Source organism: Pseudovibrio axinellae, assembly GCF_900110875.1.
Lineage (GTDB): Bacteria > Pseudomonadota > Alphaproteobacteria > Rhizobiales > Stappiaceae > Pseudovibrio > Pseudovibrio axinellae.
On record NZ_FOFM01000002.1, the window covers coordinates 517617 to 748302 of the forward strand.

At 50.7% G+C, this 230686-nt stretch carries 217 protein-coding genes, 4 tRNA genes, 1 other RNA gene and 1 riboswitch (2 of these 223 only partly in view); of the genes, 111 read left to right on the forward strand and 111 right to left on the reverse strand.

Annotated features, from left to right (window positions below):
* The 5 genes from BMZ51_RS07320 to ffs all read right to left on the reverse strand — a co-directional run.
* Positions 1-303, reverse strand: partial view of a GNAT family N-acetyltransferase gene (locus BMZ51_RS07320; RefSeq protein ID WP_068005257.1) — the 5' portion only. It extends 219 nt beyond the left edge of the window; the window shows 303 of its 522 coding nt (coding positions 1-303); the start codon lies at positions 301-303; the stop codon falls past the left edge of the window.
* Positions 304-375: 72 nt separating this feature from the next.
* Complete coding sequence (gene recR, locus BMZ51_RS07325) at positions 376-987, reverse strand: recombination mediator RecR (RefSeq protein ID WP_068005259.1); 612 nt, start codon at positions 985-987, stop codon at positions 376-378.
* Positions 988-1172: 185 nt separating this feature from the next.
* Entirely contained in the window at positions 1173-1493 is a 321-nt protein-coding gene (locus tag BMZ51_RS07330; RefSeq protein WP_068004408.1) for a YbaB/EbfC family nucleoid-associated protein, read from the reverse strand.
* Positions 1494-1572: 79 nt separating this feature from the next.
* Complete coding sequence (locus BMZ51_RS07335; protein WP_068004406.1) at positions 1573-3444, reverse strand: DNA polymerase III subunit gamma/tau; 1872 nt, start codon at positions 3442-3444, stop codon at positions 1573-1575.
* Between the two features lie 102 nt (positions 3445-3546).
* Positions 3547-3645: signal recognition particle sRNA small type (ffs, locus tag BMZ51_RS07340), an RNA gene on the reverse strand.
* A 193-nt stretch (positions 3646-3838) separates the two neighbouring features.
* On the opposite strand from ffs, the gene nudC reads away from it, so the two are divergent.
* From nudC to BMZ51_RS07380, 8 genes are all read left to right on the forward strand, one after another.
* Positions 3839-4801 carry an NAD(+) diphosphatase gene (nudC, locus tag BMZ51_RS07345; protein ID WP_068004403.1) on the forward strand — a complete coding sequence of 321 codons (963 nt, stop codon included), beginning with the start codon at positions 3839-3841 and terminating at the stop codon, positions 4799-4801.
* A gap of 65 nt (positions 4802-4866) precedes the next feature.
* Positions 4867-5481 carry a histidine phosphatase family protein gene (locus tag BMZ51_RS07350; protein WP_068004400.1) on the forward strand — a complete coding sequence of 205 codons (615 nt, stop codon included), beginning with the start codon at positions 4867-4869 and terminating at the stop codon, positions 5479-5481.
* A 94-nt stretch (positions 5482-5575) separates the two neighbouring features.
* Entirely contained in the window at positions 5576-6250 is a 675-nt protein-coding gene (locus BMZ51_RS07355; RefSeq protein WP_068004398.1) for a sulfate transporter family protein, read from the forward strand.
* 37 nt (positions 6251-6287) lie between these two features.
* Positions 6288-6554 (forward strand): hypothetical protein, encoded by a 267-nt coding sequence (locus BMZ51_RS24280; protein WP_208979341.1) that lies wholly within the window; start codon positions 6288-6290, stop codon positions 6552-6554.
* 1180 nt (positions 6555-7734) lie between these two features.
* Positions 7735-8133, forward strand: coding sequence for a succinate dehydrogenase, cytochrome b556 subunit (gene sdhC / locus BMZ51_RS07365; RefSeq protein ID WP_068004395.1), 399 nt, complete (start codon positions 7735-7737; stop codon positions 8131-8133).
* A 10-nt stretch (positions 8134-8143) separates the two neighbouring features.
* Entirely contained in the window at positions 8144-8527 is a 384-nt protein-coding gene (gene sdhD / locus BMZ51_RS07370) for a succinate dehydrogenase, hydrophobic membrane anchor protein (protein ID WP_068004392.1), read from the forward strand.
* Positions 8528-8532: 5 nt separating this feature from the next.
* Positions 8533-10398, forward strand: a complete 1866-nt coding sequence (gene sdhA, locus BMZ51_RS07375) for a succinate dehydrogenase flavoprotein subunit (RefSeq protein WP_068004390.1) — start codon at positions 8533-8535, stop codon at positions 10396-10398.
* A gap of 25 nt (positions 10399-10423) precedes the next feature.
* Positions 10424-11206: a succinate dehydrogenase iron-sulfur subunit gene (locus BMZ51_RS07380; protein ID WP_068004387.1), complete on the forward strand. Its 783-nt coding sequence runs from the start codon at positions 10424-10426 to the stop codon at positions 11204-11206.
* Positions 11207-11284: 78 nt separating this feature from the next.
* Here the strand turns inward: BMZ51_RS07380 and BMZ51_RS07385 are convergent, their stop codons facing one another.
* Together BMZ51_RS07385 and BMZ51_RS07390 are read right to left on the reverse strand one after the other, a co-directional pair.
* Positions 11285-11971 carry an outer membrane protein gene (locus BMZ51_RS07385; protein WP_068004384.1) on the reverse strand — a complete coding sequence of 229 codons (687 nt, stop codon included), beginning with the start codon at positions 11969-11971 and terminating at the stop codon, positions 11285-11287.
* Positions 11972-12219: 248 nt separating this feature from the next.
* The gene (locus BMZ51_RS07390; RefSeq protein WP_068004382.1) at positions 12220-12819 is read right to left on the reverse strand and encodes a TetR/AcrR family transcriptional regulator; all 600 of its coding nucleotides are present in this window, start codon (positions 12817-12819) and stop codon (positions 12220-12222) included.
* Between the two features lie 209 nt (positions 12820-13028).
* Between BMZ51_RS07390 and BMZ51_RS07395 the strand changes: the two genes are divergently transcribed.
* Together BMZ51_RS07395 and BMZ51_RS07400 are read left to right on the forward strand one after the other, a co-directional pair.
* Entirely contained in the window at positions 13029-13382 is a 354-nt protein-coding gene (locus tag BMZ51_RS07395; protein ID WP_068004379.1) for a carboxymuconolactone decarboxylase family protein, read from the forward strand.
* Positions 13383-13520: 138 nt separating this feature from the next.
* Entirely contained in the window at positions 13521-14345 is an 825-nt protein-coding gene (locus BMZ51_RS07400) for a DNA polymerase beta superfamily protein (RefSeq protein ID WP_208979342.1), read from the forward strand.
* A gap of 144 nt (positions 14346-14489) precedes the next feature.
* Here BMZ51_RS07400 and BMZ51_RS07405 read toward each other — a convergent pair whose 3' ends face one another.
* The gene (locus BMZ51_RS07405; RefSeq protein ID WP_068004373.1) at positions 14490-14867 is read right to left on the reverse strand and encodes an MAPEG family protein; all 378 of its coding nucleotides are present in this window, start codon (positions 14865-14867) and stop codon (positions 14490-14492) included.
* A 263-nt stretch (positions 14868-15130) separates the two neighbouring features.
* Here BMZ51_RS07405 and BMZ51_RS07410 point away from each other — a divergent pair, with 263 nt between their 5' ends.
* The 9 genes from BMZ51_RS07410 (at position 15131) to lpdA (ending at position 27306) form a co-directional block, all read left to right on the forward strand.
* A complete protein-coding gene (locus BMZ51_RS07410) occupies positions 15131-15589 on the forward strand; it encodes an arsenate-mycothiol transferase ArsC (protein ID WP_068004369.1) in 459 nt (152 codons plus the stop codon).
* 188 nt (positions 15590-15777) lie between these two features.
* Entirely contained in the window at positions 15778-16317 is a 540-nt protein-coding gene (locus BMZ51_RS07415; protein ID WP_068004367.1) for an AprI/Inh family metalloprotease inhibitor, read from the forward strand.
* A gap of 234 nt (positions 16318-16551) precedes the next feature.
* Entirely contained in the window at positions 16552-17703 is a 1152-nt protein-coding gene (gene zapE / locus BMZ51_RS07420) for a cell division protein ZapE (RefSeq protein ID WP_068004364.1), read from the forward strand.
* Between the two features lie 194 nt (positions 17704-17897).
* Positions 17898-18860: a malate dehydrogenase gene (gene mdh, locus BMZ51_RS07425; RefSeq protein WP_068004361.1), complete on the forward strand. Its 963-nt coding sequence runs from the start codon at positions 17898-17900 to the stop codon at positions 18858-18860.
* Between the two features lie 90 nt (positions 18861-18950).
* Positions 18951-20150 carry an ADP-forming succinate--CoA ligase subunit beta gene (gene sucC / locus BMZ51_RS07430; protein WP_068004358.1) on the forward strand — a complete coding sequence of 400 codons (1200 nt, stop codon included), beginning with the start codon at positions 18951-18953 and terminating at the stop codon, positions 20148-20150.
* On the forward strand, positions 20150-21073 hold the full coding sequence (sucD, locus tag BMZ51_RS07435) for a succinate--CoA ligase subunit alpha (RefSeq protein ID WP_068004356.1): 924 nt from the start codon (positions 20150-20152) through the stop codon (positions 21071-21073). Before sucC ends, sucD begins: the two co-directional genes overlap by 1 nt.
* Positions 21074-21254: 181 nt before the next feature.
* The gene (locus BMZ51_RS07440) at positions 21255-24224 is read left to right on the forward strand and encodes a 2-oxoglutarate dehydrogenase E1 component (protein WP_068004353.1); all 2970 of its coding nucleotides are present in this window, start codon (positions 21255-21257) and stop codon (positions 24222-24224) included.
* A 67-nt stretch (positions 24225-24291) separates the two neighbouring features.
* Entirely contained in the window at positions 24292-25800 is a 1509-nt protein-coding gene (odhB, locus tag BMZ51_RS07445) for a 2-oxoglutarate dehydrogenase complex dihydrolipoyllysine-residue succinyltransferase (RefSeq protein ID WP_068004350.1), read from the forward strand.
* A 102-nt stretch (positions 25801-25902) separates the two neighbouring features.
* Positions 25903-27306: a dihydrolipoyl dehydrogenase gene (lpdA, locus tag BMZ51_RS07450; RefSeq protein WP_068004348.1), complete on the forward strand. Its 1404-nt coding sequence runs from the start codon at positions 25903-25905 to the stop codon at positions 27304-27306.
* Between the two features lie 73 nt (positions 27307-27379).
* Here lpdA and BMZ51_RS07455 read toward each other — a convergent pair whose 3' ends face one another.
* The 8 genes from BMZ51_RS07455 to fsa form a co-directional block, all read right to left on the reverse strand.
* The gene (locus BMZ51_RS07455; RefSeq protein ID WP_068004345.1) at positions 27380-27811 is read right to left on the reverse strand and encodes a hypothetical protein; all 432 of its coding nucleotides are present in this window, start codon (positions 27809-27811) and stop codon (positions 27380-27382) included.
* Positions 27812-27890: 79 nt separating this feature from the next.
* The gene (gene thiE / locus BMZ51_RS07460; protein WP_068004342.1) at positions 27891-28532 is read right to left on the reverse strand and encodes a thiamine phosphate synthase; all 642 of its coding nucleotides are present in this window, start codon (positions 28530-28532) and stop codon (positions 27891-27893) included.
* Complete coding sequence (gene thiM / locus BMZ51_RS07465; RefSeq protein ID WP_068004339.1) at positions 28516-29328, reverse strand: hydroxyethylthiazole kinase; 813 nt, start codon at positions 29326-29328, stop codon at positions 28516-28518. The genes thiE and thiM overlap by 17 nt, the downstream gene beginning before the upstream one ends.
* A gap of 75 nt (positions 29329-29403) precedes the next feature.
* A riboswitch (TPP riboswitch) is annotated at positions 29404-29508 on the reverse strand.
* Positions 29509-29566: 58 nt separating this feature from the next.
* On the reverse strand, positions 29567-30514 hold the full coding sequence (locus BMZ51_RS07470; protein WP_175485006.1) for a tyrosine recombinase XerC: 948 nt from the start codon (positions 30512-30514) through the stop codon (positions 29567-29569).
* A 93-nt stretch (positions 30515-30607) separates the two neighbouring features.
* Complete coding sequence (locus BMZ51_RS07475; RefSeq protein ID WP_068004333.1) at positions 30608-31693, reverse strand: phospholipase D-like domain-containing protein; 1086 nt, start codon at positions 31691-31693, stop codon at positions 30608-30610.
* A gap of 83 nt (positions 31694-31776) precedes the next feature.
* Entirely contained in the window at positions 31777-32511 is a 735-nt protein-coding gene (locus BMZ51_RS07480; protein ID WP_068004330.1) for an endonuclease, read from the reverse strand.
* A 284-nt stretch (positions 32512-32795) separates the two neighbouring features.
* The gene (locus BMZ51_RS07485) at positions 32796-33278 is read right to left on the reverse strand and encodes a 2-thiouracil desulfurase family protein (protein WP_082825582.1); all 483 of its coding nucleotides are present in this window, start codon (positions 33276-33278) and stop codon (positions 32796-32798) included.
* 93 nt (positions 33279-33371) lie between these two features.
* Positions 33372-34025 carry a fructose-6-phosphate aldolase gene (fsa, locus tag BMZ51_RS07490; protein WP_068004325.1) on the reverse strand — a complete coding sequence of 218 codons (654 nt, stop codon included), beginning with the start codon at positions 34023-34025 and terminating at the stop codon, positions 33372-33374.
* Between the two features lie 142 nt (positions 34026-34167).
* On the opposite strand from fsa, the gene BMZ51_RS07495 reads away from it, so the two are divergent.
* The 6 genes from BMZ51_RS07495 (at position 34168) to BMZ51_RS07520 (ending at position 41544) form a co-directional block, all read left to right on the forward strand.
* Positions 34168-36381 carry a primosomal protein N' gene (locus tag BMZ51_RS07495; RefSeq protein WP_068004322.1) on the forward strand — a complete coding sequence of 738 codons (2214 nt, stop codon included), beginning with the start codon at positions 34168-34170 and terminating at the stop codon, positions 36379-36381.
* Positions 36382-36596: 215 nt separating this feature from the next.
* Complete coding sequence (locus BMZ51_RS07500) at positions 36597-37157, forward strand: F0F1 ATP synthase subunit delta (RefSeq protein ID WP_082825583.1); 561 nt, start codon at positions 36597-36599, stop codon at positions 37155-37157.
* A complete protein-coding gene (gene atpA / locus BMZ51_RS07505) occupies positions 37157-38686 on the forward strand; it encodes a F0F1 ATP synthase subunit alpha (protein WP_068004320.1) in 1530 nt (509 codons plus the stop codon). Before BMZ51_RS07500 ends, atpA begins: the two co-directional genes overlap by 1 nt.
* A gap of 33 nt (positions 38687-38719) precedes the next feature.
* A complete protein-coding gene (locus tag BMZ51_RS07510) occupies positions 38720-39607 on the forward strand; it encodes a F0F1 ATP synthase subunit gamma (protein WP_068004318.1) in 888 nt (295 codons plus the stop codon).
* Between the two features lie 25 nt (positions 39608-39632).
* A complete protein-coding gene (gene atpD / locus BMZ51_RS07515) occupies positions 39633-41057 on the forward strand; it encodes a F0F1 ATP synthase subunit beta (RefSeq protein ID WP_068004316.1) in 1425 nt (474 codons plus the stop codon).
* A gap of 79 nt (positions 41058-41136) precedes the next feature.
* Positions 41137-41544: a F0F1 ATP synthase subunit epsilon gene (locus BMZ51_RS07520; protein WP_068004313.1), complete on the forward strand. Its 408-nt coding sequence runs from the start codon at positions 41137-41139 to the stop codon at positions 41542-41544.
* A gap of 127 nt (positions 41545-41671) precedes the next feature.
* On the opposite strand, the gene BMZ51_RS07525 is transcribed toward BMZ51_RS07520, so the two are convergent.
* The 4 genes from BMZ51_RS07525 to BMZ51_RS07540 form a co-directional block, all read right to left on the reverse strand.
* On the reverse strand, positions 41672-41887 hold the full coding sequence (locus BMZ51_RS07525) for a hypothetical protein (protein ID WP_068004310.1): 216 nt from the start codon (positions 41885-41887) through the stop codon (positions 41672-41674).
* 380 nt (positions 41888-42267) lie between these two features.
* A complete protein-coding gene (locus BMZ51_RS07530) occupies positions 42268-43896 on the reverse strand; it encodes an NTP transferase domain-containing protein (RefSeq protein ID WP_068004308.1) in 1629 nt (542 codons plus the stop codon).
* Between the two features lies 1 nt (position 43897).
* Positions 43898-44956 carry an XdhC family protein gene (locus BMZ51_RS07535; RefSeq protein ID WP_068004305.1) on the reverse strand — a complete coding sequence of 353 codons (1059 nt, stop codon included), beginning with the start codon at positions 44954-44956 and terminating at the stop codon, positions 43898-43900.
* Between the two features lie 152 nt (positions 44957-45108).
* A complete protein-coding gene (locus BMZ51_RS07540; protein WP_068004303.1) occupies positions 45109-46719 on the reverse strand; it encodes a phosphoenolpyruvate carboxykinase in 1611 nt (536 codons plus the stop codon).
* A gap of 423 nt (positions 46720-47142) precedes the next feature.
* Between BMZ51_RS07540 and BMZ51_RS07545 the strand changes: the two genes are divergently transcribed.
* The 16 genes from BMZ51_RS07545 (at position 47143) to BMZ51_RS07625 (ending at position 68368) form a co-directional block, all read left to right on the forward strand.
* Positions 47143-47841 carry a response regulator transcription factor gene (locus BMZ51_RS07545; protein WP_068004418.1) on the forward strand — a complete coding sequence of 233 codons (699 nt, stop codon included), beginning with the start codon at positions 47143-47145 and terminating at the stop codon, positions 47839-47841.
* Between the two features lie 80 nt (positions 47842-47921).
* A complete protein-coding gene (locus BMZ51_RS07550) occupies positions 47922-49751 on the forward strand; it encodes a sensor histidine kinase (protein ID WP_068004300.1) in 1830 nt (609 codons plus the stop codon).
* The gene (locus BMZ51_RS07555; RefSeq protein WP_068004297.1) at positions 49748-50242 is read left to right on the forward strand and encodes an HPr kinase/phosphorylase; all 495 of its coding nucleotides are present in this window, start codon (positions 49748-49750) and stop codon (positions 50240-50242) included. The genes BMZ51_RS07550 and BMZ51_RS07555 overlap by 4 nt, the downstream gene beginning before the upstream one ends.
* A gap of 107 nt (positions 50243-50349) precedes the next feature.
* Positions 50350-50754 carry a PTS sugar transporter subunit IIA gene (locus tag BMZ51_RS07560; RefSeq protein WP_068004295.1) on the forward strand — a complete coding sequence of 135 codons (405 nt, stop codon included), beginning with the start codon at positions 50350-50352 and terminating at the stop codon, positions 50752-50754.
* Positions 50755-50760: 6 nt separating this feature from the next.
* Positions 50761-51045: an HPr family phosphocarrier protein gene (locus BMZ51_RS07565; RefSeq protein ID WP_068004293.1), complete on the forward strand. Its 285-nt coding sequence runs from the start codon at positions 50761-50763 to the stop codon at positions 51043-51045.
* A gap of 26 nt (positions 51046-51071) precedes the next feature.
* The gene (locus tag BMZ51_RS07570; protein WP_068004290.1) at positions 51072-51524 is read left to right on the forward strand and encodes an NUDIX hydrolase; all 453 of its coding nucleotides are present in this window, start codon (positions 51072-51074) and stop codon (positions 51522-51524) included.
* Positions 51525-51684: 160 nt separating this feature from the next.
* A complete protein-coding gene (ahcY, locus tag BMZ51_RS07575; RefSeq protein WP_068004415.1) occupies positions 51685-53085 on the forward strand; it encodes an adenosylhomocysteinase in 1401 nt (466 codons plus the stop codon).
* Between the two features lie 318 nt (positions 53086-53403).
* Positions 53404-55920 (forward strand): PAS domain-containing sensor histidine kinase, encoded by a 2517-nt coding sequence (locus tag BMZ51_RS07585; protein ID WP_208979343.1) that lies wholly within the window; start codon positions 53404-53406, stop codon positions 55918-55920.
* Positions 55921-56046: 126 nt separating this feature from the next.
* The gene (tsaE, locus tag BMZ51_RS07590) at positions 56047-57558 is read left to right on the forward strand and encodes a tRNA (adenosine(37)-N6)-threonylcarbamoyltransferase complex ATPase subunit type 1 TsaE (protein WP_068004285.1); all 1512 of its coding nucleotides are present in this window, start codon (positions 56047-56049) and stop codon (positions 57556-57558) included.
* Between the two features lie 31 nt (positions 57559-57589).
* Entirely contained in the window at positions 57590-58324 is a 735-nt protein-coding gene (locus tag BMZ51_RS07595) for a nucleotidyltransferase family protein (RefSeq protein ID WP_068004411.1), read from the forward strand.
* Between the two features lie 758 nt (positions 58325-59082).
* Positions 59083-59304: a hexameric tyrosine-coordinated heme protein gene (locus tag BMZ51_RS07600; RefSeq protein ID WP_068005650.1), complete on the forward strand. Its 222-nt coding sequence runs from the start codon at positions 59083-59085 to the stop codon at positions 59302-59304.
* A gap of 239 nt (positions 59305-59543) precedes the next feature.
* Entirely contained in the window at positions 59544-62666 is a 3123-nt protein-coding gene (addB, locus tag BMZ51_RS07605) for a double-strand break repair protein AddB (RefSeq protein ID WP_068005648.1), read from the forward strand.
* Positions 62666-66136: a double-strand break repair helicase AddA gene (addA, locus tag BMZ51_RS07610; protein ID WP_068005647.1), complete on the forward strand. Its 3471-nt coding sequence runs from the start codon at positions 62666-62668 to the stop codon at positions 66134-66136. Before addB ends, addA begins: the two co-directional genes overlap by 1 nt.
* A 110-nt stretch (positions 66137-66246) precedes the next feature.
* Positions 66247-66567 carry a thioredoxin gene (gene trxA / locus BMZ51_RS07615; protein WP_068005688.1) on the forward strand — a complete coding sequence of 107 codons (321 nt, stop codon included), beginning with the start codon at positions 66247-66249 and terminating at the stop codon, positions 66565-66567.
* 202 nt (positions 66568-66769) lie between these two features.
* Positions 66770-67420 carry a nucleotide exchange factor GrpE gene (gene grpE / locus BMZ51_RS07620; protein WP_208979344.1) on the forward strand — a complete coding sequence of 217 codons (651 nt, stop codon included), beginning with the start codon at positions 66770-66772 and terminating at the stop codon, positions 67418-67420.
* Between the two features lie 318 nt (positions 67421-67738).
* Positions 67739-68368: a trimeric intracellular cation channel family protein gene (locus BMZ51_RS07625; RefSeq protein ID WP_068005644.1), complete on the forward strand. Its 630-nt coding sequence runs from the start codon at positions 67739-67741 to the stop codon at positions 68366-68368.
* 1 nt (position 68369) lies between these two features.
* On the opposite strand, the gene BMZ51_RS07630 is transcribed toward BMZ51_RS07625, so the two are convergent.
* From BMZ51_RS07630 to aroA, 10 genes are all read right to left on the reverse strand, one after another.
* Positions 68370-69080, reverse strand: coding sequence for an HAD-IA family hydrolase (locus BMZ51_RS07630; RefSeq protein ID WP_068005639.1), 711 nt, complete (start codon positions 69078-69080; stop codon positions 68370-68372).
* A gap of 98 nt (positions 69081-69178) precedes the next feature.
* Positions 69179-70141 (reverse strand): bifunctional Delta(1)-pyrroline-2-carboxylate/Delta(1)-piperideine-2-carboxylate reductase, encoded by a 963-nt coding sequence (gene lhpI, locus BMZ51_RS07635; protein ID WP_068005637.1) that lies wholly within the window; start codon positions 70139-70141, stop codon positions 69179-69181.
* Positions 70142-70189: 48 nt separating this feature from the next.
* Positions 70190-70540: a lipopolysaccharide assembly protein LapA domain-containing protein gene (locus BMZ51_RS07640; protein WP_208979345.1), complete on the reverse strand. Its 351-nt coding sequence runs from the start codon at positions 70538-70540 to the stop codon at positions 70190-70192.
* A gap of 15 nt (positions 70541-70555) precedes the next feature.
* The gene (locus tag BMZ51_RS07645) at positions 70556-70855 is read right to left on the reverse strand and encodes an integration host factor subunit beta (protein ID WP_068005635.1); all 300 of its coding nucleotides are present in this window, start codon (positions 70853-70855) and stop codon (positions 70556-70558) included.
* Positions 70848-71855 carry a signal peptide peptidase SppA gene (gene sppA / locus BMZ51_RS07650; RefSeq protein WP_068005634.1) on the reverse strand — a complete coding sequence of 336 codons (1008 nt, stop codon included), beginning with the start codon at positions 71853-71855 and terminating at the stop codon, positions 70848-70850. Before sppA ends, BMZ51_RS07645 begins: the two co-directional genes overlap by 8 nt.
* 223 nt (positions 71856-72078) lie before the next feature.
* Entirely contained in the window at positions 72079-72390 is a 312-nt protein-coding gene (locus tag BMZ51_RS07655) for a chorismate mutase (protein WP_068005632.1), read from the reverse strand.
* Between the two features lie 865 nt (positions 72391-73255).
* Positions 73256-73960 (reverse strand): SDR family oxidoreductase, encoded by a 705-nt coding sequence (locus BMZ51_RS07660; RefSeq protein ID WP_068005627.1) that lies wholly within the window; start codon positions 73958-73960, stop codon positions 73256-73258.
* Between the two features lie 305 nt (positions 73961-74265).
* Complete coding sequence (gene rpsA, locus BMZ51_RS07665; protein ID WP_068005685.1) at positions 74266-75960, reverse strand: 30S ribosomal protein S1; 1695 nt, start codon at positions 75958-75960, stop codon at positions 74266-74268.
* Between the two features lie 195 nt (positions 75961-76155).
* The gene (gene cmk, locus BMZ51_RS07670) at positions 76156-76791 is read right to left on the reverse strand and encodes a (d)CMP kinase (RefSeq protein WP_068005625.1); all 636 of its coding nucleotides are present in this window, start codon (positions 76789-76791) and stop codon (positions 76156-76158) included.
* On the reverse strand, positions 76788-78143 hold the full coding sequence (aroA, locus tag BMZ51_RS07675) for a 3-phosphoshikimate 1-carboxyvinyltransferase (protein WP_068005683.1): 1356 nt from the start codon (positions 78141-78143) through the stop codon (positions 76788-76790). Before aroA ends, cmk begins: the two co-directional genes overlap by 4 nt.
* Before the next feature lie 205 nt (positions 78144-78348).
* Here aroA and BMZ51_RS07680 point away from each other — a divergent pair, with 205 nt between their 5' ends.
* The 4 genes from BMZ51_RS07680 to BMZ51_RS07695 all read left to right on the forward strand — a co-directional run bounded on the left by BMZ51_RS07680 (position 78349) and on the right by BMZ51_RS07695 (position 80764).
* Positions 78349-78726 carry a TIGR02300 family protein gene (locus tag BMZ51_RS07680; RefSeq protein ID WP_068005623.1) on the forward strand — a complete coding sequence of 126 codons (378 nt, stop codon included), beginning with the start codon at positions 78349-78351 and terminating at the stop codon, positions 78724-78726.
* Positions 78727-78858: 132 nt separating this feature from the next.
* Positions 78859-78934 (forward strand) — tRNA-Ala (locus tag BMZ51_RS07685).
* A gap of 82 nt (positions 78935-79016) precedes the next feature.
* Positions 79017-79092 (forward strand) — tRNA-Ala (locus tag BMZ51_RS07690).
* A gap of 250 nt (positions 79093-79342) precedes the next feature.
* A complete protein-coding gene (locus BMZ51_RS07695; RefSeq protein ID WP_068005621.1) occupies positions 79343-80764 on the forward strand; it encodes a cryptochrome/photolyase family protein in 1422 nt (473 codons plus the stop codon).
* A 78-nt stretch (positions 80765-80842) separates the two neighbouring features.
* On the opposite strand, the gene BMZ51_RS07700 is transcribed toward BMZ51_RS07695, so the two are convergent.
* The 3 genes from BMZ51_RS07700 to BMZ51_RS07710 form a co-directional block, all read right to left on the reverse strand.
* Positions 80843-81226 carry a nuclear transport factor 2 family protein gene (locus BMZ51_RS07700; RefSeq protein ID WP_068005620.1) on the reverse strand — a complete coding sequence of 128 codons (384 nt, stop codon included), beginning with the start codon at positions 81224-81226 and terminating at the stop codon, positions 80843-80845.
* A 90-nt stretch (positions 81227-81316) separates the two neighbouring features.
* A complete protein-coding gene (locus BMZ51_RS07705; protein ID WP_068005618.1) occupies positions 81317-82225 on the reverse strand; it encodes a DMT family transporter in 909 nt (302 codons plus the stop codon).
* Positions 82225-83181, reverse strand: coding sequence for a glutathione S-transferase family protein (locus BMZ51_RS07710; RefSeq protein WP_074881949.1), 957 nt, complete (start codon positions 83179-83181; stop codon positions 82225-82227). The genes BMZ51_RS07705 and BMZ51_RS07710 overlap by 1 nt, the downstream gene beginning before the upstream one ends.
* Before the next feature lie 111 nt (positions 83182-83292).
* Between BMZ51_RS07710 and BMZ51_RS07715 the strand changes: the two genes are divergently transcribed.
* The 3 genes from BMZ51_RS07715 (at position 83293) to BMZ51_RS07725 (ending at position 85339) form a co-directional block, all read left to right on the forward strand.
* A complete protein-coding gene (locus BMZ51_RS07715) occupies positions 83293-84216 on the forward strand; it encodes a LysR family transcriptional regulator (RefSeq protein ID WP_068005614.1) in 924 nt (307 codons plus the stop codon).
* A gap of 371 nt (positions 84217-84587) precedes the next feature.
* Positions 84588-85016, forward strand: a complete 429-nt coding sequence (locus tag BMZ51_RS07720; protein WP_068005612.1) for an Hsp20 family protein — start codon at positions 84588-84590, stop codon at positions 85014-85016.
* Positions 85017-85078: 62 nt separating this feature from the next.
* Positions 85079-85339 carry a BQ00720 family protein gene (locus tag BMZ51_RS07725; RefSeq protein WP_068005610.1) on the forward strand — a complete coding sequence of 87 codons (261 nt, stop codon included), beginning with the start codon at positions 85079-85081 and terminating at the stop codon, positions 85337-85339.
* Positions 85340-85462: 123 nt separating this feature from the next.
* Here the strand turns inward: BMZ51_RS07725 and ptsN are convergent, their stop codons facing one another.
* The 8 genes from ptsN to BMZ51_RS07765 form a co-directional block, all read right to left on the reverse strand.
* Positions 85463-85930, reverse strand: coding sequence for a PTS IIA-like nitrogen regulatory protein PtsN (gene ptsN / locus BMZ51_RS07730; protein ID WP_068005608.1), 468 nt, complete (start codon positions 85928-85930; stop codon positions 85463-85465).
* A gap of 75 nt (positions 85931-86005) precedes the next feature.
* Positions 86006-86596, reverse strand: coding sequence for a ribosome hibernation-promoting factor, HPF/YfiA family (gene hpf, locus BMZ51_RS07735; RefSeq protein WP_074881902.1), 591 nt, complete (start codon positions 86594-86596; stop codon positions 86006-86008).
* A 217-nt stretch (positions 86597-86813) separates the two neighbouring features.
* Positions 86814-88352 (reverse strand): RNA polymerase factor sigma-54, encoded by a 1539-nt coding sequence (gene rpoN / locus BMZ51_RS07740; protein ID WP_068005603.1) that lies wholly within the window; start codon positions 88350-88352, stop codon positions 86814-86816.
* Between the two features lie 74 nt (positions 88353-88426).
* Positions 88427-89170, reverse strand: coding sequence for an LPS export ABC transporter ATP-binding protein (lptB, locus tag BMZ51_RS07745; RefSeq protein WP_244271376.1), 744 nt, complete (start codon positions 89168-89170; stop codon positions 88427-88429).
* A gap of 71 nt (positions 89171-89241) precedes the next feature.
* Positions 89242-89811 carry an LptA/OstA family protein gene (locus BMZ51_RS07750; RefSeq protein WP_068005600.1) on the reverse strand — a complete coding sequence of 190 codons (570 nt, stop codon included), beginning with the start codon at positions 89809-89811 and terminating at the stop codon, positions 89242-89244.
* Complete coding sequence (gene lptC, locus BMZ51_RS07755) at positions 89808-90470, reverse strand: LPS export ABC transporter periplasmic protein LptC (RefSeq protein WP_208979346.1); 663 nt, start codon at positions 90468-90470, stop codon at positions 89808-89810. The genes BMZ51_RS07750 and lptC overlap by 4 nt, the downstream gene beginning before the upstream one ends.
* A 252-nt stretch (positions 90471-90722) precedes the next feature.
* A complete protein-coding gene (locus tag BMZ51_RS07760; protein WP_068005598.1) occupies positions 90723-91343 on the reverse strand; it encodes a ribonuclease D in 621 nt (206 codons plus the stop codon).
* 110 nt (positions 91344-91453) lie between these two features.
* Positions 91454-91540 (reverse strand) — tRNA-Leu (locus BMZ51_RS07765).
* A 235-nt stretch (positions 91541-91775) separates the two neighbouring features.
* Here BMZ51_RS07765 and BMZ51_RS07770 point away from each other — a divergent pair.
* Entirely contained in the window at positions 91776-92756 is a 981-nt protein-coding gene (locus BMZ51_RS07770; RefSeq protein ID WP_068005597.1) for a complex I NDUFA9 subunit family protein, read from the forward strand.
* Positions 92757-92850: 94 nt separating this feature from the next.
* Here BMZ51_RS07770 and BMZ51_RS07775 read toward each other — a convergent pair whose 3' ends face one another.
* The gene (locus BMZ51_RS07775) at positions 92851-93660 is read right to left on the reverse strand and encodes an undecaprenyl-diphosphate phosphatase (protein WP_068005595.1); all 810 of its coding nucleotides are present in this window, start codon (positions 93658-93660) and stop codon (positions 92851-92853) included.
* Between the two features lie 150 nt (positions 93661-93810).
* On the opposite strand from BMZ51_RS07775, the gene BMZ51_RS07780 reads away from it, so the two are divergent.
* Together BMZ51_RS07780 and queG are read left to right on the forward strand one after the other, a co-directional pair.
* Complete coding sequence (locus BMZ51_RS07780; protein ID WP_068005594.1) at positions 93811-94503, forward strand: glutathione S-transferase family protein; 693 nt, start codon at positions 93811-93813, stop codon at positions 94501-94503.
* A gap of 20 nt (positions 94504-94523) precedes the next feature.
* Complete coding sequence (queG, locus tag BMZ51_RS07785) at positions 94524-95663, forward strand: tRNA epoxyqueuosine(34) reductase QueG (RefSeq protein ID WP_068005592.1); 1140 nt, start codon at positions 94524-94526, stop codon at positions 95661-95663.
* Positions 95664-95671: 8 nt separating this feature from the next.
* Here the strand turns inward: queG and BMZ51_RS07790 are convergent, their stop codons facing one another.
* Positions 95672-96574 carry an AEC family transporter gene (locus BMZ51_RS07790; protein WP_068005590.1) on the reverse strand — a complete coding sequence of 301 codons (903 nt, stop codon included), beginning with the start codon at positions 96572-96574 and terminating at the stop codon, positions 95672-95674.
* Positions 96575-96675: 101 nt separating this feature from the next.
* Between BMZ51_RS07790 and BMZ51_RS07795 the strand changes: the two genes are divergently transcribed.
* Entirely contained in the window at positions 96676-97599 is a 924-nt protein-coding gene (locus tag BMZ51_RS07795) for a LysR family transcriptional regulator (protein WP_068005589.1), read from the forward strand.
* A 25-nt stretch (positions 97600-97624) separates the two neighbouring features.
* Here BMZ51_RS07795 and BMZ51_RS07800 read toward each other — a convergent pair whose 3' ends face one another.
* Entirely contained in the window at positions 97625-98026 is a 402-nt protein-coding gene (locus tag BMZ51_RS07800; protein WP_208979347.1) for a MarR family winged helix-turn-helix transcriptional regulator, read from the reverse strand.
* A 159-nt stretch (positions 98027-98185) separates the two neighbouring features.
* Here BMZ51_RS07800 and BMZ51_RS07805 point away from each other — a divergent pair, with 159 nt between their 5' ends.
* Entirely contained in the window at positions 98186-98503 is a 318-nt protein-coding gene (locus BMZ51_RS07805; protein WP_068005585.1) for a DnaJ family domain-containing protein, read from the forward strand.
* An 82-nt stretch (positions 98504-98585) separates the two neighbouring features.
* Here the strand turns inward: BMZ51_RS07805 and BMZ51_RS07810 are convergent, their stop codons facing one another.
* The 12 genes from BMZ51_RS07810 to BMZ51_RS07865 form a co-directional block, all read right to left on the reverse strand.
* Positions 98586-99086: an RNA pyrophosphohydrolase gene (locus BMZ51_RS07810; protein ID WP_068005583.1), complete on the reverse strand. Its 501-nt coding sequence runs from the start codon at positions 99084-99086 to the stop codon at positions 98586-98588.
* Between the two features lie 26 nt (positions 99087-99112).
* Positions 99113-100324, reverse strand: coding sequence for a divergent polysaccharide deacetylase family protein (locus BMZ51_RS07815; protein WP_208979348.1), 1212 nt, complete (start codon positions 100322-100324; stop codon positions 99113-99115).
* Positions 100325-100399: 75 nt separating this feature from the next.
* Positions 100400-101734 carry a S41 family peptidase gene (locus tag BMZ51_RS07820; protein WP_068005582.1) on the reverse strand — a complete coding sequence of 445 codons (1335 nt, stop codon included), beginning with the start codon at positions 101732-101734 and terminating at the stop codon, positions 100400-100402.
* Positions 101731-103101 carry a murein hydrolase activator EnvC family protein gene (locus BMZ51_RS07825; RefSeq protein ID WP_208979349.1) on the reverse strand — a complete coding sequence of 457 codons (1371 nt, stop codon included), beginning with the start codon at positions 103099-103101 and terminating at the stop codon, positions 101731-101733. Before BMZ51_RS07825 ends, BMZ51_RS07820 begins: the two co-directional genes overlap by 4 nt.
* A gap of 556 nt (positions 103102-103657) precedes the next feature.
* Complete coding sequence (locus BMZ51_RS07830; protein ID WP_139201351.1) at positions 103658-104674, reverse strand: hypothetical protein; 1017 nt, start codon at positions 104672-104674, stop codon at positions 103658-103660.
* A 359-nt stretch (positions 104675-105033) separates the two neighbouring features.
* Positions 105034-105516 (reverse strand): 23S rRNA (pseudouridine(1915)-N(3))-methyltransferase RlmH, encoded by a 483-nt coding sequence (rlmH, locus tag BMZ51_RS07835; RefSeq protein WP_068005675.1) that lies wholly within the window; start codon positions 105514-105516, stop codon positions 105034-105036.
* 157 nt (positions 105517-105673) lie between these two features.
* Positions 105674-106081 carry a ribosome silencing factor gene (rsfS, locus tag BMZ51_RS07840; protein WP_068005673.1) on the reverse strand — a complete coding sequence of 136 codons (408 nt, stop codon included), beginning with the start codon at positions 106079-106081 and terminating at the stop codon, positions 105674-105676.
* A 160-nt stretch (positions 106082-106241) separates the two neighbouring features.
* On the reverse strand, positions 106242-106835 hold the full coding sequence (locus BMZ51_RS07845) for a nicotinate-nucleotide adenylyltransferase (RefSeq protein WP_068005671.1): 594 nt from the start codon (positions 106833-106835) through the stop codon (positions 106242-106244).
* Between the two features lie 62 nt (positions 106836-106897).
* On the reverse strand, positions 106898-108199 hold the full coding sequence (locus BMZ51_RS07850; RefSeq protein ID WP_275078207.1) for a glutamate-5-semialdehyde dehydrogenase: 1302 nt from the start codon (positions 108197-108199) through the stop codon (positions 106898-106900).
* A 45-nt stretch (positions 108200-108244) separates the two neighbouring features.
* Entirely contained in the window at positions 108245-109375 is a 1131-nt protein-coding gene (gene proB, locus BMZ51_RS07855) for a glutamate 5-kinase (protein WP_068005576.1), read from the reverse strand.
* Positions 109375-110421 (reverse strand): GTPase ObgE, encoded by a 1047-nt coding sequence (gene obgE, locus BMZ51_RS07860; protein ID WP_068005574.1) that lies wholly within the window; start codon positions 110419-110421, stop codon positions 109375-109377. The genes proB and obgE overlap by 1 nt, the downstream gene beginning before the upstream one ends.
* Before the next feature lie 219 nt (positions 110422-110640).
* Positions 110641-111186, reverse strand: coding sequence for a GNAT family N-acetyltransferase (locus BMZ51_RS07865; RefSeq protein WP_068005572.1), 546 nt, complete (start codon positions 111184-111186; stop codon positions 110641-110643).
* Positions 111187-112088: 902 nt separating this feature from the next.
* Between BMZ51_RS07865 and BMZ51_RS07870 the strand changes: the two genes are divergently transcribed.
* From BMZ51_RS07870 to BMZ51_RS07885, 4 genes are all read left to right on the forward strand, one after another.
* Complete coding sequence (locus tag BMZ51_RS07870) at positions 112089-112295, forward strand: cold-shock protein (protein WP_068005570.1); 207 nt, start codon at positions 112089-112091, stop codon at positions 112293-112295.
* Between the two features lie 354 nt (positions 112296-112649).
* The gene (locus BMZ51_RS07875) at positions 112650-113285 is read left to right on the forward strand and encodes a TetR/AcrR family transcriptional regulator (protein WP_068005567.1); all 636 of its coding nucleotides are present in this window, start codon (positions 112650-112652) and stop codon (positions 113283-113285) included.
* A gap of 113 nt (positions 113286-113398) precedes the next feature.
* Positions 113399-113986, forward strand: coding sequence for an OsmC family protein (locus BMZ51_RS07880; RefSeq protein ID WP_068005565.1), 588 nt, complete (start codon positions 113399-113401; stop codon positions 113984-113986).
* 110 nt (positions 113987-114096) lie between these two features.
* On the forward strand, positions 114097-114822 hold the full coding sequence (locus tag BMZ51_RS07885; protein WP_068005563.1) for a hypothetical protein: 726 nt from the start codon (positions 114097-114099) through the stop codon (positions 114820-114822).
* 96 nt (positions 114823-114918) lie between these two features.
* Here BMZ51_RS07885 and BMZ51_RS07890 read toward each other — a convergent pair whose 3' ends face one another.
* The 12 genes from BMZ51_RS07890 to BMZ51_RS07945 form a co-directional block, all read right to left on the reverse strand.
* The gene (locus tag BMZ51_RS07890; RefSeq protein ID WP_068005561.1) at positions 114919-115479 is read right to left on the reverse strand and encodes a GNAT family N-acetyltransferase; all 561 of its coding nucleotides are present in this window, start codon (positions 115477-115479) and stop codon (positions 114919-114921) included.
* A 37-nt stretch (positions 115480-115516) separates the two neighbouring features.
* Positions 115517-116065, reverse strand: a complete 549-nt coding sequence (locus BMZ51_RS07895; protein WP_068005559.1) for a GNAT family N-acetyltransferase — start codon at positions 116063-116065, stop codon at positions 115517-115519.
* A 28-nt stretch (positions 116066-116093) separates the two neighbouring features.
* A complete protein-coding gene (locus tag BMZ51_RS07900; RefSeq protein WP_068005557.1) occupies positions 116094-116660 on the reverse strand; it encodes a GNAT family N-acetyltransferase in 567 nt (188 codons plus the stop codon).
* A complete protein-coding gene (locus tag BMZ51_RS07905; protein WP_068005555.1) occupies positions 116657-117214 on the reverse strand; it encodes a GNAT family N-acetyltransferase in 558 nt (185 codons plus the stop codon). Before BMZ51_RS07905 ends, BMZ51_RS07900 begins: the two co-directional genes overlap by 4 nt.
* 1 nt (position 117215) lies before the next feature.
* Positions 117216-117776, reverse strand: a complete 561-nt coding sequence (locus tag BMZ51_RS07910) for a GNAT family N-acetyltransferase (protein ID WP_068005554.1) — start codon at positions 117774-117776, stop codon at positions 117216-117218.
* A complete protein-coding gene (locus BMZ51_RS07915) occupies positions 117773-118339 on the reverse strand; it encodes a GNAT family N-acetyltransferase (RefSeq protein ID WP_068005552.1) in 567 nt (188 codons plus the stop codon). Before BMZ51_RS07915 ends, BMZ51_RS07910 begins: the two co-directional genes overlap by 4 nt.
* Positions 118340-118424: 85 nt before the next feature.
* Positions 118425-118991 (reverse strand): GNAT family N-acetyltransferase, encoded by a 567-nt coding sequence (locus BMZ51_RS07920; RefSeq protein WP_068005551.1) that lies wholly within the window; start codon positions 118989-118991, stop codon positions 118425-118427.
* On the reverse strand, positions 118988-119578 hold the full coding sequence (locus tag BMZ51_RS07925; RefSeq protein ID WP_074881905.1) for a GNAT family N-acetyltransferase: 591 nt from the start codon (positions 119576-119578) through the stop codon (positions 118988-118990). The genes BMZ51_RS07920 and BMZ51_RS07925 overlap by 4 nt, the downstream gene beginning before the upstream one ends.
* Positions 119579-119694: 116 nt before the next feature.
* Positions 119695-120366, reverse strand: a complete 672-nt coding sequence (locus tag BMZ51_RS07930) for a GNAT family N-acetyltransferase (protein WP_208979350.1) — start codon at positions 120364-120366, stop codon at positions 119695-119697.
* A 93-nt stretch (positions 120367-120459) separates the two neighbouring features.
* The gene (rpmA, locus tag BMZ51_RS07935; protein ID WP_068005549.1) at positions 120460-120729 is read right to left on the reverse strand and encodes a 50S ribosomal protein L27; all 270 of its coding nucleotides are present in this window, start codon (positions 120727-120729) and stop codon (positions 120460-120462) included.
* A gap of 46 nt (positions 120730-120775) precedes the next feature.
* Positions 120776-121351 carry a 50S ribosomal protein L21 gene (gene rplU, locus BMZ51_RS07940; RefSeq protein ID WP_068005547.1) on the reverse strand — a complete coding sequence of 192 codons (576 nt, stop codon included), beginning with the start codon at positions 121349-121351 and terminating at the stop codon, positions 120776-120778.
* Between the two features lie 603 nt (positions 121352-121954).
* Positions 121955-122302, reverse strand: a complete 348-nt coding sequence (locus BMZ51_RS07945; RefSeq protein ID WP_074881909.1) for an SH3 domain-containing protein — start codon at positions 122300-122302, stop codon at positions 121955-121957.
* A 637-nt stretch (positions 122303-122939) separates the two neighbouring features.
* Between BMZ51_RS07945 and BMZ51_RS07950 the strand changes: the two genes are divergently transcribed.
* The gene (locus BMZ51_RS07950; RefSeq protein ID WP_208979351.1) at positions 122940-124934 is read left to right on the forward strand and encodes a methyl-accepting chemotaxis protein; all 1995 of its coding nucleotides are present in this window, start codon (positions 122940-122942) and stop codon (positions 124932-124934) included.
* 128 nt (positions 124935-125062) lie between these two features.
* Positions 125063-125152, forward strand: a tRNA-Ser gene (locus tag BMZ51_RS07955).
* 167 nt (positions 125153-125319) lie between these two features.
* Here BMZ51_RS07955 and BMZ51_RS07960 read toward each other — a convergent pair.
* The 4 genes from BMZ51_RS07960 to BMZ51_RS07975 all read right to left on the reverse strand — a co-directional run bounded on the left by BMZ51_RS07960 (position 125320) and on the right by BMZ51_RS07975 (position 129403).
* Entirely contained in the window at positions 125320-126759 is a 1440-nt protein-coding gene (locus BMZ51_RS07960) for a uracil-xanthine permease family protein (RefSeq protein ID WP_068005544.1), read from the reverse strand.
* 30 nt (positions 126760-126789) lie between these two features.
* Positions 126790-127293 carry an ureidoglycolate lyase gene (locus BMZ51_RS07965; protein ID WP_068005542.1) on the reverse strand — a complete coding sequence of 168 codons (504 nt, stop codon included), beginning with the start codon at positions 127291-127293 and terminating at the stop codon, positions 126790-126792.
* Between the two features lie 6 nt (positions 127294-127299).
* On the reverse strand, positions 127300-128148 hold the full coding sequence (locus BMZ51_RS07970; RefSeq protein WP_068005540.1) for a bifunctional allantoicase/(S)-ureidoglycine aminohydrolase: 849 nt from the start codon (positions 128146-128148) through the stop codon (positions 127300-127302).
* Positions 128149-128458: 310 nt separating this feature from the next.
* Positions 128459-129403 (reverse strand): LysR family transcriptional regulator, encoded by a 945-nt coding sequence (locus BMZ51_RS07975; protein ID WP_068005539.1) that lies wholly within the window; start codon positions 129401-129403, stop codon positions 128459-128461.
* Between the two features lie 224 nt (positions 129404-129627).
* Here BMZ51_RS07975 and BMZ51_RS07980 point away from each other — a divergent pair, with 224 nt between their 5' ends.
* The 14 genes from BMZ51_RS07980 to BMZ51_RS08045 all read left to right on the forward strand — a co-directional run bounded on the left by BMZ51_RS07980 (position 129628) and on the right by BMZ51_RS08045 (position 148758).
* On the forward strand, positions 129628-130974 hold the full coding sequence (locus BMZ51_RS07980; RefSeq protein WP_068005537.1) for an MFS transporter: 1347 nt from the start codon (positions 129628-129630) through the stop codon (positions 130972-130974).
* Between the two features lie 65 nt (positions 130975-131039).
* Positions 131040-132425: a NarK family nitrate/nitrite MFS transporter gene (locus BMZ51_RS07985; RefSeq protein ID WP_068005536.1), complete on the forward strand. Its 1386-nt coding sequence runs from the start codon at positions 131040-131042 to the stop codon at positions 132423-132425.
* A gap of 25 nt (positions 132426-132450) precedes the next feature.
* Positions 132451-136200 (forward strand): nitrate reductase subunit alpha, encoded by a 3750-nt coding sequence (locus tag BMZ51_RS07990; protein ID WP_068005534.1) that lies wholly within the window; start codon positions 132451-132453, stop codon positions 136198-136200.
* Positions 136197-137738, forward strand: a complete 1542-nt coding sequence (narH, locus tag BMZ51_RS07995; RefSeq protein ID WP_068005532.1) for a nitrate reductase subunit beta — start codon at positions 136197-136199, stop codon at positions 137736-137738. Before BMZ51_RS07990 ends, narH begins: the two co-directional genes overlap by 4 nt.
* The gene (narJ, locus tag BMZ51_RS08000) at positions 137735-138457 is read left to right on the forward strand and encodes a nitrate reductase molybdenum cofactor assembly chaperone (RefSeq protein ID WP_068005531.1); all 723 of its coding nucleotides are present in this window, start codon (positions 137735-137737) and stop codon (positions 138455-138457) included. Before narH ends, narJ begins: the two co-directional genes overlap by 4 nt.
* Positions 138458-138459: 2 nt before the next feature.
* Complete coding sequence (gene narI / locus BMZ51_RS08005; RefSeq protein WP_068005529.1) at positions 138460-139173, forward strand: respiratory nitrate reductase subunit gamma; 714 nt, start codon at positions 138460-138462, stop codon at positions 139171-139173.
* A 7-nt stretch (positions 139174-139180) separates the two neighbouring features.
* Positions 139181-140071, forward strand: a complete 891-nt coding sequence (locus BMZ51_RS08010; RefSeq protein ID WP_068005527.1) for a peptidylprolyl isomerase — start codon at positions 139181-139183, stop codon at positions 140069-140071.
* Between the two features lie 163 nt (positions 140072-140234).
* Positions 140235-141227 (forward strand): Gfo/Idh/MocA family protein, encoded by a 993-nt coding sequence (locus tag BMZ51_RS08015; RefSeq protein ID WP_203416155.1) that lies wholly within the window; start codon positions 140235-140237, stop codon positions 141225-141227.
* A 610-nt stretch (positions 141228-141837) separates the two neighbouring features.
* Positions 141838-142848: a BMP family protein gene (locus BMZ51_RS08020; protein ID WP_068005523.1), complete on the forward strand. Its 1011-nt coding sequence runs from the start codon at positions 141838-141840 to the stop codon at positions 142846-142848.
* Positions 142849-142927: 79 nt separating this feature from the next.
* Positions 142928-144475 carry an ABC transporter ATP-binding protein gene (locus BMZ51_RS08025; protein WP_068005521.1) on the forward strand — a complete coding sequence of 516 codons (1548 nt, stop codon included), beginning with the start codon at positions 142928-142930 and terminating at the stop codon, positions 144473-144475.
* Positions 144472-145563: an ABC transporter permease gene (locus BMZ51_RS08030; protein WP_068005519.1), complete on the forward strand. Its 1092-nt coding sequence runs from the start codon at positions 144472-144474 to the stop codon at positions 145561-145563. Before BMZ51_RS08025 ends, BMZ51_RS08030 begins: the two co-directional genes overlap by 4 nt.
* Positions 145564-145566: 3 nt before the next feature.
* Positions 145567-146508: an ABC transporter permease gene (locus BMZ51_RS08035; RefSeq protein WP_068005517.1), complete on the forward strand. Its 942-nt coding sequence runs from the start codon at positions 145567-145569 to the stop codon at positions 146506-146508.
* Positions 146509-146541: 33 nt separating this feature from the next.
* Positions 146542-147837, forward strand: a complete 1296-nt coding sequence (locus BMZ51_RS08040) for an amidohydrolase family protein (protein WP_068005515.1) — start codon at positions 146542-146544, stop codon at positions 147835-147837.
* 192 nt (positions 147838-148029) lie between these two features.
* Positions 148030-148758 (forward strand): MBL fold metallo-hydrolase, encoded by a 729-nt coding sequence (locus BMZ51_RS08045; protein WP_068005665.1) that lies wholly within the window; start codon positions 148030-148032, stop codon positions 148756-148758.
* Positions 148759-148763: 5 nt separating this feature from the next.
* Here BMZ51_RS08045 and BMZ51_RS08050 read toward each other — a convergent pair whose 3' ends face one another.
* The 4 genes from BMZ51_RS08050 to rocF all read right to left on the reverse strand — a co-directional run bounded on the left by BMZ51_RS08050 (position 148764) and on the right by rocF (position 153282).
* Positions 148764-149963: a nitroreductase family protein gene (locus BMZ51_RS08050; protein WP_068005514.1), complete on the reverse strand. Its 1200-nt coding sequence runs from the start codon at positions 149961-149963 to the stop codon at positions 148764-148766.
* 75 nt (positions 149964-150038) lie between these two features.
* A complete protein-coding gene (locus BMZ51_RS08055) occupies positions 150039-151025 on the reverse strand; it encodes a nucleoside recognition protein (protein ID WP_074881915.1) in 987 nt (328 codons plus the stop codon).
* Positions 151026-151289: 264 nt separating this feature from the next.
* The gene (locus BMZ51_RS08060; protein WP_068005512.1) at positions 151290-152318 is read right to left on the reverse strand and encodes an ornithine cyclodeaminase; all 1029 of its coding nucleotides are present in this window, start codon (positions 152316-152318) and stop codon (positions 151290-151292) included.
* 37 nt (positions 152319-152355) lie between these two features.
* A complete protein-coding gene (gene rocF / locus BMZ51_RS08065) occupies positions 152356-153282 on the reverse strand; it encodes an arginase (protein ID WP_068005510.1) in 927 nt (308 codons plus the stop codon).
* Positions 153283-153401: 119 nt separating this feature from the next.
* Here rocF and BMZ51_RS08070 point away from each other — a divergent pair, with 119 nt between their 5' ends.
* Entirely contained in the window at positions 153402-153854 is a 453-nt protein-coding gene (locus tag BMZ51_RS08070; protein ID WP_068005509.1) for an Lrp/AsnC family transcriptional regulator, read from the forward strand.
* Positions 153855-154096: 242 nt separating this feature from the next.
* Here BMZ51_RS08070 and BMZ51_RS08075 read toward each other — a convergent pair whose 3' ends face one another.
* Positions 154097-154342: a YgjV family protein gene (locus BMZ51_RS08075; RefSeq protein WP_068005507.1), complete on the reverse strand. Its 246-nt coding sequence runs from the start codon at positions 154340-154342 to the stop codon at positions 154097-154099.
* Positions 154342-155070 (reverse strand): purine-nucleoside phosphorylase, encoded by a 729-nt coding sequence (deoD, locus tag BMZ51_RS08080; RefSeq protein WP_068005505.1) that lies wholly within the window; start codon positions 155068-155070, stop codon positions 154342-154344. Before deoD ends, BMZ51_RS08075 begins: the two co-directional genes overlap by 1 nt.
* Positions 155071-155166: 96 nt before the next feature.
* Between deoD and BMZ51_RS08085 the strand changes: the two genes are divergently transcribed.
* Complete coding sequence (locus BMZ51_RS08085; protein ID WP_068005504.1) at positions 155167-155826, forward strand: Crp/Fnr family transcriptional regulator; 660 nt, start codon at positions 155167-155169, stop codon at positions 155824-155826.
* Between the two features lie 13 nt (positions 155827-155839).
* On the opposite strand, the gene BMZ51_RS08090 is transcribed toward BMZ51_RS08085, so the two are convergent.
* On the reverse strand, positions 155840-156628 hold the full coding sequence (locus BMZ51_RS08090) for a class I SAM-dependent methyltransferase (protein WP_068005502.1): 789 nt from the start codon (positions 156626-156628) through the stop codon (positions 155840-155842).
* Positions 156629-156796: 168 nt separating this feature from the next.
* Between BMZ51_RS08090 and BMZ51_RS08095 the strand changes: the two genes are divergently transcribed.
* A complete protein-coding gene (locus tag BMZ51_RS08095; protein ID WP_208979352.1) occupies positions 156797-157393 on the forward strand; it encodes a helix-turn-helix domain-containing protein in 597 nt (198 codons plus the stop codon).
* 9 nt (positions 157394-157402) lie between these two features.
* Here BMZ51_RS08095 and BMZ51_RS08100 read toward each other — a convergent pair whose 3' ends face one another.
* On the reverse strand, positions 157403-157792 hold the full coding sequence (locus BMZ51_RS08100) for a VOC family protein (RefSeq protein ID WP_068005499.1): 390 nt from the start codon (positions 157790-157792) through the stop codon (positions 157403-157405).
* Positions 157793-157956: 164 nt separating this feature from the next.
* On the opposite strand from BMZ51_RS08100, the gene BMZ51_RS08105 reads away from it, so the two are divergent.
* The gene (locus BMZ51_RS08105; RefSeq protein WP_074881918.1) at positions 157957-158145 is read left to right on the forward strand and encodes a hypothetical protein; all 189 of its coding nucleotides are present in this window, start codon (positions 157957-157959) and stop codon (positions 158143-158145) included.
* 13 nt (positions 158146-158158) lie between these two features.
* The gene (locus BMZ51_RS08110; protein WP_208979353.1) at positions 158159-158629 is read left to right on the forward strand and encodes a hypothetical protein; all 471 of its coding nucleotides are present in this window, start codon (positions 158159-158161) and stop codon (positions 158627-158629) included.
* Positions 158630-158647: 18 nt separating this feature from the next.
* Here the strand turns inward: BMZ51_RS08110 and BMZ51_RS08115 are convergent, their stop codons facing one another.
* Positions 158648-159157, reverse strand: coding sequence for a hypothetical protein (locus BMZ51_RS08115; RefSeq protein WP_068005497.1), 510 nt, complete (start codon positions 159155-159157; stop codon positions 158648-158650).
* A 389-nt stretch (positions 159158-159546) separates the two neighbouring features.
* Here BMZ51_RS08115 and asd point away from each other — a divergent pair, with 389 nt between their 5' ends.
* The 4 genes from asd to BMZ51_RS08135 all read left to right on the forward strand — a co-directional run bounded on the left by asd (position 159547) and on the right by BMZ51_RS08135 (position 163189).
* Entirely contained in the window at positions 159547-160458 is a 912-nt protein-coding gene (gene asd, locus BMZ51_RS08120; RefSeq protein WP_068005495.1) for an archaetidylserine decarboxylase, read from the forward strand.
* Positions 160459-160550: 92 nt separating this feature from the next.
* Positions 160551-161348 (forward strand): phytanoyl-CoA dioxygenase family protein, encoded by a 798-nt coding sequence (locus BMZ51_RS08125; protein ID WP_068005493.1) that lies wholly within the window; start codon positions 160551-160553, stop codon positions 161346-161348.
* A 74-nt stretch (positions 161349-161422) separates the two neighbouring features.
* Complete coding sequence (locus tag BMZ51_RS08130) at positions 161423-162736, forward strand: MATE family efflux transporter (protein WP_068005491.1); 1314 nt, start codon at positions 161423-161425, stop codon at positions 162734-162736.
* Between the two features lie 96 nt (positions 162737-162832).
* The gene (locus tag BMZ51_RS08135) at positions 162833-163189 is read left to right on the forward strand and encodes a hypothetical protein (protein WP_068005489.1); all 357 of its coding nucleotides are present in this window, start codon (positions 162833-162835) and stop codon (positions 163187-163189) included.
* 25 nt (positions 163190-163214) lie between these two features.
* Here the strand turns inward: BMZ51_RS08135 and BMZ51_RS08140 are convergent, their stop codons facing one another.
* Together BMZ51_RS08140 and BMZ51_RS08145 are read right to left on the reverse strand one after the other, a co-directional pair.
* Positions 163215-164495, reverse strand: a complete 1281-nt coding sequence (locus tag BMZ51_RS08140) for a glycerate kinase type-2 family protein (RefSeq protein WP_068005487.1) — start codon at positions 164493-164495, stop codon at positions 163215-163217.
* A 54-nt stretch (positions 164496-164549) separates the two neighbouring features.
* Positions 164550-165560 carry a proline racemase family protein gene (locus BMZ51_RS08145; RefSeq protein WP_068005475.1) on the reverse strand — a complete coding sequence of 337 codons (1011 nt, stop codon included), beginning with the start codon at positions 165558-165560 and terminating at the stop codon, positions 164550-164552.
* 151 nt (positions 165561-165711) lie between these two features.
* Between BMZ51_RS08145 and BMZ51_RS08150 the strand changes: the two genes are divergently transcribed.
* Both BMZ51_RS08150 and BMZ51_RS08155 read left to right on the forward strand, forming a co-directional pair.
* On the forward strand, positions 165712-166155 hold the full coding sequence (locus BMZ51_RS08150; RefSeq protein ID WP_068005473.1) for a YqaA family protein: 444 nt from the start codon (positions 165712-165714) through the stop codon (positions 166153-166155).
* A gap of 186 nt (positions 166156-166341) precedes the next feature.
* A complete protein-coding gene (locus BMZ51_RS08155) occupies positions 166342-167016 on the forward strand; it encodes a GntR family transcriptional regulator (protein ID WP_068005471.1) in 675 nt (224 codons plus the stop codon).
* Between the two features lie 42 nt (positions 167017-167058).
* Here the strand turns inward: BMZ51_RS08155 and ubiV are convergent, their stop codons facing one another.
* The 3 genes from ubiV to ubiT all read right to left on the reverse strand — a co-directional run bounded on the left by ubiV (position 167059) and on the right by ubiT (position 169593).
* Positions 167059-167955, reverse strand: a complete 897-nt coding sequence (gene ubiV / locus BMZ51_RS08160) for a ubiquinone anaerobic biosynthesis protein UbiV (protein WP_068005469.1) — start codon at positions 167953-167955, stop codon at positions 167059-167061.
* A gap of 9 nt (positions 167956-167964) precedes the next feature.
* Positions 167965-168984, reverse strand: a complete 1020-nt coding sequence (ubiU, locus tag BMZ51_RS08165) for a ubiquinone anaerobic biosynthesis protein UbiU (protein ID WP_068005468.1) — start codon at positions 168982-168984, stop codon at positions 167965-167967.
* A gap of 72 nt (positions 168985-169056) precedes the next feature.
* Positions 169057-169593 (reverse strand): ubiquinone anaerobic biosynthesis accessory factor UbiT, encoded by a 537-nt coding sequence (ubiT, locus tag BMZ51_RS08170; protein WP_068005466.1) that lies wholly within the window; start codon positions 169591-169593, stop codon positions 169057-169059.
* A 150-nt stretch (positions 169594-169743) separates the two neighbouring features.
* Between ubiT and BMZ51_RS08175 the strand changes: the two genes are divergently transcribed.
* From BMZ51_RS08175 to BMZ51_RS08200, 6 genes are all read left to right on the forward strand, one after another.
* The gene (locus BMZ51_RS08175) at positions 169744-171312 is read left to right on the forward strand and encodes a UbiD family decarboxylase (protein WP_068005463.1); all 1569 of its coding nucleotides are present in this window, start codon (positions 169744-169746) and stop codon (positions 171310-171312) included.
* Positions 171313-171317: 5 nt separating this feature from the next.
* Entirely contained in the window at positions 171318-171881 is a 564-nt protein-coding gene (locus BMZ51_RS08180; protein ID WP_068005455.1) for a UbiX family flavin prenyltransferase, read from the forward strand.
* 148 nt (positions 171882-172029) lie between these two features.
* A complete protein-coding gene (locus BMZ51_RS08185) occupies positions 172030-172368 on the forward strand; it encodes a hypothetical protein (protein ID WP_068005453.1) in 339 nt (112 codons plus the stop codon).
* 100 nt (positions 172369-172468) lie between these two features.
* Positions 172469-173170, forward strand: coding sequence for an aspartate/glutamate racemase family protein (locus tag BMZ51_RS08190; RefSeq protein ID WP_068005451.1), 702 nt, complete (start codon positions 172469-172471; stop codon positions 173168-173170).
* A 53-nt stretch (positions 173171-173223) separates the two neighbouring features.
* A complete protein-coding gene (gene ggt, locus BMZ51_RS08195; protein WP_068005450.1) occupies positions 173224-174972 on the forward strand; it encodes a gamma-glutamyltransferase in 1749 nt (582 codons plus the stop codon).
* Between the two features lie 175 nt (positions 174973-175147).
* Positions 175148-176563 carry an MFS transporter gene (locus BMZ51_RS08200; RefSeq protein WP_208979354.1) on the forward strand — a complete coding sequence of 472 codons (1416 nt, stop codon included), beginning with the start codon at positions 175148-175150 and terminating at the stop codon, positions 176561-176563.
* Between the two features lie 34 nt (positions 176564-176597).
* Here BMZ51_RS08200 and guaD read toward each other — a convergent pair whose 3' ends face one another.
* Together guaD and BMZ51_RS08210 are read right to left on the reverse strand one after the other, a co-directional pair.
* Positions 176598-177920 (reverse strand): guanine deaminase, encoded by a 1323-nt coding sequence (guaD, locus tag BMZ51_RS08205; RefSeq protein ID WP_068005445.1) that lies wholly within the window; start codon positions 177918-177920, stop codon positions 176598-176600.
* 119 nt (positions 177921-178039) lie between these two features.
* On the reverse strand, positions 178040-178573 hold the full coding sequence (locus tag BMZ51_RS08210) for a glycine cleavage system transcriptional repressor (protein ID WP_068005443.1): 534 nt from the start codon (positions 178571-178573) through the stop codon (positions 178040-178042).
* A 427-nt stretch (positions 178574-179000) separates the two neighbouring features.
* Here BMZ51_RS08210 and BMZ51_RS08215 point away from each other — a divergent pair, with 427 nt between their 5' ends.
* The 7 genes from BMZ51_RS08215 to cobM are packed head-to-tail and all read left to right on the forward strand — an operon-like array spanning position 179001 to position 185603.
* The gene (locus BMZ51_RS08215) at positions 179001-179264 is read left to right on the forward strand and encodes a DUF6732 family protein (protein ID WP_068005441.1); all 264 of its coding nucleotides are present in this window, start codon (positions 179001-179003) and stop codon (positions 179262-179264) included.
* Positions 179264-180370 carry a sirohydrochlorin chelatase gene (locus BMZ51_RS08220; protein WP_068005660.1) on the forward strand — a complete coding sequence of 369 codons (1107 nt, stop codon included), beginning with the start codon at positions 179264-179266 and terminating at the stop codon, positions 180368-180370. The genes BMZ51_RS08215 and BMZ51_RS08220 overlap by 1 nt, the downstream gene beginning before the upstream one ends.
* An 8-nt stretch (positions 180371-180378) precedes the next feature.
* A complete protein-coding gene (locus BMZ51_RS08225) occupies positions 180379-181059 on the forward strand; it encodes a precorrin-8X methylmutase (protein ID WP_420848483.1) in 681 nt (226 codons plus the stop codon).
* The gene (locus BMZ51_RS08230) at positions 181056-182282 is read left to right on the forward strand and encodes a bifunctional cobalt-precorrin-7 (C(5))-methyltransferase/cobalt-precorrin-6B (C(15))-methyltransferase (RefSeq protein ID WP_068005437.1); all 1227 of its coding nucleotides are present in this window, start codon (positions 181056-181058) and stop codon (positions 182280-182282) included. The genes BMZ51_RS08225 and BMZ51_RS08230 overlap by 4 nt, the downstream gene beginning before the upstream one ends.
* A complete protein-coding gene (gene cobI, locus BMZ51_RS08235; protein WP_175485002.1) occupies positions 182279-182998 on the forward strand; it encodes a precorrin-2 C(20)-methyltransferase in 720 nt (239 codons plus the stop codon). Before BMZ51_RS08230 ends, cobI begins: the two co-directional genes overlap by 4 nt.
* Positions 182974-184827, forward strand: coding sequence for a precorrin-3B C(17)-methyltransferase (gene cobJ, locus BMZ51_RS08240; protein WP_068005433.1), 1854 nt, complete (start codon positions 182974-182976; stop codon positions 184825-184827). Before cobI ends, cobJ begins: the two co-directional genes overlap by 25 nt.
* Entirely contained in the window at positions 184824-185603 is a 780-nt protein-coding gene (cobM, locus tag BMZ51_RS08245) for a precorrin-4 C(11)-methyltransferase (RefSeq protein ID WP_068005431.1), read from the forward strand. The genes cobJ and cobM overlap by 4 nt, the downstream gene beginning before the upstream one ends.
* Before the next feature lie 9 nt (positions 185604-185612).
* Here the strand turns inward: cobM and BMZ51_RS08250 are convergent, their stop codons facing one another.
* Entirely contained in the window at positions 185613-186971 is a 1359-nt protein-coding gene (locus tag BMZ51_RS08250) for a cobyrinic acid a,c-diamide synthase CobB (RefSeq protein WP_068005430.1), read from the reverse strand.
* Positions 186968-187807 (reverse strand): uroporphyrinogen-III C-methyltransferase, encoded by an 840-nt coding sequence (cobA, locus tag BMZ51_RS08255; RefSeq protein WP_068005428.1) that lies wholly within the window; start codon positions 187805-187807, stop codon positions 186968-186970. Before cobA ends, BMZ51_RS08250 begins: the two co-directional genes overlap by 4 nt.
* Before the next feature lie 107 nt (positions 187808-187914).
* Between cobA and BMZ51_RS08260 the strand changes: the two genes are divergently transcribed.
* Both BMZ51_RS08260 and BMZ51_RS08265 read left to right on the forward strand, forming a co-directional pair.
* Positions 187915-189027 carry a cobalt-precorrin-5B (C(1))-methyltransferase gene (locus BMZ51_RS08260; RefSeq protein ID WP_068005427.1) on the forward strand — a complete coding sequence of 371 codons (1113 nt, stop codon included), beginning with the start codon at positions 187915-187917 and terminating at the stop codon, positions 189025-189027.
* A gap of 5 nt (positions 189028-189032) precedes the next feature.
* Positions 189033-189788, forward strand: coding sequence for a precorrin-6A/cobalt-precorrin-6A reductase (locus tag BMZ51_RS08265; RefSeq protein WP_068005425.1), 756 nt, complete (start codon positions 189033-189035; stop codon positions 189786-189788).
* Between the two features lie 10 nt (positions 189789-189798).
* On the opposite strand, the gene BMZ51_RS08270 is transcribed toward BMZ51_RS08265, so the two are convergent.
* Positions 189799-190356, reverse strand: a complete 558-nt coding sequence (locus BMZ51_RS08270; protein WP_068005423.1) for a cytochrome b — start codon at positions 190354-190356, stop codon at positions 189799-189801.
* Positions 190357-190466: 110 nt separating this feature from the next.
* On the opposite strand from BMZ51_RS08270, the gene BMZ51_RS08275 reads away from it, so the two are divergent.
* A complete protein-coding gene (locus BMZ51_RS08275) occupies positions 190467-191306 on the forward strand; it encodes a RibD family protein (RefSeq protein ID WP_208979355.1) in 840 nt (279 codons plus the stop codon).
* An 87-nt stretch (positions 191307-191393) separates the two neighbouring features.
* A complete protein-coding gene (locus BMZ51_RS08280) occupies positions 191394-191972 on the forward strand; it encodes an NUDIX domain-containing protein (RefSeq protein WP_068005419.1) in 579 nt (192 codons plus the stop codon).
* A gap of 100 nt (positions 191973-192072) precedes the next feature.
* Here BMZ51_RS08280 and BMZ51_RS08285 read toward each other — a convergent pair whose 3' ends face one another.
* From BMZ51_RS08285 to BMZ51_RS08300, 4 genes are read right to left on the reverse strand one after another with little or no spacing between them, the layout of a single operon-like run.
* Positions 192073-192894 carry a class I SAM-dependent methyltransferase gene (locus BMZ51_RS08285; RefSeq protein ID WP_068005417.1) on the reverse strand — a complete coding sequence of 274 codons (822 nt, stop codon included), beginning with the start codon at positions 192892-192894 and terminating at the stop codon, positions 192073-192075.
* Positions 192891-194000 carry a glycosyltransferase family 4 protein gene (locus BMZ51_RS08290; protein WP_068005415.1) on the reverse strand — a complete coding sequence of 370 codons (1110 nt, stop codon included), beginning with the start codon at positions 193998-194000 and terminating at the stop codon, positions 192891-192893. The genes BMZ51_RS08285 and BMZ51_RS08290 overlap by 4 nt, the downstream gene beginning before the upstream one ends.
* Positions 193993-194412: a 6-pyruvoyl trahydropterin synthase family protein gene (locus BMZ51_RS08295; protein ID WP_068005414.1), complete on the reverse strand. Its 420-nt coding sequence runs from the start codon at positions 194410-194412 to the stop codon at positions 193993-193995. The genes BMZ51_RS08290 and BMZ51_RS08295 overlap by 8 nt, the downstream gene beginning before the upstream one ends.
* Before the next feature lie 18 nt (positions 194413-194430).
* Complete coding sequence (locus tag BMZ51_RS08300; protein ID WP_208979356.1) at positions 194431-195228, reverse strand: zinc-dependent alcohol dehydrogenase; 798 nt, start codon at positions 195226-195228, stop codon at positions 194431-194433.
* Positions 195229-195522: 294 nt separating this feature from the next.
* Between BMZ51_RS08300 and mdoH the strand changes: the two genes are divergently transcribed.
* Entirely contained in the window at positions 195523-197397 is a 1875-nt protein-coding gene (gene mdoH / locus BMZ51_RS08305; RefSeq protein ID WP_068005411.1) for a glucans biosynthesis glucosyltransferase MdoH, read from the forward strand.
* Positions 197398-197484: 87 nt separating this feature from the next.
* On the opposite strand, the gene BMZ51_RS08310 is transcribed toward mdoH, so the two are convergent.
* A complete protein-coding gene (locus tag BMZ51_RS08310; RefSeq protein ID WP_068005409.1) occupies positions 197485-198636 on the reverse strand; it encodes an OpgC family protein in 1152 nt (383 codons plus the stop codon).
* Positions 198637-198735: 99 nt separating this feature from the next.
* Positions 198736-200121, reverse strand: a complete 1386-nt coding sequence (locus tag BMZ51_RS08315; protein ID WP_068005407.1) for a tetratricopeptide repeat protein — start codon at positions 200119-200121, stop codon at positions 198736-198738.
* 452 nt (positions 200122-200573) lie between these two features.
* Here BMZ51_RS08315 and BMZ51_RS08320 point away from each other — a divergent pair, with 452 nt between their 5' ends.
* Complete coding sequence (locus BMZ51_RS08320) at positions 200574-201758, forward strand: YeeE/YedE family protein (RefSeq protein WP_082825614.1); 1185 nt, start codon at positions 200574-200576, stop codon at positions 201756-201758.
* Positions 201759-201906: 148 nt separating this feature from the next.
* The gene (locus tag BMZ51_RS08325) at positions 201907-202431 is read left to right on the forward strand and encodes a DUF302 domain-containing protein (RefSeq protein ID WP_068005405.1); all 525 of its coding nucleotides are present in this window, start codon (positions 201907-201909) and stop codon (positions 202429-202431) included.
* A gap of 66 nt (positions 202432-202497) precedes the next feature.
* Here the strand turns inward: BMZ51_RS08325 and BMZ51_RS08330 are convergent, their stop codons facing one another.
* The 4 genes from BMZ51_RS08330 to BMZ51_RS08345 form a co-directional block, all read right to left on the reverse strand.
* Positions 202498-204135 carry a thiamine pyrophosphate-binding protein gene (locus BMZ51_RS08330; RefSeq protein WP_068005403.1) on the reverse strand — a complete coding sequence of 546 codons (1638 nt, stop codon included), beginning with the start codon at positions 204133-204135 and terminating at the stop codon, positions 202498-202500.
* A 2-nt stretch (positions 204136-204137) separates the two neighbouring features.
* Positions 204138-205421: a CaiB/BaiF CoA transferase family protein gene (locus BMZ51_RS08335; RefSeq protein ID WP_068005401.1), complete on the reverse strand. Its 1284-nt coding sequence runs from the start codon at positions 205419-205421 to the stop codon at positions 204138-204140.
* A 195-nt stretch (positions 205422-205616) separates the two neighbouring features.
* A complete protein-coding gene (locus tag BMZ51_RS08340) occupies positions 205617-206447 on the reverse strand; it encodes a CE1 family esterase (RefSeq protein WP_208979357.1) in 831 nt (276 codons plus the stop codon).
* 160 nt (positions 206448-206607) lie between these two features.
* Positions 206608-207393 (reverse strand): ion channel, encoded by a 786-nt coding sequence (locus BMZ51_RS08345; RefSeq protein ID WP_068005398.1) that lies wholly within the window; start codon positions 207391-207393, stop codon positions 206608-206610.
* Positions 207394-207590: 197 nt separating this feature from the next.
* Between BMZ51_RS08345 and BMZ51_RS08350 the strand changes: the two genes are divergently transcribed.
* From BMZ51_RS08350 to BMZ51_RS08360, 3 genes are all read left to right on the forward strand, one after another.
* A complete protein-coding gene (locus tag BMZ51_RS08350) occupies positions 207591-208484 on the forward strand; it encodes an SDR family NAD(P)-dependent oxidoreductase (protein WP_208979358.1) in 894 nt (297 codons plus the stop codon).
* A gap of 263 nt (positions 208485-208747) precedes the next feature.
* On the forward strand, positions 208748-209785 hold the full coding sequence (locus tag BMZ51_RS08355) for an efflux RND transporter periplasmic adaptor subunit (RefSeq protein WP_208979359.1): 1038 nt from the start codon (positions 208748-208750) through the stop codon (positions 209783-209785).
* Between the two features lie 2 nt (positions 209786-209787).
* The gene (locus tag BMZ51_RS08360) at positions 209788-212952 is read left to right on the forward strand and encodes an efflux RND transporter permease subunit (protein ID WP_068005394.1); all 3165 of its coding nucleotides are present in this window, start codon (positions 209788-209790) and stop codon (positions 212950-212952) included.
* A gap of 77 nt (positions 212953-213029) precedes the next feature.
* On the opposite strand, the gene BMZ51_RS08365 is transcribed toward BMZ51_RS08360, so the two are convergent.
* Entirely contained in the window at positions 213030-214295 is a 1266-nt protein-coding gene (locus BMZ51_RS08365; RefSeq protein ID WP_068005393.1) for a cyclic nucleotide-binding domain-containing protein, read from the reverse strand.
* A gap of 357 nt (positions 214296-214652) precedes the next feature.
* Between BMZ51_RS08365 and BMZ51_RS08370 the strand changes: the two genes are divergently transcribed.
* Complete coding sequence (locus BMZ51_RS08370; protein WP_208979360.1) at positions 214653-215648, forward strand: hypothetical protein; 996 nt, start codon at positions 214653-214655, stop codon at positions 215646-215648.
* 292 nt (positions 215649-215940) lie between these two features.
* On the opposite strand, the gene BMZ51_RS08375 is transcribed toward BMZ51_RS08370, so the two are convergent.
* The 6 genes from BMZ51_RS08375 to BMZ51_RS08400 all read right to left on the reverse strand — a co-directional run bounded on the left by BMZ51_RS08375 (position 215941) and on the right by BMZ51_RS08400 (position 222899).
* A complete protein-coding gene (locus BMZ51_RS08375) occupies positions 215941-216720 on the reverse strand; it encodes an ABC transporter ATP-binding protein (RefSeq protein WP_068005389.1) in 780 nt (259 codons plus the stop codon).
* Complete coding sequence (locus tag BMZ51_RS08380) at positions 216717-217472, reverse strand: ABC transporter ATP-binding protein (protein ID WP_068005387.1); 756 nt, start codon at positions 217470-217472, stop codon at positions 216717-216719. Before BMZ51_RS08380 ends, BMZ51_RS08375 begins: the two co-directional genes overlap by 4 nt.
* A 12-nt stretch (positions 217473-217484) precedes the next feature.
* Complete coding sequence (locus tag BMZ51_RS08385; protein ID WP_244271375.1) at positions 217485-218594, reverse strand: branched-chain amino acid ABC transporter permease; 1110 nt, start codon at positions 218592-218594, stop codon at positions 217485-217487.
* Between the two features lie 39 nt (positions 218595-218633).
* Positions 218634-219662, reverse strand: a complete 1029-nt coding sequence (locus BMZ51_RS08390; RefSeq protein ID WP_068005383.1) for a branched-chain amino acid ABC transporter permease — start codon at positions 219660-219662, stop codon at positions 218634-218636.
* Positions 219663-219781: 119 nt separating this feature from the next.
* Positions 219782-221128, reverse strand: a complete 1347-nt coding sequence (locus BMZ51_RS08395; protein ID WP_068005381.1) for a substrate-binding protein — start codon at positions 221126-221128, stop codon at positions 219782-219784.
* A gap of 436 nt (positions 221129-221564) precedes the next feature.
* A complete protein-coding gene (locus tag BMZ51_RS08400) occupies positions 221565-222899 on the reverse strand; it encodes a globin-coupled sensor protein (protein ID WP_074881920.1) in 1335 nt (444 codons plus the stop codon).
* Between the two features lie 333 nt (positions 222900-223232).
* On the opposite strand from BMZ51_RS08400, the gene BMZ51_RS08405 reads away from it, so the two are divergent.
* Both BMZ51_RS08405 and BMZ51_RS08410 read left to right on the forward strand, forming a co-directional pair.
* Entirely contained in the window at positions 223233-223697 is a 465-nt protein-coding gene (locus tag BMZ51_RS08405) for an RrF2 family transcriptional regulator (protein WP_208979361.1), read from the forward strand.
* Positions 223698-223893: 196 nt separating this feature from the next.
* Entirely contained in the window at positions 223894-226806 is a 2913-nt protein-coding gene (locus BMZ51_RS08410) for a putative bifunctional diguanylate cyclase/phosphodiesterase (RefSeq protein WP_068005379.1), read from the forward strand.
* 54 nt (positions 226807-226860) lie between these two features.
* On the opposite strand, the gene BMZ51_RS08415 is transcribed toward BMZ51_RS08410, so the two are convergent.
* The gene (locus BMZ51_RS08415) at positions 226861-227826 is read right to left on the reverse strand and encodes a 2Fe-2S iron-sulfur cluster binding domain-containing protein (RefSeq protein ID WP_068005377.1); all 966 of its coding nucleotides are present in this window, start codon (positions 227824-227826) and stop codon (positions 226861-226863) included.
* A 172-nt stretch (positions 227827-227998) separates the two neighbouring features.
* On the reverse strand, positions 227999-228817 hold the full coding sequence (locus BMZ51_RS08420) for a class I SAM-dependent methyltransferase (RefSeq protein WP_068005376.1): 819 nt from the start codon (positions 228815-228817) through the stop codon (positions 227999-228001).
* Positions 228818-229019: 202 nt separating this feature from the next.
* Here BMZ51_RS08420 and gltS point away from each other — a divergent pair, with 202 nt between their 5' ends.
* The gene (gene gltS, locus BMZ51_RS08425; RefSeq protein WP_068005374.1) at positions 229020-230237 is read left to right on the forward strand and encodes a sodium/glutamate symporter; all 1218 of its coding nucleotides are present in this window, start codon (positions 229020-229022) and stop codon (positions 230235-230237) included.
* On the opposite strand, the gene BMZ51_RS08430 is transcribed toward gltS, so the two are convergent.
* Positions 230238-230686 carry the 3' portion of a hypothetical protein gene (locus tag BMZ51_RS08430; protein WP_139201352.1) on the reverse strand. Its footprint extends 28 nt past the window's final position, so 449 of the gene's 477 nt are visible here — the last part of the coding sequence; its start codon lies beyond the right edge, outside the window — the gene reads right to left on this strand; it ends in the stop codon at positions 230238-230240.

The following is a 230686-nucleotide window of genomic DNA, read 5'->3' on the forward strand; positions in this document are numbered from 1 at the left end:
AATGCCCGGTTTCACGAAGGTGCCGATATCAACCCAGTCTGCGGGGATATCTCCAAAATGGCTCACGGTCTGAAAACCAAGTGGTTCGCCGGTTTCCCGGTCAATGGCACAAACACTGCTCTCTAGAATCTCCGCCTCTAGGAACCATGAAATGAACTCAGCCTTGTTCAGCGGCTTTTCAAGAGCGCTTATTCCGCCGCTCTCAATAATCTGGTTAAGAAGGGCGAGTAGTTCACCCACATCATTTCTTTGTGTCTTGCGGGTGAAAAAATCGGTTCTAGTGGAAGGGGCGGTGTTGTCCATTTCAAACTCTCAGCTCAACGCAAAAAAACTGCATTCCTTTCAAACCAACGCACATAGTAACGCAAAACCCGGCTAAAACTTTGTTCTTGCACGCAAAGCTTGGGCAAGTGTGCCTTCATCCAGGTAATCCAGCTCCCCACCAACAGGAACACCATGTGCAAGGCGGGTTACTTTCACATCCTCAAACTGAGCAAGCTGGTCTGTAATGAAGTGCGCGGTGGTTTGGCCTTCAACGGTGGCATTCACCGCGAGGATAACTTCAACGACGTTGCCGCTCGCAACCCGCTCAACCAACTTCGAAATATGCAGATCATCTGGCCCAACACCGTCCAAAGGGGATAGCGTTCCTCCGAGGACATGATAGTGCGCGCTGACAGCGGATGCACGCTCTAACGCCCACAGGTCAGAGACGTCTTCGACCACCACAATCGTCGTGCCATCTCTGCGTGGGTCTGAACAGATCGTGCAGGGATCACTAGTATCTACCGTGCCACACTGCGAGCAAATGCCCACATGTTCAACTGCAACGCCCATCGCTTCTGCAAGAGGGATCAGCAATTGTTCTTTCTTTTGAACAAGATGCAAGGCAGCGCGTCTGGCAGAGCGCGGGCCAAGGCCGGGCAACTTGGAAAGTAGCTGAATGAGGCGTTCAATTTCGGGACCAGCGACTTTGCGTGTACTCATCGGAAAAATATGCTCACTGCAAGAAAGAGAGGGGCTTAGTGCAAATCAGGTTTGCAGGCAGTGCCAGATAAACTATGCCCGCCGGAATCGGCGGGCAAGCGGGAATAAGTATTCCTTAGAAGATTGACCAAAACACCACCTGTTTGCGGTTTAAAAGCAACAGTGGTGACATCTATCACCTTCAATCAGAATGGGAGTTTCATACCTGCTGGCAGACCCATACCGGACATTAGCTCTTGAGTGCGCTCCTGCACCAGCGCTTCGCCTTTACCCTTCGCATCATTATGCGCAGCGAGGATAAGGTCCTCCAAAATCTCAGGTTCATCAGACTTGATCAAAGATGGATCAATCTTCAAACCAGTCATTTCACCTTTACCATTCAAGGTAACAGTAACCAGGCCTGCACCTGAAGTACCTTCAACTGAAAGGTCATTAACCGCACTTTGAAGGTCGCCCATTTTTTCCTGCATCTGCTTGGCTTGCTTCATCATTTTGAGAAAGTCCATCGACTGGCTCCTTATTCTTTGTTGAGCATGTTTAAGCGCTCGATCAATTCTGCTCTTAAGGTTTCATACCATGGAAACCTTAGAAATCCTCGGTGAAATCAATAGAATCTGTCGGATCGATGTCTGTAACTTCAGAAGCTGTCTCGAAGGGAATATCTTCCTCCTGCTTCAAAATGCGAACATCGACCACCTTCGCTCCTGGAAATGCAGCTATCAGCTTAACGATCTCAGGATCAGAATGCGCATCGGAAACCAACTGTCGCTGATTAGCTTCCTTTTCCTCATGAATAGTAGGACGCCCCTGATCACGGCTGACCGCAACAATCCAGCGTCGGCCAGTCCATTCAGTTAGCTTACGGCCCAATTCACCCGCCGCATCAGCAGTGGCAATTTCGGTTGGCTGCACTTCGATACGACCTGGCTGAAAGTTGACAAGTCGGAGCGCGCGCTCAACGGAAACCTTAACCGGAATGTCTTTCATTCTGGCTGCAAGCTGAGCAACTTCCTGCCAGGACCGGATAGCAATCTTCTCGTGCAGTTCTTCGGCGCGGCGCATCTGTGGGGCAGTTTGAGGAGCTACGCCAACAGCTTGTGCCATGGCTTGCCCACCTGCAACAGTCCGCAACTGAGGAGCTGAACCACGGCCGGAAGAAACTGCACTTGCTGTTGAGCCACCACCGCCTTGCGGCGCATTGCCTGTTGGAGCTCCACCCGATGCCGGGGAGAACTTACCAGACTTCAAGAGCTTTAAGGCCTCTTCAGGGTCTGGAAGGTCAGAGGCATAACATAAACGCACCAGCACCATATCGGCAGCAGCGAGGGGCTTAGGTGCAGTCTGCACCTCATTAATTCCCTTCAGCAAAATCTGCCAGGTGCGAGAAAGGATACGCATTGTGAGCTTCTCAGCAAACTCACGCCCCCTCACTCTTTCACTTTCTGTGACGGAAGCTTCATCGCCAGATTTCGGCACAGCTTTCAACCGCGTTACAAGATGCGTAAAATCTGCAAGGTCAGAAAGGACAACAGCCGGATCCGCACCTACCTCATACTGCGCTTTAAGTTCGTCAAGAGAACTGGCGATATCGCCGCGCATAACATGCTCGAACAAATCTATCACACGGCTGCGGTCAGCAAGGCCAAGCATCTGACGCACTTCGTCCGCTGCAATCCTGCCCGCTCCATGCGCAATAGCTTGATCTAACAAGCTTAAACTGTCTCGCGCAGAGCCTTCACCTGCGCGGGCAATGAGGGCCAGAGCCTCATCGGAAATTTCTATCCCCTCCTTGCCGGAGATTTCCTGCAGCAATGAAACAAGCGTGGAGCTCTCAATACGGCGCAAGTCAAAGCGCTGACAACGGGAGAGAACAGTAACAGGAACCTTGCGGATCTCGGTGGTTGCGAAGATAAATTTGACATGTTCAGGCGGCTCTTCCAGCGTCTTCAACAAACCGTTGAAAGCCGACTTGGAGAGCATATGCACCTCATCGATAATGTACACTTTATAACGTGCACTCGCAGGCCGATAACGCGCTGCCTCGGTTATCTCGCGAATATCATCAATACCGGTGTGAGATGCTGCATCCATCTCGATCACATCAACATGCCGGCCTTCCATGATCGCCTGACAATGTGTGCCCGGTTTATCTAAGTGTATGGTCGGTTTATCGATTTCGCCAGGGACTTCGTAGTTCAAACCACGGGCAAGAATACGGGCTGTGGTTGTTTTACCAACACCGCGAACACCCGTCAGCATCCATGCCTGAGCGATACGGCCTGTCTCAAATGCGTTTTGTAGGGTTTGGACCATAGGCTCTTGGCCATATAGGTCTTCAAACGAGCTTGGTCGGTATTTACGGGCGAGAACGCGATAAGCACCATCACTGCTGCCGGAAGTTGTCACTTTGGCGCTGTTTGCTGCTTGATGTTCGTCTTGAAGATCTATTCCGTCCATATAGCCCAAATCCTCTGCCACTCAACGGCAAGGTAAAACTCATTCCCGGCCATTCAAGACGAAGACCGGCCGCTTGTCGAGTATGGGCGCGGAGAAAATTAGGTGGGAGGCTGGCACGATGACCCGTGCCATGGACTCGTTAGGGCTGCTTCCTTCCGGATCTGACCCGGTTGGCGAGTGGCTCGTCCACCACCAACCTCCCGATCGTGTATATGGGCGTTTTGCCTAAATTATGCAAGTGCATCTTTGATGTTTACGGCTTGTCACTGTGGACGAGAGTGTGAAACAGTGTTCATCCCACATGTGTTGCGCCAAAGAAAGTGCCAGTCGGTCATTGCATTTAGATGATATCTCGGTTTCACTTTCCCAAATTTTTAAGTTTAAGGAATTCAAAATGCTGGCCGAAACCACTGAGGCGTTTGATGCTTCCGCCGCCCTTTGCTACTCCGTAAGTTCACTCAATCGATACGGGGAAAAGCGTAAGGATACAGAATGGGTTAAATCTCTTAGGGATCTGCCAGAAACTCGTTTTTTAATACAGGCAAACGATGGCTTTATTTTCAATAAGGAAGCCACTTTTGAGCCTTCGCTCCACTCTGCCAAGGTGTTGGAGCAGCTGGACATTGCCAATGGGACCACAATCTTCCTTGGTCTTGATGAAAATGACGGTGATCGCCCATACTTCGCTGTTCGGTATGAAGCTGACGCTGATAGTTTGGAAGCAGAACTGGAAAAACAAGGGCCTTACGCTGCATATGGATTGCGCGGCGTTGCGATGAAAAATGCTGCGAGCCGTGAAGTGCTTGGCATGATGGCACAAGCGGCGGCTGTTGGGCGTTGGCATGTCTCCCATCAGATGTGCTCTAAATGTGGTGAGCCAACAAACGTGGCTGACGCTGGTTATCGTCGCGATTGTCCTTCTTGTTCAGCTCAGCACTTCCCGAGAACTGACCCTGCGGTGATAATGTTGATTACGCATGGGGATAAATGTTTGATGGGGCGCCCGTATCAGCTTGCCGAGGGGGTCTATACGACGCTGGCCGGGTTTGTTGAGCCAGGTGAAACCTTTGAAGATGCTGTGCGCCGCGAAGTCTTTGAAGAAGCGGGCGTAAAAGTTGGAAAGGTCACTTATATTGCGAGCCAACCATGGCCATTTCCTTCAAATATCATGGTTGGTTTTCATGGGGAAGCGCTCACAACTGAATTGGATATAGACTACGATGAAATGGAGGATTGTCAGTGGTTTTCCAAAGAGGAGACACTAAAGATGATCCGAGGCGAGGCCGAATCTGGGTTGATTTGTCCCCCTGACATCTCAATCGCGCATCAATTGATCAAGATCTTTACTGAGGAATAATCACCCATGGTTGCGTAGAGCCGATGGTTATCTAACAGGTGCTCAAAGGCGCCGGGGGAGGAGACATGACCTATTGCATATATTTGAGCCATCCGAATGTTGATATTGATCCGGCAACACCAGTTCCGCACTGGGATCTCTCGGATAAAGGCCGGGCTCGGCTGGAACAAGGTCTGCGTCAACCCTGGTTGCTGGAGATTGAGCACGTGATCTCCAGCAAGGAGAAGAAAGCCATCGAAACGGGTCAAATCATTGCAAGCCATCTAGGCATTGAGCTGACCACGGCTCTGGACCTGCATGAAAACGACCGTAGCGCGACAGGTTTTCTGCCGCCAGAAGAGTTCGAACGGGTAGCAGACGAGTTTTTCTCGCGCCCAGCTATAAGTGTTCGCGGCTGGGAGCGAGCATTAGATGCTCAAAGCCGCGTCATTGCGGCAATTCAGTCCGCGCTTCAGTCTGTGCCACAAGAAGAGCCGGTCCTCTTCTCAGGCCATGGTGCAGTCGGCACTTTGCTCAAATGCCACTTGGCGAACAGGGCGGTTGCCCGTGAGTTTGATCAGCCCGCTAAGGTTGGAGGCGGATGCTGGTTCAGGTTTGATCGGGTGGACCTGGAGGCGTGTTCAGCTGATATCAACAAACTCGGTTGGCAGCTGATTGATCAAGTTGCACTCGTGAGCTGATCTAAGAGCTTGTATTCAGCCAAGGCAGCTCTTGTTCAGGCAGGTGCAAATGCTTATCTAAGTGCCATCTGTTTTCATCAATTCGGCACAAAATATGTTATCGGCAGCAATAAAATCATTTTCACAAGTTTTTGAGCCCAGTTTCCGAAGCCTGCTATTTAAGGCTTTGGGGCTTACCCTTCTTCTCCTGCTCGTTGTCTGGATCGCGATCCAGGGTGTTGTTGGCTATTTCATAGACCTGCCACTAGATTGGCAGGATACGACGGTCAGCATCGTAACGGGTATTGGAGCCTTGATCGGGCTGGGCTTTATGCTCGCTCCGGTCTCTGCAATGGTCGTGGCATTCTATCAGGATCAGATTTCAGATCTGGTAGAAGAGCAGAGTTACCCTAATGACAGACGCGGTAAGGCTCTTCCCCTCGGTGAATCCATTGTAACAGCGCTGCGCTTTGTGGGGGTTGTGATCGTCGCCAATATTTTCGCTCTTATGCTCTTCTTCATCCCGGGCATTGGACAGATCGCCTTCCTGTTAATCAACGGCTACTTGCTCGGACGTGAGTATTTTGAGTTCGTCGCGATGCGTTTCATGCCGACTGAAGAAGCCAAGGTCTTTCGTAAGTCACAAGGCGGAACAGTGTTTGCAGCTGGTTTGATTATCGCCTTTGTTCTGGCTGTCCCAATTTTGAACTTAATCACTCCATTGTTCGCAACCATTTTTATGGTGCACATGTTCAAAAAGCTTCGTACTCGACGCAATTTGCCCGTCTAAATGGCAATAATCCAATAAATAGGAATAATATTCAGAAATGAGTTGGGGTGCGGCAAGAGGTATTGTTGCTGATGATCTGCATTGGGCGCATTCCTTAAATGAGGAACATGCGCTCGAATTGTCGCCACTTTCGCCAGATGGTTTCTCAGAGTTGATCGAGAAGGCAATTTATGTGCGGGTTGCAGGGCATGAAGCAGGTCTCTTGGTGGCATATGACCAAAGTGGAGAGTATTTTTCTATCAACTTCAAATGGTTCTGTTCTAAGTACGACAACTTCCTCTATGTGGACCGTATCGTTATTTAAAAGGCTGAACGCCAACAGGGTATTGCGCGTACTCTATATGAGGAGTTGTTTCAGTTCGCAAAAGCAAACAGCTACAAACGCGTTGTATGAGAAGTAAACTCAGATCCCCCCAGGCCAGCTTCCGACGCGTTTCACGCTTTTTTGGACTTTGCTGCTGTAAGGGAAGCTGCCCTGCAAGGTAAAGGGAAAACTGTCAGGTACATGGAAAGAACGCTCTATAGCGCCTTTACCTACAGTTAGAACTAAGCAATGCATCTTCGAGATATAAATATGAGTCTTCGGCATCGGCTGGTCGCCTTACCCGAGCGTTATTGTATGAAACAAGGTCATCCCCGAAAGGCATTGTGAGCAGAGCACGACGTAAGATCGTGACCAGCCAGTGCCGACACCCATCAGGTTGACCAGCTTCCGCTTGGCCTCTGCACTGTTGGCTTTCATGGGGTGTTTCAACGAACCCACCGAAAGATGCGTTATTTCTTTCAGTAGCCCCGACCAGCTCACACCTAACTGACGGCCGTTCTGCCAGTTGCCCGTTTATGTGAGCACTCATTAAGAGTAGAGCGGCGTAAAGGAGGGAGAATAAGTTTTTTGCCTTCTTGGGGCTGTCACAGTGTCAATTGCGGTGCAGTGAAAAGCCGGTTTTCCAGGCTGGCCGAATTCTTCGTGTTCTTGAAAGCAGAGATATGCGGCATGCTAGAGACAGCCTTTTCAGTAAGAATATTCACCAACATCTCACAGAACCTATTTAAGAAGCATTACACAACGGCTGAGAGCTAGGATAACCCGCAGCCGCTCTCTACTGGAAAAAGCAGAACACTGCTCTAGATTGATAGTGATAGTAGGAAGCGTTCATTCAAGTGAATGTACCTTACTTTAACGTCATAATATTTGTTAGATTTTCTGAAAAATTCTATATATTTTCAGAAAAGTAAATATGACTATAAAATTCAAGATAATAAGCTATCAGTTTTTGGAGCTTGGTGCGTTAGAAAAAACACAGTTGACCCTACAAAATCTAATCATTTTGGCCAATTTTAAGGGCAAACCTAGTACAAAAAGCATTTAGTTGCATAGGATGCTTTGACGCACCCTTAAACTGAAGGTATTAGAACCTGACACAATGCCTTGTTTTGTTACGCGTACGTAAACGTAACCATAACCAGGGACGGGAGAGAGATTTATGGCGAACGCTGACCTTAAGGCCAACCGGCCATTATCGCCCCATCTTCAGATCTATAAGCCGATCGTGACGATGGTGATGTCCATTCTACATCGCATCACCGGGGCGGCGCTTTATTTTGGAACGATTTTGATGGCATTCTGGCTTGTCTGCGCAGCAGCAGGTCCTGAATCCTATCAATTTGCAATGGACGTGTTCGGCTCATTCTTGGGTCGTTTGGTCCTCTTCGGCTTTACTTGGGCACTTGTGCACCACATGCTTGGCGGTCTGCGCCACTTCATTTGGGACATGGGCCATGGCTTCGACTTGTCAGCAGCGAACTGGATGGCTCGCGCGACGATCGTAGGTTCTGTTGCCCTTACCGTGATCCTTTGGATCATCGGCTTCATCGTCGCTTAAGGAGAGAGCAATGACTGATATGCGCACTCCGCTCAAAAAGGTAACCGGACTTGGTTCAGCTAAAGACGGTACAACGCATTTCTTGCGCCAGCGTTTAACCGCGGTCGCAAATGTGTTTCTTATTTCCTTCTTTGTTATCCTCGTTATCGCGCTTCAGGGCGCTGATTATGCGAGTTTCACTGAAGCACTTTCAAACCCGATCATCTCCACCTTGCTGCTTTTGGTGATCTTGGTCGGCTGCCTGCACATGAAGCTGGGCATGCAAGTCATCATCGAAGATTACGTTCACTCAGAAGGCCTCAAATTCCTTCTTCTTATGGGAAATGTATTCTTCGCTTCTATTATCGCACTCGCTTCTGTTGTTGCAGTGCTTAAAATCAGCTTCGGAGCCTGATCTAGATGGTTGAACAGACCGGTGTATCGACAGCGCCAAGCCAGAGCGGCAAGGCCTATGAGTTTGTAGACCACAAGTTTGACGTTGTGGTCGTTGGTGCTGGTGGCGCTGGCCTTCGGGCAACGCTCGGTATGGCAGAGCAAGGTCTCAAAACAGCTTGTATCTCCAAGGTGTTTCCGACCCGCTCGCACACAGTTGCAGCGCAGGGTGGTATCGCAGCCAGCTTGAAAAACATGACGCCAGATTGCTGGCAGTGGCATATGTATGACACTGTAAAAGGCTCTGACTGGCTGGGCGATACGGACGCGATGGAATACCTCGTCCGTGAAGCTCCAAAGGCAGTATATGAGCTGGAGCACTACGGTGTGCCATTCTCTCGCACGGAAGAAGGTAAAATTTACCAGCGTCCGTTCGGCGGGCATATGCAGAACTATGGTGAAGGTCCTCCAGTACAGCGCACTTGCGCGGCGGCAGACCGTACAGGCCATGCGATCTTGCATACCCTTTACGGTCAAGCTTTGCGTCACAACGCTGATTTCTTCATCGAGTACTTCGCGCTTGATCTCATTATGTCTGAAGATGGCAAGTGTGAAGGCGTTATCGCATGGAACCTTGATGACGGTACAATCCATCGCTTCTCTGCGAAGATGGTTGTGCTGGCAACTGGCGGCTATGGTCGTGCGTTCTTCTCTGCAACATCTGCCCACACTTGTACAGGTGATGGTGGCGGAATGGTCGCTCGCGCAGGCCTGCCATTGCAGGATATGGAGTTCGTACAGTTCCACCCAACTGGCATCTACGGTTCGGGCTGTCTGATTACTGAGGGTGCTCGTGGTGAAGGTGGTTACTTGGTAAACTCCGAAGGCGAGCGCTTTATGGAGCGTTACGCACCTTCGGCCAAAGACCTTGCTTCTCGTGATGTTGTCTCCCGTTGTATGACGATGGAAATCCGCGAAGGTCGTGGTGTTGGCAAAAACAAAGACCACCTCTTCCTGCATCTGGATCACCTTGATCCTGATTTGTTGGCTGAGCGCCTTCCTGGTATTTCCGAAAGCGCACGCATCTTTGCGGGTGTTGACGTTACCAAGGATCCAATCCCGGTTCTGCCGACTGTTCACTACAATATGGGTGGTATTCCAACCAACTATTGGGGTGAGGTGCTAAACCCAACTAAAAAAGAGCCAAACGCTATCGCGCCGGGTCTGATGGCCGTTGGTGAAGCTGGATGTGCATCTGTTCACGGTGCAAACCGTCTTGGATCTAACTCTCTGATCGATCTGGTTGTATTTGGTCGTGCCGCTGCGATCCGCGCTGGTGAAGTTGTTGACCGTGAAGCTCCAATTCCAGAGCCAAACGAAGCTTCCTCTCAGAAGATCATGGCGCGCTTTGATAAGTTGCGCTTTGCTAAGGGTTCTATCCCAACGGCCGAGCTGCGTTCGAAGATGCAAAAGACCATGCAGGAAGACGCTGCTGTGTTCCGTACACAGGAGAGCTTGGAGCAGGGTTGTAAGCGCATCTCCGCGATATGGGGCGAAATGCAAGACATTCACGTGTCAGATAGCTCTATGATCTGGAACTCTGATCTTGTTGAGACGCTTGAGCTTGAAAACCTCATGGCAAATGCAATCACAACTGTTTACGGAGCTGAAGCGCGTAAAGAGAGCCGTGGTGCGCATGCTCGTGAAGATTACAAGGACGGTCCTTTCGATGGTCGTAATGATGAAGAGTGGCGTAAGCACACCATCTCCCACCTCTCTGAGGATGGTAAGGTGACTTTGAGCTACCGTCCGGTTGTTCTTGAGCCGTTGACCACCTTTGAACAAGGCGGCATCGACATGAAGAAGATCGCACCGAAAGCCCGCGTCTACTAAGGCGCCGAAACCTGGAGTAACTGTTATGGCTGAATTCAAACTGCCAAAAAACTCCCGGATGGGAGAGGGTAAAGTCTGGCCAAAGCCGGAAGGTGCCACTAATACCCGTGAGTACCGCATCTATCGTTGGTCGCCGGACGATGGTCGCAATCCACGTATCGACACTTATCATGTTGATGCTGACGATTGTGGCCCAATGGTTCTGGATGCGCTCATCTACATCAAGGACAAGGTCGATCCAACTCTGACCTTCCGTCGTTCTTGTCGTGAAGGAATCTGTGGTTCTTGTGCGATGAATATCGATGGAACCAACACGCTGGCATGTACAAAGGGTGCTGACGAATGCTCAAACGAGATCGTCAAAATCTACCCTCTGCCGCACATGCCTGTTGTGAAGGATCTTGTGCCGGATCTGACGCGTTTCTACGCGCAACATCGCTCTATTGAGCCATGGTTGAAAACCACAACACCTGCGCCTGAAAAAGAATGGCTGCAGTCCCATGAAGATCGCCAGAAATTGGACGGTCTTTACGAGTGCATCTTGTGTGCATGCTGCTCCACCTCTTGCCCAAGTTACTGGTGGAACGGCGATCGTTACCTCGGTCCTGCAGTCCTTTTGCAGGCGTACCGCTGGTTGATCGATAGCCGTGATGAAGCAACTGGTGAACGTTTGGATAATCTTGAAGATCCATTCCGTCTCTATCGTTGTCACACCATCATGAACTGCTCGCAAGCATGTCCAAAGGGTCTGAACCCTGCAAAGGCAATCGCCGAGATCAAAAAGATGATGGTAGAGCGCCGCGTATAAATCGCGAACTGCTGACTGAACTGCGAAAAAGCCGCCCCCATGAAATGGGGCGGCTTTTTTCATTCCAGTACAAAACCATTAGAACTTGTAGGAAACACCGATCCTGATCGCGTCGCTGTCGATGTCTTCCTTGAAACGTGTGCCGCCAACGACGAAGCTGCGACCGGGAAACACAATCCGCTCGTAGTCCAGTCGCACAATAATGTTGTGAGTGACAAACATTTCAACCCCTGCACCGCCAACATAACCCGCCATCGTTCTGCTGTCAGAGCCTGGCCCGAAGTTTGGATTGGTGACGCGGAAGGTCGAAAACGCTGCCCCACCTGTGACATAGGCCATAAACCAGTCGTAGGTGAGTCCGGCGCGGACTTTTAGAGCGGCAAAATAGTCTGAGCGTAAAGCCATTTGATCACGGGAGTCTTCGCCAAAGCCCCAGTAAGCGCCTTCACCCTCAATTCCGATAAGAATGTTTTGATAGATGTGGTTGTAACCACCGTAAAGACCAACTGTGCCACCGTTATACTGCGTGCCACTGTTGTTAAAGCGGTTGGTGCCATGAAGGCGGGCCCAGCCGCCCTGTACGCCAAGGTAAAACCCCTCCCAGTCATACTCGGGTGGGTCGATAAGCCCGTCTACAAGCTCTTCCTCGTAAACGTCATAGGACTCGTCCACCTCGACGCCGGGCGGGTAATCAGCGGCGTAGGAATGGCTGCTGAAGCCGAGTAACCCCAATACCGCAAACGCAAATACTCTAAAGCGACTCATTGGTTCCCCCAAAATACGCAAGAGGATGACACGGCTAAAAATTCAGACGTGATAGATAACTTGATGTAAATGAGTTTAGAACCGTGTTCTTTATAAATACTTGATTTTAAAAAGGAAAATTTTCCTTAAAGCTAATCAGAAGTGACAGGCAATAAGGCGCTATTTCCGAATAGTTACTACGGAAAAACTGTAATTCCTACGAAACCACTAAGAAGCCAACTGCGCGTTTACGAAAATTCAGCGATTCTTTAGCGCTTTTCGACGCCCCGTAAAATCAGTTTGATCACGCCGACGCATTCTTTGCGTTGAATCTCATGGGGTTCCGCGCTGTGTAGCTGAGGAAAGCGGAACTTGGTCGTAGCTGCATGGATATGCCGAGCCACTTGGCGCACCTCTCTGAGATCGAACTCTTCTGCAAGATTTCCTGAGTGTAAGATCGTGTGTATCGGCTGGCGGACGAAGCGAAACAGCTCTTCGTAGTCTTGTGGGCGTTTACGTTCCACCACTTGCAGGCAATCGGCAAGACCTCGATTAAGCTCAAGCAGTCGGTAGGTTTCTTCAAACTCCATCAGGAGGAACTTACTCAGGCGTGCAGACGCGCTTGCATTGGGGTCTGTTATTGTCTCAAGGCGGGCGACCAGCTTCACAACCTCAGCAGCAACGACAGCGCAAGCAAGATCGATCTTGCTCGGGTAAAAATTATAGATATGCGCCATCGAGATTTCTGAGGCCTCTGCAATTTCCGCAACAGAGGTTTTTTTATAGCCTTGAGAAAGGAACGCGGCCCGGGCTGCGCTGAGTAGGTCTGCAGCGCGGCCCTTTGCAGTCAAAATTTCTGCGATGGACATTTTTAACTTCCAAAAGTGAAAAAACGAGAGTTTCTTCAGAAACCATAACTCAGTAGAAAATGCAATGATGCAGGCCTCTAATTTGACGGTGTATTAGGCAAAACACGAATGATTTTAGGCTATTAAGCACTTGCTATTTGATTTTTGTCATTGCTGGTTCTCGGCGATTTAGCAATATTAGAAATATCTAATACAAAAGGAGCCAAAGCATGGCTGTCGAAAACTGGCAAGACTTTCTGAAACAAACTGACGGACGAATTGCCGAGCTAAGACCAGGAATTCCCGGCGTCATGAAGGGGTTTAGCGAAATTGCAAAGGGGGCGATTGGAACTGGTGCTCTTGAGTCCAAAACAAAAGAGCTGATCGCTCTCGCAATTGGCGTGGCTGCGCGTTGTGATGCTTGTTTGGGGTACCATGCAAAGGCCTGTATCAAGTATGGCGCAACGCGTGAGGAAGTCATGGAGGCGCTCGGTGTGGCCGTTTACATGGGCGGAGGCCCAAGCCTCATGTATGCAGCTGAAGCACTCAGCGCATTTGATGCCCTTTTAGAAGACGAAAAATAGCACGCCGCACCGCCCTGACTGTGTCATTGAAAAAGCAAAAGCTTGCGAGCAAACTACGTCGTTGCACTTGCCCTGAATTGCGTTCAAGGGTAAGTGCAACGAGGGGAAGCCTCTTTGATTTCAGGTTAGGCAATATTGGTGGGTGCACCTTCACAGATCGGGTCAGATAGCTCTACAGTTTTTTTTGAGCTGGAAAAGAGCTTTCGTGTGTTGGAAAACGACAGTAATCTGCGTGTTTTACACGCGGGCGATCTTTCACACCTGTATCTGAACAAAAAGCCCGAAGCATCCTATGCTGATTGCCGCTTCATCTATATTCGCTCGATTGAGCATTATCTATCGCTATTTCCTGCTGAAGAGACGGTTGAAGTTGATGTAAATGTCGCTGCAAATGTATCTGGCTGGGATCTGAAAAAGACACTCATTGCTTTGCTAAAAGGCAACCCTGAACCACTTGATTGGGTTCAGTTGAAACACCCGTTCGCCGGGCATGATGAATTCCCTAACTCCCTTATTTCATTCGCTCTTGAGCATTGTGATCCCGTGCGTTTTGCGCTTTATCACTACTCTCGGCTGGAGCGTCAGAAGCATAGGTTTGATGGAGTTGCGCTGAGCGAGATCGTCCCAGAGCGCTTATATGACCTGATCCGTTCATCCATGGTTTTACGCTGGTACAATCAAAATCGCTATCAAGGCGTCCCACCATCTCGTCTGAGTGACCTTTCAGAAGCCACGTTCATTCGCCCGGTATTGCGCGGCGAAATCGAAGAGCTGGTTGAGCGGAGTGAAGCAGGCTTGATTAAGGACGTTGTTCGCCCAGCAGGCGCGATCAACGATTTGATCCTGTCTGAACTGGAAGCGGGCCCCGCACTGCTGTCACGCCGGCGCAAGCCGTTTACACAGGAAACGGCTGCACTAGCGGATAGATTCTTCCTGAAATGGGCTGTCGCCCCCAAAAACTGAAGGGCTCACATGGGCCTCAGTTTATTTTCCCTAATTGAACTTTGACAGAAATAGCCTAATTGCGCCGTTTTCGGCACAATTCTATTTACCACTCTCCCAACAATACCTTGAAATCGCGGGGATATTGAGGTTCCCAAGTTGCTGCTATGACCACGCCGGCGACGTTAAAAGCGCGACTGAACAAACCAGTCCAATAAACCAAACAATGGAACGCAGGGAGGCCCGGTCAAGCCAGTAGCAGACGATGTACAACACGCGAATTGCGATGAACAGACCGCACAGCTTTTCGATCCAGATAGGGTCGCCGCCATAGGCGGTAGCGACCAGAACAGACACTGCATACAGAGGGAAGGCTTCAAGAGCGTTCAGTTCTGCCGAACGAGCACGCAAGCGAAACCCTTCTTTCCAATAGGCAGGATCTCTTGGATTGGAATTGTTGAAGTCGCGAGAAAATTTAGCAGGAAGAACGGAAATCCATGGCAGCAAACCCGCAATCAGAATTGTCCATAAAGGAAAAGGCATTGTGTAATCTCCAAATAAAATCAGAAAAACCGAGGCTCTTATACAACCGACCGGAATTAAGTTGAACTGATTTCAACTATAATGGAAGTCGTGCATGCGTATAACTCCGCATCCGGGCTTCTCCTTTTCGCAATCAGATCGTGGCTAATTTGAATGCGCCGTTCGAGTGTCATCTATCCGAAGAAAAAGGGCACTATTAAGTGCTGGAACTGAGCGACACCGAATGACTGGACAGTGTCCGGCGCTCCACTGGAGGTGTGCCCATGACTATGGCAAATATACTATTCGTATGCGTAGATAACTCGTTTCTCAGCCTGATTGCTGAGGCCTACCTGAACAAGACCTCTATGGGTGAATTGAGGGCCTTTTCTGGTGGGCCGCTGCCAAGGGAGGATATGCCTGCGCTGACTAAAAAGGTCCTCTTCAAAAACGGAATGGAAGAGGCAGGGCTTCACCCTAAAGCCTGGACAATCTTTTCGCTGCCGCAAGCGCCGCAACCTGATTTCGTAATAAGCCTGCAGCCAAGTTCACTGCTTGACAAGCAACCGATATGGCCGGGGCGAGCAGCCAAGTTGAACTGGCACATTTGTATAGATGATAATATGCCTCGGAACATAAAAGAGGCGACCGATGCATTTCGCAAGATCAAAGAATCTATAGACTTAGCGCTCTCATCAAAGGTTTTCTCTGGTGATTCTCTGAGTTGGCGGGCAGCTTGCTAGGTTTAAGCGAGCTGAAGATCTATCAGACAAGACTGTTTTTTGCTGATTTCCCCTAGGAAATAGGGGTTTCAGTGGGAAACTCAAATTATTTTTAGGGGTAAACCTTCCACCTGCCTTGTTTTAGGGGCAGTTTCTTAAGGTCTTTATGGTTAATACGCCTTAGTTCACAAGGCCGGGATGACACCACTATGAATCGTAGTTTAACGATTGCGCTTGTTTCTGTAATTGCACTCTCCACGATGGCGTGCCAACGGACGACTTATACCCGTAGCTATGTCTCTCCGTTGCCCGCTTCCCCGATCTCGCCGATTGATGGCCAGACCCTGTCGCCGATCATTCCTGGTCAGCCTGGTTCCGAAGGTCAGATTCTGGTTGATGGTCAAGATGCGAACGCCAATTCACAGGTTGTTTCTGCACCACCTGCTCCTAACGTAAATGCGACAGGCGGCTCTGTTGGTCGTACTGATTTGCTTGGCGGTTGGAGCGTCTCTTCTGGTGGTGACAACTGTAAGCTCTTTATGACGCTGACCAAGTGGAGTGGTGGATACCGCGCGAATACGCGTGGATGTAGCGATTCGACCCTCTCTCAGATCTCCGCATGGAATTTGAATGGCAGTAACGTGGTTCTGAAGGACGCTGGCGGCAGCAATGTTGCAACCCTTTCAGGCGCCGGAACCAATTTCGCTGGTCAGACCTCAAACGGCTCTTCTATTTCGTTCGCGCGTTAAGAGAAGCTGAGCCTACAAAATAACGACAAGCGTTGCGCTGCATTAAGGCGCAGCGCTTTTTGCGTTTGCACCAACATCAATTGTATGTGTCGCCTTTAGGCGATGTTGTGGTTTTACTTATATCCCTCATAGTACTTGCTTCTGGGTGGGGCTCTCCTTTATGCCATGGACACTAAGGCATATCGGAATGTGAGATCTCCTTTACGGAAATCCAGTTTGAGGAATATAACCCCCGTGCTTGATCACTCATCAAACCCAACCTCGGTGCTGGCCCAATATAATGCAATGGTCACACGCGGCGATCTGGATGTTGACCCGGTGCAGGTCGAGGTGGCCAAGCGCCTTGATGCTCTAACGGCCAAATTGGTTGAACGTAAACCCGACGAGAAAAAAGGGTTGTTAGGCCGTTTATTCGGCAAGGGCAAGGACGATCAGGATTTCGTAAAGGGGTTGTACGTGTGGGGCTCTGTCGGGCGTGGCAAAACCATGCTGATGGACCTGTTTTATGATCTGAGCCCTGAACCCAAAAAGCGACGTTTGCACTTTCACGAGTTTATGGAGGAAATCCATGACCGGGTATTTATGGTGCGTAAGCAGGTAAGCGCTGGAACGATCAAAGACCGCGACCCAATTATTCCGATTGCCGAAGAAATCGCGAAAGACACACGTCTTCTTTGCTTTGATGAGTTCACTGTAACCGATATTGCCGATGCGATGCTACTGGGCCGTCTGTTCAGTAAGCTGTTTGAAGCTGGCGTCGTCTTGGTCTGCACATCCAATGTGGTGCCAGATGAACTGTATAAGGACGGACTGAACCGCGACCACATCCTGCCGTTTCTTCGCTCACTGAATGAACGAGTGGATGTCCTGCACCTTGATGCACCAACAGATTACCGGCTGGAGAAGCTGTCGGGCTCAGACACATACCTGACGCCAATCGCGCCTGATAGCCTGCATCGGATGGAGAAACTGTGGGACAGTATGACCTACGGTCTCCAATGTCACCTTGTTGAATTGGAGAATAAGGGGCGAAAAATCCCTGTTAGCCGGACCTGTAGCGCGATTGCGTGGTTCACATTTCAAGAATTGTGCTGCACCCCGCTCGGACCATCCGATTATCTGCGTATTACACATGCTTTCAACACAGTTTTCCTCGAAGATGTTCCGGTGATGGATAAGGCACGCCGAAACGAAGCAAAACGATTTATCAATCTCATTGATACGCTCTATGACAACCATGTCCACTTGGTGATTCAGGCAGAAGCACAGCCGCAAAACCTGTATGTAGCGTCCTCTGGAACAGAGGCGTTTGAGTTTGATCGTACAGCCTCGCGCCTGATTGAAATGCGCTCCCGAGAGTATGTTTTAGGTGAGTCGAATACCTAAAATTGAAAAAATTACAATTTTTTCAGAAATGACGTATTGAGAGCTCATCTAAACTGCTAAAAAAACGTCTTTTTAGGGAAAATAACGCCGATGTGTGCTTCATTTGGGTTGCGCGCATGCGTCAAAACCGTTACCCACTGCGACAAATAGGCACCATATATCATGGTTCTATGTTACGTAAAGGGGAGCTCCTCATGGCGCGCAACAAGATTGCTTTGATTGGATCTGGTCAAATTGGTGGCACACTTGCACACCTTGCTGGTCTGAAAGAACTGGGTGATATCGTTCTGTTCGACATCGCTGAAGGTATGCCTCAGGGCAAAGCTTTGGATTTGGCAGAATCTTCTCCAGTTGACGGCTTTGACTCTGGTCTGTCTGGCACAAACACTTATGAAGGCATCGCTGGTTCGGATGTCGTCATCGTGACTGCAGGTGTTCCTCGTAAACCTGGCATGAGCCGTGATGATCTGCTTGAAATTAACCTGAAGGTTATGGAGCAGGTTGGCGCTGGCATTAAGAAGTACGCACCAGACGCATTCGTAATCTGCATCACCAACCCGCTCGACGCGATGGTTTGGGCTTTGCAGAAGTTCTCTGGTCTTCCAGCAAACAAAGTTGTTGGCATGGCCGGTGTTCTGGATAGCTCCCGCTTCCGTTACTTCCTTGCTGAAGAATTCAAAGTGTCTGTAGAAGACGTAACCGCATTCGTTCTTGGCGGTCACGGCGATACAATGGTTCCGCTGACACGCTACTCCACTGTTGCTGGTGTTCCACTCACCGATCTGGTGAAAATGGGCTGGCTTACTGCAGAGCGTCTCGAAGAAATCGTTCAGCGCACCCGTGATGGTGGCGCAGAGATCGTTGGTCTTCTGAAAACTGGTTCCGCATTCTACGCACCAGCTGCCTCAGCTATTGCAATGGCAGAGAGCTACCTCAAAGACAAAAAGCGCGTACTTCCATGTGCTGCATACCTTGATGGCCAGTACGGCCAGAAAGACATGTACCTGGGCGTGCCAACTGTGATTGGCGAAAACGGCATCGAACGTATCATTGAAATTGACCTCAATAGCGATGAAAAAGCGATGTTCGACAAATCCGTTGCTTCCGTAAACGGCCTTGTTGACGCTTGTAAAAAAATCCAGCCTGCTCTGGCATAAGCCAGGCAAGCTTTGATCTGAAAGGCTGGCAGCAAGCTGCTGCCAGTCGAGCACCCTGGTTGCAGGGCCCCTTGGAAATGGGAAGGGCAGATGAACATACATGAATACCAGGCCAAACAGGTCCTGAAGGAATACGGCGCACCTGTTGCTGAAGGTGTTGCAATTTTCTCCGCTGATGAAGCTGAAGCTGCTGCGAAAAGCCTTCCAGGCCCACTGTGGGTTGTGAAGTCTCAGATCCACGCAGGTGGTCGCGGTAAGGGTAAGTTCAAAGAACTCGGCCCAGAAGCAAAAGGCGGCGTTCGCCTTGCATTTACTCTGGATGAAGTTAAGTCCCACTCTGCTGACATGCTCGGCAACACGTTGGTGACAGCTCAAACGGGTGATGCTGGTAAAGTCGTAAACCGTCTTTACATCGAAGATGGCGCAGACATTGACCGCGAACTCTACCTCTCCCTGCTCGTTGACCGCACATGTGGTCAGGTTGCTTTCGTAGCATCCACCGAAGGCGGCATGGATATTGAGGAAGTCGCGCACAACACGCCTGAGCTGATCCTCACTCTGCCAATCGATCCGCTTCAGGGCGTGACCGAGAACAAAGCATCTGCTCTCTGCGATACGCTGAAGCTGGAAGGCGAAGCACGCGCTGATGGCATGAAGCTGTTCCCGATCCTCTACAAAGCATTTGTAGAAAAGGATATGGCGCTTCTGGAAATCAACCCGCTGATCGTTATGGAAAACGGTCGTTTGCGCGTTCTGGATGCAAAAGTATCCTTCGACGGCAACGCTCTGTTCCGCCACGAAGACATTGTTGCCCTGCGCGATAAGACCGAAGAAGACGAAAAAGAGATCGAAGCTTCCAAGCACGACCTCGCATACGTCGCTCTTGAAGGTAACATCGGCTGCATGGTGAACGGTGCAGGTCTTGCGATGGCCACTATGGACATCATCAAACTCTACGGTGCTGAGCCTGCAAACTTCCTCGACGTTGGTGGCGGTGCTACCAAAGAGAAAGTAACCTCTGCGTTCAAGATCATCACTTCCGATCCAAACGTACAGGGCATTCTGGTTAACATCTTCGGCGGCATCATGCGCTGTGATGTGATCGCAGAAGGCGTTCTGGCTGCTGTTAAAGAAGTTGGCCTTCAGGTTCCTCTCGTTGTGCGCCTCGAAGGCACCAACGTTGAACTTGGCAAAAAGATCATTAGCGAAAGCGGCATGAATGTTATTCCTGCTGACGATCTCGACGATGCAGCTCAGAAAATCGTGGCTGCAGTGAAGGAGGTCGCATAATGTCCATCCTCGTAAATAAAGACACAAAAGTCATCGTTCAGGGTCTGACCGGTAAAACCGGTACTTTCCACACTGAACAGGCACTCGCATACTACGGCACCATGATGGTTGCTGGTGTGCACCCTAAAAAGGGTGGCGAAACCTGGTCTTCCGGCATCGAAGGTGCCGCTGAACTGCCAATCTACGCTTCTGTGAAAGAAGCAAAAGATGCAACCGGCGCAAACGCTTCTGTTGTTTACGTTCCACCAGCAGGTGCGGGCGCAGCAATCATCGAAGCAATTGATGCTGGCATTCCTTTCATTGTTTGTATCACCGAGGGTATCCCGGTTGCAGACATGGTGAAGGTAAAAGCGCGCCTTGATGCATCCGACAGCCGTCTTCTTGGTCCAAACTGCCCAGGCGTTCTCACTCCTGAACAGTGCAAGATCGGCATCATGCCAGGCTCCATCTTCAAGAAGGGCTCCGTAGGTATTGTTTCCCGTTCAGGTACACTTACTTATGAAGCAGTCTTCCAGACCTCGCAGGAAGGCCTCGGCCAGTCCACTGCAGTAGGTATCGGTGGTGACCCTGTAAAAGGCACTGAGTTCATCGATATGCTGGATATGTTCCTGGACGATCCAGAAACAGAATCCATCATCATGATTGGTGAAATCGGCGGTTCTGCAGAAGAAGAAGCAGCTGAATGGCTCCAGGAGCAGGCTAAAAAAGGCCGTTCCAAGCCAATGGTTGGTTTCATCGCAGGTCGTACAGCGCCTCCAGGCCGTACCATGGGTCACGCAGGTGCTGTGATCTCTGGTGGTAAAGGCGGAGCTGATGACAAGATTGCAGCTATGGAAGCAGCGGGTATCCGCGTCTCTCCATCTCCTGCTAAGCTTGGCAAAACCCTTGTAGCTCTTCTTCAAGAGCTGAAGCAGGGCGCCTAAGCTAACGCCCCTTATACTTTTCAGGGGCATACTCATCGGGCTGTCGGTGAACGAAATTCACCGACAGTTTATAAGAGGCAACAAGTCCCCAGGCTTGTTGTCAGTCGCGGGACCCAAGGGTATGTGGTGTTTTTCACCCGCCCAAAGAAAGTAGGGCGGACCAAAAGTCCGCTTAAAAACGATGGCTCGGCAGGACGCGAACAAGGTATTCGCGCTGACGTCGTTCCTATACGGCGCCAACGCTCCTTATATTGAAGAGCTGTATGCTCAATATCAGGAAAACCCCGGCTCACTCGACCCAGAGTGGAAGGAATTCTTCTCTTCGCTTGAAGACAATCCAGAGGATGTGATCAAGGAAGCTCGCGGTGCGAGCTGGAAACGTCCAGACTGGCCGGTTCCCGCCAACGGTGAACTTGTGTCTGCGCTCGATGGCGATTGGCCATCTGAGAAAATTGTCAGCAAAAAAATTCAGGCAAATGCCCAGAAGACTGGCGTTGAGCTAACTGAAGATCAAGTGTTGCAGGCGACCCGTGATAGTGTGCGCGCTATCATGATGATCCGTGCTTACCGCATGCGCGGCCACTTGCATGCTGAACTTGACCCGCTCCGCCTCGCTGTTCCAGGTGATCACGAAGAGTTGCATCCCGCGACCTATGGCTTCTCTGAAGAGGACTGGGATCGGAGAATCTTCCTGGACAATGTTCTGGGTATGGAATTCGCCACCATCCGTGAGATGCTGGAAATCTTGAAACGGACCTACTGCTCGACACTTGGTGTTGAGTTCATGCATATCTCTGACCCTGCCGCAAAAGCATGGATTCAGGAGCGTATTGAAGGTCCAGATAAGCACGTTGCCTTCACTCCAGAAGGTAAAAAAGCCATCCTCAACAAACTTGTTGAGGCAGAAGGCTTTGAAAAGTTCCTCGACGTTAAATACACTGGTACTAAGCGTTTCGGCCTTGACGGTGGTGAAGCTCTTATTCCAGCGCTCGAGCAGATCATCAAACGTGGTGGTGCCCTTGGCGTTAAAGACATCGTCTTGGGAATGGCTCACCGTGGTCGCCTGAACGTTCTGTCCCAGGTTATGGGTAAGCCACATCGCGCGATCTTCCACGAATTCAAGGGCGGTTCTTACGCTCCTGACGACGTAGAGGGCTCCGGTGATGTTAAGTACCACCTCGGTGCTTCTTCTGACCGCTCATTCGATAACAACAATGTTCACCTGTCTTTGACAGCGAACCCATCTCACCTTGAGATCGTGAACCCCGTTGTTCTTGGTAAGGTGCGCGCAAAGCAGGACCAGCTCGCAGACTGGAAAGAAACGACAGAAATTGACCGCAGCAGCGTTCTTCCGTTGTTGCTGCACGGTGATGCAGCGTTTGCTGGTCAGGGTGTTGTTGCTGAGTGTTTCGGCCTGTCTGCACTGCGTGGACACCGTACTGGTGGTTCGATCCATGTGATCATCAATAACCAGATCGGCTTTACAACTAACCCACGGTTCTCGCGCTCTTCCCCGTATCCATCTGATGCTGCTAAAGTTATTGAAGCACCGATCTTCCATGCAAATGGTGATGATCCGGAAGCTGTTACTTTTGCTGCAAAGATTGCAACGGAATACCGTCAGAAGTTCGGGCGTCCGGTTGTAATCGACATCATCTGTTACCGTCGTTTCGGTCACAACGAAGGTGATGAACCTGCGTTCACGCAGCCGATCATGTACCGCAAAATCCGCAAGCACGAAACAACTCTTCAGATCTACGCTGATAAGCTGGTCAAAGAAGGCTTAATGAGTGCTGAGGACGTGGACAAGGCGAAAGCTGATTGGCGTGCACATCTTGACCGTGAGTTCGACACGGGCCAGACCTACAAGCCAAACAAAGCTGACTGGCTTGATGGCCGGTGGGCTAAGATGAAGATTGCTAAGGAAACCGATGAGCCACGTCGTGGTTCAACCGGTCTTTCTATGGATGAGCTGAAGGAGCTGGGCCAGAAACTAACCAGCGTGCCTGATGATTTTAACGCTCACCGTACGATCCGCCGCTTCATGAACAACCGTGCCAAAATGATCGAGACCGGAGAAGGTATCGATTGGGCAATGGGCGAAGCGATGGCCTTTGGTGCGTTGCTGCAGGAAGGTAATTCCGTTCGCTTGTCCGGTCAGGACTGTGAGCGTGGTACCTTCTCTCAGCGTCATTCCGTTCTTTATGATCAGGAAAATGAAGATCGCTACATTCCATTGAATCATGTTTCAGAAGATCAGGGTCGCTACGAAGTGATCAACTCGATGCTTTCTGAAGAAGCGGTTCTTGGTTTCGAATACGGCTACACCCTTGCAGAACCAAACGCACTGACCATGTGGGAAGCGCAGTTCGGTGACTTTGCAAACGGTGCGCAGGTTCTGTTCGATCAGTTCATTTCATCTGGTGAGCGCAAATGGTTGCGTATGTCCGGTCTGGTATGTCTGTTGCCGCATGGCTACGAAGGTCAGGGCCCAGAGCATTCATCTGCTCGCCTTGAACGCTTCTTGCAGATGAGTGCAGAAGACAACATGCAAGTGGCCAACTGTACAACACCCGCGAACTACTTCCACATTCTGCGTCGCCAGTTGAAGCGTGACATTCGTAAGCCGCTTGTGCTGATGACACCAAAGTCTCTGCTGCGTCATAAGCGGGCAGTTTCTACGCTGGAAGACTTCAATCTGGACAGCAGCTTCCACCGTTTGCTTTGGGATGACGCAGAACGTCATCCTGGATCAACTGTTAAGCTGAAGTCGGATGAAGATATTCGCCGCGTCATTCTATGTACAGGTAAAGTCTACTACGACCTGCTTGAAGAGCGTGAAAAGCGCAACATCACCGATGTTTACATCCTGCGTGTTGAGCAGCTCTACCCATTCCCGACCAAAGCACTTTGTGTTGAGATGGGCCGCTTCAAGAATGCAGATGTGGTCTGGTGTCAGGAAGAGCCAAAGAACATGGGCTCCTGGTTCTTCATTCAACAGTACATTGAATGGGTGCTGGAGCATGTGAATGCAAAAGTGCATCGCCCACGTTACGCTGGCCGCCCAGCTGCCGCAGCAACCGCAACTGGCTTGATGTCAAAACATTTGGCTCAGCTACAAGCTTTCCTCGACGATGCATTCGCCGAGTAAGTACCTCGTAATCAGGTAAAGTCCGAGAGGCCTTCAAGTGGCCCTGAAACGAAAAGAGATAGAGACAATGGCGACGGAAATTCGAGTGCCCACACTGGGTGAATCCGTAACCGAGGCAACAATTGCTCAATGGTTTAAAAAACCGGGCGATGCGGTGAATGCAGATGAGCCACTGGTTGAACTGGAAACAGACAAGGTAACGGTTGAAGTGCCTGCTCCTGTTTCTGGCAAGCTGGACAGCATTGATGTGAAGGAAGGCGAAACTGTTGAAGTTGGCACTCTTCTAGGTTCCATCGCGGCAGGTGCAGCTGCTGTGCCTGCCGCCGCAGCCGCTCCAGCAGCAAAAGCAGTTCCTGCTGCCGCCGCTGAAACGGTTGAGGTACTGGTACCAACTGCTGGCGAAAGCGTGACTGAAGCTGAAGTTGGCGAATGGTCAGTTAAAGTTGGTGATGTTGTAAAGGCTGACGATATTCTCGTCGAGCTGGAAACAGACAAAGCAGCTCAGGAAGTACCAAGCCCAGTGGCAGGTACTGTTGTTGAGATTGCACAGGCAACGGGCGCGACTGTAGAGCCAGGCAACTTGCTCTGCAAAATTGCTAAGGGCGAAGGAGCTGTCGTTTCAGCTGCTGCTCCTGCTGTTGCAGCACCTGCCGCTTCTGCTCCATCCTTATCTGGTATAAGCATGCCAGCAGCACCTTCCGCAGCTAAAATGATGGCTGAAAAAGGATTGTCTGCTGATCAGGTTGCTGGTTCCGGCAAACGCGGTCAGGTTCTGAAAGGTGATGTTCTTGCAGCCGTGGCTGCTGGCGTTTCAGCAGCACCAGCTGCCTCACCAGCTCCTGTTGCTATTCGCGCAGCATCGGCTCCAACCGACGAAGTTCGTGAAGAGCGCGTTCGCATGACCAAGCTGCGCCAGACCATTGCGCGCCGCTTGAAGGATGCACAGAACTCTGCGGCTATGCTGACCACTTATAACGAAGTGGACATGAAGCCGATCATGGACCTGCGCAAGCAGTACAAGGATATCTTTGAGAAGAAACACGGCGTTAAGCTTGGCTTCATGGGTTTCTTCACCAAAGCAATCACCCATGCTCTGAAAGAAATTCCTGCTGTTAATGCTGAGATTGATGGCACTGACATCATCTACAAAAACTACGCACACATCGGCGTTGCTGTTGGCACTCCGAAGGGTCTCGTGGTTCCTGTTGTTCGTGATGCAGACCAGATGTCTATTGCTGAGATCGAAAAAGAAATCGGCAATCTCGGTCGCAAAGGCCGTGATGGCAAGCTTTCCATGGCAGATATGCAAGGTGGCACCTTCACCGTTTCCAACGGCGGTGTCTATGGTTCCTTGATGTCCTCTCCAATCCTGAACTCACCGCAGTCCGGTATCCTGGGCATGCACAAAATTCAGGAGCGCCCAGTTGCAATCAACGGTCAGGTGGAAATCCGTCCGATGATGTACCTGGCTCTGTCTTACGATCACCGTATCGTGGACGGCAAGGAAGCAGTGACCTTCCTGGTTCGCGTCAAAGAGAGCCTGGAAGATCCACAGCGTCTGATTCTGGACCTTTAATATAAACGTGCCCGGCACTGGTCGGGCACATTTGCTTTATGGGGAGATTGGCGCACAAACCGTTCGTCGCAGCCTTCTCCCATCTACTAACAGGGGTAGCAAATGTCCTACGATCTCGTTGTTATCGGAACAGGCCCGGGCGGTTATGTTTGTGCGATCAAGGCAGCTCAGCTTGGTATGAAAGTTGCCGTTGTCGAAAAACGCAAAACCCATGGCGGCACTTGCCTGAATGTTGGTTGCATTCCATCCAAGGCATTGCTTCATGCCTCTGAGATGTTTGAGGAAGCCAACCACAACTTTGAAACCCTCGGCATTAAAACCTCCAAGCCCAAAGTGGACTGGAAGGCGATGCAGGGACACAAAGCCAAGGTGGTTGACGGAAACGTTTCCGGTATCGATTATCTCTTCAAAAAGAATAAGATCGACGTGCACACCGGTGTTGGCCGCGTACTCGGCGCAGGCCGTGTAGAAGTAAAAGCCGAAGACGGTTCTACGTCCATTGTCGAAACCACAAACATCGTTATCGCAACTGGTTCTGACGTGATGCCGCTTCCAGGTATCGAAATCGACGAAAAGACCATCGTATCGTCAACTGGCGCTCTTGAGCTTGAAAAAGTTCCAAACCGCATGGTTGTTGTGGGCGCAGGCGTTATTGGTCTTGAGCTTGGTTCCGTATACGCGCGTTTGGGTGCTCAGGTGACTGTGGTTGAGTTCATGGACAAGATCCTTGGCCCAATGGATGCAGACGTTTCCAAACAGTTCCAGCGTATGTTGAAGAAGCAGGGTATGACCTTCAAGCTCTCTTCAAAGGTAACTGGCGTTCAGAAAAAAGGCCGTGCGCTTGAAGTGACTGTGGAGCCAGCAGCTGGTGAAGCAGCAGCTGAAACTATGGACGCTGATGTCGTTCTGGTTGCCATTGGCCGCCGTCCATACACCGAGGGCTTGGGTCTGGCAGAAACTGGCGTTGAGCTGGATGAGCGTGGCCGTGTTAAGACAGACGCTCATTACAAGACCAATGTTGATGGCATTTATGCAATTGGCGACGTAATCGTCGGTCCAATGCTTGCGCATAAAGCTGAAGATGAAGGCGTTGCATTGGCAGAGATCATCTCCGGCCAGGCTGGTCACGTCAACTACGATGTAATTCCGGGTGTTGTTTATACATCTCCTGAAGTTGCTAGCGTTGGCAAGACAGAAGAAGAGCTTAAAGCTGCTGGCGTGAAGTACAAGTCTGGCAAGTTCCCGTTCTCAGCCAATGGCCGTGCAAAAGCGATGCTCCACACGGATGGCTTCGTGAAAGTTCTGGCCGATGCAGAAACGGATCGCGTTCTTGGTGTTCACATTCTCGGCCATGGTGCTGGCGAACTGATCCATGAAGCATGTGTTTTGATGGAATTTGGTGGATCCTCAGAGGATCTGGGCCGGACCTGTCATGCGCATCCGACAATGTCGGAAGCCGTCAAAGAAGCTGCTATGGCGACAGCTGGCAAGCCGATACATATGTAATCTGGTTTGAGTGTGACCCACTCTGCTTTGATTTAAACGAAAGCCGCTTCAGGAAACTGAGGCGGCTTTTATGTTATTGGCGTATGAGAATGTAGCTGCGGGTCTTTTCCGGGATGGTTGGATCATGGTTTTCTGTTCGCATATAAGCCTGCATCCGCTCACCCATCGGGCGTAGTTCAATATGTTGGGCTTTGAAAAATCCGCCAAACCGAAATGTAAGAGCACCGTTTAAGTTTAATGCCCCAGCAGCCCAGCCCCATTTGCAGTCGCGTGGAGAGCAACTGGTGAAAGTACGTGCCCGGACGATGAGCTGGTTCTCTATACAAGTACCTTCAACCTCAAGAGAAGAGAGCTCATTAAGCTTGGCGCTCGGGTTTTCCCAGTTGCCAATCTCCACCAATTCGGATTTTCGCAGCTCGCAGGCCTCTTGTGCGTAAGCTGCCGAAGCTAGAGACACAAAGACGCTTAGGAATGCGCAGGCTTGTATTATCTGTTTTAGTGTCATGACCAAAAGCTCCCCGCCTAGTCCTCTCATATATCAATGTAGGCGGACCCTGCGAGGAGTAAATGCGTGTTTCTTCTAATCACCCAAGGTCTTTTCTGGCTGCAACAATCGAACTGAGTTCTTTCGTTGCTGCAGACACATCAGGCGCCCCGCAAATTGCCGATATAACTGCAACACCATCTGCACCAGCACTGATAACCTGCGCAGCATTTGCAAGGGAGATGCCCCCGATTCCGACAACAGGCAGAGTGGCTTGTTCGGTTAGGTGGCGGAAATTCTGCATTCCAACCTGAGCAGCATCATCTTTGCTGATAGTTGGGAAGCAAGCACCAATCCCAAGGTAATCACAGGCCTCAAGATCAGCAGCGTCTAACTCACTTTGTGTGCTAACAGATAAACCAAGCAGCTTGTCTGGGCCGATTAATTCGCGCACCTTCGAGGCATCCATATCCTCCTGGCCAACATGAACACCATCGGCATTCACTGCGAGGGCGACGTCAATCCGGTCATTTACAATCAACGGCACATTCAACGGCTCCAAAGCCGTCATAAGCCGCTGAGCCAATTGAACTTGTTCGCGTGTCGTACCCCTCTTGTCGCGCAGCTGAATGACACTTGCTCCGCTTGTTGCAGCAGCAGTGGCGATGTCGACAGGGTCTTGTCCGGGGCAATCTTGTGGTCCCAGAACCAGATAAACGGAAAGATCAAGCAACGGCTTCATGCATTTTTACTCGTGCTGTTGTGGTAATGGTATCGCTGTTTAACCGGTACAGTCCGTTGATGATATCCAGCTGTAGGCTTGCCGGGCCAGCAGTTTCTTTGGCTGCAATCTCACCAATCACACCCAGATAAACCATCGCATGAACAGCGGCGTAAAATGGATCATCGCAAACAGCAAGTGTCGCGCCGGTCAATGCCGTTGCTGTGCAACCAAGGCCAGTTACGTAAGGCATCATAGCATCGCCATTTTCAACCTGTGCTGTCCGTTCACCATCAGTAATAAAGTCAATCGGGCCGGAAACGACAACAACAGCGCCTGTTCGCCTTGCAAGGTTTTTGGCGCCATCAAGGGCCGTTTCAGGACTGTCGGTGCTATCTACGCCTTTGCCGCCAGCCCCTTTGCCAGCCAAAGCCATGATCTCAGAAGCGTTACCGCGAATTACACTTGGCTTGTTCTTTAAAAGCTCTGCAGCAAACTGAGTACGAAAGGTCAGCGCACCAACAGCGACCGGATCAAGTACCCATGGACGACTAGCTTTGTGCGCCGCAGCTGTTGCCAACTTCATTGCGTCAGCCTGAGCTGGTGTAACGGTGCCAACATTCACCACCAAAGCTCCAGCAACGCTGGCAAGCTCAGGTGCTTCTTCCGGTCCATCCACCATCGCAGGGGAAGCTCCCAGAGCAAGCAAAGCGTTTGCCGTTGTATTGGCCACCACAATATTCGTCATATTGTGAACGAGCGGACTTTTTTCACGAATTGCAGAAAGAGTTACGCAAGCGCTTTCGACAGGACCCATAGTTTTCCTCAGTCTCGTTGTGCGAAAGAGAGCCGTTGCTTTAGGGCTTTATGCAGATTTAAGAAGTGCTATCCCTGAACAACGCTGTGAGCGCTCCCTTCGCTGGCATTATCCAGATCAGGTTCATCGAGTATAATCTCAGCCTTAGCAATTTCGCTACAGGCACCCCGTTTCGCACATAGGAACCTAGTCGTTGAACCTAACAAGATCAAGCAGGCGCTCCCAGCTCATCGTAGTATCAACGGCGTGGATGGGCCTTGTCGTAGGCATCAAGCAGCTGCGCACTGTTTATCTCTGTATAGATCTGTGTGGTAGAGAGACTTGCATGTCCCAGAAGCTCTTGAATGCTACGCAAATCACCGCCTTCAGAAAGGAGGTGCGTTGCAAATGAGTGGCGCAATGCATGTGGTGTCGCGGTATCAGGTAAGCCGAGGGCACTACGGATTTTTTGCATGGCAAGTTGTATCATGCGCGCATTCAAGGGACCGCCTCGAACGCCGCGAAAAAGGGAGGAGTTTGCAGAAAGGTCAAACGGGCATTGCTCTTTGTACGCCTCTATCGCCTCAACCACGACAGGCAGAACCGGCACAATCCGTTCCTTGTTGCCTTTCCCGCGGATGCGGATGGATTTATCACCAGCTTTAGGAGCACTTGCAACTGTCAAGGATAGCGCTTCTGAAATACGTAGCCCGCAACCGTACAGCAGTGTAAAAACTGCCGCATTTCGGGTCTCAACCCAAGGCGTGTCCTCAAAGGAGAGGTCGCTGCTGACAATAGCCTTTGCTTCTTCAATCGGAATAGGTTTGGGCAGACTGCGGGGAAGTTTTGGAGTGCGTACCGCTGATGCTCCTGCTGCATTAACATCTCCGCGTTCTTCGAGAAACGAGAGAAAAGACCGAATGCCAGCAAGCCCTCTGGCCAATGTACGCGTTTGCGCCCCATCTCGTCGGCGTGTCGCCAGAAACCCTCGAAAATCCTTGGGTTTCAAAGATTCAAGATGAAACAACGCAACGGGTTCACCCTCATAGCTCGTCAAAAAGCGAAGGAACTGACGCACGTCACGCTCATATGCTTCCAGCGTGCGCTCAGCAAGTCGCCGCTCTGATCCAAGGTGATCAATCCAGTCTTCAATCGCTGCGTTCACATCTGGTTTGCAGATGATGAGCAGGTCTTCGCCGCTATCCAAGGAAATTGCCATTTTGCAAGTCTAGGGGGCAAACCTAGCTGAATGGTTACCAAATGCTAAACATTCACGTATTTGCAAGCCCGATGAGAAAAATTAGTCAACCACAATAGGTTGCCCATGATCTTCGATGATCCGGTCAATCTCTTGCCGCGCCGCGCGTGCAAACCGCTTCTGGTTCTCAGTAGGTGCTGTGGAATCTCCTAGAACAACAATGTTCTCATCATTAAACCGGTTGGCCGGGCCAGTGTAATTAAAGCTGCCAACAATCATGATACTGTCATCGATGACCATGAGCTTGTGGTGGAGCTTGCCTAATCGACTCGAGCCGCGAACCAAATGCAGGTCCGCCCCTGCCTCGGCAAGTGGGAGGGTTGCTGCCCAGTCTTGTCCGCCTTGGCGGGCATCAAGTGCTCCGCGGACCGTCCGGCCTGCATCCATCAACAACAACATCGCGTCGTCAATGCCAGAGCTTTTGGAGAAAGTGAAGATCGCAAAGTCCACGCGGTCCTTTGCTTTCGTCATCTGTTTGGTCACTTCCATCTCTGGTGCATGGTCAGGTGCAAAGCAAACTTTAACGCGGATGTCGTCGACAATCACCTCTTTGGGCGTGTTTTCGCTTTCGTTCTCGTCAACGCTATATCGCCCAAAGCGACCGCGTTTGATTTCGCGAAATTCCCGTTCGAAGATCTTTGCCACTTCCTCGTTCTTGATTGTGAGAAGGTGGTTCAGATTTCGATGCGTGCCGGTTTCAGTAAAGTTTGTTGAACCAGTCAAAACAGCATTACCATCGCGTATGATAAATTTCTGATGGAAAATGCGAGGATTAAAGTCGGTTCGAACCCAAACTTTAGCACGCAGCAATGCTGCATGAAGCTGCCGGTTGACCTCGTTTTCGACAGTAAGATCGCTGGCATGTGGGTCATCTGCGGGTTCGTCTACGCTCAGGTAATCCGCTTCAGAAACCACACGAACCCGAAGCCCGCGCTTTCTTGCGTTGATGATTGCGTTGGCGATGCGCGGGTTGTCAATTTCTTGAATTGCTATTTCAAGCGTATCCTCGGCAGCGTCCAAAAAAGCAATAATCTCACCTTCCAGATCATCAAGCGGATTATCTGGCAAATGGTCAAGAACGGCTTTTGGGCCGACGAGGAATTTTAGATTCTCGGTTTCAACTGCCATCATACCCTCCCACTGTCACGCTACCTTACCTCAGGGTAGTATGTGTGTCCGCACACAATTATGACAGTGGAAGAGTTGACTGCTTAGAAGCCGACAGAAATGAGCACGTTGGAGTTGCCCTGGATCTCAAGAATGCGAGCATCGCGCAGTTGCTCGTCTTCTGAAACCGGATCCTTACTCATCCAACCGGTAAACATCTCCATTTCAGCATCGCTCAGCGGCATGTTGTAGGTTGATTGCATGTAAAAATAGATCCGAGCGATATCCCCGCGCGTCGCGGCCATTGGTTCAGCCAGTTTGTTTTTGCTGTCGATCTCAAAATCACAAGCACCGTAGGTTCGCTCTTCGCCAGAAATGACGGCCATACGGTAATTGGAGCGGTCGCCATTCAGCTCACCAACGGCTGGAACCAGATTATGCAGGTCTGCTTCCATGCGTTTAAATTCCGGGTCTACTTTGGAGCAGCAGCGGCGCCCTTTATAAGCTTTGCCCTTCTTGGTGACACAGGCAGAGTTGCCATCAGTCCAACAGGCTCTGGTTTTGCCAAAGCGCGAGGCTGGCACAACATGTTCCCACTCGATCCGCTTGCCGCGTTTTGCATTCTTACGCGGTGTGTAGCCACAACTGGCCGCATCAACCTGTTTTTCGCCGCTGTAGGAGCAGCCACAATAAAACGTCTCGCGGTATTCCTGTGTTGGGTAAATGTGCTTTTCCAATAGGCGCTTGGCCTGCGAAAAACTTGTAGGCGTTTGAGCTGAAGCTGCTGAACAAAAGATAGCAATGAACAGGGCAAGTGGAAGCAAAATAAGATTGCGCATGAAGTTACTTTCTTAGCGTATCCCCGGAAAGTAGCCACCGATTTTCGGCTAAGGATACGCATTAAGACAAAACCTAAGGCGTGTCGTGTTGATGCGAGTGATCGCAACACGCTCAAGGTCACCATCAGAGACTGGCGAGCGAGAATTAATATTCTCCTGCCAACACTGTTTGACGCGGTGGATACAGATTTGTGCGCAAACACACTGCCTGAATGAGTGGGTGTGAACCTTGCGGACTTGGAATTGTGGGAGTGGAAAGCTCTAAGGCATCACCTGAAAATCAATCATCTAAGCCGGCTTGCTAGCTCTTGGATCCGGTGCTGTGAATACACCTCGATGCCGTGCTCAAGTAGGGCCGCTGTTACAACACCCAGACCATCACGCGTTTTGCCATCGTGATGACCACTGTAGACAAAGGTCGTTCCGCATGACGGACTTCCATCCGCCAAAAGAGCAAAGCGACATCCTGTCTCATGTGCGGTCTTCACCGCCAAAGAAGCGCCAAGAACAAACTGTTCTGACACATCACGCCCATTATTTTCAAATATGGACGCTTCTCCTGAAAGTACGTCAGGTCCCAACTTGCCGTGTTCGATCTCTGCCGGAGGTCGTGGTGTCGGAAACCCCGCTGCAATCTCAGGGCAAAGCGGAACGAGCATTCCAGAATTGCGCCAATCGGATACAAGGCTGCTTTCAACAGACAAACTGCTGCCGTTATATCGAACGGGTCTTCCCAAAAGACAGGCGCTGATCAGAATTTTCGTCATGATTTCGGACAATGGCCCCCATATTCACAAAAAGAAAGCGCAGTCCGGATGGCCTGCGCTCGCTATAGTCACAAACTGCGAAAACCAAAGAGCTTAAACGATGCTCTGGCCGGTTGCTGCCCAGTCTTTCATGAATGTTTCCAGACCTTTTTCGGTCAATGGGTGCTTCACGAGACCCTTTAGGGTTGCTGGCGGAATAGTTGCAACGTCCGCACCTACAAGAGCACAGTCTTTAACGTGGTTTGGTGTGCGGATAGATGCAGCCAGGATTTCGGTGTTGAAGCCGTAGTTGTCATAGATCTGACGGATTTCAGCGATGAGATCCATACCTTCAACATTGATGTCGTCCAGACGACCAATGAAAGGAGAGATGAAGGTTGCGCCAGCTTTAGCAGCCAGAAGTGCCTGGTTTGCAGAGAAGCAAAGGGTCACGTTGGTCTGTATGCCTTTGTCAGAAAGAGCGCGACATGCTTTCAAACCTTCAAGGGTCAAAGGCAGTTTGATGCAGATGTTGTCTGCAATAGCGCCCAGCTCTTCAGCTTCTTTCAGCATACCAGCAGTGTCAGTTGCCACAACTTCAGCAGAAACTGGTCCATCCACAAGCGCGCAGATCTCTGCGATCACTTCTTTCATTGGACGACCGGATTTCATGATAAGAGATGGGTTAGTGGTAACACCGTCGAGAAGACCGGTCGCAGCCAGCTCTTTAATTTCGTTGGTGTCAGCTGTATCAACGAAGAATTTCATGCCAGAAAGGCTCCTGATTTCCTAGCAGCCTCTCTTAGGGTACTGGGAGGCTTTGGGGGTGATTTCTGGTATGTGTTTAGCCCAGAGTGCATAGAAACAACAAGAGTAAAACCCGCTATCTCGCAATAAGGATTGGAGTTTCGTGAGTCAGCAACAGGAGTTTTTTGGAAACGTCCAGTTAAGCGAACCAGAGGTCGTCGTGCCTGTGTTGGTTCCGGTAGCTGTAGCGGGGGCATATTCCTACAAGGTACCGGCAGGAATGAACGTCAGGCCCGGTTCGATTGTTCGCGTGCCATTGGGCTCGCGGGAGGTGATCGGTGCTGTGTGGGACGGGGAACCTGATACGGCAGTGAACCCGAAAAAACTCAAAAGTATCCTGCACGTTTATGACTCCGCTCCGATTGCTGAAGACCTGCGAAAATATATTGACTGGGTTGCTGCGTGGACGCTTGGCGCACCCGGAATGGTCCTGCGCATGGTTCTTCGTTCTGAAGAAGCGCTGGAACCAGAAGCCCTGCTTTCCGGTGTGCGCTATAAGGAAGGCCAAGAGCCTGACCGCATGACTACCGCTCGTGAACGTGTGTTAGAACATGTACGCAATGGTTTGGCCTGGACACGCCCCGGCCTTGCGGGGGCAGCAGGCGTCTCTTCCTCTGTGATTGACGGTCTTAAAAAGCAAGGTGTGCTAGAAGAAGCCATGCTGCCAGCCACGCCACCGCTGCCTCATCCCGACCCAAACTTGCCCGGAAGAAAGCTAACGGACCTTCAGCAGGGTGCTGCGAATCAGTTGTGCGAGGCCGTCGGAAAGGGCTTCAAAGCCTTCTTGATTGATGGCGTGACCGGGTCCGGTAAGACCGAAGTTTATTTTGAGGCGGTTGCCGAAGCCCTAAAAAATAATGAGCAAGCCCTCGTCCTAATTCCAGAGATCGCTCTCACCTCTCAGTTTTTGGAGCGTTTTGAGCAGCGATTTGGCGTTAGACCAGCCGAATGGCACTCCCAAGTACCTCCAAAACGGCGTGCGCGAACATGGCGAGGCGTCGCAAATGGCGAGGTGAAGGTTGTTGTCGGTGCGCGCTCCGCACTTTTCCTCCCTTTTCACAGGCTCGGTTTGTTGGTCGTGGATGAAGAGCACGACACAGCCTACAAACAAGACGACCGTGTTCCTTATAATGCAAGGGATATGGCCGTTGTTCGGGGGCATATATCTGGCTTCCCAGTTGTGCTGGCAAGTGCAACACCATCTGTGGAAAGTCAGGTGAACGCCAAACTGGGAAGATACACGAGAATCGTCCTCCCAGAGCGTGCATCTGGTGCCGAAATGCCGACAATTCGTGGCATTGATATGCGCTGTGATGGGCCTGAGAGAGGAAAATGGCTCGCCCCGGCAATGGTCAGTGAGATCCAGCAAACCCTCTCAAATGGCAATCAGGTTCTGCTCTTCTTGAATCGTAGGGGATATGCCCCACTGACCCTGTGCAGAACGTGCGGCCATCGGTTTCATTGTGAAAACTGCTCAGCTTGGCTCGTCGAGCACCGCTTTAGGGGCAAATTATGTTGCCATCATTGCGGCTATTCACAACCTATTCCAGATAAATGCCCGGAATGTAGTAAGCCAGATTCTCTCGTCGCTTGTGGGCCTGGTGTGGAGCGTATTGCTGAGGATGCTTCAGCCTTGTTTCCAGATGCACGAGTCCTCGTGCTTTCCTCTGATTTGCCGGGTGGCACAGAGCGCATAAACCGCGAAATGAAGCTTGTGGAGTCCGGTGAGGTGGATATCGTCATCGGAACACAGTTGGTCGCAAAAGGGCATAACTTCCCATTAATGACCCTTGTAGGGGTGGTTGATGCTGATTTAGGCTTGGTAAATGGTGATCCAAGGGCAGCAGAGCGCACTTTTCAGCTTTTGGCCCAGGTGACGGGCCGTGCGGGTCGTATCCATGGAAAGGGCCGTGGGCTGCTGCAAACCTACAATCCAGAACAACCCGTGATTCGGGCATTGCTGTCTGGCAATCCAGAGGAATTTTACGCTGCGGAAATCGAGTCGCGTGAGAGCGCCGGGTTGCCTCCCTTTGGGCGACTTGCTGCGCTTATCATATCTGGACCGGATAGAGTGGTAACCGAAAAATTTGCAAAAGCCGTTGCAATAAATAGTCCTAGTTCAGAAGGTGTGCAGATACTCGGCCCTGCCGAGGCTGCTATGGCGCAGGTGAGGGGCAGGTACAGGTTCCGATTGCTTGCGATTGCGCCTAGGACTGTTGATTTACAAGGCTTTCTAAGAAAGTGGTTGTCCACAGCTCCCAAGCCTACCGGTGGTATTCGGGTGCAGGTGGATGTTGACCCCCAAAGTTTCATGTAGTCCAGCGGAATAAGTTTGGGGTCTTATTGTGTGCGTTGGAATACCTACGCCATGTTGCAAGCCTGTCACGCGTGTGCTATGCGAAGCGCGGCTTTATCGGCACAGTTGTCACAGATTGTGCTATTCAAATTGAATTAGACGCGACTTATCAAGGATTTGGATTCCCGGCTTGCCAGCCGCCAAGAATCTTGATTGCGCGGGAGAGCACGGATCCAGTGACTGACAACGTATCTCTCATTTCAGGTGTAGCCTCACGTTACGCTTCTGCGTTGCTTGACCTTGCTGAAGAGCAAGGTGCGACTGCAGAAGTGGAGAGAGGTCTCGACCAGTTTGAAACACTCTTAACCGAGAGTGCTGATCTTGATCGTCTTATCAAGAGCCCAGTTTTTAGTGCGGACGCTCAATTAAAGGCGATCTCTGCTATTTTGGAAAAGGCCGGAATTTCCGGCCTTACCGCAAATTTTGTGAAGTTGGTTGCCAAAAATCGGCGCCTCTTCACCGTTCCAGGCATGATCCAGGCTTTCCGTGCGCAGCTCGCTGCAAAACGTGGAGAAGTGACCGCTGAGGTAACTTCTGCAACGGAATTGGCTGCGGAGCATGTCGCTGCTCTACAAGAAGCTCTTAATGCTTCTACGGGCAAGAACGTTAAGATTGTAGTGAAGGTGGACTCATCCATTCTTGGTGGTCTGATCGTGAAGATCGGCAGCCGGATGATTGATACGTCACTACGTACCAAGCTTAACTCTCTTAAGTTCGCGATGAAAGAGGTCGGCTGATGGATATTCGGGCCGCGGAAATTTCCGCTATCCTCAAGGACCAGATCAAAAACTTCGGCCAAGAAGCTGAAGTCTCTGAAGTTGGTCAGGTTTTGTCTGTAGGCGACGGCATTGCCCGCGTTTACGGTTTGGATAATGTCCAGGCAGGTGAAATGGTTGAATTCCCAGGTGGAATTCAGGGCATGGCACTGAACCTGGAAACAGACAATGTCGGTGTTGTTATCTTTGGTAGCGACCGTGACATTAAAGAAGGCGACACGGTTAAACGTACCGGCGCCATCGTGGAAGTTCCAGTAGGCAAGGGTTTGCTGGGTCGCGTTGTCGACCCACTCGGTAACCCAATCGACGGCAAAGGTCCGATCGAAGCTACTGAACGTCGACGCGTTGATGTGAAGGCACCAGGCATCTTGCCTCGTAAGTCCGTTCACGAACCAATGTCTACAGGTCTTAAAGCTATTGATGCTTTGATTCCAATCGGACGTGGTCAGCGCGAATTGGTGATTGGTGACCGTCAAACCGGTAAAACTGCAATCATCCTCGACACCTTCCTGAACCAGAAGCCTTTGCACGCTTCTGACAACGAGCACGACAAGCTGTACTGCATCTATGTTGCAGTTGGCCAGAAACGCTCAACTGTTGCTCAGTTCGTGAAAGCTCTGGAAGATGCCGGTGCTTTGGAATACTCCATCGTTGTTGCTGCGACTGCGTCTGATCCTGCTCCTTTGCAGTATCTGGCTCCGTTCGCTGGTACCACAATGGGCGAGTACTTCCGTGATAACTCCATGCATGCTGTGATTGGTTATGATGACCTTTCCAAGCAGGCTGTTGCGTATCGCCAGATGTCCTTGCTGCTCCGTCGTCCACCAGGACGTGAAGCATACCCAGGTGACGTTTTCTACCTGCACTCCCGTCTGCTCGAGCGTTCAGCTAAGCTGAACGAAGATCATGGCCTCGGTTCTTTGACCGCGCTGCCAGTGATCGAAACTCAGGGTGGTGACGTTTCAGCGTTTATTCCGACCAACGTGATTTCCATCACCGACGGTCAGATCTTCCTTGAAACTGATCTGTTCTTCCAGGGCATTCGTCCAGCGGTTAACGTTGGTCTCTCGGTTTCTCGCGTGGGCTCTTCTGCTCAGGTGAAAGCGATGAAGCAGGTTGCTGGCCCGGTTAAGGGTGAGCTGGCTCAGTACCGTGAAATGGCTGCGTTCGCGCAGTTTGGTTCTGACCTTGATGCAACCACTCAGAAGCTTCTGAACCGTGGTGCGCGCCTGACTGAGCTGCTGAAGCAGCCACAGTTCTCTCCGCTCAAAACGGAAGAACAGGTTGCAGTCATCTTCGCTGGTGTGAACGGCTACCTGGATGATCGTCCAGTTGGCGAAGTTCGCGAATTCGAAGCTGGCCTGCTGCGCTTCCTGCGTGCAGATCATGCTGAGCTTCTCTCCGCTATCTGGGAGAAGAAAGCACTCGACGCCGATTTGACTGACAAGCTGAAAGCTGCACTGGACGCTTACGTCAAGACCCTCGGTTAATTCGAAGCAACGGGATAAGGAACGAGAGCGCCCATGGCGAGCCTCAAGGACCTAAAAAACCGCATCGCTTCGGTCAAAGCGACGCAGAAAATCACCAAGGCCATGAAAATGGTGGCCGCGGCGAAACTGCGTCGTGCCCAGGATGCTGCAGAAGCCGGACGTCCCTATGCTGAACGCATGGGGATTGTTCTCGGTAATCTAGCGGCTGGGTTCGAAGGTCGAGATGATGCGCCGAAGCTGATGACGGGTACCGGACAGGATCAGATTCATCTGCTCCTCGTCTGCACCGCAGAGCGTGGCCTCTGTGGTGGTTTCAACTCGTCAATCGCACGTTTGGCACGTGAATACGCAGATAAACTTCTTAGCGAAGGTAAGACGGTCAAGATCGTCACCGTTGGTAAGAAGGGGCATGACGCCCTGAAACGTGGTTACGGCCAATACATTGTAGAGAATATCGAACTACGCGGCCTGAAATCTATTGAGTTCAGCGACACAAAGCAGATCGGGGATCTCGTCATGGGCATGTTCCAGGATGAGAAATTTGATGTTTGCACACTGTTCTACGCGCAGTTCCAATCGGTAATCAGTCAGGTTCCGACCGCCAAACAGCTCATCCCAGCTCAATTTGAAGCGAAAGATGAAGCTGAGGACGGTTCCTCTGAAGATGCACTGTATGAATACGAGCCAGGCGAACAGGAGATTCTTGAAACTCTTCTGCCGCGTAATATCGCTATTCAGATTTTCAGCGCAATTCTTGAAAACGGTGCCTCCGAGCAAGGCGCACGCATGGCCGCTATGGACAGTGCAACGCGTAATGCCGGCGAGATGATCGACAAGCTGACAACGACGTACAACCGTCAGCGTCAGGCGCAGATCACGACGGAACTGATTGAAATTATTGCGGGCGCGGAAGCGCTCTGACCGAGTTGAGACGAGGATTTAAGTGATGGCTGACACGAAAGTCGGACAGATCACGCAGGTAATCGGCGCTGTTGTCGACGTTCACTTTCCAGGTGAACTCCCTGCAATTCTGAACGCTCTGGAAACTGACAACGGCGGTAACCGTCTGGTTCTCGAAGTTGCTCAGCACCTGGGCGAAAATACAGTACGTACAATCTGCATGGACGCGTCCGAAGGTCTCGTTCGCGGTCAGGAAGTACGTGACACTGGTGGCGCTATTGCCGTTCCAGTGGGTGACGGCACTTTGGGCCGCATCATGAACGTAATCGGTGAGCCAGTTGATGAAGCTGGTCCAATCGAGTTTGAAACCAAGCGTGGCATCCACCAGGAAGCTCCGGCATTTGTAGAGCAGTCTACAGAAGCTGAGATCCTGCCAACCGGTATTAAGGTTGTTGACCTTATCGCTCCTTACGCAAAGGGTGGTAAGATTGGCCTGTTCGGTGGTGCGGGCGTTGGTAAAACCGTTCTCATCATGGAATTGATCAACAACGTTGCTAAAGCACACGGCGGTTACTCCGTATTTGCTGGTGTTGGCGAGCGTACTCGTGAAGGTAACGACCTTTACTGGGAAATGATCGAATCCGGCGTGAACAAAGAAAAAGGTGCAGAAGGCTCTAAAGCTGCACTGGTTTACGGTCAGATGAACGAACCTCCAGGAGCACGTGCACGTGTTGCTCTGACAGGTCTGACAATTGCGGAAGATTTCCGTGATAAAGGTCAGGACGTTCTGTTCTTCGTAGACAACATCTTCCGCTTTACGCAGGCTGGTGCTGAAGTGTCCGCACTTCTGGGCCGTATTCCTTCTGCTGTGGGCTACCAGCCTACTCTTGCAACCGACATGGGTGCTATGCAGGAGCGTATTACGACCACTTCCAAGGGTTCTATTACATCTGTTCAGGCCGTTTACGTTCCTGCAGATGATTTGACTGACCCTGCACCTGCTTCCACATTTGCTCACTTGGACGCGACAACGGTTCTTAACCGTGCGATCGCTGAAAAAGGCATCTACCCTGCAGTGGATCCGCTGGATTCCTCTTCTCGTATGCTTGATCCGCGTATTATCGGTGACGAGCACTACGAAGTGGCGACAGCTGTTCAGGAAACACTTCAGCGTTACAAAGCACTTCAGGATATCATCGCCATCCTTGGTATGGACGAACTCTCTGAAGAAGATAAGCTGGTCGTGACCCGCGCGCGTAAAATCGAGCGCTTCATGTCCCAGCCGTTCTTTGTTGCTGAGGTCTTCACTGGTTCCCCAGGTAAGCTGGTTGCGCTCGAAGACACCATCAAAGGCTTTAAAGGCCTTGTTGCTGGTGAATACGACCACCTGCCAGAAGCTGCATTCTACATGGTTGGCTCTATGGATGAGGCAATCGAAAAAGCTGCTAAGTTGGCTGAGGACGCTGCTTAATCTCGGTTTTTATGAACCGGTGACTTCTTTGAGTGACGCTTCTGGTGTCACTCTTAGAAACGGATAGAGGATGAGCTAAATGGCTGAAGCATTTCAGTTTGAGCTGGTTTCACCAGAGCGCCTTCTGTTGTCGGCAAGGGTTACTGATGTAATCGTGCCAGGTACTGAAGGTGAGTTTGGTGTTGGCGCTGGTCACTCGCCGTTCTTGTCAACCATGCGTCCGGGTGTTGTTAAAGCGCTCAGCGAAGATGGTTCCAAGCACGAGTACTTCGTGCGGGGTGGTTTTGCTGACGTTTCTGCGTCTGGCATGACTGTTCTGGCGGAACAGGCGATCCCAATGGCCGATCTGGATGCCGGTTACATCGCACAGCAGATTCAAGATGCAAGTGAAGATGTGGCTGACGCAAAGGACGAAGATGCACGGCAGGCCGCACGGCTGGTACTTTCCCAGCTGTCGGAACTGCAAGCGGCGCTTAAAGCTGCTTAAAAGCATCATCGATGCCATAGAAAAACAAAAGCCTCGGCATTGCCGAGGCTTTTTTGTATCTGCAGTGCAGAAGGCCCTGTGCCTTACCAGCATCGCAAAAAACAGGGAGGAGAAACAGCCTGATATATTAGGCTGCTAGCCGTTTCTTATTAGCTGCGGCATTTGCTGCGCGCATTTCTTCAGCACGCGCTTTGCGCTGCTCAGGTGTCTCATAAACGATCGTGCGATGATGATCGCAGTAGGAGCCGTTTTCGGCGCGGTTCTTACACGGAAACGTATAACTTCCGCTGTCGCCTTCAGTCCATTTACACTGGCCGGGCTTTGGCATAACTGGTGCTTTCATCTACCTACCCTTGTTTTTTGGAGCCACAGACCAACACTTGCATGCACGCGGGAGAAGCGTGAGAGCCATGCGCGCATTTTAATCTGTAGAACCATTTTTGATTATGGGATCACCGGAAAGTTCTTTTGCTGCATTTGATGCAAACAAATTTACCGGACGGCAAAAAGATTATCTCTCCCTTCTCCAAATAGCCAGATATTTTTAGCTGTGTAAAAACACTTACACAGGAAATTCAAGGTAATTGCATTCGCCTCTTTTGAATCTCTCAATAAAAACAGATGTCTAGCTGTTATGTTGAGTTTATAAAAAATTAACCATGAGTGGAAATCTGCAAAGTGAATAAACATAAAGCACCAAATTGATTCATGAATTGTGGCGATTCATGGCTTTTCGGAATGTTTTCCGAGCACCCCGCCAGCGCTTTGAAGCGCCTGTGGATCGTCTAGGTCCTGACGAGCGGCCCTACCAACTTCAACTGTGTAGACCACTGATGGGTTTTGTTGAATGATCGGCTTGCCACCGATGTCACCCCGCAGTTTGAGCAAGTCCTCAAAGAAACTGCAATCCCACAAGACTGGATTCCCGCGCTTTCCTTGACTTGTCGAAACTCCAATTAGCTGATCCTGCTCCGGACTGCGCGCCTGCAACAAGTTGTTTATGTCTTCGGGCGTAACAAATGGCATGTCGCCCAGAAGGATAAGAGCCGCGCTCGCTTTCTCGCTAATGGCTTCGATACCAACCTTCACCGAGGATGAAATTCCCTCATTGTAATTTTCGTTATGCAGAAAGCGTACTGAGAGCCCTGATAGGGCATCTTTGATCTGAGGAGCCATTGCTCCAGTTACCACGACAACCTCATTCAACTCGCTGGCCAGAGCATTCTCTGCCACTTGGCGGACCACAGGCTTGCCGTCGATGTGAGCCAGTAGTTTGTTGTGATCACCCATGCGTGAGGAGTTACCAGCTGCAAGCAGTATGCCGCTGTAAGTGGCATGCTCACCAGCTTTCGGGAGAGGGTGATCTCTTGGTTGCGGACGACTGTGGATCTCCTTCAAGAGCCCGCCCACACCCATAGACATGATGTCGGTACGTGTGACGGGTACGTTAGCGAGCAAGCGGCGTAGGATCCAGTCAAAGCCATTTTCTTGCGGACTGCGCGCGCACCCGGGAGCACCAATGACAGGTGTTCCCTTTAGATCACCAAGTACGAGAAGATTACCAGGATCGACGGGCATTCCAAAATGGATCAGATCTCCGCCTGCTGCTTGTATGGCGGCCGGAATCACATCGCTTGGATCAACAACAGCAGATGCCCCAAAAACAACGATCAGATCGGCTTCATTAGCATCAGGCGATTGCAGGGCTGTTGCTAGCGTAGCCTCATCGTGTTGAATGCGAATATCTGCTGAAATAGTACTGGAAGCGATATCCAGTCGCTCTTGCAGCACACGCAGGCTCTTGGAGATGACGGTTTCTTTTAAATGTGGCAGTCGTGTTGAAATGACCGCGACTGTTTTTGGAGTATAGGTTGCCACAGATATCGCTTCAGAGATCTTACCAGCTGCAGTTTGAGCGAGCTGCTGGTCAACTGCCAAGGGTATGATCTTTGCTGTTGCAAGCATGCGCCCTTCGCGCACTTCGCTAAACGGTGCCAGACAGGCAAGCGTAATAGCTGGATCAATCAAGTTGGCTTGAGTTACCTTCTCTGCATTCACCTGCAAGATGCCGCTATGTGTTGCATAAAGATTGGCACGCCCTGTGAAGGGCGGAGTGGCAACGACGGCCTCGCCGCAGGCGTGTTTAGCGATCAGCTCTGCGGCCTCGTCTTCGTGCAGATCAGTGCTTTCAATTTGTACAACGCTCAGATCTGCAAAACCGGCAGTAAGCAGCGCCCGTACATCCTCTTCGCTCAGTTCATGACCCTTGGAAAGGGACAGGCCTTGGTCTTTGATTGAATGCGCAAGGTAACAACCTACGGACTTCTCTACTGAACGTGTCTCAAACTTCACGTCAAACAGCCTTCTTTTGTTCAGCTTTAGAGCCGCGCAGGGTCACTATAATTTCCGCCAGTATTGCCACAGCAATTTCAGCAGGTGTCACCCCACCAATATCAAGCCCGATAGGTGCTTTAATGCGAGCAAAGTCTTCTTCATTAACTCCAGCTGCGTGAAAGCGTTCTTTTCGCTTTGCATGTGTTTTTCTGCTTCCAAGAGCGCCGACATAAAAGCAACCGGCTCTCAAAGCCTGTTGAAGTGGTAGATCATCAATCTTAGGATCATGTGTTATGGCGACGACGGCGGTAAAGGGATCAAGCTCAAGTTGCGCCATCACGTCCTCAGGCCACTCTGCAAGCAAGGGCGTATCGGGGAAACGTTCTTGAGAAGCAAAAGCCGTCCGAGGGTCAACTATCGTCATGTCGAAACCGGCGGTTTGTGCAATCGGCACGAGCGCTTGTGTTATATGGACGGCACCAATCACAACAATGCGAGTAGCAGGGACCTGCATGCTCAAAAAGTACTCTTCCCCCCCATCAGATTGGACTTGCCCTGATTTGCCGCTTCTAACGCCCGCCTCAAAGGCAGCTGACAGCGAAGGGTCTTCTGCGTCAGACCCAAAAAGAATGACAGAGCTAGACCCTGTTGCAAGGTTTGTAAGTAAAGCAGCTGGTTGCCGTTTGGAACGCGTCTTGTTCAGCAGGCTAATGAGACTGTGGTCAGTTTCTGTCGCCAAAGGTTGCAGATAGACACTGATCTTTCCACCACAGGAAAGACCTACCCGCCATGCGGTTTCATCTGCAACGCCAAATTCGATTTTGCGTGCTTCACCGCTGTCCAGAACATCCATGGCCTCTGAAACAACTGCGCCTTCAACGCACCCCCCTGAGACTGACCCTTCAAACTCTCCGTTTTCATCAATGATTAGGTGACTGCCAATAGGGCGTGGGGCAGACCCCCATGTTTCGATAACGGTTGCCAGCACCAGCTTTCGTCCTTCAGCCTGCCAGCGTTCAACAACAGCAAGCATATCAAGATTTTCAGATAGTTCTTTAGGCAGAGTGACAACAGGCATCGCAGAAGCTCTCAAACAAACAGGGTCCCAATAGAATGAGGAGCCTAGCCTGCTTCTTCAAGGGCACGCAACAAGAGAAAGGTGTTTAGCAAAAACAAAAAAAAAGCGCCGGAACTTGCGTTCCAGCGCCTATCAGGAAAAGCTTTTGAAGATTATTCAGCAGCGATCTTTGTAATCGGACCCGCATTGAGGACAAGATCGTCCACGTGTTCCTGAAAAATCTGGAAGTTGGCAGCGAACATGTCGACCAGCTTTGCAGCCTGCATGTCATACTCTGCTGGATCACTCCAGGTGCTTCGTGGATCGAGGATACTCGTATCAACGCCTGATACAGCAACCGGGACCATGAAACCAAAGTTACTGTCTGTGCGGAACTCATGGGTGTTCAAGGACCCATCCAAAGCAGCGCGAAGCAGAGCTCGGGTTTCTTTGATCGGCATGCGGTGACCAACGCCATATGCACCGCCAGTCCAACCGGTATTGACGAGCCAGCAGTTTACGTTGTGCTCACGGATTAAATCCTTCAGCAACGCACCGTATACCGATGGGTGGCGTGGCATGAAAGGCGCACCAAAGCAGGTTGAGAAAGTTGCCTGCGGTTCGGTTACTCCACGCTCAGTACCTGCTACCTTTGCCGTGTAACCGGAAAGGAAGTGATACATTGCCTGCGCATCGGTCAACTTTGCAATTGGAGGCAGAACACCAAATGCGTCAGCTGTCAGCATGATGATGTTTTTCGGATGCGCTGCACGCCCAGTTTCACTTGCATTCGGGATGAAGTGAATTGGGTAGCAACAGCGTGTGTTTTCCGTTTTTGAGCCATCATCAAAATCTGGAACACGCATGTCATCCAACACAACGTTTTCAAGAATTGTCCCAAACCGCTGGGTTGTTGCAAAGATTTCTGGTTCAGCTTCTTCGGAGAGTCGAATAGTCTTGGCGTAGCAGCCACCTTCAAAGTTGAAGATACCACTTGGCCCCCATCCATGCTCATCATCACCAATCAGTGTTCGAGCTGGGTCAGCAGACAGTGTGGTCTTGCCAGTTCCCGACAGACCAAAGAAAACAGCCGTGTCGTCGTCATCACCAATATTTGCAGAGCAATGCATCGGCATCACGCCTACTTCTGGCAACAAATAGTTCAGCATGGAGAAGACAGACTTCTTCATCTCGCCAGCATATGCAGTACCAGCAATCAGAACGATCTTGTTGGTTAGATCACAAGCGATAACCGTTTCGCTTCGGCACCCATGACGCTCAGGATCAGCCTTGAAGCTCGGCAAATCAATGACCGTCATTTCAGCTTCAAAGCTCTTCAGGTCATCACGGGACGGGCGAAGGAGCATGTTGCGAATAAAGTGGTTATGCCAGGCCAGTTCATCGTAAACGCGGACATTCAGCCTGTGCGCAGGGTCTGCGCCTCCATAAAGGTCCTGAACATACAGCTCCATGCCTTCTGCATGTGCAAGCATGTCAGTAAGGAGAATGTCAAAGCTCTCTGGGCTCATCGCACCACTATTGTCCCACCAGATCGAATTTTCGGTCTCGGCATCACGAACAATAAATTTATCTTTTGGGGAGCGGCCTGTATGAATGCCTGTTTCAGCACAAAGCGCACCACCTGCGACGATCTGAGCTTCACCGTTCCTGATAGCATGCTCATAAAGTTCAGCTTCGGTCAGGTTCCAGTACACACTCTTGAGGCCCTTCAGTCCGAAGGTTTCACACCCAAATGCGGAATTCCGTAGTCCGAACTCTCTCATGTTCAGTAGTCCTTAATCGGCTCACAATCTACCTTGCGTCATCCAAAGGCATTAGGCCAGTGAATTTAGCGACAACACCCTTGGATGGGACAGTCATGCTTAGAAAAGCAAGATCAGAAAAGCTGTGTTTTTCTATTTAACCGATTGAAATACGACCTTTTGCTGGCATAGATTTATTTTGCTTATAAAAATAAACTCGGCGCACACACCGTTTTCAACTTTAGACGTTTAACGGTACACTTTTATGAAGAATACATGGCACTTGGCAGGTTAAACCTTGTCAAAACTGACGCTAAATGAGGAAATTTTCCAAATACCTCGCTATAACAGCGTTTTGCCTCATTTCAGGGTTAGGGAGCGAGCAACTTAATCTCCAATCCAACAATGTTGCTAAGCGTGCAAGAGAGGAATAAGGTCTCTGATATGCCAACGATTGCTCTGGTCGATGATGACCGTAACATATTGACATCTGTCTCAATTGCGCTGGAAGCCGAGGGCTATCGGGTCCAGACCTATACGGATGGAACCGTCGCTCTTGAAGGCCTCCAGGCCGACCCTCCAGATCTTGCTATCTTTGATATCAAGATGCCTAGAATGGATGGTATGGAGCTGCTGCGCCGTTTTCGTCAGATGTCTGATCTGCCCGTCATTTTTCTCACCTCAAAAGATGATGAGATTGACGAGTTATTTGGCCTGAAGATGGGCGCTGATGACTTTATCAGAAAGCCATTTTCTCAGCGCCTGCTGGTCGAACGGGTCAAGGCCGTTTTGCGCCGTGCACAACCGCGTGACGCTGCGAGCGCTGCGACGGAAACCTCCAAGCTGTTGGAGCGCGGCAATCTGGCGATGGACAAAGAACGTCATACCTGTACATGGCTTGCAAAGCCTGTAACCCTGACGGTCACCGAATTCCTCATCCTTTTCGCTCTCGCTCAACGCCCTGGCGTTGTAAAAAGTCGTAATGCGCTCATGGATGCTGCTTATGACGACCAAGTCTATGTTGATGATCGCACCATCGACAGCCATATCAAGCGTCTTCGGAAGAAATTCAAAGTGGTCGATGATGACTTTGATATGATTGAAACACTGTATGGCGTAGGTTATCGCTTCCGTGAAAATTGATCTCATGCAGCCAGTGATCTGATTGCATGAGGGTTGAAACTGCTCTGGAGCAGGCGTTCCAGAGAATTCGATAAGAGCGAATGTCGGAAAATAGAGAACAGCAAGAGCGGGAAGATATCGAAGCAAATGAAGCTTCCGATTCTCTTGAGCTGCAAAATACTGGTGCGTTCCGCTGGTTGGGGCGCCGACAGGTGCGTAAACGCGTAATCACGCGTTGGATTTCGCTCGCTGGTCTCTATGTATTTTCATCTCTGACACGGCGTATCTTGGTTCTCAATCTCGTTGGCTTGCTGGCGATGGTGATCTCCATCTTGTACTTGAACCAGTTTCAAGCAGGGTTGATTGACGCGCGCGTTCAGTCCTTGCTGGTTCAGGGCGAGATCATAGCCGGCGCAATTGCGGCTTCCACCACAAGTGATGATGATTCTCTTATGGTCGATCCAGAGCAATTGCTGCGCTTGGAAGCTGGAGAAACCACCAGCGCCCGTTCATCACTCGGTAGTCTTGATTTTCCGATCAACCCTGAGATCGTTGGGCCAATCCTGAGACGTCTGATATCGCCCACCAAAACGCGGGCCCGAATTTATGACCCTGAAGGCATGCTGATGCTGGATTCACGCCAGCTTCATGCCCAAAATCAGATATTCAGGTTCGATCTTCCTCCACCAGATGAAACCAGTGACCGCTTTTTTCAAAAAATGTGGGAAGAGTTGAAGCTCTGGATGAGGCGAGGTGAGTACCCGCCGTATAAAGAGGTTGGCCGTACCGAGGGTCGTGAGTACCCAGAAGTGGAAGCGGCTTTGGCTGGGTCCCCTGCCTCTGTTGTGCGTGTTGGCACCAAAGGCGAGATGGTTGTTGCTGTTGCAGTGCCAATTCAACGGTTCCGTGGCGTATTGGGCGCGCTCCTGCTTTCCACGCAAGGTGGCGACATTGACGATATCGTTGCAGCAGAACGCAATGCGATCTTGAAGATCTTTATTGTTGCTGCCGTTGTCGTCATGATTCTGTCAGTTTTACTCGCGGGTACAATCGCGGGTCCTGTTCGTCGCCTTTCTGAAGCCGCGCAGCGCGTCCAGTCAGCGAACAACACGAGGGAAGAGATCCCTGAATTTAAAGATCGTTATGATGAGATTGGTGATCTGGCCCGTTCGCTGCGCAATATGACAAACTCGCTTTATGATCGGATGGACGCGATTGAGAGTTTTGCGGCTGATGTGGCGCATGAACTTAAGAACCCGCTAACATCGCTTCGAAGTGCAGTAGAAACCTTGCCATTGGCAAGAAATGAGAATTCTCGCGAACGTCTGTTGGAAGTCATTCAACATGACGTAAAGCGCCTGGATCGCCTAATTACAGATATCTCCGAGGCGTCTAGGATCGATGCTGAGATGTCTCGTGCAGAATCACGTGATGTCAACATGGCGACCCTCTTGGAAGCTGTCGTCTCCATTGCGAATGAGCGAGCCGGTGATGACATCGCCCATGTGAACTTGAAATTCGAGCCTGCAAACACGGACAATGAGTTTGTGATTCATGGCAATGACCAGCGCATTGGGCAAGTCTTTAACAACCTGATTGACAATGCCCGTTCCTTTGCGCCCGAAGGAACAGCCGTTACGATCACCGCAAACCGCCAGAACAACCATATTATTATTTGGATTGACGATTGCGGGCCGGGTATTCGAGCAGAGCTTCGCGAGCGTGTTTTTGAGCGCTTTTACACCGACAGACCTGAGAATGAAGGTTTTGGAAATAACTCTGGTCTCGGGCTTTCAATCTGTAGGCAGATCATTGAAGCACATCGCGGTGAGATCTCCGCTATCAATCGAACTTTCCAAAACGACGGGGAAGAAGAAAAAGTACTTGGTGCTCGATTTGTTATCCGGTTGAGAGCTAAAACTTCCTCATGACCACACTCGATCAAAAACAAAGTGTACAAGCAGCTTCCGGCCAAGCGGTACATGCAACTTGTCTGGTTGTTGGCACAAAGGGGATCCTTATTCGCGGACCGTCTGGCACAGGGAAGACTGCTTTGGCGCTTGAGCTGTTGCAACGCGCCCAGGCAAATGGTCGTTATGCTGCCTTAGTCGCCGATGACCGTGTTTTCATTGCTGAGAAGAATGGGCGCTTGGTTGCTACTTGTCCGGATACGATTAGGGGCAGAGCAGAGCTCAGAGGGTATGGCGTAATAGAGGTTCCATCTGTCGAGACCGCGGTCGTCCACCTGGTCTTGGACTTGGAAAGCCGGGATCAGATCGACAGATTGCCAGATGAGCAGGCGCTAACCTGTGAAATTTGCGTAGTCAAATTAATTCGGCAACCGGTGCCAAAAGATGATCACTTGGCAGCTCTACGGCTGGCCAATGCACTTATTTTTACTAATCCAGTGTACAACTATTAGCCCTCTGTGTATGAACATGCTGATTTTTCTTGCACTGCAGCGTGTCCTTAAACAAAGTGTGTGTGGAATATCCATAGAGTGACACTCTGTTAGTTCGCGGGAAATATATGATTGGTCTAGTTCTTGTCACCCATGGCCGGTTGGCAGAAGAGTTCAAATCGGCTCTTGAGCATGTTGTAGGTCCTCAGGACCGGGTAGCAACCATCTGCATTGGCCCAGATGACGATATGGAACAGCGTCGTCAGGATATCCTGCGTTCTGTTGAAGCAGTCAACGACGGCGCCGGTGTCGTCCTTCTTACCGATATGTTTGGTGGTACACCTTCTAACCTAGCGATTTCCGTTATGGATGGAGGTAGCGTAGAAGTCGTCGCTGGTGTAAACCTGCCGATGCTTATCAAACTTGCAAGCGTGCGAAACGAAAAGTCGCTTGCTGACGCGGTAGAAGAAGCCCGCAGCGCAGGACAGAAGTACATCTCAGTAGCTTCACAGGTCCTGTCCGGGCAAGGCTAAAAAAATATGGATGAGTGCACAGTGCTGGCACGTGATTTAACCATCGTGAACACCCGTGGTTTACACGCGCGTGCCTCAGCCAAGCTTGTGAAGCTGGTTGAGACATTTGATGCGGACGTAAAAGTTTCCAAGGACGGGCAGACAGTTGGTGGGACCTCCATCATGGGGCTCATGATGCTTGCTGCCAGTCTAGGCTGCTCCATTCATGTTGTCATAACCGGCAACCAGAGAGAGGAGGCGCTTTGTGCGATCACTGATCTGGTTGAGGATGGTTTCGGCGAAAGAGATTAAATAAAGTCCAGTTGTTAAAGGCATCAATGAAAAAGCGCCCCGCTTCTCGGTTATTGGTTCTCGATCCTGATAAACGGATTCTGCTCTTCAATTTCACGTTCGACACAGGTCCTCTTGCTGGGTGCGATTATTGGGCGACTGTTGGTGGTGGTCTGGAAGACGGCGAAACCCATGAGGAGGCCGCCCGCAGAGAGCTGCTGGAAGAGACTGGCATCTCAGCCCCCATTGGAGAAAAGATCCATATTAGAACAGTCCGATTCCAACTGCCGTCCGGCGAGATGGTTGAGGCCGAAGAGCATTACTTTTTAGTCGCCAGCCCTCACAGCGATATTGACTACTCCCGGCATACAGAGCTGGAGACGCAAGTTATGACGCGTCATAGATGGTGGACGCGTGAGGAACTTCGCTTAACTCAAAAGACTGTGTTTCCTGAAAATATCCTCGAAATTCTTGAGCCTTATCTGCATCACGGAACTTGAGGCAAAGCAGAAAGCAATAAAGATATAAAGGTTTCTTTATATCTTTATTGCTTTCTGCTTTGCCTGTGATGTATAACAGCATACAGCGAACGTGCGCGGTGTGTTGCGCACTTCTACTATGCGGGAGGGGACTATGGGCCTAGGCATTCAGGAAGATTTGATGACTGCATCCAAAGATTACTACGTCAAAGACATTTCACTTGCAGAGTGGGGTCGCACTGAAATTGAAATTGCTGAAACAGAGATGCCGGGCCTGATGGCTTGTCGTGAAGAATTTGGCACGAGCAAGCCTCTGAGAGGTGCTCGAATCGCTGGCTCCCTGCACATGACAATTCAGACAGCCGTTCTTATTGAAACTCTGGTTGCACTTGGTGCAGAAGTGCGCTGGGCATCTTGCAATATCTTTTCGACGCAGGATCAGGCTGCAGCAGCAATTGCAGCTAAAGGCATTCCTGTTTTTGCTGAAAAAGGGGAAACCCTGGAAGAGTACTGGTCTTATGCTGATAAGATCTTCGATTGGGGAAATGGCGAAACCGCAAACCTCATTTTAGATGATGGTGGTGATGCAACCCTAATGATTCTTCTTGGTGCAAAGGCTGAGAAAGACCCATCTATTCTCGATAAGCCATCCAACGAAGAAGAAACGGCTCTCTTTGCGACAATCAAACGTCGCCTTGAAAAAGAGCCTGGCTATTATTCCAAGGTTAAAGCCAACATCAATGGTGTCTCTGAAGAGACAACTACGGGTGTCATGCGTCTATATGAAATGCAGAAGAAGGGTGACCTTCCATTCCCTGCAATCAATGTGAACGACTCTGTGACCAAATCCAAGTTCGACAACCGCTACGGCTGCCGTGAATCACTGGTTGATGGAATTCGGCGCGGCACTGATGTGATGATGGCTGGCAAAGTGGCTGTGGTCGCTGGATATGGCGACGTTGGTAAAGGCTCTGCGCAATCGCTAAACGGCGCTGGTGCTCGTGTGATCGTGACGGAAATAGACCCTATTTGTGCGCTTCAGGCAGCAATGGATGGTTACGAAGTTAAGACCATGGAGCAGGCCATCGGTGAGGGCGATATCTTCGTTACCACTACCGGAAACAAAGACGTTATCACAGCTGACCACATGCGTGACATGAAGGACATGGCAATCGTCTGTAACATTGGGCACTTTGACAATGAAATTCAGGTTGCTGCTCTGCGTAATTACAAATGGCGGAACGTAAAACCTCAGGTCGACATGATCGAGTACCCGGATGGCAAGCGCTTGATACTTCTCTCCGAAGGCCGTCTGGTGAACCTTGGCAACGCAACGGGTCATCCGTCCTTCGTTATGTCTGCCAGCTTCACCAATCAGGTTCTTGCGCAGATCGAACTACATACCAAAAACGAGAACTATGAGAACGAAGTCTATGTGCTGCCGAAGCATTTAGATGAGAAGGTCGCACGTTTACACTTAGCCAAGCTAGGCGCGACATTGAGTGAGTTGACCGACGCTCAGGCCGGTTACCTCGGCATTGATAAGACCGGCCCATTCAAGGCTGAGCACTACAAGTATTGATTCCATATGAATTGATATAGCTGTTAATGCTGAGGCACTTAGCGTTAACAGGTCAGTGAAATCTAAAGGGTCCGACAAACTCAATTTCTATATATTGGGGGTGGGTTTGTCGGACTTACTACAGATTGTAGTGGATGATTATTTCGCCCACAGAATTTGTTTACTTTTTGTAAAGATCCTCTTCTTCCAAAAAATCAATCAGGTTATGTTGATTATCGAATCAGTCGTTCTCTTAGACAGTTGAGCGACTTATTCGTGATTCGTGACACCAGTGCGGTGTGTGGCACGAGTCTGAGGCGGCGAAGAAAGGGGCACAACATGCCAGCATTCTGGCATAAACACACGCGCGTGAGCGCGCTGTGGCGCAAGAGGTTCCGGCTATTGCTGAACTTGCTCGGCGTTGCTGTGTTCGCTTTGTTTGGTGCTGCTGGGTTCTCTCAGGCGATGGATATTCTTCCCTCTCTTTCTGGTCATTCAGTTGATGCCTTCAAGGTTGTCTGGGTCGCGGCAACGGCTGGGATCGCTTTGTATGCTGTTGCTGCCTCCGTTTTGCTCGTGCTCATTCGACGAAGCGATGCACTGTCCATTTTGCAATTACGCCAAGACCGTGCGGATGCGATGGCACGCATCGACCGCTTGGAAAGTTTACTGGAGACGGAAGACAGCCTGCTGCTGGTCTGGGATGGTGACGGTAAACTCCCGGGTGTTGCAGGGCACTTGCCAGAAAATCTTGAACTCCCAGGTGGCCTCTCGCAGTTGGTGGAGTTTGAAACTTGGCTGGACGTGAAATCGGCAGAGGCATTACGTGCGTTCCTTGAGCATTTGCGCGGTCATGGCGAGGTGTTTCGGTTAACCTTAACAACCACTGACGGTGTCTATCTGGAGGCGTCTGGCCACACCGCGGGTGGATTGGCCGTCTTGCGCCTTCGAGATCTTTCGGGTGATCGCCAGCTTGGTGCGCGCCTCGCTGAGCAGAATAAGGAGCTGCGGGAGCAGATTTCCTCGCTTCACAGCTTGCTGGATGCTTTGCCAGGCCCGGCATGGCAGCGTGATAATCATGGTAAGCTGGTTTGGGTCAATTCAGCATATGTGGATGCAGTTGAATCCGAAAGCACTCGCTCTGTGGTTGAGGAACAGGTTGAGCTTCTGGAAGCTAAGGGCCGCAACAAGCTCAATATGATGCGCCAGACTGACGGTGTTTATCATTCGCCAATGCCGGTCGTAGCAGCTGGTGAACGACGCGTGTTTGAGCTGACGGATGTGAATTCTGAGCACGGGAACGCAGGCTTGGCTCAGGATATCTCGGAGCTTGAGCGCGTACAGGGACAGCTCCGTCGCACGCTGAAGTCTCATACCCGTACACTGGACCAGCTCCAGACGCCTGTTGCCGTGTTTGGTGCGGATCACCGTCTCCAGTTCTACAATGCAGCCTACCGCTCTTTATGGGATATCGACCAGAGCTTCCTGGAAAGTAAACCGGAAGAGGAAGAACTCCTTGATTCCCTTCGCGCTGCCCGCAAACTTCCAGAACAGACCGACTATCGTAGCTGGAGAGCCAAGCATCTGGAATGTTACCATGCCTTAGATGCTCAGGCGTACTGGTGGCATTTGCCTGACGAGCGCACTTTGCGCGTGATTGCCAGCCCGCATCCGCAGGGTGGTGTGACCTACTTCTACGAGAACGTCACAGAGCAGCTCGATTTGGAAAGCCGCTTTAATGCGCTCACAAGGGTACAGCGTGAGACGCTTGATCACCTCACCGAAGCTGTCGCTGTGTTTGGTTCTAACGGTCGTATGCGCCTCTCCAACCCGGCCTTTGCTGAGGTCTGGAGCCTTTCTGAGGAGTTCTTGGAAGCCGAGCCGCATATTAATGAGCTGCTCGAGAACTGCAAAGAACTGATAGGAGACTCTGATAGTTGGCAGGAGCTTGCCCGAGGTGTGACAGGCTTGTCTGACAACAGAACCAGCGTATCTGGTCGGATGGAGCGTATTAACGGGTCAGTCATTGATTACGTGACTGTACCGCTGCCAGATGGCGGAACGCTGCTCACCTTTGTGAATGTGACCGACACTGTCAATGTCGAGCGCGCGCTGCATGCAAGCAATGAAGCGCTTCAAGAAGCTGATCAGCTTAAGAACGCCTTTATTCAGCATGTGTCTTACGAGCTGAGGTCACCTCTCACAACGATTATCGGTTTTGCCCAACTGCTTGGAGATGCCAAGTTTGGAGACCTTTCTCCAAAGCAGGAAGAATATACCGATTACATCCTGTCCTCCTCCTCTGCACTGCTACACATTATCAATGATATTCTCGACCTTGCGACGGTTGACGCTGGTATCATGGAGCTTGAGATATCCGAGGTTGATGTTGCAAAAACCGTATCTGAAGCTGTTGAAGGCCTGAAAGACCGTCTGGTTGAATCCGATATTACGCTGCGCATGCACATGCCGGAAGATATCGGGGTTCTGAAGGCGGATGAGCGCCGGCTTCGTCAGGTCTTGTTTAACTTGCTTTCCAATGCAATTGGCTACTCCGACAAAGGTGGTCTGATCGATGTCAGCTGTCAGCGAGAAGAAAAACAAATCCGCTTCCAGATTAAGGATCACGGTGCTGGGATTCCTCAGGAGATGCTGGATCAAGTCTTCTCACGTTTCGTAGGCCGTGGTGCCGGCGGAAGCCGTCAAGGTGTTGGCCTTGGATTGTCTATCGTTAAGAGCTTTGTTGAGCTGCATGGCGGCAAAGTGGATATCTCTTCGATGGAAGGGCAGGGAACTGCGGTTGACTGCACTTTCCCATTTGAGCCGCAATTTAACTCCCTAGAAGCGGCAGAATAACTCCTCCTTCAGTTTTCAGATAGATAAATGTGTTGGGGGCTTGAGTTCCCTTGCTGGTTTTGGCAAGTGCTTAGGCTTGAGGAAACACGGGCGCTGTTTGCGTTCTGTCAGTGTTAAGGGCATGGCATGAAAGTACTTCTCGAAAATCAGGCCGCAACTGAACTTTTCGCGGCAGATTTGGCCGAACTTCTGAAAGAGGGAGATGTGCTGGCTCTTTCGGGTGACCTTGGCACAGGAAAGTCTACGTTGAGCCGGGCTCTGCTGCGCCACTTGGCTGCTGATCCGGACCTGGAAGTACCAAGCCCTACGTTCACGCTCGTGCAAACCTATGAATTGCCCAGAATGTCTGTCGCGCATTTTGACCTTTACCGAATTGAAGAACCTGAAGAGCTGGAGGAACTCGGTCTTGATGAGTATCTGGAAACAGGCGTAGCGCTCATTGAGTGGCCAGAAATGGGCGATAAAACCTATTGGCCGGAAGCCTTGGATCTGAAGCTGACAGAAGGCACCAAGCCGGACAGCCGTGAAATTACCCTCACAGCGAACTGTGAGAGCTGGAAGAACCGCCTTGAGCGTCTAAATGCCCGCCGCGCTCTTCTGGCCAAAGCCGGGTGGATCGACGCAGCGCGCGAGCATGTTCAAGGTGATGCATCCAGCCGCACGTATTTTCGCCTTCACAAAAACGGTGAGACTATCGTCTTTATGGATAGTCCCCCTACAGGGCCAGAGCCGCTGCTGGCCTCGGGTAAAACCTACGGTGAGACCGTACACCGTGCAAGAGATATCACCGCATTCATCGCCGTTGGTAAGGCGTTGGCAGACCACGGCTTTCGAGTAGCTGAACGTGTTGCAGTAGATGCCGACAACGGACTGGCTCTCCTGGAGGACCTTGGAGACCACACCATTGCTGAAAACGACGAAGCGGTAACCGAACGTTATGAGCTGGCCATTGATGAACTTGCCAAACTGCATGGGTGTAAATGGGAGCCGGAGCTGGAGTGTGATGGAAAAACGCACCAGTTAAAGCAATGCGACTTTGAGGTCCTGATCACGGAAGCGGAGCTCTACTTGCAATGGTATTTGCCGCATGCCAGCTCAGAGCCTGTGACACAGCAAATGAGCGATGAGTATGTTGCAGCTTGGAAAGAGCTGCTGGCGCCTGTTCTCCAAACTGAGCAAACCCTGCTGCTGAGGGATTATCATAGCCCGAATATCATGTGGTTGTCAGAAGAGACAGGCCTCAATAAGCTAGGATTAATTGACTACCAAGATGCAATGATAGGCCCTGCGGCTTATGATGTTGCCTCGCTTGTTTATGATGCTCGCGTGGATATGTCAGCAGAGTTGCAGGAACATTTGCTTCAACGATATTGCAACTTGGCAACAAAGCATAAACATATTTTTGATGAAATAGAGTTTCGCAAGGCGGTTGCAATCCTGTCGCTGCAGCGAAATACGAAAATACTCGGGGCTTTCGTGCGGCTTGATAAGCAGTTCGGAAAACCTAAATATAAAGAGATGCTCCCTCGGATCCGCAATTATGTGCGGAGATGCTTTGACCTCCTGGGGGATGTGAAACTCAAGAAATCGTACAAAGTCATACTCACCTCAAATGAAACGAGGCAAAGTGACTCCTGAAACAAGAGAACAAAACGACAGAGAACATTTGATGCCTAAAGAAACCTCCTTCCACCCCAAAGCGGCTATGGTTTTGTCCGCAGGGTTGGGCAAGCGTATGCGGCCCCTTACAGCGACAACACCCAAACCTCTGATCGAGGTTGACGGCAAGTCGATGTTGGCGCGAGCAGCATCTCGGCTGAAGGATGCTGGGCTCGAAACCTGCGTTGTGAATGTGCATTACCTGGCAGACCTTGTAGAAAGTCATGCACTAAAATTTGAAGGTTTGGATGTAAAAATCTCCGATGAAAGGGATGAACTTCTTGACACAGGTGGTGGCATTAAAAAAGCGCTGCCCATGCTTGGAACAGAACCGTTTATTCTGAAAAACTCCGATAGCTTCTGGCTTGAAGGGGTTAAACCCAATTTGGATCTTCTCGTGGAGACATGGGATGATAATACGATGGATATCCTTTTGTTGATGTCACCAACGGTGAATGCGGTTGGCTACAATGGCAAGGGGGACTTCCTGATGGGTGATGAAGGCAAGCTTGAGCGCCGTGACGAGCGCTCCGTAGCTCCCTACATTTACTCCGGGACTGCCATGATTCATCCTCGGCTGTTTAATGACACGCCGGAAGGCCCATTCTCCCTTAACGTGCTCTTTGACAAAGCAATCGCGAGTGGACGCCTCCATGGCGTTGAAGGCGATGGCCTTTGGTTACACGTCGGCACGCCAGAAGGTCTGGATGACGCCGAGCAAGCCATTGCCAACAGCGCAAACTAAAGCGCAAGCCGACAAGCTGGTTCAGTTGTAGGGCAAAAGCACGCAATTGAGTGATAGATAAAACGCTCGTAACAGGCCTGTACTATCAGCAGGCCTGTTACGAAAAAAGCAGACCATTTGCCCCCCCCCCCAGTAACCCATCTCAGAACGCCTCAATCACCGCATGGGTTTCCATGCAGTGTGGTGGTTAGAGTTTGCCGCGAGGGCGGGAGTGGCAAGGTGAGCAGGCAATACCTGCGCTACTTGTTAAATATAATTCTTCGGCATTGGCTGAACACCTTGCCTGGGCGTTTTTGTATGAAACAAGGTCATCCCCGACAGGCATTGTGAGTAAATAACTGTTTGTGACAGTTACCTACCAGTGCCGACACCCACCAGGTTGACCAGCTTCCGCTTGGCCTCTGCACTGTTGGCTTTCAAGGGGTGTTTCAACGAACCCGCCGAAAGATGCGTTACTTCTTCCAGTAGCTCCGCCCAGCTCACGCCGCACTGACGGACGGTCCGCCAGCTGCCCGTTTACGTGAGCACATCACTAACAATAAAGCAGGTCAGGGGAAGGGGGATAAACTTTTGCCAACGAGGTAACCTTTCCCTTCGTCACCGCAGAAACCTCAATGTTATTAGCGTACTTTGAGCCAGAGGAAAACACAGGATGACACCAGTTCTAAACAAGGTGTATATTATAATTGTTTTAAACTGGAATCATCATGAGGGTTCGTTTGTGGATCCATTGTCGCGAATACTAGAAGGTTTGACGTATGGCCTGGCTTGAAACTCTTATTACTGACACGCCTGAAGCAGGCTTTGAACTGGCAATCAAACTGGCGCGAATGGGTGTCAAATACACGCAGCCAGACGCAGAGGTTCGAGATACGCTGCGCAAAGAATATGCAGCAAGTGCAGATAGTCTGACAATGGCCTCACACGTGGTCGCTGTTCACTACCAAACAGTTGCAGCTGCAAACAATTACTGGAAGTAATCAGTAAGCTTGCCCCGGATCAGTGATGTGCTTGTCCGGGGTGCATCAAAATGCGCTGCGCGCGACGGTTCCTACATCCCTGTGCTGCCCTTACTTTGTTAGAATACGACCTGCCTGCCATGAAACCGCGCAAAACACTTGAATTGCGCGGGGATATAAAAACACAGCGTGCTTTTTGCAGTGTGATCCTCCGAAAACTGAATTAAAAAGGACCATTCGGTTCTTTTCAGGAGGCTCCTGTGGCAGCCACCCCCAATATTTTCAGTGTTTCTCCTTTCACGCCATTCCTTCAGGCGACTGTGGAAGCCTTGCTATCTGGTCAGCTCATTCAAGGCTTTCAGGTTGATGATGACCCGATGGCTCTGGCTGATGTGACTATTTATGTCCCCACCCGCCGTGCAGCCAGAACTCTTCCAGATGTCCTGCGAAAAGCACTGGGCTCAAAAGCAGCGCTGCTGCCGAAGATTCTTCCATTGGGTGATGTGGATGAAGAAGAGCATATCCTGAAAGGCCATGGAGACGGAGAGGCGCTGCCACCTGCCATGTCCACCATGGAGCGAAAGCTGGCTATGACCCGCTTGGTTTGGGCGTGGAAAGGCCAGTTACGGCGCCAGATCTTGCAACTGAAAGAGGATGATCCAGCCCGCGTTCCGGCCTCGTCCGCTGATGCCGCTTGGTTGGCTGGGAACCTGCTGACGCTCATGGATGAAGTGCAAACGGAAGAAGCCGACTGGGGGGAGTTGAGCGGTTTGGTTCCTGAAGATCATGCCGAATACTGGAAGATTACGCTTGAGTTTTTGAAGATCGTGACCGACTTGTGGCCCGAGCACCTGAAAACCATTGGGATGATGGACCCCAAAGAGCGTCGTTCAGCCCTTATTCGTTCAGAAGCCCAACGGTTACGCCTCTCTCCACCACGTGGCCCAGTCATCGTTGCTGGTGCAACTGGCTCTTTCCCTGCCACTGCTGAGCTTATGAAAGCAGTCCTTGGCCTGGAAAACGGCGCGCTCGTCTTGCCTGCCCTGGATAGGGATATGGATGAGGAAAGCTGGGAGGCGCTTGGTAGCGCAAGTCAACCAAAGCGGGTTCCCGGACATCCGCAATACAGCCTCCGTCAGCTGCTTTTGACACTGGACATAAAACGCGAAAACGTAACGCAGCTTGGTGTACCAGAAAGCGAAGCGCTGCGATTGCGCTGTGATATTGTCAACGAAGCGCTGCGCCCTGCTGAGACAACAGAAGAATGGCAGAAGTTTTTTACCTCCGAGCTGGCAGAGCATCGCGAAAAGGCTTTTGCAGGTACGCAGTTGATCACCGCACGAAACGAAGCAGAAGAAGCTCTTTCCATTGCGCTTTTGCTTCGTGAGGCCGTGGAAACCGGCAAAACAACCGCCCTGATTTCTCCAGACAGAACCTTGGCGCGCCGTGTTGCATCCGAATTGACGCGCTGGGGCATCATTGTGGATGACACGGCAGGCCGCCCGCTGGAACAAACACCGCCGATGGTTCTGGCGATTTTGATCGTAAAGCTCGCTTTGCAAGGTTTGGACCCGGTTAACCTGCTGGCACTGCTCAAACATCCGCTCGCGTTTCTTGGCATGAAGGCAAAGGAAGTGCGCTCCGCTGCCCGCGCCTTGGAGCGCGGTGTTTTGCGAGGCCCACACCCAAGACCCGGCATCAGCGGTCTGCGCGATGCTGTGGCTGCTGCCCATGATCAAGCCATGGAGAAGGCGGATAGACCCGTCTCTCGCTGGCGCAAGCTGGTGGAAGAAGACTGGGCTGCAATTGATAGGCTGCTAGAGCGGTTGGAACAGGCACTTGGTCCGCTGGAGGCTCTGTTGCAGGAGCCAAACGAGATACCTGTTGAACAGCTTATCAAAACCCATGTGGACGCAGTCCTGCTCATCGGAGCAGATGAAAACGGGTCCACCGAAGAGCTGTTCCGGGGGGAGAACGGCAAGGCGCTGGCTGAGGCACTAACATCCTTGTTAGAAGCTGATGCGGCCGGGCTGTGCGTGCCAGCCAACGAATGGCCGGGCGTGTTTGGAGCGCTCATTACGGGCGGGGCCGTGCGCTCGCGCACCCCGGCAGATCCGCGTATTCACCTGCTTGGGCCGATGGAAGCTCGTTTGCAGCGTTATGACCTTGTGGTCCTTGGTGGTTTGAATGAAGGCACATGGCCACAGCGCACCCGCAATGACCCATGGCTGAACCGGCCAATGAAGGGGCAGATCGGCCTTGATCCGCCAGAGCGTAAAATTGGCACCTCCGCGCACGACTTCCTCTGGAATCTTGGTGCGCCGGAAGTGGTTCTGTCTCGTTCAGAACGCGTTGATGGCTCGCCGACAGTTGCATCCCGCTGGCTCCAGCGCATTGTGACACTTGCAGGTGAAATCGTTGAAGAACAAATGCGGGCCAAAGGAAAACGCTACACAAAGCTTGCAAATGTGCTTGATCGCTCTGAAACACCGGTGCGCCCCGCCAAACGGCCTGAACCAAAGCCACCGGTAGAAGCAAGGCCTGTACAGCTTTCTGTAACAGCCATCGAAAACCTGATCCGCGATCCTTACCTGATCTACGCCAAGAACGTCCTGAAGCTGGACGATGTTGACCCAATCGGGGGAGAGCCGGGGGCTGCGGACAAAGGCAATATTATTCATGATGCCCTAGCCAACTTCCTGGAAGACTGGGATGGTCCTTTCGATGAGAAAGCAGTTCGGGCACTGATAACCGAAGGAGGCCGTCTGTTCCGGCCTTTGGATGCCTTCCCCGCCATCCGCGCCCTGTGGTGGCCGCGCTTTGAACGCATTGCAGAAGAGTTCGTCGCTTATGAAGGCGATATCGCGCCTAAAATCTATGACCGTTTTATTGAAGAATACGGCAAAGTGGAAATGCAGCGTCCTGAGCGAAACTTCACACTCACAGGCCGGGCTGACCGTATCGATCAGATGAAAGATAACACCTTGCGTGTCGTGGATTACAAGACCGGACAGCCGCCGTCCTCCAAGCAGGTCGAAGCGCTGCTCTCGCCCCAATTGCCGCTGGAAGTCGCCATGATCCGCCGCAAGGGGTTTGAAGATTTGCCCCACGACCTGCCAATTAGCGACATGCTCTACATCCAGCTCAAAGGCGGCAGTGATGCCGTGAAGCTTGAAAGCCGTGTTCCGAAAGAAAGCACAGCCGAAGAACTGGCCGAAGAGGCATGGAAACGTTTGGAACAGCTCGTAGCAGCTTATGAAAACCCGAAGAAAGGCTATCTCTCCAGAGCACGTGTGCTGAAGGAGAGGGAATGGGCCGCATCCTATGACCATCTCGCCCGTGTGCAAGAATGGTCCCTTGGAGAAGACAGGGAGGATGCATAATGGATATTCCAGCAAAAACCCTTGATAGCCAGCAACGAGCTGCACATCCACAAAACTCAGCATGGGTAAGTGCCAATGCTGGGTCTGGTAAAACCTTCGTGCTTGCGCGCCGCGTCGTTCGCCTGCTCTTATCTGGCACAGATCCAGCACGTATTCTTTGCCTGACGTTCACCAAGGCAGCAGCTGCCGAAATGGCAACGCGCGTATTTGATTCACTGGCAAAGTGGACACAGCTGACCGACGCAGAGCTGGCCGCTGAGATTGAGGATATCGAAGGCCGGCCAACCTCGCCAGGCCAGCTTGCCAATGCGCGCCGCCTCTTTGCAAAAGCATTGGAAACGCCGGGTGGCCTGAAAATTCAGACCATCCACGCGTTCTGCGAAGCCCTGTTGCATCAGTTCCCGCTGGAAGCAAACGTGGCCGGCCACTTCTCAGTCCTCGACGACCGCCTTGCAGATGAACTGCTCAATGAAGCGCGGGCAAGTGTTTTGCATAGTGCAGAGATCGAGGCCGACTCTGAAATCGGCTCAGCACTGTCGCGGTTGATTGAGCTCTTGCCAGATGCTGGCGTTGAAAAAGCCCTCTCAGAGCTGATCAGCCGCCGCGATGCATTCTACCGCTGGGTTGCGCCCTATGGCGACCTGGAAAGCGCCATTTCAGCGCTATACGCTGATTTCTCCGTCGCAGCGAGTTATGATATATCTGAGTTCGCAAGTTCGTTGCGACGCAATTCGTCTTTGTCTGCCGACGAAGTAAAAGCGTTTGCGGAAGCCTTACGCGTCGGGTCCAAGACCGATCAGGACCGTGCAGCTGCTTTGGATGCAACGACAACGCTAAAAAGCGATGAAGCCTGGCGCATTGCATGGATGAAGATCTTCCTCACTGGCACTCTTGGCCCGCGAAAATCACTAGCAACTAAGAAGGTACAAACCGCCTTCCCGGAAGTTGTCGACCGCTTGTTCGCCGAGCAAACACGTGTATTGGAGGCTTTAAATCACCAGAACGCCGTCATAACGGTATCTGGGACCAAAGCGATCCTGACCCTGTCTGACGCTGTTTTACGTTACTATGAGACGGAAAAACTCCGTCGCGGCTACCTCGACTTTGAGGATTTGGTGGTTAAATCTGCGCAGCTTTTATCGCGGGCGGAGGCAGCCCAGTGGGTGCAGTACAAGCTGGATCAGGGTCTGGATCACATCCTTGTCGACGAAGCACAAGATACAAGCCCGCGCCAGTGGGAGGTGATCCGTGCCTTGGCAGAGGAGTTCTTTGCCGGTGATGGTGCGCGCGAAAAGCTTCGCACGATCTTCGCAGTGGGAGATGAGAAGCAGTCCATTTACTCTTTCCAAGGTGCCGTTCCTGCCTATTTTGCGCAGATGCGAAAGTTTTTTGCAGGCAAGGCAGCGCAAGCTCAAAAGAACTTTGAAGGTATCGAACTCAACCTCTCCTTCCGCTCCACACCCGACGTCTTGGGTGCTGTCGATAAGGTGTTTGACACACCGGAGACGTTTAAAGGCCTGTCTCAGGACAATGTCGCACCTGTTCACGAAGCGATCCGGCACAATGATCCAGGCCGCGTAGAAATTTGGCCACTGGAAGAAGCCGTTGAAACGTTGGAACCAGATGACTGGACACAGCCAATTGATGCCATCGGCACTGGTAATCCAATGTTACGCCTTGCAACGCGTATCGCAGAGCAGATCAAGGATTGGGACCAACGCAAAATTGCTGGCCCCGGAGATGTCTTGGTGCTCGTACGCAAGCGTGGGGCGTTCGTTGAAGCGTTGAACCGGGAACTCAAGCGACTGGATGTACCTGCCGCTGGTTCAGACCGTTTGGTTCTTACAGATCACATTGCAGTCAAAGATCTCGTTGCGCTGGGCCGGTTCATTTTGCTACCGGAAGACGACCTGTCGCTGGCTTGCGTTTTAAAAAGTCCGCTTTTTGGTCTGTTAGATGACGACCTGTTCGAAATTGCGCATGAAACGCCGGGCGTTCCGCGGCCGGGTACACTGTGGCATGAGCTGCTGAGGAAATCAGAGAAGACCGAAAAATGGCAGGTTGTTCGCAAGCAGCTGGAAGCCTGGCGCGACAGAGCTGACTTTGTTCCGCCCTTCGAGTTTTACGCTCGAATTATGGGCACAGACGGGTACCGTCAGAAATTCCGTGAGCGTCTTGGTACGGAAGTGGATGATGTGCTGGATGAGTTCCTGTCGCTCACACTGACCTACGAAAAGAGTGGAACGCCCGGCCTTGAAGGTTTCCTTGCCTGGCTTGCAGAGGCCCCAACAGAGATTAAGCGCGAGCTGAATGCGGCTAAGGGCATGGTACGCATCATGACCGTGCATGGCTCAAAGGGGCTGGAAGCACCTTATGTCATTCTGGCCGATGGTTGTAATGCTCCGGTTTCTAGCCAGCATTCTCCAGTGATGGTGGAAAAGCAAAGGGCAGGGGATAGTGATGCAGCACCCGCTTTGGTTTGGCTGCCAAACAAAGTGAACCGCACAGACTGGCACGATGAAGCCCTGGACTTGCTTGCAGAGGAGCAAAAGGAAGAATACCGCCGCCTGCTTTATGTTGCTCTCACCCGGGCCAAAGATCGCCTTGTTGTGTGTGGCTGGTCTCCCAAACGCGGACCCCATGACGAATGCTGGTACACGCTGACACGCAACGGGTTGATTGAAGAGGCGCGAGAGCAAAAGGATGGCAACGGCGAAGTCTCTGCATGGATCTGGACCAAGGGTGGCATCGAAAAACCTGAGCCGGTCCTGCCGCGACCAGAGCAAGTCACCTTGCAACAACAGGCAGTCATGCCGGATTGGGTCTCCAGCAAGGTAAGTACACCAGAGCGCATGCGCCAGCTCAAGCCGTCTGCTGCGCTTGAGGAGATGGAAGCAAAAGAATCCGTCGAGCAGCAAGACCCGAAAGACCAGTTGGAAGTTGCACGCCAGCCTGAAGACTGGCCCTTGGTGCGTGGCCGTCTCGTCCATAGACTTCTGGAGTTTTTACCGGAGCTTGCTGAAGATCAGCGTAGTGCTTCAGTGGAGAGGTTTTTGGCTGCTGCACTGCCCGAGCGCTTTGCAGATAGGAAAGAACGGCTGCTAAAGGATGTGTTTAGCACCCTGAACAACCCTGAGTTTGCTGAGTTATTTAGCACCGACGGCAGAGCCGAAGTTCCCATTCAAGGCGTGCTAACAGGGGAGGATGGGAAGCCGGTCGAAATTTATGGATTGATCGACCGTTTGCTGGTGAATGACGAAGAAGTGATCATCCTTGACCTGAAAACCAACGCCATTGTTCCGCACAATGCGCGGGAAGTCTCAGAAAACTATGTTGCTCAGTTGGCTATATACCGAAAACTGCTATCTGAGCTATATCCAGAGCGAACAATCAGAGCGTTACTTTTGTACACGTCTGGGCCCCGGCTCATAGAAATACCAGTGGAACTGATGAAATCTTTTAAATTCTAGTCGAATGTTGGGATTTCGTTCGCTTGACGCTTGGCACTTGCGTTCTTACTTTTAGGACAACGGAGTTTCTCTATAAGAGCGACTCACAACGAATTATGGAAGAGGCAAACATGGCCACTATTAATGTTGAAGACGGTAACTTCGAATCTGAAGTACTGCAGAGCTCTACCCCTGTTCTCGTAGATTTCTGGGCGACTTGGTGTGGCCCGTGCAAAATGATTGCACCGTCTTTGGAAGAAATCTCCGGTGAAATGGCTGGCGAGGTCAAAATTGCTAAGCTGGACATCGATAGCAACCAGCAAACTGCAATGAACTACGGTGTACGCTCAATCCCGACCATGATCCTGTTTAAGGACGGTCAGCCAGCTGCAACCCTTGTTGGCGCACAGCCAAAAGGCAAAATTGCTGATTGGATCAAGCAGTACTCTTAATTTTGGGGGTATCTGCAAGGAAATGCTGAGTAAAATCGGGCATTCTGAGGATCTCCGGTCACGGAAGTGGCCGGAGGCCTTTTGTTTTTGGCAAACAGTGACTAAATAAGGTCCGAATATATTTTTACCATGGGCGCCGGAGGGCTGCCCTGCGTGGCTTTGCTCTTGTGTAAAAGAGCAAGTTTCAAGAGACGGGATGACGATGAGCGATCAAAATAAAACTCCACAAGCAGACGAGCAGGTAAGCCCTGAAGCTGTAGTAGACGAAGCAACCTTTGCAAACGAAGCTGAGCAGACAGACGCTGAACCTGCTGTGGAAGTAGATCCAATCGAAGCGCTGAGAGAAGAAAACTCTGCCCTGAAAGACCGCGCTTTGCGTACGATGGCAGAAATGGAAAACCTGCGTCGTCGTACCGAAAAAGAAGTGAAGGACGCAAAAACCTACGCAGTTGCAGGCTTCGCACGCGACATGCTTGTGGTGAATGATAATCTTGGTCGCGCGATCGAGGCACTGCCTGAAGAAGCGCGCGAGACCGATGAAAACCTTAAAGCACTTGTTGAAGGTGTTGAGATGGTTGAACGCGAAATGCTCAACCATCTGGAAAAGCATGGCGTAACCCGCCTTTCACCTGAAGGTGAAAAGTTCAACCCGCACTTCCATCAGGCAATGTATGAAGTTCCAAACACTGAAGTGCCAAACAACACAGTTGTTAAGGTTGTTCAGGCTGGCTACATCATCGGCGATCGCGTTCTGCGCCCGGCCATGGTTGGTATTGCAAAGGGCGGGCCAAAGGTTGCTGTTGTAGCCGATAAAGCTGCTGAGCCAGGCTCAACACTCGACAAAGAAGCTTAAGCAAGACAATGTCTCAACCTGCTTGAGGCACCTTGCATTTGAATTGGAAACGGAGGTCGGAAACGGCCTCCGTTTTGCGTTGCGGGTAAAACGCTTGATAGGCCCAATAGCCATTTGCGCTGAAAACGGTAAACTCTGCTATCGGTGTAAGCCGATTTTAAGCATTGCGAAACGAAGCAGGGACACAATGCTAACCGCGTAAAAGACTATCCAAATTCTGCAGAGGGAAGAGTGTAGTTCTCCTGTTGCTTTTGGCGCTCGACTGCGTAATACCTCAAAAAATTCGATAAACGATAAAGACATACGGAAAAGCCGCCAATGCACTCTGAACTCTGGCAATATCTGGACTTTATTGGCGTGGCCGTCTTTGCGACAACAGGTGGCCTTGTCGCGGCACGCCTGCGACAGGATTTCATTGCATTTCTTTTCTTTTGTTCTTTGACTGGCATTGGCGGCGGCACACTTCGAGATACACTTCTCGATGTTCCGGTTTTCTGGGTCGAAAACGAAAGCTATCTCTACGTCTGTCTCACCGTATCCATCGCAATGTGGTTCTTCGCGCACAAAGTGGAAGGCTGGGGAAGGCCATTAAGGTGGCTTGATGCTATCGGGATGGCGTCCTATTCGGTAATGGGAGCTGCAAAAGCAATCTCGCTTAATGACAGTGCGGCCGTCGCGGTCCTGATGGGTGTTGCGACAGCGACATTCGGCGGAATTCTGCGCGATATCATCGCAGGCCAACCATCTGCCCTGCTACAGCGAGAAATCTATTTGGCAGCTGCCTTTGCAGGCGCCATCACCTATACGGTTTTGCTCTTGACCACCGGCGAAAGCAACCTTGCCGTTGCTCTGGGCTTTGCGATGGCCATGGCGTTGCGCGGCGGAGCAATTGCATGGGACTGGTACCTGCCCAGCTATGTGCCGCCCAAGAACAAAGATCAGGATTAAGTCAGTCCGCGTTTGACCATAACGGCCCCTGGGTTTGGCAAGTGATTAGTTTTGCGGCCTCATCGAACAACGCAGAGAAACTCGAAATCACACGGTCGGGCTTATAGTCTTTGACGTGTTTTTCGGAATAGCCGAAATCAACAGCAATCACCGGTATACCTGCATTTTGTGCTGTGAGGATGTCGTTCTGCGTATCGCCAACCATAATTGCCCGTGCCAGATTACCGCCAGCAATTTCAATAGTTTGGGTTAGGTGCCGTGGGTCTGGCTTCTTAAACTCAAAACTATCGGCACCGGTAATGGCTGCAAATAGGTCATAAGTGCCCAACCCTTGCAGTAATTCTTCGGCTTGTTTCACAGGCTTATTGGTGCAAACGCCGAGCAGCCAGCCTTCAGCTCTCAACTTCTCTAGAGCGGCACGCACATCTGGATAAAGGGCCGTCTCATGGATGAGGTTAAGTCGGTAATCCTCCACGCAGGCAGCAAAAATCTCGTTCAACAACTCATCCGCTAATGAGGTATCGTTTACGCGGAAAGCGTGGCTGATCATTGACTTCAAACCGCCTTTACCTGTCAAATGGCTGACCTCGCAGGCGCTCACTTGGTCAATGCCGTACTTGGCCAGAGTCCGGTTCATAGCCGATACAATGTCTGAAATAGTGTCTGCAAGCGTGCGATCAAGGTCAAAAATTATCGTGGGTTGGGTAATCATGCTACTCTTTCAAAATGAAATATTTTTCCGGTAATTGGTAGGTTGCTTAATTCTTGAATGTGCTTTTTTGCAAGCCACCACCTGTTTGACACGCCGTGCTACACGCGCAAGAAGATGTGTCCTGCAACAGCAAGATCCGCCAGAGCGGTTCCTGTTGACTTAAACAGCGTAATTTGCTCGTAAAAGCGTCGCCCTGCGCGGTCTCCCTGGCACAACTCCACCAGATCGGACGCGATGTCCCGTAGGCTTAAAACACCATCTGTAAGCGGGACCCTGAGGTCGCCAGCAGCTGTCGGTGTCCTCTCATAATCATCAAGAAACAGCCGGGCCTGCGTCATCACGCCATTGTCGCACTCGCGGTGATCGGGATGTGTTGAACCCACCAAATCAAGATGCGTGCCTTCTTGAAGCCATTCGCCATTAATGAGTGGCTTCTTTGTGCTGGTTGCACAGCACACGATGTCAGCGCCTCTCACAGCACCGCCCAAGTCCGATGTGGTGGAAACGGTAAAGGGCTGGCCCTGCATCTGTTCCGCCATCTTTTGTGCAGCGGCCGGGCTTCTGTTCCATACCAAAACCTCTTTGATAGGGCGTACAGCTGCATGTGCTTCAATCAGATAGGGCGCAAGATTTCCAGCGCCGACCATGAGCAAGCGGGAGGAATCTTCTCGTGAAAGGTAGGAGGATGCCAGCGCTGACGTTGCCGCCGCACGCCAGTTAACGAGTGCTTTGCCGTCTAAGAGAGCCAGAGGCGTCCCAGTTTTGCCGGATTGAAGCAGGTACACACCCGCAACGCTTGGAGGGTGATGTTCCTCTGAGGACGGCAGAGAGCTTTCGATGCGCGTGCCGATAAACCCGCGTTCAATTGTATTTTGGCTAGCAAAATCATGCCAAGCCGAAGATACAGTCAGTTCCCCCTGATCGAAACCATGCGGGCGCGCAATATTCTGCGTGTGTGAACGTCCAGTGACGACGCCAACACGGAAGGCACGCCGCAATGTCTCAAGGAGGTCGCGAAAGTTCATCACGGCCTCAATCTCCTGAGCAGTGATGATCCGCATTCGCATCCCCCGTATCGAGAAACATTCAGGGCAGACTATTTAAAGCGCTTAGGCTGCTTTCTTATGGTCTGGAGATGGCAGCCCGGGCGCTATGTCACCTTGTGCTACCTTCCGCAGAGCATCAGCCTCGTGTTTCAGCTCGTTTGCTTCTCGTCGTTGAGAACGAGCTTCCTTGCGAAACCGCCCTTGCCGCATCCAAGTCGCAACCCCGCCAAGCAGGACGCCCAGTCCAAGCGTGCCGAACAACAACCAGAACACCGGTATGTTGAACGTCAACATGGGGTCCTCTGGATTGAAGGGGTTCAGCGAAATCAGCGTGGTATGCCGGTTCGCAACCGCAAGTACAACAAGTAGAGCTGCTATAGGTACAAGCAGCAGGTTTCGAAGAAAACGAGCCAATTTTTTACTCCAGGATCAATCTTCGCCGTGATCCATACCGTCGTTCAGCCGCTCACGCATTTCCTTACCGGTTTTGAAAAACGGTACGAACTTTTCGCCAACTTCAACTTTCTGGCCAGTTCTTGGATTGCGCCCAACGCGCGCTGGTCGGTTCTTCACAGAGAACGCGCCAAAGCCACGTAGCTCGACGCGGTCACCGCGCATCAGCGCTTCTGTAACTTCGTCAAGGATAGCGTTTACGATATTTTCTACATCGCGTTGATAGAGATGCGGATTACGCTCCGCGATAGTTTGAACCAATTCCGATTTAATCATGCTTTGCCCCCCCAAGTGCTGAGACTGTTGCCGCATCTGGAGCCTGCCAAACAGACACGAGACCGTCAAGCGGTAGGCTTGATTCTACGACACTTTTTGCTGTTTTAAGAAGTGAGTGAAGCAAGTTTTCGTTCTCACTACCCAAATAACCTAATAAATTTGCAGGGAACGGGAGTATCCGTTCTTCTGATTCTGGCTTCCAGTCTATAACTTCTAAATCACTGGAGAGCCCTTTTTCTTCAACGAGCCAAGAAAGAGCAGCCTCTTCGCCGCCAATTTTATCGACCAAGCCAAGAGTTTTAGCCTGATGCCCTGTGTAAACCTGACCGTTGGCAAGCTGAATCGCACGCTCTTTTGAAAGTCCGCGACGTTCCGCAACCAGCCCGACAAACCACATATAGGAATCGTCGATCAGGTCTTGTAGAGCTTCCTTCACTTCAGGTGTTGCTGGCTCATAGAAGTTAGGTTCGGCCTTCAATGGCGCGCTTTTGATAGCAGCCATCTCAACGCCGATTTTATCGAGCAACCCTTTCGCATTCCCGTATTGGAACAGGACGCCGATAGAGCCGGTCAAAGAGGTGTATTGTGCAACCAAGTGGTCACTGGCGATTGCTGAAAGATAAGCCGCAGAGGCTCCCAAAGTGGTGATAGAAGCCGTCACAGGCTTTTTCTCAGCAATTTTGCGCAGTGCGTTGTAAAGCGCTTCACCACCGGATGTTGTTCCGCCTGGAGAATTAACGGAAACAATGACGCCTTCAACGGAATCGTCATCGGCAATAGCTTCAAGCATTTTCAACTGGCGGCGATTATAGGTGATTGGACCGCTGATTTCGATGCGAGCGATGTGGTTTTCAGAGCGGCCAAGCTCCCCAAAACCCGTCGCCTCTGCGCCGCCCCACAAGAGCAGTGCTGCTAGCGCTATAAAACTAATAACACGCCAAAACGAAACTTTGCGTCTCAGGCGTCTGCGATCAATAAGAACGTCACTGTCTAGACTCATGGGGTCTTCCCGGTCAAACTCATTTAAGCGACTATAGGGAAACAATACCTAAGCTTTTGAATAAGCCAAGTGTTCTTTCACTGCAGGCGGTAAAAACACGTCCATAATTTAAGCTTTGTCACTGCCAAACAGTTAATTTTGGGAAGAGTGGTCGCTTAATTCTCCGACATCCTTGGTTGTAACCCTAATAGACTAAATTACCAGAGAAAATGGTGATATGGCATTATTTTCCGCTTTCTGCGGCGCCCATCAGGTTTTCTTCGTGTGAAATCGCGCTTTCCATCAAATGTCGCCACATTGTCTCATAGGTTTGGGCGTTGAGGCCATTCTCACGTGCATGGTTCTTCACGTTACTGGCGACTTCCTCAACCCGGCTTTCAATACGAGCTTCTAGGCCAATTGGTTTTTTGATCTCAGCGGCACGCGTGATGTAAGTCCACCGTTCTGCGAAAAGGGAGATGAGCTCGTTGTCCAGCCGATCAATTTCTGCTCGGACCTGAGCCATGTTTTGACATTCACTAGCAGAGTTTTTCATTATCTATTTGCTGCCTATTGGATTGAAGGAACCGGCTTGATAATGCCGACCTAGATAGGTCTTACCCGAATTAAATGGCATGTCGCAACAAGCATATGATTGTCGCATAAAAAATCCGTTCCGTTCATCAGGAGGTGGGGGGAGCTGAGAACGGAACGGGATCTGTTCGGCCATGGGGCCAGTTGGACTTTTCGTCTTTTTTGGGCCACTGTTTAATCGGTTGCTCTGAACACCGACATATTCAGTGATCTTAATTTTTGACGCGAGAACTAGGGGCATAGCTCATCGCGTGCTGTTGGAAACCCAAAGCCGATTGCTGCAAGGACGGCATAAAACGGGCTTCCATATACCCTGCGGTTTCGGGCGGACCGCTAGGGTATTACGAGGTCTTAAAAAATGCTGGACCTTCTTATGAGTAACGGGTTCAGTCAGTTTCCAAGACACACAACACAAAAGAGTTTGAGAACATTAGAAGCTCTCTTGCTCTATCTGTAAGGTAATATATAGATGTTACTTGAAGATAAATAGAAATCACAAATAGAAAATCTATAATACCGACTCAATCTTGGGTGGTGTATAGCAAGTTAAAAGTTGATATTAAAATCGTGGTGCAATTTACTATTGATTATATTTTATGTTTATTTTGATTAATGTGAATTTATGTTCAGATTAATTAAAATGAAGGCAGTATGAATGGAAAAATTTGAGGTGATTGCTTTCTCGCCGCCGCAAAATGCGCGAGTCAGGCGTTAAAAAAGGGGCGTTGCCGCCCCTCATGCTTTTTGGGTCTTAAGGCTTGCGAGCTTAATTGCAAGTAAGCCTTGGTCTGCAATTTGCAAAGCAGACTTCGATAGAATTGACCAACCTAAATTGAGCGCGTGATGCCGCCATCGATGCGAATATTTTGCCCTGTCATATAGCTGGAAGTGTCGCCAGCAAGGAAAGCAATCAGGCCGGCAACTTCCTGGGAGGTTCCGTAGCGCCCCATTGGAATGCGATTCAACCGATCCTCTTTCTCAGGCAAGCTGTCGATAAACCCGGGAAGGACGTTGTTCATACGGATCTGAGAGGCAGCGTACTTGTCGGCAAACAGTTTCGTAAAAGCGGCCAGCCCAGCTCTGAACACGCCTGACGTAGGAAATAGCGCTTCAGGCTCAAACAGGGCGTAGGTCGAAATGTTGACAAAGCTGCCTTTCCCTTGCTTTTCCATAATTGGCGTAACAAGGCGGACGATGCGTATGACATTCATCAGATAATAATCCATGCCCGTCGTCCAGTCTTCGTCCGTCAGCTCAAGGATAGGGCCTTTGGGGCCATGGCCAGCGCTGCTAATAACCGCATCAATTCGGCCCCACTTCGCCATCGCTGCATCAACAAGGCGCTTTAGGCCTTCTGTTTCAAGGTTTGAGCCAGTCACACCCAGTCCGCCCAGCTCTTCAGCGAGCTTTTCGCCTTTGCCTGAGGAGGAAAGAATAGCAACCTTATACCCGTCTTCAGCGAGCTTGCGTGCTGCTGCTGCACCCATTCCACTACCGCCTGCAACAATAAGGGCAACTTTCAATTCACTCATAAAACTCTCCTGAATCAACTCAAACCTATGGGCCCTAGGTGAATGTGGGCGAATTCAATAATCAAGTGATTATTTCTCCTCCCGCTTAAGTGAGTGGATACGCAACGGCAGTGCCGTCTTTTTGAGCGTTTGAACGCCGCAGTGTTATCGGCGTCGGCCTATCATGCCAACGTTTCTTAGGAGCATGGAGAGTGGTGGCAGTTGGCTGGGTGATGCGTGAGGAGAAGGGACAAACATGAACCTGCATTACAAAAAAAAAGCCCGGTCAGATGACCGGGCTTTCTGAAAAGATCTAAAAGAAGATCTTATTCGTCGTCGGACTGCTTCTTCATAGCTGCAGCGAGGATGTCGCCGAGTGAAGAGGAAGCGTCGGAAGAACCGTACTGTGCAACCGCTTCTTTTTCTTCAGCGATTTCCAGTGCCTTGATGGATACACCAACACGGCGGGTCTTCTTATCGAACTGTGTGATACGAGCTTCGATAGTGTCACCAACGTTGAAGCGTGTAGGATCTTGCTCACCGCGTTCACGGGACAAGTCAGCGCGACGGATGAATGCAGAGAGGTCACCATCAACGATTTTCACGTCGAGGCCAGCTTCTTTGATCTCAGTCACTTCACACTTAACGATCGCACCCTTACGAACATCGCCAGCAGCTTCAAATGGATCTGCATCCAACTGCTTGATGCCCAGAGAGATACGCTCTTTGTCAACGTCTACATCAAGAACAACAGCCTTAACGACGTCGCCCTTCTTGTATTCTTCGATGACCTGCTCGCCTGGACGGTTCCAGTCCAGATCGGACAGGTGAACCATGCCGTCAACATCGCCTTCAAGACCGATGAACAGACCGAATTCGGTTTTGTTCTTAACTTCACCTTCAACGGTTTCGTTAATTGGGTACTGCTGTGCGAATGCTTCCCATGGGTTCTGCAGAGTCTGCTTGAGGCCCAGGGAGATACGGCGCTTAGAAGCGTCCACTTCCAGGATAACCACTTCAACTTCCTGAGAAGTAGAAACGATCTTACCTGGGTGTACGTTCTTTTTGGTCCAGGACATTTCGGAAACGTGAATCAGGCCTTCGATGCCTGGCTCAAGTTCAACGAATGCACCGTAGTCAGTGATGTTGGTTACACGACCGGAGAACTTGGAATCCAGTGGGTATTTAGCTTCAATGCCATCCCACGGATCGGTTTCCAGCTGCTTCATGCCGAGGCTGATGCGGTGTGTTTCCTGGTTCACGCGAACGATCTGAACCTTAACGGTTTCACCGATTGTCAGCACTTCACTTGGGTGGTTGATGCGGCGCCATGCAATGTCAGTAACATGCAGCAGGCCGTCAATGCCACCAAGGTCAACGAATGCACCGTAGTCAGTGATGTTCTTAACAACACCCTCAACGGTCTGACCTTCTTCCAGGCTCTGAACGAGTTCAGAACGCTGTTCAGCGCGTGTTTCTTCCAGAACGGTACGACGGGAAACAACGATGTTACCACGGCGCTTGTCCATTTTCAGGATCTGGAAAGGCTGTGGAGTGTGCATCAAAGGAGTAACGTCGCGTACTGGACGGATGTCAACCTGGGAGCGTGGCAGGAAGGCTACAGCGCCATCCAGATCAACGGTGAAGCCACCTTTAACCTGGTTGAAGATCTGACCTGTAACTTTTTCACCAGCTTCGAAAGCAACTTCAAGGCGAACCCAGCTTTCTTCACGGCGTGCTTTGTCACGAGACAGAACAGCTTCACCAACAGCGTTTTCAACACGCTCAAGGTAAACTTCTACTTCGTCGCCAACAGCCATTTCGGCGTCACGACCTTTAACGCCGAATTCCTTCAAAGGAACGCGACCTTCAACCTTAAGACCTACGTCGATTACAGCGAGGTCTTTTTCGATAGCAACAACGGTGCCTTTTACAACGGTGCCTTCGTAAAGGTCGGAAGTCGCAAAAGATTCTTCCAACAGAGCTGCGAAATCTTCAGCAGCAAAGTTCTGATTTTCCATGAAATCTCCTGGTGCCATAAGAATGGCGTTCGCCGGCGGGTTTGTGTTAACACTAAAGGACAAGCACTCCCGGTTCCCAACTCGCGTTGAAAAACAACCACTTACAAGTAAGTGGGCCGGCGAAAGCGGTCACACTTGTCCAAATTTGGTATCGTTACAGTTGCTTAAAGCAACAAACGCGAACTTCAGAAACAGCTACAAACCAGCTGAATTCCGGGCGCGTTCGATGATATCCACAGCCGCACGAAATGCGGAGTCTATATCCATTTCTGTCGTATCAAGCAAGTGCGCATTTTCAGCGGGTTTTAATGGAGAGTCCTTTCGGGTGCTGTCGCGCTCGTCCCGACGCTCCAAATCCACTAGGATTTCGTCAAACTTTGCAGGGATGCCCTTGCCATTCAATTCGTCTGTGCGACGTGTCGCACGAGCCGCTGGAGAGGCTGTGATGAACAGTTTTGCTGTCGCATCAGGGCACACAACGGTGCCGATGTCTCGTCCATCCAGAACCGCACCTGGCTTTTGGTCAGCAAACGCACGTTGAATGTGCACCAGTTCCTCACGCAGTCCCGGCAAAACAGCAATGCGAGAGGCGACCTCACCAATTTCGTGTGTCGAAAGCTGATTACGATCCAGGTTGCTCAGGTCAAGGTTACGCGCAACAGAAATTGCAACCTCTTCATCACCCAGTGGCAAGCCGCGCGCAAGCAGCGCAGCAGCAACAGCACGGTAGGTCAGTCCCGTATCGAGATGACGAAGTCCAAAGTGCGCAGCAAGCTGCCTGGCAAGAGTTCCCTTACCTGATGCCGCTGGCCCATCCAGAGCAATAATCATGCAGTTTCCTCATTCTTATTTTCAAGCTTGCCACCGAGTTCACTAAACATGGAAAGGAACGTCGGGAAGCTTGTCGCGATCGGCGCTGCATCATCAACTTCAACCGGCTCATTAGCAGCGAGCCCTAAAATAAGAAAACTCATTGCAATCCGGTGATCCAGATGCGTTGTAACGCGGCCACCGCCAATATTGTTTGCCCCACCAGTAACAGTCAAACTGTCCTGTTTTTCAATGCACGGGATGCCGTTTGCTTCCAAACCACGTGCAACAGCAGCCAACCGGTCTGACTCCTTCACGCGTAGTTCTTCAAGGCCCAGCATAACTGTATCGCCTTGAGCAAAAGCAGCAGCAACAGACAGGATCGGGTATTCATCAATCATGGAAGGAGCACGTTCAGCTGGAACAGTGATGCCTTTCAGTTTTGAATATTTAGCACGAATATCGCCGATCTTTTCTCCGCCACTTTCCCGTTCATTCGAGATAGTAATATCAGCGCCCATTTCAAGCAGACTAGTAATAAGTCCAGTACGATGCTCATTCAGAAGAACACCTTCAACGGTGACGTCTGAGCCTGGGGTGATCAAAGCAGCTACAATCGGGAAGGCGGCTGAGGATGGGTCACCTGGTACAGTGATGTCCTGCGGCTGCAACTTCGGCTGACCTTGCAATGTGATGACGCGTTCGCCGCTCTCATTGACTTCAACTGTCAGGTCCGCGCCGAAACCAACCAACATTTTTTCGGTATGGTCGCGTGTCGCGACGGGCTCAATAACTGTTGTCGTGCCAGCTGTATTCAAACCCGCAAGCAATACTGCGGACTTTACCTGCGCAGATGCCATTGGCACACGATAGGTGATTGGAATTGGCGTATCACTGCCACGGATAGAGGCTGGCAGACGATCACCATTGCGTGCGACCACCTGAACACCCATTTCCCGCAGAGGGTTGAGCACGCGGCCCATTGGACGGCCCGACAAAGATGCGTCGCCAGTCATGGTGACGGCAATAGGGTGGCTCGCAAAGATACCCATCGCCAGACGCGCGCCCGTACCGGCATTTCCAAAATCGATAGGAGCTTCTGGCTCCAGCAGACTGCCCAGTCCGACGCCATCGACCGTCCACGTATCATCTTCCTGTCGCACACACTTGGCGCCAACGGCATTCATCGCGTTTGCAGTACCGATCACATCCTCTGATTCGAGAAGGCCTGTGATGGAGGTTTTACCAAGCGCGAGTGCTCCAAACATGAGGGAACGATGCGAAATAGACTTGTCACCTGGAACTTTGATACGGCCGTTGAGCGGAGAGCCGCTGTGTGCTGTCACAATTTGCGGTGACGAATTATGGGACATGTTCATTTCCGGGGTTGCGAGACTGAAAAAACTAGTTCCTCCTAGCACGGAAGAAAAAGACAGTCACCCTAGGGCGCATTGAACTATTGCGAAATTTTGGCAGTGAATGTACGACTTCGGGTAGATTTCTAAGATTTATCTTTGACATGACGGCCAACCTGAGGCTAAGGGGGCCGTCAACGAGATACAAACAAAGGTGAGAACCGTGGCAAGACCGGAACTCGGAACCAAGCGCTTGTGCGCGGCGTGTGGTGCTAAATACTACGACCTGAACCGTAACCCAATCACCTGCCCTAAGTGCGGTGATATGTTAGATCTGGGTATGGCGGCAAAAACTGCTAAGGCTGTAAAAGCTGTTCAGAAAGAAGAAGCTAAGGAAGCATTGGTCAAAGACGATGCGGAAATGGTGTCTTTGGAAGAAGCTGACAAAGAAGCTAGCGGTGAAGACATCCCTGACCTGGACGACGACGGTATCAGTGATGATATCGGCGGTGATGACTCCGATGTTTTCCTCGATGAAGAGGACGACGAAGAGACTTCAGTTCCGGGTATCGTCGTGAGCCACAACGACAGCGAAGGCTAAAGTTTCCACAGCTTGTGAAACAGCGAGCTGTGAAGAGAGTATTCTCTTGAAATATGGAGGCGGTCCATCTATGTTCCGCCTCCATTAGCACTGAAACTTCATCGAAGTATCCGTGTTTAAAGAAGAAAATATGGGGCCTTAGCTCAGCTGGGAGAGCGCTTCGCTGGCAGCGAAGAGGTCAGGAGTTCGATCCTCCTAGGCTCCACCAAATACACTCTGCAAAGAATGTTTTGGATTTCTTGATGTTACGCAGCAGGACGACCCAAGTCCGTTTGAACGCTGCATGGTATGGGGCCTTAGCTCAGCTGGGAGAGCGCTTCGCTGGCAGCGAAGAGGTCAGGAGTTCGATCCTCCTAGGCTCCACCAAAATCATTCTACTAAGAATGTCTTTCTCCACTTTCCAAATCCTCATATTAGCCGATCAAGACGTCTTTTTATCGTAAGACGTTCGCTTCCTAGCATCGCCATTTGCAGTTTTCAGGCGCCCCTCGGTTTTAAAAACGGCTCTCCAAGGGCAGGTCTTCTAAGCAATTATTAATGACTGATCGGGGAGTATGATGGCTATGCACTTACTCCTGAAAATCACTAGCTTCTTTCAGGGAAACTGAGGAATAGCATGGCTTTGCCCACCGTGATTCATTGGTTCCGCCAGGACCTCCGTTTGAGTGATAACCCAGCTCTGACAGCAGCCTGCGAAGCTGGCCAAGTCATCGCGCTCTATATCCTCACTGATGGCGAAGAAAACGCCCGCGAACTTGGTGGGGCATCAAAAAACTGGCTGCACCAATCACTTGAAAGTCTCAATGAAAGCTTGAAGGGACATCTGTTGATAATGCGTGGGGATGCGCGCCAGATTATCAAACAGCTTGTTGCGGAGTACTCAATTACTGGCGTTTTCTGGAACCGCTGCTACGAGCCGTGGCGGGTCGAGCATGATGCGCAGCTCAAAACAGAGCTGGAAGAGCAGGGGGTACCTGTCAGTTGCTTTAATGCTTCTCTTTTATGGGAGCCACGTCAGGTAAGAAAACCAGACGGAGGCCCCTACAAAGTCTTCACCCCTTTCTATCGCAAGGGCTGCTTGCAGGCCGCTGAACCAAGGCGACCACTTCCTGTTCCAGAGCAGATGAAACTGCATTCGCCGGACGAAAAAAACGCTTTTTCTTTGGATGACCTGAACCTGTTGGATCGGCGGCCCTGGTCATCCCGCGTAAGTTCAAAATGGGAGCACGGAGAGCAGGCAGCTCAGAACCGACTCTACGCTTTTCTTGATCATGGGCTTTCCAACTACAAGGAAGGGCGCAACTTTCCGGCGCTGTCGCATACCTCGCGGTTATCACCACACCTCCATTGGGGTGAGATTTCTCCCAATCAAATCTGGTGGGCACTGGGTATGCTTGAAGAAACTCGTGATATCGATCATTTCCGCAGTGAGTTGGGCTGGCGAGAGTTCTCGTATTCGCTGCTCATGAACAACCCAACACTGCCGAAGGTCAATCTGAATACCAAATTCGATAGGTTCCCATGGGTGTCCAACAGGGAGCAACTGCGCGCCTGGCAACGGGGGCAGACAGGTATCCCGATCGTAGACGCTGGCATGCGTGAGCTTTGGCAAACCGGATACATGCACAATCGCCTACGGATGATTACGGGCTCCTTCCTCGTGAAGAATTTATTGTTAGATTGGCGTTTGGGCGAGCAATGGTTCTGGGACTGCCTTGTGGATGCTGATTTGGCGAATAACAGTGCAAGCTGGCAGTGGATTGCTGGATGTGGTGCAGACGCTGCGCCTTATTTCCGTATCTTTAACCCGGTGTTGCAAGGTGAAAAGTTTGATACCCGTGGTGAGTACACCCGTCGGTACTTGCCGGAACTTAACGCCATGCCAGACAATTATCTCTTTAAACCGTGGGAAGCTCCTCAGGAGGTTTTGCAGCGTGCTGGAGTTTTGCTGGGCGAAGACTACCCGCATCCAATCGTCGACCTGAAGAAATCCAGAGACGAAGCGATGCGAGCATTCCAGTCAACAAAGACATCCTAAACTTCGGCCCCTGATGGATGAGCATGTTCTGCAGCGCAAATAAAATGCGTAATGACTAGTTTGCCTTAACCGGAGACTTTAGAGCCCGGAAATATCGACGAACACTATGTATTCGCAAATCAGTCCATGATCGAACTTTAGCCGAGTTGAAAAAGGGACTTCATGCGTGGTTCCATTCTTGCGGGTGTAATGCACGCGCCCTTCGCAAAACACAGTGTCACCGCAAGTCCATATGCCAGAGATCGTGTGATGCATGGCAGTAATTGTGGTGAAGAAACCGGCATTTGCGTCTTCAAACACCCCGCGGCCCGTGAGCATATCGAAATTGCCCAGCCGAAAGATGACATTCTCACTTACAAAACTTGTGACTTTAGGGGCGTCCATTGCATCAACTGCGCGGTAAAGGTTTGTGACCAGCGTTTCGTAGACAGTGGCGCTTGTGGCTTCTTTAGTGAGTTGCATGTGATTTTTCCTTGTCTGGTACAGGTGGGGTGTGGGGTGAGGTCATACGCGGCGCGTGGCGTTGCCGGGGCTCTGCTGCGTGAGCGCTTGTTAGAGTGCTTTGATGCGAGAAAGTTTGATTTGGCCATTCGATATGGCGAGCCCTAGAAAAAGAATGATGAGCGCGGCAAACAGCGCAAGGCCAATTGGTTCCCCAAAAGCGACAGCTCCCATGCCGATGCCTGAAAGCGTGGCAAAGTAACCAACCTGCGCGAATGTCACGCCGTCTGTGCGGCGCTGAACCTCAAAGGTGAGAACATATGAGATGGCGGTAATCAAACCGACGCCAAGGACTGGGGTTAATTCATAGGGGGTAGGTGACACGAAGTTAGCCTGCATACCGCTCGCCACCACAAAGGGGAGGCATAATATGAGCTGGGACAACAAGGTCCCCGCAGCAATCATAATGGGTTCGCCACTTTGAGGGTAGGAGCGACTGCGAAAGACATTCCCCATTGCCAATAGCAGTGGTCCGAGGATCGCCAAGACAATCCAGATCGGTTGTGAATCCATTTTGCCGATCCCCCCAAGGGTCGCAAAGCTTATCCCGACCAAACCGATGATGATGCCCCAAAGGCGATATATGGGCAGCATCTTGCGCTCTACGCTTGCCGTAATAACAAAGGTAAACAACGGTGAAAGAGTTATCAGGACGGAGTACAAACCCGTAGAGATATGTTCAAGGACCGTGTAGGCGACTAGAGCGGGCAAGCTGATCCCTAACAGACCGGAACCGATATAGTAGATCAGATGGTGGCGCGTAACTTGCAGGCGCTGGCCACTTAAAAAGCCAAGGACAAACAGTAGGAGGGTAGCCACCAGTAGCTGCCAGAAGAGCGCAGTCAACGGCCCGATATTTGCCTGGATTGCGACCTTTGACAGGGTGTAGCTCACACCTACAAAAACGCCAATAGCAACGATAAGCAAGGTTGGCGGTGCAGAACGAAGAAATACACTCATCAGACCGTACCTCCCTGCCTGGAATACCCGACAAGACTGTGCGCTGGACCAATGGGTATGATGCCAGTGGGATTTATATGAGTGTGACTGCGGAAGTAGTGCTCGCGGATCTGCGGCATGTCGATGGTTGATGTTACATCAGGCAGAGCGCTGATTTCATCGAAGTACCGCGTGAGTGCAGGGTAATCTGATATTCGTTTGTAATCGGCTTTGAAGTGGGTCACATAAACAGCATCAAAACGCACCAGTGTCGGGTAAAATTTCAGGTCAACCTCGGTGATTTGCTCTCCCGCGAGAAAGCGTCGCGAGGTGAGGACCTGTTCGACTTGTTCCAATGCATCAAAGAGCGCGAAGACTGCCTCGCAATAGGCCTGTTGTGAGCTGGCAAACCCCGCACGGTATACGCCTTCGCGGATAGGTGCCTGGATCATATCCGTGATGCGGTCAATTTCCTGAACAAGCTCATCGGGGTAAAGCTCAGGCCCCATGGCACCGAGCCCGTTAAAGGATGAGTTGAACATCCTCATCATCTCTGCAGATTCGGTGGACACAATCTGTCCGCGGTCTCGGTCAATAAGAAGCGGGACAGTGATAGGGCCGGTATAGTCAGGCGCGAAATATTGGTAAACTTGATAAAGAAAATCTACCTGCGGTGCGCCAGCGACCTCCCCAGCAACATTCTTTTTGAGCACCCAGCCATCCTGTGAGGAGAGGGGATCCATCCATGTAATGCTGATGGTTTCTTGGAGCCCCTTCAAAGAAATAACAAGCTCAACGCCATGGCACCACGGGCAAGCTTTTGAGAGGTACAGGTGATACCGCCCCTTTGCTGCGGGAAACATGGCGTCAGGACTCTTAGAAATCTCGTGGCGATAGCTGCTTGGCATCCGCCGAAACGTTCCATCTGCTTCAACAGGTCTTTCGTGAAGAGCGCCGCCTATTAGTATTTTGGGCATATAAACCATCCGTTATTTTCCTCTGAAGAAGAAATAGATGGTTTCCAATTGAGTGATAATCATCCAATATGAAAACAGTAAGGTGAGTACGAGTAACCCAAGAGAGGCGTTTTGACTGAAATTAGTGCGATACCGATCTTTGTTGCGGTCGCTGAAACTGGTGGCTTTGCAGCAGCTGCGCGCCAGCTTGGCATCACCAAAGGGGCAGTGAGCAAGCGCGTCTCTGGTTTAGAGGCCCGGTTAGGGACGCAGCTCTTTCATCGATCAACGCGCAGTGTCTCTCTTACTGAAGCTGGTGAGATTTATCTGGCATATGCTGTACAGGCGCTGGGCTATGCAAGGGAAGGCGAGGATGCTGTTGCCACTTTGCAAGGCCAGCCGACAGGGCAGTTGAGAGTTAGCGCTCCCATGTCTTTTGGGCGAATACATGTGGCACCTTTGGTGACAGACTTCTTGGAACAATTTCCAAAGATCAACTTGGACCTGACCATGGATGATCGCATGGTTGATTTGATCGAAGCAGGCTTTGATGTTGCCATCAGAGCCGGGTCCATGCCTGACTCAGCCTTGATCGCACGACGATTAGCGACAGTTCGAAGTGTGGTGGTGGCAGCGCCATCTTATCTGGCCAAGAATGGTGCGCCCACAGATCCTGCTCAACTGGTAGATTATAACTGCCTTCATTATGCCTATTCACGTGATCCTATGGAATGGCTGTTCCTTAGCGACGGTGATCAAATGCGTGTTCGTACCAAAGGGAGTTTAAGGGTCAATAACAGTGAAGCCTTGTGCGTTGCTCTGGTCGATGGCTTAGGCATAGGCCGCTTGCCGACATTTGTTGCAGGTTCTCACATCAAGGCAGGGCGCTTACATCAGGTCTTGCCAGGTTTCTCGATGCCAGAACAAGCTCTCTTTGCTGTGTTTCCAGAGCGTCGGCATATGCCTGCAAAAACACGTGTTTTTCTCGACTTCCTTGTAAAACGTATTGGCAGCGAGCAACCCTACTGGGATATTGAAGCAGGCCTTAGCAGCTAGAATAAGCTTGGTTTACAGCAACAAGCTTCCGGTCGAACATGGTATCGAGGCCCGCTAAGGCCGGCAGATTGGGCTCTATTGGGAGCGCAGTCGAAGAAAGGATGAAAAACACCGCTGTATCCCCATTCCCCGCAACGACAATTGGATTGCGGCGTGAGTGTTGAAAGTTCAGCCCTTTTTGCTGGGATATCGCTCTGGTGAGCCTGTGAAAAACAGCCGTTCCCGCGAGATTTGATTGCGTATCATTAAGTTAACTTGAAACCTAGGCCGCTAACCGCCATATTCCAAAAGAAAGACCGAAGGCGAGATGCCTTCATACTGGATGCCTAATGAGGGTCTGGAACTGGGTCGCTTTAAGAAGGACTTGGCCAATGACGCGAGTTTCTGCGTTTTCGAGCCCATTTATGTTGGGTTTCGATGATATTGAACGTGTATTGGATAGGGTAAGCAAAGCCGCAAATGACGGCTATCCTCCCTACAATATAGAACGGCTGCCTGCCTCCGAGGAGAAAGGTGAAGTTATCCGAATTACCCTTGCTGTTGCTGGCTTTACACGAGATCAACTGGATGTATCCGTAGAGGAGAGTCAGCTGGTTATCCGTGGACGCCAACAAGAAGAAAAAACTCGTCAGTACCTTCACAGGGGCATAGCTGCCCGTCAGTTTCAGCGTGCATTCGTGCTGGCTGAAGGTATTGAGATTTTGGGGGCAGACCTGCGCGATGGTCTGTTGTCTATTGATCTTGCTCGTCCTGAGCCAGAGCGTATCGTTCGCCGGATTGAGATCTCAGCAGGGGATTGAGGGCCAGGTTTAATCCTTCCTCAGCGTTGATCCAAATATTAATAACTTCCAAGGAGAAGGCGATGACTAACGCCCCTTCTGTGCTGGCCGACGACCCGTACGAAAATTTTGAAGAGCTTGGAGCAGGCGAACTCGCTTATGTGAGGCGCGTTTCTCCCAAAGACTTGAAAAACATGTTTCCTGATGCAGAGCTGCAGGGCGCAGACTTGCCCGCATGGGCGCTGCTGGCCGCTGATGGCACGCCTTTGGTCCTCACAGACACTAGGAATGCAGCAATTGCAAACGCAATTGAAAACGACCTGGAAGCTCTCAGCGTTCATTAGGTGAAGCTTCTGCTTTTCTTGCTGTGGAAGCTCTTCCGGCAGGCATGCATTAGTAAAAGACATAAAAAAGCCTGGATGGGACACTGTCTCATCCAGGCTTTCTATTTTTTATAGGGAGCTACCTCACGCAGCGTTTGGAGACGCCTGTGGGTGTGTCAGGATCGAGTAAAGCGCAGTGGCATCTGTCGTTGCCCGCAGTTTACTCGCGATTTCATTATTTCTTAGAAGACGTGCAACCCGTGCCAGAGCTTTCAGGTGGTCTGCACCCGCTCCTTCCGGTGCAAGTAAAACAAAGATCAGATCAACAGGCTGGTCATCCAAGCTGTCGAACTCGATTGGTTTGTCCAGACGTGCAAACAGGCCGTGTAACCCGTCCAGGTTCACGATTTTTCCATGCGGGATCGCAATGCCGTTTCCGACACCTGTAGAGCCGAGACGTTCGCGTTGCAGCAGCGTATCAAAGATATCGCGCTCAGTTTCACCGCAAATCTCAGAGGCTCGTTCGGCAAGTTCCTGCAGCGCTTGCTTTTTGCTGTTTGCCTTGAGGTTGGCAATAACAGCCTCAGGACGAAGAAGTTCGTTCAGATCCATTCCTTGATCCGTGTTCATACAAAACACAAAGCCGGTGTAAACCGGCTTTGTATAGGGTCACAGTGACCATGATTGTTAGTTAGGAGCAGCCCCGTTAGCTAGATTAGGATCAATCCAGCCAACGTTTCCATCATCACGACGGAATACGACATTTACCTCACCATTACCAGCGTTGCGGAACACTACAACGGGAGCTTCACTTAAATCTAGCTCCATAACGGCCATACCAACAGTCAGTGTTTTCACTTTCGCTTCAGTTTCTGCAACCACAAGTGGGTTGTAGTCAGCAGGAACTTCTTCTTCCTGTTCTGGGTCGGCAAGGACGTAAGACGTCGCGCCAAATGTTTCCCATTCCACAGGAACACCGTTGGTGTGGTGATCATTTAATTTTCGGTTGTAGCGCCTGAGGCGCTTTTCAATACGTTCGGCTGCTTTGTCGAAACTCTGTCGCGGATCCTGACTATCACCTGAGACCTGTAGCACTACTCCCGTGCTGAGGTGGACTGTGCAGTCGGATCGGAAGCCTGAGCCTTCGCGAGCGATTGTCACATGACCCGTATATGCTCCTGGGAAATATTTATCCAGTGCATCGGAAATCCGGTCTTCAACGTGAGTCCTGGTTGCATCACCAATGTCCACGTTCCTCCCCGAAATTCTAATTGTCATGGGAACCTCTTTTGTTGTGTCGACTTAAACGCTGACAGGTTCTTCAGCCAAAGAGCAAAGAACCCTTCAACACATGTAGTTTGGACCAGCTGAGTTTAAAGTGCCACTGTTTTCGAGTCCTAAGAAAAACTATGAGAACGGAAAAACATCCTAAGAAGGTTATTAACTGAAGATGACTCGATTACCTCTCATTCAAACCATGAGAAATATCAGTGGCTTACGCGAGGAGCTTCTTTTCTCTGCGACGTTGCACCGAGCTTGGAATCTTTAATGCTTCTCGGTACTTAGCTACAGTTCGTCGCGCTATATCCACACCATCATCTTTTAGAATTTTCACAAGAGCGTCGTCTGAGAGAATCTTCTTGGGGTCTTCAGCATCAATTAACTGCTTAATTTGGTAGCGTACTGATTCCGCTGAGTGCGATTCACCACCTTCTGAAGAAGCGATAGCAGCAGAGAAAAAGTACTTCAGCTCGAAAATTCCGCGAGGTGTTGCAATATATTTGTTGGAGGTGACGCGGCTGACGGTGGATTCATGCATGCCAATCGCATCAGCAACAACACGAAGATTCATCGGACGTAAGTACTGAACGCCATAGGTCAGAAAACCATCTTGCTGGCGCACAATTTCTGACGAGACTTTCAAGATCGTGCGGGCGCGTTGATCAAGGCTCTTCACCAGCCAGTTGGCGGTTTGCAAACTGTCGGTAAAATATGCCAATTCCTTGTCGTTTTTGGGCCCCTGAGAGATCTCGGAATAATAGCTCTGGTTCACAAGAACCTTAGGCAGGTTTTCTGTATTTAGCTCAACAGTCCAGCCACCGTCGGATGCAGCGAGCACAAAGGCATCAGGAACAATTGCCTGAGTAATCTCGGTATTGAAGGCTGCACCCGGCTTTGGGTTAAGCTCTTTGATCTCAAGGATCATGTCCTTAAGGTCTTCATCATCTACTTTACAGAGGCGCTTGAGCTTTACCAGGTCATGGTGTGCCAGCAATTCAATGTTCTCAACCAACGCCTGCATGGCTGGGTCGTATCGGTTTTTCTCAATCAACTGCAACTTCAGGCACTCAATGAGGTCGCGTGCAAAAACACCAACAGGATCAAGCCCCTGAATGCGGCTGATCACGCGATCCAGATCGCTCTCAGTCACCCCAAGTCGATGGGAGATCTCTTCACTATCAATGCGCAGATAACCGTTTTCATCAATACAATCGATGAGTTGGCGTGCAACAAGTAAATCCGCAGGGTCTGATACAACAAAGCCCAGCTGCTCTTGAAGATGTTCGCTTAATGATACTTCTGCAGCGACGAATGCTTCCAGATTATAGTCAGAGCCGCCAGAGGACATGTTGTGACTTGGCGCTTGCCAGTTCTCCGCCTTTTGCTGAACGGGATCAATGGGCTGGTTTTCGCCGTTATCATCAGAAAAGACGTTTGAGAGCTCAGAATCCAGTTTGCTCGAAATCGCCTCAGGAGTTGCCTGCAGCTCATTACTAAGCCAATCCCCTTCCTGAGCGTCCGTGGGTGCGTTCTCATGCTCTGTAGAGCCATCAGAGCGGGAAGGTTCAGCCGCCGGTCCTGCACCATCTGGGCTGTCATCTTGTTCCAGAAAGGGATTGCTTTCCAACTCATTGTTAATGTGTGCAATCAGGTCCACATTCGACAGCTGCAACAGCTTGATCGCCTGCATCAGCTGCGGCGTCATGACAAGCTGTTGGCTTTGTCTGAATTCTAATCTGGGACCGATTGCCATAGAGTTGTTCTATCCTCCGAGTGCTGCAAGCTAGCCTGCAACACTCTTCTACGCAATTCGGCATAGGTTGGAAATCAAAGAGTGAACTGTTCCCCGAGATACAAGCGCCTTACGTCGGGGTCTGCGACAATCTGATGAGGTTTGCCTTCAGTCAAAACTTCGCCAGCAGCGATAATATACGCCCGATCAATCAGTCCGAGCGTTTCACGCACATTGTGGTCGGTAATTAAAACGCCAATGCCACGTTGTGTCAGGTGGCGGACGAGCTGTTGAATATCGCCCACTGCAATTGGGTCAATTCCGGCAAATGGCTCATCAAGAAGCATGAAGGATGGGCGTGAAGCCAAGGCGCGCGCAATTTCAACGCGTCGCCGTTCGCCGCCACTGAGCGCGATACTTGGCGATTTGCGAAGATGCGTCACGCCAAACTCACTCAAAAGAGAATCCAGATCTTCTTGGCGTCGCTTTTTGTTCGGTTCCACCACTTCCAGCACAGCGCGAATGTTATCTTCAACTGAAAGACCGCGAAAAATGGAGGCTTCCTGCGGAAGGTAGCCAACGCCAAGGCGCGCGCGCCGATACATGGGCAGCTGCGTCATGTCGAAGTTATCGAGGCGAATGGCGCCATGATCCGGGCGAACAAGCCCGGTAATCATGTAGAAACAGGTGGTTTTACCGGCACCGTTTGGCCCCAGTAAGCCAACAGCTTCCCCGCGTTTCACGTTGAGGCTGACATGCTTTACGACCTGACGGCGACCGTAACTTTTGCCGATGCCGTCAACTTCCAGCACGGCTTCGGAAGGATCAGCATAGGTGATGCCGTCTGGCTGATGCGTCGGGATCTGAGGATCAATTGGGTGTGCGCTCAAGGGCGTGGGCCTATTTTGTTCTAGTTCTTTTTATCGACGCTATTTGGCTGCAAAAGAATCTTTACGCGGCCTGTATTCGGGCCACCTTCGTTTGCATCCAGATCTGCTTTACCTGTTTCCAGATTGATCACAAGGCGTTTGCCTACAACAACGTTTGGCCCCTGACTGAGCACCACCTGCTTGCCAGTCATCACAACCAGCTGTTTGTCCATGTCAAAACTGGCATCATCCCCGGTTGCGACTTGATCCTTGGAGGAAATCAACACATTCCCCTTTGCTTCAAGGCGCGAGATGGACTGCTGTACGGCTTGGCCGTCTGCATCACCATTTGCCATGGAACCGGAGTAAAACACGATTAATCGCTGAGTTTCCAGTTTGGTATCACCTTGGATAACAACAACATTACCGCTGAAAATAGCGCTTTTGTCATTGTCACGGACCTGAAGGTTCGCGGCCTCAATCTCGATAGGCTCTTTGTTGTTGGAACCAAATCCAGCAAATGAATCGGAGAACGTTTGTGCGTGGGCCATTCCAGCCAGCCCAAATGCCACAATCCAAGATAGAGAGAATATCTTCATCCGGTTAATCATTGACCGTTCTCCAGCGCCCAGGGCAGAAGCTTCATTTTAACGCCCCGACGAAAATTCAAAACATTGTTTTTTTGATCAAATTCCATAGATCCAGCATCGATATAACCACCATCGGACATGACATCAACTGTATCGTTGGTCTGGATCGTCCCCGTTTTCATATCGATATCAAGGTACTCAAACTCTGCAGAGTAGCCTTTACTGTATGTAAGCTGGATCCCGTTGCTGAGTTCCAGCGTCTCCATCTCGGTATCAAACGTTCCGTTTTGAGAAATGATACTAACAGTTTCTCCCGGAGCAACTGTGATTTCAGCCACAATCTTCTCCAGATCGATCACCTGAGGATTGGTAATACGCTGAATAGCGCGATCAGCCTGCACGTTGTAGGAGCGATCTCCATCATTTCCTGAAAGGTGGGGATTAGACATCACTAGGCCTTCGGTGGTCAGGCTAATGTCCCCAATACTTAAGCCAGAAAGAACATTCTGGAAAATAACCATGCCCACCACCGCTAGCGCAATGAGGGTGCCACCAGCGGGCAAGGCATAACGGAGAAGACGAACCAAAAGCGAGTGCCGGCGCGCTGATTTCCGAGCTTTCTCAAGCCGTGTCTGCGCTTCCGATGCAAACTCCTTAGGCATGTTCTCCATTGTTGTCATTCGTAGTCCTGAACCATTCTGGATGCGACACACATGGGGTCGCGTTCCGGTTGCCAATTTTCTGGTCTGCGTCAGTCTGAGCTACCAGTATTGTACAGGCACATACCACTTCATTTGATACGCAAATTTCGGGTTTGAACCCAAAGGGAAGTGGTATGCACACACTAGCTGCCTAAGTGGGGTTGCTTCAACAAATTACAAATGTTGAGCACCAATAAACCGCAAATACTGGTAGAAAACCCGATCTCACACTTAAGAATGCGCGAAAATATCGGTGTCTGGCCATCCAGCAAGGTCGAGTTCCGCACGTGTAGGCAGAAAATCGAAGCACTTATTCGCTATTTCAGTGCGCTGTTCACGCTCTAGCATAAACTCTAGACGCTCTTTGAGTTTATGAAGGTGCAGAACATCGGAAGCGGCATAAGCAAGTTGCGCATCAGAAAGTTTTTCTGCTGCCCAGTCAGAACTCTGTTGCTGCTTTGAAAGGTCGACGCCAATCAGTTCGCGGCAAATATCTTTCAATCCGTGACGATCTGTATAGGTGCGCACAAGCTTGGATGCAATTTTGGTGCACCAGACCGGAGAAACGGAAATATCCAGATACTCCTTCAATACGGCAACATCAAAGCGAGCAAAGTGAAAAATCTTCGGCTTGCTTGCATCTTCAAGCAAGGCCTGCAGGTTTGGCGCAGCCAACTGTCCGCGTTCAATCTGGACCACATCGGCAGAGCCGTCTCCAGATGAAAGTTGTACAACGCACAACCGATCCCGGTGTGGATTCAGACCCAGTGTCTCGCTGTCGACGGCAACGGCCTCGGCATTCGCGTAGTTGGAAAGGTCTGGAAGGTCATATTTATGGTATCTGATTGTCATTGTGGCTCTCGAAGAATAAGCGCTGCTTGTATATGAGACGTGTTTTGTCTCTTCTACGTGAAGCGGTCAAGTTACTCTATGATTTTAAGGGAGAGCTGTGTGAAAAAAGATGGTGCCCAGAAGAGGACTCGAACCTCCACGCCCTTGCGGGCACTAGCACCTGAAGCTAGCGCGTCTACCAATTCCGCCATCTGGGCATATCATCTTTTTCATCAGAGGGTTGCTGGTGTCCAGCGCCGCTCTGTGAGGCTGGGTTCTAAGGATGTGGCCTTGGATTGTCAATCATACATTTGCAAAGAGTTTTAATTTCTCCACAGTGCGCCTTCACAAGGGAGAAGGGCAGGAGTATTAACATCCCACGAATTATAGCTTTTTTGATGGTTGTGCGCGCTAATACGCAGACCTGCAAAAAATTGGCAAAGGTGGAATAAAATGGCGCAAGCGCTCAACGGGAAAATAATCACCGTTTTCGGCGGGTCAGGGTTTATTGGTCGGCATACCATTCGGATTTTGGCAGAACGCGGATACAGCATTCGCGCAGCCGTGCGTAGACCTGATCTGGCTGAACACCTGCAACCTCTCGGCGCGGTTGGGCAGATCATGCCAGTTGCGGCCAGCGTTCGAAACAAAAAGTCTGTCGAAAAGGCTGTTGAGGGCGCATGCGCAGTTATCAACCTTGTTGGTATCCTCTACGAGGCTGGTGCGCAAAAGTTCGATACCGTGCAAGCCAAAGGCCCGGCGACCATTGCTGATGTTTGTAAAGAGCAGGGCATTGAGACACTGGTCCACCTTTCCGCAATTGGGGCTGATGAAAACAGCAAGTCTGTTTATGCGCAAACCAAAGCAGCTGGTGAAAAAGCTGTATTGGACGCGATGCCAAATGCAGTCATTTTCCGTCCGTCTATTGTGTTTGGACCGGAAGACGACTTCTTCAATCGCTTTGGTAGCATGGCACAGCTCTTCCCAATGCTTCCGCTCATCGGTGGCGGTCACACCAAATTTCAGCCTGTTTATGTGGAAGATGTGGCACTTGCTATCGCCAACGCAGCAGAACGTCAGGTTGAAGGCGGCAAGGTGTATGAACTGGGCGGACCAGAAGTTGCTTCCTTTAAGCAGTGCCTGTCCTTGATGCTGGAAACTATTCGCCGCAAGCGCGCCCTTGTTTCCCTGCCATTCCTAATAGCGCGTATTCAGGCAAAATTTTTGCAGATGTTCCCTAAACCAATGCTGACCGTGGATCAGGTGAACCTGCTTAAACGAGACAATGTTGTAAGCAAGGAAGCGCTCTCAGAAAAACGGACGTTTGAAGGCCTCGGTATTGAGCCTCATTCAATGGAAGCAATCCTGCCAACCTACCTTGATAAGTTCCGCCCTCACGGCCAATACGAGGCGCAAAAGCCGCTTAAATCGTAGCGCTTGGTGGACAATCCAGTTAAACAAAAACCCGCTTCTGGCGGGTTTTTATCGTTTGGCTGAGAATATTCATGCGAACGTGAAGGCGAATTGATCAGCTTTGCGTGAGGATCAGGCCCAGCAACCCAAGGCCGCCCACGATAATGCGCCACCATCCAAACAGCATAAAACCGTGTTTGGAAACGTAATCCAGCAAACTGCGTACAACAAAATATCCGGCAATGAATGAGGACACCAACCCAATGATAATTAGGGTCCAGTCGTCTTGTCCTAACGCGTCTTTGTTCTTCATAAAGTCAAAGGCAAACGCGCCAACCATTGTTGGCATTGCAAGGAAGAAAGAGAACTCAGCCGCAGATCGCTTGTCTGTCCCCATAAGGAGTGACGCGACAATCGTAGCACCGCTGCGCGAAACACCTGGGATCATTGCCATGCACTGCGCAAATCCGATCTTGATGTAGAGCGACATCGGGTATTCTTCCACATCAGTATAGCGCACCTGCAATGGCATCCTGTCTACCAGCAACATGATGATGCCGCCAAAAATTAGCGAGACACACACCAGCGCAGGGGTCTCAAATAAGACGACCTTGATAAAGTCATAGGCGAATGCGCCAATGACGGCAGCTGGCAGAAAAGCGAGTAAAACGCCGGCAGTGAAATGGCGGGCCTTTGCGCTGGTTGGCAAAGCAAGGGCAATACGGGTAAGACGTGTGAAATATACACTCAGTATGGCTGCAATCGCGCCAAGCTGGATCATCACTTCAAAAGCACGCCCTTCGCTTTTAAAGCCGATGAAATGCCCAATCAGCAGCAGGTGTCCTGTTGAGGAAACAGGGATAAATTCCGTCAGACCCTCAATGATGCCAAGCACCAAAGCGCCGACGATACTGTCAGTTGTCATAAAACGTTGATCTCCAAGAATTTCCTGCAATTGTCATTGAAGACGTTGTCCCCGTCTTTCTGCTTTGGTTTATGCTCTCAAGACTCTTTTGAGACAAATTACATTCCTATAGCAACCTTTTGGTTACAGGTTTGCTCATAAATCAGAATAATGCTCAAGCTCTATCATCATCCTTTCTCTCCAGAATCGCGTTTTGTGCGCCTTGCACTTGGAGAATACGGAATTCCGTTTGAATGTCAGACGGAATACCCTTGGGCACGTCGTCGTGAATTCCTAATGATGAACCCGGCAGGTACTCTGCCCGTTCTGAAGGAAAATGATGGCCCCGCTGTGAGCGGGCCCACAGTCATCATGGAATATCTGGACGAAACTCGTGGATATGCCATCCCAAACAGGCGGTTATTGCCTGACCACCCGGAAGCACGTGCAGAAACACGCCGTCTCGTCTCTTGGTTTTTGCAAAAATTCCTTAGTGAGGTTATTGGCTACATCGTGCAAGAACGCATCTACAAACAGGAGATGCCAGATAGTCAGGGTGGCGGACAGCCAGATTCAAGCGTCCTTAGGGTTGCACGGGTCAATATGCTGAACCACCTACGATATATTGGGTATCTTGCTGCGACACGAAAATGGTTGGCAGGGGACAGATTGTCATTTGCTGACCTTGCCGCAGCAAGCCTTCTCTCCTGTGCAGACTATCTTGGTGAAGTTCCATGGTCCGAGGACGAAAACGTGAAGAGCTGGTACGCGCGGATGAAATCTCGTCCGAGCTTCCGCCCGATTCTAGCAGACAAGATGCTGGGCATGCCAGCCTCCAGGACCTACGCGGATCTCGACTTCTAAAACCGCAATCCGATACCCCTTTGACGGATAAACAAGCCGCGCGCGTTAAAGCTGAGTTGATCAAGCGCGCGCGCGCTATCGGTTTTGATGATGTGCGCGTGACCACTGCGGATGCAATCCCGCTTGCGCCTGAGCGCCTTCATCACTTTATCGAACAGGGCTACCATGCCACCATGGAGTGGATGCCCGAAACAGAAGTGCGCCGTTCCAGCCCGCTGGAGCTGTGGCCGGAGGCGCGTTCCGTCATCATGCTTGCCATGAATTACGGGCCCGATGTTGACCCGATGGAGATGCGCGAGAAGCCTGATAAGGCGCATATCTCGGTCTATGCCCGAAATCGTGACTATCACGACATTATCAAAGGCAAGATGAAAGAACTTGCCAGTCTGCTCGTGTCCAAGGGCGGCGGAGATGTGAAAGTCTTTGTCGATACAGCACCTGTCATGGAAAAACCATTGGCCCATTCTGCAGGGCTTGGCTGGCAAGGCAAACACTCTAATCTCGTGTCGCGAGAGCTCGGCTCCTGGTTCTTTCTCGGTTCGATTTTCTCAACCCTTGACCTGCCGTTGGATGAGCCGGAAGTGGACCATTGCGGTAATTGTAAACGCTGTCTCACGGTTTGCCCCACATCAGCATTTCCATCTGCCTATCAGGTGGATGCAAACCGCTGCATATCGTACCTGACCATTGAGCACCACGGCCCGATACCCATGGAGTTCCGCAGGAACATGGGCAATCGTATCTATGGCTGTGATGATTGCCTTGCAGTTTGCCCGTGGAACAAATTTGCCCAGTCTGCAAGTGAAGCCAAACTACAAGCGCGCGAAGACCTGCTGGAGCCAGCTCTAACGGACCTGTTGAAGTTGGATGATGCGGCCTTTCGCTCGTTCTTCTCCGGTAATCCAGTCAAGCGCATCGGTCGTAACCGCTTTATCAGAAACTGCCTGATTGCAGCTGGAAACAGCTCAGATGCTCAGCTTCTCCCACAAGTGGTCGAACATTTGCAGGATGACGATGAGACGGTCCGCGCAACGGCTGTCTGGGCGTTATCTCAACTTGTGCCATCAGCAGCCTTTGAAGAGCATAAATCAGCTGCTCTGGCCGATGAGCAAAGCGAACTTGTAAAAGTAGAGTGGGAAACTGTCTCTCACGAGAGCTAGTGTTTCAATCAATGCGTTGAGGCCTGTAAGGCCAACCAAAGCGGCAGGCTCACGCACGAAAGCAAGGTGGACTGGGCAATAAGCGTTGCGGGCTGGCGGCAGTCTGCCCCAAAAGCTGCGGCCAGTACATGCGCGGCAGATGCCGTTGGCAAGGCAGCAAAAACCACCAAGACAGACGCTTGCTCCCGCGGAATATCGAGCGCATGAACCATCATGAATGCAATGGATGGTAATGCCAGCAGCTTAATAGCGTTGAGCCCCCCAGTATAAAAGTCCAGCTTCATGAGGCCTTGCCAGTCCAGCGTCGCCCCAATCGCCAGCAATGCGAGCGGGATCGCTGCCAGCGCGAGTTGATTAAGCCCGTTTGCAAGCACGAGAGGCAGCGTATAGCCGCTCAACCCCACCAGCACACCTGCAAGTGCTGCAAGGAAGAACGGGTTCAAAGCCACTTTGATGATCGCGGCGCGGGCTCCAAGCCCTTTGCCCATGGAAAGAGCGGTCACCGCCATAAGATTTGCCAAGGGCACTGCAAAGCCAACGGCAATGGCCATCAAAGAAGCGTGTTTTGCATCAAGCGCGTTGATCGCGACAAAAGCGATCGCGGTGTTAAAACGCCATGCAGTTTGCCAACTGGCCGCAAAATCCAGAAAGCGGGCGGGGCCGAACGGTCGAAGCAAACCACCCAGCAGAAAACCAAGTCCAAGAATGCCCCAGACCCCAACTCCGATCATCCAGGCATCGCCAAAATTAATAGGCCGTGCGGCTGTTGCCGAAAACATAAGCGCAGGAAATAAAAGCTGAAAATTGAGCGTATCAACACCGCGCCACGTTGCTTGGTCCAGCCGTCTACCGAACAGCCCTCCAAGGACCAATAGCCCCAAGCTTGGTAGTAGTGCCACTAAAATGTCCATAGTACTTCCCCAAGGCAGCTGGCTAATCTCAAGAACTCCTATTAGTCTGATGGGGAGCGATAAAATAATAAGCTGAGCTTATAATATTGAGAGTTACGACCATGACCAGCTCTAGGCAGACCCAAAGAACAGCAACACATTTGCCCGAGCTGGCTGTGCGTGCTTTACCGCTGCTGCAAAAAGTAGGATCGGTCACAAAAACAGCTCATCAACTGGGGGTGAGCCAGTCTGCTGTCAGTCAATCAATTGCTGAGCTTGAAAAAAGAGTAGGTGTTCAAGTTTTGCGCCGTGGCACTCAACCAGTGCAACTAACACAAGAAGGGCAGGTGTTGGTCGAATATGCGCTCAACATGCAGGCTGCGGAAAAAAACGCTATGGCCCAGATAAATGATCTGCGCCACAACAAAAGCGGCTGCGTTAAAATTGGCTCCAGTGGTCCATCAGCCTCCACACGTTTGCTGCCAGACCTAATGCAGCGTGTATCGAGGCAATATCCGGGGATCGCGCTGGAACTGCGAGAGGCTCAGGATCAGGAAACCATTGCTGCGTTAAGGCGCAGCGAGATTGATCTTGCGGTGATAACCGATATTGGTGATGGCGATGAGTTTGAGACTATTCCTTTAGCTTGTGATCAGCTTGTTGGTATCGTGGCGCAAGGTGCTGTCACCTCCAGCAGCATCTCAGCTGCTGGCTTTCAGCAAAAACCCTTTATTATGACAAAGGGAGGGAGCGAACCCTTGGTCCGTAAATGGTTTTCTAAAGCTGACAGTGAGCCAAGAGTCGATCACTCTATTCAGCAGATCACCTCTATTCTAGCAATTGTCAGAGCCGGTCTGGCTTATTCAATCATTGCAGAATTGGCGCTTCCTGAAAAAACAGAGGGCATAGATGTGTTGCCATTAGCACCGGCCGCCCCGCGCAACTTGTATTTGGCACGGCTTCCAATAACGCCCTCTAACAGTGCAGCGAGAAAAGTATGGGAGCTTGCTGAAATATTGTTTTATGCGGAGGCCGGCCGGTCATGAATGAGCATCGAAACTGTCAAAGCTGCTAAGACGGTTTTGACAATGCTTCATTCAAGACGCATTGCATGCGGTAGTAGGTTTCAACCTCTTCCTCGGAGAATGCCTTTGCAAACTCGTCTATTTTTGCCATTTCCACACTGCGAACCCTCTTAATCAGTGCTTTGCCTGAAGGTGTCAAACGGAAATATACAGACCGTTTGTGCCTAGGGTTATGCACTTGCGCTACATGCCCTTTTTCGAGAAGCTCTTTGAGGACTTTCGCCACGAACTGGCGTTTCAACTGCAGAAAATTTGTAAGCTCAGGAGCCGTTGCCTGCGTTAAAACCAGAGCCGCTTCCATCACTGCACGCTGCCCAACTGAAAGGTCGGTACCGGCCAGATCCGCCTCCACACGTGCACTGATCGTGCGCAACAAGGGGCGTGTCATCTGTATTCCTGCGTAAAGTAAGTCAGATTTAGATTTTTTAATCATTTGTTATATATGGACTATTCTGTATTTTTGTCAATTTTATTGACAAAAATTCGAACGAGGCCTATGGAAACACCATTAGTTTTTCGGGACCCTAATGGAAAAAAGAGGCAGACCATGAGCTTCAGTAGTCTTGCAGAGCGCCAGATTTTAAAAGCGCAAGCCGACGGGCAGATGGATAACCTTGAGGGAGAGGGGAAACCATTGCCTGAGCGCGCGCCAGGCTCATATACGAGCGCAGCTACGATGCGAATTATGGCACAAGCGGGGGCCGTTCCAAGAGAAATTGAGCTGAAGAAAGAAATCGAAGTTCAACGTCAGGTCGTTCAAAAGGCAAAAGGGTCACCGTCTTGGAAAAGTGAAATGGCCAAGCTGGCAGATTTACAATGCCGCCATGCCATTGAACAGGAATCCCGTAAACGGTTCTTTACTTGAGCTCAGAGCACTTCGCGGTTATCAGCGTTCAAAACCAAGGGAGCCTCTGCGAAAAGGCAGCAAGCTCAGCCCCCCGGCCCACTTAAACTGTGAACTCTGAAAACACCTCGACAACATCGCGGTAGACCTGCTGCTTGAATGGGATCACCAAGCCTGGAAGGTTCTCTGCCTTTTCCCAGCGCCATTCGCAAAACTCCTGCGCGTGCCCATCAGGCGGTGTAAGGATGTTGATTTCGCTGTCATCACCGTCAAAACGGAAGGCAAACCAACGCTGTGTTTGCCCGCGATACTTCACTTTGCGCATGTTGCGCTGTACATCCTCAGGAAAATCGTAGGAGAACCAGTCAGGCGCTTCAGCAAGCAGTGAAATAGACTTTACAGAGGTCTCTTCGTAAAGCTCGCGTTTGGCCGCTGCTATCGGATTTTCTCCTTTGTCCAATCCACCCTGCGGCATTTGCCAGGCGTACTCGTCAGGAATTGGCTGCTCGTCGCCATAGCGTTTTCCAGCCCAAACAAACCCGTCGCGATTGATAAGCATGATGCCAACACACTGGCGAAAAGGAAGGGCACTGTAATCAGTCATGTCTGGTCCACGCTAAGAGGGAATATTTACCGAGTAGAATTGATGGCTGAGCTGATCGGAACAAGCGAAAGACCGCGCTCCTCTAGCCGCTGAGACCACGCTTCCAACGCAGCCAAGGTCACGGGAAAAGCCGTCGCAGTTGCGACTGCAATGCCTCTTTGACGCGCGATCACTTCAAGCTCCAGAAGCTGTGTGCCAATCGCTTCCTGATTTAAATTTTGGTCAAGAACCAAGTCTGCCTGCACAAATGGAACTTTCTGTGTTCCGGCAACCTCACTGGCTTTTGAACGCGGTGAAGTCCCGTCATCCACATACATCAGCCCATGATCACGAACCTTGCTCAGCAACTCATTCATGCGCATTTCATTGGAGGTGAAGCGGTCACCCATGAAGTTGACCAAACCCACATAATTGCTGGTCTGCCCTAAAACCCAGGAAAGGCGCTCCTCATTCTGGGCTTTGTCCAGGTTTGTCAGCAGGCTTTGCGGTCCTGCATCATTATCAGGGTAGTCAAAAGGCTCCATCGGCGCTTGAAGCAGCACTTCGTGCCCAGAAAGACGGGCGGACTGCATCCAGCTGTCAATGTCATCCCCATAGGGTGACAAGCCGAGGGAAATATCAGCAGGAAGGTCTTCAATAGCCTTGAGCGTCATATCGGAGTTCAAACCGATGCCATTCACAAGAATAGCTATGCGCGCTTGTGTCAGTGTAGTTGGAGACGGGCGGCGAGCATACACATCAAGCGGGCGTATGCCTTCAGCTGAAATCTTGGGAAGCGAGCCGAATTTATGAGGCTCGAGCAGCTGCTTGATCGGCTCTGTCGATAAGGCCTCACCAGAAAAGCCTGCATCCATGCCTTCATAATCAACGCGGCGCGCAAGGTCGGACAGCGAGGTTGGCCCACTGGATTGACCTGCCGATGCAGAGCTCTTCGGGTCGGATAGAAGAAAATTACCGTTAGAGCCAAGATCACTCTCAGCATCAGGCTGGTCAAGCTGACGCCCATCCGGCAGGGAAACAATTTCAATATCACCGGGAGAAACACCGTCGAGGGCGCTGGACAGTTCAATGGTTGCCATTGGCTCCCCGCCATTGGGGTCGTCAACAATACCGATCCAGATAAGCCCAGTGGTGAGTAAAACAGTCATTATGGCGACACCAATCAAGCCAAACGGTAACCGACCGATGCCCCGCCGCTTGTTCATTCCAAGCGGAGCTGTCAAATCGCTCTTAACCATTACTGTCCCCACCCTGTCATAAAGAGCCGCCGCGCCAAACAAAAGTTCAGCGCGGCGAGCTTGTATTAAGTCAAATTAGTCAGATGCGTTTGCTGCACTGTCTGCACTTGGTGGAAAGGCTGTATCAACCTTCTCGCCGCGAAGCAAAGCCTTTGCCAGGTTCAGCTGCACATCCTTGTCTTTGTCCTGCGGCACATATGCCTGACTACCAGAACCTTCGTCGCCTTCTTCAGCCTGAAGGTGTCCACGCAGCCCAGCTTCGCCTTTGGTTTCCGCACGGCCCTTCAGCTCGTCAGGAAGTTCCTGCAAGGAGATGATGTCAGGGCGGATACCCTTCGCCTGAATGGAATTACCAGAAGGCGTGTAGTAGCGTGCTGTTGTCAGACGGATAGCACCGTTCGCACCCAGCGGAATGATGGTCTGTACAGAACCTTTACCGAAGGAACGTGTGCCCAAAATAGTGGCCCGGCGATGATCCTGCAGCGCTCCAGCAACAATTTCAGAAGCCGAGGCAGAACCACCATTCACAAGAACGATTACAGGTGCTCCGTTGGTCATATCACCATTGCGAGCGTTATAACGCTGGGTCTCTTCAGCATTTCTGCCACGGGTGGAAACAATCTCGCCGCGGTTCAAGAACGCATCGGAAACAGCAATGGCTTGATCCAGCAAACCACCAGGGTTATTGCGCAGATCCAGAACAAAGCCCTTCAGCTTGTCCTTGCCAATTTCAGCGGTCAGCTCTTCAACGGCGTTTTCCAGGCCATCGAAAGTTTGCTCGTTGAACTGGGTAATGCGGATATAGCCAACATCTTCTTCTTTGTTCCAGCGAACAGAGCGGATGCGGATTACGTCACGCGTAATTGTAATGTCGGTTGGCTCGTTAATGCCTTCACGGCGCACCGTAATAACGATGTCTGTGTTCACCAGACCGCGCATCTTCTCAACGGCTTCGTTCAAAGTCAGGCCCATCACCTGCTCGCCGTCAAGGTGCGTGATCAAGTCACCAGCCTGTACACCTGCTTTAAACGCTGGTGTGTCGTCGATTGGAGCAACGACCTTTACAAGGCCATCTTCCATGGTCACTTCAATACCAAGGCCGCCAAACTCGCCACGGGTCTGCACCTGCATATCGCGGAAGCCCTTTGGGGGCAGGTAACTGGAGTGAGGATCAAGGCTTGTGAGCATGCCGTTGATAGCAGTTTCGATTAGTTTGGAGTCAGTTGGCTCCTCAACATAATCAGAGCGCACACGCTCAAAAACGTCTCCAAACAGATTGAGCTGATTGTAAGTGTCAGCAGAGGCTGCTGAGGCTGGCTCAGCAAATCTGAACGGGGCTTGGGAATATGTTACGACCGCCGTAGCCCCCATGACCACGCCAACCAGCAGAAGCGATGCTTTCCTTATCATCCGCGAACCTTTTCGTTTTCGGCGCGTGACCACCATGGGTTGGGGTCGATTGCAGTGCCGTCTTTCCTGAATTCTACATATAAAACCGGCTGGTCCAAACTAAAATTAAGGTTATTAGCGCTTGCGAGGCGCGTTTCTCCCATTTCAGCGATTGGCTCTCCAGCAAGAATAAACTGCCCTAACTCTACCATCACATTGCCCAGACCAGACAAAAGCACATGGTGTCCGCCGCCTGCATTAACAATTACCATCTGCCCGTAAGAGCGGAAAGCCCCTGCATACACCACCCAACCATCAGTGGGGGAGGTAACTTGGGCATTCGGGCGTGTGGCAATGGATTGGCCAGTGGTTATCTTACCAAATCCATCTGCAACTCCAAAGTCCTGAAGCAGCGTGCCGGAAACAGGTTCAGGCAAAAGCCCAAGTGTTTCCGAAAAAGCAACAGCCGGTTTTAACCGGCTCGGATCAGCAAACGGGTCCCCAGAGGCAATTTGGTTCTGCCGTTCAATGTCTGCAAGTCGCGCGGCTTCTGCTGCGCGCCGGCTGCTTTCCACTTCTCGTTCAAGATTAGCAAGCAACTCTTTCAAAGAGGTTGCCTTGTCGGCAAGTTCTTTGGCGCGAGCCTTCTCGGCTTCCAGCGCTACAAACCTTTCCTGCCGTGCTGCCCTCTTTTTTGCTAAAAGCAATTCAACGCGGTGGCGCTCCTCTGCCATCTGTGCCGCCCCACTACGAATCCGGTTGCGCTCCGCTTCAATTTTTCCTCTAAGTCGCGACAATTCAGTAAGGTCGCTTGCCAAGGCCTCCGCTTCGATCCGCACTTCTGGCATGATCGAATTCAACAAAATTGCACTCCGCACGGCTCCAAGAGCATCTTGTGGACGCACCACCATTGCAGGTGGCGGGCGATGACCAATCCGTTGCAGAGCACTTAAAACCTCGGCTAATACACCTTTGCGTTCATTCAGTGACACGCGGACAGATTGTTCGTTTTTTCTGTGTCTGCTTAGGCGTGCTTCCGTCGCTTCCAGTTGGTTTTCTAGCTTTTTAATGCGTTCACCAGTGCGGATAAGTTCGCCGCTCAGGCTTTCCCCATCTCGCTCCAGTGCCCGAATGGACCGCTGAATTTCCTCGCGCTTCTCTTTGGAAAGGGAGATGGTTTCGTTCAGCTCGCGAAGCTCCTGCTTCCGCATTTCCCTCATAGTTGCGGCGGCCTGATCTTCGTCGGCCTTATCGCTATCTTCGATTTTGAAGGAAATGTTGGTCAGTTTTTGCGCAGTACTATGCAGCGGCAGGGAAAGAACACCTGCATGAAACAAGGCAATGCCTGTTACTAACTGGAGGATCAGGTTTCCTCTAAAACGCAACAACTGAACTCCCAAAGTGCAGCAACGGGAACGAAACTGACTTCCAACTAAAAAGGATGTAGGCCTGTGCTCTCAAATTGCAGAGGAACAGCCTTATAATAAACGCTGAGGATAATGCAGCGACAGCGTTAAGGAAGAGTCAACCACGTTTGAAGGCTTAGCGACTTCCCCTGGAAACATCAAGCGAGTGCGCGCGCTTCAGAAGAACAAGGCCACTGAAAGAGCTCAAAATGTAAGTGTCATAAATTGACGACGCGTCACGAGGAAGCCCTGGCTTTGTCGTGGTAATAGGCGTGCTGATCGGCAACCCATTGGTCTTTGCGTTTATCATAAAGATCAAGAAATTTCTCGTCTTGGTCCATAGGCATATACGGGTAATCGCCTGCAGCCGTAAAGTTGGTTAGCTAGGAGTAATGGATAAAACTTGACTAAGAACCGAACCCAGGCACGCCGCCATAGGGTAGTAGGCTCGGGCATCCTTCTCAAATAAGCACAAATGTCAACGCAGACCAAAAGCTGGTAAATGGCAAGGTTTAGCCCACTGACGCCATTTCGAGAGCTACGAGGGCTCTCGAACTTTTGCCAAATGAGGAAATGCCGTCTCGCAGGCTGTGTTGAGGTCTTTGTGTAAGCTATGCTTATCAGAGGAAACGGGAGATATTGCCTCTCTGTCACTCTTCCAACTTGTACTCATAGCTCTGAAATGAAACAGTTTTGAAGTCTTCAAATAGGGCTTTTGACGAGTGAAGAACGGGTGCAACCAAGCTGCGTATTTAGGTTCTGGTCTGACCCCATGGGCCTTAAACTGAATGCTCTTAGGAATTCTGGAAGGAGCAGCAACCCATTTGCGATGCGTTTCTTTCGGTGGGTCCATCGTATGCTGGAACATATGGTGACGACGATCACCCAGTGTCTTTAGTTGGCTTTGATCTGTCTGCGTTACAGGTTCAACCCAGACACCGGGTATTAAGAAATAACCGAGGAAACTCTTTTTAAGTCCGTCAAAAATAGATTTTCCATCTTGGCAAACGACGAATTCGTCGACGTCGCAAAACAAAAGCGCTTCAGAGGGCTGAACGTACTTCCAGCGAAGGAGTTGAAGCAACGAACGCTGAAGGAATTTTACTGCGTGGAGTTTGGGTGGACCATATTTAAACGGTGCATGAACAATTTCAACGCTGATTTTCAAGTTCTCTTGCAAGATGGCTTGGTGAATATCATCTGCGTGTGCAGGGTCTTCACTGTTCTCAAACAGGACAAGGGCATCGACACCATGGTTAGTGACATGAAACCTCAGCCAGTCCAAAATCCATGGAACAGGTGTGTCTTTACAAAGCGTCGAAAGTACACGTTTGCCCTTGAAGTCTCTGGAAGGATTTGGAGAAACCTCAAGTTGTCCGTGTGTTCCGTTTATCTCAACATCAATGACAGCGATTTCCTGATCAGGTGAAACCTTGATCCAGACTTCATGGACTTGTTTGAGCTTTCTGTGTCTTGCACGAAGCAGCTTGTCGCCCTGAAAGAACTTTGCTTTGAGTAATTTTTCCTCAAACCCGAGCGGCTTCGGTCCGACCATAATAATATGCCGACCATCATGTGACCTAAAGACATCATAAAACAATGTCGAGGCATCAAATGTGTCTCGATAATTTGAAGCTTCATGTCCTTTCAAATCCGGAAAAACTCGTTTTAAACCATAGGGCTCGAGATAAACGGTTCGATCGCGTAGTTTTGTCAGCATCAGAAAAGAACTTTATTTGTAGGAAAGAGACTTAAATCTAACGATGTTTCTATCTGTGATTGAGGATCTTAGATAGCCGAAATGAATGGACTTTGAGCTGTACCGGCCTCTAATCAACGGATTTCGAAAGTGCAGTTAGCGCAGGCAAAGTGAAGAGGGACCGAAACAAAACGTTCTCAAACAGCGCCACCACGCTACACGCGGTGGTACGGGTGCCCTGTGAGGATGGTAATAGCGCGGTAGATTTGCTCGCCACACATAATGCGCACCAGTTGGTGCGGCCATGTCATGGAGCCAAGGGCGAGCTTTAGGTCAGCGCGTTGCAAAAGAGCTTGTCCATGCCCGTCTGCACCACCAATGGCGAGCACCACATCTGAGGTGCCCTGATCGGCCCAGTCACCAACCTTTTTGGCAAATACCTCACTGGAAAGGGCTTTGCCGTGCTCATCCAGCGCAATAAGGATCGCGCCAGAAGGAAGCGCATTGAGCAGGAGTTGCGCCTCTTCGTCTTTTCTGTCTTGCGTACGTGCTGCCCGGCTCTCCGACAATTCAACCACAGACACTGAGGTGATGCCAACGGAGCGGCCCGCTTTACGGGCACGGTCCAGATAGCGCTCAAACATGTCCTTTTCCGCGCCGGCTTTCATTTTGCCAACGCAGGCAATCGTGACTTTCATGAAGTCTCCGAGGGTCGAATGACGGTTATCCGTCAGGTCAGAAGAATAGGTGCAGCTAAGCCCACAAGAGCGCACAAAAACCCAAGCGCCCTCATTCCGAAAAATGGGCAGTTGAATTGTACTGCGCAAAATACCGGACCCTGCGAAAGGTCAGGTATTATCCGATGAACTGCGTTGGTGCAGTGCTATCCGCGGACCACATTTTCTCTATATTGTAGAAACTGCGGACTTCCGGGCGGAAAATGTGAATAATTGCATCACCGATATCGATGAGCACCCAGTCACAATGCGGCATGCCTTCAATACGGGCATTACCATAGCCTGCTTGTTTCAGATCACGCAGCAGATGGTCAGCAACAGCGCCAACATGGCGATGTGAGCGGCCAGAAGCCACAACCATGTGGTCAGCCAATGCAGACTTGCCAGTTAGATCTAGAGATACGATCTCTTCAGCCTTGGAATCTTCAAGACTATTGATGATCAGTGCAAGCACGTCCCCGTCCTCGGGGGTGCCATGCGGTTGAAGAGGAGCGATGGTGTCCGTCCCTTCATGTTGAGTTGTCATGGTCAGCTTAAGAGCCCTCGCCATGGTTAGAGATAAGCAGAATACATCTGCAGGGTGAAACAGCTTGAAATGCACAAACTCAAGCCTTCCGTCAAGAAGAATACTCAGGTCCCTATGGCATTTTCAAGACACTTGTAGCTGCAAAAGGCGCAAGTTTCCCTCAGGCGTGTCCTCGTTTCCTCAGTAAAGTGGAAGAGGTTTCGTCCAGTGGGCCACGTAAAATGGTCCAGCAAGGGGCTTTGCGCTTTGGCAGCTGGCGTGCACTTTTCTCTTTTAGTTGAGCAAAGGCATACCTTTGGCAAACGCGAGCGGAAAGGGACGAAAGGGTCGCCTTGGGCCGGTCAACAATTGCCAACGGCACCCCTTCTATAATGCTCTGCCAGTTTTGCCAATGGTGAAAATTGGAGAGATTGTCTGCGCCCATCACCCAAACAAAATTTAGGTTGGGCCGAATGCGCAACAAGCTGTGCAATGTGCTGGCTGTGTAAGAGGTGCCGAGCACCTTTTCAAAGGCCGTCACCTTCATGCGCGGGTGTTGAGCCAGCGCTTCCACCGCAGAAACGCGCTCTTCAAGTGAAGCCAGCTCACGGTGGGACTTAAGCGGATTACCGGGTGTCACGAGCCACCAAATCTGATCAAGAGCCAGCCGCCGAAGTGCCGTCTCCGCAACCATAAAGTGGCCGGGATGAGGGGGATTAAAGGACCCGCCAAACAAACCGATGCGATTTCCGTCAGCTGCGTAGGGCAGGCGCATCCAAGAGGGAAGCACCTGTCCCAGTGTATCGTCATGCTCAATAATTTGCTGGTCGTTTAACGTCATGGGCGCGTTTGGCCGGTCCCGCGAACGACATATTTAAAGCTTGTCAGTTGCTCGACGCCAACCGGGCCACGCGCATGCATACGGCCCGTAGCAATACCGATTTCAGCGCCCATACCAAACTCGCCACCATCTGCAAACTGTGTGGATGCATTGTGAAGAACAATTGCTGAGTCAACTTGCGCAAAAAATTTGCGAACGGCAATTTGATCTTCAGTAATGATACAATCGGTATGATTGGACCCATATTCCCCGATGTGCTCAATTGCCTCATCCAGTCCGCTAACAATCTTTACAGAGATGATGGCATCTTGATACTCAGTTGCCCAATCTTCCTCAGAAGCCGCATTTGCAGTTGGGCATAGCATCAGCACCTCTTCATCGCCCCTGATCTCGCAGCCTTTTTGTTGAAGGGCGGCAAGGATTGGAGGAAGGTGCGTCGCAACAACGGCTTCATCAACCAACAAGGTCTCTGCAGCACCACACACTCCGGTGCGTCGAAGCTTAGAGTTCGTGACAATGTCGATCGCCTTGTCGAGGTCCGCTTTCTTGTCGACGAAGATGTGGACCAGTCCTTCAAGGTGAGCAAACACAGGCACGCGTGCTTCATCTTGCACACGCGCGACAAGGCTTCGTCCGCCTCGTGGAATGATGACGTCCAGATTGCCGTTCAAACCTTTAAGCATCTCGCCGACAGCGGCGCGGTCTTTAATCGGCACAATTTGAATAACATCAACCGGCAGGCCAGCTTCCGCCAAGCCGCTTTGCAGGGCTTTATGGATTACAACATTGGAGTTGATTGTGTCGGAGCCGCCGCGCAAAATAACAGCGTTGCCTGCCTTCAGGCACAAAGCGCCTGCATCAGCCGTTACATTTGGGCGGCTTTCGTAAATCACACCGATCACGCCAAGAGGTGTGCGAATACGCGAAATATCCAAGCCGTTTGGGCGGGTCCACTGCGCGATGCTGCTGCCGACAGGGTCGTCCAGCTTCGCAATATCTTCCAGAGCGCAAGCAATGGCCTCAACGCGCTCTTCGTTAAGTGTTCCGCGATCTATAAAGGAATCCAGTTGGCCATTGGCCTTCATCAGATCCAGATCCTGGGCATTTGCGCTGAGAATTTCGGGGGTTGCAGCGCGAATGGCAGCAGCCATCGCCGTCAAGCCTGTGTTCTTTTGGCTTGTCGGGGCAGTTGCAAGAACACGCGCTGCTACGCGTGCTTTCTTGCCTATGTTTGCCATCAGGTCACGAACGTCCACATCGCTCGTATTTGCTGTTTCAGAAGTATTCAGCATCTGCAAAACCCTTAAGTCATTGCGGGTTGAGCGCGTCAACCCAAACAGTTTCTATGATTTATCCAAATCAGATGTAGACAGAACAAGGTCATCGGTATGGATCATTTCGGCCCGCCCCGCGTAGCCTATAATCGCTGCGATTTCTTTGCTGTTGCGCCCGGTGATTAAAGACGCCTCTGCATAATCGTAGGCAACAAGCCCGCGACCAACATCATGACCGGCGTCATCCAAAATGCGCACGGCATCGCCGCGTGTAAATGTGCCTTCAACCTTGGTCACACCAGCAGGGAGTAAGCTTTTGCCAGCTTTTACAGCTTTCAAAGCGCCAGCATCCAGTTGCACGCTGCCATGAGGTTTCAGATGACCACTGATCCACGTCTTGCGTGCACGTGATGGAGAGGAGGGCGCTGGAAACCAGGTCGCCCGTGCTCCGTTCTCAATGGCATCCAGAGGGTTCATGGTCTTGCCGCTGGAAATAATCATGGTCGTTCCGGCAGATTGAGCAATCTTGGCAGCATCAATCTTGGTTTTCATACCGCCAGAGGAGAACGCTGAGCCAGCAGCGCCAGCCATCGCTTCAATCTCCTGCGTTACCTGAGGAATTTCCGGCAAAAAGATCGCATTCGGGTTCTGCTGAGGGGCTGCGGTGTAAAGCCCGTCCACATCAGAAAGCAATACCAGCAGGTCAGCACTCGCCATCGTCGCCACGCGGGCACCAAGACGATCATTGTCGCCATAGCGGATTTCCGATGTGGCGACACTGTCGTTCTCGTTGATAATTGGCACCGCACCCATTTTCAGCAAAGTACCAATAGTCTCACGCGCATTGAGATAACGTCGGCGTTCCTCAGTATCTCCAAGCGTCAACAGGATCTGACCGGCGGTCAGACCCCGAATATCGAGAATTTCAGAGTAAGCCTGAGCAAGTGCAATCTGGCCAACGGAAGCGGCGGCTTGCGCCTGCTCCAACTTCAACGGACCAGAGGGTAAACCCAACACGCCACGACCAAGAGCAATGGAGCCAGAGGAAACAACCAGCACTTCTTTCCCAGCTTCGGAAAGAGCCTGCAGATCGTCTGCCAAAGATTCCAGCCACTCTCGTTTCAACCGGCCATTTTCAACCAAAAGGGCCGAGCCGATCTTAACCGTGATGCGTTTGTAGTCGCTCAGACTTCGAGCCATTAGGGGCGCCACTCCTCAACTGTGTTGGACGGATTGGAATTAGCCTCGTCCTGCTTATCTTTGTCAATGGCACGAATGATCATACGCTGAGCCGTGTCGATATTCTCACCACTAGCGGAAGAAATAATCAGTGGTTTTTGACCGCAAGCTTCTTCCAAAGCCTTGTAGCGCTCTTCACGCAGCTCGTCCGTCAACGAGTCAGCTTTGGAAAGGCAAACAATCTCGGCCTTCTCGCCAAGACCATGGCCATAGGCCTCCAGCTCACCACGAATAGTATGGTAAGCCTCTGCCGGATCTTCCACCGCAGAGCCATCAACCAGGTGCAGCAGAACGCGTGTACGCTCAATATGACCAAGGAAGCGGTCGCCAAGGCCTTGCCCTTCAGAGGCGCCGCGAATAAGGCCTGGAATGTCCGCAAGCACAAAACCACGACTGTCGATTTCACACACACCAAGGTTTGGGTGTAGCGTTGTGAATGGGTAGTCCGCGATTTTCGGACGCGCTGCAGAAACAGCGGACAGGAAGGTGGACTTACCAGCGTTTGGCAATCCAACAAGGCCAGCATCCGCAATCAGCTTCAAACGTAGCCAAATCCACTTTTCTTCGCCCTCTAATCCCGGATTAGCATGGCGCGGGGCCTGATTGGTTGAAGACTTGAAGTGCGCATTACCAAAACCACCATTGCCGCCCTTCATGAGCAGCAGACGTTGACCGACTGTTGTCATATCAGCAATGACAGTTTCGTTGTCTTCGTCCAGAATCTCAGTTCCAACAGGCACACGCAGCACAACATCGTCGCCCTTGGCGCCGGCTCTGTTGCGGCCCATGCCGTGCATGCCGATTTTAGCTTTGAAGTGCTGCGAATAGCGGTAATCGATGAGCGTATTCAGTCCATCAGCGCACTCAACCCATACGTCACCACCGCGACCACCGTCGCCGCCGTCTGGTCCGCCTTCTGCAACATATTTCTCACGCCGGAAGCTCACGCTACCTGCGCCGCCGTCACCGGACTTTACAAAGATCTTTGCCTGATCAAGGAATTTCATTTTATTCTCTTTCGTCCACCTGTGACGTTCTTTGAGAGCCGTCTTAAAGCCCTATTGCCGTGGAGCCAAGTCTACAACGGCAAATCTGGCTAATTTTATTGCTATTCGGGCCAATAATTTGCGTTGTTAATGCAAGTTTGTTGGGTGTGGGAATAACCAAAAGGCCCGCAATCCTGTCGGATCACAAGCCTTTTAAAGTTCTTTTGGAAGCGATTTTCTTTAAGCGGCGATCGCCTGCATAGACTGCCAGCGATCTTTCGTCAGCGTAACAGTCGTGTAGTCCATCTCTATATCACCGCGCGCCCGGTTTTTTTCTTTGGTCTCACCTGTGATCTCAAAACCGTTCTTTTGAAGCACATTCAAAGATTTTGGATTGATGGTGAACAAGCCGGTGTTCATGGCCAATGCATTCATGCGATTAAACACATAATTGCATATCATATTAGTTGCCTCACTCGCATAGCCCTTGCCCCATGCTGACTTGGCCAGCCAATAGCCAAGGTGCGGGGTGGTGGAGACATTGCGAATGCCAATAACGCCAACCAGACCTTCACCGTTGTCGATGACCCAGTTGATCTCTTCACTGTGCGGCGTGGTGCGGCAGTGGTCAAACCACCACTCGCCGTCATCCTTGGTGTAAGGGTGCGGAACAACGGTAAGCATCTTGCTTACGTCGAAGTCATTTAGAAACGCGTTGTGAACGTCAAAATCGCTTTCGCGGAAATCCCTAAGGATCAAGCGCTCGGATTGCAGCTCCGGGAACATTATTATCTCTTCTTATTCTTCTTGAAGCACTTGCCGCGATAGGGCGACAAGACTCTTTTTCATTCCAAGGAGATAATGGGAGGCTGCTCTATTACCGCGAGCGCGGCTTTGTTTGCACTCTTCGCCAACTATCTCAACACCAAGCTTTGTTAAGATCCGTTGAGACACCGACTCTCATATAGCATGCCGGCCCGAAGACGCTGTCGATCAGTCATATGGAAGATATAGTACAAAGCTGTTGCCGCAGCTTCGCTCATATATCCTTCGCCCTAAAGGGGCTTAGCCAGCCTAAAACCGAAAGTCGCTGAACGGCGTAACGTGTTCGCGCCAATCGTGCCCGTTAAGCTGGTTCCACCATCAACAAACCCATATCCGCTTATGACGGAACTGTCGGTTGCTGAGATCAATCCATGCCTGGACCCTGTCCTCAATACGTAAGGAAGAGCTGCAAGCATTAGCATCTTTGGAGATATTAAAATCCGAAAGGAACTCTAAAAGCTTGGCGGCTCACTATCTCGGCGAGCATGCAATTGCAAGCGATTAGGCCATATTATCGGAAATATTTTCCAAAGACTGAAGAATTTTTTATGTAAAATATCAGTTGGAGGTTAAGGATATGATTTGGTGATGTGGAGTCCGGCTCTCGCTGTAAAGGGCGCCTACTCATAGAAAACTAGTAAGAATGTCGGGGCTCAGGCAGTTATGCGCAAGAAAAAATGATAAATTTCGATTTATATGGACCTTTTGGCTTTACTTACCCGAAAATTTATGTCATTCGCTTCCTCGAGTAATGATTATCGACACCCTGTCTCCTTTTATTAGGCGTCAGCGCACTCGATTTTGCACTGCCGCTATAGTGTTGCCGCATACTGCGGGAGACACGACAACTAGGAGATACCACGATGGCCAAAGGCACCGTGAAATGGTTCAACAGCACTAAAGGTTTCGGTTTTATTGCACCTGAAGATGGCAGCAACGATGTATTCGTTCACATCTCTGCAGTAGAGCGCTCTGGTCTTTCTACACTGGCTGATGGCCAGGATGTAACTTACGACCTGGAAACAGGCCGTGATGGCCGCGCAAGCGCTATCAACCTCGAAACCGTATAATTCGAGCTGTTAAAATTTAAGAAAGAGCGCAGCAATGCGCTCTTTTTTTTGTGCCAATTTTCTGAGTTTGGCCTGTTTCAAGCTATTTATGATCAAAGCTAGGTCTTGCCCTTAGGATCTGGCCGGTAGTTCAAGCCCTGCTGCTGCGCTACATAATACCCCCAAGCCCCCGGCTGCTAAAACCTCAAACGTAACCTTTAGTGTTCGCGTTGTTTGATTGGCCTTGATGAAGGGCGATCAGCCTTTCTCTCATGCTTCCTGCTATCCATTGCCACCTGGTGTCCTTTAGTGACATTGGTTAGAGTCTACGATAAGATACGGTACCGTACTTAATTGTAGAGATGGACATATGGAATGGTGGAAGTTGAGAAGAAAGTATCGCGTGGCGAAAAGCGCAAATACGAACTCTTGGAGATAGCAACTGACGCGATTATTGAGCTTGGTTATGCAAATACTTCAATGGATGAGATTGTAAGGCGCGCGCGTGCATCCAAAACCACAGTCTACAGATACTTCAAGAACAAGGAAGCAATGCTGGCTGAGATTGTCAGTAACCTGTCAGAAGGGCCGGTGCTCTCAATAAGATCACTCGACTCACACGCGGACGGAGGCTCCCGTGAAGAGCTTAAAGAGACGCTTTTTGTTTTTGGCAAGACAGTTTTGAAGCTTGTTTATGACGAAAAAACACTGGGTCTTTGGAGAGTCTTGATTGGCGAGGGGCGTCGCACACAGCACATCACTAAGTCGTTCTTTCAACTCGGCCCTAAGAGGGCAACGACAAGTATTGCACAGCAGCTTCAACTTGCTAATGACCTGGGTATTCTCTCTATCGATACCCCTGAAAACGCAGCTGCTATTTTCATGGGCATGCTGAGAGAGGATACACACCTTGCTCTTCTCTTGGGTGTGCGATCAGCTCCAAATGAACAGCAAATCCGCGACCATGTTAAAGACTGTGTTTGCCGTTTTATGAGGGCATACGCCGCCTAGCGAGAACCTGTGAAGTTACATTGGGGGAATCTCGAGAACGGGAGATGCTTGACAGGGAGCTATTTTTTCTCCATAAGTGTACGGTACAGTATCGTACACTTATGGAGAATGTAATGCTTGATAATCATACAGTGACATATCCCATCGTTGCGCGTGCTGAGAGCATGCCAGCACCTGAGCACATCAGCTTGAACAAAGTGAAGAAATCCAAGGATGGAATGGACCTTGAAGTGGATTTTCTTGCAAGTCTCACAGGCGATGGCCTCCTCAAAAGCGGCGTGGTGCAGCCAAACGTACCCGGATTTGGTGCCTTCGAAATTCTTTGCGATGAAGGTACATCCATCGGCGGAGCAGACGCGGCTCCAGCACCCCTGTCTTACCTTGCAGCCGGTATCGGCTTTTGCCTGCTTACTCATATTCATGGCTTGGCAAAGTTTCGCAAGCTGAGCATCTCCTCCATCAAGCTGGAGCAGAAGATGAAGTTTCAATCTAGAATTCCAGGAATGACTGCAGTTGAAGGTGCGGAAATGCATGGACTCTCAAAGGGGATCGAGACGCTTATCATTATTGAATCTGGAGAGGAAGCAGCCAAGATTGCGTCGCTAATCGATGCAAGCGAGCAAGCCTGCATGGCATTGCAAACAGTTGTAAACGCAATCCCAGCGGCCACTACGATCTTCAATAATGGTCAGCAAATCTGAGCCAGCCAGTTCATTAGGCCAGTTTTATGGGTCTATTCACTTGAGAGGCTGACGCAGACCATGATCTAGCCTTCTCGAGTGATGTATCTGTAAAGATAGGAGTTATAACAATGAGTTCCCCTACTCAAGCTCGCTATTACCCCGTTTCATTCCGCAATCAATTCTTCGCAACAGTTGTTTGGGCTCAAGTTTTTGTTCTCTACTGTGTGGCGCTAATTCTATTCACCAAGCAAGATGAGAGCCATATTTTCTGGGCTGATCCGTTTATCAAGATTCTGCCAATCTACCTGTCGACTGCCCTTATCATTCTCACATCCCTTTGTTTGGGTTGGTGGTGCTTCAACAAACTGGGTATGAGGGGGTTGCTTCAAAACACTCCGGTTTTTCAGATGGTATTGGGGGTCGCAATAGCTGTCCTCGTGACATGTGCTGTTTGGGGCGTGGTCGGCAATACGCTTCCAGGCTTTGTGCCTGCAGAGGAGAGTGCAAGGCCGGGATTTCTGTTTGGTATGATTGCGGGCTATGGAGAAGAGCTTGTATTCCGCATGGTACTGAGCGCGTTGGTCTTCTTCGGTATGTTTAAATCACTTTCAATGCTTGAATACCCGCATCGGGTTTTTTGGTCGGCAACAGCAGCGATCCTTGTCGCAACACTCGCGTTTGTCTTTCTGCATGAGCTGGGAGAAACAGATAGCGTCTTGGTGTGGGGCATGGTGGCCACGCGCGTTGTCGTTCCCAGTTTTTTGATGGGCGCTCTTTTCTTCTTGGTTGGCCCAGGCTTTCTCATCTTCCTGCATGCGACGATGCACATAATGATCCCACTGCTCTTTGTCTGAGGTCTTATTGGTGGGAGAGGGCGCGGCTGACTGTCATGATGATCAGTCATCTCAAAATCTGCCCTCGTAGTCGCCTCCTGCCAATATGCGTCTTCATTATTGGTTTGGTAAGTGGATGTCGAGGAACTCAGCCTCCCACTCCTGTTTCGTCAGGTGTAGCTTTGTTGTTTCAAGCTCTTCGCCTTGGCGCGCTCGTGGAGAGGCGGTGCCGATCCCGTAGTCCTTGAAACCACTCTTGCGAAGCACCCTAAGGGAGGCTTCGTTTTCAGACAGGGCGGACGAATACAACCGTTTAAGCTGCAACTGTTCAAAGCAATATCTGATGGCCTCGGCGACAGCCTCGCTTGCAAAGCCTTGGTTCCAGTGGGGCTCTGCAACCCAGTAGCCAAGAAACGGCTCCTCGCCTAATGTGTCCAGGACACTAACAACACCTAAAAATTCGCCCAAATGATCCAGTACCCAGGCTGTTTGGGTACTCAATGGGCTCTCGATGCTATGGCTGACCCACCATTCGCCATCCTCACGGGTATAGGGAAAAGGCACGTGAGATAACATCTTGGCAATTTTGTAGTTATTTATGTGCTTGCAAAGCGAGGTGAGGTCGCCATGCTGAACTTCGCGTAGAACCAGCCGGTCTGTTGTTAGCTGCGGAAACATTTTCTCCTCCGAATTAATGTGCGAATGAATGCAGACTTCAAACTGTGAGTGCGCGCATAGCTTCCCAAAGATCGCGTGTGAGCTCCACGTCAATCAGCGTTAAGGTTTCATTGCCTCTCGCAAGGCTTTCTTCCGGTTTCGATCCCGTCGTTTGAAAGCCGTTCTTTGCTAAAACATTGAGAGAGCCGTCATTTTCTTCAAACGCACCTGAAGTTACTTTGCTTGCTCCCAAAGCCTCAAAGCAATAGTTGACCACGGCTTCAGCGGCTTCGCTCATATACCCCTTGCCCCAAAAGGGCTCAGCCAGCCAGTAACCAATGCGGGGGTGACCATCATCAGGAATACGAATGCTGATGGTGCCGGAGAGCCCATGTTCTGTCTCAATTGCCCAAATGGTTTCTTCAGTGAGGGGAGCTTCCTTGCAGTGGTTCAGCCACCATTCACCATCTGCGCTGGTGTAAGGGTAGGGAACAACAGTCAGCATTTTGCTGACCTCATAGTTGCCGAGATAGGTACACATTGGCTCAAGATCATCATCGCGAAATTTGCGAAGGGTAAGGCGATCTGTTTTGAGTTCGGGAAACATGCTTAAGTCCAATCAATTTAAAAAGCGGCTAACCAGATGTGGCGTGAATCTCTGTGAAATGAGATGATGACATCTCCAGTTCAGTTTCCTCAAGGAAAATGTCGCCACGAGCGCGGCAAGGATGGTTAGACTTTCCAGTCGCCACAAAACCGAGTTTTTCTAAAATCCGAAGCGATGCTGGATTGCCATCAAAAACACCCGTTTGCAGGAGAGCGATTTTCCGCTCCTCAAAGAGGAAATGAAGCGCATTCAAAACAGCTTCGCTCATAAGGCCCTTGCCCCAATGCGCTTGGCCTAACCAGTAGCCCAAGCGCGGAACACCTCCAAGATTCTTGGCACGCAGGTTTCCGCAAAACGCGCCTTCATGTTCGATCGCCCATGTAATGTTCTGTGCTGGGTCTTCAGCGGTCACGGCATTCACATAGGCTGCACCATCAGCAGCGGTAAATGGATGCGGCTGTGTGCTAAGGTTCTTGGTCACCTCAAAGTTATTAAGGTGCTCACAAATTGCGGGCAAATCGGCCGGCGCCAGCTTGCGCAATACCAGTCGCTTCCCTTGCAATACGGGAAAGGGCATGATCTCAGGCTCTATCATGCTATTTCCTTTGCCTGACTTGTACTGCATAGGAACGCTGCTTTAGGTAGTTCCATCAATATATGAGGAACCATCGTACCACCCCGACCCTTTGAGGGAATAAGGTTTTCGCCGGTCTGACTGAAGCCCAGCTTCTCTAGAACCCGAAAGGAAGCTGGATTGTCATGAAACACGCCAGCAGAAAAGCGCGAGATACCGCGCTCATCAAATGCATAGCTCAACGCAGCCTGTAAAGCTTCGCTCATATGTCCCTTGCCCCAATGGGGTTTGCCAATCCAAAACCCCACCCAACCTGTCTCGCCATCAAGCTTCATCCAAGTAGAGCCAATGAGGCCGCTGCCATCGTCAATGACCCATAGCACCACCTTTTCAGGGTCATTGGTGTTGCCGCGATGAATGAAAGAATTTCCATCTTCCTGTGTGAAAGGGTGGGCCATGCCCGAAAGCATAGAGGCCACTTCATAGCTATTGGCATAGTCAACGAGTCTGGATAAATCCGCAGCTCGCGCCTGACGTAAAATCAGGCGCCCCGTTTTGAGTGTTGGAAACTCCATCCTAGTTTGTCCCCGCCATGGCAAGCTGTGGTCGCACTGCTGCTTGCACGAGGTTGAGGGTGAAGTTTTGCGTGTCAATTTCGTCTTCGCCCCGAGAAACACAAGCGTGCTTGCACAGTGTGGTGGGTGCGAACCCATTCTTCAAAAGAACACGGAACGACGCAGGATTCTCCAAAAAAACGCAAGCATCTACGTTTTCAACGCAACGTTCGATTTTAAGATAGTTTACAACGGCTTGCACCGCCTCACTCATATAACCCCGGCCCCAGTAGTATTTGCCAAGCGCATACCCGAGGGATGCAGAGTCACTGATCTGATGCGCACCAATTGAACCAATAAAACCAGTCCCGTTGTCAATCGCCCACACCACGTCCGTTTTCAGATTTTGCGACATAAACCGCGAGATCAACTTCTGTGCGCCATCATCTGTCAAAGGATGCGGAAAGCTTGCTGTCATCCGGGCGACGTCATAATCAGAGAAAAGGTAACGCAATCTCTGATAATCGTCAGGAAGAAAAGCTCTTAAAATCAGCCGGTTAGTCTGTAGCTGAGGAAAAATCATTGGGCACCCTCCTGCACAATGGAATTTTGGGAGTCGATGAAACTGAGAGCGGTGATTGTAAATTCTTCTGTAGGATACTCGCCCGCAAGACGAGCGCGACTTCGTCCCATGCTGCGTCCCGTATGGACGAAGCCAAGCTTTCGCATCAAAGCTTGGGAGCCAGGGTTATCGGAGAAGGCATCAGCAAATAGGCTTGGTAGCTCGCGTTCCAGTAAGAAATAACGAAGAACTTCGCTAAGTGCCTCAAACATTACGCCTTTTTTCCAGTGCATCTCGCTAAGCCACCAAGCCATATCCGGCTTTTTCGTCAAAAACCCAGCACCGCAGCCACCGATGACAATACCATTCAACTCAACTGCCCAGTTCACCGCCTCAGATAAATCACCGGGCATAAACCGCTTCAAGAACACCTCTGCATCGGCTTTCGTGTAAGGGTACGGGGCACTCGCCAGCATGCGCGTAATGTTCTGATTTTGCAGCAACTCCAATACACGCGGGGCGTCCGTTGCCTTCCATTCCCGAAGTGTCAGGCTGGCTGTTCTCAAGCGAGGAAAATTGGTCATTGTGCTGCTCCCATCGTCACATGCGCATAATCGTTTGAATGAAATGGCTTAAAGATCAGCCTGTTGGCGTCTAGTTCAGGGAGCATCATTGGACTGGAGCCTCCACTTTGGCCTGCTGTGCGCTGATGAAATCAAGCGGCGATATAGAAAAAAGCGTGAGTGGATACTCTCCCTCTGGCCGGGCTCGGCTTCTACCAGTGTCTGTGCCAATCTGTTGGAACCCAAGTTTGCGTATCAGTGCGAGAGAGCCGGGGTTATCATCAAAGGCGTCTGCATCTAGAACTGGCAGCTCCCGATCTAGCAAAAGGTAACGGAGCACTTCCCTAACTGCTTCATACATAATACCTTTTTGCCAGTACTCTTCCGCAAGCCACCACCCCATTGCAGGAGCTTTGTGAAGCGGCCATGCACCAACGCTCCCAACCACTTCGCCTTGAAGCTCAACAGCCCAGTTCAAGACCTCAGATAAATCACCGGGCATAAACCGTTGAAGAAAGACCTCGACATCCGCTTTCGTGTAAGGGTACGGGGCACTCGCCAACATGCGCGTAATGTTCTGGTTTTGCAGCAACTCCAATACACGCGGGGCGTCCGTTTTCTTCCACTCCCGAAGTGTCAAACTGGCTGTTCTCAAGCGAGGAAAAGTGGTCATTGTGCTGCTCCCATCATCACATACGCGTCACCATGCAGTGCCTCAAACCGATCCCGCGGGAGATGCATGATGACATTTTCGACATTAGTTTTCAGAGGTTTAGCGTATCTAACGCAAACGCCGACAGGCTCAAAACCGAGCTTTTTTAGTACTCTTTGAGAGGCGTAGTTTGTCGCAAAAACACGTGCTGCGAAGCTGTCAGAAGCTTCTCGCGCAAAGCCCCAATGCAGTGCGGCCACACATGCTTCAAGCATATACCCATGCCCCTGTGCGGCTTGCGACAGCCAGTAGCCAAGGGTTGGTATTTCCGGGAACTCTGATAGATCGCCGGCCTTTTGGACATCAACACCACCGATCAGTTTTCCATCGTGTTCAATGGCAAACGGGAAAGTGTCCTTCGCTGGGTCAGCGTTCAGCGCTGATTGAGCGGTGGCTTCTGCTTCACTTCTGAGCGGAGGCCAGGATAGGCCTGTGAGCCACCGGGCAATTTCAAAGTCGGAGTGACCGATATCCCAAAAGGGCTCAAAATCCTTAGGTCTGTAACCGCGAAGCCTCAGTCTTTGGGTATCTATAGTTGTGGTGAGCATTATAATAAGCCTTAGAAATCAATGTCTTGCTTCTCTGTAATTGTATGAAGGTTATAAGTGATAGCGCTGCTGGAAGCTGGCTGCGGTCAGGTGCAGCCAGCTTGCCTGCGATACACTTAACCCGCAGAGCCCCATCGCGAGTTCGCGATCCATTGGGTTCGGGTCAGTGTAAGGCGCGTCGCATCCACCATGGCTTTCGCACCGAGTGAATGGAGTTTGGTCGTTCCGTCCTGCTTAAAGCCGCATTTGGTCAAAATGTGCTGCGAGGCAGGATTGCTTACGCGGCAAGAGGCGGAGAGCTCTCTAATGCCAGCATCAGCAAACGCAAATTCGATGACAGATTTCACCGCTTCAGTCGCATATCCCTGGTTCCAGAATGGTTCGCCAACCCAGTAACCCAGGTGCACCGCACCAAAGTCCTCGGCAAGCGGGTTGAAACCGATTGCGCCAATAAAGCGGCCTGTATTCTTCATGCGGATCGCGAATGTCGCCTGGCTTTGCAGCAGCACTTCACTCCGTTTCACAAGCGCTTTAGCGTCTTCATATGTGAACGGATGAGGCATGCTCGCCAGTTTTTCAGCGATCCGACGGTTGTTGGCCAAAAACAGGATGTCGGCCAAATCATCCTTGCGCGCTCTGTCGATGACAAGACGCGCGGTGTCCTGCGGCGACCCGGCCGCAATGCAACTGCTCTCTTCTGGGATTTCTTCGTATTCAACAACCATGATTTCTACTCCGGTACACTGCCCATCCCACTGGACAAAGAAAAAGGGAAGATGGCGTCCCATCTCCCCTTTTTCTGATCTTTCGATCTGAACCGGATTTTTCCAAATCCGTCGGGGTCTGATGAGACGCCGACGATTTGGATTATCACGTCAGCGTTACTCGGCGGCGAGTGCCACCGGCATCACATTAATAAATGTTCGGCCATTGCGTTTTTGTTCGAAAGCTACCTTGCCTTCAACAACTGCAAAGATCGTGTGATCTTTACCAATGCCAACACCAGCACCTGGGTGCCATTTGGTGCCGCGTTGACGAGCAATGATGTTGCCAGGAATTACAGCTTCGCCGCCGAACTTCTTGATACCAAGGCGACGACCAGCTGAGTCGCGACCGTTGCGGGATGAACCGCCAGCTTTTTTATGAGCCATAACGAAGTACTCCTCGTTTAATCTCTAGGACAGTAACTAGCGCGAATTACTTCGCTGCGAGTTCCTTAGCCTGTGCAACCCAGTTATCACGTTCGAAGCGGCCTTTAGTGCCTGTTTCTTCTTCAACGCGGGCGATGTCTTCAGCGGAAAGAGCTGCGATCTGTGCGAAGGTAGAGATACCTGCAGCAATCAGCTTTTTCTCAATTGCTGGGCCAAGACCCTGCAATTTTTTCAGATCGTCGGAACCTTCAGCAGCAGGTGCAGCAGCAGCTTTCTTAGGAGCAGCAGCTTTTTTAGCTGGTTTTGCACCGCTGGTCAGGATGTCAGTGATCTTCACGGTTGTGAATGCCTGACGATGACCGTTACGGCGACGGGAGTTCTGACGACGACGCTTCTTAAAGATGATGATCTTGCGATCACGACCCTGCTCAACAACCTCAGCTACAACGGATGCACCTTCGACAGTTGGTGCGCCGATGGTGGTTTCAGCATCTGAACCAACCATAAGCACTTCGTCAAAAGTCACGGTTTCACCAGCTTCGGCAGAAACTTTTTCGATCTTCAGGAGATCGTCAGCAGCAACAGTGTACTGTTTACCGCCTGTTTTGATGACTGCGAACATACGCATGTCCTTCTTGTATAAAGCGCACCCTTTGGCGTTGCAGTAAACTGCAAGCTTTTTCGACCGTTTCCCTTATTGCTCTAGGAACGTCCCGTTTCCGGGAGATCGACCGCAAACTCTGGAAAAACCAGAAGGCGGTTTCGATGTCTTGCCTCGGACAGCGCGAAAACGCGGGTCCCCCCGCAATTTATGAGCTGCTGGAATATACGCAGGCGGGCTGGAATGTCAACTCAGAATCTCAGCATTTTATTCGAACTTTGGGGGGAGCGATCGCTCATCAACAACGGCGTAGTTAGCCCCCTTTGTATCGCCTGGCGGCTGAACAAGCTAAAGCTCGTTAGAATAGGGATAATCAGGCCTAGGATGGACCGAATTGCAACGCTTCTGTGAGCTGGCAATATGCTTGAGGGAAGAGAACGCAGTATCCGTAGAAAGGAGCGAAACATCAATTTTTTGCTGAAAAATTCAGGTAGTGGCTTTAATTAAAGGGGACATGTATCTGAGAAGAAAACAAAACCGACATGTTCAAATTGAGCCGTCCAGCAGTGTTCCGGGCGGCTCATATATGTTGGTTTTTACACACTACTCAGCTGAGTCTATAGACTAGTTCGTGTAGTAGCTGACAGGGATCACGTTATAGTGTTGGCCTGTACTGAGGTGAACGCCATTTCTGTGGATGTAGCGCGCATTCACATAGCCGTCGACACCATGGTAGGAGACGGCGCACCAACGCCAGTCGCTTTGACAGGATTTGACCATCACGGTTGAGCCAGGCCTCAGGACTCTCACCACATTGTAACCGGTGGAGGGTCCTTGGCGTAGGTTAAGCCAATAGTCACTTGTCGTGTTTGCTGACGTCAAAGTCCTGACAAGAGCTTGAGAGGTGACTGGCAAGGCAACAAATGAGCCTGCGAGGATTAAAGCACACATCAGGTTCGTTAACTTAGGCATATCATTTCCCTTCTTGGCCGTTTTGAGTTTTGTTGGCCGCAAAAAGTGAGTGATGCTGCATCTGCAAAATAACCTAGCCGAATATACTAATGTGAACAAATATGTTTTTGGCTCACTGTTTGTATTCGGAATACCACATCTTTATTATTAGAGAATAATGACAGTAAATGTGTAGTATAATTTTTGTATGTTACTATTATTGTCTGGTTGCGGCGTCGCTATGCAAACTGGTTAAGACGAACTCAGCAGATGCAAAGTTCCATTCAGAATCACCGCGATAACCTGACAAGTGTGTGCAGGGAATGTGATGGAAAAACACTTTTTGATTGATATAGATCAAAGCCAGTTGTGTACGTATCTTTGAATACTGAGATTGTTCTCGTTTTAATTATAATCTTTAGTATAAGCGTGGCAAAAAATACTACGTTAGAATACCTATAACGCTAGGTTTCAATCTTTATTTGATACCAAGTTTAAGGATCGATAAACCTTCGCACTCCAACATCTGGTTAAAGTGATTTGTACATGTTCTGAGCAGGTGCTTTAGGATCTTCAGGCACCAACAGGGGGTGCATGTAACAAACACGCGATTGTTGATATCAAGTTATTTAAACCGCACGTGTGCGGGGGGCATAAAATGCGCATTCCAAAGTTCGCTTGGATATATTCCGTCGTAACCAGAGTTACGGCTCTTGGGTTGTTACCGATGCTTGTGCTGGGTGGGGCGTTGATCTTCCTTTCCCAAATGAACAGCCAGAATGCTGAGTTCCAAAACAATACACAAACGTACAATCAGCTGATGCAAAACGCACAAGGGATCAGTACCGCGGTCAATCGTCTACGTGCGATTGGTGGCGAGTTCCTGCTTCACCCAAAAGTAGAGGCTGCTGAGATTGCTGCAAACGCGCGCGAGCGGGTAGTGATTTTGGTAGAAGAAACCCGCGCATTGAATGTTTCTGGTATTGAAGATGAGCTCTACGACAATCTGGAAGGCTACGCCTATGGGTTCTCTGAGACATTTGGCGCAGTCGTTGAGGCGACTATTGAGCGGGGAACCAGCTCTGACGGTGGTCTCATTGCAGAACTTCAGGCGACCAGTTCTGAAATTCAAATCGAAATTAACAAGGGGCGCCGTCTCCCCAACGTTGGAAAAGACATCCATCGGGTCGCAGCACTTTTAAAAGACCTACAGGCGATGGAATGGACCATCAGTGTTGATGGCTATGCGGTAGAGAAAAATACATTTAAGAACCGTATTGGGCAATTCGGCTCTGTGATCAAAACTGCAAGCATGCCTGAAGAGGTCGCGCGAAAAATCAATGAGATCTGGGCAAGCTACACCGAAACACTGGCGCAGATTGAAGAACTGAATACCGATATTCAGGAGGATATGACCTTCGCGCTGGAACAATTGGATGAGATGATTCCTGCTGCAAAGCAGTTGAATGACTTTGGTGTGGAAGGCGAAAAGACCGCTGCTGCCTTGCATCGCCAAGCTTCAAAGGCGAGCATGCAGCGCTTTTTGTTGCAGGCAGGTGCGATGGGCATCGTTGGCCTGATGATTGCCGGCTACCTTGCGTGGCGCATTTCTCGTCCGCTTGCAAACCTTCACTCGGCAATGAGTGTGCTTGCGAAAGGCGACGTTTCAGCAAACATTGAAGGAACGAACGGTCGGGATGAATTTGCGAAAATGGCGAAAATCCTTGAGGTATTCCGTGCTAACGCAATCGAGCGTAACCAGCTTAATGAAGCGCGGGATGCTGACCACAAGCACCGGCAAGTGCGTGAGCAGAAAGTTGCTGGGCTGGTGAGCGAGTTTGAAAAAGCTGCGACTGCGGCAGGGGACGGGTTTAATTCTGCGATCCAATCTTTGCACGAAGCGTCCTTCGCATTGAATGTGACTGTCGAAAGCGTTTCCGATAAAGCTGGCAAGGCTGGGGAAGCTGTCAGCCAGGCGTCCACATCTGTTGCAACCGTAGCCTCCGCCAGTGAGGAGATGTCCCTTTCCATACGAGAGGTAGCATCTGAGGCAGTAAACTCTAAGGATGTCGCTGATGAAGTTGGAAGCTTGGTCATCAGTACGTCAGGAACAATCCAGGAGCTGGCTGAGTCTGCAACGCGCATTGGTCAGGTCGTTAATCTGATCAAGGATATCGCAGACCAGACAAACCTTCTTGCACTGAATGCAACAATTGAAGCTGCTCGTGCAGGTGAAATGGGTAAAGGGTTTGCTGTTGTCGCCTCTGAGGTGAAACACCTGGCAAACCAAACAACGACTGCAACCGAGGAAATCTCTCAACAGATCCATGCGATCCAGCAGGTTTCTAACGATGCCGTTGGATCCATCGATAAGGTGACGAGCATGATGGAAAAGCTGTCCGGCAGTTCCTCAGCAGTGGCCGCAGCGGTGGAACAGCAATCTGTTACGGTTGGTGAGATTGCGCGCTCGGTAACAGATGCCTCTGACCAGTCTAGGATTGGCGAATCTGAAATGCTTGAGGTGGCGAACACCGTTGAAAACTCCACCAAGACAGCTGAAGACATCAACAACCAGGCCGATAACATTTCTGAAGAAGCTGATCAGTTTAACCGCTCGATCAAAGCGTTTCTTGAGGAAGTTCAGGCGGCATAAGCTTTTTAAAATTGTTAGAGACTTCAACGCAGTGGGAGTTGTGAGTTATTGGTCGGATTGAGGTGGTAGGGCTTGTCGAAAGCAGGGCTTCTTTATATGGTCCGCAAGTTCCAATCAACGGAACATGCGGAGAGTTGCCGGAGTGGTCGAACGGGGCGGTCTCGAAAACCGTTGAGCGCGCAAGCGTTCCGAGGGTTCGAATCCCTCACTCTCCGCCATAAATAAATTTCCGATAGATTTCATAACGCTCTGAATATTCTCATCAACCCTAGCTGTGTGTACGGGTGTTGTGCGATATTGTTTAGGTGGAGGCGGCATGGCAATGGCTTTGCTCGACGGCCCCATCCCCTCTCAGCCTTAGGCATAAACGAGGGGATGGGTACATTTAAGAGCTTACAGATTGTATGGCCCCGTCATCTTGCGAGGCCAAGCCACCAGATACTTCTTCTGTTGCTTCAGCTGAGAGTTCCTCAGGTAAAACGAGGTTGAGGATAATTGCGATAAGCGCAGCGGGGAGTAGTCCGCTTGTCATCAAAATGCGCAATGTATCAGGAAGATATTGAACGGCTTTGGGGTCCAGCTGCAATCCGAGGCCAATCGAGAGTGCTATTGCGAAGACGACCATGTTGCGCCGGTTCCAATTGACGTCAGACAACATGGAGACGCCCGCTGCCACCACCATTCCAAACATGACGATAACGCCGCCCCCAAGGACCTCAATTGGGATTGTCCGAATGACTGCACCAACTTTGGGAACAAGCCCGCAGAGGATCAGGAACAAAGCGCCAATTGTAACGACATGGCGACTCATCACCCCTGTCATTGCAATCAAGCCAACGTTTTGGCTGAAAGAGGTGTTGGGCAACCCGCCAAAGATACCAGCGATCGCAGTGCCGAACCCGTCTGCATAGGTTGCACCCTGAATTTCCTTATCCGTTGCTTCGCGGCCTGCACCACCCTTGGTTATACCTGAAACATCTCCAACGGTTTCAACGGCACTGACAAATGACATCAAACAAAAGCCAACGATTGCTGCCAAGCTGAAATCAAAGCCGTAGATGAAAGGCATTGGAAGTGAAAAAGATGCTGAACGGCTCATGCTGGTCATAATTCCGTCAACCGTAACCATGCCCACCATCATTGCAAAGATATAGCCAGCAATGATGCCGATAACCACAGCCGAAACAGCCATAATTCCGCGCGCGTAAAACTTCAGCCCGAGTGTCACGATAATAACCACAAGGGCAGCTGACCAGTTCAACAGGCTGCCATATTCCGGTGTTGCAATTGCTGGAACACCTCCAGCTGCATACTGAATTCCTACCTTGACCAGCGCCAGTCCGATCATTGTAACAACAAGGCCGGTTACAAGAGGAGGCAGAGCAAAACGAATGCGCCCAATGAAAAGGCCAAGAAAGGCGTGGAACAAGCCGCCAAGCATCACACCACCAAACAAGGCAGGCAAAGCTTCAACGCCTTTGCCCGCTACGAGAGGAATCATGATTGGAATAAATGCAAAGCTCGTGCCTTGAACAATAGGCAGGCGCGCTCCAACAGCTCCCATGCCAACCGTCTGGAACAACGTTGCAATGCCTGCAAATAGCATGGACATCTGGATCATGTAAGTCATGTCCGGAAATCCCTGCGCCCCTGCATCTGAACCAAATCCAAAGCCGGCAGCCCCAGAAATAATAATAGCCGGGGTTACGTTGGAAACAAACATGGCGAGCACATGCTGAATGCCAAGCGGAACGGCTTTATGCAATGCAGGCATATAGTTAGGATCACGCAATTGTTGTAGCGTGCCTATTGAATTGTCAGTCACTTAGTTCCCTCCTACTAATGACGCACAGTATTATTCCGTTATGAGGTAGGCCTCCTTCAGCCAATGTTCTTCTAGGTTTTTGCCCTCACCAATCCGGTCCACCACAGCAAACAGACCAGACCCCTTGATCGGTGTCAGGACGCCATGCCACGTATTACGTCCTATATTGATGGACTGGGTAGAACTCGCCATAAACGCCCGCGGAACGGAAGGCTGCCCTTCGTCGTCCTCAGCCACAATGACGAGATATTCTGAATGACCCATTGGGATGAAGCACTGCGAGCCCAATGGGTGACGCTCCAATATGGTCAGCTTGTGCGGCAGGCTCCGTAATTCGGCCTGAAACAGGCTAATGCCTGCCTGCCCGCCAATAAACTCCATTCCTGCCAGATCGGAGTATCGGCGGCATCGATCTTCGTTGATTAGGATTGGAGAAACCGTTCCAACTTCAATGATTTCACCGAAGGGTTGGAAGGTTTCTGCGCTTAGTGCCTCAATGGCAATCACAGGTTCGCTTGAATTTTGATCACTCATCTTCAGTCACCTTTGAAATGAGCCCAGCTGCGCGTGTCGGTTCACATCCTTGTAAAGAAGATAGCGGAATCGTGATGGTCCACCAGCGTAACAAGCCTGCGGGCAAAAGGCGCGCAACCACATAAAATCACCGGCTTCCACTTCCACCCAGTCATTGTTTAGGCGATAAACCGCTTTTCCCTCCAGCACATAAAGGCCGTGTTCCATCACGTGCGTCTCAGCAAACGGAATGCAGCCACCCGGTTCAAAAGTCACAATATTAACGTGCATATCGTGGCGCATGTCATGCGGGTCTACAAAGCGGGTTGTGGCCCAGGCTCCATTGGTATCTGGCATTGGCGCGACTACGGCGTCGCTCTGATGTGTGAAGAAAGCATCGGGTGCAGGTATGCCCTCAACCGCTTCATACCTCTTACGGACCCAATGAAAAACAGCAGGTTTTTGGCTGTTATTGTGCACTTCATACTTTGCTCCAGCGGGAAGGTAGGCATAGCCTCCTTCTGGCAAAATATGCGGTTCCTTGCTCAAAACCACAGTAACTTCGCCCTGTACAACAAAGATCACGCTTTGAGCACACGGATCCGGCTCGGGTTTTGTTGAGCCGCCTTCTGGCTGTAGCTCCATAATATACTGCGAGAATGTCTCGGCAAACCCAGAAAGAGGGCGTGCAATAATCCAGGCGCGTGCTCGCTCCCAAAATGGCAGATTGGAAGTCACGATATCCTGCATAACGCCTTTTGGGATGACCGCATACGCATTTGTAAACACAGCGCGATCTGTCATGATTTGCGTCTGTGGCGGCAATCCACCCTGTGGAGCATATAGGGTAGAAGGGGGCAGATGATGCGTACTCATATGTAGTCAAATTCCTCAAACATCTAGCTAAAGCCTGCGCCATTATTTTTGGCAGCATTTCACCTTATGTTGCGCTCTGTATTCCTAAACGAAGGGAAGGCACACGCACCAATGCAATAAACCTGGTGCGCAAAGTTTGAGGCGTTTTTGAAAAGTTGCTGGCAACACCTATGGGCCGCGAAACCATCACTCCTACAAATACCTCAAACGCCCCTCATTAATGAGTATAACCTAATAAAAGGACGTTATTATCAAAATAACTTTGAAAGTGCTTTGCCAGAACGAGTAAGACCCAAAATGAAAGGACGTCTTATGAACGGTCCTTCAAGGACAAAGCAAGTAACTCAGAGCGTTCATCTAAATATGCTTTGAGCCGCTCGCCGATGAACTCCAGAAACAAGCGGATTTTGGGGTCCTGATATCGCTTATGCGGAAAGAGTGAGGCCAGATGCACATCGACAGGTGGCGTCTGCTGACAAACGGCAACCAGCCTTCCAGCTATCAAATGATCAACGACATCAAAGAGCGGAGCGTTGACAATGCCACGGTGATCCAGAGCCCAGTTTACAAGAACATCACCATCATCAGAGGCGTATGGTCCGGTCACATCAAAACTTTGAGCGCCGTTTTCTGTTGTCATAGTCCAACGGCTTTCAGATGACCCCGGAAACTGAAGAAGCAGACAGGCATGCTTTTGTTTCAGTAGGTCCTGTCCAGTTTCAGGTGTTCCGCGCGCTGCCAGATAAGAAGGGGAAGCGCATAAAACACGACGGCAATCTGCAATGTTCTTCAATCGCATTTCTGAATTGGGCAGTTGGCCCAGAATAAATGCAAGGTCCAACCCTTCGCCAGTGATGTCTAATGTGCGGTCAGAAAGGCGAAGGCGCACATGAACTTCGGGATAGGCCTCGTGAAATGCAGGAATGAGAGGGGCGATTAAGCGCCGCCCTACACCAAGAGGGGCAGAAACGTATATAGATCCACGCGGCGTATTGGTGACCTCATGAACAGCAGCTTCAGCTTCATCCATTGCCTCTAGTATCTTCAAAGCGCCGGGATAAAATATGCTGCCTTGTTCAGTCGGCTGAATAGAACGAGTGGTTCTGTTGTAGAGCCGAATACCAAGGTGCTTCTCCAGCTCCCCAATTCGAGAGGAAGCTACAGCGGGAGAGACGTTCATATCTCTGGCAGCCGCTGACATGCTGCCAAGTTCATAAACCCGCACGAACATTCTAACGTTGTTAATGTAAGACATTGCTGTTTCTTTGAAAATTCGGCCCCAAGACCACAACCATAACAGTACTGGTCTCCCTTTTGTAGGTGTAGCTGTGCAAGCAGGGTGAAATAATGGATCTATTTTGTGATCCAATTTTATTCGTTTTATCCTGTTCCCTCTACAGGTTGCTCTACCTTTGGGTGTTACTGATCCTGAAACTCTACGTGAATCTCCTCGAGCGATAGAATTCAGGAATAACCACTATGCATTCACTTGAGGGTGTAACTCGCACTGATCAATATCGGGCCTTGGGCCTCAGCACATTTGCTTTTACTGTTTGCTTTGCGGTTTGGACCATCTTCTCCATTATCGGAGTGAAGATAAAGGGAGAGCTTGGCCTTTCAGATACTCAGTTCGGTCTTTTGGTTGCAACGCCGATTTTAACCGGGTCTGTGAGCCGTATTTTCCTGGGAATCTGGACAGAGCAATTTGGTGGGCGGATCATGTTCCCGCTGCAAATGCTCCTAACTGCTGTCTGTGTCTGGTTGTTGACGTCGGTTCACACCTACGAAGTCTTCCTGTTGGCTGCTTTAGGGCTTGGACTGGCTGGGGGCTCCTTTATTATCGGTGTGGCCTATGTCTCACAGTGGTTTGAGAAGGAAAAACAGGGCACAGCACTTGGCGTATTTGGTGCTGGGAATGTTGGTGCTGCTGTCACAAACTTTGTTGCACCGTTCTTGGTCGTTGCAGTTGGCTGGGAAGGGACTGCACGAGTCTATGCGATTGTTCTAGCCGTCGTGGCTGTGCTGTTCTACCTGCTGAGCAAAGATGATCCCTCGCAAGCTGAGCGCAAAAAAACAGGCGCAAAAGTTGTGTCTGCAGCTGAACAGCTCGCGCCGCTCAAAAATCTTCAGGTTTGGCGTTTCGCAACCTACTACTTTTTTGTATTTGGCGCTTTTGTTGCGCTCGCGTCGTTCCTGCCACGCTACTACACTGGAGCTTATGGGCTGGAACTCACCACGGCAGGTGTGTTCGCTGGCCTCTATTCGCTACCAGGGTCTGTTTTCCGCGCATTGGGCGGTTGGATGTCGGATAAATGGGGCGCCCGCTCCGTTATGTACTTCACATTCATCGTGTCTCTCCTCTGCCTCTTTTTGCTCAGCTATCCAGAAACGTCTTACACTGTAAGCGGCATAGAAGGCCCGATTGAGTTCAACTTCGGCCTTGGCGTTGTCGCGTTCGTCTCAGTTACTGTTGTTCTTGGCTTTGTCATGAGTCTTGGTAAAGCAGCCGTCTATAAACACATCCCAGTTTACTACCCTTATCACGTTGGTGCTGTCGGAGGCCTTGTTGGCATGATCGGCGGTCTTGGTGGTTTCTTTCTCCCTATTGCATTTGGTGTTTTGCTTGATTGGACAGGTGTTTGGACAGCGCCCTTTATGCTGCTGTTCATTATCGTTGCTGTTTCGACGGTGTGGATGCATGTCGCTATTCGCCGGATGGAACGCAAACGCCATCCAGAGTTGCAGGGCGAGCGGGACCTATCTGACCTACCAGACGAACCAGTTGAAGGACCTGACAGACCAGCAAGCGCAGATAAATACCCATAACCAGCGAAGCCTTTTGGGTTGGCCTGCCAACCCCGTGAGGGCATGTAGCCAAAAGGAATACATGTATGTCTGACAAGATGACCCCAAAAGGGCACACATTAATTGAATGGCGACCGGATAATCCGGACTTTTGGGAGAGCAAAGGCAAGTCAATTGCCACTCGAAACCTCTGGATCTCGATCCCCGCTCTTTTGCTGGCATTTTCTGTGTGGCTTGTTTGGAGTGTTGTTGTCGCAAGGCTGCCTGCGATTGGGTTCGACTACACAACAGATCAGTTATTCCTGCTGGCAGCATTGCCCGGCCTTTCAGGTGCAACGCTCAGAATATTCTATTCCTTTATGGTGCCGATCTTCGGTGGACGTCTCTGGACGACGTTGACCACCGCATCCTTGCTTCTGCCTGCGCTAGGCATTGGCTATGCAGTGCAAGACCCAAGCACACCCTATAGTATTTTTCTTATCCTCGCGCTTTTGTGTGGCTTTGGCGGCGGTAACTTTGCTTCATCCATGGCCAACATCGCCTTCTTCTACCCCAAGAAAGAAAAGGGCAATGCATTGGCACTCAATGCTGGCCTAGGAAACCTTGGGGTTTCGGTCATGCAGTTTGTTGTGCCGTTTGTCATCACGGTCGGTGTTTTCGGCGCCATTGGCGGTGCGCCGCAAGTGTTGGAGGATGGCTCTCTGCTTTGGGTTCAAAATGCGGGCTTTGTCTGGGTTCCGTTCCTTGTCATCGCAACTTTGTTTGCTTGGTTCGGCATGAACGATATCGCTGATGCTAAGGCCAGTTTCAAAGAACAGTCTATAATTTTCTCCAGAACCCATAACTGGATCATGTGTATTTTGTACACCGGCACCTTTGGAAGCTTTATCGGCTACTCCGCTGGTTTCCCATTGCTCATGAAAACCCAATTCCCAGAAGTAAACGCCTTAACCTATGCGTTCCTCGGCCCGCTTGTTGGCGCTCTTTCGCGTGCTGGCACTGGCTGGGTATCAGATAAGTACGGCGGGGGCAGAGTGACGTTCTGGACCTTCATTGGCATGACTATCGCAGTAGGTGGCGTGCTGTTCTTTCTGGCGATCAAGGAAGACCCAGGTGCATTCTGGGGGTTCTTCGCCTGCTTTATGGCGCTGTTTTTCCTCACTGGAGTGGGCAATGCTTCTACGTTCCAGATGATCCCAACCATCATGCGAGAGGAAGTCACTCGTTTGATGCCACAACTCGATGCAGCCAATCACTTGCGTCAGTCAGAGCGTGAGAGTGCAGCCATTATCGCATTTACATCTGCGATTGCGGCTTACGGCGCGTTCTTCATCCCCAAAGCTTATGGCTCGTCCATCACATACACCGGTGGACCCGATGCAGCGCTTTGGGGCTTTGGCATATTCTATGTGATCTGCGTGTTGATCACTTGGTTCTTTTACACCCGTAAGGGTGCTTCCGTTCCGTGCTAGACAAATAACGTGAAGGGCACTTCAGATGTCTCTACTACTCGATAAACTGAATTTCTTCGCTAAGCAGGACACTGGCACGTTTTCAAACGGGCACGGTGTCACAACAAACGAAAACCGCAATTGGGAAGATAGCTACCGTAAGAGGTGGCAGCATGACAAAATCGTGCGCTCAACCCACGGCGTGAACTGTACGGGGTCATGCTCCTGGAAGATCTATGTGAAAGGCGGGATCGTCACCTGGGAAACCCAGCAGACGGATTACCCCAGAACCCGGCCTGATTTGCCAAACCATGAGCCTCGCGGCTGCTCACGCGGTGCCAGTTACAGCTGGTATATGTACTCTGCCAACCGCGTAAAACACCCACTTATCCGCTCACGTTTAATCAAGTTATGGCGCAAAGAGCGGGCTGTTAAGACACCTGTTGGAGCTTGGGCCGCCATTCAGGAAGATCCAGCAAAACGGACTGACTACATTAAGGTGCGCGGTCACGGCGGCTTTGTTCGTGCCACTTGGGAAGAAGTGAACGAAATCATTGCAGCGGCCAACGCCTATACTGCAAAGAAATGGGGTCCGGACCGCGTTGTTGGCTTTTCCCCAATCCCAGCAATGTCGATGATTTCATATGCCGCCGGCACACGTTATTTGTCGTTGCTAGGTGGGACCTGTATGTCGTTTTACGATTGGTACTGTGACCTTCCGCCAGCCTCACCACAAACATGGGGTGAGCAAACTGACGTGCCAGAATCGGCAGACTGGTACAATGCGGGCTTCTTGATGTTATGGGGCTCCAACGTACCGCAGACCCGCACACCCGACGCCCATTTTTATACTGAGGTTCGCTACAAAGGCACAAAGTCAGTTGTTGTATGCCCAGATTACTCTGAGGCGGCAAAGTTCTCAGATCTCTGGCTCCACCCAAAACAGGGAACCGATGCGGCTCTTGCAATGGCAATGGGCCATGTCATCCTGCGAGAATTCCATTTAGATAGAAAAGCCAAGTACTTCGAAGACTACTGCCGTCAGTACTCAGACATGCCCTTATTGGTCCGTTTGGTGAAAAAGGACGGCCAGTACGTTCCAGAGCGCCTTCTTCGCGCGTCCGAGTTTGCAGATAAGCTGGGCGAAGAAAATAACTCAGAATGGAAAACTGTCGGTGTCGACCGCAAGACCAAAAAGGTCGTTGTTCCGCACGGCTCTGTCGGTTTTCGTTGGGGTGAAAAAGGCAAGTGGAACCTTGAGGAGCGAGATGGCTCCGGCGTGGATGTTGACCTTGCCCTATCGTTCATCGAACAAGGTGATCATGATGAGATTGCAGATGTTGCGTTCCCGTATTTCGGTAACCGCGAACATGATCACTTTGAAGGTACGGATCATGAAAGTGTATTGGTTCGCAAAGTCCCCGCCAAAAAAGTTAAACTGACAGAAGGCGATGCCCTTGTCGCATCAGTCTTTGATTTGTTCGTCGCAAACTATGGGTTGGGTCGGGGACTAGACGATCCAAACTCTGCCAATTCTTATGACGAAAACCAGCCATACACCCCAGCATGGGCAGAGAAAATCACAGGCGTGCCGAAAGACCACATCATCACGGTTGCCCGTGAGTTTGCGGAGAACGCCGAAAAAACAAATGGGCGGTCCATGGTCATCCTTGGTGCTGGACTGAACCACTGGTACCATATGGACATGAACTACCGGGGCATCATCAATCTACTGGTGATGTGTGGCTGTGTTGGTCAATCTGGTGGCGGCTGGAGCCACTATGTAGGGCAGGAAAAACTGCGTCCGCAAACAGGATGGACAGCACTTGCGTTTGCGTTGGACTGGGCTCGCCCACCACGGCATATGAACTCCACTTCGTTCTTCTATGCGCATACAGATCAGTGGCGTTACGAGACGTTGAAGGTGGATGAGATCCTCTCCCCGACCGCGCCGGATGGAGACTGGGATGCATCTCTGATTGATTACAACATTCGCGCAGAAAGAATGGGGTGGTTGCCTTCAGCGCCTCAGTTAGAAACAAACTCGCTCAACATCGCAAAGGCGGCAGAAGCAGCAGGCAAGGAGCCTAAAGAGTATGTCGCCGCAGAGCTAAAGTCTGGTGGTTTAAAGCTCTCTTGTGAGGACCCGGATAAAGAAGAAAACTGGCCGAGAAACCTGTTCGTCTGGCGCTCGAACCTGCTCGGGTCCTCTGGTAAAGGGCATGAGTACTTTCTGCGTCACCTTCTCGGCACAGATCACGGTGTTCTTGGCAAAGACCTAGGCGAGGAAGGGCGGCAACGTGCGAAAGAAGCTGTTTGGCATGATGAGGCACCAGAAGGAAAACTAGACCTTCTCGTAACGTTGGACTTCCGCATGTCCACCACCTGCATGTATTCAGACATCGTGCTGCCAACGGCAACATGGTACGAAAAAAACGACCTGAACACCTCCGATATGCATCCCTTCATTCACCCGCTTTCAAGTGCGGCTGACCCTGCTTGGGAAGCCCGCAGTGATTGGGAGATCTTCAAGGGTATTGCCAAGACGTTCTCTGAGGTTTCTCAGGAAGTGTTGGGCAAAGAAAAGGATGTGGTACTCGTTCCAATCCTGCACGATACCGCAGGAGAGATTGCGCAGCCGTTTGATGTTGATGACTGGAAGAAAGGTGAGATCGACCCAATCCCCGGCAAGACAATGCCAAACGTGGTTGTCGTTGAAAGGGACTACGCCAACGTCTACAAGCGGTTCACGGCTCTTGGCCCACTCATGCAAAAGCTTGGCAACGGCGGCAAGGGCATCAGCTGGAACACCGAGCATGAAGTTGAACTTTTGCGAGGGCTGAATGGTGAGGTTCTGGAGGAAGGGCCAACCAAAGGGTTTGCGCGGATCGATAGTGATATTGACGCGACCGAAGTGGTTCTTTCTCTTGCTCCCGAAACGAATGGCGAAGTCGCGGTAAAAGCATGGGCAGCGCTCTCTGAGTTTACAGGCAGAGATCACACTCATTTGGCACTGCCGAAGGAAGAGGAGAAAATCCGCTTCCGTGATATTGTAGCCCAACCGCGCAAAATCATCTCCTCACCAACATGGTCCGGCATCGAGTCTGAACACGTTTGCTACAATGCAGGCTACACCAACGTGCATGAGCTGATCCCCTGGCGAACGATCTCTGGCCGTCAACAGCTCTATCAGGATCATCTCTGGATGCGAGCGTTTGGTGAAGGGTTCTGTGTTTACAGGCCGCCAATCGATACCAAAGGCGTGAAGCCTGTCATTGATGACAAGTCTCTGGGCCGTAAACAATTGGTGCTCAACTTCATCACGCCTCACCAGAAATGGGGCATTCACTCTACATACACAGACAACCTGCTGATGCTGACACTGAACCGTGGTGGCCCTGTAGTGTGGATTTCAGAGGTAGATGCTCAAAAGGCCGATATTGAGGACAACGACTGGGTTGAAGTCTTCAACATCAACGGTGCGCTTGTGGCTCGTGCTGTGGTCTCCCAGCGCATGAAAGAAGGTACGATCTTTATGTACCACGCTCAGGAAAAGATCGTGAATACACCAGGCTCAGAACTCACCGGCCAACGAGGTGGTATCCATAACTCGGTCACAAGAACGGTAACCAAACCAACCCACATGATAGGTGGATACGCACAACTGTCCTATGGATTTAACTATTACGGAACAGTTGGATCAAACCGTGATGAATTTGTTGTCGTTCACAAACTGGAAAAAGTGAATTGGATGGAAGGGCCACTGGATGATGGCTCTCAGGAGGCAGCAGAATGAAAGTCCGCGCGCAAGTCGGAATGGTGCTGAACTTGGATAAGTGCATTGGCTGCCATACGTGTTCAGTAACCTGCAAAAATGTTTGGACGAACCGTGAGGGCGTTGAATATGCCTGGTTCAACAACGTAGAAACCAAACCCGGTATTGGTTACCCGAAAGACTGGGAGAACCAAAAGAAATGGAATGGCGGCTGGATCCGCAAACGTAACGGCAAAATCATTCCAAAGATGGGAGCAAAGTGGCGCATACTAGCAAAGATTTTTGCCAACCCGGACCTTCCTGAAATCGATGACTACTACGAGCCGTTTGATTACGACTACGAACATTTGCAGGGCGCACCTGAAACAGCAAAAATGCCAACTGCGCGCCCAAAATCAGCAATTACAGGTGAACGAATAGAAAAGATCGAGTGGGGGCCGAACTGGGAGGAGATTCTCGGCGGCGAATTCTCCAAGCGATCAAAAGACTATAATTTCGAAGGTATCGAAAAGGAAATATACGGCGAGTTCGAAAACACTTTTATGATGTACTTGCCACGCCTTTGTGAGCATTGCCTCAACCCAACTTGCGTTGCGGCGTGTCCATCAGGTGCTATTTATAAACGAGAAGATGATGGCATCGTTCTGATTGATCAGGAAAAATGCCGGGGCTGGCGCATGTGTGTTTCTGGCTGCCCTTACAAGAAGATCTACTTTAATTGGTCCTCGGGAAAATCAGAAAAATGCATCTTTTGCTATCCTCGCATCGAGGCTGGTGAGCCAACAGTGTGTTCAGAAACCTGCGTGGGTCGCATCCGTTATTTGGGCGTGATCCTCTACGATGCAGATAAGATTGAAGAAGCAGCATCCACCGAGGATGAAAAGGATCTCTACGAGAAGCAATTAGAGGTCTTTCTTGACCCGCACGATCCCAAAGTGATTGAGCAAGCACGTAAAGATGGGGTTCCGGAAGACTGGCTTAAGGCAGCGAAAGCCTCTCCAATATACAAGATGGCGATTGATTGGAAAGTCGCCTTCCCGCTGCATCCAGAATACCGCACGTTGCCGATGGTTTGGTACATTCCGCCACTCTCTCCAATCCAGTCAGCTGCAGAAGCTGGCAAGATCGGTTGGGATGGTGACTTGCCGGATGTCCGTAGCATGCGCATACCGGTTCGGTATCTCTCAAACCTTCTGACAGCTGGTAAAGACGAACCAATCGTCACGGCTCTGGAACGCATGCTCGCCATGCGGTCTTATATGCGCTCCAAGTCTGTAGATGGCGTCATCAACGATACCATTGCGGAGAAAGTCGGACTGACGAATGAGTTGATCGAGGACATGTATAAAATCATGGCTATTGCCAACTACGAAGACCGTTTCGTTATTCCAACCACTCACCGTGAGGTCTCAGAGGACGCCTACGATGTTCGCGGCTCCTGCGGGTTTTCGTTTGGGAATGGGTGTTCCGGTGGCAGCGACGGCACAGATCTTTTCGGCGGATCGCGCAAAAAGGCAGTCGAAACACCTACGGATATCTTTAAGGAGATGGGCTCATGATTGTCTCTTTAAAGGTCCTGTCACTGCTGTTGAGTTACCCAACACAAGCTCTCTTAGAGGACCTGCCAGCACTCAAGCACGCCGTTGAAAAGGATCGGCTGTTGAAGGCAAAAGCGCAGCGACTGCTGGGCAGCTTATGTGATGATTTGATAAGCATGGACCTATATGAAGCGCAAGAGCGGTATGTCTATTTGTTTGATCGCACGCGCTCCCACTCCTTACATTTGTTTGAGCATGTACACGGGGAAAGCCGGGATCGTGGTCAGGCTTTGGTTGATTTAAGAGACATGTACCTGAACCACGGCTTTGCAGTCGAAACCACCGAGCTACCAGACTTCATTCCGTTGTTTCTTGAGTACCTTGCGCATCAGTCTTTTCCAGAGGTACAGGAGCTGCTGGGCCAAACAGCGCACATCTTTGAGGCTTTGAGGCTGAGGCTCAAAAAGAAGGGCTCAATCTACGCCAATGCTTTTGCGGCGGTCTCAGAGATCAGTAAAGCGCAGCCTTCTCAAGAGCTCCTCAGTGAGATCTTAGCTGAGCCGGAGGATGATCCAAACGACCTGGAAGCAATGGACCGTATTTGGCAAGAAGAAGCAGTTCGGTTTGGCGGCAATGCGGGCGAAAACAGTTGTGGGCCCGACCGCTTGAGAATGCAAATGCGAGCGGCTGATAGGCGTCCAACCGATACAAAGACCCAGAACATGCAGGAGGAGAACTAGAAATGTCTGGCTTCTTCAATACGTTGTTCTTCGGAATATACCCTTACATCGCCCTTTCTGTTTTGATTGTGGGCACAATCATAAGGTATGATCGCGAGCCCTATAGTTGGCGAGCAGGATCGAGCCAGCTCCTACGACGAAAGCAACTGGTATGGGGCTCTGTACTTTTTCATGTTGGCGTTTTGATCATCTTCTTCGGCCATCTGGTTGGGTTGCTAACGCCAATCGTTCTATTTGACTTTATTGGCATAAGCCACGGAGCAAAGCAGGTTCTCGCCGTTGTTGTCGGTGGTCTCGCAGGCTTACTAGCGATAGTCGGCGCAGGCATGCTTATTCATCGTCGTTTGTATGATGCACGGGTACGAGCAGCCTCTAGCTCTATGGATACCTTCATCATTTGCTTGTTAGGGTTTCAGTTGCTTCTCGGCTTGGGAACCATCCCAGTTTCTCTCATGCACCTTAATGGCGAGGAGATGGTCAAGTTTATGAGTTGGGCACAAGGTATCTTTACCTTTAATGGCGCTGCTGCAAACTATGTGGTTGGTGCATCGTGGATCTTCAAATTACACCTGTTTGTCGGATTAACAATCCTGCTGATTTTCCCGTTCACACGCTTGGTTCACATGCTTAGTGCTCCTGTTCGATACTTATGGCGTCCAGGCTATCAGGTTGTGCGAGAGCGCAATTCCACCAATTCACGCAAACCGGCGGAATGAGAGCAATATGGCAAATTTGTATACCAACCCGAACCTTAACGCAGAGGCTGCGCAGGCCGATACCGACCTGCCAAGCACTAAAGTGCCTCCCAAAAGCGCACCTGTGATCACGCAGGTCTCCGTAAACGGTGTACTTATCTCCGAACAGGATATTTTGGCTGAAGCTCAAAACCACCCAGCCGAAAATCCCGGGCAAGCTGTTCAGGCTGCCGCAAGAGCCTTGGTTGTCCGCGAGCTTCTTTTGCAACAAGCAAATGCGATAGGTCTGGAAATTACGCCGCACACGAGCAAAAATGGCAGTGAGACGGATGAGGATGCAGCGATTAGAGAGCTGATAGATCAGGAAGTGGAAGTGCCTTCCGCTTCAAAGGAAGAGTGTGAGCGCTATTACCAGAACAACAAGGCTCGTTTCAGCTCAGAGCCGATCTACGAAGCGCGACACATATTGTTTGCGGCAGGGTCCGACCAGCATACCGCGCGCAGCATAGCCAAAACACGGGCTCACGATGTGATTGAGCTGCTCCAAATTAAACCAGAGGCCTTTGCAGATATGGCGAAGGAATATTCTGCCTGTCCCTCAAAAGAAGCCGGTGGAAACCTAGGGCAGCTGACAAAGGGCAGTACAGTACCTGAGTTTGAAGCGGCGCTTCAATTGATGCAAGCTGGCCAGATGACAGAGCAGCCAATTGAAACCAAATTTGGCTATCACGTGATTTTCCTTAATCGTAAGATTGAAGGAAAAGCGATGCCCTTTGAAAATGTCGAGGAAACTATAAAAGCATGGTTGGAGGCTGCAAGTTGGTCAAAGGCCGTCTCTCAGTATATTGGTATTCTGGCAGGAGCTGCCGAATTGGAAGGCGTTGATCTTTTCGGTTCACAAAGCCCGCTGGTGCAGTAAAGGGGCCGGTGTCCCCTAGAGAGAGCGCCTACGTACTAATCGATATGCTTGGATAATCACTAAGCTATTGATCTCTAGCATTTTATTCTTGATCAAACAGGATTAGAGTTCCTTTCTGAGTTTTCCCGTGATGTCTCGGGATCCTGCGTTCTGGGAGAAAAAAGTGTCGAAACTGAACTGGGGCTTTTTGGGAACAAGCTTTATATCGCTTACAATGGCAGACGCCTTGCAAGCGGAGGGCTCTACACGGATACATTCGGTTGCCGGGCGCTCAGAAGTGCCGCTGAAAGTATTTGCAGAGAAATACGATGTTGAACACACCTACGATAACTTTGACGAGCTGATCGAAGACGACGTCGTAGATATTATCTACATTGCACTCCCCAACCATATCCATCATGAATACGTGATAAAGGCAGCAAATGCGGGTAAGGCAATACTCTGCGAAAAGTCGCTGTCCATTGATATGGAAAAAACGGACCAGGCTCTGCGTGCAGTCGCAGATAACGAAGTCTTCTTTGTTGAAGGGCTGATGTACCTGAACCACCCTTTCACAGCAGCTATTCGTGATGTCATTACTTCTGGTGAGCTGGGGGAGATCCAATCCATATCCGCTCAGTACTGCGCTGATATTGCCCAGTTTGTTAATCCGCAAAGCAAAGGGGCACTTTATAACCTTGGCTGCTATCCAATATCTTTGATGCACCTGTTGTTGCAAAGTGACTTCACAAATCACATTTTTGATAACTACGAGATCTCAGCGATGGGGCGGCGTGGCACAGACGGGAATATCTGCGAGTCGGCCGCGAGCATTCGCTTGGATAATGGAGTTGTTTGTCAGCTGCATACGGCAGAAGACTACGGTTTGCATGCAAGCTTCACAGTGTTGGGTTCAAAAGCAAGCTTGGTGTTGAATTCAAACCCTTGGTTGCCGGAAGCTGAAGGTAATACCTTCACCGTGACACCCTATGAAAAGGTAGGTGATGTCCGCACAGTCACAGCAGAAGGCAATGCGTTTATCTATCAGGTAAGAGCAATCAGAGAAGCCATTGAAGCTGGCAAAAAAGCACTGGAGCGACCTGCTCCAAATCTGGAAGACAGCCGCCAGATCATGCAACTCCTGACTGATTGGGAAGCAGCAACCGTCACGTCCTAGTGTGGATATAGCGTAAGAATGGGAAAGTGCTATGGCACTTTTCTGGGCGCTCCTTGGAGGGCTGCCGATACATTCAAGAATGGTTGTTCTAAAGCTCCTTTCATCTGTTTTATGTGAGACATTGTGTTTGCTGCGCAGACACATTGATAGAAAACTTGCGCGCATTCAACTCTCCAGTCGTAGATAAAGCTATATATTTTATGCGGTTAAATGGTGTTGTGAAATAAATTTTAGTACATGGAATTTATTTCAGAATATTATTGATTGAAATTTTTGGACCGAAAAGTAGAGTTTTATATAGTTGCTTCGATTCGAGTGTTTATTTGACGACGAAGCCAATCCACAGCTATGTTGTGGATCCACGTTATTTGTTTTGTCGGTAAACAACTGAATACCAAAAGAAAAGTGATGTGTGTTTTGCATTTAATAAAGTGAATTCATGCAAAATACTTCTGAGGCACCTAGTCATTAGCCGCTTTGTCTCGTATACAGCCATTTTGAATGCCTTTGTCTTAAGCAGGACACTTTCACCAAAAATGCGAGATAAGGCAGATTGCGGCTGCAGTCTGGTCTGTAGCCCTGCGCGAATTATTGATCTCAGGAGGTGTGCATGTTTGCAACACGTTTGAACGGCATCGCGAGACGTTACGTCCTCGCAGCCGTGGCTGTTTTTGCGGCCGCTATCATGGTTTCTTCTCCGCTAAAAGTTTTGGCAGATGAACCGCTTAAAGTCGCAGCAATTTACACTGTTCCTGTTGAACAGCAATGGGTTGGCCGTATTCACCAGGCGCTGACTGCAGCAGCTGAACGCGGCGAAATCACCTACGTTTATTCAGAAAACACTGCAAATACGGACTACGAGCGCGTGATGCGTGAGTATGCTGAAGCTGGCAATCAGCTTATCGTCGGCGAGGCTTTTGCAGTAGAACGTGCAGCACGCAATGTGGCAGCAGAATACCCAGATACTGCGTTTCTCATGGGCTCTTCTTTCCCGGCAGCTGAACCAAACTTCGCGGTGTTTGATAACTTCATTCATGAGCCATCTTACCTTTCTGGCATGATCGCTGGTGCAAAGACCAAGTCCAACAAAATCGGCATGATTGGTGGTTTTGCAATCCCGGAAGTCAATCGTCTGATGCACGCATTCATGAATGGCGCTAAGGCAGTGAATCCGGATGTGAAGTTTACGGTCAACTTCATTAACTCCTGGTATGACCCGCCAAAAGCAAAAGAAACTGCTTACGCCATGATCGATTCAGGCGCTGACGTGCTTTACGCAGAACGCTTTGGTGTTTCTGACGCCGCAATGGAAAAGGGTATCTTCGCGATCGGTAACGTGACCGACACGGCTGCTGATTACCCGAACACCATTCTTGCTTCTGCTATCTGGCACATGGAACCAACTGTAGATACAGCGATCGCCGCTGTAAAAGCGGGAACCTTCACAGCTGAGGATTACGGCAAGTACTCCTTCATGGGCCAGGGTGGTGGTACTCTGGTTATTGACGACACCTTGGTAGATGCTGATCTGCTTGGTAGGGTCAAGGCTGTAGAAGCGACCATTTTGGATGGCTCCTTCACTGTTGACATCAACGACGAAGAACCAAAGTCCTCCATGTAAGAGACGGCGGGCCGGGGGGATATCTCGGCCCTTCTTGCTGGCGTAAGCCGCCATCTTTTTGTCAGGCCAAGGGTATCCCATGCCAGAAACTGAGACCGTGCATCCGCTTTTATCTCTGCAAAACATCACCAAGATCTTTGGAGATCTGGTTGCCAATGGAAACGTCAATCTGGACCTGCATGCAGGCGAGATTGTTGCATTGTTGGGGGAGAACGGAGCAGGTAAGACCACGCTCATGAACATCCTCTTCGGTCACTACGTGGCGGATGAAGGCCGTGTGATGGTGCGCACCTCCTCAGGCACCCTTGTTGATCTGGAGCCAGGTGCTCCTCAGGCCGCTCTGGAAGCTGGAATTGGCATGGTTCATCAGCACTTTACGCTGGCTGAGAACCTGACTGGACTGGAAAACATTGTCCTTGGCACAGAGAGCCTGTTTGCGCGCAAGTTCAGTCGCTCCAAAGCAAGGGCAAAGTTGCAGGAGTTGATGCAAAGCTCAGGCCTGGAAGTTGACCTGGACCTGCGCGTTTCCAAGTTGGCTGTGGGTGAGCGCCAGCGGGTGGAGATCCTCAAAGCTCTTTATCGCGATGCCAGAATTCTGGTGCTGGATGAACCCACTGCGGTTCTTACGCCTCAGGAGTCCGATAGCCTTTTCAATACCTTGAAGCTTCTTGCAGCCAAGGGCATGGCAATCATCTTCATCTCTCACAAAATGGCTGAGGTTTTGGGCGCATCAGATCGTGTTGCTGTTCTCAGGGGAGGGCGCATTGTTGCTGACCTTCCAACCTCACAGTGTGATCGCCACAAGCTTGCTGAGCTCATGGTGGGGCATGCGGTCCAGATGGCCGAGCGTGAACCTGGCAACCCAGGCGAAGAAATACTTGTTTTCAAGGGTGTTAGCGCCGGTGAAGGCCGTGAGCTGATTGAGAACGTAAACCTCTCGCTCCGCAAAGGCGAAATCATTGGCCTTGCAGGTGTCTCAGGCAATGGTCAGAGCATGCTGGCGAAAGTCTTGTCTGGCTTGGAAGAGCCAACTGCTGGCGCTGTGACGCTGGGCAGTCAGCCACTAAAAGCAAATGCTGCTGCGGCCATTCAATCCGGAGTGGCTCGAATTCCGGAAGACAGACATCACGATGGCATTGTTGGCGCGATGTCGGTGGAGGAAAACCTCGTTCTGGAAGAAATCCGCAAGCCAGCTTATCAGCGCTTTGGTTTGCTGCGATTCAACGAAATTCGCAAGCGTGCTCAAGAAGCTATCAAGGCCTACGACATTCGCTGCTCTGGCCCGCTTGCTGTCTCGCGGTTGCTTTCTGGCGGGAATATCCAAAAGATCGTTCTTGCAAGAACTCTGGATCAGGAACCAGCTATTGTGCTGGCGGCGCAACCGTCTCGCGGGTTGGATGTTGGGGCGACGGCTGATGTGCATCGCCGTTTGCAAGAAGCGCGTGACAGAGGGGCTGGTGTGCTTCTTATCTCAGAAGATCTGGATGAACTCTTTCAGCTCTCAGATCGCATTGCGGTGATACATCGTGGGCATGTCAGTGAACCAATGGCGAGTGAAGAGCTCGACAAAAAGCAAGTTGGGCTGATGATGGCAGGGCACTCTGCAAAAGGGGAACAAGCAGCATGATCCGGTTTGAACCTCGCACAAACGTTTCGTCTCTCTTCGCGCTGGCCCTGCCGATTGTCGCGGGAATCACCGCACTTGCGCTGGCAGCAATTCCGATTGCAGCGGCAGGGGGAGAAGTTTTTGCAGCTTACGGGCATATCTTTAAGGGCGCATTCGGCTCAAAGTTCGCGTTTTCAGAGCTTTTGGCCCGCGCGACACCGTTGATCTTCACCGGTCTTGCAGTCAGTGTTGCTTTTCGCGCAAAGCTTTGGAACATCGGGGCAGAGGGACAGCTCTATGTGGGAGCATTGGCAGCCGTTGCCATTGGTTCTGGTGCAATCTCGGCCCCCTCTTACATCATGATCCCGCTGATAATGCTGGCAGGTATGATCGCCGGTGGCACCTTGATGCTTGTCCCAACATTACTGAAGACGCGTCTGGGCGCAGATGAGGTGGTAACGACCCTTCTGCTCAATTTCGTGGTTCTGCTTTTTGTGCAAATGATGCTCGAAGGGCCGATGAAAGACCCTATGGGCATGGGCTGGCCGCAATCAGAGCCGATGACAAGTGCTGCAACCCTGCCAAAAATGATGGCCCGAATGCGCGTGCATTGGGGGCTGGTGATTGCGTTGGTGTCCGCACTGGTAATCTATATCATGATGAAGCGCAGCGTTTGGGGGTTTGAAATCCGTGCAACGGGTGAGAACGTCTCTGCCGCAAAACATGCTGGCATTCCAGTCACCTCCACCTTCATCAAAGTCGGCTTGATTTCCGGTGCACTTGCAGGCCTTGCTGGCGTCAGCGAAGTCGCTGGCCTCAAAGGCTATTTGACAGCAGATATTTCCCCAGGCTTTGGCTACACAGGCATTGTGGTTGCAATGCTTGCAGGCCTCTCGCCTCTTGGTGTTGTCATTGCTGCGATCTTCATTGCGGCAGTCTTTGTCGGCGCAGATAGTATGAGCAGGGCAATGGGCGTTTCCAGTTACATTGCAGACCTCATAGTGGCCTTGTCTTTGATTTGCGTGCTCATTTCCAGCCTGTTCGTTCGCTTTAAAGTGCGGTTCGTGAATCCCAAAAAAACAAAGCTAACTGCCAAGGGAGACGCTTAAGTCATGGAATATATTGATATTCTTCTCTCTGCGAATTTTTGGGCTGCTGCCATTCGCATCGCAACCCCGCTCATCTTCGGCGTGCTTGGTGCATTGGTGTGTGAGCGCGCTGGTGTTCTCAACCTCGGCATCGAGGGGATTTTTGTCGTTGGTGCAATGTGTGGCTGGATGGCGGTCTGGCTCGGCGCAGGTCTGTGGGGCGGTGTCCTCATAGCGGCACTGGCAGGAGCATTATTTGGATTGCTGCATGGAATCTTGACCGTACCACTGGGGCTCTCTCAGCACGTATCCGGTCTTGGTATAACCATGTTCGCCACATCGGTGAGCTACTTCACCTACCGCACGGCCTTGCCAAAGGTTTCCAGCCCACCACGTATCGATGCATTCCAGCCGCTTGATATCCCAGTGCTTTCAGACCTTCCATTCATTGGTCCAGCCCTGTTCCAGCAAACCGCGATGACGTTTCTTGCACTCGCTATGGTGCTGGTGGTCGGTTACGTGCTCTACCGCACGCCGCTTGGTCTTGCGATCCGGGCGGTTGGGGATAACCCATCTGCTGTCGAGGCACAGGGCCTTTCCGTGTTTGCTCTGCGTATAGGCGCAATCATGGCAGGCTCTGCTCTTATGGCGCTGGGCGGTGCATTCCTCACCATGTCCGCCTTTGATGCGTTCTTCTTTGGCATGATCAGCGGTCGTGGCTGGATTTGTATCGCTCTGGTGGTGTTTGCCAGCTGGCGACCGGGAAAAGCTTTGCTCGGAGCGCTTCTTTTTGGTGCATTCGATGCCTTCCAGATCCGTTTACAGAACGAGGTTGGAGCGGTTGTTCCCTCGCAGGTCTTCCTGATGATCCCGTATCTGTTGTCGATCATCGCCTTGGTGCTTGTGGCTCGTAAAGCTGATTATCCCCGCGCGTTGTTGCAACCTTATTTCCGTGGTCAGCGCTAAGCTGAAACCGGCTCCAAGCAAAAGGCAGTGGTTATGTCACTAGACTTACTCGTAAAAAACGCGGTTCTGACCACCGGCGAAACTGGTGTCGACATCGCGGTCAAAGGCGGCAAAATAACTGCCATCGAGAAGGATATTACCGCAGACGCCGGGCAAGTGATTGAGGCGCAGGGGCAGCTTGTATCCGCGCCCTTTATCGACCCGCATTTCCATATGGATGCAACGCTCTCGCTGGGCTTGCCGCGCATGAACGAAAGCGGCACCTTGCTGGAAGGCATCAGCCTGTGGGGAGAGCTGAAACCACTGCTCACCATTGATGCTGTTGTTGAACGGGCTTTGCGTTATTGCGACCTTGCTGTTTCGCAGGGCCTGTTGGCAATCCGCTCTCATGTGGATGTCTGTGATGATCGCCTATTAGGTGTTGAAGCGCTGCTGGACGTGAAGCAACGCATTGCGCCCTATATCGATTTGCAGCTGGTTGCCTTTCCGCAAGATGGCTTCTACCGCTCTGCGACTACTAAGAGCAACTTGCTCCGCGCGCTGGATATGGGCGTGGATGTTGTTGGCGGCATTCCGCATTTTGAACGCACCATGAATGATGGTACGCGCTCTGTCACGGCCTTGATGGAGATTGCAGCAAAACGCGGACTACGCGTGGATATGCACTGCGACGAATCCGATGATCCAATGTCTCGTCATATAGAGACACTTGCTGTTGAAACCCAGCGCTTGGGTATGCAAGGGCGTGTGACCGGGTCGCACCTGACCTCAATGCACTCCATGGATAATTACTACGTTTCCAAACTCCTGCCACTCATGGCAGAGGCAGATGTTCATGCAATCGCTAACCCGCTGATTAACATCATGCTTCAGGGCCGTCATGACACCTACCCGAAACGCAGGGGCCAAACGCGGGTGCGCGAATTGCGGGACTATGGGATCACCGTTGGCTTTGGCCATGATTGCGTGATGGACCCATGGTACTCGCTGGGCAACGCAGACATGCTGGAAGTCGCCAGTATGGGCCTGCATGTAGGCCAGCTCGCCAGCCGTGATGACCTGCGCTATAGTTTTGAGGCGGTGACCACAAACTCGGCCAAAATCATGGGCTTAGAGGATTACGGCGTCAAAGTTGGCGGCAATGCGGATTTCGTTCTTTTGCAGGCACATGATGCGATCGAGGCAATCCGCCTGAAGGCAACCCGCTTGGCGGTCGTGCGTCGTGGCAAGGTTATCGCTCAAACAGCGCCACGTCTCACCAACCTGTCGTTGGAAGGTCGTCCGAAAACTGTGAATGCGGCGGATTACTCACCCCATACCAATGCCTGAAAGGGGGACATCACCCCCTCAAGTGAGTTTGCGTTGTAATGTGCGTTGGTTTGCGTGGAATGCGTTTTTTCTGAACTGTTTTGTTTCGAAGCAAAACCGAAGCGCAAGCCCTAAATAAAACTATCCCCCTTGCCCTCAGAGCTGGTTATGATGAACTTGTCTGAGCAGTTGAATGACTGGAAGGGGAGATCGATGGAACGTATTTCTGCAAGCAAGTGGTACCGCACCACACGGATGGCGGATGACATCACGCTGATCGATGAGCCTTACATCAAGCAATTCTACCGCTGTAACATCTGGCATATTCGGGGCAGGCACAAAGATCTTCTCGTTGACAGTGGCATGGGTGTTGTCAGCCTACGTGAGCATGTGGCTCTGACCGCTGAAAAGTCGGTCATGGCTGTGGCCAGCCACACGCATTTTGATCATATTGGTTGCCACCACGAATTTCCTCATCGACTGGTCCATAAAGCCGAAGCGGAGCTACTGGCGCACCCAACCCGCAAGAACACACTGGCTGACCCTTATGTGAGCGATAACATTTTCGACGCTCTCCCGCCTCAGCCCTATAAGTCCAGCGAGTATGCTGTCAAACCAGCCCCTGCCAGTCATTTGCTGGAGGATGGCGAGGTGCTGACCATCGGTGATCGCCACTTCGAGGTGGTTCATACTCCGGGCCATTCACCGGGCGGGATAGCGCTTTGGGAAAAGGCGACTGAAACGCTGATCGCGGGGGATATCGTATATGATGGCCCACTCGTAACGGACTGCTACCACTCAGACATGGGCGATTACATCGCCAGCATGAAGCGCTTGCTCGATATTCCAGTGCGCACCATTCATGGAGGCCACTTCCCCAGCTTTGACGGTCAACGGCTGCACGAAATCATAAATGACTTCCTGAAGGAACACGACAAGTAACAGCGTCACCTCTCACTCCAGGAAACCACATAGCGTGGTAAATCTGGAAATGGGCCGTCTCCTCTTTGGTCTTTTGTTAGCTCGACGAAGTCTCCGTGTTTGCCAAGCGCAGCAGCGCCAGCTTCCCAATTGGCAGCCCAAATACCTAGCGCGACCATGGCATAAAACCGGGAATGGCTCGCAGCACAAAAGTCAACACGAATGAGGGCGTCCTTCTTAGCAACAACCACGGCGCGGGTGGGCTGTGCATTGTAGGAGGAGGGGGACCACTGACACGCTTCAAAGCATCGCGAAAGGTTGCCATATGCTTTGATTTTTAGGTCAACGGAATGTGAGAAAGATGTATCGGTAAAAAAGAGCTCACAGGTATCTAAGCGGTGTCGTTGTGTTTTGGTAATCAGCCGGATTGAAAGAGGAATATACCGGGAGGCATAGCCAAAGCCGCAAACACCAATGATGTGGTCACGTTCAGGAACAAACCGATCGCCAAGCTGCTTGATGATGCTTTTATGATCCGCTCCAGGACCGATCCAGCAGGTTGCAAGCCCCATGCGAGTGGCTTCGATGACCACCTTTTGTAAGCTACGCCCCACATCAACAACAGCCAGTTCGTGGTAGGCGTTTGGGGCGATGGCAACCAGAAACTCTCGTGTCCCAACAGCAGGCCAAACCACGAGCGGATTATCGACATATTCAAAGCGGATGGGGTAGGGGCTTAAGCAGTTCTCCGGGCGACTTTGCTGCTGAGCGAGCGATAGAATTGTTTTGCGGTGCTCTTCTGTCAATGCTTGTTTTTGAAAGGAACGACAGGAAACACGCGCCCGCATCACCTCAAAAACATCGATATAATTAGGAGGTGGAGGAACCGGCTCAGCTGGGTGGAACCCATAACGCACCGTCGCAATATCAAAGAGGAGATTTGCAAAAAGGAGCGCTGAAACCACCAAAGGCAGGTCGCGTAGCAGCAACGGCCAGACGCCTGACCATGCCCCCAACCCACCAAGCAGCAGCATCAGCATGCCCGCAAGCAGATTAGGAATGTATTGCAGCCAACTCGTCCACTGCAGCTTCATCTTAATGCGCCACCACCACGTGGACTCAAACCAGGCTTCATTTGGCGTGGACTGCGGTGTATCGGGTGGCATAGCGTTGCTCGCTGCTCTACGTTTGCCCAAAGATCCCCAACCGGCATGGCCGAGGATCATACGAGCGTTCTAGCAGAGCAAGGTGAGCAAACCGTGTTTTTCAAAAACGATCAGTTTCTGCGTAAAGGCTACGTCTTACACAGCAGCCTTGACCGCTGGTCCGGGACGATACAGGAACCGGTTGAACGCATCTTCAGGCACCATCAGGATCAGTCGTGAAATCACAGTCATTGCGGCAACGCAGAACACGAACCGTCCAAGAAGGGCACCAGACCAGTGGGCGCCAAACGTCATCATCACCAGCGGATCTTCAATCAAGCCATGGCAAATGCCCATGAACGAGAGCGACAGCACCACATCACGAGAGGAGAGCTTACCTTCCTGCGCTTCTTTGATGATCAGCCCACCGCCATAAGACAACCCCAGCAACACACCAACCATGGTGATCGGCGTTGCCGCCTTGCTGATGCCCATAAGCCGCAGCAGGGGCGAAAGTAACCAGCCGATGAGATCGGTGATCTTCATCAGCTCCAACAGTTTCAGGAAAACAATCAGCGCAAGAATGACCCAGAACAAGGTGAAGAGCAGGGATGTGCTGGAATACCCCCACTGCAACCATGTTTCATCGATGCTTGGTGTATATGGCAGCCAGGAAAGCTGCATAGGTTCTTGCAGCCACCCTCCTTTTGAGTAGATCAGGTTGAGCACGATACCGTAGCTGATACCAACTACAAACCGTAGACCAGAGGAGAAAATGAAGCTGATACCGGCACGCCGGGAGATGCTTTGTTCCAATGGTAAAGCATGCGCAATAAGCACGACAGAAAGCAGCACCGTCACATCAGCAACGGACAGTGACAGCAGCGGCAAGATGCTGATCATCACAGCGACAGCAGAATAGGTGCTCACCAGCAAGCCCACGGCAAGAACCAGACCCGCAGCAGCAGGTAGGCCCATCAAGCCCATCAAAGGCTCAAGCACGGTGCCAAGATAGTCAACCATGCCAAATTCCATGCCAACGCGCACAAGGATCATAACGGGGACCATGGTTTTGAGCATGATCCAGAAAAGCTCAACGGAATCTTTTCCGGTTTTTTTGCAAGCAGCGGTAAAACTATTCATTTTGAGACCAGAGCAGCGCGTGCCTCTGCTATTAAAGGCACTGCAGGTAAAGGAAGGTGGGGAAGCAAGAGGAAGCCCATCCGCTCGCTAACAGCCTGAGGAAACTTCTAAATTGTTTCTGGTTGCGGCGAAATAGCGTTTTGCTCAAGCCTCACAACCATATTTCTCAAATATTCCAGCTTTATAAAAACGAAAGCGCCTGCCACAGGGACAGGCGCTTGCAACGCTTTGACAAGAAGGTAAGAGCTTTAGAACGTGATGCTCTTACTCGGCCGCTTCTTTGATATCCAAAAGACCGAAGAGGTTGCGAGGATCAGTAGGATCTGCAATCATTTCCAAATCTTGACTGTCTTCTTCCTGCTTCGCCAGATCGTAGATGTAACGCAGACCAGAGAAGTCCTCGATGGCAAAGCCAACGGAATCGAACAGCGTGATCTCGCGATCCGTCGCGCGTCCCTGAGCTGTTCCAGTAATCACTTCCCAAAGCTCTACAACCGGATAGTCGTCGTCCAGCTGTTGGATTTCACCCTCAATACGGGTCTGCTCAGGGTATTCCACGAAGATCTTGGAGCGCAGCAAAATATCCTTGTGCAGCTCGGTCTTGCCAGGGCAGTCACCACCAATTGCGTTGATGTGCACGCCAGCGCCAACCATGTTGTCAGTCAAGATGGTCGCCTGCTGCTTGTCGGCAGTCACCGTGGTGATGATGTCAGCCCCGGTGATTGCTTCTTCTGAACTGCGGCAGATGGTGATGGTAAAGCCCTTGCCATCAAGGTTGGCTGCACACTTCTCCGTGGCTTCTGCATCAATATCATACAGGCGGAGATTGGTGATGCCCATCACCGCCTTAAACGCCAGTGCCTGAAACTCAGATTGCGCACCATTCCCAATGATTGCCATCGTCTTGGAGTCCGGGCGTGCCAGATGTTTTGCTGCCATAACAGAGGTAGCAGCAGTCCGCAGAGCAGTCAGAACGGTCATTTCAGACAAAAAGAACGGATATCCCGTATCCACATCAGCCAGCATCCCAAATGCTGTAACTGTCTGCTTGCCTTCCTTGGTATTTTTAGGGTGACCGTTGACGTATTTGAAGCTGTACAGCTGCCCGTCACTGGTGGGCATAAGTTCAATAACACCAACTTTAGAGTGGCTTGCAACGCGCGGTGTTTTATCAAACAGCGGCCAGCGGCGATAATCTTCTTCGACATACTCGGTCATGCCCTTGAGGACATTTTCAATACCGTGTTTGTTGACCAATTCTAATATTTTAGAAACGCTTACGAACTGGACCATTGGGGTTTCCTATCTAAAAGCTTTGTTATTTTAAAGGTCAGGCCCGGTTTGGATGGTCCAGCACTTGCTTACCAAACAAGCTGGAAACCAGATCTGTCATCAGAGTCGCTGTGCGCCCGCGCACATCCAAAAACGGGTTGAGCTCGACCAGATCAACGGACGTAACGAGTTGGCTATCGCAGAGCATTTCCATAATCAGATGAGCCTCGCGGAAGGTTGCGCCGCCTGGCACTGTAGTTCCAACCGCTGGAGCAATATCTGGATCCAGAAAGTCGACATCAAAGCTCACGTGAAGGCGGCCATTTGCCTTTTTCACACGGCTTAAGAACTCGGTGACCGGTTTGACGACACCATTTTCATCGATCCTGCGCATATCATAAGTCTCGATGCCAGCTTTTTGCAGGGCAGATCGCTCTGGGTTGTCAACGGAACGTAAACCCATCATGCAGATGTTTTCAGGTTTGATTGCCGTATTCAGCTTTGGGTAGTAGCCCTCAAAACCGGAGAGTCCGCAAAAGTATGCAGCTGGTGTGCCATGTAAATTGCCACTGCTTGTTGTGCTCAGATTATGAAAATCAGGATGCGCATCAAGCCAGAGCACGAATTGTTCTTCACCTGCTTCTTCTGCTGCCTGAGCAATCCCGCTCACTGTGCCTGCTGCCATGGAGTGATCCCCACCCAGAAACAGCGGCAAACTACCTTCTCGCATTTCCTCCAATGCGACGGCATGCAGCTTCTCAGTCCAGCTGATTGTATCACTCAAATGGTGGACAGCACTGTTAGAATGAACCCGATTTGGACCTGGCTCTGGTAAAACGTTGCCACGATCTATAACGGAGTAACCCAGTGCTTCTAAGGAGCCTTGCAGCCCGGCAGTGCGCAGTGCATCTGGACCCATCACACAGCCCTGAATGTTGGTTCCTGTCTGTACTGGTGCACCTATAAGCACGACGGTATTTTTCATTCCCGTTTCCTATTTTAACCCGATATGGGTATTATCCTTGTGGAAGTGGCGGTAGAAAGCTGGCATTGTGATCAAAATGGTTGTCACATTAGCCAATTTGGTAAGTAAGGTTACGCACTTTGGACGAAATAGACCAAAAAATCATCGCCATACTACGTAGAAATGCGAGGGCGAGTATTTCGGATCTAGCCCTTGAGCTGAAGATTTCTCGCTCAACGGTCCGCACGCGCATGGAACGCCTGAGATCAGCCGGGGATATCCTCGGCTATACCGTGGTGCTTCGAGGGGATGTTTTCGAACAACCTGTTCGCGGCATCATGATGATTGAGATTGAGGGAAAAGGCACACACCGCATTGTCAACCAGCTCAATAAAATGACTGAAATCTCCGCATTGCACACGACAAACGGCAAATGGGATTTAATCATTGAATTGGGAACGGACACTCTGGTCCATTTTGATGATGTTTTACGTCGTGTACGCCTTATCGATGGCATTGCCGCCAGTGAGACCAATCTGCTGCTTTCAACAAAGCGCACCAGCAACGCCACTCGGAACGTAGTACTAGATTAAACTCAAAGCAGTCCTGAGAACAGAATATTCAATTTTGCAAAAACTCTGAGACCGCCAGCTGGTTTCAACCTGATGTGCAATGGCTTGGATCTTTCATGCAGCCAGCTGGTCGGAGCCAGTGAAAGCATGACTGTGTTGTGATGCATCAGCCCATAACGGTGGGCCTGTATATAAAGAAGCCGGAGGCGGGTTTCCGCTCTCCGGCTTTTAGTTTAGGTTCTTGGCTTATTGAGGCGAGAGCCTTACGCTTCTTTTGTCGTAAGTTCTTGTTGTTGTTTTTGTTTTCTCAGTTTTGCCAAGTGATAGATGTTGATGAGCACACACATGCCATTGAGCAAGACCACTGGGTATGCAGCAACGGATAATCCGTAGAGGGTGAACAAAGAGCACCCGATCATATTGATCACGCGAAGCCACAAGACGTTGCTCATGAGCAGAGACGTCATCACAGTGATTGAGGCAAGGTAGCCTACAAGTTCCATGTTCATTATGCGTCTACTGGTTCTGGAATTGTTGCGTACGCAGTTTCCAGTGCCAGTTCCATCATCTGGTTGAAGCTGGTTTGACGTTCTTCAGAGGACGTTTCTTCAGCGGTGATAAGGTGATCAGAAACGGTCAGCACACAAAGCGCTTTAACGCGGAATTCTGCTGCAATGGCAAACAACGCAGCTGCTTCCATCTCAACAGCCATAACGTTCATTTTCTGCATTGCAGGCAACAGAGCAGGGTTCGAGCCGTAGAACAGATCACCTGACAAAATATTGCCAAAACGTGGTGAGAGGCCCAGTTTGTCAGCTGTGTCTGCACAGGTCCGCAACAGGCCAAAATCAGGTGCTGCAGCGTAGTCATAACCAGCAAAGCGGTCGCGGATCATGGAAGAAGAGGTGCTGGCACCGGTTGCCACAATGAGATCACGCAGTTTCAGCTCTTCGTCAACAGCGCCGCAGCTGCCGATGCGAATGATCTTTTTCACGCCGTAATAATTGATCAGCTCATGAGCATAGATAGAGATGGACGGCATACCCATGCCATGTGCCATAACGGAAACTGGCTTGCCTTTATATTCCCCAGTAAAACCGAGCACATTGCGCACGTTTGTTACTTCGCGGACATTTTCCAGATAGGTTTCAGCAATATACTTTGCGCGAAGCGGATCACCCGGCATGAGGACTGTTTCAGCAAAGTCTCCAGTCTGGGCGTTGATATGCGGTGTCATCAGATTCTCCTATGCAGCTTGCAAGGAGCAGGCTAAAAATATCTCAGGTTTAAAAACAGGACAATTGTCCGTATCGTTCAATTAAATAGCGCAAAAATGACAATTAAAACCCTTGCTCAAAACGGACATAAGGAAGTGACCCAATGGATCAAAAACGGTCCATTTGTTTTGCGCCGAATGGAAGCCGGTGACTATTTGCTCCGGCAAGGCCAGATACTGGAACACCTATACTGGGTGGAGGACGGATTTTGTACCGTCAGCTACACCGCAGCCAACGGAAGACGCTTTAGTCATGGCCGCTTTAGCCTTGAATATCGCTTGTATGGCGAGATCGAATTTTTAACCGGAAAACCAGTCCAGTTTGATATCCGCTGCGATGGTGATGTCAGCGTGCGGGTGATCCCCAAAGCGGACCTGGAAACGCTGCTTGCCCAAAAGCCGCATGTGGGCATTTGGCTTAGCCAATATCTGGCAGATACCTATCAAGGTGTGATGGACAGGGTAACAACGCACTTCATGTACCCACTGGCCTATAACATTGCTAAGGATTTGCTGCTTCGTGAGCTGGGCAACAAGCCTCCCCTCCAGTTTGAACGCGTCTTTCGCGAGGCCGAGCGCTTTGGTTGCTCAGAGCGAGTCTATCGCCGTGCTGTGAGCCAGCTGCTGGAGCAGGGGTTGGTTGAAAAGACAGGCCGTGTGCTCAAAGTCGCCGATAAGGACAAACTGGAACGCTATCTGGCCGAAGAAGAGCAATAACCGAAAGCTCGGCCTATCGTGGATTTTCTGCAATAAACAGCAAAACCTTGTGAGGTGACCGAATAATCCCGCCGCTCTGCTCTAAACGTTCACCAATAGTAGAAATGAGCTGTGCCTGCTGTTCCTCAGTGGCATTGCTGCCCGGTGGGTAGGAGGTCAATGTTGAGAAGATGACCTCTGCATTCTCAATGGCATATACATCTTCATAGATGAGCTGCGTTATCTTATCAAAGCGCTGCGCGAGCATCGCGGCTACCTTTGCGGGGGGAGCCATAACCGTCGAGGGATCAACAGGCGCAACATCAAAAACTTGGCTATTAAGTTCATAGACCTTTTTGAGATTGGAACTGTCATTAATCGCAATCATCACTTTCCCGTCAGGTCGCAGAATACGCCTCATCTCATTTAGTGCTTTGTCGGGATCGCTGAGATGGTAAACCATGTGCAATGCCATAACGAAATCAAAGGATGCATCTTCAAACGGTAACGCCTCGGCGATTTCAACATGCCCGCTCACCTGCGTGATTGCGGAAAGTTTACCCAATGTTTCCTGAGCTTCAGCAACCATCTGCGCGGATTGATCCAGCAATGAAACAAAAAGGCCGGATGGCAGTGCATTCTGGTTCTGATCCCAGAACCATCCTGTCCCACAGCCTATGTCGGCGATATTGCTACCAGCTTTAAAACCGGCCTGACCGCAGGCCCAGTTGAACCAGCTCTTATTTGCATAAGTTCGGTGAAGATTAGCCCTCGTCCTTAGGTTTTTGCTGGTCTTGTACTGCTTAGAAACATCGACTGGCATGAACTATCCAATCTTTGTAAATACAATTGAAGGAATACAAGTAGCAGTCTATGAATAACGAAAGGTACGAGCAAGCAAAAAGGGAAACTAGGTTTGCAGCGCAATCAGACTGATAGATTTCTGCCCGAGACCCTTGCGCAAATCTGGTATTATTCAGGTCAACTTGGCATGTCAGGACCAATTCTACCAGATGGCTGCAGAGATCTGATCGTTACGGAGATGAAAGGCGAGCGCCCTTCATGGCAAGTTTCAGAACTGTTTGACGAGCCGCACCAAATCGAACGCATCACCGTAAAGCGCATGATCGGCTTTCGCCTCAAACCGGGAACACAGGTGAATAAGCCAGCACTGCTTGCAGCACTCAATAGCTTGAAGTCCTGGGACGAAACAAGGATCTGCGAACAGCTGGCAGAGCAAACCAGCCTAAACAACAAGGTCTTTGAAGCGCTGAGCTGCATCCAGAAGGAGCAACTGTCTATTGCCGCCTCCGCTGGAACGTTGGGAGTGACGCTCAAAACTTTGCAGCGCACGCTGGCGCGCCACACCAACCGCTCCCCGGTCTACTGGCGCCAGCTGGCCCGTATTCGCAAAGCAGCCCGCCATATCGAGTCTGCTCAAAACTGGGCCGACTTCGCCTTGGACAACGGTTTCTCTGACCAAGCTCACATGACCCGCGAGTTCCAACGCTGGTTCGGCACTTCGCCAATGCAGTTCGTCGCAAATATAGGCTTCAGACAGCAAGCCCAATCGGTCGCCTTTGGCTAAGCTCCCCTATTACGCCGGAGTGGTGACCGGCGAGCAAATCTCAATCAGAAAACCGTTCATGTCCTTCACGTAGGATGTCGTCTGCCCCCAAGGTTCTTCTTTCACCTCCTGAACGAGCTCAGCACCTGCAGCCAATGCTTTGGCAAGGTCACCAGCAACATCCTCAGTCTGAAATGCAATCTCAAAACACGGGTTGCTTGCATCCGCCTGAGATGGGTTTTTACCCAGATTTTCCATCAGCTTGAAAGAGGAGAACGATAGCGTTGTCTCACCGGTTTTTACCTCGCCATAAGCTCCTTCTTCGGTGATCAGGCCCGGCTTAATACCAAATGCCTTACAGTAAAAGTCGATGGTCTCGCGCGGGCTCTCAACGTATAAAATGACGTATTTCAAATGCATGGTTTTCCTCCCGTTTTCAGGAGGAAGATCCTAGCGAAGCGCTGCTGATGCGTATTGAAAAAAAGCGACATACTCATCACCAGAGCATAGCTCACATTTATGTGTAAATTAGAACGAATCTGATAGGTTCCAGCGATGCACCTGCCAGCCAGCGAGGCTCACGAATGCGCAATTTTCGCAGCATATTGTATGTGATTATTACCTGCTTTATCAGCGGTTATGGAGCGTACTTCGCCTACACTGCGTTTTACGAAGGAACTGTCTTTAATGTAATCGCAGGGGCATTCATCTGCATGGCTGGCCTTGTCGGGCTCTATGGTACATTCTCCGGAAAATCCCGAGACCCAAATTGACACTGGAGATTCTATGAGTGATCTGTCGGCCTACAAAGCAAAATCGGGGCGGTTTGAACCAGTCTGGACGATCGAAATTCAGACGCTGCCAGAAGACACAGACCGTATTTTAGATGCTGTAATGCAAGTTCACCCTCTCAGTTTCGGGCGGTATCAGCGCAATGCGAGTATCTCAGCCTTGGGCAAAGAAACCTCGCAACCTGAAGAGCACTCTACGACCACAACTCACATTGAGAATTTTCAAGCAGGTATGACCGAAACCTACCCCATGGTGGAGCTGAAAATCTCTATCGAGCGAGACCTTAAGGAGCTCGAAAAAGTCATGGACGCAATCATTTACGCCCATCACTATGAAGAGCCGGTCATTTTCCTGCGCGAAGATTGGGCCAGCAGGGCGGCCTATAACCCCAAAAGCGATAACCCGAACCGGTGGTGGAACAACGGACGCGGCATGCCAAAGAAGCTTGAAGACGCTGAGGTGTGAGCCTATCCTTGCGAACCTCTAGAACGTCACAGGGAAGACGCGGCCACTGGAAAGTCTACAGTGGCCATTGCCACCACCTGAGAAACCTTCTGCTGGATTGCTTAATGTAATTTTGCAGCGCATGCTCCTGTTCCCGCTGGTCAGCACGCCGCGCGCATATGGGCTATAGGTCGTTATGTCCGTTGATACCAGAAGCGGCCCGCCTCCAAAATCACCAAAGCCACCAAAGCCACCAAAACCGTCATCAAACCCGTCGTCGAAATCATCAAAATCATCGAACCCATCGTCGAACATGTAGTTTGTTCCAACAGTGGTGGTTACAACTTCGGCTGTCACGAGCTTGCCAGTATACACAGTCCCATTTGGCATGGTTGCTGTCACAGCAGCATCATTACTCAGGGCGCCTTCGGTAACATGAAACGCGACATTGCGCCCACCCAAGTTGCCTTGTCCGACAGTTGTTGTCTCGCATGCTGCCAGACCTGCCAGTGTCACAAGGCACAGACTTGCCTTTAAGAAATGTCTCATCCTGCGTTCCAATCCCTGATTAAAATAGTTTCTTATGGACGCAGGGTTGCAGACAAATATTTCCAAATATATTCAAACGCTGATTGGTAATAAACTGTCTCAAGCCACCGGTGTAGTAATCCATAAGCGCACAACCTGAGCGATTTCACAGACTTTGCTGATGTGCGTTTCAATTCTTGAGCCACCGGGAACAGTGTTGGTATGGGATTTTTGTAATTTAGGTTTGTTTATGCGTGCTGATGCTTTGTTGAATTGTCATCAGTTCATTCAGTTTCTGTTTCTTTATTGAAAGGGCGACCACTCAGCCTTTGCATTCTGGCGTACAACCCTTGCCTTCTATCTGTATCTCACCTAGTAAAGCCTCTTCCTTTTGCGTGTAAGGCTGCCAGATGTCTGAGAAACAACCCATTATCGTGATTGACCGTGAAACTGGTAAAGCGTTTGAAGAAACGGTTCTGGGAGAGAAGTGGATGCGCTGGGCCTATCAGGATTCCAGCTCCAGCGTGATTGAAAAGCTGCTGTTCCGTTCCTCTGCACTCAGCAAGGCAATGGGCTGGTATTACGATAGCCCACTCTCCAAAAGCAAAATCCAAAGTGCGATTGACGAACTGGATATCGATACTGAAGAATTTGCAGATCCGCAGGCCAGCTTTGCGTCCTTCAATGAGTTTTTCATCCGTCACCTTAAAGAAGGGACGCGGCCCTTCGATAATGCGTCAGATTCCATTGTAAGCCCAGCAGATGGGCGCGTATTGGTCTTTCCTGAGTTGGAGGAGGATACGTTTGTACCGGTGAAGGGTCACCCGTTCTCAATCCGCAAAATGCTGCCGGATATCGCAGAGCAGTACATTGGTGGTGCTCTGGCGATTGTGCGCCTGTGTCCTGCAGATTATCACCGCTATCACTTCCCGTGTGCAGGCGAGATCATTGATGCAAAAGCGCTTCCTGGCGCCTATCACTCTGTGAACCCGATTGCTCTTGGGGCTGGGCCAGATGTGTTTGGCGAAAACAAGCGCTGTTACACCCGCATCAAAACTGAGAATGCTGGCACCATGTGTTACGTGGAAGTCGGCGCATTCGGTGTAGGCAGTATCGTGAACACAAAGACAGCAGGCCATGTCGAAAAGATGGACGAAAAGGGCTACTTCAAGTTTGGTGGGTCAACGGTTGTTGTTGTGTTTGAACCCGGCACGGTAAAGTTCAGGGATGACCTTATCGCAAACAGTGCAGCCGGCAAAGAAACGCTGGTCAAAGTAGGCCAGCCATTCGCCACCGCTTTGCAGGGTGTAAAGGTTGCTTAAGTCAGCACGTATCCTGTTCCTATCTTAAGTTGTATTTATAGTATTGCGCATTCCACTAAGGTTGGGTTCTGACCCAACAGCTGGATTGTGCAATGCCTTCGTCGCTCATTACTCAAGACCATATTGATACCTATCAGCGCGAGGGTGTTGTGCTGGTGAAAGGCCTCTTCAAAGATTATGTCGACCAGATCCGGGAAGGCATTGATTACAATATGGGCAATCCGGGTGAATACGCCGCTGAAAACCTGAAGGCAGGGGAAGGCGGTCGCTTCTTCGACGACTACTGCAACTGGCAACGCATCCCACAATTTGCTGAGGTGGTGAAACACTCACCAGCTACTGAAGTTGCAGCGGACCTTATGCAGTCCCAGCGCGTTCAAATGTTTCATGACCACGTGCTGGTCAAAGAACCGGGAACCTCAAAAGCTACCCCGTGGCATCAAGACGGGCCTTACTATTTTGTTGAGGGACGACAGACTGTCAGCTTCTGGTCTCCGATGGATGCAGTCAAGGCCGCAACATTGCGGTGCGTTGCGGGTTCGCATACCTGGGAGAAAGCTGTCTTGCCGACCCGTTGGCTCTCAGAGGATAACTTCTACGCCGACAATGATGCCTATATGCCAGTGCCGGACCCAGATGCAGAAGGGATGCAGATCCGCGAGTGGGAAATGGAGCCGGGGGACGCTGTCGCGTTTAATTACTACACTTTACACGGAGCGCGCGGCAACACCACAAACCAGCGCCGCCGTGCCTTCTCGCTTCGGTTGCTGGGGGATGACGCCCGCTATATTGAACGGCCAGGGCGAACGTCTCCGCCGTTTCCAGGCCATAACATGAAGCCAGGACAAACATTGCGCGAGGACTGGTTTCCCATCCTCTACCAAGGTTAAGGGCGGTGTGAAACCACAGGCTAATTGCAGCCTGCGCAAAACACCTCCTTTTTTATTTAGAAAGCCATCTAACTTTGGTTTCTTTTAGGAAAATCTATCTGCAAGCACTACCGTTTTTTCTCACAGGCGGGGCAGCTCTCTTCACCAACTGGACAGACACATTTGTCGCCAGCTTTTTTGGTGCGCCCTCGGTCGCCGCAATTGGCATTTGCGGAATGCTCTTTTTTGTCTTGTTCTCGTTTTCAAATGGATTTTCGGTTGCGATTCAGTCATTCACCGCCCAATTTATGACCAGCAGAGAAAACAATGAGATTTTGGACGCCTTTGTGCTCTGCCTGATACTGAGTGTTCTTTGGGGGGCTTTCCTGACGGGCCTTTCCTTCTATTTCATCGAGGACATACTTGCTTTTTTAAACCCGGATGCAGAGGTCCAAAGCGCCTCAATGCTCTATCTTAAATTCCTGCTTTATTGCACGCCGTTCTATTATGTGTGTGCGGCAACCAGAGGCTTGCTGATTTCCGTTGGCAAGGCCTGGGTTGTTTCTGGCATCGGTGTATCTATCCAAATCATAAACGTAATTGTCACTGTAATGCTGGCTTTTGGCATGGCTGGGGCGCCGGATCTTGGCGTCGTTGGAATCGGCCTCGGTACACTTGCTGCCTTTGCCAGCGGTGCAGTACTCTACGCCAGTGCGGCTGCTCAGGCGATTGTTCAGCAAAAGTTGAGGCTTGGCGCATTAACGCCGCATCTAGTCCTAGATATTGTGACCAAGGCAATACTGTCAGCTTCGCAAGTAACCATTTATGCGCTTGGCCTCCTTTCCTCCTATTGGATTGTTGGCCAGTTTGGCGTCCTGGTTGTTGCCGTCTATCAGGTGATAAGCCAAACGGCACTGCTGCCGCTGTACGCTGCAAACGCGTTGGGAACGGTTGCGATAAATCAGGTTGGTCAGGCTCTTGGCGCAAAAGACCAAATGGGAGTGCAACAGCTTGGTATGAAAATTATAGTGAGCGCTGTTTTGATTGTCGGGTGCTACGCACTTCTGGTGTTTGGATTTGCAAAAGAAGTTCTCTTCCTCCTACTGGAAGAGACCATCAACGCCCCACATCTCCTCACTGTTTTTGCACTGTCCTGCTTGATCTTGCCAATTAATGTCGCGGGTGTGGTTTCGAACTTCGTCTTGCAGGGTGCGCAAAGGTTCAGGCGTGTTTGGGTAGTCTCAGCGATCGCACAATGGTGCGTGTTTTTGCCTCTGGCCTACCTGTTGGGTGGCACAATGCATTACGGTCTTGCTGGTGTAATCTTGGCAGATTTCATCTATCGCTCTGGTTTGTTCTTCGTGCAGTTTCGGTTTTGGAAAGGCCCTCGCGAACCAGCTCTGGCTTAGCTGTTGACCGAATCTCCAAAACAAATTCACAGTCTCTGATTTTACGCGTCTTGATCATCGAAGCAAATGCGTCTGTAAGATGAGAAAGAAGAAGAAATGAAAATCAAATACGACTGCAAGTCAATGGCCGTCGCCATTGTGATCGCTTTATCTGCAATGCCCGTTCAATCTGCTGTTGCATCATCTGATCATGAGTTGAACTTTACCTTCGGCGGACGTGGCCGAAACCCGGGTGTGACAACGATCTACAACTACATTCTGGGCTGTTTGCCAAACGGAACGTGGATTTATGGTGGTAACCCCGCCGATGCCGCTGGGCCATGGACGGTTGAAGTTCCCGCAATTAGAAACCGGGAATACTCCAATGCAGATGTGGAACATACGCTGATGGGAGCCGGCTGTGCTGGTGTCCGCCCGGCGAAGGTTGTTGGTGTGGATGTTGAGGATGATTAGGGCAGAAATGGCAAGAGTATAAGCGTCACGAAACTGCATCGCTTTGCGCAATAAAAATCGCCCGGAAATCGTTCACATTCGTCAATGTGGGTCCGGTGATGATGCTGTCTCCAAGGGCTTCAAAAAAGCCGTGTCCATCATTATTGGAAAGGGAGAGCCGTGGGTTGGTCTCCTGCGCCCAGGCTCTTTCCATGCATGAGGGATCGCAATAGGCTCCGGCAATTTCTTCAACCCCGTCAACACCATCAGTGTCACCAGCAAGGGCGTAAACGTCCTTTTGGCGATCCATCGCGATGGCAAAAGAGAGCAGAAACTCCACGTTTCGCCCTCCGCGACCGTCGCCCGTGAGGGTGACGGTGGTTTCCCCGCCAGAAAGTAAAACACACGGTGCCTGAAAGGGCTGTCCGTATCTGGCAACCTGTTTTGCTATACCAGCCATAACAATACCAACATCGCAGGCCTCGCCTTCAATACTATCGCCAAGAATGTAGGCCGGAATACCTTGCTGCTGAGCAATTAAGGCAGCTGCTTCAAGCGCAATTTGCGGTGCTGCAATCATGTGGCTTTGAACTTTGCTAAGCCGTGGATCGGTCATATCTGGGGTTTCGCCAAGGCCTTGTTGCAGTATCACCCATGCACGATCTGGAAGTGTCAGTTTGTATCGCTCGACAATGGCAATGGCATCGGCGCAGGTGGTCGGGTCGCCAACAGTGGGACCAGAGGCGATGTTTATGGGATCATCCCCAGGGACATCTGAGATGAGCAGATTGATGACGGTGGCAGGATGACATGCAACAGCCAACCGGCCACCTTTGATCTGCGAAAGATGGCGACGCACGCAGTTCATTTCACTGATCGTCGCACCGCAGCTCAGCAGCTCTTTATTGATGGATTGTTTGTCTTCCAGACTAAGCCCCTCATAAGGGAGAGGCAAAAGAGAAGACCCTCCGCCGGAGATAAGGCAAAGCACAGTATCATCTTCAGATAGGTCTGAGACGAGTTCCAGCATTCTCTTGGCTCCGTTCAGTCCAGCCTCGTCAGGGACCGGGTGAGCGGCTTCAATAATCTCGATGGATCGACAAGGCACATTGTAACCGTAGCGCGTTATCACAAGGCCGCTCAGTTCACCGGCCCAATTGTCTTCAACAGCGCGAGCCATGGCAGCAGAGGCTTTCCCCGCACCAATGACGATAAGCCGACCTTTTGGCGCATCAGGCAAATACTGTGGGATGCATTTATCCGGTTGGGCTGATGCCACAGCAGCATCAAACAAATCACTTAGAAACTGCTTTGGATCAACCACCATTGCCAAAAATCCTGATTGCTACCGAAATAACCGGCCTACTGTTATGTCATTGTCTTATCTAAGCAGGAAGCCGTTTCCAACCGGATCGTCCTGCTCACGCCAGAACGTGGCAGTGCCACTGTAATGCGCCTTGCCAGCAACTTGCGCGATGATCGCATCATGTTGCCCGCATCGAGCATCTTCAAAATAGGTGCCTTCAAAACACGTTGAAATCAGGCTTTCAAAGCGCCGGGTCTGCCCTTTGGCAATCAGCCCTCTGGCCGCCTGCGCAGCCAGCCGTGCAGTGACACCAGACCCTGTCGGGCTGCGATCCACCTGACTGTCAGCAAAAACGCAGATATTTGCCGTTGCATCAGGGCTATACGCATCATTGCCATCGGTTAGGAGTGTGCCGTACAAGAATGCCAGATCAGCGTCATCAGGATGATGCAGCCTCACCGCAGCACGAACTGCATCACTGACTGCATTGGCTGCGTCCACCAGATCTCGGCTGCTAGATTTTTGCACATCAAGGCCAAAGGCTGAGGCTGGAGCCAATCCGTAAAACGCACCACCGTAAGCAACATCAACGGCTAGCTCACCAAGACCTTTCACATCAACAACGACATCTTTAGAATGCAAAAAGGCCGGGACGGAGCGGAAGGAAACAGCACCTGCAATTCCGTCCTTTACGTCGACACAAGCAACAACCAAACCGCATGGGCACTCAATGCGCACTTGCGTAACGGGTGAGGTCGCCGCAACCAGTCCGTGATCGACGGCATATCTTCCCAAGGCAATGACTGCATGGCCACACATGGTGCTGTAGCCTTCATTGTGTATGAAAAGCACCCCGAAATGCGCCTCTGGGTGCGAGGGCTCTACTAGGACCGCGCCGTACATATCAAAATGCCCGCGCGGCTCGAACATCAGAAACTGGCGCAGATGGTCGAGGGTGTCGCGCGCGTATCGGCGCTTTGCCAAAATGGTTTCGCCAAGAACCTCGGGATAGCCACGTGTAACAATCCGTAAGGGTTCACCCGCTGTATGCATGTCGACAACATCAATTTTCTGTTGCTTCAACATGTTCTCCCCCAGAACTAGTCGGAATGCCTTATTTCCGAACATTTTGTTTTCGAATAGAGCCACTCATGAGCTTCTTCTTAGCCTGCAAGGAGAGGAGGGCTCAATACGCTGCGAAATATTATGTCTCAAGTGATTTGGAGTTTTTCTTAAAATGCTCGTGGCTTTTGGTGTCTATGGTGGCTTGTTTGCATTCTCATTTCTGGTCGCAACATTAGCTCCAGGGTCATCAGAAGCGGCTTTAAGTGGCCTTCTGATCGCTGGCGACTGGAACCCTGTTTTGCTCCTCCTGTTTGCCTCATTAGGCAATGTGGCAGGCTCGGTGTTCAACTGGTATTGTGGCCGCTTTCTATCCCACTATAAGGACAGGTCCTGGTTTCCGATCAAAGAGCACCATTACAAGAAAACCGTGCGTTGGTTTAAGCGTTATGGTCAGGCGTCTATGCTGCTTGCATGGGTGCCAATTATCGGTGATCCTTTGACCGTAATTGCGGGCACGCTTCGCATGAAATTTCTGAATTTCCTGGTGCTCGTCTCCATCGGAAAGATCGCAAGATACTTGTTTGTGTATTACGCAGTCATCCTATGGCAGGGATAATCCATGAATCTGGCATTTTGCGAATAATCTAGATAAATTTGAATTATCAGTGGAATCCCTTAAATATCATAGGGAAAGCCAATATTATATGTGCAATGCACCTAGAGATTCCCTAGGGGAAGTATCGACAATATGCAGGCTGGGTGCTAGAGAAAAGCGATCATCGTTCAAACATATATTTTGGAAATGCCCTCATCCACTTCTAACGTTGCCATCGCTTATAGAAAGTTGAAGCAAGCTATTCTGGAGAACCACCTTGGTCCCGGAGCGCAGGTGCTTGAACAGGAAGCTGCGACACAGCTTGAAATGAGTCGTACGCCTGTGCGCGAGGCCATGTTGATGTTGCAGAAAGATGGGCTCGTTGAAATGCGTCCTCGCCAGGGGATGCGGGTATTGCCTATTACGGCGGGCGATATCTCAGAGATCTATGAAATTCTTGAGGTGGTGGAAGGGCTTGCTATCCGAAAACTTGCAGAAAGAACTGTAAGCGAGAAGCAGCTGACCTCCCTCGAAGATTCCATTACGCTGATGGAACTTTCCATAGAACGCGGTGATTTGAGCGTCTGGGCCTCCGCTGACAAAAGATTCCACGAAGATATTGTCAAATTCAGTGGCAATATTCATTTGGTGAGCGTGTTCCAGCAACTTTGGGAACGTTCCCAAAGGGCAAGAAATATGCTCTTAAAAACCTATGGAACACCGGTCAATTCAAACCAGGAACACAGAGACCTTTTAAAACTCATTAATGAGGGAAAAGCGCACGAAGCGGTAGAATTTCAAAAGAACTTACGAACTGCAGCAGCAGATAAAATTCGTAAAATGATCTTTGAAATCATGGAGGGGATGGTTCTCCCTCAATAAAAGCGGGACCGGAGCCCCGCTTTCCCGAAAGTCTTCTCTTAATCAATCCGCTTGCCACAGATGTCCCGGTTTTCCGGTCACATAGCCATTGGCCAAAGCTCCTGGCAGGGGTTGCTGCTGCAAACGCGCTTCCGCTTCTCCGCTCTCAATCTTACCATCAACAAGATCACGAAAGATCTCAGCAACGGCAACCATATCAATATCGTGAGGCGACAGACGAAGGCGACCAATGCCCTTGGTCAACAATTCGTCACGGCCCAGCGTAATCGCCTGAACACTATGCGATAGGGTTTGAATGCCGTTTGCTGAGAGGAACTTCTGGTCATCAAGCGTGGTAACGTCCATGCCATCTGGATCGCGGTCACAGATAAACTGGCAATTGTCTTTATGCAGTTTATGCGCCCGGGCATGATAGCAGCGTCCTGATACAGCCAGCGGCAAACGGCCAAAGGCAAACAACTCCACCGTCAGATCTGGAAGAGCCTGCGCAATCGTCTCTACAGAATTCAAAGGGAGTTCAACAGGTGGGCAGAATGTTTCCATGCCCAGATTCATGAGAACTTTGGCTGTCTGTTCATTGTAGATATTCAGGAATGGCCCACCAACGAATGGCTTTCCAGAACGTTTGTGAACACCTGCAATGTCATTGGCTTCAATTAGCTCTGCATCTTCTGAAAGGGCCGCGATGGACTTGCGATCGCGAACAGTGACAGGAAGAGCTATGGTTGAAAAGACAACGGTCTTACCAGCATTGGCAAGGCGTTCATAAATCTCTGGCCAGACCTTGTCGTTGAAAGGCATGCGCTTACCGCAGATCGTTTCACCGATGTACACGCGCTCAACCGGTGCCTCATCTGCAATACGGGCATAAAAATCGACGAGTTTGTCGTTTGGCCAGTTGAAGAAGTTTGGACCAATAGAAAGTTCAATCTTGCTCATAATCGGTCCTTATCTCCAGATCTTTTTGTAAGCGCCGGTGGTTTCGCGGCCACCTTCCGTCATTGCGCTCAACATGGCTGAAACTTCTTCTTCTGCGTTTCCGCCAGCATCCAAAGCGTCAACAGCGGTGCGGAATGCTTTAACAACCTGAGAAATGTAGGCTTTACCGCGTTGGCGCCCTTCAATCTTAACAGCCGTAACACCTGCTTTTTGCAGGCGAGGCAGCAAGCTTGCTGCATTCAGGCTCACAGGGTCTTCAAACAGATAGGATGTTTCACCCTCTGCCTTAAAACGTCCCTTACAAAGGGTCGGATAACCAGCAGTCTCACCTTCCTCAAAACCGTCAATCGTAAAGCCGCCAAGACGTGCAAAAAGACGACTACCGTCTTCGTCGTAGGACACATCGCTGGGAGGAGAGCAAACGCCGGTGAGGTTTGGGGACTTGCCTGTCGCATACGAAGAAAGCGCACAACGCCCTTCAGTCATCACACACAACCCGCCAAAGACGAAGACCTCGGTCTCCACCGTGATCTCTTTATGGAGCTTGACGATTTCCTCAACGGACATGACGCGCGGCAGAACCACACGCTGGACGCCAAAGGTATCCTGGTAAAAGCTGATGGATTCCGGTGTTGCAGCCGCAGCTTGTACAGAAAGATGCAAGCGAAGGTCTGGGTGCTTTTCTTTCGCATAATCCAAAACAGCAATATCAGCTGCGATGATAGCGTCAGCTCCAGAGGCGCTTACCGCATCAACGGCACGCTTCCAAATCTGGGTATCTCCGGCGCGTGCAAATGTGTTCACCGCCACAAGAACATGCGAGCCGTGTTTATGCGCAAGGCGAACACCGGCATTCAATTCTTTTTCAGAGAAATTTAAGCCGGGAAAGTTGCGGGCATTGGTCTCGTTGCGCAAGCCACAATAGATGCTGTGCGCACCCGCTTCCGCAGCTGCTTTAAGAGCAGAGGGTGTGCCGGCTGGGCATACAAGCTCCAGCGACGGATTATTATCGTTACGCTGTCCAAGCATAAGGCACCTTTTTGGAAATAACAGAGGTGGGCCATATCGTCGGCGCCGGATGCAAGCATCCTGTCACGGCGGTCAAGATGTGGCGGTTGGCGCGTCAAGCAATCGGCGCAGGTGATCTAGTGTTTTGTTGGTTGCTCGGTCCACGACATCGCGGGAACGGCCATTGAACCCCACAAACTCAGCTGGCGACAGGTCTGCTTCTTCCATGGTGTTACGCAGCGCAAGCACAGCATCTGTGTCCCCTTCGATAACGAGGTCACGCGTGAAGAACACAGCATCCCCGTCATAGGTTCCATCCACCAATCCCAGCAGAATGATCAACGGCCCAGAGATACGTGCATCGCCCTCAGGCATATCTTTGCGTTTGAATATCTCAACGCTTGCATGCTCGCCGTTTGGAATAAGGCGGAATACATGCGGGATGTCGACCGGGTCGATAATGAAATGACTTCGTTTGTAGCTATCCAAACGCTCAAAGAGTTCTGGACGGGTATGGGCAAGCCGACGGACCGCTCGGGTCAGAGCAAAGCCAAGCGGAGGAACCGGCAAGATGCCGAGAGCTTTTTGCAGGGCAGGAGGAAACAGGCCTCGTTCCGGTTTAAAGAGCATATTTTAATCTCCACTGATCTGTATCCTCTCCTATTAATCATTGCGGAACTCATCATTGACGGAGGTCAAGGACCAGAGCGACTTCACCCTTCAAATGTGTGTGAACCTGGCGAACTGATCCTAAGTTTGCCTCTGTAGTCTGGTAATGGAATGTATTGGCGCACCGAAAAGAAGTTCGAAACACTCTCCAGCTTTCTAAAAACGCTGGAAGCGAAGCAGGAGCTTGTGAGAGTAAAAGCGCCAGTGTCAGCTCAATTTGAAGCGACCGAAATCCATCGTCAGGTGATTGAACAGGGCGGCCCCACTCTTCAGTTCGACAATACGATCACGTGCTCGGGAACAAAAAGCAGCGTGCCATTGGTCACCAATGTCTTTGGAACACGAGAACGTGTTGCGCTTGGCCTTGGGTGCACTCCTGAGGAGCTTCCGGCTTTGGGTGAACTGTTGGCTTACCTGAGATCACCGCAGCCTCCTAAGGGGCTCAAAGGGTTTGTTGATGCATTGCCCGTTGCCAAGGCTGCATGGGCAGCACGGCCCAAACGCCTTCGTTCCTCTCCTCTGGTCGATATGCCTGTCGATCTGGAACAGTTCCCGGTTCAGATGTGTTGGCCCAATGATGCCGGGCCACTTGTGACATGGGGCATTGTGATCACGCGCCCTCCGGGCAAGGATGATCCCTCTCAGTACAATTTGGGCATCTACCGGGCACAGGTGATCGGTAAAGACAAAGCCATCCTGCGTTGGCTTGCCATGCGAGGAGGGGCAGCTCACCATCGCTTATGGCAGGCGCGCGGCGAAAGAATGCCAGTTGCCGTTGTCATTGGGGCTGATCCGGCAACGATTCTGTCAGCTGTGATACCAACTCCCTCAGACGTGAGTGAGCTGATGATCGCTGGTGTGCTCTCGGGAGGACGCCCAGAACTGATCCCATGTAAGCATGTGGACCTTCACGTGCCTGCCTCCTCAGAAATTGTGCTGGAAGGCTATGCCGAACCAGTAGACACCGCTGAGGAAGGCCCGTTTGGTGACCATACTGGCTATTACAACGACCCTGACCAATTCCCCGTTTTCAAAGTGTCGGGTATTCGCGCCCGCAAGGACCCTGTTTACATGAGCACCTTTACCGGCAGAGCGCCAGACGAACCAGCTGTCCTGTCTGAAACCATGAATGACGTCTTTTTGCCTCTTCTGAAGCAACAGATTCCAGAGGTTGTTGATCTGTGGTTGCCACCGGAGGCATGTTCTTACCGCATCGCCGTTCTTAAGATCAAGAAGAGTTACCCTGGTCAGGCACGCCGTGTCATGATGGGAATGTGGTCGCTCTTACCTCAGTTCACCATGACCAAGTTGATCATCACCGTTGATGAAGATATTGATTGTCGCAATTGGAGTGATGTTATGTGGGCTGTCGCAACTCGCATGGACCCATCGCGTGATTTGGTTGTCTTGGATCGCACGCCAGTAGATACGCTTGACTTCGCATCCGGTATGGAAGGTTTGGGCGGCAAACTTGGTATCGATGCAACGACTAAAATCGGCTCAGAAACCCGTACGGATTGGCCAGAAGTGATGCGGATGCCAAAGGACCTCACAAGCCAGGTCGAAGAGCGCTGGGATGATTTGTTCCCCGGTGGCCTCCCGAAAAAAGAAAGTGGAGATCAACCGAAGGATGCTACTACTCCCTCAAAGGCACAGAGCGGCTCAAAAAGGGGCGAATAAGCACCATGACGAAGCGTATCATTGTTGGCGTCTCTGGAGCGTCCGGCGCTCAGCTTGCATTAAAGACACTTGAGATCCTGAAGGCATTGAATGTGGAAACGCATCTGGTGCATTCAAAAGGGGCTGTCGCCTCTGTTCAGCATGAGCTCGGCGATGATGGTATTGAACAGCTCAAATCACTGGCCTCTGTTACCTATGGGCCAAATAAAATGACATCTGCGATTGCAAGTGGATCATTTCACACAGACGGAATGATTATCACGCCATGCTCTATGCGAACGCTTTCTGGAGTGGCCTATTCCTTTTCCGACAATCTTTTGAGCCGGGCGGCGGATGTGATCCTTAAAGAGCGCCGCAAACTTGTTCTTGTTCCACGAGAGACACCGTTGCATGAGGGGCATCTTGAGGCGATGCTCAAGGTGACACGGATGGGGGCAATTATAGCCCCTCCTGTGCCTCCATTTTATGCAGATATGAAAAATGCCACCGATTTGCTCAAAGAAGTCGCTGCTCGCGGTATTCATACACTAGGAATTGACCCCGGCGCTTACATGACAAGATGGAAATAGATTTTTTGCAGGTTACTTGAATGTAATCTTATGAAAATCCATCGCCCACTTTGCGGCTTAAATTTACTGGTGACAGCTATCTTCCCCTAGAAGTTGAAGAGAAGACTTCTTTTCAATTTTAGTCGAAATAAAATAAAAGGTGAAGATAATGGCCCTGTGTTTTAAGCGCCCCCTCTGGTTTGGAGCTCTTGCATTCTTGGCACTTTTCCTAGTACTCATGCTGGGTCAAAAGGCAAGTGCAACATCAATCACTCTGGATTCAAGTGATACTGAATTATGCGAGGTTCAGGTCACCATTGGACCTGAAGCGCCTAAAGGACCCATTCATAGGTTCGCTGATATTGACTCCGATGATCGCTACACCTTTGAAACAAGCAAGCTCTGCAACCGTCGCACAGTAGGCGGTGAAGCATGTACAGACGAGTACACTGAATGGACCTGCTGTGAAGCGCAAGAAGGTGAAGACATCACTTGCAGAGTGCCGTGATCATAGCCTCCCAGCTCAATTGCACAAAAAACGTCCTTCTCTGAATCAGCACAATTTGCAAACATGGGTTCTACGACGAGTATCTTATGTCGAGGAATAAATGAAAACGATTGGCTTATTGGGAGGAATGAGCTGGGAGAGCACTGCTACATATTACAAGCTGATTAATCAGCAAACACGTTTACGGCTCGGAGGGTTCCATTCCGCAGAGCTGTTATTGTGGTCCTTCGATTTTTCACGGATCGAGTTTCTTCTTGCTCGTGGAGAGTGGGACGAAGCTGGCAGTATGCTAAAGCAGGTGGCGCTCAAGTTAGAAAGTGCCGGTGCTGATTGTATCGTGCTCTGCGCGAACACGATGCATAAGGTCGCTCCCCAAATTCAGGAGGAGTTGACTATCCCATTCATTCATATCGCAGATACAACTGCGCACGCCGTTCACATGGCAAAGAGCAAAAGGCCTCTTTTGCTCGCAACGCGTTACATAATGGAGCAGGATTTTTATATTAGTCGATTGCAAGAAACCAATGAAATTTCAGTAGTTGTGCCGGACATAGGGGGGCAGGCTGTCGTCCATGACATTGCTTACAATGAGCTATGTCGAGGACAGATCAATGTGGATTCTCGGCGCACACTTTTGCAGATAATCCGGAAAGCACAAGGCCAGGGTGCTGACAGCGTTATTTTGGGTTGTACAGAGCTAGGTATGTTGGTGGGGCAGGAGGATATTTCAGCTCCTGTAATCGACAGTACCAGCGAACATGTTCGTAGTGTCTTGGATTTTGCTTTGAAGAACGAGAGTTAATTTTATGATATAGTTTGGTCTTCGGGCGAATGCCCGTTTGTGGAGGGAAAATAATGAAGAAAATATGGGTTTCTGCCGTGTTGGCAGCAGGGTTGGCTGCTCCCGTTCAGGCACAGGAAGCTGCCGATAAAGTCGCGCCGGAAATGGCGAGTGGCATCTCTGACAAGCAAATGGTAACCGCCCAGAAATTTATGGTGGTTGCTGCAAATCCTCATGCCTCTAAGGCTGGTTTTGATGTCTTGCAAGCAGGTGGAAATGCAATTGATGCAATGGTGGCAGTTCAGCTTGTTCTGGGGCTGGTAGAACCACAATCCTCAGGGATCGGCGGCGGGGCCTTTCTGGTTTATTATGATGCTGAAACAGGTGAGCTGACCACGTTTGACGGCCGTGAAACAGCTCCCGCATCTGCAACACCATCGCTCTTTCAGGATGAAAATGGCGAACCACTGAAGTTTTTTGACGCCGTGGTTGGCGGCCTGTCGGTTGGGACGCCCGGCACTGTAAGACTGCTGCACGATACTCACGCTAAGCTGGGCTCTCTCCCATGGGCGGATTTGGTTGCCCCAGCAATTAAGCTGGCGACAGACGGGTTTGAAGTTTCACCGCGTTTGAATGCGCTGATCACACAAGATCAGGAGCAGCTCTCTCGATTTGAGGCAACAAAGAACTACTTCGTGCCGGATGGGAAACCTCTTCCCGTTGGATACCTGCTTAAAAACCCTGCCTACGCAGCAACATTGATGGCGATTTCACAAAACGGCGCCGATGGCTTCTATACGGGTGATATTGCAAAATCCATCATCGAGACTGTGCGCACTGCCAAAGGGAACCCAGGCACACTGGCGCTTGAAGATTTGGCACGCTACGAGATCAAAGAAAGACCCGCGATTTGCGCGCAGTACCGCGCCTATGAAGTTTGCGGTATGGGCCCTCCATCATCTGGTGCTCTGACAGTTGGCCAGATTTTGGGCCAGCTCAACACCTATGATCTACCAGCTATGAACTCAGGGGACCCACAGGCGTGGCGCTTGATTGGGGACGCGTCTCGTCTCGCTTTTGCAGATCGCGGTCGCTACATGGCTGACAGTGATTTCGTGCCAATGCCAACCCAAGGCCTCATTGACCCTGCTTATCTAAAGGGCAGAGCAGAGCTCTTAAGCGGTGATAAGGCCTTGCCAGCAGATAAAGTAGCACCGGGAAATCCGACCTGGGATCATACAATGCTGCAAGCTGATGATGAGAGCATCGAGCTTCCATCTACCAGTCATTTTTCGATCGTCGATGCCGATGGCAACGCCATTTCTATGACAACGACCATTGAAAATGGTTTTGGTTCCCGTTTGATGACCAACGGTTTCCTGCTCAACAATGAACTAACTGACTTCTCGTTTCGCACGAACAAAAATGGCGTGCCGATTGCAAACAGGGTTGAGCCAGGCAAGCGTCCACGCTCTTCCATGTCACCAACAATCGTAATGAAGGATGATAAGCCAGTAGTTGTTGTTGGATCTCCCGGCGGCAGTCGCATTATCGGATATGTTGCAGCTACTCTGGTCGCTAATTTGGACTGGGGAATGAATATTCAAGACGCGATTTCAATGCCGCATCTGATCAACCGTTTTGGGACCTATGACTTGGAAAAAGGAACCGCTGCAGAGAAGCTTCAACCTGCTTTGGAAGCTATGGGTTACAAGACCAATATTAGGGACCTCAACTCAGGTCTTCATGGAATTGTTATCACCAGAGATGGCTTGCAAGGAGGCGCGGACCCTCGACGTGAAGGCCTTGCAATAGGAGAATAAAGGTCGGATATGATTAAGTTTAGGCTCGAGTGATTATTTAATTCTCTCTCGGGTCTTAACGCTGGGTTAACTGTGCACTCCGGTGAACTCTTCTGTAACTTCCTGCAATTGTGATAAGTCGCCCATTGAAATGGCCACGCCCACTGGTTCTGGCCCCAAAAGGTGCCAGTTCTCGATGGCGATTACGTTTCAAAATAGTTGCAGCGACGACTGCGAGCCATCTGCCATGCATAGGTGGGTGCTTTTAGTCGCAATGAGCTTTATTCTCGGGCTCGCTCTTCTCGATGAAACAGTCGTGAGCCTCGCGCTGCCAACTATCACTGAAGAATTTGGAATGTCGCTCACTGGGGCTCATTGGGTGGTAAATTCTTACCTATTGATATTTTCCGCTCTCGTTGCTTTGGGCGGTAAACTGGCAGATCTAGTAAATATCAATTACCTGGTTTTTGCAGGCATCATTGTTTTCAGTCTGGCTTCACTGGCGTGCGGCTTCGCTCCCACTGGGAACTTTCTCATTGGTGCACGGGCCGCACAAGGCATTGGTGCAGCAATCATATTCCCACTTCCCATCGCAACGATATCACGAATATTTCCGGCAAAACACCGAGGGTTTGCATTCGGAGTATATGCATCAATAGCCTGCATCTTTATGGCATCGGGCCCTTTGGTGAGTGGTTATTTTACAAGTGAACTTTCGTGGAGATGGATCTTTTGGGTCAACCTGCCCATGTCCCTGTTAGTTTTTCTTGTATTTGCAATCGCCCCGCTAAAAGGCCGTCACGCTTACGGTGGTGACCGAAGCGTTTCAGATTACCCTTTTGATTGGTTAGGAATAACGACGCTCCTGGCAGGTCTGTTCTTCTTTGTGATGGCGATCATGGAGGCGCCAGATTGGGGGTGGGAAGACAACATGACAATCTGGGCAGGCATCGTCGGCATCGCAGCCTTAACATTATTTGTTTGGAATGAACTAAGCAGAAAAAACCCGCTGATCCAGCTTCATTTTTTCAAGGACCCTTCATTTGCTGTAGCAGCGTTCATAGTTTTTCAAACGCAGTTCTCAAAGATCGTGTTGTTCATTTTTGGAGCATTGTACTTCCAGGAAGCACTAGGCTTTCCTCCACTAGTGGCCGGAATTGCGCTGATGGCTGCTCTCATGCTGAACCCCGTAACCGCGAGCATGAGTGGTGTGTTGGTTGACAAGTACGGCCCACGTGCGCCCGCTATGTGGGGCTTGCCGTTGGTGACAGGCTCTATGATCTGGATTACGGCTTTTATTTCGCTAGATAACTACTGGCTCTTGCTGCCCGCGCTTACAGTCTGGGGAGCAGGGATGCCGTTTGTGTTCTTACCCTCGACGAAATCAGCATTGGAATCTGTTGATTTGGAGAAAAGAGGACAGGCCAGTGGTGTGATGATCAGTTTTCAGATGCTTGGTGGCACAATCGGAATGTCGATTTCTAGCTCGGTCTTCATTGCTACGAATAGCTATCAACTCGTATTTGGTATTGCGACAGCTCTTATGCTGCTCTGTTATTTGCTGGCGTACTTCTACTTTTTAAAGAAGGATAGCACTAAAACTCAAAAGTGAGGGCTGACATAGAGCCAGCCCCAACAATGTTCTATTAGGCTTGGGAGTATACCCGCTTGCCGTCGACGTAGGTAGCAGCAATCGCGCGGTCATCACCAAGGATCATCTGGATAAACAGCTGGTCAATCAAGCTGTTTGCATATCCCATGCGGTGACGAATGAGTGGAGTGGAAAGCGGGTCAATGACAGCAAAGTCTGCTTCCATGCCGACTTTGATGTTGCCGATCCTGTCTTCCTGGTAGAGTGTTTTCGCAGAGCCGACTGTTGCCAGATAATACGCCTGAACGGGGTGAAGGGAGTAACCCTGGAGCTGTGCAATCTCGTAAGCAGTGCGCATTGTTGTGAGGATTGAGAAGCTGGAGCCGCCGCCAACATCGGTAGCCAGACCCACACGAATAGGCTGGTGGGTGAAATGCGAACCACGCACATCAAACAGGCCGGAACCGATAAAGGTATTTGAAGTTGGGCAATGAGCGATGGAGGTACCCGTTTCGTGAAGCACCGCTTTCTCTCGGTCATTCAGGTAAATGCCATGTCCCAATACACAACCCTTACCAAGCAAACCGTAGTGCTCGTAGACGCCGACGTAATCAGGATGCTCTGGATAAAGCTCGCCAACCCACTCCAGTTCCTGACGGTTTTCAGAGGTGTGGGTCTGCACAAGCGCTTCAGGGTGCTCCTTCCACAATGCGCCCGTTGCCTCCATCTGTTCAGGAGTTGACGTTGGCGCAAAGCGTGGGGTGATAGAATACAGCGCTCGGCCCTGTCCATGCCACTTCTCAAGCAAAGCCTTCGACTGGTCATACCCGCTTTGTGCAGTATCGCGCAGGTTTGCAGGAGCGTTGCGATCCATCATCACTTTACCAGCGGCAATACGCATATTGTATCGGGCTGCTTGCTCAAAAAGAGCATCAACTGATTCAGGGTGGATCGTGCAGTAAACAGAAGCGCTGGTTATACCATTGGCAAAGCTCTGCTGCAGATAAACGTCTGCTGCGCGCCGGGCATATTCAATATCACCAAACTTCGCTTCAGCCGGGAAGGTGTAGGTGTTCAACCATTCAATAAGCTGAGCGCCGTAAGAGGCGATAATCTCGGTTTGTGGGTAGTGGACATGACAGTCGATGAAACCAGGTAGAATAAACTTGCCACTATGATCGTACAGAACCGCATCACTTGGCAGGGTCTTCAACAGCTCGACGGCATCCCCAATAGCGGTGATTTTTCCGTTCTCTGTAATGATAAGACCGTCAGGCCAGTCAGTTAAAGCCTCAGCCGGATTATCGCAGAACGGATCTCCGCTAAATTGCAGCACATGACCGCGAAGCGCTGTGATCGTCCGAACGGTTTCTTGCATCAGATTTTCCTTGGGAATTGAACCAAACAGCCATATCTAGCGCAAATTACCGCTCGGAGCGAGAGGAAAGAGAGCATCGCTCGCGAGAGATCTGAGATCAACGTGATGCGTGTAGGAGATCAATCACCTTCTATTGCTGCTTCATTGAGCTCAACATCAATCATTAAATCGGCAGCAATACCTTCCAGTGCCTCTGAAACTTCAGATGGAGATATTTGCGGAGGAATGACAACGCGAGCGTTTGCGCGGAACATAAGCTCGCCACTCATAGACCCCGGCTCAACAAGAGATTCCAAGGTTTCAATGCTCACATGAAGGTTTGAAAGGACACTGGACACACGGCTGATCATACCGGGTTGATCCTGACCTAGGATATGAAGAAGCGCTTGAGTGCCAGCTGGAGCGTTTCCTGTGTTGAGATCGTGAATCCCGATGGTGAGACCAACGGTTTCTAGCTTTGTCAACGCGGCGGTAAGATCTGGGGCAGATGAGCTTTCGACATGCACGCGAACAATACCGGCAAACTGACCTCCCAGACGTGAGAGAGAACTGTCGATCCAGTTTGCTTTATGGTCAGCTACAACCTTGGATATGTCACCTACAAGACCAGGGCGGTCGCTAGCAACGACAGTAAGGACAAGCTCTTTTTTCATAATGCATTCTCCACAAAAGCGCCCCCCGCCGGAAACTGGGGCCTGCTTATCATAGCAATGCTAGATGCAGATGTAAGTCAAACACTTCGATCAATTTCTTTATAATTTTGCACCTAAGAAAACGCAGACTTTCGTCCAGCTGCGCAAATTAGCACCTTGCTATCTTATTAGGGTCCATCTAGCTTGCCCCACGTTAAACTATGGACGGCGTCCCGTGACGGACTGAAATGGATTTCGGTGGCGGTTGACCCATGTCGGGGACCAGAATCGAAGCTGTCTGACGAAATAGAGTAAAGGCGGCGTGCTCATGTAACGCGCCAGTGTTCTGTTTCGTCGGTCCATCTATTGTCTTTGCGACGTCTCCTTAAGTGCCAGCGGCCTCATTGTATGTGACAATTGAAGCATTGCTGCATAGCGGAGATAGAACATGTCTTACTTTATAAAGCCTGCCTTCTTGATAGGGTGTTGGGCTCTTTCCTCCACAGCAGCCTTTGCGCATGCAGGCCACCTAGGTGAACTTGCAGGGCACAGCCATTGGGTTGGTGTCGCTGCTGTCGCCGGTGCTGCAATAATCGCCGGACTTGCCGCCAAAGCGAAAAAACGAGCAGCCTCCAAAGAGGACGGCACACGTGAAAGTGCGGACGGCGCAGACGTAATTTCTCCTGAAGAGCCAGAAGCAGAGCCAGTATGATGACCAAAAAAGAAGAAAAACTCGGCGTAATGATTTGCGGGCATGGCAGCCGAAACAAAGGCGCAGTCGGCGAGTTCGCACGCTTGGCTGCGGGCCTGCGAAAGCGGTTTCCGGACCTGCCTGTTGACTATGGCTACCTTGAGTTTGCAAACCCAGTGATCCACTCGGGTCTGGATAACCTGCGAGAGCAGGGCTGCACGCGCATTCTTGCCGTTCCAGGCATGCTGTTTGCTGCCGGACATGCAAAAAACGACATTCCTTCTGTTCTGAATACCTATCAGGCCAAACATCCAGAAATTTCTCTTGAATATGGCCGCGAGCTTGCTGTCGATACGCGCATGGTGCAGGCCGCCGCAGCGCGCATTCAAGAAGCGATTGATGCGGCTGGTGGCGATGTAAAGCCAGAAGAAACCCTGCTTATGGTGGTAGGGCGCGGGGCATCTGATCCTGATGCAAACTCCAACGTCTCTAAGATAACGCGGATGTTGTGGGAAGGTTTTGGCTTTGGCTGGGCGGAGACCAGCTACTCAGGCGTCACTTTCCCGCTTGTTGAGCCGGGGCTGGAGCATGCTGTGAAGCTTGGTTACAAGCGCATCATCGTGTTCCCGTACTTCCTGTTCACAGGTGTGCTTGTTCAGCGCATTTATAACTTTGCTGATGATGTTGCAGCGCGCCATCCTGATATTGAGTTTATCAATGCTGGCTATCTCAATGACCACCCAAAGGTCATCGATACCATGCAGGAGCGTGTCAACGAGATCCTCGAAGGCGCCAACAACATGAATTGCCAGCTCTGCAAATACCGCGAGCAGGTTTTGGGGTTTGAAGCTGAGATTGGACTGCCTCAGGAAAGCCATCACCACCATGTGGAGGGGCTGGGCGATGAAGCAGAATGCAAGCTTTGTGACGTAACCTGCACTGGTGAATGCGACAGCAAAGGCGCTGATGCACACACACATTCCCACAGCCACGAACACAGCCACAGCCATGGTTATGGGCATCATCACCATCACGGCGACGATCACGGACATGACCATCACCACCACCCCTACCCACATGCAGACCACCCGCACGGACCCAAGTCCATGTTGAAGGGTGATGCCTGAGAATGGGCTTGAGTACGAAAGAAGAAGGGCTGGCCTCTTACGAGTACATTAAGGATCCTGCCGAAATTTATCGGCAGTCCTTTTCCATTGTGCGTAAAGAGGCAAACCTTGACCCTCTTCCAAATGATCTGCAGCCCGTTGCAGTTCGGCTGATCCATGCCTGTGGCATGACGGACATCCCGCAGGACCTTGCCTATTCAAAAGATATAGTAGGCAAAGCCAATGCAGCCTTGCGCAAGGGTGCTCCGATCCTCACAGATGTGGAAATGGTTGCTCACGGCATCATTCGCAAATACTTGCCAGCAGGCAATCAGGTCATTTGCAAGTTGAACCAGCCGGAAGTTCCTGACTTGGCTCAATCACTGGGAACAACACGTTCTGCAGCTGCGGTTGAACTGTGGAAGCCACATTTGGAAGGGGCGGTCATTGCGATCGGAAATGCACCTACAGCTCTGTTCCACCTTTTGGAAATGATTGCGAAAGGTGCACCCAAACCAGCGGCTATCCTTGGCTTCCCTGTTGGCTTTGTCGGGGCAGCTGAGTCCAAGCAAGCTCTGGCGGAAAGTCTCCTTTCTATTCCATACGTGACACTTCTGGGGCGTCGTGGTGGGTCTGCAATTGCGGCGGCTGCCGTCAACGCTCTGGCGGCTGGCTTGCCGGAAGAGAAGACGCAGGGGGCATCAACATGACGGATCGCCCCGCCCCTTGGCTGACGATTATCGGGATTGGCGAAGATGGATATGATGGTCTGTCTGAAGCTGCCCAGTGCGCGCTCAGCTCAGCAACGCTTGTCTATGGCGGCGCGCGTCACCTAGAACTGGTGGAAGGTAAGCTGGCCAATACCTCGTGTCAGCTGAAGGCCTGGCCCTCTCCCTTTGCAAAGGGGATTGAGGAACTTGCTGCCAATGAGGGACAAAACACCGTTGTGCTCGCGACGGGAGATCCGCAATGGTTCGGTATCGGTGCCACGCTTCATCGCAGGTTCAGTGCAGATGAGATAGAAGTCATTCCTCACCTCTCCGCCTTTTCAATGGCTGCAAGTCGACTTGGCTGGCCGCTGCAAAATGTTGAAACTTTGAGCTTACATGGCCGACCAATTGATGTTCTGCGCGGTTTTCTGTTTCCAGGCGCGCGCATCATCGCCTTGACGTCCAACGGAGCAGCTCCTGGGGAGATTGCCGACCTTTTGGCGGATGAAGGCTATGGCATAAGCACATTGACTGTGCTGGAGCATCTGGGTGGAGCAAAGGAAAGAATTTCAACGTGCGAAGCAGAAGTTTACTCAGCCGACGCTGCCGACCTGAATACGGTTGCAATTGAAGCCAGGTCGATTGGGAATACCCCTGTTTTATCGCGCAGTCCTGGCCTGCCGGATTCAGCGTTCCGTCATGATGGCAAGATAACGAAACAGGAAGTGCGTGCGGTGACGCTTGCCAAGCTTGCGCCAGTTCCTGGGCAACTCCTCTGGGATATTGGCGCTGGAAGCGGTTCAATCGGGATTGAATGGCTGAGAGCTGCAAAAAATACGAAGGCGGTAGCCGTTGAACCTTTAGAAAAAAGGCGCGTGTTTCTGCGAGGCAACGCCGCAGCACTGGGAACTCCCGATCTAAAGGTTGTTGAAGGCAAAGCACCAGAGGCGCTGACAAACCTGCCTCATCCAGATGCTATCTTTATCGGTGGCGGCCTGACATCAAAAGATATTGTCAAAACATGCTTTGATGCCCTTCCATCAGGAGGACGTCTGGTTGCTAACGCTGTCACTCTTGAGGGGGAGCAGGTGCTAGCAGAGAGCTGGAAGAAGTTTGGTGGAGACCTGGTCAGGCTTTCTATTTCCAGAGCCGACCCGATAGGCGGCCTTACAGGTTGGCGCCCGTTGATGCCAGTAACGCAGTGGAGCTTGGTGAAGCCATGATTGGTACCCTATATGGCGTAGGTCTTGGACCTGGTGACCCTGAGCTTTTAACGTTGAAAGCTCATAGGCTTATTTGCGCCGCGAAAACAATTGCATACCCAGCAGCCGTTGGAACACCCAGTTTTGCACGGCACATTGCCTCGCAGTTTATTGCGGAAGGCACCTGCGAAATTCCAATTGAAATGCCAATGAAGGTTGAGCGTTTTCCTGCCAAAGAGATCTACGATCAGGCAGCGGAGACAATCTCCAAGAAACTGGCAGCAGGAGAAGATGTTGTCGTGCTGTGTGAAGGAGATCCATTTGTCTATGGCTCCTTCATGTATCTTTATGAGCGTTTGCAAGGAGAGTTTCCCTGCGTGGTCGTGCCTGGAGTGTCATCGATCAACGCTTGTTCGGCCGCGCTCGGCAGACCATTGGCTGCACGCAACGAGGTAATAACAATCATTCCCGGTCCGCTAGAGGATGAGCAACTTGAGCGACGCATTGAGCAATCAGATGCCTTTGTGATCATGAAAGTCGGGCGTCATCTGCCACGTGTAAAAGCTCTGCTGGACAAAATGGGACTACTTGGTGCGGCAGGATATGTAGAACGTGCAACGCTGCCAGAGATGGTCGTGGCACGTTTAGCCGACTATCCAAACGAGACTGCACCATATTTTTCAATGATAATTGTATACAAGGGAGAAGAGGCATGGACGCTGCACCCGCAATCCTAGTGATAAGCCCGGTCGCTCTCAAAACGGCGCAAAAACTCTCTAGTGTTTTGGATGAAAGCCTCATTCACGGTTTCGCCCGTCAAGGCTCCGAGCCAAACGTTGACTACCAGTTCACGTTTGCTGATTCAGCAGAGCACTTGCGCACACTGTTTCAGTCGGGCACGCCAATCATCGGTATTTGTGCTGCCGGCATCCTCATTCGTGCACTTGCGCCCGTTCTAACAGATAAAAGGCAGGAGCCTCCTGTCATTGCTGTGTCAGAAGACGGTTCGAGCGTGGTTCCATTGCTCGGCGGACATCATGGCGCGAATGCGCTTGCGCAGCAGATCTCTGAAGTTTTGCAAGGTCATGCTGCCATCACGACAGCAGGCGACACTGTCTTCAAAGTTGCATTGGACGAGCCACCACAGGGGTGGACCCTTGCAAACCCTTCAGACGCAAAGTCAGTCATGGCTCAAATGCTTGCAGGCGAGACTGTAAAGCTTTCCGGACAAGCTGAGTGGCTGGAATCTGCGGCCTTGCCACTTGCTGATGATGCAGAATTAGAGATTGTTGCAACAGAAGAACCGGTCGAAGGCCACAGCACGAAGCTTGTGTTCCACCCTCAAACTCACGTTGTCGGATTGGGGTGCTCAAGAGGTTGTTCAGTTGAGGAACTGGACGAACTCCTGCAAAAAGGCATGGAACAGGCAAATATCACGATTGGTATGGTTTCTGCGTTTACGAGTATCGACCTGAAGGCCGATGAAGTGGCGATGAACCAACTAGCTGCCCGCTATGAGAAACCGTTCCGCCTGTTCACCGCCGGTGAGTTGAACGAGCACAAAGATCGTCTGCAAACGCCATCTGATGTCGTCTTTGCAGAAGTTGGCTGTTACGGAGTGAGCGAAGGATCTGCTTTGGCAGGGACCGGACCGCTAGGTGAGCTTGTATTGGCTAAGCAGAAAACTGCGAATGCGACAGTTGCCATTGCCAAGGCACCTGCTCCCGTCAACACGAACCTGATTGGCCGCGCCAGAGGCAGGCTGCACGTGATCGGTATCGGGCCGGGACAAGAAGCGTGGCGTACGCCAGAAGCATCACACTGGTTGGCTGAAGCTGATGAGGTTGTTGGTTATGGCCTCTACCTTGATCTGGTGTCCTCTTTGATCAAAGGCAAGCAGCGTCATGCGTTCCAGTTGGGTGCAGAAGAAGAGCGGGTCAGGTTTGCACTGGAAAGAGCAGGTCAGGGCCATAACGTAGCGCTTGTCTGTTCTGGTGACTCTGGTGTCTATGCCATGGGTGCTTTGGTCTTTGAACTGCTAGACCGTGCGCCAAATAAAAGCGGTGTCAGCGATGCTGCTCGCCGGGTAGAAGTCGCCTCCGCGCCTGGTATTTCTGCAATGATCGCACTCAGCAACCGCATTGGTGCTCCGCTCGGCCATGATTTCTGCGCGATCTCTCTTTCTGACTTGCTGACCCCTTGGGAAACAATTCAGCAGCGTTTGGAAGGTGCTGCGATTGGTGACTTTGTAATCGGGTTTTACAATCCGGTTTCCAAACGACGCCGGACGCAGCTGGCCTGGGCAAGGGAAAAGCTTTTAGAGCACCGCCCGGCAGAAACACCGGTTATTCTGGGGGCCAACATCGGACGTGACAATGAGACGATAACGACCACCACGTTGAAAGACCTCAAAGTGGATGACGTCGATATGCTGACCACGGTCATTGTAGGGTGCAGCCAAACCCGTTTGGGCGGAAATGGTCACTCCTTGCACTTTGTGTATACGCCCCGTGGTTACGCCAAAAAGATTGATGCGCAAGACAAACAAGCGGAGAGTGTAGCATGACGGTTCATTTCATTGGGGCTGGGCCGGGTGATCCAGAATTGATCACAGTGCGCGGTCTTAAACTGATCGAAAAGTGTAAGGTCTGTCTCTACGCAGGCTCACTGGTTCCACCGGCAATTGTCGAGGCAGCCCCCAAGGATGCTTTGGTCCTGGATACAGCCTCGATGACACTGGATGAGATCATTGATGAGATGACCAAGGCTCACGCGCAACAGTTGGATGTTGCGCGCGTGCACTCTGGCGACCCGTCCATCTATGGTGCAACTGCTGAGCAGATGCGCCGGTTGGATGAACTGGGTATAGGCTATGATGTAACACCAGGTGTGCCTGCTTTTGCAGCAGCAGCAGCAGCTCTAAAGACTGAGCTTACCATTCCTGAAATTGCCCAGAGCATCATCATCACACGAACATCGATGAAGTCCTCTGGCATGCCTGAAGGCGAGGAGCTGGAAACACTGGGCCGCTCCGGTGCAACCATGGCGATTCATCTCAGTGTGAGAAACCTTGGCGAAATCTATCGCAAGCTTGCCCCGCTATACGGGGAAGAGTGCCCGGTGATTATCGCCTATCGTGTTGGTTGGCCCGATGAAGCGTTCATTCATGGAACCCTGGCAGATATCCGAGAAAAAGCGAAGGCTTCCAAGATTACAAGAACCGCGCTTATCTTTGTTGGTCCGGCGCTGAAGGCAGGCAAGGAATTTCGCGATAGCGCGCTTTATGACGCCAATCACGTTCACGTCCTTCGTCCCAAGAAGAAAGTAAAGTCTTCTGCGTAAGGCCACAGATTAGAAAGAAGCGGACCACCAATCTTCGCTTCTTTCTGCCACCACATGAGCAAACGAGCCCATAATGCGCCCGTTGATATGCCCTAAGGGATCAAGGTCATGGTGTTCAGCGTCCTGGGCTTCAAAAAGCGAAGGAGCCTTTGATGCGCAGTGCAGAGTTGAATAGTGAAACTCATGAGCGCCCAAAGGTTTTTGCCAAGGAAAACCGGCGTTCTTTGCAGCCTCTGTGCACCGTAATTTCCGATAGCCAAGGTGTAACTTCCGCTTTGCAAAGCTTGTGTCATGCGGCAAGAGGCCGAGCATCTCGTGGGTCTGGCCAGCTTTGTCGGTTAGAGTTTGACCAAGGGCCATGTAGCCGCCGCACTCACCATAAATCAGCTTATCTGCCTGAGTAGCTGCGATCATTCCACTCTTGAAATTGTCTGCATGAGCCAGTGTTTCAGCGTGAAGTTCAGGGTAGCCTCCGCAAAGGAAAATTGCGTCGGCGTCGCTGGATGGGCTTTCATCAGCTAGGGGAGAAAAGAACGAGAGCGTTGCCCCTTGCTTCTGCCAATTGTTGAGCAGATGCTCGTAGTTAAAAGCAAAAGCAATATCCTTTGCGATTGCCATATGCTGTCCAAGCGGTGGCAGATGAGAAATGCCGGTTAGTTTTTTGTTCTCTCTGGCAGGAATGGCGAGTACTTTTGCAAGCCGCATGAGTACAAGCATATCAATATTTTTTGCAGCCGCTGCTCCAGCAGCAATCAAAAACGCCTCCAGGTCTTCACGCTCACTGGCTTGTACAAGGCCCAGATGGCGCTCGGGCAAGGCAAGTGTTTCAGAGCGATAAAATGCTCCAAGCACGATCACATTCAGCTTTTCCAGCGCTTGCCGTAAAATGCGCTCATGGCGAGGCGACCCCACACGGTTGAGGATAACACCGGCGATATGGCAATGTGGTTGGTAAGTTAAAAAGCCATGTACAAGAGCAGCAACTGAGTGCGCCTGAGATTTGCAGTCAACAACCAGAATTATCGGAAGCCCAAGGTGAGTTGCAAGGTCCGCAACAGAACCAGACCCGTCAGCTGCCCCGTCAAACAATCCCATAGCACCTTCTATCACGACGACATCGGTGTGCTCTGCCTGTTCTGTGGCATTCAATGATAGCTGGGCCAAAGACATCGCCCATGCATCATAATTGAGGCAAGGCCGTCCTGAGGCAGCCTTATGGAAAGCAGGATCAATGTAGTCAGGCCCCGACTTTCCTGAAGCTACCCGTAGTCCTGTCTCACGAAGGGCGCGCAGCAACGCTAATGTAATGGTTGTCTTACCAGACCCGGAAGACGGCGCTGCAATGACAAACCCCTTCGCAATGCTCATAGGGCAGGTTCCTCTTCCATACGTGGCGCGCGGGAGGACTGTGACAAAACAGGTTCGAGCCAGTTCATTTGATCGCGCAGGCTCACCACTTCGCCAACAACAACAATCGCAGGCGGTTTGAGCCCGCTATTTGTTATATCGGCTGCGCATGAGCCAAGCGTTGTTTCCAGAACGGTTTGGTCCTGTAGCGTTGCGTTGCAAATCACAGCAGCTCGCTCGCTCGGATGGCGGCCTCCATCCATGAGCTTCTGGGAAATAAGTGAGATATGCTTCATCGCCATATACATCACGATCACAGGAGAGCCTTTTGCAAGTGCATCCCAATCAAGCTCATCAGGCGTTACGCCATTTTGGTCATGTCCGGTCAGGAACGTAACAGCTTGATTGATACCTCTATGTGTCGCGGGAATTCCAGCATAGGCCAATCCGCCGACCCCAGCCGTAACACCGGGAATAATACGGAAAGGGATACCAGCGTCGACCAGCGCAAGGGCTTCTTCGCCGCCGCGTCCAAAAACAAAGGGATCTCCACCCTTTAGTCGAAGGACACGTTTTCCTGATTTTGCCAATTGGATGAGCGTGAGTGAGATATCTGACTGCTTGGCGGAAGGCTTACCGCCACGCTTTCCTGCATATATGACTTCTGTCGTTTTATCTGCGAGTGCCAGTATACGAGCATCAACCAGTGCGTCATAGACAATGACATCTGCTTGTTTCAGGCCATTTAAGGCATGCAGGCTCAGTAAACCCGGATCACCGGGGCCAGCCCCAGCAAGCCAGACCCATCCAGCTTCCAGAGTAGGGAATTCAAAATCGGGGAGGGAGATATCGATCAAGCGGCTCTCGTGAGTTGGGCGGTTTTGCCTAGCAATTTAATTGGAAACCTACAGGAAGTCCAAAGTGTTCTGCTTGGTATCTTCCGCTAAATCTGTATAGTCGCCCAATGGTTGAAAGTGGGCAAAAAAAATTACGAACTGGGTGGACCACTGGGGCCTGTGCAACCGCTGCAGCAAAGGCTGCATATGCGTGTTTGTTGACCGGTGAATTCCCTGACCCTGTGAGCATAACGTTGCCTCGAGGAGAGGTGCCTCTTTTCGCATTAGCCTCTGAGAAAGCAGAGGAAAAATCTGCCACAGCTGCAATCGTAAAAGATGCCGGAGATGACCCGGATGTAACACACGGCGCTCTCGTGCAGGCGAAAGTTACACTTAATCCCGGCGCCAATAGCATCAGATTTTTGGCAGGGCCGGGTGTCGGTACAGTCACCAAACCGGGACTGCCCATTCCTGTGGGGGAACCTGCAATCAACCCTATGCCCCGTCAGATGATTGGTGCGGAACTTCAAAAGCTTGCTGATGAAAATGGTGTGCAGCTGGCGGTCGATGTTGAGATATCCATCTCTGATGGTGAAATGCTTGCGCAAAAAACGATGAACCCACGCCTGGGGATCATCGGTGGCCTTTCTGTTCTGGGTACGACAGGTATCGTGCGCCCGTTTTCCTGCGCGGCCTGGATCGCCTCAATACATCGTGGTGTGGATGTGGCGCGGGCAACCGGTTTATCTCACGTTGCAGCAGCAACAGGGGCGACCTCTGAAAATGTGCTGAGGTCATTTTACCCCGACCTGCAAGAACAAGCCTATCTCGATATGGGAGACTTCGCAGGTGGCTTGTTGAAATACCTGCGTGCGCATCCAATACCAAAGCTGACGATCTCAGGCGGAGTTGCTAAGCTGACAAAGCTTGCACAAGGAGCGATGGACCTTCACTCCGCGCGTTCATCCGTTGACTTTGCGGCGCTTGCCCAGGTGTTAGAGCGCGCTGGCGCCTCGCCTACTTTGGTGGCAGAAACGGCGCAGGCTGAATTGGTTTCTTATGTTGCGCAACGTGCCGCTGAAGAAGACCTCCATATAGGGCAGATCATTTCGGAAGCTGCCAAAAGCGCTGCTTTGACAATTCTCCGTGGGGCGCCTGTCAGTGTGGAGGTTATTGTAACAGACCGAAAGGGGCAGGTTTTAGGGCACGCTGTTTGTGACGATAGCGCCAAACTGGAGTGATCGGGATGTCTATAAAACTCAAGATACTTGTTCTTGCTGGTACGCGAGAAGCAAGAGAGTTGATAAAGACCCTGTCTTTAAATGCCGATTATGACGTGACCGCCTCGCTTGCTGGGGTCACCAAGAACCCACACAAACTGGCTGTAACAACCCAAATGGGTGGGTTTGGTGGCGCTGAAGGCTTGATGCATTACCTTCAAGCTGAGGGTATTACTGCGGTTGTCGATGCCACCCATCCTTATGCCGCTCAAATTACCCAAAACGCGTGTGAAGCCACAAAGCGAGCAACTATTCCAATGTTGCGTTTTGAGCGTGCTCCGTGGAAGCGCTGCCCTGAGGACGAGTGGCACCTCGTTGATGATCTGCACGCCGCGCTGGAATTGATTCCAGCAAGGGAAACTGTATTCTTTGCAGCAAGTTCCAAGGTCGCTGCGCCATTTATTCAGCGGCCAGACCTTACCGCAGTCATTCGCAGCTTAAACGTCCCTGAGCGCAAAGATGCCTTGCCAAACGCAGTGTATGTGGCAGGGATGCCAAGTGCGGATTGGCGCGAAGAAGTCGCGCTTTTCAAACAGTTGAACGTTGGTTGGCTTATCAGTAAAAACAGCGGAGGAAACTCATCCTACGCGAAAATCAGGGCTGCGCGTGAACTCAAAATTCCAGTGGCGATGATACAGCGTCCCGGGAGTTATGATGGTATCAGCTGTTCTAGTGTTGAGTGTGTCCTTGAACAGCTGAAGCTCATCGAAGTTCAGGCGTAAGTCTGGCAAATTATCCTTTTGGGTTCTTGTAGGGTGCTGTCGTCATGCGTTGGATGATGCCATCTCTTGCAATGAGCCAATGATAAAGTCCCCCCAGCACATGTAAGGAAACCAGCCAGGCAAAAACGACGCCAATTGTGGCGTGGAGATCCAGGATCGCTTCCGCATTGGGGCGGTCCTTTGGAACAATGCCAGGAAGATCAAAGAGTCCGAAGAACGGGATAGGGGCTCCGTAGAGAGATAGCCCAACCCAACCGAGAATTGGATTGGCGATCAACACTAGGTAAAGCAGCCCATGCACTGCTTTGGAAATAATGCGCAGTGCTGGCGACATTGAAGTCGGAGGGGGCGGGGCAGGCGTGACCCAATGTTGGAGGAGACGTAAAACCACGAGTATAAAAAGAAGAATGCCAATGCTCTTGTGATAAAAGAAAAACGCATTCTGCAAAGGGCCAGACGCCAAGTCTGACATGACCAAACCCATCGGCACCATGATGAACACCAAAATGGCAACCACCCAATGGTATGTTTTTGCCATCGCAGAATATCCGGCAACTTGGTGGCTCATACCCTATTCTCCCGATAATTCTGGAGCTTCTTGAACAGCCCCTGCAATCTCCTGATCGACAGATGGATCAGGCTTCGATACCACTAGGCTAACCTTAGGAGAGGTGAGCTGTGAACTCGGTAAAACAAGGGGGCTTCATGGAAGGAGGTCAGGTGATGCGAACACCTTTGCAAGACCACCCGGATGCTTCTCAGCTGACCAGTGGCTTTGTTGAGGAAGAATGGCAAGAAGTATTAGCTGCTTCCATAGACAGAAGAGCTCCGGACCTTAGGGGGTATGGCAGTGTATTTACGCCATTGTGCAAGGCGCAGAAACAGTTTGTTATCGGCCAGCTTGGGCAGTCAATCGATGGCCGCATTGCCACGCTAACTGGCGATTCCAATTACGTGAATTGTATAGAGGCACTCGTTCACCTCCATCGGCTGCGGGCGCTTTGTGATGCTGTAGTTGTTGGAGTTGGCACCGCAGTAGCTGATAACCCTAAGCTTACAGTTAGGCATGTAAGTGGTAGTAATCCTGCGCGGATTGTTATTGACCCTTATGGCCGAATGCCAGCTAAGAGCACATTACTGCAGGATGTAAGTGCCCGTCGTATCGTGATCACACGCACTGATGCGAACGTAAGCTACCCTGACGGTGTGGAGTGCCTGCAGATAAAGCCTGATGCAAACGGAAGGTTGTGCTGTACCGAAATCCGCAAAGTTCTCCGGGAGTTTCGCTGTATTCTCATCGAAGGCGGCGCTTGGACACTGTCCCGCTTTATCGAGCTGAATATGATTGACCGCCTCCATATTATGCTTGCTCCCCTGATCATAGGCTCGGGCCCGCGCGGCATGCAACTTCCTGCGATCGATTACCTTTCGCAGGCAATAAGGCCTGGTGTTGCCTGGTACCCGCTGGGAACAGATATGCTAGCCGACTTGAGTTTGTCCGACACAACCCCAAGGTGATGATACCTTAAATACGCCCAAAAGCGCTTCCTAACATGAGAGAAAGCTCCTATAAACCTGCGTGAATTCCCTCAAAGGATACAACGCATGCCAGAGCTCATCAGACGAACCTCCCTTTTTGAGTCCAAAGGACGGATTGAGGACGTGGAAGTGCGTGTCGTCCATGAGGATGGCCGCGAGCACATCACAACCGATCCTGTTTGGGTTTATGGCGATTCTATTGCGGTTTTGGCGTATGACCCACAAGCCAAAACTGTACTGTTGGTCAAACAACTTCGTGTAGCTCCATATATTATGGAGGAGATTGTTATTCTGGAAGCGTGTGCTGGTGGTATTGAAGCTAGTGACCCATCCATCGAAGACGCTTGTAAACGTGAAGCGCAAGAAGAATTGGGTTGCGAGCTGAGAAACCTGCGCAAAGTGGCAAATGTCTTCATCAACCCCGCGCGCTTGGCTGAAAGAGCACACCTTTTTCTAGCTGAGTTCACGTCAGCTGCTCTGAACATCGAAGGGCGCAACCAGGATGAAGACGAAGATATTGAGGTCGTCGAGCTGTCCTTTAAGGAGCTGTGTGCTCTGCACGCTGCGCAAGAAATCCGGTGTCCGCGTCTATTGATGCTGACACAAGCACTCATGATAGAAAAGGCCAGCCATCAACTCGCTTAAGAAGGACCAGTGCCCTTTTTGAGCCTGTGTGATAGGCGCTCTGAGACCCGTCTCTATCAAACATCTAGTTCAAGTTTTCAGTGCAAATGCTGCGCCCTATTTAACCCGGAGGCAGGCCAACAAGGTCAACGTGCCCGACTTGCAGCTGTGATGTTCCCATGCCAACGGCTCTGAGCCGATACTCAAGCCAGTCATCAACGACCATGTCAGACACCCCAATCTCCCGTGCTGCTTGCGCCCAACCTTTGATCAACTCAAGCTGCAGAGTTTTGTCTTCAGGGGTACAGACCCAATCAGATCGACCCTTGAAGCAGGTATAACCAGCCTTTAACAGACGCTCATGGGCGTGAAACCCTCCAAGCGGCCCCAAAGCAGACCCAAACCCTTTGTCAGTTGCCTGGTGCTGATTAAACGCTCTTTGGATCAGACGATCTGCGGGGTGGTGAGGCTGGCTTAAAAGCACTCCATTGTAAGAAAGCCCAGCAAGGAAAGGGAGTTTGAGCTGTTGCAATTTGGCAATCAGACTATCCAGCCAATAAGCACTTACCAGATCCAGAAAAGCAGATGTAACAACCCCATGTTGTCCCTCCAAAATATCGAGCGCATTGGTATGCGTCAGCTCGCAAATATCTGTTCTCTTTTGGGTTTGCGGGAACGGAGGTGGCGTTTCTTCTGCAACCTTTAAAAGAGCCGGGTTATTATCAACCAGGAGCCATGCCTGCTCTCGATTGGGGCCAATATGCACCGCCAGATCATGCAGGAAAGGGCCTGTCCCAGCCGCCATGTCAATTAATTTGAGCGGCCCATCCTTCGGCGCATGTTCGACCAGCCAGTTGCAAAATTTCTTCATTATGACTTTGTTACGCGCCCGCCGGTCAGCTTTGCGACGTAGTGAGAGCCATTGGGTGGAGAATTCATTCAAAGGTGACCCTCCAGTACAACGGCAAATGCTTTTGCGCTGTCACTCCAGCTCGGTAGAGCCCGGGCCGCAAAACGAGACCCCTCTGAAAGCTGGTTGCGCAATTCATCATTTCTCAGCAAAACCTCGATGGAGTCACCAAGAGCTGTTGCATCACCAGCAGCAACATGAAAGCCAGCACTGGGTGGCACTGTGGAAGTAACCGCGCCTGCTCCACTCGCGATAATGGGCAACCCAAAACTCATCGCCTCGGCAAAGGCCATCCCGTACCCCTCATAATAAGTGGGAAGCACAAACAGGTCCGCAGATTGATAAAAACGCATCAAGCCAGCTTGAGAAACGTTGCCATGAATGTGAATGCGATCTGCCAAATCATAGCGTTTAATCTGGTTGCGCACCTGGCGCGTATATTGCGGATTAAAGGATGTCTCGCCGATCAGGTCTAAATGCCAGTTCAAGTGTTTTAGCCGTCCCAAAGCCTCAACAAGGTGCAGCTGCCCCTTACGTGGCACCAGTGAGCCAACGCACAACAATTGTAGTGCTGAGCCTGCTTCTCGTTTTGACGATAACTGGTCAACCTCAGGAGCTTGGGCGATACCAGGAAGGACGATGCTGACCTTTCCTGGTGGAACACTCATCTGAGAAACAAGGGTTTTTCGCGTAGACGGGCTCGTTACAATCACACGTTCAGCATAAGTCAGTGCTTTCGTTTCTGACTGCTTCAAGGCGCTGGCCAGCTTTGGCTCCATACCGCTTTCCAAAAAGAGTGGATGGTGAACGAGTGCAATCAATATGGCTCGGTTAGAGATATCTTTTGCAAGATCAGGTGAAGCACCCAAAGCAAGGCCATCCACAACCACCAAAGCTGGCGCTTCTATCCCTCCCAGAGCCTCGATCGCTGCTCCTCGATCGCTGCTTGAAGGGGTTGGATAGTTCCCCGCAAGGCTGATAAGTGAAACGTCCCACTCATTCTTCTGCAGCCCTTGGACAATTGAATGGTCATAGCGATAACCGCCCGTTGGCGTGTTCAGGTCACCGGGAAATACAAAGTAACAGGCCTTTGAAACATCTGCCGCGATCTGACTGGGGAATGGATGTAAATCACTCATGAGCCAGAGCCGCGGTAAGAGGGGCCTCATAAGATGCGCGGGCATCTGGGTTCTCGGCGATAGTCACGCGCACTTTGCTCAGTTCGCTGGGCTCACGGCCTAACTTGTGCAAGTAGGCAGCGTCGCTTACGCGCTGGTAGATATAACTACAAAGAAAGTCGACAGTGGTGTTTCGCCCTTTGAACTGAGGAAGTTCATCAAGGTTCTTGTAGTTGAAAGGGCGCAGGATCTCTTCCAAAACCGCAAGCGCGTTGCCAATGTCAATGACTATACCGTTTTCGTCCAGCTCTTCGGCGAAAATGGCAACATGAACATGTGCTGTTAGGCCATGGAGCTGCGAGGCAGGCCCAAAAACCTCCCCTTTCAAGCTGTGTGCAATCATAATATGATCGTTGATCTCAACAGAATACATCTCAAAACCCCTATAAAATCACGAGTAAACAATGGGTTGGAAAACGGTATCCTTCTTGCCGGAGAAAACACCTGGCAGGTCTTCTGGAGTGCTTTCGAACTGAATAGGTGGCGCAAGCAAAGCTTCCAGAACATCGTCCTCCAATAGCGAGATTGCAGCCTCCATGCGTCGCCGGTGGGACCACCTTGGTCTCATTGCAGGGGCAACCTGCCCAACCTGTGAGGAGATAAGGTTGAGGCGTTGACTGTGAAATCCCCCACCAAGAACAAGGTTGGAGTGTTGCGAGCCATACCAGGATGCTTCGATGATTTTTGCTTCGCTCCCCGCAATACGGATGGCTGTGTTCAAACCGGTGTCAGATGCGCTGCAATGAATGACCACGTCTTGATTTTCCGGTGCAGCGTCTGGCGTGGCAAATTCACAAGAGAACTCATCTGCAATGTCCTGTCGGCGTTCGTTGACGTCGATCAGGGTAATGTGCACACCAGCTATGTGTCTGCAAATATAGCCAACAAGTGCACCAAGCGTACCTACACCAACCACAGAAACATGAGAGCAGGGGAGTATCGAGGCGTCCCAAGTTATGTTCAGTGCAGTTTCCATGTTGGCGGCAAGCGTTGCACGGATACTAGGTAAACTCTCCGGAATAGGATAAAGCGCGCTAGCCGGAAGCAGGAATGCGCTTTGGTGAGGAAACAACGAAAAAACGCGCTGCCCCGCTGGCAGTTCGCCAGCAGGCTCAATCACTTCTGCAACATTTGCATATCCGTATTTGACCGGGAATGGAAAGGACCCTACCTGAAATGGAGCGGTCATCCGCTCTCGCTCACTGATAGGTACACCCCCATGAAAAACGATAGCTTCCGTGCCTCTGCTTACCGCAGAAGCATGGGTTTTTAAGTAAATACGGTTACCATATGATTTAGAGAGCCTTTCCTCTCTTATTTCAATGGTTTGAGGCGCAGTATACCAAAGCGCTCTGGCTATCTCAGACAAGAAACGCGCTCCCCGGCTCGCTTAGTTTTCACAAATATACTCTAGGGAAACGTGAACAAAGGAAACTAGCAAAAATGTAGGTGCTTCCAGAAACAATAACATTTTGGGTAGGACATGACAGAACAATCCCCGGCCCCTCACGAGGTGGCCAGCAAACGTCTTGTTGACCAGTTGCTCTCGGCCCATATCGTCGAAAAACATCAGGAAAATAAGCGCTTATATCGGCGACGGTTAGTCTTTGGAGGTCTTGTGTTTACCTCGATCTCAGGGCTTATTGGCCTGATGGTTTTGACGTTGTTCACCAGCGGTTTTACCATTGCAAAAATTGTGATGCTTCTTGCTTTTCTGGTAACCTTACCTTGGCTTGTTATTGGATTTTGGCATGCTGTTATTGGCCTGCTACTGCTCAGGTTCTCACATGACCCGACCAGAAAAGTTTATGCGCTCAACTCACCAGATTACTTTGACCATGAGAAACCGCTTAAGAATAAGCAAACTGCATTGCTATCCTGCATACGTAACGAAGATTCTCTTCAAGTAGCAGCAAAACTGGAAGCGATGCTTCAGGACTTGAAGCGAGGAAATAAACTTGGTGGTTTTTCTCTGTACGTTTTGAGTGACAGCGATACCACAGAGCATATCACGCAGGAGATACGTGAGTTCTCACTTTTGCGTGGGCGCTGGCAAAACCAAATAGATGTGTTCTATCGCAGGCGAGAGCTGAATACGGGTTATAAAGCAGGCAATATTGCAGACTTTTGCCGCAACTGGGGCGCGCACCATGATTATGCAGTCACTCTGGATGCGGACAGCTTCCTTTCTGCAAAAGCGCTTTGCGACCTTGTGAGCAAAATGAACGCATCTCCTCGCCTCGGGATTTTGCAAACATTGGTGCTTGGCCTCTCAACCAGCTCCTTCTTCACCCGAGTATTCCAATGGGGCATGCGCTTGGGCATGCGTTCTTTCACCTTGGGTGCTGCTTGGTGGCAGGGGCCTTCAGGTCCATATTGGGGGCACAATGCAATTTTTAGAATAAAGCCATTCATACAGTATTGTATGCATGATCCCTTGCCTGGAAGCGGTGCATTGAGCGGCCCGGTTTTAAGTCATGATCAAGTTGAAGCAGCGCTCATGGTGAGTGCGGGCTATGAGGTTCGCGTATGGCCGGTAGAGGGAGGAAGCTACGAAGAAAACCCTCCCCATCTGATTGAGTTTATTCGAAGAGATTTGCGCTGGTGCCATGGCAACCTACAGTATCTCAAACTCCTGCGCGCTCCGGGTTTCAAAATGTTGGGTCGTATCCAGCTTACGTTGGCGATCCTGATGTTTATCGGCTCCCCAGCCTGGCTGATTTTCATAGCAACAGCGATGTATCTCACCTCGACAGCAGCACCAGGAACGTCGTCGTTTGACCCATTTTATGGGACCCTTCTTATCCTCATTCTTATGAGTATGGTTTTTGCTCCCAAGCTGGTGACGCTTGCTCATGTTCTGACAGTTCCCAAGGAAACCAGAGAATACGGCGGGGGCCTTTTGATATCAGTTAGCGCCTTGCTTGAGCTTGTGTTTTCGATGTTGCTTGCGCCAGTTATGGCAATTGCTCATAGCATATTCATCGTGCAGCTCTTTGCGGGTAAAAAAACAAAGTGGGACGGTCAGGCAAGGCAGCCGACAGGCATTCCTGTGCTTCTTTCGATAAAGAAGTTCTGGCCTCAGACGGTGTTTGGTCTGTGCGGTATTGCTTGGATGACGAGCTTTTCTTTCTCTGAGACCTGGCTTCTGCTTCCGGTTATTATTGGTCCGTTGCTGGCAGTTCCATTTGCGATGATCACATCAAAACCAGCTCCTGGGCTGTACTTCAAACATTCCGGCCTTTGGGCATTACCTGAAGAAAAGAAAGCCCCTCTTGAGCTACTGGAGCTTGATAAGGAGCACCGCAAAATTGAAATTGGCCTTACAAAGGAAGACAAGGCGGCTGCCATTCGGTGACGCTTAAGGGTACCGCTAACAAAAAAGCAGATTGTGCGGCGAGGTCGGGCACAATCTGCTTCTTATTGCATTAATGGAACCAGCTAGTTAGGAGCCCGGGGTTTCTTTTGGTTTTCTCCAGGGCTCACCTTTGAACCAGCCAACTGCGTAGGCGACAGCAATGAGACCTGCAAAACCAAGAAGGTTTGCCATTACCCCACCAGAAAATGTTCCCTTTAAGCCCAGTTCATCGCGAAGGACTGCAAGGCCCTGAGCAAGAATAAGGCTGGCTAGGAAGACAGCAAGCGATTGCTGGCCGACCCTCTTGATCACACGAACGACCTTTCCGCCAAAGCCTTCCATTAGCAGCCGACCTCCGCCTTGGCCCACCGCAACCCAGGCAACATACGCCAATGCAAGAAAGTGGATATATCGCAGGAGACCCATTTCGGTTTTAACGGTGAGAAAGCGGATATCTCCGGCGATCTTTCTCAGCTCAGGCACCTCATTGAGGATGCGGAAATAGGCAAATGGGATGGTTAGAATGATGATAGCTGTGCTTACAAACAGCAGTCGTTTCTTGACAGGAGGAGCAGGTATCCAGCCTTTGATGAACGCAAAGCCGGTGAAAAACAGCAGCTGCCACGCAAATGGGTTAAAGAACCAGCGGCGGTCAGACCAAGGTTCGGCAGGGAAGTCGACAAACCGGAATGTTGCCAACAACCAGAAAGTGGCAACGAGAGCCGCGACAGCACCACGGCCGATCTTATAGTAGGCGACCATGACCAAGGGCAGCATCGCTAGGATGACGAGATACATCGGCAAAATGTCGAAGTAATTTGGAACATAAGTCAACGTCAACAAGGCAGGCAATTGAAAAATCGGATCTTCAAAAAAGTGCCAAAGGTTGAGCTTGCCCACGTAATCATCACTGGATAATCCGTTGATTTGTAAGAATGCCAACATGCCAGCAACGGCAAAGAACAGGCATATATGGGCCCAGTATACTTGCCAGACGCGATATAAGACGCGGGCACTTCCCATGGCCAGGCCATGAAGTTCGAAGACGCGACCGAATGCGATCGCTGAGGCCATGCCTGAGCAAAACACAAAAATCTCGGTTGCATCGGAAAATCCGAAGCGTGCAGGAATCCACAATGCCCACCCGTTTGCTGGCAGGTGGGCTATGAAGATTATAAACATTGCGATGCCTCGGAAAAAATCGAGGCGAGGATCTCTTGTTCGGCTTGCCGTTTTCATAGGAGTCGGCGGTATGTTGTGTTTGTTCACGGTTACTCTGAAATTCAAATTATAAGAGGTAAGGCGCAGCCTCGAAATCCCCCGAAGCTACACCTCTATTTATCCTATGCGAAAACGTAGGTGTTCGCTTTGCATAAGGTCGGTGGCTGCCATCATGCGTTTTGCCTGAGCCATTCGGGTTTCCCCATAAGTGTCAGAACCACCTCTTAAACGTGAGCGCTCGTCGATCATGCGTTTTGCTTCCTGACAAAGGCCAGCACGCAAAGCCGCTTCAATTGTAATACGTTCAAATACATCCCGCTGGGCATGGCTGCCGCCAACGGTACGCAACAAAGGACGAGCCTCAGCTAAGTGGTGGTAAGCACTAAAGAAATTTCCATTTTTAAACTGCATCAGACCCGACGCGGTGGGCGAACCTGTAGTTTTTGTAATCTGGGACATCTCACTACTGTCCTCTTCGCCAAAGGCCCGCATGCGGGAGAGGAGGTGATCAGAAGCTTGACGGCGATTGTCGCCCAGCAGAGCGAGCATGTAATGTAAGTCGGCAAAAACATTGCAGGAATCGTCTATGTGTTTTTCGCTGTTTATCGCCAGTTCTTCCCAACGCTGACCAACTTTGATGCCTTCAAGCTCGAGCCGTACCAGCATCGATGCTGCATTCGAGATATCGCGATAATCATCAGTGTGATCCTTGCGGAACTTCTGGTCGTAGAGCTCAAGGACGCGTTCGATATTCCCGCGATCCAGGTGCAAGAGAGCTAGGTGCCACCAAACATGGTAGCCAAAATTGTTACAATGTTCCCAAGCTTGTGGTCGATCATCGAGCCACTTGATACCTTCTTCGCTCTTGCCAGTCATGTCCAGCACATGGGCAACAGCATGAAGACCCCAAGCATCGTCATGTTGAATTTCAACGGCATTTCTGCCTACACGCTCGGCTTTTTCAAAATCACCACTCTCTTCAAGGGAAAAGGCATAGCAACCAAGGACGTAGCCCTTGGCGACATGCTCATCCTCATAAGCAGAGATTACACCTTCAATGGAAGAGCGCATGCGGGACGGTTGGCCAAGAACGAAGCGGATCGCATGGACCAGCTTCATGATGAGCGCATCACGAGGGTACTTCAAAAGCACCTCGTCCAAACGTTCTGCAGCTTTGCTGAGAGAGCCATGGAGCCAGTCATTGAGGGCATCAACTACAGCGTGCTCCCGGTCTGTAACTTGCGTATCGCGGCGGCATTGATCAGCAATTGCGTAGGCTTCAAACGCAGTTGCAGTCATTTCACGTCTGCCAAGTAAAAGGCAGAACAAACCACGAGTTGCCTGTGCCATGGCAAAATCTGGGTCGGCCTCGAGCGTCTGCGCAAGGCATTCTGGTGTTGCAGCACTATGGGCAAGAAATGCAAGAGCTGTTTTATTCCAGTGAGTTAATGCACTCTTGTTTGAGAGTGTTACCGAGTATTCAAACTGGTCATCAATGCGCATGGATGCGACCCGTGGTTAGGGCGACTTATGAGCCGTGCAATGTGAGAGTGCTTAAAGTGGAGAAACACTGGTTTCACATTGGTAACGCCCCAAGTCTGCCAGGAAGTCTGTTGAACAGAACCCTTTCAAAACTGGCGATGACGTTCAACACACAAAAAGGTGTTTAATATCAACTAGCTTTGTTTATGTAGAAAATATATTTCAACCTCATGAATAAATGGAAAACATCATTCTATCCGTAAGTAAAAAATATACGAGACGTTGAATTTTACCTATGAAATATTACTATTATCAAAAGTTACGGTAAGTTTGTCCTTAGGTTTTTTATTCGCAGTGTCCATTCAAATATTTATTTTATCGTCATCAATAGCTTTCACTGCTTGTTGATTTTCTTTTTAGCTTCTTTTGTGCAATCTCGCTAAGCTAAAAGAAACCAAGTGCGTGGCGAATTCATGGCAGGTATGGGTAGCTATCAACAGTCAAATGCAGACCAGCGGTTTCAAACCCCGCAATATGTGATCGTCGTAGGGGCGTTATTCGCGCTTGTCGGGGTTGCTCTATTGGGTTTTGACAGCAGGGGGTGGCGTGTCTTTGGTGCTGCGTGGATAGGAGCTCTGGCAGGGGCTGCTTTGTATCACACCAGCTTTGGTTTTACCGCTGCTTGGCGCCGTATTGTAACGCAGAAAAGAGGGCAGGGTCTTCGCGCCCAATTTTTGCTTATCTCTCTGGTTTGTTTAATAAGTTTCCCTTTGCTGCAATACGGGTCCAACCTTGGTTTAAAGGTTGGCGGTTTCGTTTTTCCGTTTGGGGTTGGAGCCGCGTTTGGAGCCTTTCTTTTTGGCATTGGAATGCAGCTGGGCGGAGGCTGCGGATCAGGCACGTTGTTTACTGTGGGAGGTGGTTCGTCACGCATGTTGATCACGCTCGCCTTCTTTATTTTGGGCAGTGTGATTGCAACAGCTCACCTTCCATTTTGGAATTCTTTTCCAAGATTACCGGCATTTTCTTACTTGCGCGATTTTGGGCTGCTACGTGCGCTCTTCATCACGGTTGTGCCGCTTACGATACTTGCCGCCCTAACGGCATTTATAGAGAAAAGACAATGGGGTAAGCTAGAGGAGCCGCGGAAAACAACCTCCCTTTTCCGGGGGCAGTGGGGGTATGTTTTAGGTGCGTTGATTTTAGCGTTGGTTTGCGTTCTTACGTTTATTGTGCTGCGTCGTCCCTGGGGAATTACATCTGGGTTTGCTCTTTGGGGGGCGAAGCTTTTTTATGCAATCGGCATTCCGGTGGAGACCTGGCCGTATTGGCAGGGGCAAGTCGGTGCGATTAAAAACTCTGTCTTTGCCGACTCAACCTCAGTTATGAATTTCGGCATTGTGCTAGGCGCTCTGATTGCGGCAGCAATGGCAGGACGCTTCAACCCGATCAGGCAGATTAGTCTTAAGGGTGTTGGTACCGCAATTGTTGGTGGGTTGATGCTTGGGTACGGAGCACGCCTGGCCTATGGCTGCAACATAGGGGCGTATTTGGGGGGAATAACTTCTGGTTCTTTACATGGCTGGCTGTGGCTTGTCTTTGCTTTTGCTGGCTCACTCATTGGGACGCAAGTGCGATCATGGCTCAAAATGGATTGAACGCGCCAGCTGCGACGCATAAAACAGCTGGCGGTGGCTCTAGTGCTGCAAACCACTAAAACTTGGCCAATTAAAATCGAGGGGGAGTGTACAACAGGCTATTCAGCTCCTGCTTCTAAAGTCACCTGACTACGAGAAGGATTGTGGAATGAAAATTCTTACGGGAGTGCTTGGTTTTGTTGGCACGTTTATGTTCGTTATGGCTGCCTTTCAACCATCACAAGCTCAAATCACCTCTGAACAAGCGTTGGAAGGTAAGATCTTTCAGCGCAATGGCTGGCGCGTTATCGAAACGAGTATGTTAATCGATGACCTACTGGAGTCGTTAAAAAAAGCTATTCGCGAAGAGGATATGCTTCTTGTGAGTTTGGCAAGTGCTTCTCGCGCAGCAAAGGCCAGTGGCTTAGATATTCCCGGAAACTACGTGATCGGAGTATTTCGAAATGATTTTGCCCGCCGAATGCTGGCTGCCAGTATTCAGGCCGGCATTGAGGCTCCGATCCGCTTCTATTTGACAGAAAATCCAGGTGGCACGTCGACGCTCTCTTGGAAGACACCAAGCTTTGTCTTCCAGCCATACCGCGATACAGCCACTGAGGATCTGGTTTCCTTGAGTGAAGAACTAGACGTCGTCTTTCAACGCATTGCGGACCGCGCCACAGATAATACCTGAGGCGCGATCAGATCTCTCATCTACGAGCGCTTTAAAAAAAGCGCGAGATCCAAGTCCGTACCTGTTTTAAAATTGTCCGTCATACGCTCGTCGGTCAATGCGGCATGCAAGAAGTGTGAAGGTATCGCGCTTCAATGCTGCCTGAGCTTCCCTCTTCAACGTGTCTGTATCATCAACCCAAACCCCATGTCCGCCGTAAGCATCAGCGAGCGCCGGAAAGTTTGTGGCAGAAAAGTCAACGCCCAGATTAGGGTGCTGGTTTGCACGCTGTTTCATCTCAATAAGCGACAAGCTTTCGTCAACCAAAACACAAACAATAAACGGCACCTGCATATCCCGCAGAACTGCAAGGTCACCAAGCCCCATTTCCAGACCGGCATCGCCGACAAAGACAATGACTGGATCTTCCGGTTTTGCCATTTTGTGCCCGATGCCAAGTGGCAGTGCGCATGCCATCGTGCAAAGTGCCGAACTCTGTAGCATCGTGCGCGGATGCACGCTCTCCCATATTTGACTGAGCAAAATACGGTGAGCGCCGCTGTCTGCTGTCGCGACCGTGGTGGCAGGCAGCGTTTTGCGAAGCTCATGGAATACGCTTGCTGGTCCCCAGTCACTCTTTTCTGCAGCAAAGTCCGCTCTGAGTGCCGCTTGAGTTGGCACAATCCGGTCACGCAGCCAGTCGGTTTCAGCGTCAAGAGGGCCTGTACTTTCTTCAGGCGTAAGCGTAATCAGGGTTGGTTTAATATCAGCTGCCAATGTATGGCTCACATGGTGCATTCCGTGGCTCCGCAAAACCGGAGTGAGTTCGATAACCGGTGTTTCGTTGCTCCACGGGTTGCGCCAGTTCACCCGCATTTCAATCGGGTCATACCCAATCAGCACAATCAGGTCTGCCTCTTCAAGCAAAGGCAAAACACGCTTGTCCGCCTTGGGAGACAAGCCCGCCCCACCAAGAGACAGCCGGTGGGCTTCAGGAATAAGCCCTTTGCCCTTGTAGCTGGTGAGGAGAGGGATTTGGAAGGCCTCGCAGAAAGCCTTGATCTCAGCACTTGCACAAGCATTGACTGCATCCACACCGGCAATGGCAATTGGGCGCTCAGCGGAGTTTATCAAGTCACGTGCTTGTTCTACCACCTCACCAAATGGCAGTTGGGCAGCGCGAATGCCATAAGCAGGAGAACGAAGCCTTTCAGCACTTTTTCCTTCAGCGACAGAGATAGGTACATCAATGTGGACGGGCCCGGGTTGACCAGACATAGCAATGGAAATTGCTTTGTCCATCATAGCATTGAGCGTACCGGCAGCGGCCTTAAAGCTGGCTTTTACAATTGGGCGCAAAAGCTGCTGATGGTCCATCACCTGATGGGTGTAGGTCTCTGCATCCGCTCCATCCACACATCCGGTTATGAAGATCAGCGGCACACGATCCTGAAAGGCATTGGCAATCACGTTGACTGCATTGGTCACACCTGGCCCAAGCGTTGCCAGCAAAACAACCGGAGCATCAACGCCTTGGCGTGCCAAAGCGTGCCAGACACCTTCAGCCATAAAGCCGCCTGCGTTTTCATGCTTGACCAGATTAAACTTGAGACCAGCAAGGTTTAAAGCGTCCATAAGAGCGAGCACTTCGCCACCTGGAATGCCAAAGGCATACTGGCTTCCGGCCTGGTGTAGTTTCTGGGCGATTAAATCAGCACCGCGCATATTTAGGAATCCCCCAATGAAACGACACCGCGCGCAGCGAGGTCGTCAATTTCCTCTTTGGATTTTTGTAGGTATTTAGAAAGGACACTCAAACTGTCCTCTCCAAGGGTTGGAGGTGCTTTCCGGTATGTGACGGGTGTCCGACTATATTTAATTGGATTACCAATGAGGTCGACCTGACCTGTTTGAGATTGCGCATGGGGCAGCGAAATCTTCATGCCCCGATGAAGGATTTGTGGGTCGTTGAATACACCTTCCAGATCATTCACAGGCCCGCAAGGCACACCAACAGCCTCAAGCTCACCAGCCCAGTGCTCAGCGCTGTGTTTGATTGTAAATTGCCGCAGGAGCGGAATAAGCTCAGCCCTGTTCCGCACGCGCTCAGCATTGGTTGTAAAACGCGGATCGGTGCTCAATTCCACGCAACCCAGTGTTTGGCAAAAGCGCATATATTGGGCATCGTTGCCAACGGCGACCATGAAATCCTTGTCAGAGGCAGGGAATGTCTCATAAGGCACGATAGTTGGGTGGGCATTGCCAAGTCGCTCTGGGTTTTTCCCATCAGTCAGGTAAGAAAGGCCCTGATTGATGAGCCAGGCGACCTGACTGTCGAGCAAAGAGATGTCGATATGCTGGCCTTCCCCACTCTTCGTGCGGTGGTGCAATGCAGCTAAAATAGCGTTACACGCGTACATCCCACACATGACATCAGCAATTCCAACGCCAATCTTTGTAGGTTGACCACCCTCTGCCTCCGATTGACCCGTAATGCTCATGATCCCGCCCATAGCCTGGATAAGCGCATCATAACCTGCGCGATGCGCATATGGGCCGGTCTGCCCAAATCCGGTGAGCGAGCAATAGATCAAGCTCTGATTGTGTTCGCGAAGATCGTCGTAGCCCAGCCCTTTTCGGGCAAGGTCTCCAACCTTGAAGTTTTCAATAACAACATCAGCTTTGGTAGCCAGATCTTTTAGGATCTGCACGCCCTCTTCACTGCGCATATCGATGCCAATAGAGTGCTTGTTGCGATTGGAGCTTAGATAATAGGCGCTCTCGCTGGTTTCTCCGCCATTTTTGCCTTTCAAAAAAGGGGGCCCCCATCTCCGAGTGTCGTCGCCTCGCGTCGGGTGCTCTACCTTAATGACCTCAGCTCCCATATCCCCCAGCAGCTGCGTGCAGGTTGGACCTGCCAGAATGCGGGAAAGGTCGAGCACAACAAGCCCATCCAAGGGCCCATTAGGTGCAGGAGAGTGGTGCAGTTCACTGTCTCGTGAAGAATTCAACCGTCTAATCCATTGGCGTTGAGGCAAGATTGACCACAAAGGGAAGGTGACTGACACGACCATTTGCAGCAATCCAGCAAATTTTGGAGAGACGTTAGAGCACTCTGTAAAAGCTCACCACATGAAACTGCAAAATCACACGGCATCGTGAATGCCCGTGAAATTTGTAGTTTACTCTGTGATGAAACCCTGCGTTTACCAGTGTTTGGTGTTGGCGAGGTCAAGCCACGCGCGGCGAATCCAGTTGGCTTTCATAGAGTGGCCGCCATCATGAAGACAAAGCTCCAGCTTTTCGCCCTCAGATGACCACACGTCGCATTCCAGATCGCCAGCAATAACGGATGTGGGTTCGGTGCGATAAAGCCCGGCCTGCCGTTTCCACACATCCAAACTGTCAAACACGTCTGATTGACGCCAGTTTGCACCAATCGCACGCCCCACCATGGGAACGGTTTTATCTTCAATACCGTGGGTGTGGTAAAGGTTAGTCAGCGGAGAAGGGCATTCCTGTGGGATAGGGTCCCAGAACGCGCCCGCAATAGGGGCAAACCCGGCATAATTCTCACCTTGATAACACGCTAGATTCCAGACCATGGAACCACCCATAGAAAAGCCTGCGAGCAGGATTTTATCGCGGTCAACTGGAAAGCGGTCAGAAACGTCGCTCAGCATCTCATCAAAGAAGGCAAACTCATCGCGATCCTGACTGGGAGAGCCGGGGTAAGACCAGGATCCACCAACGCCCTGCGGAACAACCAACGCAACGCCAAGCTCGTTTGCAAGCCTGCGCAGGGCCTTATTATTGACCGCCTGAGAAGCCTTGCCCTTCCAGCCGTGAAGGTAAATTATGGCGCCAATTTGGCCGACATCAGCAGGTTTGTCAGGTAAAGCAATGTAATATTCGCCGCTTTCAACCTGACAGGGCGTATTCACACCGCAGCCCGCTTCATCTGCCATGCTGACATTGGGCGTTAAGCTTGAAAAAGCAACACTAGCAAAAGTAATCACGCTTGTAAGAAGACTCATGCCCATTCCACTTCTTGCCGGATTTTCGCACTGAACCTGTTGTAATTCATGAAGAAATCCATGAACCGCAGTGACCAATCCTGTTTATGCTAACATACGCCCCATTGGCGGTCTTACTCTCAAGAATTATGCCATTCTTTGCGGATTATCACGTGAGAGCTTATTGCCATTCCCCTTCTGTGGGGATGTGCAATGTATTACCGCAGTGTTTGCAGTGAACAGCATCATTATCGTGACGATTAAGGCCACAATCAGGACAAGTGTATTTTACTTTAGAAGGGCGGAAAATGGTTTGAATGAGCCGTAGAAAAAGTGCAACGCCAAACACCATAATGACAATGGTAATCGCACGACCCATCGTATCTGACATGGTGATGTCGCCATAGCCCGTCGTGGTCAACGTCGTGACGGTAAAATAGAGCGCATCCATGTAGGAATTGATGTCAGGGTTGAGCTGGGCCTCAATAACATAAACAACAGCACTGACCATGAATACGAAGACCATCAGGTTGATCGCTGAGTTGATGATTTCTTCGTGCTGGCGGAACCACGAGAATGTCTCGCGTAAATCCTTGACCACATGGTAAGATCGCAACAGCCGCAGCATGCGGATGACCCGCAAAAAACCCATGTTTTCGATAAATGCTTCAGCAAACAACGAGAGGATGACGATAAGGTCTGCAACGGCTGTGCTGTTAACTGCGGCTCTGAAAGGCCTTAAGGCGATTGCAATCCGCAACCCATAATCAATCAGCAAAATGAACCCAATAGCCCAATCCAGACGTGGGTAGCTCTCCAGCTGTGGCAAGGTTGCAGAAAGCACAAAATAAAAAATTGTGACCAGATCGAACAAAAGCAATCCGATGCGCCATGAGCGTGCAGCTATGGTCTGTCCGAAGTAAAGGCGTCGCAGCGCACCTCTAAAATCGGTTATCGCTTCCTGCATAAAATCACTTTCCCCATTGAGCAGAAATTATTAGCAAATGTGGCCATGTCTGCAAAGCCTTCCCCGTTCATTACAAATAGATTTTGCAGCATCTGCACCCGCCGGCATTGTCGCTCTCTGAGTTTAGTGAAAAACGCTGTAACTGATTAAAGGGTTTCTGTTCTACTTTTTGCATGAAAAAAGCGAGGGCCATTCCAGTGCCGCCGCCGCCTGGGTATCTGCAACAGTGGCGCGCGACCAGAAACACCTGTCTGGTGACAGGGGCAACAGATGGCATCGGGCGTGCGCTGGCGATCCGTCTGGCGGATGCAGGTCAAAATGTTGCAGTGGTGGGCCGCTCAGCTCAAAAGGTGAAGCGTGTTTTAAATGAGATCAATGATGTGGGCCCAACACAATCACATCAGGGTTTTGTCGCGGATTTGTCTCTGATCTCTGAGGTGGACCGGCTTGCAGATACTCTTCGGCGAGACCTGCCAGAAATGAACCGCATCGCCTTGTGTGCCAGTGAGACGCCGGGTTTTCATGGCATTACACCGGAAGGAATCGAGGCAGGCTTTGCAGTCAATTATCTCAGCAGATTCCGATTGCTCAACGAGCTCGCACCGCTCATCAAGCAACAGCAGGAGCCAAGAGTTGTTTCCTTTGCAAGCCCATCAATACGCTTTGTGCCTCCCAACATGATTGCGCTCAACGACCCTGAGAGCAAGCTCAGCAAATGGGATCGTAGAAAAGCACACACTATCTGCAATCTTCTGTTTTTGAAGGAATTTGCAGAAAGAATGAAAGGCACTGGCGCCCGCATCAACGCCTTCGGACCCGGCTTGGTTTTAACAAAACAGGTTGCACATTACAGTCTGGCAAGGCGCTTCTGGCTCGGGATTCTCAGTTCGCTGATTGGAAAAACGGCTGCCTACGCAGCCCTACCAGCCATGTACATGCTGCTCTCGCAGAGTTTCTCGGATGGGACCGCCGGGTTTTATGAAGGTCACACCAAAATCACTGCAGATAACCAACTCTGGAACAAAGCACGACAGCAGTGGTTCTGGGAGGAAACCTCTCAACTGGTTCAACTGGCGCAGGCCAGACAATAGGGAAAAGCCAAGCCCCTGTTCATCAGCACTCTTAATTACCTTTCAGTGGTCCCGTCAAATGCTCTGCTCCATCAAGGATTGAGTTACTTCCCTAAGGTAAGCTTGCCCCAGCGCTGCCTGCATTTCTCAATGTGTAAGAGTAGAAAATGAAAAATAAAAAAAGAACCTCTTCCTCGCGGAATGGACAATTATCGTTCTCTGCTCGCAATTTTTCCCTCTTGCCATTGTTAGTTTGCCTCAGTGTCGTTTTTGTCCCGGGAGCTGTGACAGCGCAGGAAACGCCCCCGCCACCGGGTGTCATTGTAGAGCTGGTGAGGATGCAGTCCATTGAAGAGGAACGCGTTTTCGCTGGGCGTACAGAAGCAATCAGCCAGATCGCACTTATTGCTCGGGTGGGCGGGTTTCTAGAGCCGCTTGAGTTTAAAGAGGGGCAAAATGTCAAGCGTGGAGACCTTCTCTATGTCATACAACAAGAGCCCTACGAGTTTGCCGTAGCGCAGTCACAAGCCAATTTGGAGAGTGCGCAGGCAAACGTAGATCTTGCCCAACTGGATTTTAACCGAAAGCAACAGCTCGTCAGTCGCGATACGATCTCAGTTTCAGAATTGGATGTCGCCCGCGCAAATTTGAAAGAAGCAAACGCGACACTTGCACTCCGCCAGGCAGACTTGAAACTCTCTGAATTGGACTTGAGTTACACAGAGATCCACGCGCCGTTAGATGGGCAGATTGGCACTTCAGCCTTTAAGCAAGGAGCTTATGTGACGGCCAATAGCGGGACATTGGCAACCATCACATCTTTAGATCCGATCCGTGTCGCATTCCCGGTACCTCAGTCGATCATTTTGCAGGCGCAGCGCCTAGACAATATCGGAACTGACAACACTTTGATCAGGCTCCAGCTGTCAGATGGCAAGTTCTATATGCATAACGGGAAGCTAGACTTTCTGGAGGCAGAGGCCAATCCGGGCACTGATACCGTGACCGCCTATGCAACCTTTGAAAATCCGGAACATATGCTCTTTGACAGTCAGTTGGTGGATGTTGTTGTAAGCGCTAAAGACGCAAAACCGGTCATGGTCATCTCACAGTCTGCCCTCCTGCTGGATCAAGATGGTCCATATGTTCTGAAGGTAGATAAAGAAGACGTAGTGAAACAGCAGCGCATTTCCGTTGTTGATCAAATCCAAGGGCTCGTGATCGTGGGTTCAGGTTTGAAGGAAGGGGAGCAGGTGATTACCTCCGGTATTCAGAAAGTTCGCCCCGGAATTAAGGTCAACGCGCAGCTGGCAGGTCAGTAATCATGATCTATGACATGTTCATTCGCCGGCCTAGGCTGGCTATGGTGATTTCGATCCTGATAGTGGTGGTCGGTGCGATTTCCATCTTCTCAATTCCGGTATCTCAATACCCAACAATTGCACCACCAACTGTACAGGTGAATGCGACCTATATTGGAGCAGATGCTTTAACGGTCGAGGAAAGCGTAGGGCAGCTCATCGAAGGGGCGGTGAACGGCGTAGATGGTATGCGCTATATGAAATCATCATCGTCCAGTGATGGCACATATGCCCTTACCGTCTATTTCGATTTGACCACAAACCCCGATATAAACTCGGTCAACGTTCAAAACCGAATAAGTACCATTGAAAGTAAGCTCCCGCAGGAGGTACGAGACCAGGGAGTCAACGTAACCAAGAAAGCCGGAGATCTGCTGCAAGCAATTTCCTTTTATTCTCCAGAGCAAACCCATGATGGCCTCTTCATTTCCAACTACGTTACGATCAATATCGTTGATGAGCTGAAACGGATACCAGGTGTTGGTGATGCCACAGTGTTTGGCGCGCAAGATTACTCCATGCGCATTTGGTTGAATCCGGGTAAACTTAGAGCATTGAACCTGACCGCAGAGGATGTAATTGTTGCTGTTCAATCGCAAAACAAACAGGCAGCCGTTGGACGCATCGGGGCCGCACCTGTAGCAGCTGACCAGCAGCTTCAGCTCACAGTGACGGCAAAGGGCCGTTTGAACTCAGTAGAAGAATTTGAAAAAATTATCTTACGCGCAAACCCAGATGGGTCTCTGGTGCACTTGGACGATGTGGCCCGTGTGGAACTTTCCAGTGCATCCTATGATGTAAACGCTCTGTATAATCAGCAACCAACGGCGATGGTAGGTATCTACCTGTCTCCTGGAGCGAATGCTGTTGCTGTATCTGAAGCGGTGAATGAACGTATCGCTTTTCTGTCAGAGCGGTTTCCAGAAGATCTGACTTACGTTTCAATCTTTGATACCTCCCTTTTTGTAAATGAAATGATCTCAAAAGTTATCAGCACATTGCTTGAGGCATTCGTGCTCGTAACCATTGTGGTTTTTGTCTTCCTTGGCAGGGCGCGGGCGACCCTTATTCCACTCATTGCGGTGCCGGTGTCCATAATCGGGGCAGTCGCCGTGGCTTTTTTGATGGGCTACACCGCAAATACAATCTCATTGCTGGCGTTGGTTCTCGCGATTGGGATTGTGGTTGATGATGCGATCATTGTCGTAGAGAATGTGGAACGCATCATGCACGAGGACCCGCACCTGACCCCGGCGCAGGCCACTTCAAAAGCTGTTGGCGAAATTGCGGCTCCGGTCCTCGCAACCACTCTAGTTCTGCTCTCCGTTTTTGTCCCAGTGGCCTTCTTGCCTGGGTCTTCTGGCGTTTTGTTTCGAGAATTTGCCGTATCAATTTCCGCAGCAATGGTGATTTCTACAATCAACGCGCTGTCGCTTTCTCCGGCACTTTGTGCAATCTTGATGAGGTCGGAAGAGCTCACAGGCGTGATGGCTCGCATCTCGAAGAAGATTGATGAGATTGGCCACGGTTATGCAAATCTGATTAAACGGCTTATGAAGCTGTCGCTGCTCTCGCTACCTGCCGTTGTTCTCTTCGCGTTACTGGGCTTCCTGATCGTCTCAAATACGCCAGATGGTTTTGTGCCGGATGAGGACAAAGGTTATGCCATGGTGCTCGTCAACCTGCCTCCTGGTGCATCGCTCAACCGTACTGATGAAGTCATGCGCAAGGCGGATGAGATCATTCAAAAAGATCCGGCAGTTGATTCAACCACAATGGTCATGGGCTTGGATTTGCTCGCGGGTGGTGGCTCATCTCCAAATGCCGGTGTTATTTTCGTTAAGCTCAAAGACTACGAGGAACGCAAAACGAAAGAGCTTTCCTCTTTCGCGTTTGTCTATCGTGCCTATGGAGCTTTGGCAGGAATTCCTGAAGCTACCTTTTTCCCGGTCAATCCTGCCGCAATTGATGGTTTGGGAACGGTTGGGGGCTTTGAATTCATTATGGAAGCGTTGGAAGGGCAAGATCCCACCGTGCTTGCTCAGATATCCCGCTCGCTGATTGTTGCATCAAATGAAGAGCCCGATATCGCTTCCTTCTTCACTACATTTAACGCCAATACCCCTCAGCTCAATGTCAAGCTGGATCGTGAGCGCGCCCAGGTATTGGGGTTGAATATCGCAAGTGTCTATAACGCGTTACAGGCCACGCTGGGTGGGTACTATATTAACGATTTCAATCTGTACGGTCGCACCTGGACGGTACGCTTACAGGCAGAGCAGAAGTATCGCTCAGGACTGGAAGATATAGGCGCAATCTTTGTACGCTCAGATGCTGGCGAAATGGTAGAGCTCTCCTCTGTTGTGCAAACAGAACTGACGCGCGGAGCCAACACCATTACGCGATACAACAACTATCGCGCAGTTTCCTTCAATGGTAACCCTGCTCCTGGCGCAGGGCTTGGAAGAGCGTTGAGTGCGATGGACAACGTTGCGAAAGAAACTCTGCCCAAAGGTTATGCCTATGAGTGGACAGGGCTGGCACTGGAACAAAAAGAAGCTGCAGGCCAGACAGCGCTTGTGCTTGGGTTGGCCTTCTTGTTCGCCTATCTGTTTCTGGTGGCGCTATACGAAAGCTGGAATACACCAATCCCGGTTTTGCTTTCAGTTGCCCCAGCCTTAGCAGGCGCTCTTCTCAGCCTTTGGGTCTTCGGATTAGCCTTTGATCTGTATGCTCAAATTGGTCTCGTCATCTTAATTGCGCTGGCCGGCAAAAATGCGATCTTGATGAATGAGTTCTCCCTGGAAAAGCGTATTGAAGGGATGGGACTTTATGAATCGGCAATCGAAGGTGCGCGCCTGCGTTTTCGCCCTGTCATGATGACATCACTCGCCTTTTCTGCTGGCTTGGTGCCGCTGGTTATCTCAACTGGACCCGGAGCAGGGGCCATGGTGGCAGTTGGTGTTCCAGTCCTGGTCGGCATGCTGTTCTCTGCCACAATCGGTATCTTCCTTATTCCAACACTTTACGCTACGTTCCAATGGATGCGTGAAAAAGCCGGCTGGACGATTGAAGAGGGACAGGCAGCCAAATATGGTAGCGTTCAATCTGCCCCTGAAAATGACTAGGAAAAATGCAGAAAGCCCTCCTTGGCAAACACCTGTGAAAACCAAGGAGAAGTTCCGCAAAGGTGAGCTCAGCCCTCCTAGGGTTGAGCAAGGTGTAGCAGGCCAAACCAATAAAACGCTGCAATTCCAGAAATAGCATGACCCGTAGCGACTGCAATCCACGAGCGGCGGTACTGAAACATCACCCCCCAATATAAGCTGGCAAAAAGGGTAAGAAAGACAGCAAGATTGGAGTAAAGGACGTGCATACTGGCAAAGGCAAGAGAGGCTGCGAGATTGCCCCAAAGCGCGGAGGACAATTTATTGGGACCTAGCCCCCAGGAAATAGGAACCTGCACGCCACAACGAACAATAAACTGCTGGCCGGGGCACATCACCAGTGCATAAAAGGAAGCAAAGGCAAACTCCTTCCATCCATCAAATGGCCCCTGTACTTGATGCACTAGAAAGTGAAATGAGAACACATTCACACTCGGGTCCAACAGATAGCGCACGCCTGCCATAAGAAAAATAACAGGAATGGTCATGACGATACCGTAGGTGAACTGGCCTGCCAGGTTGCTGAAATCCAAGCCGAATGTTTGCCGTGGCAAAGCGAGCTTTTTGAGGTTAAGCACCAAGATCGCGACAGTAATAAGGTTCGCAGGTACGGTGTAAAGTGTCATGGCGGCGAAGCTATAATTGCTATCGTTAAAGGAGTGGAGGTAGAGAGCTACGAACAACGCATACGAGGACATAACGAACAGGATTGTTGCCAGCAACACCGCAAAGGTTTGTACACGCTGCGCATTGATTTTGCTTTCCTCAAGCACATAGGTACTGCTTTGCTCCAGCTGATGAGCAGCTTGTTGTGAAAAACAGCGATAAACTGAGAGATTGGTTTCAATCGAAGTTTCAAGCGTACCATAGTGGTTCCAGCTTAGAGACGCGACGACTGTGTCTTTCTTGGCACGAACGCTGGCCAGCATGCGTTGCGGCCCTGTTTGCGCTCGAACATAGGCTAACTTCCCTGCAACATCGCCGGAAAACAGTCGTCCATGGACAGTCTCGGTACCATCTGGATCTTGTTTAAAGACCTCCAACTCGCCTTCCAGAACAACAAATAGACGATCAGCGATCCCGCCTTGAGCGAGTAGGATCTCGTCGGCTTTGACAACATGAAATTTAGCGCAGTCGACAGCTTCAGAAATAGCTCGCGGTGCCTGCATTCCAAGGTCTAATAGCTTCTGACGCAATTGAGCACGATGTTGAGCTGTATTGTCCTCGCACACTGCGCGGAGTTGTGGGGCGTTTGGAGCACTAAGTTCGCCACGGTTGTCTTCGCGCCAGGTCAAGGAGCTCATGAATTGGTTTTTCCTCGTAGAACCCAGATTGGATCAGCGACCAGTAGATAGATTAGTGTTGCGCCGGAAACTACCCCACGTGACCCAACTTGCCTGTTATTTGGTTATTAATGGTAATCCTGTGCTAACGTGACCGTTCAAGTTCCATTCAATTGACTGCTTATCGAATACAAGAATTGAGAGAAGGCTGATTAAGCACCAGCAGCGGCGTAAACAATGGTCAGCGCGTGCTACGGGAGACTGAGGAAAGACATCTGCCTGCGAAGATGGACCTATCGGAATTAATGGGAAATATCTGAGAATGGCGCCTTTGAACAAGCTGCGCTTAGATACCTACGGAAACTTCGAGAGGGTTGTTTGGCCTTGTCATTGCTAAACTACAAGTCCTATCAATGGATGCCACGAAACAGGGAGGAGACCTGCTGCAAGTTCATCTCCAGCAGGGGCTTTGCAAAGTGCTGTGTTTCCCGCAACCGTAAGCTAAAGTCGTCGATACCAGCCCTTGATCAAGACTTACTTGAACAGCATAAAAAAGGCGCAACGCTCTACATCACAACAGATGCACTACCGGACTTTGTGCGCACTAAATTGACGCAAATTCGCGAGCCATTCGTGCTGTTAAGTGGCGACAGTGACTTGCCGATTGGAGCGGATGTATCGCTGCCAAACGCCTTACCTCCGCTTGATCTGCAAAATTTGCTCAATCACCCGCTGCTTGTTGCATGGTTCGCTCAAAATTTGACCATTAAACACGACAAGCTCTTCAATCTCCCAATTGGGCTGGACTATCACACTCTGACACAGCGAAAATCCCATGCATGGGGCGCGTTCCAGTCCCCTCTTGAGCAGGAGGAGCGATTACGGCAAATCGTCTCAATGGCTCCGCCGCTGCGCTCAAGAGAAATCCGCGGCTATTGTAATTGGCATCATGCAGTGCACCGGGGAGATCGACGCGAGGTGCTGGATGTGGCGGATGATAGCGTTGCATACTACGAGAGCGATCACCTGCCGCGAGACCAATCCTGGCGGAAAAACGCACAGTTTCTCTTCACAATCAGTCCCTTTGGAGAAGGAATGGATTGTCACCGTACATGGGAAGCCCTGTTTCTTGGTGCGATCCCGATCGTCAAATCTTCGGGCTTGAATCCACTTTTCGTGGACCTGCCAGTCGTCATAATAGAAGACTGGAAAGAGCTAACCAAAGAGCGCTTGCTTCAGGAACGAGACGACATACTGGCAAGGGCGTTTGACTTCTCTAGTCTCTTCCTGAGCTTTTGGAAGAACCGTTTCCAAGGTCGTAAGCCTGTTCATCAAACGCCGGTAAGCTATCAGGAGTTTTTAAGTACCCTTTAAAGGGGCGTATTTGCCAATAAAAAAAGCCAGAGGACATAATCCTCTGGCTCAGGTGCAGGCTCAATAGCCCTTGGAGGAACTCTAGCAATATTCCGGCCCATGCAGCAAAGTGCTCTGGAATATGCCGTCAAGCAATGTTGAGCTTTTAAGCTAACTCAGGCTGCTTTTCTGGAGCTGACCTTTGTGGGCATCACTACGTATTTTCTAGGGTGAGCCCGGATTTTAGGCTAAAATACGCTCGAATGTGAAATCTCAGAAAAGTTTGCTTGGCCCTGATGAAAAACAACCCGCCTTAGATAGCCAGATAGGTCTGGCGAAGTTCTTCGTTGTCCAAAACCTCTTGCGCAGTTCCATCAAATACCACTTCGCCCATGTCCAAAATGACTGCACGGTCCGCAAGGTGCAGAGCTGCAACAGCATTTTGTTCGACAATAATTGTTGTGATGCCAAGCTCTTTCACATTAACGAGAATGCGTTCAATTTCCTGAACAATCACTGGCGCCAGACCTTCATAAGGCTCGTCCAATAATAGCAGCTTTACATCCCGCGCCAGAGCACGGGCCAAAGCCAGCATTTGCTGTTCACCGCCAGACATGGTCACTGCCTCTTGCTTTGCACGCTCTGCAAGGCGGGGGAAGTGATCATAAATGCGCTCAATGGACCAACCGTGAGGCCCTGAGATCTGAGCAAGCTGAAGGTTCTCTTCGACCGTTAGGCCTTGGATAATCCGGCGATCTTCCTGCACCAGCTGAATACCGTTTTGCGCGGCCAGATAATTAGGCATCTCGTGAATGGGTTGGTGGTCCAGCCAGATTTCACCATGGGTTAATTGTGGGTCACTGGCCCTTGCAATAGCCCGCAGCGTAGATGTTTTACCCGCCCCGTTGCGTCCAAGCAGAGCAAGGATCTCGCCTTCACGGATGTCAAAGCTAACACCTTGAACAATATAGCTTTCGCCGTAGTAGGCATGCAGGTCCCAAGCAGAAAAATAGGCCGGTGCCCCACCTTTTGCCCGCACAGGTGATATCCCAGGAGCGGTGACACCTTTAAACTGATCGTCGATTATGGTCATACGTGTGCCCCTCCAAGGTATGCTTCTTGAACCCGAGGATCGCCTTTAATATCCTCTGGTTTTCCTTCGGCAATAACCGTGCCTTGCGCTAACACACTGATCTTGCTGGCAAGCGAAAACACCACATGCATGTCGTGTTCAATGACGATCTTGGTAATACCGCGCTCGCCGATCCGCTTCAGCAGGTCGATGGTGTTGTTTGTATCTGCACGAGACATACCGGCTGTCGGCTCGTCCAGCAAAAGCAGTTTAGGGTCCTGAACCAGACACATCGCCAGCTCCAGTCGGCGCTTGTCACCGCGCGAAAGAGAGTCTGCGATCATGCCCTTCTTTTCAGCAAGCCCCACATCCTCAAGCATGTGAAGGGCTTTATCCCGAATTTCTCCAAGCCCATCAACGCGGGCCCATGCATTAAGAGAAAACGCGCCATCCCGTTTTGCGAGCGTCGGGATCATGATGTTATCCAGAAGTGTCAGGTCACCAAAGATCTCGGGTGTCTGAAACACACGGGAAACGCCTATCTGATTGATCTCATGAGGCTTTGCCCCAATAAGATCCTTTCCCAAAAAGGTAACCGAGCCACTATCAGGAATAAGTCGCCCGACAAAGCAGTTCAGCAATGTAGATTTGCCGGCACCATTGGGCCCGATAATCGCGTGAACATGCCCTTGTTCGACAGAAAGGTTCACTTCATCGAGTGCTTTAAGGCCGCCAAAGCGCTTGTTCACGTTGGATACATTAAGAATTTCCATGGTTGCCTCTCTTTATTCCGCCGCCGCAGCAGACTGTGAACTGCTGGTGAATTTGGGCTTAGGTTTGCTGCGAGAGAATATCTTGGAAATTCTGTTCAAGCCTTCCATGATACCGCCAGGCAGGAAGATCACGACCACCATGAACAACAGGCCAAGCGTCAGGTGCCAACCCTCACCAACAAACAATCCAGCGATACTGACAACAGGCGCTTCAATAACATCTGGTAGGAAAGAGAAGATCGCATGTAGTGTTTGCTCGTTGTAAGCTGAGAAAATATTCTCAAAGTATTTGATAAGGCCTGCACCCAGGATTGGACCCAACAAGGTGCCAGCGCCGCCAAGAATGGTCATCAAAACCACCTCACCAGAGGCTGTCCACTGCATGCGTTCTGCCCCAGCTAAGGGATCTGTTACAGCCAGCAAACCACCTGCAACACCGGCAAATACCCCAGAGATTACAAAGGCTGCGAGCGTGTAGGGGCGCGTGTTTAATCCGGTGTAGCTCATACGGTTTTGGTTGGATTTTACTGCCCGAAGCATCATGCCAAAGGGACTACGGAAGATCCGTTGTGAGATGTAAAACCCCACGATGAGCAGTACTGCGCAGAAATAGAAGCCGGAGTAGCCAGTCATCTCGATACCAAACAGGCGAGAGATCAACGGACCGGTATCTGACCCAGACCCATCCAGTAACCGGGGATCAGACTGCAACACACGTAGGCCGGTTTCCCCATTGGTGATTGGGGTGAGCACCGAGTACGCCAGATTATAACTCATCTGCGCAAAAGCGAGCGTCAGGATTGAGAAGTAGATCCCGGACCGGCGCAGAGAAATAAACCCGATGGCCAACGCAAACAGTGCTGAAAAGACAACTGAAAACAGCAGTGCTGGCAATGGGTTCATGCCCAGTAACTTAAAGCTCCACACAGCTGCGTACGATCCCACGCCAAGAAACACCGCATGGCCAAAGCTCAGGTATCCGGTCAGGCCAAACAGAATGTTGAAACCAAGGGCAAACAACCCAAAAATCGCGAACTTCTGCAAAAGGTCCGGATATCCGGCTCCAATAGGGGCCAACCAAAGAGGCATTGCGAGAATAGCAAGTGTAAACAACACAAACATGAGAAGGTCTGAGCGAGGAGTAACTTTGGTCAACATAGCTCAGGTCTCCATCACGCCCTTGCGGCCCATCAGTCCACGCGGACGAACCAGAAGGATAATAACTGCAACAAGGTAGATAATGATTTGGTCGATGCCTGGCAGAATGGTTTTCACCTCGTTCATACTCGCAAAGCTCTGCAAAATACCAAGGAGAAAGCCGGCAGAAACAGCGCCGGGCAACGAGCCCATACCGCCAACCACAACCACAACAAAGGAGAGCACAAGAAAGTCCATGCCCATGTGGTAGTCAGGCGGCAAAATTGGCGTGTACATCACTCCGGCCAGTCCTGCGACCATGGCAGCAATGGCGAAAACAAGGGTGAAACGTCGCTCGATATTGATGCCAAGAAAACCAACAGTTTCTCGGTCAGCCATGCCTGCACGAACAACCATACCAAAGGTGGTAAACTGTAGGAATGCGAACACTGAACCGATTATGCCAAGCGAGAAGAAGAGATAAACAATACGCCATTGCGGGTAAACAATAGTGCCGGGGTCAAAGCCGATCAGTGTACCCAAATCCATCGCACCACGCACGACGTCTGGTGCAGCCTGCGGAATTGGGTTTGCGCCGAAATATGACTTCACAATCTCTTGCAGCACGATGGCAAGGCCAAATGTCACCAAAATCTGTTCCGCATGCGGGCGCTTGTAAAAATGCCGGATCAGTCCGCGCTCCATCACATACCCGAAGAGCAGCATGAGTGGAACTGCAAGCAAAATTGACAAGGGAACTGAGTAGTTGAGCAGTGTCGTTCCCGTGTCACCCAGCCAGACTTCTATGTAAGGTGTGCGGGTTTCTAAAGGAGTGCCCCATGCCGTTATTTTGGTCGGATCGACAACGACTTGCTCTAGGCTTATCACATGGTTGAATGCCACTGCGCAGAAGGCGCCCAGCATAAACAACGCCCCATGGGCGAAGTTTACAACTCCAAGTGTCCCAAAAATAAGCGTCAGGCCCAACGCGATCAGTGCGTAGGCACCGCCCTTATCAAGGCCGTTGAGAATTTGAAGAACGATGGCATCCATCGGCCCTTCTCCCTTCTATGTCTGTGAGAGGGTGCAAGGCATCCACTGCGGCAAGTCAACCGTTCATGAGGGAGCCATGACCCGGCTGCAGACGTGATGCAGCCGGGCAAAGGTTTTTGTTAGACCTTGTAAGGTCCAAGCTCACCACCAAAGATTTCTGGGTCATAGGTGACCTGAGCAGATGGTGTGACTTCGACAACTTCAAGAAGGTCAAAGCGAGACGTTGCGTTCTCGTTACCCTTCACAACCAACACATCTTTGAAGCACTGGTGATCAGCGCCGCGGTAAAGGGTTGGACCGTTCCCCATTCCGTCAAACTGATGGTCTTCCAAAGCCTTGATGACTTCAGCAGGGTTAAAGGTGCCAGCACGCTCACAGGCATCTGCATAAAGCAGCGTTTGAACGTAACAGGTGTGTGCAGCCTGGGATGGTGGGAAACCATATTCCTGACCAAACGACTTAACGAAGGCTTTTGAACCTTCATCCTGCAAAGACCAGTTCCAGTTGGTCGTTCCGTAAATACCTTTGATGTTCTCGCCAGCACCTTGTGCCATGAGACGGGAGTAGAGCGGTACGATGATCTCAAAGTTCTTGCCGTTCACCAGCTTGTCACGCAGGCCAAACTGAACAGCCTGTGTCAGAGAGTTGATCATGTCCTTACCGTAGTGGTTCAGGATCAACACATCTGCGCCAGAGTTCAGAACAGGAGCAATGTACTGCGAGAAGTCACCGGCACCTAGCGGGGTACGTACTTTGTTGACGGTCTCCCAGCCAAGGCCTTCTGTGGTGTTGGCGATAGATTCTTCCTGTGTCCAGCCCCATGTGTAGTCGGCAGTCAGATGGTAAGCACGGCGATCCTTGCCCATTTGCTTTTCAAGCACTGGGCCCAGAGCTGCTCCGGACATATAGGCGTTGAAGAAGTGGCGGAAACCATAACGGCGCTTGTCTTTACCGGTGGTGTCGTTGGAGTGTGTCAGGCCACACATGAACACGATGCCCATTTCCTGGGCCAAAGATTGTTGAGCAATCGCAACACCAGAGGATGAACCTCCAGACCACATGATAACGCCGTCTTTTTCCACCATACGCTTGGCAGAGGCACGTGCAGCATCAGACTTGGTCTGAGTATCTCCAGTTACATACTCAACCTTCTTTCCAAGAATACCGTTCCCTTCCAGGGAAAGGGGCTTCATGGTGTTCAACATGCCACCATCACCTTCACCATTCAGGTGTTTAACGGCGAGTTGGTATGCACGCAATTCGTCAGCGCCTTCATCGGCATAGGCGCCGGTTTGTGGAACGTTGAAACCAAATGTAACGCTCTTAGAATTGGTAGGGTCATTGCGGAAGTTTGTATCCGCCCATGCATTACGTGTAATAATCGTTGGCGTTGCAAGAACCAGTCCGCTGGCTGCACCCGCCTTTAATAGACTACGCCGATTAATCGGCCTGCGAAAATTACTCATGAAATCCTCCCGAAAGGCATACTGCCCAGTTTTGGAGCGTGAACAGGCCCCGTCCTCCCCAGAACCTTATGTGAAGTCTCACGATCTTTCGCTGGAAACATTACACATATCACGCAGAGTAAATCGTAGTTGGTTAGTAATATGAATCGCAATTCGACTTATGGTTTTTAAACCAAAGGTTAATGCTAGTTATTAGTATAGGAGATACTGTAATTCTTTTGTCTATATTGATTTTAGTATTGTGTTGCAGCGCAAACTTAACTTTGATTAATTTAATTCATTCTGCGTAATTTCCGAAATGTGGCCTTAGAACGCAGAGTTAAGGGAAAACACCAGCGTGTGCCCCCTAACGAGGATAGCCGATGTTCGTTGTTTAGTTGAAAAACAAACATCGGCTATCTCGTGGTGCAGTATGTTATGTGTGCAAGTGCGTTGCTTACTTTAAATCACTTAGGAAATGCCGAACCGAGGCTTTTAGATCGCAAGCTTGCTGAGATAAAACTGCAGCTGCATCTAAAACGCTGATCGCTGTTGTGTCGGTTTGCATAGCCGCCGCTTGCACCTGTCCGATGCTTTGAGAAACCTGTGTTGTCCCTGCCGCAGCATCGCTGATGTTAGAAGCAATCGAATGAGTAGCGATACCTTGTTGTTCTACTGCACTGGCAATTGCATTGGCACTTAGGCTCATCTCTGAAATGACGTCTTTGATATCAGAAATTGCCTGTTTCGACTCAGTTGTGCTCTCTTGAATTCCAGAGATCTGCGCGCTGATCTTTACCGTTGCACTTGCAGTTTGTTCTGCAAGAGATTTCACCTCGTGTGCGACGACAGCAAAGCCCTTGCCCAGCTCGCCAGCCCGTGCCGCCTCAATCGTTGCATTAAGCGCAAGAAGGTGGGTTTGCTCGGAGATCTTATTAATTAAATCAATAATATCACCAATCTCAATTGCGACATTCGAAAGGCGGCTTACCTGTTCAAATGCTTTTGTTGATGCTTCCGTAGCGTTTGTAGCAGTAATCGTCGTTTTATGGACCTGCTCTGCAATTTCGGAAATTGCCAGTCCCAGTTCTTCTGTCGCGCTGCGCACAGCATCTACATTCTGCGATGCGTCGATGGACGTGGTTGCCACGTCAGAGCTAATCTGGTTGGTTAAATCAGCCGTTTGGGAAAGAGACTTCGCAGAGCCATGCAAATCATCGGCGGTATTTGTGATGGAACTTGCAACGTGTCCGACAGACCCCTCAAAGCTGTCTACTAACTTACGCAGAAAGGCTTGGCGGATTTCTGCGCCAGTCTGATCATAGACAGTGAGTGCAAGGTCCATATCCAGCAAAATAACCTTATGAAGGATACCCTGGAGGTTTCTAGCTGACCGCTGAGCGCGTGAGAAAATGCGTATTGTTGCCTGATTGCTTAGAGCTGCATTCAACAAACTGCCCAAACAACTATAAGCACCAATATACCATCTGGGGGTCAAGCCCAGGCGCTGATGCGTCCTGCCAATGCGCTGAACAGAATCTGCATAATGCTGATCAAGCTCACCGCTGCAAATGAGCCCCCAATGCTCAAGCTGCTTACTCTTTGCATGAGCCATATGAGCATCATTTTCGAATATAGCTAGAGTTTCTGGAAAGCTCCGTATGTGATTGTAGAAATCATCCAAAACGCTTGGCATGATCTTCATAATGATTTCTTTGGAATTTCGTAATTCTTCCAGTTCTGACAAAGATATACAGTGATACCTAAGCCGACCCTCAATAGTGTCACTCATTAAAATTCGATACCTGTTGAATTATCGTTTTTACTTCTTTGGGTTGTTGTTCATGGGAATGTGTCATTCTCAGAATAAAAAAAGCACAAACTAAAATAATTAGTCTAGGTATGGAAGATTAGCTCTATTTACCTATCGTAATTGGTAGGGTGCTTGCAGGCGTAAATTGCATTTATATTTTGATAATTTTTGATAAAGATCAATGTTCCCCTATGAGTACTGCTTTCTTGTAGTATATGACCAGCGCTAGGCAATAAAAATGATAGCTCTAATGTTTTTAGTAAAATTCAATATAAAAAGCATTTTCAGCTTTGGAGTAAGGTTGAGGTACCTATGAAGTTAACTGGGATGACAGATGTAGCGGTTCGCATTTTGATGCTCATGGCTGTCAACCGGAACGACAAGTGGACGATTGATCGCTTGTCTGAGGCAACCAACACTGGGCGTCCGCAGGTCGCCAAGGTCGTGCAGATATTGAACCGAAAAGGGTATATCAAGTCTCGTCGTGGGCGCTTAGGTGGGCTCATGCTTGCACATGCTCCTGCTTCCATAAACATCGGCAAACTTATCCGCACTGTTGAAGATAACTTCGCACTTGTGGAGTGCTTTTCCTGTAACACGACAAAATCATGCCCCTTAGCTGGTGTGTGCAGGTTCAGGGGTAAGCTAAAGGGAGCATTGGATTCATTTATGGGAGAGTTGGATTCAATTTTTCTCACGCAAATAATTGAAAATGCAGAAGAAATTAAAACGAGTGTTGGAGCAGATACAGACCGCACGCTCAAGCTCTCTGCATAAATAAAAGCAATAAATCAAAATTTGAATAACTGGGTTTCGTGAGCATTAACTGAGAGTGATCATTATCTCGCAGTGCTCACGCCTGCTTAAGACTGTTTCGCGAAAATCATGCCATGTTTATGTGAACTCTGTACCTATCGGCACAGGGTTTTGTCCATTTTGGGCACTAGCGAATTGTTCGGCGCAGGCAATTTTTATGAGACGAGTCAGGTACTCAATTTCTCTTAAACTGGCAATCATCTCAGTTGTCGCTATTGCTCTATCTTACCTCGCTCTCACATTTCTTGTTGTTATTCAGTGGGAAAGAACGCTGGAACTGCAAAGTGGGCAACTCTCCCAAATCGCGGAGAACCAGTTTTCAGCAGCGCTTGAGCGAGACGTGGTCCTGGTACGCCACCGTATTCAGTCGCAGTTAGACGAGACGGCAGCCAGCCTTTCCGCGATTGGCGGAAAAGGTGATATTGTAAAAGCTGCTGAAACACGCGTATGGGCTGGTGATGTGAATATCTTATCGCTGGTTCAAGAAGGCACTCCGCTGGATGCAATCATTCTTCTAAACTATCGGGGGCAGATTGTTGGAGCCTCCAAGCGCGAAGATCCTGGCCTGTTACAAAAGCAACTCCTAAAAGTTCAACTGAAGCACACGCCGAGTACGATTTGGAGGCCTGCAATAGGTAAGGGACCGGCAATAAGATACACATTGCTGCCTGCAACGCAGTTTGACCCGCTGTTACCGCGAGAACCCTCGACAGGTGTCTCGCAGGTGCTATATTCTTCGCTGGTCGACCCGGGAACAAAGTGGCGTGGTGCATTGGTTGCCCAAAGGTGGTTTCCCTTTAACTCTGAGGTAATAAATGAATATAGCCAGATCTCTGGGGCAGAGATCGCGATTTTCTATGACGATAAGCTGGTAGGCGCCTCGCCAAACGTACCAGTTCAAGCACTGCAAAAACCGGGAAGCCTGGACAGACTTAAAATCTTGAATACCGCGTTTGAGTTTTGCGATGACGGCCCTCCACCTCTTGTTATTTGCGCCTTCAAACCCTTGGAAGCATTGCTGGACGCGCAACAGCGGCTTCGTAATGTAGGAGAGGAAACCAGCGGGCAGACCCTTGAAAGGTTGATCGTACTGGGATTTGCGGCCTGCTTCATCATCTTCATCGTTGCCTTGTTTGTGTCTCGAAAAATGTCCCAGCCACTGCAGAGGATCGCTGACGCGCTTTCCGATGTCGCTGGCGGCAACTTTGATGTTCGGGTCGAAGGAACCCGAAGAATGGATGAGGTGGGCGAGATTGCACGTGCCGTTAAAGTGCTGCAGGCGTCCGCGCGTGAACGTGACAGTCTACGTCTGAATATCCAGAAAACAAACAAGGAGTTACGTAAGAAAGAGCAAGAGCTGGTAAAGCAGAATACGTTGTTCGATGCGGCTTTGAACAATATGTCTCATGGATTGTGCATGTTCGACACACAGAAAAGACTGATCGCGTATAATCAACGCTTCGATGATATTTTCGGCTGTGCGCGGGGTGATGCGAAAATTGGCACAACATGGGATGAAATGGTCGAAACAATGCCTCTGGCGGAACCCTCATTTGAGGAGAGAGACCAAATCTCCGTCGCTCAACAGCTGTGGCCCAGTACAATGCGCAGTACGTTCACACTGATATTGCAAAGTGAACAGGTTATTCTAATGACCCTTGAACCCCAGGATGGCGGTGGGTGGGTTGCAATTTTTGAAGATATCACCGACAGGCAGCGCATCAGTGATCATCTGAGCTATTTGGCGACGCACGATGCACTCACTAAACTCCCCAACCGGCTTCTTTTGAATGAGCGTTTGCAGGAAATGAAGCAAGCAGCTCTTGAGCAAGATGAGCAGTTTGGAATCTTATGGATCGACCTTGATGAGTTTAAAACGATCAATGATTCCCTGGGGCATGCAGTTGGCGACAAGCTTTTGTGCCATGTCGCCAAAATTTTGCGAGAGCAAGTGAGCAACAAAGAGATGGTTGCCCGTCTCGGCGGCGATGAGTTCGCTATCCTGTCAAAACTTCCGGCCTCCCGCGATGAACTCGAAAATATCGCCAAGGAAATTCTCAAGGTTGTTGCATCTCCGTGCTTTTTGGAAGGGCATGAGATTGTTGTTGCGGCGAGCGTTGGCATTGCGATGTTTAGCAAAAGACACCAAAATGTTGATGAGCTGATCCGGTTTGCAGATCTTGCCCTGTATCAGGCCAAAAACGATGGCCGCAGCACCTATCGCTTCTTTGAGGATGATATGGCTGCCAAGATTAAGCAACGCCAGACCTTGATCACTGATCTGTATAAGGCAACTGCCAACCGAGAGCTGGAGGTCTATTTCCAGCCGCAAGTGACGCTTGAAAATGGAGAAATCTCCGGCTTTGAAGCTTTGTTGCGATGGAACCACTCGCGTTATGGCTTCATTTCTCCAATTGAGTTTATCCCTCTGGCAGAGGAAACCGGCCTCATTCTCGAAATTGGTGCCTGGGTGTTGGAAGAAGCATGCTTTCTTGCAGCCTCCTGGCCTAAGCCGGTAAATCTGTCAGTGAACCTTTCTCCTCGGCAGATTTACTGCGAACAGCTTCTTCCCGTGGTTGATGATGTGCTGACACGCACCGGGCTGGACCCAGGGCGTCTTGAGTTGGAGGTGACGGAGACAATGCTGTTGGCAGATCATTTGCGTGTTCGCCAAACCTTGGCAAAGCTACAGGAAGGCGGTGTCAAAATCTCTATGGATGATTTTGGGACTGGCTACTCGTCTTTGAGTACACTTCGCCGCTTTCCGTTTGACAGAATTAAAGTCGATAGATCCTTCGTGATGAGTATGAGCAAGGATGATGACGCTCGTTTCATCGTAAATTCGGTGATCGATCTGGCAAATAGCCTTGGTATTGTGACCACAGCGGAAGGCGTGGAAACTAAAGAAATTGCAGAGCAGCTGAAAGCAGAAGGGTGCACTGAGGCACAGGGCTATTATTTTGGTAAACCATCTCCCCCAAACCAGGCGTTGGTCTGGATGTTGGGAGAGGCGAACGGAATCTCACTAGAAGACCAAGTCAACAAGAAGCAAAACAAAACAAAACAGTAGGTCACGTTGGCGTTGTCATCGCTGCGCAGGCATAGGCTGGTGTCTAGGTCGTGATTATTCTGCAGGTTCCATCGCGGCGGTGTTGTCTTCCCGGTTTGAAGCAAGGTCCCACGATTGGAAGTTAGGAATACGTGCATAGGTCGCCTGTGCGTCGACAAATACACTCTCAAGACCTGCTAAAAACTCAAAGGAACCAGCCACATAAGCCATGTCAAACTCTGTCAGGTCTGGAAGCAGTGTTTTTATAATTTCCTTTGCATTGTCGCTTTGAAGGTCGGCAAATATCAGATGGACACCCCGGTGATTAAGCCAGTTAAATGCCTGCTGAAACTTGTCTTCTTTCAGGGAACGATCAAGAATAAGCACTTTCTCGCGCCGTGGCTGTCCCATGACAGAGCTCAACGCGATGGCCCAGATAGGTGCCAAGCTGTTCTCACCTGCAACCATGATGAGTCGTTCGTCATCATGTCCAAGGAACGACGAGCCATAAGGGCCGATAATACCAACACGTCCCTTAAAGTCGCTCTTTTTTGTCAGCATCTCAAAAAGATCAGGCGTGGTTGCCCGCTCAATGAAGAAGATCAGCGTGTTAAACTCAGTACCAGCATCCAAAGCAAAACTGGCGAACAGGTTCACCTGCACCTGGCCCCGAAAATCAACATGATAATACTGGCCAGGACGCCACGAAATGGGTTTTGTGAAGCTTAGGCGTAATTCGATGAGGTCTTCAGAAACCCGGCGAAATGCAGAAACATTGCCCTTGAGCGCTTGCAACTCAGATGTGACTGGTACTCTGATTTCCGCATCACCTATGACGGTCGCTTTGCAAGCCAGCACGGTGCTTTTCAGCTGCGTTCCGTTAGCATTCACGGTGCCAGACACGACTGTAAGGCGCGTGCTCTCACACGTGTTATTCCCACAGTCGCACTGCAAGGCCATGCCACTTTGTTTGACAGCATCCAGGAGGGGGGTATCAATCTCGGCCCGAACGACGGTGCCATTGATAGTGATAGTCGCCATAGTGCTGTTCATGGACACCCGTGTTGCTCCGGATAGGTGATTGGCTGTTCTAAGCGCGTTAAACTTATAAAATCACAGGTTGAATACCAGATAAAATTCTGAATCATGTACGTGATTATCACAATTTTAACGATAAGTAGTCACGCGGCTATTTGTAGTTATCTTTGACGCCTTAATCCTTGTCAAATGTTGCTATGACGAGATGCCCGGGCACCGGCTCACCTTGCTCAGAGCGAACTGTGATTGGAGAAAGATCGAGGACGGAGAAATTATTCTTGGCCAGCAGGTCACGAATATAGCTTTCAGCATGTGCAAAGCGATGGTATTTGCCAACCGCAAACTGCTGAGTGCCCAATACGTCTGCAGGCTGTGTTTCAGAAGAGAATGCGAAGACGCCCTTTTGTGCAATGTTACTGGCAACACCGGCAAAAAACTCTTCCAACTCGCCCATATATGGCAGAACATCAGTGGCGACGATGAGGTCCCATCGCTCGTCTTCATCAACCTTTAAAAACTCAACGACTTCGCCAACGTAGAGGTCATCATAGATTTCCTTTTCGTCTGCAATTTCAACCATGCCCTCTGCAATGTCGACGCCGGTTTTGTGCGGGACAAAATCATGCAGTGCTGCGCCGGAAAGACCTGTACCACACCCCAGGTCCAGAAGCCGCTTGAATGGTCCAAGCTCTAGCTTCTCGATTCTGTCGCGTACCATCAACGGCACGGAATAACCAAGCTGATCAACCAGTACCATGTCGAAGACTTCAGCATGCTGGTCAAAGAGCGTGCTCACATACGCATCAGGGGCTTTAGAAGGCGCTTGGCCCTTGCCCATGCTTGCAAGGCGAACGACGACACCCCCATGATCTTCAGGGTCCAGTTCTAGGACTTGCTTATAGGCTTCTGCTGCCTCATCAAACTTGCCGGCTTTCTCCAAGTCCAAGGCTCGGTTATACGCTTCGGCAAGTGCTTCATTGTCAATTTTTGTCATGGTGACAGGTTAGCCGTTGTAAGATTGAAGTTAAGGGTCTTCCTTACACAATAACTCTATCAAAATCTATGCGATGCATAAGGTTTTATTGATGCGCCAGAGTAAGTTAAATTGACCACGTCGATTAAAATACGCTGATCACTTTTAAATCAGAGGTGAAGCTGAGCTGATAGAACCAAGGCTGGTGAGCAGTGAGGTTCATATGGAAGGCGCGCAACCCGAACTAATTGAGATTGATGCATTCACGACCATTACAATCGCAATCTTAGTTTTGTTTGTCGGACGTGAGCTCGTTCGAAGGAATAAGGCATTACGCAAACTCACTATTCCCGACCCTCTGGCGGGAGGGGTTCTCTGTGCGGTCTTGGTAACTGTGCTCACAGTTTGGTGGGGAATTAAACTCAAGTTCTCGACGGGGCCTATCGATTTTTTTCTCGTGTACTTCTTCGCCGCAATCGGTCTTCGCGCTAAAGTGAGTGATCTTCTTACCGGCGGTAAACCGCTGGTAATATTAATCATCATCTCCTCCGTGTTCTTGGGAATCCAAAATTTTGTAGGTATGGGAGCCGCTAGTGTTTATGGCTACCCAATTCATACTGGTATCATCGCAGGGTCGGTTTCATTGTCTGGTGGTGTCGGTACGACGCTTGCTTGGGCGCCGATCTTTGCATCTGAGCTCGGCATTACAAACGCTCAGGAAATCGGCATTGCATGTAACACTGTTGGCATTGTGTCTGCCTGTATCATCGGCGGCCCGATCGCTCAGTACTTAATGAAGAGGCACAAGCTGTCAGGCTCCAGAAGTACCGAAGAGGCCGTTGGCCAGAGCTTCAAGGATGACGGCAAACTGACCTTGCATTACTACGATGTGTTGGGGGCGGTCTTCTTCATCAACCTTGCGATTTTCTTAGGGTACATACTGTATCTGGCATTGGAAGAGGCTGGTGTTGTTATCCCTGTCTTCGTCCCGGTTCTCGTTGTTGGTATCCTTATCAATAACATTGGCCGCTTATTGTTCCGGAACTTCGACAATGTTGGCCGTGAAAAAGGCATGGCCATGATCTCGGACATCTCTTTGGGGATCTTCCTGAGCATTGCGTTGATGACAATGGACTTGCTCGTTGTCTGGCAATTTATGGGCTTTGTTGCACTTGTGATGTCGCTGCAAATCGCTCTTGCGATTGTGTATGCTCTCTTCGTCGTGTTTATCGCTATGGGTAAAGACTATGATGCGGCAGTTATTTCAGCCGGCTTTGGCGGAATTGCGCTTGGTTCAACGGCCACTGCGGTGTTGAACATGACGTCCGTAACGCGTCAGTTTGGTGCCTCGCCCAAGGCCTTCCTCATCGTGCCTTTGACCTGCGGATTCTTCATCGACTTGATGAATACCTGGGTAATTTCAAGCCTGTCGGGCCTCTGATCAAGGCCGCACGAGCAGATAGCGCGAGATAGTTGCATAAGGCCCTGCCTCATAGTGCAATAACTCCATGGTGTCAGAGTTGATTACACGACCTTGCATTGTGCCACTGTCGGGGTGTTCCACCAAGGTTACGGAAACACCGTCCCAGCCAATCATGCCAATCACTGGCTCTTTTGACTTCGAAACCTCTGAGATTCCATTATGATCGCGGCCAGAGCCGGGGCCGACTTGCCAAAAGAAAACCCCTTCCAGCACAGGCCCCGTTTGTTCATCTATGCGTAAGTGGGAGGGGCCATTTTCCTGGCTTTGGATATCCCGGTGCCAGTACACCGCGTCCTTTTTGACAACGACCCATTGTCCAACCAGTTCCGGATAGCGTTGTGGTGGCTTTCCATCCATTGAGAAAGCAACAAGAGCGGAGCAGGCCAGCATCAGTGCCGCTATCACAG

What these genes read in the sequence shown, in the direction of transcription:
- recR (WP_068005259.1), bottom strand. Translation starts at nt 987, where the DNA reads ATGAGTACACGCAAAGTCGCTGGTCCCGAAATTGAACGCCTCATTCAG.
- BMZ51_RS07330 (WP_068004408.1), bottom strand. Translation starts at nt 1,493, where the DNA reads ATGGACTTTCTCAAAATGATGAAGCAAGCCAAGCAGATGCAGGAAAAA.
- BMZ51_RS07335 (WP_068004406.1), bottom strand. Translation starts at nt 3,444, where the DNA reads ATGGACGGAATAGATCTTCAAGACGAACATCAAGCAGCAAACAGCGCC.
- nudC (WP_068004403.1), top strand. Translation starts at nt 3,839, where the DNA reads ATGCTGGCCGAAACCACTGAGGCGTTTGATGCTTCCGCCGCCCTTTGC.
- BMZ51_RS07350 (WP_068004400.1), top strand. Translation starts at nt 4,867, where the DNA reads ATGACCTATTGCATATATTTGAGCCATCCGAATGTTGATATTGATCCG.
- BMZ51_RS07355 (WP_068004398.1), top strand. Translation starts at nt 5,576, where the DNA reads ATGTTATCGGCAGCAATAAAATCATTTTCACAAGTTTTTGAGCCCAGT.
- BMZ51_RS24280 (WP_208979341.1), top strand. Translation starts at nt 6,288, where the DNA reads ATGAGTTGGGGTGCGGCAAGAGGTATTGTTGCTGATGATCTGCATTGG.
- sdhC (WP_068004395.1), top strand. Translation starts at nt 7,735, where the DNA reads ATGGCGAACGCTGACCTTAAGGCCAACCGGCCATTATCGCCCCATCTT.
- sdhD (WP_068004392.1), top strand. Translation starts at nt 8,144, where the DNA reads ATGACTGATATGCGCACTCCGCTCAAAAAGGTAACCGGACTTGGTTCA.
- sdhA (WP_068004390.1), top strand. Translation starts at nt 8,533, where the DNA reads ATGGTTGAACAGACCGGTGTATCGACAGCGCCAAGCCAGAGCGGCAAG.
- BMZ51_RS07380 (WP_068004387.1), top strand. Translation starts at nt 10,424, where the DNA reads ATGGCTGAATTCAAACTGCCAAAAAACTCCCGGATGGGAGAGGGTAAA.
- BMZ51_RS07385 (WP_068004384.1), bottom strand. Translation starts at nt 11,971, where the DNA reads ATGAGTCGCTTTAGAGTATTTGCGTTTGCGGTATTGGGGTTACTCGGC.
- BMZ51_RS07390 (WP_068004382.1), bottom strand. Translation starts at nt 12,819, where the DNA reads ATGTCCATCGCAGAAATTTTGACTGCAAAGGGCCGCGCTGCAGACCTA.
- BMZ51_RS07395 (WP_068004379.1), top strand. Translation starts at nt 13,029, where the DNA reads ATGGCTGTCGAAAACTGGCAAGACTTTCTGAAACAAACTGACGGACGA.
- BMZ51_RS07405 (WP_068004373.1), bottom strand. Translation starts at nt 14,867, where the DNA reads ATGCCTTTTCCTTTATGGACAATTCTGATTGCGGGTTTGCTGCCATGG.
- BMZ51_RS07410 (WP_068004369.1), top strand. Translation starts at nt 15,131, where the DNA reads ATGACTATGGCAAATATACTATTCGTATGCGTAGATAACTCGTTTCTC.
- BMZ51_RS07415 (WP_068004367.1), top strand. Translation starts at nt 15,778, where the DNA reads ATGAATCGTAGTTTAACGATTGCGCTTGTTTCTGTAATTGCACTCTCC.
- mdh (WP_068004361.1), top strand. Translation starts at nt 17,898, where the DNA reads ATGGCGCGCAACAAGATTGCTTTGATTGGATCTGGTCAAATTGGTGGC.
- sucC (WP_068004358.1), top strand. Translation starts at nt 18,951, where the DNA reads ATGAACATACATGAATACCAGGCCAAACAGGTCCTGAAGGAATACGGC.
- sucD (WP_068004356.1), top strand. Translation starts at nt 20,150, where the DNA reads ATGTCCATCCTCGTAAATAAAGACACAAAAGTCATCGTTCAGGGTCTG.
- BMZ51_RS07440 (WP_068004353.1), top strand. Translation starts at nt 21,255, where the DNA reads ATGGCTCGGCAGGACGCGAACAAGGTATTCGCGCTGACGTCGTTCCTA.
- odhB (WP_068004350.1), top strand. Translation starts at nt 24,292, where the DNA reads ATGGCGACGGAAATTCGAGTGCCCACACTGGGTGAATCCGTAACCGAG.
- lpdA (WP_068004348.1), top strand. Translation starts at nt 25,903, where the DNA reads ATGTCCTACGATCTCGTTGTTATCGGAACAGGCCCGGGCGGTTATGTT.
- BMZ51_RS07455 (WP_068004345.1), bottom strand. Translation starts at nt 27,811, where the DNA reads ATGACACTAAAACAGATAATACAAGCCTGCGCATTCCTAAGCGTCTTT.
- thiE (WP_068004342.1), bottom strand. Translation starts at nt 28,532, where the DNA reads ATGAAGCCGTTGCTTGATCTTTCCGTTTATCTGGTTCTGGGACCACAA.
- thiM (WP_068004339.1), bottom strand. Translation starts at nt 29,328, where the DNA reads ATGGGTCCTGTCGAAAGCGCTTGCGTAACTCTTTCTGCAATTCGTGAA.
- BMZ51_RS07475 (WP_068004333.1), bottom strand. Translation starts at nt 31,693, where the DNA reads ATGGCAGTTGAAACCGAGAATCTAAAATTCCTCGTCGGCCCAAAAGCC.
- BMZ51_RS07480 (WP_068004330.1), bottom strand. Translation starts at nt 32,511, where the DNA reads ATGCGCAATCTTATTTTGCTTCCACTTGCCCTGTTCATTGCTATCTTT.
- BMZ51_RS07485 (WP_082825582.1), bottom strand. Translation starts at nt 33,278, where the DNA reads ATGACGAAAATTCTGATCAGCGCCTGTCTTTTGGGAAGACCCGTTCGA.
- fsa (WP_068004325.1), bottom strand. Translation starts at nt 34,025, where the DNA reads ATGAAATTCTTCGTTGATACAGCTGACACCAACGAAATTAAAGAGCTG.
- atpA (WP_068004320.1), top strand. Translation starts at nt 37,157, where the DNA reads ATGGATATTCGGGCCGCGGAAATTTCCGCTATCCTCAAGGACCAGATC.
- BMZ51_RS07510 (WP_068004318.1), top strand. Translation starts at nt 38,720, where the DNA reads ATGGCGAGCCTCAAGGACCTAAAAAACCGCATCGCTTCGGTCAAAGCG.
- atpD (WP_068004316.1), top strand. Translation starts at nt 39,633, where the DNA reads ATGGCTGACACGAAAGTCGGACAGATCACGCAGGTAATCGGCGCTGTT.
- BMZ51_RS07520 (WP_068004313.1), top strand. Translation starts at nt 41,137, where the DNA reads ATGGCTGAAGCATTTCAGTTTGAGCTGGTTTCACCAGAGCGCCTTCTG.
- BMZ51_RS07525 (WP_068004310.1), bottom strand. Translation starts at nt 41,887, where the DNA reads ATGAAAGCACCAGTTATGCCAAAGCCCGGCCAGTGTAAATGGACTGAA.
- BMZ51_RS07535 (WP_068004305.1), bottom strand. Translation starts at nt 44,956, where the DNA reads ATGCCTGTTGTCACTCTGCCTAAAGAACTATCTGAAAATCTTGATATG.
- BMZ51_RS07540 (WP_068004303.1), bottom strand. Translation starts at nt 46,719, where the DNA reads ATGAGAGAGTTCGGACTACGGAATTCCGCATTTGGGTGTGAAACCTTC.
- BMZ51_RS07545 (WP_068004418.1), top strand. Translation starts at nt 47,143, where the DNA reads ATGCCAACGATTGCTCTGGTCGATGATGACCGTAACATATTGACATCT.
- BMZ51_RS07550 (WP_068004300.1), top strand. Translation starts at nt 47,922, where the DNA reads ATGTCGGAAAATAGAGAACAGCAAGAGCGGGAAGATATCGAAGCAAAT.
- BMZ51_RS07555 (WP_068004297.1), top strand. Translation starts at nt 49,748, where the DNA reads ATGACCACACTCGATCAAAAACAAAGTGTACAAGCAGCTTCCGGCCAA.
- BMZ51_RS07560 (WP_068004295.1), top strand. Translation starts at nt 50,350, where the DNA reads ATGATTGGTCTAGTTCTTGTCACCCATGGCCGGTTGGCAGAAGAGTTC.
- BMZ51_RS07565 (WP_068004293.1), top strand. Translation starts at nt 50,761, where the DNA reads ATGGATGAGTGCACAGTGCTGGCACGTGATTTAACCATCGTGAACACC.
- BMZ51_RS07570 (WP_068004290.1), top strand. Translation starts at nt 51,072, where the DNA reads ATGAAAAAGCGCCCCGCTTCTCGGTTATTGGTTCTCGATCCTGATAAA.
- ahcY (WP_068004415.1), top strand. Translation starts at nt 51,685, where the DNA reads ATGACTGCATCCAAAGATTACTACGTCAAAGACATTTCACTTGCAGAG.
- BMZ51_RS07585 (WP_208979343.1), top strand. Translation starts at nt 53,404, where the DNA reads ATGCCAGCATTCTGGCATAAACACACGCGCGTGAGCGCGCTGTGGCGC.
- tsaE (WP_068004285.1), top strand. Translation starts at nt 56,047, where the DNA reads ATGAAAGTACTTCTCGAAAATCAGGCCGCAACTGAACTTTTCGCGGCA.
- BMZ51_RS07595 (WP_068004411.1), top strand. Translation starts at nt 57,590, where the DNA reads ATGCCTAAAGAAACCTCCTTCCACCCCAAAGCGGCTATGGTTTTGTCC.
- BMZ51_RS07600 (WP_068005650.1), top strand. Translation starts at nt 59,083, where the DNA reads ATGGCCTGGCTTGAAACTCTTATTACTGACACGCCTGAAGCAGGCTTT.
- addA (WP_068005647.1), top strand. Translation starts at nt 62,666, where the DNA reads ATGGATATTCCAGCAAAAACCCTTGATAGCCAGCAACGAGCTGCACAT.
- trxA (WP_068005688.1), top strand. Translation starts at nt 66,247, where the DNA reads ATGGCCACTATTAATGTTGAAGACGGTAACTTCGAATCTGAAGTACTG.
- grpE (WP_208979344.1), top strand. Translation starts at nt 66,770, where the DNA reads ATGAGCGATCAAAATAAAACTCCACAAGCAGACGAGCAGGTAAGCCCT.
- BMZ51_RS07625 (WP_068005644.1), top strand. Translation starts at nt 67,739, where the DNA reads ATGCACTCTGAACTCTGGCAATATCTGGACTTTATTGGCGTGGCCGTC.
- BMZ51_RS07630 (WP_068005639.1), bottom strand. Translation starts at nt 69,080, where the DNA reads ATGATTACCCAACCCACGATAATTTTTGACCTTGATCGCACGCTTGCA.
- lhpI (WP_068005637.1), bottom strand. Translation starts at nt 70,141, where the DNA reads ATGCGGATCATCACTGCTCAGGAGATTGAGGCCGTGATGAACTTTCGC.
- BMZ51_RS07645 (WP_068005635.1), bottom strand. Translation starts at nt 70,855, where the DNA reads ATGATTAAATCGGAATTGGTTCAAACTATCGCGGAGCGTAATCCGCAT.
- sppA (WP_068005634.1), bottom strand. Translation starts at nt 71,855, where the DNA reads ATGAGTCTAGACAGTGACGTTCTTATTGATCGCAGACGCCTGAGACGC.
- BMZ51_RS07655 (WP_068005632.1), bottom strand. Translation starts at nt 72,390, where the DNA reads ATGAAAAACTCTGCTAGTGAATGTCAAAACATGGCTCAGGTCCGAGCA.
- BMZ51_RS07660 (WP_068005627.1), bottom strand. Translation starts at nt 73,960, where the DNA reads ATGAGTGAATTGAAAGTTGCCCTTATTGTTGCAGGCGGTAGTGGAATG.
- rpsA (WP_068005685.1), bottom strand. Translation starts at nt 75,960, where the DNA reads ATGGAAAATCAGAACTTTGCTGCTGAAGATTTCGCAGCTCTGTTGGAA.
- cmk (WP_068005625.1), bottom strand. Translation starts at nt 76,791, where the DNA reads ATGATTATTGCTCTGGATGGGCCAGCGGCATCAGGTAAGGGAACTCTT.
- aroA (WP_068005683.1), bottom strand. Translation starts at nt 78,143, where the DNA reads ATGTCCCATAATTCGTCACCGCAAATTGTGACAGCACACAGCGGCTCT.
- BMZ51_RS07695 (WP_068005621.1), top strand. Translation starts at nt 79,343, where the DNA reads ATGGCTTTGCCCACCGTGATTCATTGGTTCCGCCAGGACCTCCGTTTG.
- BMZ51_RS07700 (WP_068005620.1), bottom strand. Translation starts at nt 81,226, where the DNA reads ATGCAACTCACTAAAGAAGCCACAAGCGCCACTGTCTACGAAACGCTG.
- BMZ51_RS07705 (WP_068005618.1), bottom strand. Translation starts at nt 82,225, where the DNA reads ATGAGTGTATTTCTTCGTTCTGCACCGCCAACCTTGCTTATCGTTGCT.
- BMZ51_RS07710 (WP_074881949.1), bottom strand. Translation starts at nt 83,181, where the DNA reads ATGCCCAAAATACTAATAGGCGGCGCTCTTCACGAAAGACCTGTTGAA.
- BMZ51_RS07720 (WP_068005612.1), top strand. Translation starts at nt 84,588, where the DNA reads ATGACGCGAGTTTCTGCGTTTTCGAGCCCATTTATGTTGGGTTTCGAT.
- BMZ51_RS07725 (WP_068005610.1), top strand. Translation starts at nt 85,079, where the DNA reads ATGACTAACGCCCCTTCTGTGCTGGCCGACGACCCGTACGAAAATTTT.
- ptsN (WP_068005608.1), bottom strand. Translation starts at nt 85,930, where the DNA reads ATGGATCTGAACGAACTTCTTCGTCCTGAGGCTGTTATTGCCAACCTC.
- hpf (WP_074881902.1), bottom strand. Translation starts at nt 86,596, where the DNA reads ATGACAATTAGAATTTCGGGGAGGAACGTGGACATTGGTGATGCAACC.
- rpoN (WP_068005603.1), bottom strand. Translation starts at nt 88,352, where the DNA reads ATGGCAATCGGTCCCAGATTAGAATTCAGACAAAGCCAACAGCTTGTC.
- BMZ51_RS07750 (WP_068005600.1), bottom strand. Translation starts at nt 89,811, where the DNA reads ATGATTAACCGGATGAAGATATTCTCTCTATCTTGGATTGTGGCATTT.
- lptC (WP_208979346.1), bottom strand. Translation starts at nt 90,470, where the DNA reads ATGACAACAATGGAGAACATGCCTAAGGAGTTTGCATCGGAAGCGCAG.
- BMZ51_RS07760 (WP_068005598.1), bottom strand. Translation starts at nt 91,343, where the DNA reads ATGACAATCAGATACCATAAATATGACCTTCCAGACCTTTCCAACTAC.
- BMZ51_RS07770 (WP_068005597.1), top strand. Translation starts at nt 91,776, where the DNA reads ATGGCGCAAGCGCTCAACGGGAAAATAATCACCGTTTTCGGCGGGTCA.
- BMZ51_RS07775 (WP_068005595.1), bottom strand. Translation starts at nt 93,660, where the DNA reads ATGACAACTGACAGTATCGTCGGCGCTTTGGTGCTTGGCATCATTGAG.
- BMZ51_RS07780 (WP_068005594.1), top strand. Translation starts at nt 93,811, where the DNA reads ATGCTCAAGCTCTATCATCATCCTTTCTCTCCAGAATCGCGTTTTGTG.
- BMZ51_RS07790 (WP_068005590.1), bottom strand. Translation starts at nt 96,574, where the DNA reads ATGGACATTTTAGTGGCACTACTACCAAGCTTGGGGCTATTGGTCCTT.
- BMZ51_RS07795 (WP_068005589.1), top strand. Translation starts at nt 96,676, where the DNA reads ATGACCAGCTCTAGGCAGACCCAAAGAACAGCAACACATTTGCCCGAG.
- BMZ51_RS07800 (WP_208979347.1), bottom strand. Translation starts at nt 98,026, where the DNA reads ATGACACGCCCCTTGTTGCGCACGATCAGTGCACGTGTGGAGGCGGAT.
- BMZ51_RS07805 (WP_068005585.1), top strand. Translation starts at nt 98,186, where the DNA reads ATGAGCTTCAGTAGTCTTGCAGAGCGCCAGATTTTAAAAGCGCAAGCC.
- BMZ51_RS07810 (WP_068005583.1), bottom strand. Translation starts at nt 99,086, where the DNA reads ATGACTGATTACAGTGCCCTTCCTTTTCGCCAGTGTGTTGGCATCATG.
- BMZ51_RS07815 (WP_208979348.1), bottom strand. Translation starts at nt 100,324, where the DNA reads ATGGTTAAGAGCGATTTGACAGCTCCGCTTGGAATGAACAAGCGGCGG.
- BMZ51_RS07820 (WP_068005582.1), bottom strand. Translation starts at nt 101,734, where the DNA reads ATGATAAGGAAAGCATCGCTTCTGCTGGTTGGCGTGGTCATGGGGGCT.
- BMZ51_RS07830 (WP_139201351.1), bottom strand. Translation starts at nt 104,674, where the DNA reads ATGGTCGGACCGAAGCCGCTCGGGTTTGAGGAAAAATTACTCAAAGCA.
- rlmH (WP_068005675.1), bottom strand. Translation starts at nt 105,516, where the DNA reads ATGAAAGTCACGATTGCCTGCGTTGGCAAAATGAAAGCCGGCGCGGAA.
- rsfS (WP_068005673.1), bottom strand. Translation starts at nt 106,081, where the DNA reads ATGACAACTCAACATGAAGGGACGGACACCATCGCTCCTCTTCAACCG.
- BMZ51_RS07845 (WP_068005671.1), bottom strand. Translation starts at nt 106,835, where the DNA reads ATGCGCCTGCCCTACGCAGCTGACGGAAATCGCATCGGTTTGTTTGGC.
- proB (WP_068005576.1), bottom strand. Translation starts at nt 109,375, where the DNA reads ATGGCTCGAAGTCTGAGCGACTACAAACGCATCACGGTTAAGATCGGC.
- obgE (WP_068005574.1), bottom strand. Translation starts at nt 110,421, where the DNA reads ATGAAATTCCTTGATCAGGCAAAGATCTTTGTAAAGTCCGGTGACGGC.
- BMZ51_RS07865 (WP_068005572.1), bottom strand. Translation starts at nt 111,186, where the DNA reads ATGTTCCCGGAGCTGCAATCCGAGCGCTTGATCCTTAGGGATTTCCGC.
- BMZ51_RS07870 (WP_068005570.1), top strand. Translation starts at nt 112,089, where the DNA reads ATGGCCAAAGGCACCGTGAAATGGTTCAACAGCACTAAAGGTTTCGGT.
- BMZ51_RS07875 (WP_068005567.1), top strand. Translation starts at nt 112,650, where the DNA reads ATGGTGGAAGTTGAGAAGAAAGTATCGCGTGGCGAAAAGCGCAAATAC.
- BMZ51_RS07880 (WP_068005565.1), top strand. Translation starts at nt 113,399, where the DNA reads ATGCTTGATAATCATACAGTGACATATCCCATCGTTGCGCGTGCTGAG.
- BMZ51_RS07885 (WP_068005563.1), top strand. Translation starts at nt 114,097, where the DNA reads ATGAGTTCCCCTACTCAAGCTCGCTATTACCCCGTTTCATTCCGCAAT.
- BMZ51_RS07890 (WP_068005561.1), bottom strand. Translation starts at nt 115,479, where the DNA reads ATGTTTCCGCAGCTAACAACAGACCGGCTGGTTCTACGCGAAGTTCAG.
- BMZ51_RS07895 (WP_068005559.1), bottom strand. Translation starts at nt 116,065, where the DNA reads ATGTTTCCCGAACTCAAAACAGATCGCCTTACCCTTCGCAAATTTCGC.
- BMZ51_RS07900 (WP_068005557.1), bottom strand. Translation starts at nt 116,660, where the DNA reads ATGATAGAGCCTGAGATCATGCCCTTTCCCGTATTGCAAGGGAAGCGA.
- BMZ51_RS07905 (WP_068005555.1), bottom strand. Translation starts at nt 117,214, where the DNA reads ATGGAGTTTCCAACACTCAAAACGGGGCGCCTGATTTTACGTCAGGCG.
- BMZ51_RS07910 (WP_068005554.1), bottom strand. Translation starts at nt 117,776, where the DNA reads ATGATTTTTCCTCAGCTACAGACTAACCGGCTGATTTTAAGAGCTTTT.
- BMZ51_RS07915 (WP_068005552.1), bottom strand. Translation starts at nt 118,339, where the DNA reads ATGACCAATTTTCCTCGCTTGAGAACAGCCAGCCTGACACTTCGGGAA.
- BMZ51_RS07920 (WP_068005551.1), bottom strand. Translation starts at nt 118,991, where the DNA reads ATGACCACTTTTCCTCGCTTGAGAACAGCCAGTTTGACACTTCGGGAG.
- BMZ51_RS07925 (WP_074881905.1), bottom strand. Translation starts at nt 119,578, where the DNA reads ATGCTCACCACAACTATAGATACCCAAAGACTGAGGCTTCGCGGTTAC.
- BMZ51_RS07930 (WP_208979350.1), bottom strand. Translation starts at nt 120,366, where the DNA reads ATGGGACGCCATCTTCCCTTTTTCTTTGTCCAGTGGGATGGGCAGTGT.
- rpmA (WP_068005549.1), bottom strand. Translation starts at nt 120,729, where the DNA reads ATGGCTCATAAAAAAGCTGGCGGTTCATCCCGCAACGGTCGCGACTCA.
- rplU (WP_068005547.1), bottom strand. Translation starts at nt 121,351, where the DNA reads ATGTTCGCAGTCATCAAAACAGGCGGTAAACAGTACACTGTTGCTGCT.
- BMZ51_RS07945 (WP_074881909.1), bottom strand. Translation starts at nt 122,302, where the DNA reads ATGCCTAAGTTAACGAACCTGATGTGTGCTTTAATCCTCGCAGGCTCA.
- BMZ51_RS07950 (WP_208979351.1), top strand. Translation starts at nt 122,940, where the DNA reads ATGCGCATTCCAAAGTTCGCTTGGATATATTCCGTCGTAACCAGAGTT.
- BMZ51_RS07965 (WP_068005542.1), bottom strand. Translation starts at nt 127,293, where the DNA reads ATGAGTGATCAAAATTCAAGCGAACCTGTGATTGCCATTGAGGCACTA.
- BMZ51_RS07970 (WP_068005540.1), bottom strand. Translation starts at nt 128,148, where the DNA reads ATGAGTACGCATCATCTGCCCCCTTCTACCCTATATGCTCCACAGGGT.
- BMZ51_RS07975 (WP_068005539.1), bottom strand. Translation starts at nt 129,403, where the DNA reads ATGTCTTACATTAACAACGTTAGAATGTTCGTGCGGGTTTATGAACTT.
- BMZ51_RS07980 (WP_068005537.1), top strand. Translation starts at nt 129,628, where the DNA reads ATGCATTCACTTGAGGGTGTAACTCGCACTGATCAATATCGGGCCTTG.
- BMZ51_RS07985 (WP_068005536.1), top strand. Translation starts at nt 131,040, where the DNA reads ATGTCTGACAAGATGACCCCAAAAGGGCACACATTAATTGAATGGCGA.
- BMZ51_RS07990 (WP_068005534.1), top strand. Translation starts at nt 132,451, where the DNA reads ATGTCTCTACTACTCGATAAACTGAATTTCTTCGCTAAGCAGGACACT.
- narH (WP_068005532.1), top strand. Translation starts at nt 136,197, where the DNA reads ATGAAAGTCCGCGCGCAAGTCGGAATGGTGCTGAACTTGGATAAGTGC.
- narJ (WP_068005531.1), top strand. Translation starts at nt 137,735, where the DNA reads ATGATTGTCTCTTTAAAGGTCCTGTCACTGCTGTTGAGTTACCCAACA.
- narI (WP_068005529.1), top strand. Translation starts at nt 138,460, where the DNA reads ATGTCTGGCTTCTTCAATACGTTGTTCTTCGGAATATACCCTTACATC.
- BMZ51_RS08010 (WP_068005527.1), top strand. Translation starts at nt 139,181, where the DNA reads ATGGCAAATTTGTATACCAACCCGAACCTTAACGCAGAGGCTGCGCAG.
- BMZ51_RS08020 (WP_068005523.1), top strand. Translation starts at nt 141,838, where the DNA reads ATGTTTGCAACACGTTTGAACGGCATCGCGAGACGTTACGTCCTCGCA.
- BMZ51_RS08025 (WP_068005521.1), top strand. Translation starts at nt 142,928, where the DNA reads ATGCCAGAAACTGAGACCGTGCATCCGCTTTTATCTCTGCAAAACATC.
- BMZ51_RS08030 (WP_068005519.1), top strand. Translation starts at nt 144,472, where the DNA reads ATGATCCGGTTTGAACCTCGCACAAACGTTTCGTCTCTCTTCGCGCTG.
- BMZ51_RS08035 (WP_068005517.1), top strand. Translation starts at nt 145,567, where the DNA reads ATGGAATATATTGATATTCTTCTCTCTGCGAATTTTTGGGCTGCTGCC.
- BMZ51_RS08040 (WP_068005515.1), top strand. Translation starts at nt 146,542, where the DNA reads ATGTCACTAGACTTACTCGTAAAAAACGCGGTTCTGACCACCGGCGAA.
- BMZ51_RS08045 (WP_068005665.1), top strand. Translation starts at nt 148,030, where the DNA reads ATGGAACGTATTTCTGCAAGCAAGTGGTACCGCACCACACGGATGGCG.
- BMZ51_RS08050 (WP_068005514.1), bottom strand. Translation starts at nt 149,963, where the DNA reads ATGATCCTCGGCCATGCCGGTTGGGGATCTTTGGGCAAACGTAGAGCA.
- BMZ51_RS08055 (WP_074881915.1), bottom strand. Translation starts at nt 151,025, where the DNA reads ATGAATAGTTTTACCGCTGCTTGCAAAAAAACCGGAAAAGATTCCGTT.
- BMZ51_RS08060 (WP_068005512.1), bottom strand. Translation starts at nt 152,318, where the DNA reads ATGGTCCAGTTCGTAAGCGTTTCTAAAATATTAGAATTGGTCAACAAA.
- rocF (WP_068005510.1), bottom strand. Translation starts at nt 153,282, where the DNA reads ATGAAAAATACCGTCGTGCTTATAGGTGCACCAGTACAGACAGGAACC.
- BMZ51_RS08075 (WP_068005507.1), bottom strand. Translation starts at nt 154,342, where the DNA reads ATGAACATGGAACTTGTAGGCTACCTTGCCTCAATCACTGTGATGACG.
- deoD (WP_068005505.1), bottom strand. Translation starts at nt 155,070, where the DNA reads ATGACACCGCATATCAACGCCCAGACTGGAGACTTTGCTGAAACAGTC.
- BMZ51_RS08085 (WP_068005504.1), top strand. Translation starts at nt 155,167, where the DNA reads ATGACAATTAAAACCCTTGCTCAAAACGGACATAAGGAAGTGACCCAA.
- BMZ51_RS08090 (WP_068005502.1), bottom strand. Translation starts at nt 156,628, where the DNA reads ATGCCAGTCGATGTTTCTAAGCAGTACAAGACCAGCAAAAACCTAAGG.
- BMZ51_RS08095 (WP_208979352.1), top strand. Translation starts at nt 156,797, where the DNA reads ATGTCAGGACCAATTCTACCAGATGGCTGCAGAGATCTGATCGTTACG.
- BMZ51_RS08100 (WP_068005499.1), bottom strand. Translation starts at nt 157,792, where the DNA reads ATGCATTTGAAATACGTCATTTTATACGTTGAGAGCCCGCGCGAGACC.
- BMZ51_RS08105 (WP_074881918.1), top strand. Translation starts at nt 157,957, where the DNA reads ATGCGCAATTTTCGCAGCATATTGTATGTGATTATTACCTGCTTTATC.
- BMZ51_RS08110 (WP_208979353.1), top strand. Translation starts at nt 158,159, where the DNA reads ATGAGTGATCTGTCGGCCTACAAAGCAAAATCGGGGCGGTTTGAACCA.
- BMZ51_RS08115 (WP_068005497.1), bottom strand. Translation starts at nt 159,157, where the DNA reads ATGAGACATTTCTTAAAGGCAAGTCTGTGCCTTGTGACACTGGCAGGT.
- asd (WP_068005495.1), top strand. Translation starts at nt 159,547, where the DNA reads ATGTCTGAGAAACAACCCATTATCGTGATTGACCGTGAAACTGGTAAA.
- BMZ51_RS08125 (WP_068005493.1), top strand. Translation starts at nt 160,551, where the DNA reads ATGCCTTCGTCGCTCATTACTCAAGACCATATTGATACCTATCAGCGC.
- BMZ51_RS08135 (WP_068005489.1), top strand. Translation starts at nt 162,833, where the DNA reads ATGAAAATCAAATACGACTGCAAGTCAATGGCCGTCGCCATTGTGATC.
- BMZ51_RS08140 (WP_068005487.1), bottom strand. Translation starts at nt 164,495, where the DNA reads ATGGTGGTTGATCCAAAGCAGTTTCTAAGTGATTTGTTTGATGCTGCT.
- BMZ51_RS08145 (WP_068005475.1), bottom strand. Translation starts at nt 165,560, where the DNA reads ATGTTGAAGCAACAGAAAATTGATGTTGTCGACATGCATACAGCGGGT.
- BMZ51_RS08150 (WP_068005473.1), top strand. Translation starts at nt 165,712, where the DNA reads ATGCTCGTGGCTTTTGGTGTCTATGGTGGCTTGTTTGCATTCTCATTT.
- BMZ51_RS08155 (WP_068005471.1), top strand. Translation starts at nt 166,342, where the DNA reads ATGCCCTCATCCACTTCTAACGTTGCCATCGCTTATAGAAAGTTGAAG.
- ubiV (WP_068005469.1), bottom strand. Translation starts at nt 167,955, where the DNA reads ATGAGCAAGATTGAACTTTCTATTGGTCCAAACTTCTTCAACTGGCCA.
- ubiU (WP_068005468.1), bottom strand. Translation starts at nt 168,984, where the DNA reads ATGCTTGGACAGCGTAACGATAATAATCCGTCGCTGGAGCTTGTATGC.
- ubiT (WP_068005466.1), bottom strand. Translation starts at nt 169,593, where the DNA reads ATGCTCTTTAAACCGGAACGAGGCCTGTTTCCTCCTGCCCTGCAAAAA.
- BMZ51_RS08175 (WP_068005463.1), top strand. Translation starts at nt 169,744, where the DNA reads ATGTATTGGCGCACCGAAAAGAAGTTCGAAACACTCTCCAGCTTTCTA.
- BMZ51_RS08180 (WP_068005455.1), top strand. Translation starts at nt 171,318, where the DNA reads ATGACGAAGCGTATCATTGTTGGCGTCTCTGGAGCGTCCGGCGCTCAG.
- BMZ51_RS08185 (WP_068005453.1), top strand. Translation starts at nt 172,030, where the DNA reads ATGGCCCTGTGTTTTAAGCGCCCCCTCTGGTTTGGAGCTCTTGCATTC.
- BMZ51_RS08190 (WP_068005451.1), top strand. Translation starts at nt 172,469, where the DNA reads ATGAAAACGATTGGCTTATTGGGAGGAATGAGCTGGGAGAGCACTGCT.
- ggt (WP_068005450.1), top strand. Translation starts at nt 173,224, where the DNA reads ATGAAGAAAATATGGGTTTCTGCCGTGTTGGCAGCAGGGTTGGCTGCT.
- BMZ51_RS08200 (WP_208979354.1), top strand. Translation starts at nt 175,148, where the DNA reads ATGGCGATTACGTTTCAAAATAGTTGCAGCGACGACTGCGAGCCATCT.
- guaD (WP_068005445.1), bottom strand. Translation starts at nt 177,920, where the DNA reads ATGCAAGAAACCGTTCGGACGATCACAGCGCTTCGCGGTCATGTGCTG.
- BMZ51_RS08210 (WP_068005443.1), bottom strand. Translation starts at nt 178,573, where the DNA reads ATGAAAAAAGAGCTTGTCCTTACTGTCGTTGCTAGCGACCGCCCTGGT.
- BMZ51_RS08215 (WP_068005441.1), top strand. Translation starts at nt 179,001, where the DNA reads ATGTCTTACTTTATAAAGCCTGCCTTCTTGATAGGGTGTTGGGCTCTT.
- BMZ51_RS08220 (WP_068005660.1), top strand. Translation starts at nt 179,264, where the DNA reads ATGACCAAAAAAGAAGAAAAACTCGGCGTAATGATTTGCGGGCATGGC.
- BMZ51_RS08230 (WP_068005437.1), top strand. Translation starts at nt 181,056, where the DNA reads ATGACGGATCGCCCCGCCCCTTGGCTGACGATTATCGGGATTGGCGAA.
- cobI (WP_175485002.1), top strand. Translation starts at nt 182,279, where the DNA reads ATGATTGGTACCCTATATGGCGTAGGTCTTGGACCTGGTGACCCTGAG.
- cobJ (WP_068005433.1), top strand. Translation starts at nt 182,974, where the DNA reads ATGGACGCTGCACCCGCAATCCTAGTGATAAGCCCGGTCGCTCTCAAA.
- cobM (WP_068005431.1), top strand. Translation starts at nt 184,824, where the DNA reads ATGACGGTTCATTTCATTGGGGCTGGGCCGGGTGATCCAGAATTGATC.
- BMZ51_RS08250 (WP_068005430.1), bottom strand. Translation starts at nt 186,971, where the DNA reads ATGAGCATTGCGAAGGGGTTTGTCATTGCAGCGCCGTCTTCCGGGTCT.
- BMZ51_RS08260 (WP_068005427.1), top strand. Translation starts at nt 187,915, where the DNA reads ATGGTTGAAAGTGGGCAAAAAAAATTACGAACTGGGTGGACCACTGGG.
- BMZ51_RS08265 (WP_068005425.1), top strand. Translation starts at nt 189,033, where the DNA reads ATGTCTATAAAACTCAAGATACTTGTTCTTGCTGGTACGCGAGAAGCA.
- BMZ51_RS08270 (WP_068005423.1), bottom strand. Translation starts at nt 190,356, where the DNA reads ATGAGCCACCAAGTTGCCGGATATTCTGCGATGGCAAAAACATACCAT.
- BMZ51_RS08280 (WP_068005419.1), top strand. Translation starts at nt 191,394, where the DNA reads ATGCCAGAGCTCATCAGACGAACCTCCCTTTTTGAGTCCAAAGGACGG.
- BMZ51_RS08290 (WP_068005415.1), bottom strand. Translation starts at nt 194,000, where the DNA reads ATGAGTGATTTACATCCATTCCCCAGTCAGATCGCGGCAGATGTTTCA.
- BMZ51_RS08295 (WP_068005414.1), bottom strand. Translation starts at nt 194,412, where the DNA reads ATGTATTCTGTTGAGATCAACGATCATATTATGATTGCACACAGCTTG.
- BMZ51_RS08300 (WP_208979356.1), bottom strand. Translation starts at nt 195,228, where the DNA reads ATGACCGCTCCATTTCAGGTAGGGTCCTTTCCATTCCCGGTCAAATAC.
- mdoH (WP_068005411.1), top strand. Translation starts at nt 195,523, where the DNA reads ATGACAGAACAATCCCCGGCCCCTCACGAGGTGGCCAGCAAACGTCTT.
- BMZ51_RS08310 (WP_068005409.1), bottom strand. Translation starts at nt 198,636, where the DNA reads ATGAAAACGGCAAGCCGAACAAGAGATCCTCGCCTCGATTTTTTCCGA.
- BMZ51_RS08315 (WP_068005407.1), bottom strand. Translation starts at nt 200,121, where the DNA reads ATGCGCATTGATGACCAGTTTGAATACTCGGTAACACTCTCAAACAAG.
- BMZ51_RS08320 (WP_082825614.1), top strand. Translation starts at nt 200,574, where the DNA reads ATGGCAGGTATGGGTAGCTATCAACAGTCAAATGCAGACCAGCGGTTT.
- BMZ51_RS08325 (WP_068005405.1), top strand. Translation starts at nt 201,907, where the DNA reads ATGAAAATTCTTACGGGAGTGCTTGGTTTTGTTGGCACGTTTATGTTC.
- BMZ51_RS08330 (WP_068005403.1), bottom strand. Translation starts at nt 204,135, where the DNA reads ATGCGCGGTGCTGATTTAATCGCCCAGAAACTACACCAGGCCGGAAGC.
- BMZ51_RS08340 (WP_208979357.1), bottom strand. Translation starts at nt 206,447, where the DNA reads ATGAGTCTTCTTACAAGCGTGATTACTTTTGCTAGTGTTGCTTTTTCA.
- BMZ51_RS08345 (WP_068005398.1), bottom strand. Translation starts at nt 207,393, where the DNA reads ATGCAGGAAGCGATAACCGATTTTAGAGGTGCGCTGCGACGCCTTTAC.
- BMZ51_RS08360 (WP_068005394.1), top strand. Translation starts at nt 209,788, where the DNA reads ATGATCTATGACATGTTCATTCGCCGGCCTAGGCTGGCTATGGTGATT.
- BMZ51_RS08365 (WP_068005393.1), bottom strand. Translation starts at nt 214,295, where the DNA reads ATGAGCTCCTTGACCTGGCGCGAAGACAACCGTGGCGAACTTAGTGCT.
- BMZ51_RS08375 (WP_068005389.1), bottom strand. Translation starts at nt 216,720, where the DNA reads ATGACCATAATCGACGATCAGTTTAAAGGTGTCACCGCTCCTGGGATA.
- BMZ51_RS08380 (WP_068005387.1), bottom strand. Translation starts at nt 217,472, where the DNA reads ATGGAAATTCTTAATGTATCCAACGTGAACAAGCGCTTTGGCGGCCTT.
- BMZ51_RS08385 (WP_244271375.1), bottom strand. Translation starts at nt 218,594, where the DNA reads ATGTTTGTGTTGTTTACACTTGCTATTCTCGCAATGCCTCTTTGGTTG.
- BMZ51_RS08390 (WP_068005383.1), bottom strand. Translation starts at nt 219,662, where the DNA reads ATGGATGCCATCGTTCTTCAAATTCTCAACGGCCTTGATAAGGGCGGT.
- BMZ51_RS08395 (WP_068005381.1), bottom strand. Translation starts at nt 221,128, where the DNA reads ATGAGTAATTTTCGCAGGCCGATTAATCGGCGTAGTCTATTAAAGGCG.
- BMZ51_RS08400 (WP_074881920.1), bottom strand. Translation starts at nt 222,899, where the DNA reads ATGAGTGACACTATTGAGGGTCGGCTTAGGTATCACTGTATATCTTTG.
- BMZ51_RS08405 (WP_208979361.1), top strand. Translation starts at nt 223,233, where the DNA reads ATGAAGTTAACTGGGATGACAGATGTAGCGGTTCGCATTTTGATGCTC.
- BMZ51_RS08410 (WP_068005379.1), top strand. Translation starts at nt 223,894, where the DNA reads ATGAGACGAGTCAGGTACTCAATTTCTCTTAAACTGGCAATCATCTCA.
- BMZ51_RS08415 (WP_068005377.1), bottom strand. Translation starts at nt 227,826, where the DNA reads ATGGCGACTATCACTATCAATGGCACCGTCGTTCGGGCCGAGATTGAT.
- BMZ51_RS08420 (WP_068005376.1), bottom strand. Translation starts at nt 228,817, where the DNA reads ATGACAAAAATTGACAATGAAGCACTTGCCGAAGCGTATAACCGAGCC.
- gltS (WP_068005374.1), top strand. Translation starts at nt 229,020, where the DNA reads ATGGAAGGCGCGCAACCCGAACTAATTGAGATTGATGCATTCACGACC.